Consider the following 230686-nt stretch of genomic DNA (forward strand, 5'->3'; position numbering starts at 1 on the left):
TTGACAATCCCTAACTAAGCTTGCACAATACGACGAAAGGCCAAGTTATAAAGGCTAATAGAGAGAGAATCCACAATAAGCAAGCAGATATATTCATGGTGTAGCGTGAATATATCTGCTTTTTTGTCGGGCGGCCTTTATTCACGCTTTAACAGTATTCCGCCCCTAAACGCTTTTCAGACGACCCCCGAAAGATACGGGAGGTCGTCTGAAAAATTACTCTGCTTCGACGGTTTCAAAACTGTGCGTGATTTTTGCCGCCTTGCCCAGCATAATCGAGGCGGAACAATATTTCTCGGCAGACATCTGCACGGCGCGCTCAATGGCGGACTCGGTCAGATTGTGTCCGATGACTTTAAAATGAATATGGATTTCGGTGAACACGCGCGGGGCATCGTCGGCGCGCTTCGCGGTAACCGTCGCTTGGCAGTCCACTACCTTTTGACGCTGCTTCTCGGCAATCATCACGACATCGATGCTGGAACAGCCCGCCACGCCCAAAAGCAGCATTTCCATCGGACTGGGGCCGCGTTTCGCCTGCCCTTCCGCTGCCGCGCCTTCCATAACGACGCTGTGTCCGTTTTCGGTCGTGCCGACAAAGCACATTCCGTCTATCCATTTTGATGTAACTTGCATGATTGTCTTTCTGTCGCAAAAATGCCTGAGAAACAGGCGCATTTTCATATTGTAAACATTTTTTACGGATAAATATAGGCGCAAGAATAGAGAAGGTCGTCTGAAAACTCGCAAAGCTTGTTTTCAGACGACCTTTTCCATGGTCAAGCCATCAGTTTTTCATCGATTGAACCGGCGCGGGAATCCTGCCGCCTCGGTTGACGAACACTTCGCACGAACCTTCTTTGACCGGCATTACAGGCGCGTAGCCCAGCAGACCGCCGAATTCGACGCTGTCGCCGACGGTTTTGCCCGTTACCGGAATGATGCGCACGGCGGTTGTTTTGCTGTTGATCATGCCGATGGCGGCTTCGTCGGCGATGATGCCGGAAATCGTGTGCGCGGGCGTGTCGCCGGGAACGGCAATCATGTCCAGACCGACCGAGCAGACGGCGGTCATCGCTTCGAGTTTGTCCAGCGTCAGCACGCCTGCTTCGGCGGCGGCAATCATGCCTTCGTCTTCGGAAACGGGAATAAACGCGCCGCTCAAACCGCCGACCGCGCTGGAAGCCATCATGCCGCCTTTTTTCACGGCATCGTTCAGCAATGCCAAGGCAGCCGTCGTACCGTGCGTACCGCAGACACTCAAGCCCATTTCCTCAAGGATGCGTGCCACCGAGTCGCCGACGGCGGGAGTCGGTGCCAGCGACAAATCGAGAATGCCGAACGGGATGCCCAGTATTTTCGAGGCTTCGCGGCCGATGAGTTCACCCACGCGGGTGATTTTGAAGGCGGTTTTCTTCACGACTTCGGCGACTTCGGTCAGGCTGACCGCGTCCGAATTTTCCAGCGCGGCTTTGACCACGCCCGGCCCTGATACGCCGACATTGATAACGGCGTCCGCTTCGCCCGACCCGTGAAACGCGCCCGCCATAAACGGGTTGTCTTCCACTGCGTTGCAGAACACGACGATTTTGGCGCAGCCGAAACCTTCGGGCGTGATTTCCGCCGTGCGTTTGATGGTTTCGCCCGCCAGTCTGACCGCATCCATATTGATGCCCGCGCGCGTGCTGCCGATATTGATGGAACTGCACACGATGTCGGTAGTCTTCATCGCTTCAGGAATGGAGCGGATTAACACCTCGTCTGAAGGCGACATGCCTTTTTGCACCAGCGCGGAAAAGCCGCCGATAAAAGACACGCCGATGGCTTTGGCTGCCTTGTCCAAAGTCTGTGCCACACTGACGTAAGAATCGGCTTTGGTCGCCGCCGCGATTTGGGCAATCGGCGTAACGGAAATACGCTGATTCACAATCGGCACGCCGTATTTGGCGGAAAGGTGTTTCGCCGTAGCGACCAAATCTTTGCCAACGGTGGTGATTTTGTTGTAAATGTTTTGGTTCAACACATCGATGTCGGTGCTGATACAGTCGTGCAAATCAATGCCTATGGTAATGGTGCGGACGTCGAAATGCTGGTCGGCAACCATTTTGACGGTTTCTAAAATTTCGCCGGATTGGATACTCATCACATTCCTCCGACTCAAATGCGGTGCATGGCTTGGAAGATTTCTTCATTTTGCATACGGATATCGAGCGCGAGTTTTTTGCTCTCTTCCGCAAACAAATCCAGCATTTCCTGCCGCGATTTGGGACATTTCGAGGTATCCACCAAGATAATCATGGTGAAGAAATCGTCCATTAGCTGCTGGCTGATATTGAGGATGTTGATTCGGTTTTCCGCGAGAATGCCGGAAACGTCGTACACGATGCCGACACGGTCTTTGCCGATGACGGTGATGACTGAATTGTTCATAAGTCAGGGTCCTTGTAGGGGTCGTCTGAAAAATTGATTTGGGAAATTATAACATTGCTTTAAAATAATATGACTTGGATTGTTGACAATTTTGTATTGCTCGAACCTGATATTCCGTCTGCCGTCATTCCCGCGCAGGCAGGAATGACGAAGTCCGGTAAGTCGCGAGCAAAAATAAAGTAATTTAGCTATAGAACTTAATTTTTAAGTCAAAAACAATGCAATAAAAAACGGTTGGTTTCCATTTCGGGAAACCAACCGTTTTATCTTCATCATTTCTCACAGCGGTAGGCCTTATCCATCGCCATAATTACTTCCCTGACTACCTTTTTCTGTTCAGGAGGCAGGTTTAAAAATATCTGAAACAGCATCTGATCCTGATAGCTTGCCGCACTTTCCCAAATGTGTTTATTGGGTTCTTTCGGTTTATCTAATTTGGCGACTTGGTAGGCTTTTTCGTCTGAAACCAATGCGCGAATATCTACTTCCAGCCATTCTGCCAACGTCTTAATTCGGGAAAGTGAAGGCAATCCCTCACCCCTTAACCAGCGGGCGACAGCGTGTAAGCCTATCGGTTTGCCGTAATGACGCAAATTAAATTCACGCTCAATCACCGAAGCCTTAGGCTCATAGCCTTTTTCAATCAAAATCCGTTGCAAATTTTCTGCAAATTGTTCTCTTTCATTCATATCTGCAACTTTAAAGAGTTCCTTTTTGCCAACGAAAAGCTTGATTGAAAATTACGTAACAATTATCATAATTACGCTTAAAATTACGTTATAAGTTACGCCAATTACGCTATGACCGGACAAATCAAATCAAAACAGCGCGTTGCCGACCACGGTGAAGTGTTCACCCGTGAACAAGAAGTCAATGCCATGTTGGACTTGGTGAAAAATGAAACCTTGCGGATTGAGTCGCGCTTTTTAGAGCCGGCCTGCGGCGATGGGAATTTTCTGATTCAGATTTTGAAGCGGAAGCTGGATGTAGTAGCGAAAAATTACCGGACTTCGCAACGGGAATATGAGTTTTATGCCGTACTTGCCCTTTGTTCCATTTATGGCGTCGAGCTGTTGGAAGACAACGTGAAAACCTGTCGCAAACGGTTGTTTTCTTATATCGTTTTGCAATATGAAACCGAGCTTTCCCGTTTACCGGGTGAAGCTTTTCTAAACACGTTGGAATTTATTTTGCGCCTGAATATTGTGCATGGCGACGCTTTAACGATGCGTTACACCGAAAGTAGCGAACCCTTGCATTTTTCGCAATGGTCGCCCGTACCGTTTCCACGCCGGTTTTCGCTCAAGCGGCACGATTTCCAATATCAATATTTAGTGGATAACGCAGGTTCGCCTTATCAGTCCCTACAAGAATTTAAAGGCCGTTATTTTTTGGACATCGAAAATGCAGAACCCCTCAATTAATTACAACCCCGACGTGCTTTCCTGTTTGGCAAATTTATCTAATGACGAAGTGTTTACTTCGCCTGCTCTTGCCAATCAGATGTTGGATTTACTGCCGCAAGAACTGTTTTGCTCATCAAAAACCACGTTTTTAGACCCTGCCGCCAAATCGGGCGTGTTTTTGCGTGAAATTGCCAAGCGGCTGTTGACAGGGTTGAAAGACGAAATTCCCGATTTGCAAACACGGATCAACCATATTCTGACCGAGCAGATTTTCGGTTTGGGATTAACAGAACTGACCGCCTTACTGTCGCGCCGCACGCTCTATTGCAGCCGTGAAGCCGACGGCAAATATTCCGTTTGCGAAGCGTTTGCCGATCCGCAAGGGCATATTTTTTATATGCCTTTAAAGCACCAATGGGAAAATGGGCGTTGCACAAAATGCGGCGCAAGCCGCCAAGTGTATGACCGCGGCGATGAGTTGGAAAGCCACGCCTATGCCTTTATTCATCAGGATTTAAAACAAATAAGTGAGAAATTGCCAGTGAAATTTGATGTGATTATCGGCAATCCGCCGTATCAGTTGAGCGATGGCGGCGCACAAGCCAGCGCCAAGCCGATTTACGATCAGTTTGTAGAACAGGCGATTAAATTACAGCCAAAATATCTTTCTATGATTATTCCGGCTCGTTGGTATGCCGGTGGAAAGGGGTTAGATAATTTCCGTAACCGAATGCTGAACGATGAACGCTTTTCTGTATTGCATGATTATCCAGATTCAACTGATTGCTTTGCAGGCGTAAGCATTAAAGGTGGCGTTTGTTATTTTCTGTGGGAAGAGCAGCGTAAAGGCGACTGCCTAGTCATTACGCACGAAAAAGACAAAGTGATTTCAGAAATGAAGCGTCCGTTAAAAGAAGATGGGATAGATACGTTTATTAGGTATAACAATGCGATTGGGATTTTAAGCAAAGTAAAATCCAAGCAAGAGGAGAGTTTCAGTAAATTAGTCAGTTCAAGAAAGCCTTTTAATTTGGCTACAAATGTACGAGGCAGAACCACGCCTTTAAAAAATCAAATGCCGCATAACATTGTCAAACTCTATCAAAACGGCGGAACAGGTTATTTAAGCAGGGAAGAAATTCCTATTAATAAACAATGGATAGGCAATCATAAAGTTTATATTGGGCGAGCTTATGGTGCTGGAGAAACTTTCCCCCATCAAATTTTAAATTATCCGATTTATGGTGAACCTAATTCGGCTTGTACTGAAACCTATTTGGTTATAGGTCCGTTTGACAGCAAAGAAATCTGTGAAAACGTCATGAGCTATATTCAAACACGTTTTTTCCGTTTTTTGGTGTTGCTGATTAAAAATACCCAAGATGCGCCTAAAAAAGTCTATGAACTTGTCCCAATGCAAAATTTTTCCAAACCGTGGACGGATAAAGAACTTTACGAAAAATATGGTTTAAGTGAGGCGGAAATTGAATTTATCGAATCCATGATCCGGCCGATGAACAACGAATAACCCGTAGGGTGGGCTTTCTAGCCCACCATTTTCAGACGATATTGCGTATTTGGTAAGCTAAAACCCACCCTACAAGCCAAACACAATAAACGCTAAGGAAATCCTATGCCTTACCTTTCCCCTTTACGCCGCCCTAAAATTTATGCTTATTCCGACATCCGTTATCCCGATTGTCTGAAAGTGGGCTATACCGCCAAATCGGTCAAAGAGCGTGTGGAAGCGCAATTTCCTGTCAAACAGCCTGGTCAAAGCTACCGCATTGAATTGGACGAAGATGCGGTACGTGATGACGGTTCGTTTTTTACCGATCACGATGTACACAAAGTTTTGCTCAAACATGGGGTTAAACGGGTTAAAGGCGAGTGGTTTGAATGTACGGTAGAAGATGTTCAGACGGCATTGTTAGAACTGAAAACGGGTGTTGCGGTAAAGAAAAAGGCAATTTTCAATTTCGGTATGCGCCCCGAGCAGCAAAGTGCGGTAGAAAAAGCAGCGGATTATTTCCAACGTTTTACCGAAGATCCGATGAACAAAGGCAAAATTCCGCATTTTTTGTGGAATGCAAAAATGCGCTTCGGCAAAACCTTTGCAGCCTATCAGCTGGCAAAAAAAATGGGTTGGAAAAAGGTGTTGGTTTTGACTTTCAAGCCCGCAGTGCAAAATGCGTGGCAGGAAGATTTGCAAGACCATTTGGATTTTCAGGATTGGCGTTTTGTAACCGATGGCAGCGATTGGCGTCCGCACGCCGATTTTCCGCAAATCTGTTTCGGTTCATTCCAAGATTATTTGGGTAAAAGCAAATCGGGCGGCATTAAGCTGAAAAACGAGTGGGTACACGCTATTAACTGGGATTGCGTAATTTTTGACGAATACCATTACGGCGCGTGGCGGGATAAGGCAAAAGACTTGTTTGCCGACAGTGAATGGGAAAAATCACAAGCCAAGCAGCAACATGCCGAAGAACAAGAGATGGAGCTGGATTCGCCCGATTATTTTGATGAGGATTTGTTGCCGATTACGACAGACCATTATCTTTATTTGTCGGGTACGCCGTTTCGCGCCATCAATTCGGGCGAATTTATTGAAGAGCAGATTTTCAACTGGACGTATTCCGACGAGCAGAAAGCCAAAGCGGCATGGCAAGGCGATAACAACCCTTATTTATCGCTGCCGAAAATGGTGATGCTCACTTATCAGTTGCCCGATGAGATTCGGGAAGTGGCGTTAAAAGGCGAATTTGCCGAGTTTGATTTGAATGTTTTTTTCTCTGCCGTAGGCGAGGGCGACAAAGCCAAATTCAAATATGAAAGCGAAGTGCAAAAATGGCTGGATTTGATCCGCGGACAACTGCTTTCTACGACGGTGGATAATCTGAAAATGGGCGCAGAGCGGCCGCCGATGCCGTTTAGCGATACGCATTTATTAGGCAGCCTGCTGCATACTTTTTGGTTTTTGCCGAATGTGGCAAGCTGCTATGCGATGAAAAATTTATTGGCGCAACAACAAAATACCTTTTATCACGACTATCAAATCCTTGTCGCCGCAGGCAATGAAGCAGGCATAGGCGCAGAAGCCTTAGTTCCGGTAAAAAAAGCGATGGAAAAACCGTTGCAATCCAAAAGTATTACGCTCAGTTGCGGCAAATTGACGACCGGCGTATCCGTTGCGCCGTGGGCAGGGATTTTTATGTTGCGCAACCTTGCCAGCCCTGAAACCTATTTCCAAGCGGCATTCCGAGTGCAAACACCGTGGGTGTTGCGTGGGCATAATCCCGACAACCCCAACGAGCAATGTATCTTGAAAGAAAATTGCTATGTATTTGACTTTGCACCGGATCGCGCCTTGCGCCAGCTTGCTGATTACAGTTGCCAACTCAACACCGACAGCATCAACCCTGAAAAGAAAGTCGCGGAATTTATCCAATTCCTGCCCGTGTTGGCGTATGACGGCAGCTCTATGCGCGCGATTGACGCTTCGGGCATTTTGGATATGGCAATGAGCGGCACCACCGCCACGCTTTTGGCTCGCCGTTGGGAAAGTGCGCTGTTGGTGAACGTGGACAACGACACGCTGAAAAAACTCAAAAACAACGAACAAGCGATGAAAGCTCTGATGAATATCGAAGGCTTCCGCCAACTGAATTTGGATTTGGAAACCATCATCAACAAATCCGAAGCGGTGAAAGAAGCCAAACGGGAAGCAGGCGACAATCCAAGCAAAGAGCAGAAAAAATCCATCAGCAATGAAGAAAAAGCGGAAAAAATTTTGCGCAAACAAATTCAAGAAAAACTGATGAAATTCGCCACACGCATTCCGATTTTTATGTATCTGACCGATTATCGGGAATATATGCTGGAAGATGTCATCCGCCAACTGGATACAGGTTTGTTCCAAAAAGTGACGGGTTTAAACCAAGCCGATTTTGATTTGCTGGTCAGCCTCAATCTGTTTAACAAAGGCTTGATGAACGATGCCGTGTTCAAGTTCAAACGCTATGAAGACAGCAGCTTGGAATATACAGGCATTGTGAAACACACTCCCGAACAAATCGGTCTTTATGATACAACAGTGGATATTCGGGAATATCGTGGGGAATATTAATACCTGTTCCAGAAGGAATTTTAATGCCCAGGGAAACCGGCCGTCCGATGACCGCGGTATTTTGCTTTTCACCTTAAATCTGCCATTTTCTGTACCCAAACCCTATTCATTCCAAACTGCCCGTGCCTCTATAACTAAATTATTTTTTTCGATACGCAACCTACCTGTTCCATCATTCCCGCTTAGGCGGGAATCCATGTTGGAATTTCAGGAATTGTTTTTCAAATCAGGGGTTCTCAAGTTTTACGATGGATTCCCGCCTGCGCGGGAATGACGGGGGTGGAATCCTGAAATATCGAAGTTATAGTCAATTAAAAACAAAATAGTACAATACTCAACTTTGAAGGTTTAACCATGGCATACTCTGCGGACTTAAGAAACAAAGCTTTAAACTATTACGAACAATGCAAAAACATCAGCCAAACCGCAGCAACGTTTAACTTGTCAAGAAACACACTTTACCTGTGGATTCGCCTTAAAAAACAAACAGGCAGCCTAAAACATCAAGTTACCGGTCTAAATGCCGTCAAATTGGATAGGCAAAAACTGGCTCAATATGTTGAGCAACACCAGGATGCCTATCTGCATGAAATCGCCAAACATTTTGATTGTACGCCAGCCGCCGTTTGCTATGCACTCAAACAGATGGGGATGACGCGCAAAAAAAGACCACCACTTACAAAGAACAAGACCCGGCCAAAGTAACGCATTATTTGACACAGCTGGCCGAATTTTCCGACTACCAACGTGTTTATTTGGATGAAACAGGATTTGACCGCTACCTGTTCCGTCCCTATGCCCGCAGCCTGAGAGGGCGAATAGTGAAAGCGCAGATAAGTGGAAAAAGATACCGACGCTTATCTCTGGTGTCCGCACAAGTCGGCAACCGGCTGATTGCTCCGATGGTTTATCAAAATACGATGACCGGAGTCTTTTTTGAAGCGTGGTTTCAGCAATGCCTACTGCCCGCATTGACTCAAAAATCGGTAATTATTTTAGATAATGCACGATTTCACCGTATGGATGTCTTACGGGAAATGGCGGAAAAATTGGGCCATAAGGTATTACCTCTTGCACCTTATTCACCTGAGCTCAACCCGATTGAGAAGGTGTGGGCGAATATTAAGCGGTATCTGCGAACCGTTTTGTCTGATTACGCCCGATTTGACGATGCGCTAGTGTCCTATTTTGATTTTAATTGACTATAGTATGTTTGCTTTAAGTTACCCGTTCCATCAATCCTGCTGCAACCGTTAATTCGAAAATAAGGTTTCTTAAAATGATGGCAAGACAAAGGTCGTCTGAAAACCATTTAACGAAACCGTTAACTTTGTTTTCAGACGACCTTCAGTTCAAACCGCCGCCTAAATCACTCCGAATAGGTAAACTTTGCGCGTTTGACGTTGCAAAGGATTTCATACGGAATCATACCGGCGGCTTCGGCGACTTCGTTGATATTAACAATGTCGCCCCACAATTCGACTTCGGCGCCCAAACCTTCTTTGGAAGCATCGAGTTCGACGGTGATCATGTCCATTGACACCCTGCCGATAATGCGGCTGCGTTTGCCTTCGACGGCAACGGGCGAGTTGGTCGAGGCTCGGCGCGGATAGCCGTCGGCGTAACCGCAGGCAATCAGGCCGACGCGTGTAGATTTGCTGGTATAAAACGTCGCTCCGTAGCCGATGGGTGAATGAGGTTGCAGGACGCGTTCGCCGAATACGCGGGAAGTCAGGCGCATGACGGGCTTCAGGCGCTCGTCTACGCCGCCGAACGGAGAGATACCGTAAAGTGCCAGTCCGGCGCGTCCCCAGTCACGGCGCGCTTCGGGAATATTCAAGATAGCGGCGGAATTAGCGAGGCTTTCTTCTCCTTCTAAGCCTTCACACGCCAAATCAAAGGCTTCAAGCTGCATTTCGGTCATGCCGTTGTCGGGTTCGTCGGCGCAGGCAAAATGGCTGAATTTAACAATGCTGTCAACGTGTTTGCATTGTTTCAGGGCGGTGTAGGCGGAAGTGTAATTGTGCGGAAAGAAGCCGGCGCGGTGCATACCGGAATCCATTTTGAGCCAGACTTTAACGGGATTCTGCCAATGATGGGCGATTAAGGCTTCGAGTTGCCATTGGCTGCCGACGCCCGGCCACAAATTGTATTTATCGACGGTAGCGTATTCCGACGCTTCAAACACGCCTTCGAGCAATACGATGGGATTGCTAATGCCGCTCTCGCGCAATTCGACGGCTTCGTCCATGGTAGCGACGGCAAATCCGTCGGCAATTTCGGACAATGCGTGGGCGCACCGTACCGCGCCATGTCCGTAAGCGTCCGCTTTAATAACGGCAAGCATTTTGCCGCCGTGAATCTGTTTCAGGGTTTGATAATTGTGGCGCAGATTGTCCAAGCGGATTCGGGCATTTAATGGACGCATGATTTGTTCTTTCCGTTAATGAAGGTCGTCTGAAAATGGATTTTCACGTTTTCAGACGACCTTTCGGTATTTTTAACGACTACATTATAGGCTTAAAGAGAGGGTTTTTAAATATCGTAATGAAATGAAGAAAATCGGAATATATAGCCCGTCTGTTCAAAAATATTCTGCCGATTTGTATTTAAATTTCAAAAATCAGCCTACCCCCTTCCCGAAGCACTTATAAAATGAAAGAAAAATAAACCCTGCCGATTTGCCGAATCAGGCCGTCTTTAACGCAATTTGTGATGAATCAAACTTCCTGGCGGATAATCCCGCGATTGCTTGTCAGTCGGTAGATTTTAAAACATAATACTTACGTGCCTAAGTATTGGAATTTTACTACAAATACATGATTCCTAAGCCGTACGCAGCGCAGCAGTTCCAGCCAATCAACTCAAAGCAAGGAAGGTCTAAAATGAAAGTAACCAGTTTCGGCGAAGTGTTGTGGGACGATTTTCCAAGCGGCAAAGTGTTGGGCGGTGCGCCGCTGAACGTTTTGGTCCGTTTGCAATCCTTCGGAGTCGATACCGCCATTATCAGCCGTCGCGGTGATGATGCCGACGGCGAAGAGCTGCTGCGCCAAATCCAAGCGAAAAACGTCAATACCGACCTGCTGCAAGTGTGCAAAGAATGCGATACCAGCTTGGTCAAAGTCATCTTGGACAAATGCGGCAGCGCGTCATATGAAATCGTATATCCCTGCGCTTGGGACCGCATCGTCATCGAAGATGCCGCCTTGCAACGTGTCGCCGAATCCGATGCCTTCGTATTCGGCAGCCTTGCCACCCGCGATGAGATTTCCCGTGCGGCATTAGACAAACTGATGGAAAAAGCCAAATTCAAAATCTTTGACGTCAACCTGCGCAAACCCCACTACGACACCGACCGCCTGCTCGCCACCATGAAGCGTGCGGATATGCTCAAACTTAATGACGACGAATTGTACGAATTATCTGCGGCTTACGGCTCGCCCTACCACAGCATCGAACAAAACATCGCCTACCTCAACCGCTTGACCGGCGCCAAAACCATCTGCGTCACCTTGGGTGGACACGGTGCAATTTTATACAAAGACGGCGAACTCTACCGCCACTGCGGCTTCCGCATCAAAGTTGCCGATACCGTCGGCTCCGGCGACAGCTTCTTGGCAGGACTGACCTACAAACTGCTCAACAATGCCGAGCCGCAAGAAGCCATTACCTTCGCCTGCGCACTCGGCGCCCTAGTCGCCTCTAGACACGGCGCGACGCCCGACATTTCCTTACAGGAAATCGAAAGCTTCATGAATCCGGCTTGATGTTTGCCATCAAAGGATGTCACAACAAAAGGTCGTCTGAAAACGGAAAATCTGTTTTCAGACGACCTTTTCATATCCCTCAATCCCGATACGCCCAATGATTGACCGGACCGTGTCCCGCGCCGATGTTCAAAGGATTGCGAATCGCCTCGGTAATGTATTTTTTGGCGGTTTGCACGGATTCGAGCGTCTCGAAACCTTTAGCCAACTCGGCGGCGATACAGGCGGAGAACGTACAGCCGGTACCGTGCGTATGCGCTGTTGGGAAACGGCGGTCGGTAAATTCAAACACCTCATCCGGCGTAAACAGCCAGTCGGTACAGTATTCGCTGCGGCTGTCGCCCAAATGCCCGCCTTTAATCACTACATTTTTCACGCCGCAATCTTGCAGGATTTTGGCGGCGCGTTCCGCATCTTGGCGGTTTTCAATGCGCACGCCCGTCAAGGCTTCCGCTTCGGGCAGGTTCGGCGTCAGAATGTCCGTATCGGGCAGAAGCAGGCGTTTCATCGCTTCGACGGCGGAATCCTGCAACAGCGGCGCGCCACCTTTGGCAATCATCACCGGATCGAGGACGCGCTTGCCGAAACGGCATTTTTTCAGATTTTCGGCAACGCATTCAATCACTTCAGCCGTACCCAGCATCCCGATTTTATAGGCGCGGATTTCAAAATCGGCGCGGACGGCTTCGATTTGCGCGGTGATGATGTCGGTCGGAACCAGATGCACCGCCGATACGCCGAGCGTATTTTGCGCGGTCACAGCGGTCAGCACGCTGGTGCCGAACACACCGCGCATCTGAAATGTCTTCAAATCCGCCTGTATCCCCGCCCCGCCACCGGAATCCGAGCCGGCAATGGTCAGCGTTTGGACGAATGTTTCTTCCATTTGGTTTCTCCTATTGCTTGGTTGGACGATTTAGGAAGCGGTTTGAAGGTCGTCTGAAAACCCATCATTCTTGTTTTCAGACGGTGTTTTATTTTTATTTTATTGTTACAACGAAATATTTACAGCTGTATTTTAGTTGGTTTATCCCGGTTTGAAATGGGGGATTTTAGGGATATGTTTTTACAATTTTCACGGACTCAGCCCGAAATCCCCATCCCGACTTTTTACTATTCCAACAAAGAGGTTGTCTGAAACCTGCTTTTCAGACGACCTAACTCTAAATAAATCATTATCCATCAATAATTTCCAATTCAACCAAAGCCCTGTACACGCCATCTTCATCTACACTCGGCGCAATAAATTTCGCCGTAGCTTTCGCCGCCTCCTCACCATTTCCCATGGCCACGCCAAAGCCGACGGATGAGAGCATTTCCAAATCATTAAAGCTATCACCGAAAGCCATAACATCTTCCATGCCTATGCCCAATTTTTCTACTGCATGTGCAATGCCTCTTGCTTTTGAACCTTCGCGGCGCAGCATGTCCAGCGCAGACTCGTGCCAACGCACGGATTTGAAGCCTTCGAATTGGATTTTTCCGATAATTTCCTGCTCTTGGGCTTTATCTGCAAACACCAGCATCTGATAAACCGATTGTTTGCGGAAATATTCTTTATCCACTTCAAAAGCAGGCAGGATGTGCGACAAGGCTTCTTTTACCCTTTCGCCGGCAGCCGATGCGACAATTTCATCATTATTTACAAAAGCATAATCAATATACTGACTGTCAAAAAATGTACACATCCGCTCCACTTCGGCTTCAATCATCGGATAAGCCTGCAACACCTCTCCGTGAAACGTCGTGTATTGCCCGTTAATCGTAACCAGCATATCAATACCGCTGTCGCGTATCAGGGTTTTCACCTTACCCGGAATGGCCACCGGCGGCCTCCCCGTCGCAATTGCCGTCAAAATACCCCGCGTTTTCAATGCCTCCATCGCTTTAGCAACAGATGGGCGCAGCGTATCGGTATATTTTCGGTATAACGTGTCATCAATATCGAAAAAAATAATTTTTGGCGTATTCATTATCAGGCATACAATCGGTTTCAGACGACCTATATTGTAACGTGCAATGACGGGAACAATGCACAATTTCTACATGCAATGATGTAAACAAGCTGTGTATAAATCCTACTTCATATTGATTCCCAAGAGAAAAACAAAATTGATTAAAAAATAAGCAGGTTATCAGAAGTCGTCTGAAACCTGCTTATTCCATTTTCGCCATTATTACATTAAGCAATAATTTTGACACTTTCCCGCTCCCGCCTGAATTTCATTTTCAGCAACGCGGGCAGACTGTCATCAAAGTACCAGCCGCCGTCCGGCATAGCAATCGCCCCACCGGCACAACGCAAAGTGATGCTTTTTCCGGATAAGTCGTCCGTTTCCGTAATCTCCACCTCATGCGCCTTCCCCCAGTCTGCAACGGGCAACAAATGCGCCAATTCGCGGATACGTCCGTTTTGCGCTTCTATCCCATCCTCGGTACGGCAGGCACCGTCGCATTGCCCGAGTGCCTGTACAGGACACGGCACACCTTTTCCATTTGCAACAGGCAGGATATTCAAGGCATCAGGACAAAGTCTGTTTTCCAACGCCCAAGTATTAAGCGCGCGTTTGGCGGCTTTTTTATGGATAAACAACCCATACGGGCGGACAGCTCGGCTGCCGTTATCCAAAGGCACAATCCTTGCCTGCAAAACACCGTGTTCGTCGGGAGAAAAACGAACCGTAGAAAATGCAGTAGGCTTTGAAACGACTCGTTCAGGCGGGCGGATACCATATTCCCTCATTACCTGCGCCTTCAGCCATACCGAATGCAGGCTGCCCAACGCAGGAATAAAACGCACGGAAGCCGCAGCCTTCAAATAAAGCGGAACTTTTTTACCATGCAGCATTTCTGCCGTTTCGCTATACGCCTTCTCCAATGCAACTACCGCCTGCGCCTTGCCGAATGCATCAAACCATACCAACACACCTTCGCTGTCCGGCAACGCATAAAGCTGCGCCGCCAAAGCATCCGTTACCCAATTCGGCAGCATTTTCGGATTCATCAAAGACCGGCAGTAATTATCCCAATCTTCTGTATTCTTTTCGCGCAAGCTGTGTTCCAAATAATCGCTCAAAGCCAAGACATCGGTCATCGCGCGATGACGGTTTTCCACTGTGATTGCGTTCCGTTCGATAATGCTGTCCAAATTGTGTTTGTAAAACTCGGGATAAAGGCGGCGCGACAACTGGACGGTGCACAAAGCAGGCGCAGCAAAATCAATTCCGGCACGGCGAAACTCGTGACGCAAGAAGGTATAGTCGAAACGGCTGTTATGCGCCACCACCACGGCTCCCTGTAAAAGCGGCAATAACTGTGAAGCAATTTCCGCAAACAACGGAGCCGTTGTTACCATTTTATTGCTGATGCCCGTCAGTTGCGCGACAAATTCAGGAATCGGCTTACACGGATTCACCAACCACTCATAACGGCATACGCTTTGCCCGTCGAAACGCAGCAAAGCAACTTCCGTTACCCTGTCTTGATAAAGATTCCCGCCGGTAGTTTCCAAATCCACCACAACAACAGGCCTCCCGAAACGGGCAAATGCCTTCTGCAACAACGGCCAGCGAGAAACGCTCTCCATTTTATTTTCCTGTAAATTCAACCAATAGCCGCGCATTTTACACTTTCCCTGTTTATTTTCCAACAACGCCCTTGACAGAATTCCACCCCCTCCCTATAATCTCAATCTTTGTTACAGCGCACCCGTAGCTCAGTTGGATAGAGTATCTGGCTACGAACCAGAGGGTCGGGCGTTCGAATCGCTCCGGGTGCGCCAAAAAATCTATTTATCCGCGCCCATCGTCTAGCGGTTAGGACATCGCCCTTTCACGGCGGTAACCGGGGTTCGATTCCCCGTGGGCGTGCCAGTTTTGATTAAAGCCTTGCTGTTTTAGCAAGGCTTTAGTTTTTGAACCATCTTAAATAACCGCCATCTTGAATACCTAGGGCAGTCAGCAACTGACTTGTTTCTTTCTACGTTACCATACAAAACTTTTCAGTATTATTTCTTGCCCCTATTCCAATCAAAAGGTCGTCTGAAAACCATTTTCAGACGACCTTTCCTTATTTATTGAAATAAAACATCAAGCCTGTTTATTCCAACGTTCGATGGATTCTTTAATTACTTTTTTTGCTTCTTCCACATCGCCCCAAGATTCAACTTTGGTTGTGCCTGCTTTTTTCAGGTCTTTGTAGTGGTTGAAGTGAAATTCGATTTGCTTGATCAGCTGCTGCGGCAAGTCGGCAAGGGTTTTGTAGGCGTTGCCGTTGTTGCGGTCGTCAGCGGGAACGCAGACGATTTTGTCGTCCACTTCGCCGTCATCGACAAACTTCATCACACCGATGACGCGCGCTTCCAAGAAGATACCTGTCGCCAAGGGCTGTTCGGTAACCAGCAATACGTCCAATTCGTCGCCGTCTTCGTCCAAGGTTTGCGGGATGAAGCCGTAGTTGGTCGGTTTGGCGAAAATCGCGGGTTCGACGCGGTCAAGTTGGAATGCGCCGAGGCGGCGGTTCCATTCGATTTTGTGGCTGCTGCCGGCGGGAATTTCGTTGACGACGTTGATAATGCCGCCGTCCACATCGCCCGGAGTCAGGATTTTATTGAAGTCTGCCATTTTATTTCCTTTATTTGACGGAAGTTTGAACGGCGGAAGTATAGCAAACAAAAGACTCTCTGAAAATGCGGAAAAAGGTCGTCTGAAAACGCAATCGCTGTTTTCAGACGACCTTTAAGCAATCAGGCTGGTTCTATTTCCCCAACCTTTTCCCCAATTCCAAAATCGCCCTTTTGTTCGACGGGGAGAACACTTTTTCCGCCGCTTCTTCAATGCCGAACCATCCGTAAGCGACGTGTTCGTCAGGCTGCAAAACAATCACCGCATCGCGCGGAATTTCGGCGGAAAAGATGTGTTCGCGGTTTTCGAACACACCTTTCGGATAGCGGTGCCGCCAGTGGTGGTAAATTTCGTAAACCGTGCTGTCGTGCCAGTTGCAGAGCTGTCCGTCCGCAAGGCGGATGCCGGTTTCCTCCCAAACTTCGCGCTTGGCGGTTTCCTCTATGGTTTCGTCCGGCTCGATGCTGCCGGTTACCGACTGCCAAAAGCCTTGCGGCGAAGTGCGTTCGATTAGAAGGATATTGCCGTCGGCATCATGCAAAACCACCAACGCGGACACGGGATACTTCAAGGGCTTTGCCATCAATCGTCTCCGGCAGAGTCCATCGCGGGATCGGATTTGGTATCGCTGCGCGCCTGCATTCCCGCCTTAATCATGGCGATGTTGCTCGGGGACTGCTCTTCGTTCAGGATACGGACTTCGCGTTGCGGATAAGGGAACTCGATGTCGTGTTCGTTAAACTGCGGCCAAATATCCAGAAAAATCGCTGATTGCAGCGCGGCAAAGCCGTTTTCAGGATCTTTCACCCAATAAGTCGCGCGCAAATCGATACCGTTGTCGCCGAAATTGGTCACCACCGCCAAAGGCGCGGGATGTTTGGAAACACGCGGCTGTGCGGCGGCTGCACTTTTAATGATGTCCAGCGCCTTAATCAAATCGGAATGATAGGCAACCTGTATATTGAACGCCTGCTGCAATTCGCGGCTGGTATAAGATTCGTTGACCACCATCGAGGTAACGAACGTCTCGTTCGGAATCAGCGCCTCCGTACCGTTGGCATTGCGCAGCACGACAAAACGCGAGGTAATTTTGGTGACATAGCCGGTAAAGTTATTGACCGTCAGACGGTCGTTCATACGGATAGAGCGGTCGCCCAAAATGATAAAGCCGGAAATATAGTTGCTCGCCACTTTTTGCAGACCGAAACCGATACCGACACCCAACGCACCGCCGAACACCGACAATACCGTCAAATCAATCCCCACCAGCGGCAGCGCAATCAAGACCGCCAAAACCATCATCACCGTTTTGATGATTTTGGACAAAATCATGGACAGGTTATTGTCCAGGCTGCTTTTCTCCAAACGCTCGCCGATAAAGCGCGCCAACCACGACGCGCCTATCATCAGAAGCCCGACCCACAAAATCCCGTTCAAAATCATCAACAGGCTCAGTTTGCCCGAACCGACCGAAAAGCTGATGCCGTCGAGCATCGCCAAAATCTTATCATCCAAGCCCGACAGCCAAAGCACGAAGCCTACCCACAAAACCATGGAGACCGATTTTTCCAGCCAGTCGGTCAGTTTGTTTTGCGGTAAAGCGGCATGAACAACCGCCACGCTGACCCGAATCAGAATCATCCAGCGCGCCGCCAAAATCAGCAGATGCAGCCATACCGGGCGAAACTCCGTCAGATTGCAGATAAACAAAGCCGCCGCGCCGAAAATCATCATCAGCACCGGCCACAAAATCCGCCTGCCGATATGCCGCAATAGCGCGAAGTTACCCTGTTCCGCAAAGAAATAACGGTTTTTTAGTCGGTTTGACAGCCAAAACGTCGCCGCCATCAGCATCAATACGCCGACCAGCTCAATCCAGCCCGAAACCTGTCCGAAATTTCGCTCTACCAAGCTAGACGTAAACGCCTGACGCGCAAACAATTCATGCAAAATATTGTCCATCAGCCCTGTTTTTTCATTAAAAATCAAAGCAGCAATTATATAGCAGCCATAAAATTCCGCCACACTCGTTTGCCATTCAAAGGTCGTCTGAAAATATGGCGGATTCAAATGAAGAACGAGGCATCCCGTCTGCCCTACCCGCGCTTACGCCAAACAAATTCAAAGCCGCTTCAAACAGATAGCCCAAACCGCCCTGCCTTACGCTTGCCAAAGCCGGACAAGAAAACTATAATCCGAAACTTATCGAGTCGGAGTGTGGCGCAGTCTGGTAGCGCACTTGCATGGGGTGCAAGGGGTCGAAGGTTCGAATCCTTTCACTCCGACCAAAAATTCAACAGCCCGGTCATTTTTGACCGGGCTGTTTTTTGTCTTTGCCTATTTCAAACTTTATATTCCAAGCGGTTCAACCCATCAAAAGGTCGTCTGAAAACCTGAATCCGAGTTTTCAGACGACCTTTTACCTTTTCTTCAGTTAATCAGCCCTCTGCCTTCGGCTCGGGAACGTCAAACACCTGACGCAGGTAGGCGAGGAAGGTGTTGTTGGTGGTCATGGTTTTGCCCGGGGAGTCGGAGAGTTTGGCGACGGACTGACCGTTGCACTCGACGAGTTTCAGGACGATGTTCAGCGGGGTATGGCCCATGTCGTTGGTGAGGTTGGTACCGATACCGAAGCTGGTTTTGAAACGGTCTTTGAAATATTGGTGCAACGCCCATGAGCGTTCGATGTCCAGACCGTCGGAGAAGGTCAGCATTTTGGTGCGGCTGTCGATTTTGAGTTTTTTATAGTGCACATGCGCTTTGTCGCCCCATACATAGGGGTCGCCGCTGTCGTGGCGTAGACCGTCGAAAAGTTTGGCGAAATAGAGGTCGAAGTCGCGCAGGAAGGCGTCCATGCCGACCACGTCGGTCAGTGCGATACCGAGGTCGCCGCGGTATTCGTGTACCCAGCTTTCGAGAGCGGCTTTTTGGAAATTGCGCAGGCGCACGTCGAGGGCTTGGAAGGCTTGGAGGAACTCGTGCGCCATCGTGCCGATGGGGGTGATGCCGATTTTTTTGGCGAGATAAACGTTACTGGTACCGCGCACGATGTCGGGGGCGGCTTCAAGCAGGGTGCGGATGACGTGTTCCTGCCAGTCGAGGGTGTAGCGGCGGCGGGTGCCGAAGTCGGAGATGAGGAACGGCGGATCATCGGGGTTTTGCGCGGCGGAGATTTCTTTGAGGCGTTGCGCTTTGGCTTGGAGGCGGCGTTCGCCTTCTTCGATGACGGCGGGGGTTTCGAGACGGCGGAAGTAGAGTTCGTTGACGATGGCGAGGATGAAGATTTCAAAGAACATCGCCTGAATCATGGGGCCTTCGATGCGGATGTTCAGACGACCTTCATTGTCGGGGCTGACTTTGACGAAGCGGCGTTGCAGCTGGAAGAGTTCGAGATAGTCGACAAAGTCGCTTTTGATGAAGCGCAGGCTGCGCAGGTAGTCGAGTTCGTCGTGGGTAAAGCGCAGTTGGCAGAGCGCGTCGAGTTCTCTTTCTAAGTCGCTTTGGATGTCGGCAAGCGGGTAAACCATGTCTTTGTTGCGACAGCGGAACTCATAAAGGCTGTGGGTTTGGGGGAATTGGTGCAGTATCACCTGAAGCATGGTGAACTTGTACAGGTCGGTGTCGAGCAGGGAGCGGATAACGGGCGTTTGAGGTGCGGTCATGGCTTTTCTCTCGTTCAGCGTAAATGTAAAGCATTATTAGAACACGGTTAGACGGGCGGGTGTTACTTTTTTTGCCGGGTGAATGTTGAAAAGGTCGTCTGAAAGCTTTCAGACGACCTTTGTTTTGTGATTTAAGCCTTATGCTTTTTTCTTGAGCGCGGCGTTTAGGACGCATCCTAAAATAAAGCCGACGGTTGCGGGCAGCAGCCAGCCCAGTCCGACGTTGTAAAGCGGCAGTGCGCCGTTGATGTCGGCGGCGACTTCTTCGCTGAAACCGAACGCGGCTTTATAGGCATCGAGCAAACCGACTGCCAGCGTCGCCATCATGGTGCAGAAATAGACGATGCGGCTGCCGCCGAACAGTTTGTGTAGGAAGACCAGCAGGATGATGACGATGGTCAGCGGATACAGCAGCATCAGCATCGGAATGGAGAAGGTTAGGATGGAGGACAGGCCTTTGTTCGCCAACGCCATAGACACGACCGTATTGATGACAACGAACATTTTGTAAGGAATGCCGGGACACAGACGGTTGAAATATTCGGAACACGATGTAATCAGTCCGACGGCGGTACTCAAGCAGGCGAGCAGGACGATGGCGCCCAAGAGGATATTGCCAGGTACGCCGAAATAGAAATTCGCGGTTTTCGACAACACTTCCGCGCCGTTTTCCTGAAGTCCCAAGCCTGCCACGCTGGTCGCGCCCATATAGCCGATGAAGAGGTACACCAGTGCCAGACAAGATGCGGCGACAATGCCTGAAACGGTGGTCGTCCGCAACAGCTCAGAGCGGTTGTCCACGCCCATCGCACGCACAGCGTCAATGACGATAATGGAGAACACCAGCGAAGCGAGTGCGTCCATTGTGCCGTAGCCTTCCAAAATGCCTTTTATGAACGGACGAAGGGCAAAATCGCCTTGCGCCGCCGCAGGAACACCCATCGGATTCAGAGCGGCATAGCCGACCAAAACGGCAATCGTCAAAAGCAATACGGGTGTCAGAATTTTACCGATACGGTCCACCAGTTTGCCCGGCGACATCGACAGCCAATGCGCCACGCTGAAAAACGCCACGCTGAACGCCGCCAGCCCGACTGTTTTCTGGCTTTCATTCAAAAACGGCGCAACGGCAATCTCAAACGACACCGTCGCCGTACGCGGCATGGCAAACAAAGGTCCGATGGACAAATACAGCGCGACGGCAAACGCCACGCCGTACCAAGGCGCAACCCTCGAAGCCAGCGCCTGAACATCGCGCGAGCCTGAATAGCCGATGGCAATCACGCCCAACAGCGGCAAGCCCGCGCCGGTCAACAGAAAACCTATCATCGCAGAAAGCCAGTTTTCCCCCGCCTGTTGTCCGAGATAAGCAGGAAAAATCAGATTGCCCGCACCAAAAAACAAAGCGAACAACATCAAACCAACCGCCCACAGCGAGGCTTTACGGTTGAGCGGGGAAACACTGTTCATAAATTCGTACCTGTTTGTTTATATTGGATTAACTTTAAACCAGTACGGCGTTGCCTTGCCTTAGCTCAAAGAGAACGATTCTCTAAGATGCTGAAGCACCAAGTGAATCGGTTCCGTACTATCTGTACTGTCTGCGGCTTCGTCGCCTTGTCCTGATTTAAATTTAATCCACTGAGACCTTTGCAAAAATAGTCTATTAACGAAATTTGACGCATAAAAATGCGCCAAAAAATCTTCAATTGACTAAAACCTTCCTAATATTGAGCAAAAAGTAGGAAAAATCAGCAAGGTTTTGCATTTTGAAAATGAGATTGAGCATAAAATTTTAGTAACCTATGTTATTGCAAAGGTCTCCACTATATAAAGGGCAGTTGATGGAAATGGGTATGGGTTTGCCAAGCGTGAAATCATCATGCCGTTTCGTCTTCAACATCGGCGGAGGGGTCGTCTGAAACGCCCTCTTCCGCTTCCGGGCGTTCTAAATTTTCCTGTTTCAGGCTGATTTCGATTTCGCCGTAGCTGTCCGGCTGGACGATGCGGACCAAACCTTCTTTGGCAAGCTCCAACAGTGCGATGAAATTGACGACCACATACGCCGCGCCCTGCTCCGGTTTGAACAAATCGCTGAATTTGCATATCCCGCTCTCGTTCAGACGACGTAAAACCGCCGTCATCTGCGCGCGTACGGAAATGGTTTCCTGAATCACTTCATGGCTGCGCGTATGTTTCGCCCGCGACAAAATGCCCAGCCACGCCTGCGTCAAATCGGCAACATACACCTCCGGCAGCTTCGCCTCAACCGCGATTTCCAACGGCAGATACGCCCAAGCAAAATCCCGTCCTGCGCGCGGCAACGCATCCAAACCCTGCGCCGCCAGCTTCATCTGTTCATAAGCCAAAAGGCGGCGCACCAGCTCGGCACGCGGATCCGCCTCCTCATCCTCGACCTCTTCGGGACGCGGCAGAAGCAGGCGCGATTTGATTTCAATCAGCATCGCCGCCATCAAAAGATATTCCGCCGCCAAATCAAACTGATACGTTTCCATTTGGGCGATATAGTGCAGATATTGCTCGGTAATCTTCACCATCGGAATATCGAGAACGTCGATATTTTGTTTGCGGATCAGGTAAAGCAGCAAATCCAACGGCCCTTGGAAGCTGCTTAAGACAACCTTCAAAGCATCGGGCGGAATAAACAAATCCTGCGGCAAATCGGTAACGGGCTGACCGAATACCCACGCGACCGTGTGTTCAGACGACGTTGCCGCAGCGGGAGAGATAAGGTGTTCTGAAGGCATGATTAGAGGGGCTTTTTCTTTTTTAGGTTCGATGGATGGTTAATCAATAACGGGGTCATCTGAAAACACAGCGGGGTTCGCCAAAACAAGTGCGGCAAAACAAAAATCAGCCTTTTTTGCGTTGGCTTTTCAAAGAAGCGATGGCGATAGCAAGCGTTTGCGCCAACGCCATGCCCAGCAGTGGCAAAGCGGCGAAAAACGAACCGATCAGCACTGTAACGGCATCGCGGGAAAACACAAAACCATCGCACGCCAGCATCGAAATTATCCAAGCCAATAGCAACATCCACTCGCAGCCGACCAAAAACCAAATCATCCCGACCAAGCAGCGTTTGCGTCATTTAATGATGGCAGCGTGCAAAAGGCTGAATATCGGAACGGACAGGAAAGGATAAAGGAAATTGGGAAACGGCCGCGGATAGCCATCCTGAAAACACAAATAATCGCCCGACTGCATGTCGCATCCCATTGCGCCAAACATCGGATCGACGGCATACATCAACACGCCGAACCACACCGCATAAATCAGGCTACCGATAAAATAGGCTTTAAAAAATCGGGTCATCTCATTTCCGTCCCGCAATATGTTCCACCGCCGCCTGCACACAATACAGCCCAAACGAAGCCGTCACCAGCATACTCGCCCCGTAGCCCGCGCAGGACAGCCCTTGCGGCGCGGCATCGGTCGAACACGCTTCGCCCGATTGCGGCGGCGTAATGTTTTCAGTCGAGAACACACACGGCACGCGCATTTTTTCTTTGGTATCGCGGCTGAAGCCGTAGCGTTTGCGCAAGGTGTAGCGCAGGTTGGCAAGCAGCGGGTCGTGGGTTACGCGGCTCAAATCGGCGGTTTGAATCAACGCCGGATTTTTCTGTCCGCCCGCGCCGCCACTGAGGATAAACGGCTGTTTGTGTTGCACAAAATAAGCCACCATCGCCGCCTTGACGCGAACTTGATCTATCGCGTCGATCACAAAGTCGAAAGGTCGTCTGAAAAGCGTTTCCAGATTGTCTTCCGTCACAAAATCCTCGATTTCCTCCACTTCACATTGCGGATTGATTTGGGCAATGCGTTCGCGCAACGCCGTCACCTTCGCCTTGCCGAAATCATCGGTCAAAGCGTGCAATTGGCGGTTGACATTGGACTCGGCGACGTTGTCCAAATCAATCAAGGTCAAACGACCGATGCCCGTCCGCGCCAAAGCCTCCACTGCCCAAGAGCCTACCCCGCCCACGCCGACCACGCAGACGTGTGCGCGCGAAAACCGCTCCAGTGCTTCATCTCCGTAGAGTCTGGCAATACCGCCGAAACGGCGCGAAGGAAGAAAAACGGTGTCGTTCATACCCAACCTTGTGATATATCAATAAATGAATGAAAATCAACGCAAAACGCTGCGGACGAATGCGACACATATTATACTGGAAAGCAGACGGGCTGTTGCAGCAGCCCGAAAGAGTCTATAATCGTTTCATATCGGACCCTTCCCAACCGCATGAAACAAAGTGCCGCCTGCGGCGCAAAAAGGAGAATGAACTATGTACAAACATCTGGTTGTAGCCGTTGACGGCAGCGAAACTTCCCTCAACGCCCTGAAACACGCCGCCGAGTTAGCAAGCGTCAACAACGCCCGCCTGACTTTGGTACACGTCGCCAACCCCGCCGAATACATGGCGCTCGCCCCCGAATTCCTGCAACACGAAAGCTACGAAGCCGCCGCCGTCGCCCAAGGCAACGAAGTCTTGGACTTCGCTGAAAAAACCGCCCGCGAAAACGGCGTGGAAAACATTGTCAAACACCTGCTGGTAGCTAACAAAGGCGCGCGCGAAATGGCGCAGGATTTGGTCGATTACGCCGATGAAAACGGCGCCGACCTGCTGGTACTCGGCACACACGGCCGCACCGGTCTGATGCACCTCCTGATGGGCAGCTTCGCCGAAACCGTAATGCGCCAAAGCCACCTGCCGCTTCTGATTATCCGCAGCAAAGCGGAAGAAGCGTAAGGGTTTGCCCTATTGAAGAAGGTCGTCTGAAATCTCAAACTAAGATTTTCAGACGACCTTCTTTCATCTTATTTCAAATAGGTTTTACGAATTATTGATTATAATCATGAAATTCGTAATATCATTCACCTATACCAATAAATAACTTCTTCCCCAAACCAAACCCATAACAAAAAGGTCGTCTGAAAACCAAAATCCGGTTTTCAGACGACCTTTGTTTTGATCTGGCTTACTTAGGTGCAGCCAAGATGCCGGTCAGGTTCAATAGGAACAATACCGTAAACCCGGTCAGGTAAATCAAGCCGAGGATGGCGAGGAGGTCCATACCTGCCGTCAGCTTGTGGCGTTTGTCGCCTTTGACGAGGCGGTAGTTCAACCAAGCGAACACGGGGGCAGAAACGAAGGCGGTAATCATGGCGAATTTGAGCAGCTCCGCCATCGCGCTGTTGAACCAGAAAATCACTGCCAAACCCGTACCTGCGACCCAAACGTTCCAGGCAAACAGTTCGACGTTGCCCGTTTTGTCTTTGCCACGCAGCAGGCGCACCGGCTCGGCAATCGCGCGTGCGTAACCGTCCACTACGGTAATCGTCGTGCCGTACATACAGGCGAAGGCAATGAATGCAACCATCGGACGCGACCAGTCGCCGATGGTGACGGCGTACATATTAATCAGTTGACCGACGTATTTTCCGCCTGCCATTTGCACTGCCTCACCGTTGCCGTACTGCACATACGCGCCCAAGGCGAGGAAGACGACTGCCAACACCGCGCTGGTGATGTAGCCGACGTTGAAGTCGAAAATACCGTCGCGGTAACTGGAAGGATTGATGCGTTGTTTTTCAGTAACCCACAATGAGTTGATCGCTGAAATTTCAATCGGCGCGGGCATCCAGCCCATCAGCGCGATTAAGAAGCCCAAGCCTGCCAGTGTCCATGGGGTAGGTTCGATAAAGTCGGGCTTCATCTGCATGCCGCGCGACATGGCGATGGCGGCGGCGGCGACTGTGGCAATCGTCAGGCTGACGATGATGATTTTGGAAACGTTGTCCAAGGCTTTGTAGCGTCCGCTCGCCAAGATAATCAGACAGGAAGCCATAATCAGCGCGGAGATTGCGCCGACATTCAGCGTCAGCGAAGGAATTGCCATTTTGACGATGGCAGCGGTCACGATGGCGACCGCACCCGCGTTAATCGTTGCCGATACGACGCATAAAATCAAGAATACCCACAAGTAAACGCGGCTTTTCTCCGCATAGCCTTCAATCAGGCTTTTGCCCGTATCCAGCGTGTAATGCGCGCTGAAACGGAAAAACGGGTATTTGAAGAGGTTGGTCAAAATAATAATCAATGCAAGCTGCCAGCCGTAAAGCGCGCCCGCCTGCGTCGAGGCAATCAGGTGCGAGCCGCCGACCGCCGCCGAAGCCATCATGATTCCAGGCCCCAGAGCGTTGATTTTGCTTTTCCAAGTCGAAGCGTGTGTGTGTTGTTCAGACATCATTCTCTCCGTCTTTTTTCAGACGACCTTCACAAAAAAAAGGCGTATTTTAACGTAAATCAAGAGATTATCTAACAGACATTTCGGATATTTCATGCCGAAATATGTTAAAAATAAGCTGTACCGAATCGAAAATATCCAATTATCAGCATTTTGTGGCTAGAAACCTTTTTCAGACGACCTTGTATCGCTTTTTATACCCAATCAGGGCAGCACCCGAAAAACAACATACTTAATATCTAATTTGGGGTTAGTGTTGTGCAGAGGCTTTCAGGTACTTACTTTGATGATAAACTTTTATAAAAAAATCAATACCCGAAAATAAAAGAAAAACAATAAAATAAGTTATTTTGTTATGATAAATTTTCAACTTATTTAATTTCGTACAACCAGAATAACCCTTCCCGAAAATTTCTTTGTATAGCTTTGCATATCTGCATATTGTATATTTTTTCGGAACGGATAAAATATGTTCTGCTTTCAAAACAAAGCAAGGATGGCGCCGGATAGTCCACGCCACACATCACTCTTTTCTCACTTTATGGAGTAATACCAGATGAAATTCTTATCTGCCGCTATTGTAGCCGTTCTGACTGCCGGTGTTTCCATGACTGCCGCTGCCGCTCCTGCTGGCTACGTTCCTTACAAATGCGACAACGGTAAAAAACTGAATGTCGTTTACGAATTTGACCGCAGTGGTAATGCAGTAGGCGCATCTGCAAATGCAGCAGGCAAACAAATCAGCCTGCGCGTTGACAAACGCCAATCAGACAGCACTGGTACAACCTTCACCAACAAACGCGGCTTCTCTATGTCTGCCGGTTACATCGACAAAAACACCCACACCACTTCCGAAGTTGTGGGCGTAACCGACTCACGCAACCGCTTCATCGTGAAAAACTGCGAACCTGTTAACATCGACCGCTAATAACGGAACGATTTGAGATTTAAAACAGGTCGTCTGAAATCTAAACAAGGTTTCAGACGACCTTGGATTCGGATTTCAAGTGCAACACTAGTGTATCAGTGGTTTGAACAGATTCAAGAATAAAACACTTGGCGTTTCGTAGCCAAGTGTTTTTCTTGGCCGGTGGTTCAACTCATCTTGAACCCTGCGTATCTCCCGATCGCTGATGTTTCGGAAATCGGTTTGCTTGGGGAAATATTGTCGGATGAGTCCGTTGGTGTTCTCATTCAGCCCTTTCTCCCAAGAATGGTAGGGGCGGCAAAAATAAGTCTCCGCTTTCAATGCTTTGGCTATTTTGGTGTGTTGGTAAAATTCTTTACCGTTGTCCATGGTGATGGTGTGGACTCTGGCTTTATGTGCCCTTAATACCCTAATGGCTGCCAGAGCAGTGTCTTCGGCTTTGAGGCTGTCCAATTTGCAGATGATGGTGTAGCGGGTAACGCGTTCGACCAAGGTCAGTAATGCGCTTTTCTGTCCTTTGCCGACGATGGTGTCGGCTTCCCAATCGCCGATGCGGGCTTTCTGGTCGACGATGGCGGGTCGGTTTTCTATGCCGACGCGGTTGGGCACTTTGCCTCTGGTCCATGTGCTGCCGTAGCGTTTGCGGTAGGGTTTGCTGCATATTCTGAGGTGTTGCCACAAGGTGCCGCCGTTGCTTTTGTCTTGGCGGAGGTAGCGGTAAATGGTGCTGTGGTGGAGTGTTATCCCGTGATGTTTGCGCAGGTAGGCGCATACTTGTTCGGGACTGAGTTTGCGGCGGATAAGGGTGTCGATGTGTTGAATCAGCTGCGAATCAAGCTTATAGGGCTTTCGCTTACGCTGTTTGATAGTCCGGCTCTGCTTCTGTGCTTTTTCGGCACTGTATTGCTGCCCTTGGGTGCGGTGCCGTCTGATTTCGCGGCTGATGGTGCTTTTGTGGCGGTTAAGCTGTTTGGCGATTTCTGTGACGGTGCAGTGGCGGGACAGGTATTGGATATGGTATCGTTCGTCTTGGGTCAGTTGTGTGTAGCTCATGGCAATCTTTCTTGCAGGAAAGGCCGTATGCTACCGCATACTGGCCTTTTTCTGTTAGGGAAAGTTGCACTTCAAATGCGAATCCGCCGACCTATTGTTTTATCTGTCCTTTTAAAATCTTTCAATCCGATTTCAGCTACTTATCCGGTCGTGTAAAATAGATATACCGCTGATGAATTCAGCACAGTCAGCGTATCGTCAAGCTAAGCCTTTTTGAGTTTTAAATTTTAATGAGGAAGCGCATTATTATCCTGCGACGGTAAAACTAAGATCAGCATGGCGCTCTTCATCGCTCAGCAGAGTATCAAAATATAGTGGATTAACTTTAAACCAGTACGGCGTTGCCTCGCCTTGCCGTACTATCTGTACTGTCTGCGGCTTCGTCGCCTTGTCCTGATTTAAATTTAATCCACTATAAAAAATTTCCTGAACGACAACCATACATAGCCGAAACCTTACTCCTTGGCTATACTCTTTCAGACGACCTCTCAATACCCGCATCATGGAACAACCCGATTTCTTCCCCATCCCCAGCCCCTGCATCGGCGTATGCGAAGCCAACGAAAAAGGCTATTGCAAAGGTTGCCTGCGCAGCCGCGAAGAAAGGCATTTTTGGCAGCAAATGACGGACGACCAAAAGCACCAAGTCATGCGCCTGCTGCATATGCGCAAAACCAAAATCCGCAACAAAAAACTTGATTTGCTGAGACAACAGGACGAATGGGAAGAAATACAGCAGGACAATTTGTTTGACGACAACTTTGTTCCGGAAACTTAAAACGAGAAAAAGTTTCTCCCTGTCCTTCGCAATAAAAGGTCGTCTGAAACTAGGCAGCAGATTTTGGTTTGCTTTTAGGTTTTCAGACGACCTTTCCCGCCTTAAAATACATCCCCTCAAATACAACTATACCCCGTCCGCACACCATGCCCGTCAAAATCCAAACCCGCCCCGTCAACCAAAACGTCCTCGATGATTTGCTCACCGCCGGCGCCGACCCTTTAATAGCCCGCCTGTGCGCCTCGCGCGATGTGCAGAGTCCCGCCGAATTGGACGACAAACTCGCCGGCCTTCTGCCTTATCAATCGCTGACGCATTGCGAAGCCGCTGCCCGCCGTCTGGCGGATGCCATCGAACGCAAGGAAAAAATCCTGATTGTCGCCGACTACGATGCCGACGGCGCGACCGCTTGCTCCGTCGGCATGAGCGGCTTGGCGGCGATGGGCGCGGCGGTGGATTTCCTCGTGCCCAACCGTTTCGAACACGGCTATGGCTTAACGCCCGAACTTACCGAAATCGCCGCCGCGCAAGGTGTGGATTTGCTGATTACGGTCGATAACGGCATCGCCAGCATCGCAGGCGTGGCGCGGGCGCAGGAATTGGGTTTGGACGTGATCGTAACCGACCACCACCTGCCCGCCGAAACCATACCCGACTGCATCATCGTCAATCCGAACCAAAAAGGCTGCGGCTTCCCCAGCAAAAGCTTGGCGGGCGTGGGCGTGATTTTTTATGTGTTAATGGCGTTGCGTGCCGAATTGCGCCGCCGCGATTATTTTTCAGACAACCTCAGAGAACCGAATCTGGGCGAACTTTTGGATTTGGTCGCACTCGGCACCGTCGCCGATGTCGTTCCCCTCGACCACAACAACCGTATCCTCGTGTCGCAAGGTTTAAAACGGATGCGCTCCGGCAAGATGCGTCCCGGCATCCGCGCCTTGTTTGAAGTGGCGCGGCGCGACTGGCGCAAAGCGCAGCCTTTCGATATGGGTTTCGCACTGGGTCCGCGCATTAATGCCGCCGGACGGCTCGATGATATGTCGGTCGGCATTGCCTGCCTGTTGGCGCGCGACGACGCAGAAGCGCAGGCATTGGCGGCGCAGTTGAACGACCTCAACATTGAACGCCGCGAAATCGAGCAGTCCATGTTGCAAGACGCGTTGAACGCCTTTCCCGAAAGTCTGCCTTCAGGTCAGACGACCCTGGTCGCCTACCGCGACGATTTTCATCAAGGCGTGGTCGGCATCGTCGCCAGCCGCCTCAAAGACCGCTTCTACCGCCCGACCATCGTATTCGCTCCGGCGGACAACGGCGAAGTGCGCGGATCGGGGCGTTCCATTCCCAACCTGCACCTGCGCGACGCTTTGGATTTGGTGTCCAAACGCCACCCTGATTTGATTTTGAAATTCGGCGGACACGCGATGGCGGCGGGCTTGAGCATACTCGAACACAACATTCCCGCGTTTCAGACGGCCTTTGAAGAAGCCGTGCGCGAAATGGTCTGCGAAGACGACTTATCGCAAACCTTCATCACCGACGGCAGCCTGAAAGCCTGCGACATCACGTTGGAACAGGCACAAAACCTCGCCCGCCATGTTTGGGGACAAGGCTTCGCGCCGCCGAGCTTTACCGACGAATTTCACGTCATCCGCCAGCAACCTTTGGGCGCGGAGGGCAAACATAAAAAAGTCTGGCTGCAAAAAGACGGCTACGAATTTGAAGCCATGTTTTGGCGGTGCAGCGAAGACATCCCCGAATACATCCGCACGGTTTACCGCCCTGTGGCAAACGAGTGGCGCAATCAGATGGAATTGCAGCTTTACATCGATTACTGGGAAGCAGCTTAAGGCTTGCGAAAGATAAAAGGTCGTCTGAAACCGAAGATCAGGTTTCAGACGACCTTTATGCTTTTGAAGCTTAGTTCGGCTTATTTTTTCAAAATATATTTGCGTACGGCGGCATTGTGTTCTTCCAGATTATGGCTGAACTGACTCAAGCCGGTACCGTCCATTTTGGAAACGAAATAAAGGTATTTTTCATTCGACGGATGTGCGGCAGCTTCAAGGGCGGCTTTGCTCGGCAAGGCGATGGGCGTCGGGGTTAAACCGCTGCGGGTGTAGGTGTTATACGGCGTATCGCGCTGGAGGTCGGCTTTGCGGATTTTGCCTTTATACGCGCTGCCCATACCGTAAATCACGGTCGGATCGGTTTGCAGGCGCATGCCGATGTTGAGGCGGTTGACGAATACGGAAGCAACATGGGCGCGGTCGTCTTCGTGGGCGGTTTCTTTTTCAATCAGGCTCGCCATAATCAGCATTTCATACGGATTTTTGTAGGGCAATCCGCTTTGGCGATCTTCCCAAGCGTCGTTCAGACGACGTTGCATGGTTTGATAAGCGGTTTGGTAGATTTGCAAATCGCTGCTGCCTGCGTCGATTTCGTAGCTGTCGGGGAAAAACTGGCCTTCCGGGTTGCTGCTGAGCGCGTCGGGGGCAATCGCCTGCATGAGTTCCGCATCGCTCCAGCCGCGTGTTTTATGTTCGATGTCGGGCGTGTTGTCGATGATTTTACGCATGGTGGCAAAACGCGAACCTTCGACGATTTGAACCGTAACGGCATCGGGTCTGCCGTTGCGGATTTTCTGTAAAATGCCCCAGGCGGAAATGTTGGAAGGGAGGCGGTACGAGCCGGCGTTGAGTTTGTTGTGTGCGCCTATCATGTAGGCGGCTGCGACCAAAACGTGGCGGTTGTAAACGATTCCGTCTTCGGCAAGCGTACGGCTGACGGAAGAGATGCCTTGGTTTTTTGCGATTTTGATACGGTATGCTTTGCCGTTGTCTTTGGGAACGAACAGCAAGGCGGCGAACACGGCGGCAACGGCAACAAAAAATACCGCAAACCATTTCAACATTTTTTTCAGCATGGTAGGATTTTTGATTTGTGAACGTCGGGCGACAGTATAACTGAAATGCGCGCCCTCTTCCTCGCGCACCCGCCCGACGTATGTTTTTTCCGCCTCAGTGGTCGTCTGAAACAAAGGGTCGTCTGAATATGAATCTTCCGTCCAAATACCAAGACATTGACTGGCAACAAGGCTGGTGGCAGCCTGCGCGCCGCGCGTTTTCGCCGAACTTCGAACCGCGGGCAGAATCAGAAGCCGTGTCGCTGGTGGTTTTACACAATATTTCGCTGCCGCCTTTCGAATATGGAACGGGCGCGGTGGAAAAGCTGTTTACCAACCGCATCAATCCCGACGAGCATCCGTTTTTCAGCGTCATCCACACCTTGCGCGTTTCCAGCCATTTTCTGATTACCCGCGACGGAGAGGCGGTGCAGTTCGTTTCCTGCGACGATATGGCGTACCACGCGGGCGTGTCGTCTTTTCGCGGACGTGAAAAATGCAATGCGTTTTCGGTCGGCATCGAATTGGAAGGCTGCGATTTCGAGACGTTTACCGAAGCACAATATCAAACTCTGGAAACTCTGCTGCAAGCCTTGGTCGGACACTACCCCATCACCGCCGTTACCGGTCATCAGGACATCGCCCCTGACCGCAAAACCGACCCCGGCCACTTTTTCGACTGGCAAAGATTGCAGGCGGCAGGTTTTCCTGTTGTCCGTTAATCGCTCAAAAATGCCATATAGCATTTTTCAGACGACCCGGTCCCATTTTGGGCTATCATTCGCGGCATTTGCTGTCAGAAAAGTTTATTTTCGTTATAATCGAGCATCCATACGGGACAATCCGTATCCGACTCCGACGAACTTACTCGCGGCAATACAATTCCGCATACTGCCCAAAGGCAAACCCGCCTAAAGGCAACGAAGACGGAATGCCGCTCTTACAAAAAAGTGATTACCCATGATTTTCATCGTCTTAGGCTTGGCAGTCATCCTTGCCGTCATCGCCTACAATATGTATCAAGAAAACCAATATCGCAAACAGGTGCGCGAACAGTTCGGTCACTCCGACAAAGACGCGCTCCTGAACAGTAAAACCAGCCATGTGCGCGACGGCAAAGAATCCGGCGGCAAAGGCCTGTTCGTCAAAAAAGCGAACAAAGCCCAAGAAGCCGCGCTGCGCAATCTGCAAGAACAAGACGAAATCTTCGCCGCCAAAGCCAAACTCGCCAAACCTTCCGCCATCAAAACCGATGTCGAGTTGGCGATTGAAGACGACTTTACCGACGAGCCGGTACAACATACCGTCATCGGTCTGAACAACGAAATCACCACCCAAACCGCCAGCGACGAGCCGGTCAACCTGCCGTCCGCCGCCAACCAGCCTTTGGTCAGCTTGGACGAATTGTCTCAAGTCGAGCTGCCGTGGTTTGACCCGCGCTTCGACTACCTCGCCTACATCGCCCTTTCCGAAGCGCAAGAGCTGCACGCCCTGCCCCGTCTGTCCAACCGCCACCGCTTCCAAATCATCGGCTGCACCATGGACGACCGCTTCCAAGTTGCCGAACCGATTCCGAGCGTGTATTACCAAGGTTTCGTCGTCGGTCTGCAAGCAGTCAGCCGCAACGGTTTGGCAACTCAAGAAGAATTGCAACAGTTCAACCAACAGGTTGACACCTTCGCCCAACTGATGGGCGGCAAAGTCCTCCACACCGATTTGGCGGCATTTACCGAAGTCGCGCAGGCATTGGATACCTTCTGTGCCCGCGTCGATCAAACCATTGCCATCCACTTGGTTTCACACAGCAACATCAGCGGTGTAGAACTCCGCGCTTCTGTTGAAAACCTCGGCTTTGTTTTGGGCGAAGACGGCGCATTCCACTACACCGGACAAACCGGCAGCCCGATGTTTGCCATCCACAGCCTCACAGGCGACGCGTTTACCAACGCCCTTTTGGACAACCAGTCCTACAAAGGCTTCAGCATGTTGCTCGACATCCCTCATGCGCCCGCCGGCGAAAAAACCTTCGACCTCTTCATGGACTTGGCGGTACGCCTCTCCGGTCAGTTGGGCTTGGATTTGGTCAACGACAAAATGGAAGAAGTTTCTACCCAATGGCTCAAAGACATTCGCAATTACGTCTTGGCGCGTCAGGAAGAAATGCTCAAAGTCGGCATCAAACCCAGCAGCAAACAAGCCTTGCGCCTGTTCTCCTAAAATCGAATCCAATCAAAGCGGATATGTCGTTACGGCATATCCGCTTTTTTTCGGGTAAAATTCAGCTGTTTTCAACCTATCATTTTTCAGACGACCTTTGCCCGTATCAGACAAAGGTCGTCTGAAAACCCTTCTCCATGAATCAAACCGCACAACACATCCGCCACCTCACCAACCTCCTCAACCGCTACGCCTACGAATACTACACTCTCGACGCGCCCAGCGTACCCGATGCCGAATACGACAAATTGTTCCGCGAACTCGAAGCGTTGGAACGAAACTATCCCGAGCTCAAACTGCCCGACAGCCCGACCCAGCGCGTCGGTGGTGAGCCTTTGGCGGGATTTGCTGAAGTGCGCCACGAAGTGCCGATGCTGTCGCTGACCAACGCCTTCTCCCCGCAAGATGAAAACGGCGTGTTCGACCATGCCGAAATGTACGCCTTCGACCAACGCGTGCGCGACGGCTTGGACGGCGGTAATCCCGAATACGTTATCGAACCCAAATTCGACGGCCTCGCCATCAGCCTGCTCTACCGCGACGGCGTATTGGTACAGGCAGCAACACGCGGCGACGGCACGACGGGCGAAGACGTGACCCAAAACGTCAAAACCGTCGCCAACATCCCCTTGCGGCTGCACGGCGAAAATACGCCCGAACTCATCGAAGTGCGCGGCGAAGTGCTGATGCTCAAAGCCGATTTCGCCGCCCTCAATAAAAGACAAGCCGAAAACGGGCAAAAACCCTTTGCCAATCCGCGCAACGCCGCCGCCGGCAGCCTGCGCCAACTCGATTCTCGTATTACCGCGCAGCGCAAACTGCACTTTTTCCCCTACTCCGTCGCCCGCCAGCAAGGCGGTTTCGTCGCGGAAGAACACATCCAAGAACTCGCCTATTTCCAAGAGCTCGGTTTCAGCCTGCCTAACGGCAATTTCGGCTGTTTCAAAAATATCGACGAAGTATTGGCGTTTTACGAACAAATGCAGCAAAAACGCCCTGAGCTGCCCTACGAAATCGACGGCATGGTCGTCAAAGTCAACAGCTTGGCGCAACAACGCGAACTCGGCTTCATCTCCCGCGCGCCGCGCTGGGCGATTGCCCACAAATTCCCCGCCGAAGAAGCCCTAACCATCGTTGAAGCCATCGATGTGCAAATCGGGCGCACCGGAGCCGTTACCCCCGTCGCCCGCCTGCAACCCGTATTCGTCGGCGGCGTAACCGTAACCAACGCCACCCTGCACAATCAGGACGAATTATCGCGCAAAGACGTGCGCGTCGGAGATACCGTCGTCGTGCGCCGCGCCGGAGATGTGATTCCCGAAGTCGTGCGCGTGATTTTCGAACGCCGCCCGATGCAGGAAACCGCCGTTGCCGTTTCAGACGACCTCAAGCATCAGCAAGACGACCTGTTTGCCGAAACACCGTCCGCAAACCAAACCCAATCCGTTCCGCTCCACAAGCCCTACCGCCTGCCGACCCATTGCCCCATCTGCCGCAGCGAAATCGAACGTGAAGAAGGCGAAGCCGTCGCCCGATGCAGCGGCGGCATGCTTTGTCAGGCACAACGCGCGCAAGGTTTAATCCACTTCGCCTCGCGCAAAGCCATGGACATCGACGGACTCGGTCAAAAACAAATCGAGCAGCTTGTCGCCCAAGACCTCGTCCGCCACTTCGCCGACCTCTACCGCCTCGACATCCCGACCTTGCAAAAAATGAAGGAAACGGCAGATAAAGGGTCGTCTGAAAACGAAAACGGCGACGCCGAAACGGTTTCAGACGACCTGTCTGAATCAAACACCCAAAACAGCAAAAAACAACCAACCAAGTGGGCGGAAAACATCCTCGCAGGCATAGAAGCCAGCAAAACGCCCGAACTCGCCCGCTTCCTGTTCGCGCTCGGCATCCGCCACGTCGGCGAACGCACCGCCAAAACGCTGGCGCAGGCATTCGGCTCATTGGAACACGTCCGCCGCGCACCCGAACCCATCCTCGCCTGCCTGCCCGACATCGGCACCGTCGTCGCCTGCTCCATCGCCCACTTCTTCGCCCAAGACGCGCAACAGGCGATGATAGACGAGCTGCTCGCCGCAGGCGTTGCCCCGCAAACCCAAGCCGTTACCATCCCGCCTGCCCGCCACGCCGAGCCGCAACGCTGGATTGCCCGCCTGCCCGGTTTCAAAATCAGCGAAAACAAAGCCCAAGCCTTATGGGAACTCGCCGGCAAAAGCATAGAGGGCCTGCAAACCGACAAAGCCCTCCCCGCCGACTGGCAAACATGGCGCAGCGAACCACAAAACGCCGCCCTGCTCGAAAACCTGAAAACTTTCTTCGCCCGAACGTCGTCTGAAAACCAAGAAGCAACGGTTTCAGACGACCTCAATGAAGCCGTAGCAGGCAAAACCTTCGTGTTAACCGGTACCCTGCCCACCCTCAAACGCGACCAAGCCCAAGCCTTGATCGAAGCCGCAGGCGGTAAAGTTTCCGGCAGCGTGTCCAAAAAAACCGACTACGTCGTCGCCGGAGAAGCCGCCGGCAGCAAGCTGGAAAAAGCCAATGCCTTGGGTGTCGCAGTATTGAGCGAAGAAGAACTTTTGGCGATGCTGGACTGAATACCCGCCAAACATATCGCAGATTAAACTAGGAAATCCTCACATCACAATTCCCCATACACAGAAACAACGGCATGGATATTGCTGATTCGAATTTATAAAATAAGGTCGTCTGAAAATTTTCAGACGACCTTTATGGGTGTAAATAAAAGGAAAAACTATGGACAAAGGGAATAAACCCAATCGCTTATTATGGATATTAGGCGGAATCGCTGTTGCAGCATTTATCTTTGTTTTAGAACGATATATCAACAATTTTAAAACATTCCCCATTGCTAACGACTCCGCCACATGGGGAACATTCGGCGACTATCTGGGCGGCACGCTGAACCCCGTCATCAGCTTCCTAGCCCTTATCGGCCTGCTCTACACCATTCATCAACAAGCGCAGGAAATGCAAGCAACGCGCGAAGAATTGAAACAGGCGGCAGAACAGCAACGCAAACAGGTAGAACAACAAAGCCGCCAATCAGAGATTTTTAATCTTCAACAATTTGAATCGACATTTTTTTCTTTGCTGGAGCAGCATAATAAGATTATTGAAAACCTTATTGAAGCAAAAATATCTGATCTAACAAATATTACCATTGATGAGAAATTTAATATTGATTGTTATGTAAAAGATAATATTCGCCAAAACCCCTTACCAAAACAATATTTTATCATATTATTTCAAATACTTAAATTTATATCGTTAAGTTTATCCAAAGATATAGAAGGAAAAACAGATAATAAGATCACTATAAATGATTTTTCTCACGATAATCAACAATCAAGGGAAAAACTTAGTAATCATTATATTAATCCACAAGAGAAAATATATAGCAACATTCTTCGCTCTTTTATTCCCAATGATATTTTGAAATTGCTTATTTTAAACTGCCTCAGTTTAGATAAAGACTCTAAAGAACATAATCTTAAAACGTTTTATAACTTCCAAGGGCTGCTAAACAGATACCAATTTTTAGAACATCTACATTTAACCATACCTACAATAAACAATTATTACGACAACTATGATTTTATATATTTTTATTTAATATTAACAAAGACTACCAATTGCATTAGAGAATCTTTAGGCAAAAGTAACCTATCTAATGAAATAACATCCTTTAACATATCAAAAGATAATTTTATTAAAGAAATAAACGAGGAAAAAAAACGTCTAGAAAGTGATATTCAGCATGAAAATGGATTTGATTCTCATCGAGCGCAGTTTAATCCTAACAGTTCTTCCTACACAAGCAATAATATTTTATATGAAAAATTAAAGATATTAGAGAAACATATACGTCTTTTACAGAATTAAAAAAACAATTCATTAAATTCTTTGCTTCATTCTTGATAAAGGTCGTCTGAAAATTTTCAGACGACCTTTATTCCATTATCACTACCAACCCATCTGTTCAATGCCATTATGAACTGATACCAACTGCACCACTCTTATCAATATCCCCGTCTTTACCCACAACGGTCAATATCATGCTGACTTATACCCACAGCGTCCGGCTGGACGCGCCGCTCGAACCGATATTCCGCTACTGCACTTCCCGCCACGGATTTGCCCGTCAGTTTCCGTTTGACGTGCAATGGCTGTCGGAAAAGGAATACTGGGCGCGTGGAGATATTTTGGATTTCAAATACAGAGTATGAGACCTTTGCAATAACATAGGTTACTAAAATTTTATGCTCAATCTCATTTTCAAAATTCAAAACCTTTCTGATTTTTCCTACTTTTTGCTCAATATTAGGAAGGTTTTAGTCAATTGAAATTTTTTTGGCGCATTTTTATGCGTCAAATTTCGTTAACAGACTATTTTTGCAAAGGTCTCAGTATGCGGGATTTGGTTGCGGCATCGTGCCGAAATCATTTCGCTTGAGCCGAACCAATCGTTTACCGACTTAATGTTAAAAGGGATTTACCGCGCCTTCCGCCATACGCATGAATTCAAATCTTCCGGAGGACGTACCTGTGTGACGGATACGGTGGAATTTACTTTCGGGCTGGGAAAAACGGTTGACCGGCTAATCGGATTACCAACCTTGCGTCGGACATTTGAAAAACGCCACCGTTTATTGAAAGAATGGGCTGCCCAATGGGCTGATTATGCTGAAGATGCTACAAGTTAAAGGCATGGAAAAAGTCGTCTGAAATTTTTTCAGACGACTTTGAGTTTTGTTTAAAAATAGTCTCGGTATCAATCAGATGGCGTGCGAACAGCCGGATACCATTTTTTTGAGGGTTTGCGAGTCGAGGATTTTGATGTGTTTGTGTTCGACCGAAATCAAGCCTTCGTGATGGAACTTAGACAGCGTGCGACTGACGGTTTCCAGTTTCAATCCCAAATAGCTGCCGATTTCTTCGCGCGACATTCTCAGGATGAAATCGTTGGCGGCAAATCCGCGCGAATAAAGGCGTTGGGACAAATTAAGCAAAAACGCCGCCAGGCGTTCTTCGGCGCGCATATTGCCCAAAAGCAGCATCACGCCTTGGTCGCGCACTATTTCGCGGCTCATCAACCGGAAAAAATGGCTTCTCAGGCTGGGGATATTGTGTCCCAGCTCTTCGATGTGGGTGAAGGGCAGCTCACACACTTCGCTGTCTTCCAAAGCCACTGCGTCGCAGCTGTGGATATGGGAACAAATGCCGTCCATACCGATGAGTTCGCCGGACATAAAAAAACCGGTAACCTGATCGCGGCCGTCCTGGCTGGCAACCGTGGTTTTGAAAAAACCGGCACGGATGGCAAACAGCGACGCGAAAGGCTCACCGGTGCGGAACAGATATTCACCCTTCTTCAAGCGGCGGCTCTGTCGGATGACCGCGTCCAATTGTGCAAACTCATTGGGCAAAAGCCCGACAGGCAGGCAGAGTTCACGCAGCGAACAGGAAGAACACAGGGTTTTCATCTGATGCATAGCATTGTGTGTGGTCATAAAACACCCTTAAAATTAAGGTTTTTATCCGGTCCCGATTGAGTAAGTTATTGACACATATCAAGACAGGTTTATCATACTGTGGCATTCTACCAAACTATCTGAAGATTGACTAACATCATTACTCTAAAACTACGCACACGCCATGAAAGTAATACCAATACAAAATAATCACAATAGAAACAATGACAAGCCTGAGTTTGACCGCGAACTCATCTCCACTCTTCCTTCCAGTGGTCCGCGCTATACTTCCTACCCCACAGCCGACCGTTTTCATGACGGATTTCGCGAAGCAGAATATATCAATGCCTTGAATCAGCGCAGTATGGGGGCTTTGAACAAGCCCCTTTCGCTTTATATCCATATCCCCTTCTGCAATACCATCTGCTACTACTGCGGCTGCAATAAAATCATCACCAAAGACAAAAGCCGTGCCGATGCCTATATCGAATATCTCGAAAAAGAAATGGAGCTGCTTGCCCCGCATCTGGGCGGACGGCATCAGCTCGCACAACTGCACTTCGGCGGCGGTACGCCGACCTTTTTGAGCGACGACCAAATCGAACGCGTATTCCGCATGATCCGCAAACATTTCCAACTTATCCCCGGCGGCGAATACTCCATCGAAATCGACCCGCGCAAAGTCAGCCGCGATACCGTACTCATGCTCGGCAAACTCGGCTTCAACCGCATGAGCGTCGGCATCCAAGATTTCGATCCGAAAGTACAGGCCGCCGTCAACCGCATCCAAAGCTACGAAGAAACCAAAGAAGTCATTGATGCCGCCCGCGAAGCAGGGTTCAAATCCGTCAGCGTCGATTTGATTTACGGTCTGCCGCACCAAACCGCCGAAAGCATCAAAACCACCATCGACACCGTATTGTCGCTCGACCCCGACCGCCTCGCCCTCTACCACTACGCCCACCTGCCGCATATTTTCAAACCGCAACGCCGCATCGACACCGACGCCGTCCCCGGCAGCGAAGAAAAGTTGGACATGCTGCAATACTGCGTCCAAACCCTGACCCGCCGCGGCTATGTCTTCATCGGTATGGACCACTTCGCCAAACCCGATGACGAACTCTCCATCGCCCTTAAAGAAGGCTTCCTCCAGCGCAACTTCCAAGGTTACTCAACCTATGCGGACTGCGATTTGGTCGCCATCGGCGTGTCTTCCATCGGTAAAATCGGCAGCACTTATTCCCAAAACGAACGCGACATCGACGCCTACTACGCCGCACTCGATGCAGGACACCTGCCCATCATGCGCGGCTACCAGCTCAATCAGGACGACCTCTTGCGCCGCAATATCATCCAAGATTTGATGTGCCGCTTCGCCTTGGATTACCAAATCTACGAAAGCGTGTTCGGTATTCCGTTCAACCTCTATTTCAAAGACGAACTTGCCGACTTGGAACAACTCGCCTCCCTCGGACTCGTCCGCTTGAAACCGCACGGGCTGGCCGTTACCCCTAAAGGCCGCTTCCTGATACGAAACATCGCCATGGTCTTTGACTACCATCTGCGCCATAGGGAAACCAAAGCCCAATATTCGCAAACGGTATAAACAGGAATAGTAAAGGTCGTCTGAAAATTTTCAGACGACCTTTGCCCTTTGTTCTACTTTGTTAAGAAACGCTAATGAACGAACAAACCAAACAGGCCGCTCAAACTATAGGTCGTCTGAAACGAAAAGCCAGCGATGAAGAACGACTTCAAGGTTGGCGCGAAACCTGCGCCGAACAAGGGTTAAGCGGCGAATTTATCCTGACTGCGAAGCTCAACGGCGCGGCTTATACCGAGGAAGAAGCACGCATGGTGGCGGAGCTTTTCGGCAAATAAGCTGACAATTTATTATTTTAAAATTACAAATCATATCAAAACTTGACAAAGTTACCGATTTTGATTATAGTCATATCTGAGTTAACATTGCCGATTTGACACAGCTTGCGGGCATAAACAGCTAAAGCGTATTTTCATTTTCTGCTGTTTTTATTCCTTTCTTTATATCCAAGCCCGTTGTGTACAGCATCGGGCTTCTTTTTTTTCCGGAAGTATCAGGAAGTATTTATGATTATTTTGGACAACGTTTCCAAACATTACCAAACGCGCGACAAAACCCGTTTTGCCGCCGTCGAGCCGACCAGCCTCGAAATCCAAGACGGCGAAATCTTCGGTCTGATGGGCTATTCCGGCGCGGGCAAATCCACCCTGTTGCGCCTGATTAACCTGTTGGAACGTCCCGACAGCGGCAAGGTCAATGTGTGCGGACAAGAGCTGACCGCGCTTGATGCCGCCGCATTACGTCAGGCGCGGCAGAATATCGGCATGGTGTTTCAGCAGTTTAATCTTTTGAGCAACCGCACCGTCGCCGACAATGTTGCCTTTCCTTTGGAAATCGCCGGATGGCCGTCTGAAAAAATCAAAGAACGCGTTAAAGAATGCCTTGAAATCGTCGGTCTGACCGAACGCGCCGACCACTACCCCGCCCAGCTTTCCGGCGGTCAGAAACAGCGCGTCGGCATCGCCCGCGCGCTCGCGCCCAAACCCCAAGTCATCCTCGCCGACGAACCCACTTCCGCCCTCGACCCCGCTACCACGCGCAGCGTCTTGGAATGTTTGGAAGACATCAACAAGCGCTTCAACGTCACCATCGTCATCGTAACCCACGAAATGAGCGTCATCCGCCGCTTGTGCGACCGCGCTGCCCTTTTGGATAAAGGAAAAGTGGTGGAAATCGTCGAAGTACGCGGCAACCAAATCCACGCCCAATCCGAAATCGGGCGCGAACTGATTCGGGAGGACTGATATGGCAGACTTAACATTCGAACAAGCCGTTTCCACCATCGTCGGCATGAAAGACGAAATCGTCCGCGCCTTGGGCGAAACCTTCGTCATGGTCGGGCTGTCCACCACGTTTGCCGTCATCTTCGGCACCCTGCTGGGCGTATTGCTTTTCGTGACTTCCAGCCGCCAGCTGCATTACAACAAGCCGGTAAATTTCCTGCTCGACAACTTAGTCAACCTGATGCGCGCCTTCCCCTTCGTCATCCTGATGATTGCCATGATACCCGCCACCCGCGCCATTGTCGGCAGCACCATTGGTCCGATTGCCGCCTCGCTGGTATTGAGCGTGTCCGGCCTGTTTTACTTCGCCCGACTGGTGGAACAAAACCTGCGCGAAGTCCCCAAAGGTGTGATTGAAGCCGCCACCGCCATGGGAGCATCGCCGCTTGCCATCGTCCGTAAAGTCCTCTTGAACGAAGCGCGCGCGGGCATGGTTTCCAGCATCACCGTCCTCGCCATCGGTCTGCTCTCATACAGCGCGGCGGCAGGCATGATAGGCGGCGGCGGCTTGGGCGACCTCGCCATCCGCTACGGCTACTACCGCTACCAAACCGAAGTCATCATCTTCATCGTCGCCATCCTCGTGCTGCTCGTTATCCTGATTCAAAGCATCGGCAACGCGTTGGCGCGGAAATTGGACAAACGTTAAACCATCAAAAGGTCGTCTGAAAAGTTTTCAGACGACCTTTTCAGTCATATCCTTTTGAATTTCCAACCAAACCCATTATAATAACGCCTCCTCACGCCGTCGCGGACGACTCCCGACGGCATTTGTTATGGAAGAATTATGAAGCCGTCTATCTTAGAAAAACTACAACAACTCAGCGACCGACTGGAAGAAGTAACCCACCTTCTCGGACAGCCTGAAGCCACGTCCGATATGGACAACTACCGCAAGCTCACGCGCGAACATGCCGAATTGACGCCTGTCGTCGAAGTGTTCCAAAACTATCAACTGGCGCAAAGCGACTTGGCGGATGCCGAAGAAATGCTGTCCGACCCCGAAATGAAAGACTTTGCCGCCGAAGAAATCGAAGCGGCGAAAGCCAAAATCGACATGCTCGATACCGAACTGCAAAAACTGCTGCTACCCAAAGATGCCGACGACGACAAAAACATCTTCATCGAAGTGCGCGCCGGAACGGGCGGCGACGAAGCCGCGCTGTTTGCAGGCGATTTGCTGCGCATGTACAGCCGCTACGCCGAACGCAACCGCTGGCAGGTCGAAATCGTTTCTGCCAACGAAAGCGAGTTGGGCGGCTATAAAGAAGTCATCGCACGCATCGTCGGTTTGGGTGCGTACAGTCGTCTGAAATTTGAATCGGGCGGCCACCGCGTGCAGCGCGTCCCCGCCACCGAAAGCCAAGGCCGTATCCACACTTCCGCCTGCACCGTCGCCGTCATGCCTGAAGCGGACGAACTGGAAGACATCGAGTTGAACCCCGCCGACCTGCGCATCGACACCTTCCGTGCATCCGGCGCGGGCGGTCAGCACATCAACAAAACCGACTCCGCCGTCCGCATCACCCACCTGCCCACCGGCATGGTGGTCGAGTGCCAAGACGGCCGCAGCCAACACGCAAACAAGGCGCAGGCAATGAAAGTCCTCGCCGCCCGCCTGAACGATGCACAAAAACGTGAAGCCCAAGCCAAAGAAGCCGCCGAACGCAAATCCCTTATCGGCAGCGGCGACCGCAGCGAGCGCATCCGCACCTACAACTACCCCCAAGGCCGCGTGACCGACCACCGCATCAACCTCACCCTGCACAAGCTGGATTTTGTGATGGACGGCGACTTGGAAGAAATTACTAATGCCCTGATTGCCGAACATCAGGCAGAGCTACTGGCGGCAATGGGTGATTAATGGGACGGTTGATGCTTGGTTTCAGAGTGTGAAGGCAGGCTTGATGGCAAGAAAACAAGTTCTGCCAAAACGTAAATCAAGCCTCAGCCGTCACCCGCCGTCATTTTCGTAATCATAAAAATCCTATGCGGAAATGACGGCACGCCTGAAACGCCTGCCCTACACCCTCACACACAAACTCAGCCAAACCGACTTCCACTCAATTCCCCCCGCTTCATTTTTCAGACGACCCATCCCAACCCATGAACACCCCGCTCACCCGCCGCCGTTTTTTCGCCATCGCCGCCCTAACCGCCGCCGGAGCGGCCGCGCCCTTCCTCCTGAACCGCAACCGCCCTGCCCCGTTACCAGCCACCGGCGAACCCGTTATCTGGAAAGGCATTGCGCTGGGTTCCGGTGCCGAACTCCGCCTCTTCGGTGTTGACCGCAAAGAAGCTGAAATCCTGGTCAACAAAGTTCTCGCCGAAGTCGCCCGCCTCGAAAAAATCTTCAGCCTCTACCGCGAAGACAGCCTGATCAACCGACTGAACAAAGAAGGTCGTCTGAACAACCCGCCGCCCGATTTCCTCGCCCTGTTGAGCATCTGCCGCGACATCCACGCCTTAACAGACGGCGCATTCGATCCTACCGTCCAAGTGTTGTGGAACCTTTACGCAGACCATTTCCGCCGCAACCCGCGTGCCGAAACCGCTCCGTCCGAATCGGACATCCTGCGCACCCTCAAACTCGTCGGCTTCAAACACGTCGTCTTCGACCAAAAAGCCATCCTCTTCGAACAAAAAGGCATGGGCTTATCCCTCAACGGCATCGCCCAAGGCTACATCACCGACAAAATCACCGCCCTGCTGCAACAACACGGCATCCGCCAGGCCCTCGTCGATATGGGCGAAATCCGCGGCTTCGACACCGACAACCAACGCACATGGAACGTCGGCATCCGCAATCCCCAAAACGAAGAATCCACCCTCCTGACCCTCCCCATGCAAAACCAAGCCTTCGCCACCTCAGGCGGCTACGGTACCGTAATGGACGAGGCCGGCAAGTTCACCCACCTCTTCGACCCGCGCACCGGCACTGCCACACCGCGCTACCGCAGCGTCAGCGTCATGGCGCCAACCGCTGCCGTTGCCGATGCCTTCTCCACCGCGTTCTCCATCATGGATGAAGCCGCCATCCGCACCGCCGCACGCTCCAAACAGGCAAAAGTCTGGCTGGTCATGCCCGACAACCGCATCGAAACCCTAGCCTGAACGTGGTATTTGGCAAAAAAGCAGTTTCTCCCGAATACAACAAAACTTAAAAGTAAAAAGGTCGTCTGAAAACCTCGAACCAAGATTTTCAGACGACCTTTGCCATTTCAGGACAGGGCGGATTCGCATTTGAAGTGCAACTTTCCCTAACAGAAAAAGGCCAGTATGCGGTAGCATACGGCCTTTCCTGCAAGAAAGATTGCCATGAGCTACACACAACTGACCCAAGACGAACGATACCATATCCAATACCTGTCCCGCCACTGCACCATCGCCGAAATCGCCAAACAGCTCAACCGCCACAAAAGCACCATCAGCCGCGAAATCAAGCGGCACTGCATCCAAGGACAGCAATACAGCGCCGAAAAAGCACAGAAGCAAAGCCGGCTGACCAAACAGCACCGGCGAAAACCCTATAAACTCGATTCGCAGCTGGTTCAACACATCGACACCCTTATCCGCCGCAAACTCAGTCCCGAACAAGTATGCGCCTACCTGCATAAACACCACGGGATCACACTCCATCACAGCACCGTTTACCGCTACCTTCGCCAAGACAAAAGCAACGGCGGCACTTTGTGGCAACATCTCAGAATATGCAGCAAACCCTACCGCAAACGCTACGGCAGCACATGGACCAGAGGCAAAGTGCCCGACCGCGTCGGCATAGAAAACCGACCTGCTATCGTCGACCAGAAAACCCGCATCGGCGATTGGGAGGCCGACACCATCGTCGGCAAAAATCAGAAAAGCGCGTTATTGACCTTGGTCGAACGCACTACCCGCTACACCATCATCTGCAAATTGGATAACTTAAAGGCCGAAGACACTGCCCGGGCGGCCATTAGGGTATTAAAGGCATATAAAGCCAGAGTCCACACCATTACCATGGATAACGGTAAAGAATTTTACCAACACACCAAAATAGCCGAAGCATTGAAGGCGAAAACCTATTTTTGCCGCCCCTACCATTCTTGGGAGAAAGGGCTGAATGAGAACACCAACGGACTCATCCGCCAATATTTCCCCAAACAAACCGATTTCCGAAACATCAGCGATCGGGAGATACGCAGGGTTCAAGATGAGTTGAACCACCGGCCAAGAAAAACACTTGGCTACGAAACGCCAAGTGTTTTATTCTTGAATCTGTTCAAACCACTGATACACTAGTGTTGCACTTGAAATCCGAATCCAAGCAGTTTTTAAATCAAGCCTAGAGAATTGATAAATACAACAACAATCGCCAAAGGTGCGACATAGCGCAACACCATCAGCCAAAGACGGATAATGGTTTGGGGAACGCTGCTGCCTGCTCCGGCATTCGCCAATACGGATTCCCTATTCTGAACCCACGCAGTAAACACGGCAACGCTCAATGCGCCAATCGGCATAATGACTGCCGAAATCAGGTAGTCCCACAAATCGAAAACGGTTTTTCCGAAGATTTTAAACTCACCCCAAACGCCGAAAGACAAGGCGGAGGGAATACCGACAATAAAAATTGCCGTACCAATCAACCAAGTATGGCGGCTGCGTTTACGCTCATCCTGACGAATCGTAGCGGCAATCACGGTTTCCAACATCGAAAAGGCCGAAGTCAGCGTCGCAAACACCACCAACAGCATAAAGACGGCAAACAAAATCTGCCCCAACGGCATTTTCATGAACACGGCAGGCAAAACAACGAAGATCAAACCCGGCCCCTGGCTCGGTTCGAAGCCGAAAGCAAATACCGCCGGAAAAATAACCAGCCCAGCCAGCAGAGAAACCAAAAGGTTCATCCACATAATAATATTGCCTGAACGGAACATATCTTGGTCTTTACCCAAATAAGACGCATAAGTAATCATCGCAGACACGCCGATACTTAACGCAAAAAATGCCTGACCCAAAGCCGTAAGCATGGTTTGCGGCTTCAAATGCGACCAGTCGGGTTTCAGCAGGAAAGATACTCCTTCCATCGCCCCGGGCAGCGTCAGTGAACGGACAGCCAAAACAATAAACAGGATGAACAGGCCCGGCATCAGGTAACGGTTTGCTTTTTCAATCCCGTCGGACACACCGCCTTGAACCACCCAAATGGTAATCAGCATGAACAGCCCTTGATAAAACAACGACCCTACAGGACTGGAAATGGTCGCACCGAATAATGCCTCAAAATCCGCACCCGCATGGATTTCTCCGGTAAAGCTATGGACAACGTAGTTCAACACCCAGCCACCGACGACACTGTAAAAAGACAGCAAGATAAAGCAGGCTGCCACCCCCATACGCCCCACCCACGGCCATTGCGAACCCGGGCGCAGGGTCTTGAAAGAATCGATGGCATTTTTACCGCCCGTCCTGCCGATATAAAACTCGGCAAGCTGTACGGGTAATGCCACCAAAATCGTAAAAAGCAAAAACAGCAGGAAAAACACCGCCCCACCGTTTGTCCCCGCGGTGTACGGAAATTTCCAAATTGCGCCCAAGCCGATTGCCGAACCTGCCGCAGCTAGCACAAAACCAAGTTTGGACGACCAAGAAACCGAATGATTCATGATTATTGTATTAAGAAATGTGAAGAAACCGCATTGTAGCAAAGCGTAACCGCATATAGCACAGCCATAATGGCCTGCTTCAAAATTTCGCACATAAGGTGCGCTTAAAAAGACAATATTGAATAAAAAATCTGAGATTTTGTTTTTTGAATAAACATAAATACAAAAAATAGGTAATTTTGATATTTTATTTCAAACAAACACTACCATGATAAAAAGCACAAAAGAAAAAGCCTGGACATTTGTCCAGGCTTCGATATTTGGTGGGTCCGGTGGGTTTCGAACCCACGACCAAGGGATTATGAGTCCCCTGCTCTAACCCCTGAGCTACAGACCCTCAAGAGAAAGGGTATATTGTATCATAAAATATTACAGAGACAAGGACCGCTTGGCTTTTATCGCCGTATATTTTATCCATAAACACCTTGCCTCAAGTCGTCTGAAAACAAAAATTACACTTTCAGACGACCTTTTCTCATTCATACCATATAACCCAAAAAACAGGCCGCTAAAAGCGACCTGAAAAACTCTTGCAGCTGGGAGTGATAGCAAGAGGTTACGACACTTTAAACCAAGCTTCGTTAGCATAACGGAGCATTTGTTCGGGAATCTCTTCAGCGTTGCTGACAACAGAGATACCGGATTTACGCATTTTATAGACAGCCTGAATAGTGCTTTCAGGTGCATAACCGTGACAGGCGGCAAGATTGACGATAATGTGCAGGCTGTCGTTGTACCACAGTAATTGTTCGGCGGTACGGCTGATTGCTTCTTCCGTTGCCAAACCACCGATAATGACGGTATCGGCTTTTTGTGCATAAAGCCATTCAATCAAACCGGTACTGCGGGCTTCATTATCATCATGGAAGCATGCGCCAAAACCATTCTCCCCGCCTAATTCGATTACATGATCATAATCAGCAGATGCCGGCAAACCATCCAGCAAATTTGCACCACGGCAACCACCTGCACACTGGCTAAAATAGCCACTTTCCCGCGCAAACATAATTCCGTTGCGTTTAACGACTGCGGCGCAAATACTCTCCGGATCAATATTGACGTTCTCGACCAAAATACGCTTATCTGCGATAGCTGCCTGACGGTTTAATTCTTTAACCATGTTTTCCGGTTGATGCAGGAAATGGTTGGCATTGGCTGCCATGCAGGTAAAGCGGAATTGAGGTTGAATATCAATAGCAACAGTCGTCATGATGTGACTCCACAAAAAAACAGATAAATCTGGAAATAGTTTTCTCGATAAATGGTTCTTATCGAAGATAATCGGTATATTTATGATGAACGGTATAATATCAGGATAATCGGCAAATCACCAGGAATATTTAACAATTAGTAACAATTTATTCCGTATATATCTATTCCGTAGAATTCACTCTCAAAAATATCACAATAAATATCAACTCAATAGGCATAAATGTTTGAAATTTATTTTTGTTTTAATCCTCATTATTGTCTCCTCCTCAACTTTTACCTTAAGTTTAATATTGACCCAAAAGCAACAAAAAAAGAAAAATGCGGTTATTTTTCTGACTTAAGTCGAATTTTTCGACATGAATTAACGAAGCATCTTGCTAAAAATAATTAAAAAGTATAGGACAAACGGCAATCACTCCACCTCCACCCAACATCCCAAAGCCACAAATATAAAAAGGTCGTCTGAAACCTTAAACCTCGGTTTCAGACGACCTCAAAACAGCTTTAAAACTACTGTTTGCCAAACTGGCTGTAATCCACCACCATGTACTTGGCGGTAATTTTCTGCGAAGCGTTGCCTTCGTCGCCCATCAGAATCATCTGCGGCTTGCCGTTGACCGTAATCGAATCGACGGCTTCGACGTTGGTAATGTGTTGCAGGTTGGGCAGCGAGATTTTTTGCGGCTCGTCGGTCGGGTTGCCGCTCCAAGTCCACAGTTGCGAGAATTTCTGACCGTTTTCATCCTTCACTTCGTTGGCGATGACGTAGCTTTTCAACACCGGGTCGTAGTTGAGCGAACGGATACCGCCGCCGTCGATGTCGAGAATGGCGACCTCGTCAAACTCAGGTTTGGCGTTGCGCTCGAACACGTCTTTCGGATTGCTGATGAATGCCACCAAAGCCATATTGTTGAACTCAGGATCGCGGAAGCCCAAGACGAGGCGTTTCTTCACAGGGTCGAATGCCATACCTTCGATATTGATTTCTTCAAAGGCAACTTCGGCTTTGGTGCGTTCGCGGATAAGGTCGTGCAGTTTCTTATCAGTTTCCAAAACCTGCGTCAGATTGTCGTAGCTGGTCAGCCCCAATACATTGCCGTCTTGGATTTTAAAGCGCATCAGGTGTTCGCGGTCGGGCGAACGGTTGCCTTTGCGGGTGCGCGAGTGCGAAGTGAGCGCGTAGATAAAGCCTTCATCGTCGCGCGCCAATGCTTCCAAGTCGCTCAGGCGGCGTTTGAAGCCGGTAATCACGCGTGTATCCAAGGCTTCGTCTTCGATAAATCTGCCGGACGGATCGATGCTGACGATGCTGAATGCGTGGTTCGGTTCGTCTTCGGCAATCAGCAGTTTGCCGTCGGGAAGCTGTTGCACGGCAGATGGCTCGTATACGCCGTTGAACATATTAATGCCCAAGGCACGCAACTCTGCCGCATTGTTGGCAGGCTTAGTCAAAAGGGAAGGCAGCGTCTTCACGCCGATAAACGCCGCCAGCGAAGCCAAAAGCCCCCAACGGAATACGGCATAGGACAAGTTGATGTATTTGAACTGTTTATCCGCCAGCAAGCCCAGCCAGTAAAGATGATCGCTCATCTTTTGATAGACTTGTTTACGGTCGCCCATAATCTCCTGCATCATTTCCCAATATTGCTCTTTTTGCACCTTCACACGGTCTTCGTAAATCAGGATATTGGGCTGGCTGCCGCTGAAAAAGCGCGTTTGGGTGCTGCTGAGGCGGGTTTTCAAATCACGCAGTTTGGCGCGGCCGCGGAATAAATCCTTAACCCAAGTACGAGCTGCCTGCATTTTGCCGATACGTTCGGGCGAAGCGGACAGCAGCGCGAACACGATGGACGCGGCGGCGGTAATCATAAAAGTACTCGCCGGAATCAGAAATTCGGGCGACGATGAGAAAATAAACGCGCCCGAAATCATCAGCGCAGACACGATAAAACCATTCAGCGAAATCATAATGTTCGCCTTGGTCGCCGCCAGCGCAAGCAACTCCATCTCTGAGCGGACGGCATTGCGGAACATGGTCTCCACGCCTTTGTTCGTACCCAAAAGATCGGAAGGCGGCAAAGCAGCGGCTTGGTTTTTCTTCTTCGCCTTGTCTTTTTTGTCTTTCTTTTTCTTTTTGGGCTTTTCAGACGACGTCTCAACGCCTTCAAAGATGATGTTATCCGTCACGGCCTCTTCGGCATTGTCGCCTTGTTGATGGTCTGCCGTTTCAGACTCCGAAGCTTCTTCAACTTTTAAAGTTTCTTCAGCTTTCACGGCTTCTTCAATGTTTACAGCTTCTTCAGTTTTTAAGGTTTCTTTAGCTTTATCAAACACTTCTTCTGAGTCTTCCCAAACTTCGGAAACAGGCTGCGGCGCATCGGGGTCGGGGCGTTCGAAAGGTTTCTCCCAGTTAGAAACCGTATTTTGCGGCTCTTGCCCTTTTTTATTTTTATCGTGGAAATCCATGTTTATCCTCCGTTTGAGTAAATCAATTTAAATGGAAAGGAAAAAGCGTTTTTTAGTTCCTCTGATTCGGGGAATTTACACAACGTCATACATTATCGATAAAAACATTACACTTCTTGGGATAATCATGTTTGTAATGATGAAGTCGGCAATCCAAGTTCCCCTTCAACAAAAACTGCCGCCAAACGGGCAGTTTGCGGCAGTTGTAACGCATCGTTTATCAGTAGTCGATACGCTCTTTGATGATTCTCAAGTCGGGGTAAGACAATTTGATGTCGTATTCGCGTCCGCCTTTGTAAGCTTCTACGTCCAGTACAGGTCTGCCGCGATAGTCGTCGGCGTCGATGTCGTGAACGCGATAGCCGCGTTGCTCAAGCATTCTGATGGCTTTGGCACGGTTTTGTTCAAAATTTCTGTCGCTGTAAATTTGGTGTTCGATGTAATCGCTGGCACCGGCAGTAGCAGCAGACAAAGCGACGATAGCGGTCAATAAGATTTTTTTCATGGTTACTTCCTTTCGAAATGTGTCACTGGGGTTTTGATGGGTGTATTTAAACACGGCAAAATTAGCAGTCATTTAGCACTTCGTTAAACGTAGTAAAGGTCGTCTGAAACGGTTCAGACGACCTTTTAACATTTACGCTCTCCATTACAGGCTGTATTTAAGTTTCTGCGGGCGGAAGGGGCGGGTGTTCGTCGGTTTTGTCCGATTTGGATTTGATAAAGCGGCTGCACCAGATGCCTGCTTCGTAAAGCAAGATAAGCGGGACGGCAAGCAGGGTTTGGGAAATCACGTCCGGCGGTGTAATGATGGCGGCAATGACGAATGCGCCGACAATGACGTAGGGGCGTGCGTTTTTGAGTTGTTCGGTGGTTACGATGCCGATTTTGGCAAGCAGAACGACAACGACGGGAACTTCGAAAGTCGTGCCGAATGCGACGAACATACCCAAAATAAAGGACAGATATTTGTCTATGTCGGTCGCCATGTTGACGCCGACGGGGGTGATGCCCGCAAGGAATTTAAAGATGACGGGGAAAACGAGGTAGTAGGCAAACGCCATGCCGACAAAAAACAGGCTGACGCTGGAGAGGACGAGCGGGGTAATCAGGCGTTTTTCGTTTTGGTAGAGGGCGGGCGCGACGAATGCCCAGATTTGGTAGAGCGTGTGCGGCAGGGAAACGAGGAATGCCGCCATCAGCGTTACTTTCACCGGTACGAAAAACGGCGCGATGACATCGGTGGCAATCATGCTGGTGTCTTTGGGAAGATTCACCATCAATGGTTCGGCAACAAAGGTGTAAAGCTGCTGGGCAAACGGCATCATGCCGAGAAAGCAGACGACGATGCCGATGACAATCCACATCAGGCGGCGGCGCAGCTCGATAAGGTGTTCGATAAGAGGTTGGACGGGTTGTTCGTTTTGAGGTTCGGACACCGGTTTACTCACTTTTTACGGACGCGAAGTTTGGGTTTGGCATGAAATTTCGGGCGCAGGTCGCGCTTGCGGTTCATCGCTTGTTTTTTGAGGGAAGTGATATGCAGCACGGGCGCGTCTGCGGAAGTGTCGATATAGCTGACTTCTACGGCATTGGATACCGGAGCGGAGCCGCCGGTCAGGTATTCGCGCCATGCGCGGTCTTGTTCGGATTCCGCAGGCGTGTCGGTTTCGACGGCATTCGTCGGATTGCCTGCTTGCTCCGTAGCGTTTTCAGACGACGTGGAAATAGACGGGTCGTCTGAAACTTCCGCGCTTAATGAAGGAAGCGGGTTGCCGTGTTCATCCAAACCGAAATCGGCAGGCGTGCGTTGCGCCGGCAGGCGTTCCCACGGTTTGAGTCCGTCGGAAATGTCGTGCAGGTTGTCCTGCATATCCGTACCGGTTTCTTTGAGGCTGTCGCGTACTTGTGCGGCGGCGGCTTCAAATTCCTGTTTGGCTTTGCGCAGCTCTTCCAATTCGACTTGGGTATTGAATTCCTGCTTGACGCTGCTGACGAGGCGTTGCAGCTTGCCGATGAGCCGTCCGGCAGTGCGGGCGGCTTCAGGCAGACGCTCGGGGCCAAGTACAATCAGGGCGACGATGCCGACTAAAAGCAGCTCGCCCAAACCGAAATCAAACATAGATTATGCTTTGTCTTCGTCTTTTTTGTGTTCGATGACTTCGTCTTTTTTGGCGTCAGTACCTTCGTTCAGACCTTGTTTGAAGTCATGCACGGCACCGCCGAGGTCTTTGCCGACGTTGCGCAGTTTTTTGGTACCGAAAACCAAAACGACGATGATTAATACGATAATCCAGTGCCACAGAGAGAAGCTACCCATAATAAATCCTTGATATAGTTGAAAATGGATGGTGGGAATGTTGGTTTATGCAGGCGTACCCATGATGTGGATATGCAGGTGGAACACTTCCTGTCCGCCGCCTTTACCTGTGTTGATAAGGGTTTTGAAGCCGTCAGTCAAACCTGCCGCTTCAGCGATTTGAGGGACTTTCAACATCATTTTGCCCAAGAGGGTTTGATGTTCGGGCGCGGCGTGTGCCAGCGAGTCGAAATGGACTTTCGGAATCAGCAGCAGATGAACCGGCGCAGCGGGACGGATGTCTTTGAAGCACAACATCTCGTCGTCTTCGTACACGGTTTGCGCCGGAATGTCTTTGGCGGCGATTTTACAGAAAATACAGTTGTCCATAATGGCTCCGAGGTCGTCTGAAAACGAGCGCAGCGCGTTTCGCTAAAACGAATGAAGCGCGTTTCGTCAAACAGACGGCAGAAAAACGAATAAGGTCGGATTGTAATATAAATTCAAGACTCTTTGCGAGAGGCTTTTTCCGCCAAGCCCGATAAACCTTGACGGCGCGCAAGCTCGTTGACGACATCTTCGGCACGCAAACCGTGGTGCGCCAAGAGAACCATGGTGTGAAACCATAAGTCGGCAACTTCGTAAACGAGGTGTTCGCCGCCGCCGTCTTTCGACGCCATCAGGACTTCGCCCGCTTCTTCGATGACTTTTTTAAGGATTTTGTCTTCGCCTTTGTGCAGAAGCTGGGCAACGTAGGAAGCTTCAGGATCGCCGTCTTTGCGGGAGTCGATGGTGTTTTGGATTTGGGAGAGGATGGTGTCGGTCATGGGATTTTCGGCTTTGAAGGATAAGGGCTATTCGGATAAGGCATAGGTTTGCCAAGTTTCGGGTGAGTGTTTTGACAACAGACAATCATCAACCCGATTTTTGAGCGAAACTCGTTGCGCTCGTTTTAGCGAAACTCGCTTCGCTCGTTTTCAGACGACCTCTAAGGATGCGTATGCCCATAAATGGCTTCTTCGTCTTTCAATACGGCATCAACCGTCTGCCATTCGCCGTCTTTCCAAACTTTGTAGAAACAGCTTTCACGCCCCGTATGGCAGGCGATGCCACCGTTTTGGTCTATCAGCATTACGATGGCGTCGCCGTCGCAGTCTAGGCGTAATTCGTAAACCTTTTGCGTATGCCCCGATTCTTCGCCTTTCATCCATTGTTTTTGGCGCGAACGGCTGTAATAGTGGGCAAAGCCGGTTTCTACCGTTTTTTGCAGCGCCTCGGCGTTCATCCATGCAACCATCAGCACGCGGCGGGTCTGCCGGTCTTGGGCGATGGCGCAGACCAAGCCTTTTTCATCGAATTTGACGGCTTCGAGCAGGCTGTTATCCATATTCGGCATCCTTATTTTACGTTGGCGAAACTCGTGATACTTGCTTTAGCGAAATTCGCTTCACTCGTTTTGGCGAAACTTACTGCACTCGTTTTCAGACGACCTTGAGTCAATCAAGTTCAACTTACAGGCGCACTTCGATTCCGGCTTCGCGCATGGCGAGCTTCGCATCGCGGATACTGACTTCGCCGAAGTGGAAAATACTGGCGGCAAGCACGGCATCTGCTTTGCCTTCTTTGATGCCGTCAATCAGATGCTGAACATTGCCGACGCCGCCGGAAGCGATGACGGGAATATCGACCGCTTCGCTGACTGCGCGGGTCAGCGGCAGGTTGAAGCCTTGTTTCGTGCCGTCTCTGTCCATACTCGTAAGCAGGATTTCGCCCGCACCGCGCCGCTGCATTTCAACCGCCCATTCGACTGCGTCCAAGCCCGTCGGTGTGCGCCCGCCGTGGGTGAAGATTTCCCAGCGGGTGTTTTCGGGATTGACGGCTTTGGCATCGACGGCGACGACGATGGCTTGCGAGCCGAAAAATCCGGCGGCTTCGTTGACTAAATCGGGATTGGTGACGGCGGCGGTGTTGATGCTGGCTTTATCCGCGCCGGCATTGAGCAGGCGGCGGATGTCGGCGACGGTGCGTACACCGCCGCCGACGGTCAGCGGAATGAAAACCTGTGAGGCAACGTCTTCGATGACGTGCAAAATGGTGTCGCGGTTGTCGGAGGAGGCTGTGATGTCGAGGAAGGTCAGCTCGTCTGCACCTTCGTCGTTGTAGCGTTTGGCGACATCGACAGGATTGCCCGCATCGCGCAAACCAAGGAAGTTTACGCCTTTGACGACGCGGCCGTCTTTAACGTCGAGACAGGGGATGATGCGTTTTGCCAGTGCCATTTTGAATGCCTTTCCAAACCTAGGAATGAGGTCGTCTGAAAGTGAGCGAAGCGGGTTTCGCTAAAACCTATACAACGGATTTCACCCAAACGGATAATCCGTTTCAGACGACCTTTTAAATCGTTGATACCGGCAAGGCAGGTGTTACGCCAGCCAGTTGTGAACCCATTTGGGCAGGTGTTGGAGCAGTTGGAAATAGCCGACGCCCGCAATGGCGGCGAATACGCAGGAAGTCATAAAGTTGCCGCTGAAGCGTCCGACGATATAAAACACTGCGCTGGCAAATGCCCACAATGCGCCGTTAAACACCATCCAATAGGTGTCGATCATCGGCAAATCGAACGCGGAAAGCTGGCGTACGAGGATGGCGATGATGGTAAATCCCAAACCTTCGCTGACGGCGCGCACGTTGCGACCGGACGACCAGATAATCCAAAAGCCCAAAATAAATGCTTCAAACATGAAATACCCCTTAAAAAAGTAAATAAAACAATTAAGTGTGAGATGGTGAGTCCCAAGCAATATTCGGCGGTCAGCCGCCTTTTATTGTGAAGAAAAAATGGACGAACCCGTCTTTTGCCCAGTCTATACAGATAGGGCAACAATGAAAGCAAACGGGTTCAACCGATTATTTTGTATCTTCGCCCCGCTATCTTGTTTTAAAACAGCGGGACAAGTGAGTAAGAAAACGTTTGGTCATTTCAGACGACCTTGATGGTTGTTTTAAATAAGGTCGTCTGAAAACGAACGCAGTGAGTTTCGCTAAAATGAGTGTAAAGAATTTCGCCAAAACGAACGCAGTGAGTTTCGCTAAAACGAGCGCAGCGAGTTTCGCTACACCAACTTACGCCAGCGAATCCGCCAACTGCTGCGCTTGGGCAAAATCAATACTGCCCTCGTAAATCGCGCGACCGGTAATCGCACCCGCCACGCCGTGTTTCTCAACGGCACACAAGGCGCGGATGTCATCCAAATTGGTCAACCCGCCCGACGCGATAACCGGAATGGCGACGGTTTGCGCCAATTTGACGGTTGCGTCGATGTTCACGCCGCTCATCATGCCGTCTCGGCCAATGTCGGTGTAGATGATGCTGTTGACGCCATCGTCCTCAAAACGTTTTGCCAAATCAATCACATGATGCTCGGTTACCGTCGCCCAGCCGTCTATCGCCACCATGCCGTCTTTGGCATCCAGTCCGACGATAATCTGCCCGGGAAACGATTTGCACGCCTCGCGCACGAAGTCGGGATTTTTCACCGCCGCCGTACCGATAATGACGTCGTTCAGTCCCAAATCTAAATATTTTTCAATGGTTTCCAAGTCGCGTATCCCGCCGCCCAGTTGCACGGGAATGTCTTTGGCAACAGCAGCGAGGATGTCCTTGATAGCGGGAAAGTTTTGCGGAACGCCGGCAAATGCGCCGTTTAAGTCCACCAAATGCAAACGGCGCGCGCCTTGCTTGAACCAATGCAGCGCAGTTTCGGCGGGCGAATCGGAAAACACCGTCGCCTGCTCCATCAAACCTTGTTTCAGGCGCACGCAGCGGCCTTCTTTTAAATCGATTGCGGGAATCAGCAGCATGGGAGTCCTATCCTTATGCGGGGTGTATTTTACACAAATTATCGAGTTTTAGCATATTTGAATAATTTAAGTTGGCAGTAATGCGTAATCCTAATCAAAATCGCTTGAAAATTCTTTTCAGACGACCTGATTAATTCCTAGAAATCAAAGGGTAAGCCTTTTCAAACTGCCCAGTCCAAGAAATTGCGTAACAGCAACAATCCTGCGTCGTGGCTTTTTTCAGTATGGAACTGGGTGGCGAACACATTGTCTTTGCCGACGATACAGGCAAATTCGTTAGGATATTCGCTGGTAGCAAGGACGGTTTCGGGGTCTTCGGGAGCGAAGTAGTAGCTGTGTACAAAGTAAAAGCGCGTTTCTTGACCGATGTCTTTAAACAGCGGGTGCGGGCGGGCTTGGCGTACTGTGTTCCAGCCCATGTGCGGCACTTTCAGACGACCTCCATTTGCATCGGTCTGATTGGCAGGAAAGCGTTTGACCCTGCCTTTAAACCAGCCCAGCCCGGCAGTGTCGCCTTCTTCGCTGTGTTCGAACAATAATTGCGCGCCGACGCAGATGCCGAAAAACGGTTTGTTTTTCAAGCCGTCTTCCAGCGCTTCGCCCAAACCGCTTTGCCGCAATGCAGCCATACAGTCGGGCATCGCGCCCTGACCGGGGAAAATGATTTTGTCGGCTGCAAGGATGTCTTCAGGACGGGCGGTCAGGTAAATTTCGGCAGCTTTGCCGGACAAGGCTTGCGCGGCCTGTACGGATTTGAGGACGGAATGCAGATTGCCCATGCCGTAATCGACAATAGCGGTTTTCATGTTTTCTCCTTGGTTTGCAGCTTGTGCTTATCGGTATGGTTATGAATATTGTAACAAAACATCGTACCGGAAGGACAAAAGAAAAAGGTCGTCTGAACATTTTTCAGACGACCTTTTGCTTTATAAGGTTCTTACATGAAGAAAATAGCTGCTATGGCGACAGCAATCACACCGTAAATCGCCATCGGAATAACGGTTTTCTTGATAATCGCACCTTCGGCGTTTTTCACGTCCAGTACGGTACATACGGCGATGATGTTGTTGATGCAGACCATGTTACCCATTGCGCCGCCAACGGATTGCAGGGCGAGGATGAGGGTAACGGACAGGCCGGTATCAATAGCGATTTGTTGCTGAATCGGGCCGAATGTCAGGTTGGATACAGTGTTCGAACCGGAGAAGAATGCACCGATAGCACCAAGGTAAGGGGAGAAGTAAACCCAGTGTTCGCCTGCCATCGCAGCAAACTCTTTACCGATGATTTTCACCATGGAGTTGTCGCCGCCAACCATCATCAGTTGAACCATAATCAGCGCGCCCATCAAGGCAAGCAGCGGTTTTTTGGTTTGGTTGAAAGTTGCAGCGTAGAAAGCCCAGGCGTCTTTGAATTTGGTTTTATAAAGCAGGATACAAATCCAAACGGTAAAGACAAACGGAATCCATGCAGGAACGTAGAGGGTTTGGTAAGACGCACTAACGCCTTGTCCGAAAATATTACCGAAGGTAATGGTCAAAGAGTCGCTGACGGTGATTTTGCTCAAATCAAACGGCAGTTGGAAGCTGAACCATTCTTCTTTGCTGGTCAGTAGGCCTTTAATGCCGAGCTGTTTGATACGGGTAACCACCAGCATACCGATAAGCATACCCAGAGGGGCAAGTGCTTTGGCGACTTGGGCGAAAGGTACTTTTTCGGCATTCGGGTCTTTCGGATGGTCTTTGCTCAAACCCCAGCCGTGGTTGGCGGCGAATACGGACACCATCAGGCCGATTGCGCCGGCAACGAGTGATGGGAATTCTTCGTTAACCATCGCCAAGGCAACATAAGGAATGGTACAAGAGAAGACGGCGATGCCGATGAAGCCCAAGTTTTTACGGATTTCAGACCAAGGTACGATGAAGCTCAAGCCGATGACGGGGATGACGAAACCTGCGAAGAAGTGCATCACGCCGGTTTGTCTGCCGATAGCCAAGATGTTTTCGGGACTCAGGTTTAATGGCGCAAAACCGAACCAAGTCGGTGTACCCACCGCGCCGAATGATACGGGTACGGAGTTCATGACCAGCGTAAAAATCGCCACTTTCAACGGATTGAAACCCAAGCTCATCAGAATCGGGGCGGCAATCGCAGCAGGCGTACCGAAGCCGGATGCACCCTCAATCATAAAGGCGAACGCCCAACCGATAATCATCAACTGCGCCACGGGGTTTGGGCTGATGGTCGCCAGCCATTTGCGGATAATGTCGATACAGCCGGTGGTTTCCATCATGCGGTTGAACATAATCGCACCGAAAATCACGGTAATCGGCGTCAGTGTGGAAACCAGACCGGACGCTGCAGTTGCGTTGAGCAGCATAGCGTCGTCGTTGAAATAAAACAGCTTGATGGCGTAAATCAGCGCGGCGGTAATCGGCAGCGCAATGTAGGAAGGCATGCTGTTTTTCTTAACCATCAGCCAAATCAGCAGGATGATGGGAAAAATGCTGAGGAATAGTGCCATGGTGAATCCTTAAAATCGGCGTTGTTTATCAATTTTTCTAATGATGTCGGAAGCGAGAGAGATATCGAACCTTAATCTGAGAGTAATTATCAAATAAATTGGTAATACCAATTTAAAAGAACGCCGCATACTTTACGTAATCCGATGTAATCGGTCAAGTGGTTTATGTACCTTCGGCATCTACCAGACAAGGTTTTCAGGGTTTGCAAATTGGCTTCGGCATATAGCCGATCTAGGGCAGAGTGTTGATTACACGGAAAAAGAAACTATCGTTTAAAACCAAAAGGTCGTCTGAAACCATTTCAGACGACCTTTTGGTTTTTATATCTCTACTTTTATTCCCACTCAATCGTGGCGGGCGGTTTGCCGCTTACGTCGTAAACCACGCGGTTGATGCCTTTGACTTCGTTGATGATGCGGTTGGACACGCGGCCGAGCAGCGAGTACGGCAGCTCTGCCCAGTGTGCGGTCATGAAGTCGCTGGTAATGACTGCGCGCAGTGCGACGACGTAGTCGTAAGTGCGCCCGTCGCCCATTACGCCGACGGATTTCACGGGCAGGAACACGGCGAAGGCTTGGCTGGTCAGGTCGTACCAAGACGTGCCGTTTTCGTCGGTAGTGTTGCGCAATTCTTGGATGAAAATATCGTCCGCTTGACGCAATAAGTCGGCGTATTCTTTTTTCACTTCGCCCAAGATGCGCACACCCAAACCGGGGCCTGGGAACGGATGGCGGTACACCATTTCGCGCGGCAAGCCCAAAGCGACGCCCAACTCGCGCACTTCGTCTTTAAACAAGTCGCGCAACGGCTCAAGTAGCTTGAGTTTCATGTTTTCAGGCAGGCCGCCGACGTTGTGGTGCGACTTGATGGCGTGGGCTTTTTTGGTTTTTGCGCCTGCGGATTCGATTACGTCGGGGTAAATCGTGCCTTGCGCCAGCCATTTGGCGTTGGTGAGTTTTTTCTCTTCGGCATCAAATACTTCGATAAATTCCGCGCCGATGATTTTGCGTTTTTTCTCAGGGTCGGTAACGCCGGCGAGTTTCGCCATGAATTGCTCTTCGGCATCGACATGAATCACCTTCACACCCAAGTTGCGGGCGAACATATCCATCACCATTTTGCCTTCGTTTAAGCGCAAGAGGCCGTGATCGACGAACACGCAAGTCAGTTGGTCGCCGATGGCGCGGTGAATCAGCGCGGCGGCTACGGAGCTATCCACGCCGCCAGACAGACCCAAAATCACTTCGTCGCTGCCGACTTGTTCACGGATTTTTGCAACGGCTTCTTCGATGTAGTTCGGCATCGTCCAGCTGGGTTGCGCGCCGCAGATGTCCAAGACAAAGCGGTTCAACAGCGCGCGGCCTTGTTTGGTATGGGTCACTTCGGGGTGGAATTGGATGCCGTAGAATTGTTTTTCGACGTTTTCCATCATGGCAATCGGGCATGACGGGGTATCGCCGATAACGGCAAAGCCGTTGGGCAGTTTGGATACTTTATCGCCGTGGCTCATCCATACGTCCAGCGTATTCGGCGCGTCGTCGAAAATATCGCGGGTCAGTTCGCTATCAATGGTTTTGACTTGCGCGTAACCGAATTCACGCTGGTTGCCGGGCTGAACTTCGCCGCCCAAGTGGTGCGCCATAAACTGCATTCCGTAGCAGATGCCCAAAACCGGAATGCCCAAATCGAAAATGCTGGTATCGGCTTGATAGTCAGATTCGTAAACGGAATTGGGGCCGCCGGAGAGGATGATGCCTTTCGGATTGAAGGCTTTGATTTCTTCCAAAGGCATGTCGAAAGAATGCAGCTCGCAGTAAACATGAGCTTCGCGCACGCGGCGGGCGATAAGCTGGGTAACTTGCGAACCGAAGTCGAGGATGAGGATTTTGTCTTGGGTCATGGCGGGAACTTTGCAGAGTGATAGGGAACGGTCTGACTGTTTCAAACGGGATTCCGATAATAAAACAGGTCGTCTGAAAACGGCGGATTATACCATTTTCAGACGACCTTTGCAGGGAGAGGGGCTTAGTTATCTTGCTGTTTATGCTGCTTATAAGGCACCATGTCGCTGCGCGAAAGCAGCAGCAGGCAGCCCAGCACCATCATTCCCAAAGCAACCAGCGGCGAATAGCCGAGCCAATATTGATTGTGCAGATATACCGCTGCGCCGATATACACCAGCAGCGGGCCGGACACGATAGACTGCTTGTTGACACCGTCCATCACCAAAACCGCAATCCCCGCCACCACCATACCGGCGGATACGATAGTCGAAGTTGCGGGCAGGATGTCCGTCGTTTTCAAAAACCAAACGGCACCGAAGATAATCAAAAACAGCGGCAGGAAAAGCGAAGAGCGAGACATGGCGTTACTCCGTAAAATTTCAGACGACCCTGATTATTGGGGCGCAGGGGTCGTCTGAAAAGCCTGAAGAAAGCAATCTTGGGTATGTTTTTGCAAACATAGGGCTTGATGTGTAAACGGTTGGCACACGTTTGCGGCAACATCGGCGTCCGGCGTTCAATCCAAGCTGCTATCAGCCTCAGCGTACATTTTTCATCAAACGTTGTTTTTCGCGTTTCCAGTCGGCTTCTTTCAGGCTTTGGCGTTTATCGTGTTGTTTTTTACCCTTCGCCAAGCCGATTTCCATTTTGATTTTGCCGCGTGTGAAGTGCAGGTTCAATGGGACGATGGTATAACCCGCGCGCTCGGTTTTACCGATGAGCTTGTTGATTTCGGATTGCTTGAGCAAAAGCTTGCGCGGACGGACGGGGTCGGGTTTGACGTGTGTCGAGGCAGTCGGCAGCGCGGTAATATGGCAGCCGACCAGATAAAAAGCGTCTTTTTTCCAGTAGATATAGCTTTCTTTCAACTGCACCCTCGCGGCGCGGATGGCTTTGACTTCCCAACCTTCCAATACCAAACCGGCTTCGAGCTGGTCTTCGATAAAGAAGTCGTGAAAGGCTTTTTTATTATTGGCAATACTCATAATTCTATTCTTGTCTTCTGTCTTTTCAGACCGAGTATTTTAACAGGATGCGGAGGTAGTGCGAACTGCTTCTCAAACCACTGTATTTTCCACCCTCTTCCGCTTTTCAATCTTTAAACATATGCCGCTCTATACGGCAAATTAAAATCGGAAACACCAGCCTACCCTAACCTCACATTCGTATAGTATGGCAAGGTGAAATAAAAATCCCCAACCTATCGCCCTTCTCTTCTTCTTAAAGGCAAAAGAATAGGCTGAAATTAAGGCAAAAGAATAGGCTGAAATTTTGCTTCATACTGATTTTCGCAAGAAGCATATCAAATGTACCACACGCTCTCCTCGATGAAGGTCGTCTGAAACTGGCAATAGGATTTCAGACGACCTTTCATGTTGCTGTCTGTCAATTTTCCGCATCGCGGCAGATTTCGATGGCTTCCTGAAGGCTGGAAACACCGAAGATTTTTAGATTCGGAAACTCTTTTTCGTTGCGCGGCATATTGGCTTTGGGGACGATGGCGCGTTTGAAGCCGAGTTTTTCCGCTTCTTTAAGCCGCTCTTGTCCGCGCGCGACGGGACGGACTTCGCCGCTTAAGCCGATTTCGCCGAATGCGACCATTTTTTCGGGCAGCGGACGGTTTCGGAAGCTGGAGAGCATGGCGAGGATGACGGCGAGGTCGGCGGCGGGTTCGCCGATTTTGACGCCGCCGACGGCGTTGAGGAACACGTCTTGGTCGAAACAGGCGATGCCGCCGTGACGGTTGAGGACGGCGAGCAGCATGGCTAGGCGGTTTTGTTCGAGGCCGACGGTGAGGCGTTTGGGGGTAAAGCCGTGTGCGTCATCGACCAATGCCTGAATTTCGACCAGAAGCGGGCGGCTGCCTTCCTGCGTGACCAAAACGCACGAGCCGGGCGTGTCGTCGCGGTAGCTGGCAAGGAAGATGGCGGACGGATTGGACACACCTTTCAAACCGTTTTCGGTCATGGCGAACACGCCCAATTCGTTTGCCGCGCCGAAGCGGTTTTTGATGGCGCGGATCATGCGGTAGTTGGAATGTTGGTCTCCCTCGAAATACAGCACGGTATCGACCATGTGTTCCAGCACGCGCGGGCCGGCAATCGCGCCGTCTTTGGTAACGTGTCCGACCAGTATCATGGCGATGCCCATCTGTTTCGCCATACGCGTCAGTTGGGCGGCGCATTCGCGCACCTGCGACACGGAGCCGGGGGCGGAAGTGATTTGGTCGGAATACATGGTTTGGATGGAGTCAATGACAACGACTTCGGGCTGATGCTGTTTTAACGCCGCTTGAATGGCTTCCATGCGGATTTCGGCAAGCAGGTTTACGCCTTCGGTGGGCAATTCCAAACGCTGCGCGCGCAGAGCGACCTGTTGGGCGGATTCTTCGCCGGAGACGTATAGCACTTTGCGGCTTTGCGCCATTTTGGCGATGGTTTGCAACAGCAGCGTGGATTTGCCGATGCCGGGGTCGCCGCCGAGCAGGATGACCGCACCATCGACCAAACCGCCGCCCAATACGCGGTCGAGTTCGCCCATGCCGGTCGGATTGCGCGGCACTTCGGTGGCGGTCACGGCGGAGAGGAATTGGACGGTCGAGGTATCCGCCGCCCAAGATTGGAAGCGGGCGTTTTTCGGTTCGGGCGCGGCAAGGCTTTCCTGAAGCGTGTTCCACTCGCCGCAATGCGGGCATTTGCCCTGCCATTTCGGGGAGGTGCCACCGCATTCGGTGCATTGGTAGATGGTTTTTGGGGCTTTTGCCATGATGTTTTCCCTATGGGATTTTTGAAGTGTGAAAAGGTCGTCTGAAAACTGATATCGTTTTCAGACGACCTTTTTTCAAGGATTCGGACTGAGCTTATTTGCCTTCGTCTTTACCGTCTTTCTTGTCTTTTTTCGGGGCCGGTTTTTTCGCCGCCAAACCTAAAGACTTCTGCCATTCGGCTGGATTTTTCACTAAATCCAAGGCTTTGCGGAGTTGGTCGTCTTTGGCGGGATTAGGAATACGACGGCTGGAGATGTCTTCGTCTTTATCTTTGTCCTTGCCTTTTTTAGACTTGGCGTTTTCATCGGCTTTGGCAGCTTCGTTTGAATCAGGCGTGCTGATTTCGTTGCTGCTGTTGACGTCTTCGCCGCCGAGCGGGTTGCCGATGTGTCCGGCGAGATCGGCTTCGCGGCTTTCAAAAGCGCGGTCTTTGTCTTTGACTTCGACGTCGGGAACGATGCCTTGTGCTTGAATCGAGCGGTCGTTCGGCGTGTAATACAGCGCGGTGGTCAGCTTAACCGCGCTGCCGTTGGACAGCGGAATCAGCGTTTGTACCGAGCCTTTGCCGAAACTTTGCGTACCGACAACGACGGCGCGTTTATGGTCTTGCAGCGCGCCTGCAACGATTTCGGAGGCGGAGGCAGAGCCTGAGTTGATCAACACGGTCATCGGAATGGTTTTCAACTCGGCAGGCAGATCTGCCAGCGGGTCTTTGCCGCTCACGCGGATATAGTCTTCGGGACGGGCTTTCAATACCGAGCTTTCTTTGCCGTCGCGTCCTTTGGTACTGACGACTTTTGCATCTGCAGGCAGAAAGGCGGCAGACACACCGACTGCGCCGTCAAGCAAGCCGCCCGGGTCATCGCGCAGATCGAGGACGAGGCCTTTGAGCGGCGCGCCTTTATTTTCTTTAATCAATGCCTTGGCGGATTCATTGATGGCTGCCACGGTGCGCTCTTGGAATTGGGACACGCGGATGTAGCCATAGCCCGGTTCGAGCAGGTGATGGCGGACGCTTTTGACTTTAATGATGGCGCGGGTCAGGTTGACGACGATGGGTTTGTCCGCATTTTTGCGCGAAAGGGTCAGGGTGATTTTGGTACCCGGTTTGCCGCGCATTTTTTTCACGGCTTCACTGGTGGTCAGACCGCGTGTGGAAACGTTGTCGATTTTGACGATGAAGTCGCCGCTTTTCACGCCTGCGCGCTCGGCGGGCGTATCCTCAATCGGGGCAACGACTTTGATAAATCCGTCTTCCTGCCCGATTTCCATACCCAAGCCGCCGAATTCGCCGCTGGTAGATTCTTTCATATCGGCAAAGCCTTTTTTATCCAAATACTCGGAATGCGGGTCGAGGTCGGATACCATGCCTTTCATCGCGCCTTCAAAGAGATCGGCATCGGATTTATCTTGGTAATAATTGGCTTTGATCTGTCCGTAAACTTCCGCCATGTTGCGGATGGATTGTACGGGCAGGGTTTCGTTGTCTTTTTTGTCTTTTTCGGCGGCAAAGCTTTGAACGCTCAAGCTGAGGACGACACCGCTGAATGCGCCGAGTGTGTAGAGTGCGACTTTTTTCAAAGTGGATGTTGACATTATGAATAGCTTTCTTTTTGTCTTATTTCATTTCAGACCGTAATGACTGTGAAACGGAGTATGGAAATATTGCTTCAGACGACCTGAATACACGTCCGCAAGACTGTATGCGATTTACGCTTGATAAACAACCGGATTCGCGTAAAAAATATCTGCGCGGGTGTAAAAGCTTTTGAATATAAGGCCGTTGGGTTCAGTTATTAAATTTCAGACGACCAGTAATACGGTAAAAGGTCGTCTGAAAATGTCAAACCGGTTTGCAGGTCAGCTTATCCAGGAGAGCGGGTTCATTGCCTGCCCGTTGTAGCGGACTTCCAAATACAGGCCTTCCATGCCTGAAGGCAGGGTTCCGCTGACGCCTAAACGGCTGCCTGCGGCTACGGCGTAGCCTTTGGCGACTTCGATTTCGCTCAAGCCCGAATAAATACTAATATAGCCGTCGCCGTGATCGATGACGATGACTTTGCCGAAACCTTCCAATTCATCGGCGTAGGTAACCGTACCGGCGGCGATGCTGCTGACGGCTGCCGGAGTCGTTTGGTAGAACACGCCTTTCCAAACTTCACCGTCGCCGCGGTCTTGTCCGAAGAGTCCGGCGAGCGTGCCGCTGACCGGTTTTTTCAGACGACCCTGCATACGGCTGAAGCTGTTGGCATTGCTGATGCTGACGTAGGAAGGCGCGCGGATGTTCATGTCTTCTGCGGTCAGGTTGGACATGGCGGCGCGTTCGTCGGCGGCTTTTTGTGCGGCAGCGGCTCGGTCTTTGCGCGCTTTTTCGGCGGCGGCAAGACGGGCTTCGGCGGCTTTTTTACGCGCTTCGGCTTCTTGGCGGCGTTGCTCGGCTTTACGCTTTTCCAAGTCTTTCAATAAGTTGTTCAGGCGTTGTTCGTTTTCTTTGTGGTTGATTTTTTTCTGCGCATCTTTTGCCATCTGCTCATTTTGGCGGCGGCTTTCCGCTTGTTCGGCGGTGTTGGTTACGCCGTGTCGGCGCAGCGAGGATTGGATGTTTACCTGAAGTTTTTTCAGGTATGCCAGCTCGTTGTTGATTTTCTGCTCTTGCGCTGCCAGCTCTTTTTGCTGCTTCTCAAGGTCTTTGATGACTTGCTCGTTGGCAGTATTGATATAGCGGGTGTAACGCAGGAAGCGGGTTTTCTGACCCGGCTCGGCATTTTTCAGGAACAGGGCAACGGCGTTGGGTTGGCTGTTTTTATAATTGCCTGAAACGAAACGGGAAATTTGCGCGCGCGTGTTGGAAACCTGGGTTTTCAGGTGGTTCAAATCAGCATTGAGCTTTTGGAACTTATCCCATGCGTCGCGCTGCTGGCGGTTGATGGCGGACAGGTTGATACGGCTTTGCTGCAACTGTTTCAACGTGGTGTTGACGTGGATGATGAAACCTTCGTTGCGGCTGCGCAGCGATTTTTTGCTTTCCAAATCATTGGCGGCGGCGGTTACTGCGGCTTTGAAGTCGTCTGAATCGGCGGCAGCGGTTTTCTTATCAGCTTTGTCCGCTTTTTTCTCAACGGCTTTTCTGTCTTGTTTTACCCCTGCTTCATCTTTTTTAGGCAACTCAGCAGCTTCTTTTTTTGCCTTTACATTATTTTTGGCTGCGGGTTTGTCTGCCGCTTTGTCTTTGCCTTTTACAGGCTCGGTTTTTGCGGGAACGGCTTTGCCTGCCTTCTCTTCCGCTTTGGCTTCGCCTTTTTTGGTTTTGTCGGCTTTATCTTGTTTTTTGGTTTCTTTGTCGTTTCTGCGTTCTTTGGCACGCTCGTTTTTCGCCGCTTCGACAGTTTCCTTTTTCGCGGCAGGTTTCGCTTTGTCTTTGGCAGCTTCTTTTTTAGCAGATTCGGCGTCTTTTTTGTCTTTGACGCTTTTTTTGACAGGTGCAGCCTTCTCTTTGGGCGCGTCTTTGGCGGCGAAAGAAGGCGAAGCGAAACCGATGAGCAGGGCGAGTAAAAGAGGTTTGTAACGCATGATTGGTTCTGGATCGTTAAAATAAAGGCAATAGGCGGAATTATATAGTCAGCGGGGTCGTCTGAAAATAACATCTGCCCATATTTGTTCAGACAATACTTTCCTCTGCGCTTGCAATCTGAACAAGCGGTCTTATATAGTAGGAGCTACGGTGTTAGCTTCTTTATTTTCAACCCTCAAAGGTTTCTTATTTACATGAATAAAATCATTCTGCCTGCGCTTTGCGCCCTGCTTCTTGCTTCCTGCGGTAACGATACCGATAAAATCGGACGTGCCAGCACGGTTTTTCATATGCTGGGGAAAAATGACCGTATTGAAGTTGAGGGTTTTGACGATCCTGATGTGCAAGGGGTTGCCTGTTATATTTCTTATGCGAAGAAAGGCGGTTTGAAAGAGACGGTGAATTTGGAGGAGGATGCGAGCGATGCTTCCGTGTCGTGCGTGCAGACGGCGGAGGTCATCCGTTACAACGAGCAAGCTGTCGTCAAGCCGCGGGAAGTGTTTAAACGCAGTGCGAGTTTGGCGTTTAAGAGCCAGCAGATTATCCGTTATTACGATCCTAAACGTAAGGCGTTTGCGTATTTAGTTTATAGCGACAAAATCGTTCAGGGTTCGCCGAAGAACTCTTTGAGCGCGGTGTCTTGCTTTAGCGGTGCTAAAGCGGATGTGCAGCAAATTGCCGGTGCGGAAGGTAAACAGATTTACGGTGCGTGCGTCGTGGATGCGCCTGTACCGACCAAATAAAAGACAAGCGATATGAACCTAACCGACCATTTCTTGATTGCCATGCCCGATATGGATGATCCGTTTTTTGAAAATTCGGTGATTTATGTGTGCGAACACAACGAAGAGGGCGCGTTGGGCATCATCATCAACAAACCGTCGCCGATTACGATGGACATGATTTTTGCGGCGTCCGACCGCAATATTCCTTTACGGATGCAACACGAACACGTCATGATGGGCGGGCCGGTACAGATCGACCGCGGCTATGTCGTGCATACGCCCGTGGGCAACTGGCAAAACAGTATGATTGTTTCAGACGACATTGCCCTGACTTCTTCGCGCGATGTGATTGAAAACTTATCGCGTGAAGGCGCGGTGGACAAAATTTTAATCAGCATAGGCTATTCGAGCTGGAGCAAAGGGCAGCTTGAACGCGAGCTGGCGGACAATGTCTGGCTGACGGTGAAGGCGGACGAACATATTTTGTTCGATATGCCTTATGAACACCGCTACGCCGCTGCATTCGCCAAGCTGGGCATCCAGCCCGATGCGCTTGTCTGTGGAGCCGGTCATGCATAAAGCGCCGACAGGGACGGTTTTGGCGTTTGATTTCGGCGAGGCGCGTATCGGTGTGGCGCAGGGCGATGCGGAGCTTGGCTTGTCGCATCCTTTGGCGACGGTTACCGGCAACAGCAATGACGAGAAATTCAACGCCATCGCCAAGCTGATACGGGAATGGCAGCCCAAGCATCTGGTCGTCGGACTGCCGACCCACGCCGACGGCACGGAACACGAGTTGACCCGCCTCAGCCGCAAATTCGGCCGCCGCCTGCACGGGCGTTTTAACCTGCCCATATATTGGGTGGACGAACGTATGTCTTCGCTATATGCGGAAAGCCTGCTTGCCGAGGCGCTGGTGTTCGGGCGCAAGCAAAAGGCGGTACTCGACCAAGTGGCGGCGCAAGCGATTTTGCAGGGCTTTTTCGATGGCGGTGCGGCGGAGTATTTCAACGGCAGGGAAGAAGGTTCGGAAGAATCATCCGATTGAGAGAGTTTGAAAAAATTTTGAGAAAAAAGGTCGTCTGAAAGCTGTATTGACGGGGTTGAATCCGGCAGCAGGCTTTCAGACGACCTTTTTGCATCAGAACAAGGCTTCAATCCTTAACAGCGCGCCGACGCGGTGTTTTTGGTTTTCCTTGCGGTTGTTGTAGTAGTTGAGCTCGGTTTGGGTAAACAGCCAGTTGCGCCAAATCGGCTGGCGGTAGGTGGTAAACGGGCCGTAGGTATTGAGGGCGGCTTTGCGTTTTTCGATATTGCCGCCGGTGTACACGCCGTAGTTGACGTGGCGGTGCTTGCCGAGGTTGTGTTGGCGGAAGAGGCTGTTGCCCCATGTCCAGTCTTCGGTTTTATCGTGTTCGTATTGCAGGTGCGCCTGATTGGCGATAAAGCTTTTTTCGTTGGGGGTGTAACGCGTTTCCCAGTTGGTACGGACATGGTGTTTGCTCTTGATGCCGTAACGGTAGATTTGTTCCAAGCTGGTGTCGATGTGGTCGGTCAGTTGCCAATTGCTCGAGCTTTTGGCGCGGGCGAACAGGTCGCTGCCGGAGCGGATACCGATATCGAAGTCGGTATTGGTGCGCTGTTTCGCGAATGCTTCAGACCAGCGTACGGCAAGGGAGGCGTTGTTGTCGCGACTTTGGGAGGCGTCGAATATCCTGCCATTGGTATTGGTACGGTTGCGGTAGGCGTTGGCTTCGTGTTTCAACTCGTCGTCCAAAGAGTCATCACCGAAAACCACATGGACTTTTTTCTCCAAAGTCGGCAGTTTCAGACGACCCCGTACGCGTGGCGTCACGGTAAACTTGTCGTCAGGGTTCCATTCGGTATCAAGCATAAGGCGCAGGTTAGCGTCGGCAGGATGGTCGGGATTTGGTTCGCCAAACCAGTCGTCGATGCGGTTGGACCATTTGTCCAAGCGTTTGGAAACTCCTTTGTGGCGGTGGTCCAACCAAGTGTCGCCGTCGGCGGGTGGTTCGTCGTTCGCGGCGGCAACGGTCGGGAAGAGGATAAGCAGGGTGAATAGGGATAACGTAGAGGTTCGGAGAGTCATTGTTTTTCCTAGCTTAAAGCATAAAGCTATTATGGACGGTATCTTAGGGGTAATGCAAGTCGTCTGAAAAAGGCTGTGATAAAATCTTGCGCGCCGTTCTGTTGTGCAGAAAAGCAGTCAGGCGGGCGCATACCAATACATTAAGGAAAACCGAATGAGTATTTTGTCTAAAATTTTTGGGAACAAGCCGTCCGACGAAACGGCACAAGAGCCACGCAAACTTTCCGCGCAGGAAAAAAGCGAGGGTGCGGCACGGGCGATTTATGCGAAAGATAAAGTGTATGTGCCGCTGTCTGCCATGCAGGCGGATGTATCGGAAGGAACGGGCATCCCTTATATAGGTCGTCTGAAAGACGGGCGGACGGTTTTGTATCTGTTTGAAACCTATGAAGCGGCGCGGACTTTTTCAGACGGGCAGGACGGCGCTTTAGACGGCATCGGCTTGGTCGGAGCGTTGGATAAGGCAGACCAGTTCAACAATCTGAACAATGTCCTGCGTGTCGCTCACTCGCTGGGCATTCAACTGATGGAATACAGAGGGCAGGACGGCGAGCATTTTGAATGCGCGCTTTCTTGGTTGATGCGCGTGAACGGCGCGGGCAGCATGGCGGCTTCCAGAGAGAAGATGGATGCTTTGTCCATCGGCACCGATGCCAAGCTGCCGCTGCAATTTCACCCGATAGCCATTGTCGGTTTTTCCAATCCCTATAAGGTTACACCGGCGCGTGCGGAAGAATTGTTTAAGCAGTTTACGAATGTCGAAGATGACGAATTGCTGGACTTTTTTGCCGGCAATACGCCGCAAGAGAATGTGTTGCTGATCGGGTTAGTGGAAAAATATTCGGCGGATTTGGCGAAATCCGTGAAGTATATCGTTTGGAACCAACTGGCGGAGCAGCCGCTTTTTGTTGGGATAAGCCGTAAAGAAGGCGGGCTTTACGCGCGGGACGGTTATTTATATCTTTTTTACACCGACCGTTTCCAACACATGGGTCCTGCCGGCTGCCATCCCGTTTCCGGCAAGGAAGCCGTGTTGGACTTGGTTCGCCGCCACGAACTGAAAGGCATCGCCCTGACCGACGGGTTGCACAATATGGCGCGGTTTGAAAACGACGTAATTTTCCAAGACGGTGAATAGCCGAAACCTTCCTGCCTCGGCTTGAAATAAAAGGTCCTTGGATTCGGATTTAAAGTGCAACACAGGCTTTCAGACGACTTTTTTTGTTTTAGCGTCAATTCTCCCTAAGTCGGGTTTAATTTAAGTTAAACCGCAAATTAAACGACGGAATTTTGTTACACTCGGCATTTTACACTTCACACAAAGGAAACATCATGGCATTAATGGACAGTCTGCTGAACGCGGCAGCACAAGCACTGGGCGGTAAAGACGGTATCGGCGCACAAAACTCTCTGACCGATATGGCGATGGATTTGGTACGTCAGCAAGGCGGCGTGGGCAGTCTGATCAACCAGTTGCAACAAGGCGGATTAGGCGACGTATTGAACAGCTGGGTTTCCAACCAACAAGACAACGCGCCCATATCCGGCAGCGATTTGCAAAACGCGCTGGGCAGCGACACCATCAGCCAAGTGGCGCAAAAGTTCGGCATCGATGCCAACCAGGCGGGCGACCTGCTGGCTCAAGTCCTGCCCAACCTCGTTGATAAAGCCACCCCCAACGGCTCGGCGCAGGAAGCCGACGGTTTTGGTCTGGACGACATTGCCTCCGCCATACTGAAAAACTTCACCAAATAAGTGGTACTTTAAACAAAAAGGTCGTCTGAAAACATTCTTTCAGACGACCTTTTTACATTCTCTTCACATCAATCCTGCATCAGCCAATATTGCAACCCAATTAAGGTTTTGCCGTCTTTGATTTCATTGTGTTCCAAAGCGGCGCAGGCTTCTTCCTTGCTCATCAGGACGGTTTCGGTGATTTCGTCTTCGTCGTTGCTCAGGGTGCTGCCGAGGCGCACGCCTTCTGCTTGGTAGAAGTACATTTTTTCGTCGCAGAAGCCGATGGCGGTGTAGAAGCTGCTGATGAGTTTGACGCGGTCGGCGGTGTACGGGGTTTCTTCCGCCAGCTCGCGCAGGGCGCATTCGGCAGGGTCTTCGCCTGCATCGAGTTTGCCGGCGGGCAGCTCGAGCGTGGCAGCGTCTGCGGCGTAACGCCATTGGCGCACGAGTACGGCTTTGCCCTCTTCGGTAACCGCTAAAACGCAGGCCGCACCGGGATGACGTATGACGATGCGCTGGCTTTCGTTGCCGTTGGGCAGGCGGACTTTGTCGCGGTTGATGGTAACAAATGAGCCTTGATAAATCGGCTCGCTGCTGAGTTTGGTTTCTTTCAAATCCATTTGCGTGTTCTCTTTGTAAAGTTTGATACGGGGTCGTCTGAAAATCGGGAATGGGTTTTAACTTCTTTGGAGCCGAGCTTTCAGACGACCTCTTGAGTCATGAAAAGGCTCGTCTGAAAGGGAGCGAAGCGGGTTTCGCTAAAACGTTTGTGCTGTTTTAAACCCTGCTGCGTTCGATTTCAATGCCGACTTCTTTAACATCGGGCAGGATGCCGGGCTTGATGATTCTGACGCGTACACTCAACGCGCCGAAATTTTCGAGAATCAGCTTGGCGATGTGTTCCGCCAATGATTCGAGCAAGAGGAAGCTTTGTTCGGCAAGGCTTGCCCTGACGGCTTCGCAGACTTCGCCGTAGTGGACGGTATTGCCGATGTGGTCGTCCTGACCGCTTTGTTCGGGGATGCCGATGTCCAAGTCCAAAATCAGGGTTTGGGGGCGTTCGCGTTCCCAGTCGTACACGCCGATCAGGGTGTCCGCCTTCATGCCGCGTAAAAAGATTTTGTCCATTTGCCTGCCTGTTTTTTTGATAAAATGAGCGTCCCATTTTAAGTAAAGCATCTGAAATGTTCAATGTATCTGCCGTTATCGCGGCTTATTTAATCGGTTCGCTGTCGTTTGCCGTCATTGTTTCCAAATATTACGGCATGGACGATCCGCGCACTTACGGCTCGGGCAACCCCGGAGCGACCAATGTTTTGCGCAGCGGCAAGAAAAAGGCAGCGGCGTTGACTTTGCTGGGCGACGCGCTCAAAGGTTTGGTGGCGGTGATTTTGGCACGCTGTCTGCAAGATGCTTTGAATCTGTCGGACATCACCATAGCAGCGGTTGCCGTCGCCGCATTGGTCGGACATATGTGGCCGCTGTTTTTCGGCTTCAAAGGCGGCAAGGGTGTGGCGACTGCGTTGGGCGTACTGCTGGCGCTTTCTCCTGCAACGGCTTTGGTTTGCGCGGCGATTTGGCTGGTGATGGCGTTCGGCTTTAAAGTGTCCTCACTTGCCGCGTTGACTGCCACCGTAGCCGCGCCGCTCGTCGCCTTTTGGCTGATGCCCTACCCTTCTTGGGCTTGGGCGACCGTCGTCATCGCCGTGCTGGTGTTGTACCGTCATAAAAGCAATATCCAAAACCTGCTTCAGGGCAAAGAAGGCAAAATCGGAGATAAGGCAGATAAATCCTGATTTTATTTTTCAGACGACCTGTCCGATTGCGGAATGAACCAAAGGTCGTCTGAAAACCTTCCAATCTACGCTGTGGCATCGCTTAACCTGCCGCACGGTATCAAAAACCGATTTAATCCATTATAATCAAGCTCTTTCGTTTCACAGCCAAACTTCCATGCCGAAACGCCCGTTCAAAACCGTCCTGACCGCCTTTACTTTAGCCGCGCTGTCTGCCTGCTCGCTGGTCAAGTATCAGCCTGTCGCCACCATCAATAAAATTGATATGAACCAAGGCTATCGTTTTGAAACCAGCCAGTTTCAGCGCGAAGAAGACGACACCTTCATCATCCTGATGCTCTCCGGCGGCGGCACGCGCGCGGCGGCGTTGGGCTACGGCGTGTTGGAACAGCTTCAGCAGCAAAAAGTTACCATCGGCGGCAAAAGCAAATCGCTGATGTCCAATGTCGATTTGGTGGTCGGCGTATCCGGCGGCTCCGTCCTCGCCGCCTATTTCGCGCTCAAAGGCGAAGAAACCATCCCCATGTTTTACAAGCGTTTCCTTCACCAAAACTTCCAACGCCAAGTCGTCAAACAAGCCTTCTCCATGACCAACCTGCCCCGCCTCGCCTCACCCGAATACGGACGCGGCGACCTCTTGCAGGAGCAGTTTGAAAACCACCTTTTCGGCAAAACCACCTTCCGCGATTTGGAAATGCACGGCAAAGGCCCGTTCGCCATCATTTCCGCCACCGATATGGGGGCGGGCGAACGCCTGAACTTCACGCAAGAATACTTCGACCCCATGTGTATCGACTTGGGCAGATTGCGCCTGGCCCGCGCCGTTGCCGCTTCCAGCGCAGTGCCCATGATCTTCGCCCCGATTACCCTCAACAACAACGGCGGCAACTGCGGCTACACCCTGTCGCCGCAGCTACAAATGACCGGCCTCGAGTCCCAAAAGCAGCAAAACGCCACCTATCAAGAGTTTAAAGACAGGTTCAACAAATACAGCGACAGCAAAACCCGTCCCTACATCCACCTGATAGACGGCGGCTTAACCGACAACCTCGGCATGCGCAGCCTCTTGGACATGACCGAAATGTATCCCGACAAAGTGTTGGAACAACAAATCCGCAGCCGCAACCTACGACACATCGTCGTCATCAGCGTCAACGCCCAAAACCAAATCAGCAGCAATATGGACAAAACCGCCGCCGTACCCGGATTCCGCGACGTCGTTACCGCCATCGTCAACATCCCCATCGACCAGTACACCCAAGAATCCCAACGCCGCTTCCGCGCCTTTGTCGACAAGCGCAACGAAGCCAGCCGACAAAACGGCGACGGAATCAGCTTTTCCTTCGTCAGCCTCAACCTCAAAGACCTACCGCCGTCCGCATTGCGCGACAAAGTGTTGAACATCCCCACCAGCTTCTACCTCCCGCCCGAAGACGTGGACAACCTGCGAACCGCCGCAGCCGAGCTGATGAAACAGTCCCAAGACTACCAAAAACTGCTGCAAGAATTTGCCGCACACCCCAACCCCGAAACCATCTTCGCCGAGCCGCCGCCACCCGATCCCAAAGACGGCAAAGCAGCCAAAAAACAAAACAAACCCATCCAATAAACACACCACAACCCTTTCAGACGACCCATAAAACCCAAGAGGTCGTCTGAAACACCGAAACGGAACGCCCCAATCATGAACGACAAAACCAGCCCCATCGTTACCGATATCAACCGCCCCATCCTCGTCCCGCCCGGCGGCAATAAAAAAGTCCTCTTGCATTCCTGCTGCGCCCCGTGCAGCGGCGAAGTGATGGAAGCCATGCTCGCCAGCGGCATCGACTATACCATCTACTTCTACAACCCCAACATCCACCCGCTCAAAGAATACATGTTGCGCAAAGAAGAAAACATGCGCTTCGCCGACAAATTCGGCATCCCCTTCATCGACAAAGACGACGACTACGAAAACGACCGCAAAGAATGGTTCGCCAAAGCCAAAGGCATGGAATTCGAACCCGAACGCGGCATCCGCTGCACCATGTGTTTCGACATGCGTTTCGAAAAAGCCGCCCAATACGCCCACGAAAACGGCTTCCCCGTCTTCACCAGCTCGCTGGGCATTTCCCGCTGGAAAAACATGGCGCAAATCAACGACTGCGGCCACCGCGCCGCCGCGCCCTACGACGATGTCGTCTATTGGGATTTCAACTGGCGCAAAGGCGGCGGCAGCGCGCGCATGATCGAAATCAGCAAACGCGAACACTTCTACCAACAAGAATACTGCGGCTGCGCCTACTCCCTGCGCGACTCCAACGCCCACCGCAAATCGCAAGGCCGCATCCCCATCAAACTCGGCGTGCTGTATTACGGCGACGAATCCACACAATACGAACCCTCGCCTGACGAACAGGCAGCCAAAATCGTCGTGGATAAATAATGGACTCAGGTTTGATATAAAGAAGGTCGTCTGAAAGTTTCAGACGACCTTCTTCATTCCCGCTACATTACAAAACGGCTGCCGGATAAGAGCCGATGACTTTGACAAATGATGCGCGTTCGCTCAAGAGCCGCAGTGCGTTTTGGACTTTTTCGTCGTTTTGATGTCCTTCGATGTCGATGAAGAACAGGTATTCCCACAGCGCGGATTTGCTCGGGCGGCTTTCGAACTTGGTCATGGAAATGCCTGATTCGGTAAACGGCTGCAACAACGAAGCGACAGCACCGGCGCGGTTGGGTGCGGAGACTGCCAGCGAGGTTTTGTCGTTGCCGCTGCTGCCTGTATCTTGATGCCCCATGACCAAGAAGCGCGTGGTGTTATTCGGCTCGTCTTCGATACATTCGGCGACATAGTTCAAATGGTAAATATCGGCTGCGGTACGCCCTGCAATGGCGGCAATACTGGGGTCGTCTGATTCTGCCACCAGCCTTGCTGCTTCTCCATTACTGGAAACGGCGATGCGCTCGGCGTTGGGCAGGTTGCGTCCGAGCCAGTCGTTGCATTGCGCCAGCGCTTGGGCGTGGGCGAAGACTTTTGTGATGCCGCCCAATTCGTGCGTACCTTTACGCAAGAGGTTGTGATGGATGCGGACAATGACTTCGCCACAGGCTTTCAATGCGGTTACCGCCAATAAGTCTAAGGTACGGCCGACTGAGCCTTCGGTTGAGTTTTCAACCGGCGCAACCAAATAATCCGCCTGACGTGTTTCAACTTGTCGGAAACACTGGTCTATGGTTTGAAATGCGGCGGTATGGGCGGCATGGCCGAAATGTTTGATGGCTGCCTGCTGGGTAAACGTTCCCTGCGGACCGAGGTAGGCAATCGTCAGCGGACGCTCCAACGCCAAGCATTCGCTCATCACTTCGCGAAACAGTCTTGCGATAGACTCGTCAGGCAGCGGGCCTTTGTTCAAACTCTGAATCCGCCTCAATACTGCCACTTCGCGCTCGGGACGATACACCGCGCCCGTTCCTTTCAATTCGCCGATGGCGTGCGCATGGCCTGCGCGGTCGTTCAACAGGCGCAAAATCTCGGCATCGATTTCATCGATGGCATTGCGGTGCGGCAAAAGCTGTTCGTCAATGGATAAGGACATATCGACAAGCCTCTTGGTGATTCATTCATCAATATAAACAATTATTCTAACATCAAACAGGTCGTCTGAAAGCTGAATACGTTTTCAGACGACCTGTTTTATAGTGGATTAACTTTAAACCAGTACGGCGTTGCCTCGCCTTGTCGTACTATCTGTACTGTCTACGGCTTCGTCGCCTTGTCCTGATTTAAAGTTAATCCACTATAGAATCCCTCGTCCTTTCTCGAACGCAGCCTTTACCGGCATCATTTTGCCGCCCGTTTGGCGCGTATCCGGCGTATATTTTGGGGATTTGGTACAGGGGTCGTCTGAAAATGTAAAGACAGCGTCCCTGCAATGCAAAAAAGCGCAAAAGCATAGGAAAACAAGCTATCAAAAAACTCAAAATGCGTGTTAAGATTAGCCATCACTATCCGCCGCACCCGTTTATTTCGGGTTTGCGCAGCGCATACAATCACGAAAAGGAAATCCCATGAGTCGCGTATTACTCGTAGATGACGACGCTTTGCTGACCGAATTGCTCACCGAATACCTTACCGCCGAAGGATTGAACGTCCACAGCGTTCCGGACGGCGAAGCCGGTGTACACGAAATCCTGACCGGCCAGTACGATGTTGTCGTATTAGACTCCATGATGCCGAAAATGAACGGCTTGGACGTATTGAAAAACGTCCGCTCACAAAGCACCGTTCCCATCATCATGCTGACCGCCAAAGGCGACGACATCGACCGCATCATCGGATTGGAAATGGGTGCGGACGACTATGTTCCGAAACCTTGCACCCCGCGCGAACTGTTGGCACGCATCAACGCCATCCTGCGCCGCGCCCAACAAAGCGGCGAGCCGAACAACGCGCCAAACAGCATTTCCGTCAGCGACGTTGTCCTGTACCCTGCCAAGCGTCAGGCGACCATCAAAGACACTCCGCTCGAACTGACCAGCACCGAGTTCAACCTGCTTGAAGTCCTGATGCGCCATGCCGGACAAGTCGTCAGCAAAGAAACTTTGTCCATCGAAGCGCTTGACCGCAAACTGGCAAAATTCGACCGCAGCATCGACGTCCACATCTCCAGCATCCGCCACAAACTGGGCGATGCCTCGCTGATTCAGACCGTACGGGGCTTGGGCTACCTGTTTGTTAAAAACTAAAGATAAAACAGATCAATGAAACTGTTTCAACGCATCTTCGCCACATTTTGCGCAGTCATCGTCTGCGCAATCTTTGTGGCGAGTTTTTCTTTTTGGCTGGTGCAAAATACCCTTGCCGAAAACCAATTCAACCAACGCCGCACCATCGAAACCACTTTGATGAACAGCATCCTCTCCGCCTTTAGGGCGCGCGGGGACAGCGGTGCGCGCGAAATTTTGGCGGAATGGGAAGACAGCCCCGTCTCCAATTCCGTTTACGTCATTTTGGGCGACGAGAAAAAAGACATCCTCGACCGCAACATCGACAACCACACCATCGAACGCGCCCGCGTGTTTGCCATCAATAATCCCAATTCTGATTTGGCGCACATCGAATACGACCGTTTCGGCGAAGAATACCTCTTCTTTATCAAAGGTTGGGACAGCCATCAGGCGCAACGCCTGCCCAGCCCGCTCTTTATCCCGGGCCTGCCACTCGCCCCGATTTGGCACGAATTCATCATCCTGTCCTTCATCATCGTCGTCGGTCTGCTGATGGCGTACATCCTCGCCAGCAACATTACCAAGCCCATCAAAATTTTGGGCAGCGGTATGGACAGGGTGGCAAACGGCGAACTTGAAACCCGTATTTCCCAGCAAGTGGACGACCGCGACGACGAATTGTCCCACCTTGCCATCCAGTTCGACAAAATGGCGGAAAAACTGGAAAAACTCGTTGCCAAAGAACGCCACCTGCTGCACCACGTCTCCCACGAAATGCGCTCGCCTTTGGCGCGTATGCAGGCGATTGTCGGACTGATTCAGGCGCAGCCGCAAAAGCAGGAACAATATCTGAAAAGGCTGGAAGGCGAATTGACCCGCATGGATACCTTGGTTGGCGAATTGCTGACGCTTTCCCGTTTGGAAACGTCCAACATCCCGCTGGAAAAAGAAAGCCTGAAGCTCGTCCCCTTCCTGAAAAACATCGTGGAAGACAACCAAAGCATCGCCCAGCAGAACAAACAAACCGTTACCCTTTCGGTCGAACCCAGAATCCCCGAAAATGCCACGGTCTGCGCCAACGAAGGCTATTTGTATCGTGCGTTTGACAATGTGATCCGCAACGCCATCAATTACAGCCCCGAAGGCAGCACCATCCGCGTCAATATCGGACAAGACGGCAAGCATTGGATTGTGGAAGTTACCGACAACGGCCCCGGCGTGGACGAAATGCAACTGCCGCACATTTTCACCGCCTTTTACCGCGCCGACTCCAGCGCCAGCAAACCAGGCACAGGCTTAGGCCTTGCCCTGACCCAGCACATCATGGAGCAGCACAACGGCAAAATCATGGCTGAAAACATCAAGCCGAATGGTTTGAAAATGCACTTTATCCTGCCCAAAAAGAAAGTGAACGGCAAAGCAGAAAAGCCGCATCCCAAAACCACTTGACCATGAATGTTGCCAATCGGGGTTTGTAAACAAATTGCCACACCCCAAGCCTATAAAAGGTCGTCTGAAAAGAACAAACCCTTACGTTCCCGTCTTTCAGACGACCTTTTATGCCATTTGTCATATATAATGCAAGTGAATAATTAAATCATTTAAAGTCTGCATGTTCTGCCATAAAGAGCAGCGAAACAGACTATCCATTGATAACAAAACCAACAACGAACGCCCAATCCCGTTCACTCATCACACACCCCTTCCAACCCACACCGCCCGAAAGATCGTCTGAAACGCACCATCCTCACACCGAAAAGGAGGCACCATGTCCGCCCAATCCATGTCCGGCTACTTCTTCATGCCCAACCACATCATCCTCGTGGGCGCGAGCGAACGCCCATACAGCTTGGGCGAACGCATCCTAAGCAACCTCCTGAGCGTACCGTTTCAAGGTCAAATCACACCCGTCAACCTCCGCCACCGCACGGTTGCCGGACTCACCTCCTACACCAATCTCAACAAAATCCCCGGCAGCGCCGACCTCGTCATCGCCGTAACGCCGCCTGACAGCTACGACGCCCTGTTCAAATCCTGCCGTAAAAAACAGTTCGGCCACATTATCCTCATCCAAGACTGGGAAAGCCTGTCTGACGACGAATGGCAGACCGCCGAAGCCGCCATCAAAAAACACCACAGCGACGAACTCAACATCAGCGTGTGCAGCCCCGCCGGTGTGCAGCTTCCATCGCAAAGCCTCAACATCAGTTCCCAACCCGACCATCCGGCAGGTTACACCGCCCTTCTGACCGGACACGCTTCCGTCAGCAGCGAAATCAACCTCATGTTGCAAAAAATGGGACAGGGCATTTCACGCCACATCAGCCTCAACTATCCGCTCAGCCCTACCACTTCTGCCGACTGGCTCAACCGTTTCGGCCACAACCGCCATACTAAAGTTGCCGTTATCGAACACAACCCAGCTGAAAACCAGCGCAACCTGTTCAGCGCCATCCGCCATTTCACCCATCACACCCCACTCATCCTCCACGTTACCCACCGTTCAGACGACACCGAAAAAGCCGTGTTGCACTGTCTTGCACGTCATTGCAACTTCCTCGCCACATTCAGCAGCAGCGAACTCGAAGCCGCCCTGCACGCACGTTTATCCGACCTCCCCCCTCTAAACAGCATCGACATCCTGTCCAACACTCCTGCCGAGTGGCTGGAAACCTGCGCGCCCCAAAACTTAAAACTCCAATTTCCTACCGAACAACCTCACATCCGCCAAGGTTACATCGGCAGCACACCCACGCCCGCGCATTACCACAGCATCGCTAGCCAACAACTTCAAAAAGCAAATACCGAAGCCCTGCTCGCCATCGTCTCCCCGACCGACAGCCCTGACGAAAAAAATCTGACCCGCACCCTGAGCATGCTGGCTCAACAAACTGCCAAACCCCTACTTGTCAGCAGCCGCTTTTCAGACGGCCTCCTGCATTTCGACCGTCCTGAACAAGCCCTGCAAGCCGTATCATTCCGAAACATTGCCGACCAACTCCAAAAAGAGCAGTTACGCATCGCCACGCCTAAAAAAGGTCGTCTGAAAACCCCGCAAGCAAGAAACATTACCAAAGCCCTCGCTTCAAAAGACCTACCCTTGCTTGCCGAAGCCCTGTGCCTGCCTGCCTATCAGCACACCACGCATAACGCGGTGCAATTCCGTTTCCAACGCCATACCGTCTATGGCGACATCCTGACCGTATGCCATCAAGGCAGAACCACCGCCACGCTCCCGCCGTTCTCTACGCTGGACAGCGAACACATCGCCCGTTTCACCCAACTCGACAACGCACACACCCTCAACCAGCTTCTGCACACCTTAAACACACTCAGCCAGCGGCAGCAATACATCGGCGAAATCCTGCTCAACCTCAACGGCGACCAATACAGCAGTGACTTTGTATTGCAGGCTGACGAACGTCCTTCCCCGAAAAACAAACCAACCAATATCGCCACCCTCAAGCTCGAACAAGCTGCCGCCAAAGTACAGACCGCGGCAGAATACCTGCGCAGCAAAAATCCTGCTGCCGCCGAGTTTCTCCGCAATACCGGCGAAGCCGCCGCCGAACTTTTGGGCGCAAAAACCGAAAGCGAAGCACCCATCCAAAACGTACTCGCCCCCTACCCTACCGAGCATCCTGCCACGTTTACCCTGAAAAACGGCGAAACCGTAACCATCCGCCCCTTCACCCCCGAAGACGCGGAAGCCAAGCAGCAATTCGTCCGCAACCTTTCTCCGCAAGCGCGCTACACCCGCTTCATGACCCACACCAACGAATTGCCCATCCCCACCCTCGCGCGCTTCAGCAAACTCGACTACCACAGCGAAGCCGCATGGACGGCACGCAATTCAGACGACCTCATCGTCGCCGTCAGCCGCTTCAGCCGCATCAACCGCAACGAATGCGAATTCGGCATCACGCTTGCTGAAAACGTACGCGGCAAAGGGTTGGCAGTGGAAATGATGAAGCTGATTATCCAATCGGCAACACAACAAGGCTACCGCGTCATGAGCGCCCAAATACTCAAATCCAACACCCCTATGCTTAAACTTGCTGAAAAATCAGGCTTTACCATCGCACCTTCCGAAGAAGACAACACTTTGTGCCAAGCACGCCTAGGCCTGACCACTCCGCAAAACAGCAACAAAAACAAATAAAAACTTGCATGAACAACGCAAAATATCCTAAAATTAGCGGTTTCTTATCTATCCGATTTTCTCAAAAGGACTCAAAATGGTAGTTATCCGTTTGGCTCGCGGTGGTTCTAAACACCGCCCCTTCTTCCACGTAGTCGTTGCCGACTCCCACAACCGTCGCGACGGTCGCTTTATCGAACGCGTTGGCTTCTACAACCCTGTTGCCAATGAAAAACAAGAGCGCGTACGCCTCCAAGCCGACCGCCTGAACCACTGGATCGCTCAAGGCGCACAAGTCAGCGACGCAGTTGCAAAACTGATCAAAGAACAAAAAGCTGCTGCTTAATCACCGGCTAATCTTGCTATGACCGACACTCGACAACGGGTAGCCATGGGCTACATCAAAGGCGTATTCGGCATCAAAGGCTGGCTCAAAATAGCCGCCAATACAGAATACGCCGACAGCCTCCTGGACTACCCTGAGTGGCAGTTAAGCAAAGACGGTAAAACCCTGAATGTGACACTCGAAGCCGGCAAAATCGTCAGCGGAGAGCTTCAGATCAAATTCGAAGGCATAGACGATCGCGATCAAGCTTTTGCCCTGCGCGGCTATACCATCGAAATCCCCCGAGAAGAATTCGCCCCTACCGAGGAAGACGAATACTATTGGGCAGATTTAGTCAGCATGACCGTTGTCAACAAAGACAATATCGTGCTCGGCAAAGTCACAAACCTGATGGAAACCGGTGCCAACGATGTTTTGATGATTAATGGAGAACATGGTCAAATCCTGATCCCGTTCGTATCCAACTACATCGAAACCGTCGATACCGAAAGCAAAACCATTACCGCCGACTGGGGCTTAGACTACTGATGTTGATTCAAGCCATCACCATCTTCCCCGAAATGTTCGACAGCATCACCGAATACGGCGTAACCGGTCGCGCAAAAAAACAAAACCTTTGGCAATTCCAAGCCATCAATCCCCGCAAATTCGCCGACAACAAACTCGGCTATATTGACGACCGCCCCTTTGGCGGTGGTCCGGGAATGATTATGATGGCACCGCCGCTGCAAGCAGCGATAGAAGAAGCCAAACAAACATCTTCAGCTCCTGCAAAAGTCATCTACCTTAGCCCTCAAGGTCAACCGCTGACCCACAAAAAAGCCGTAGAACTTGCAAAATCCCCGCACCTCATACTGCTTTGCGGACGATACGAAGGAATTGACGAACGCCTGTTGCAAAGCAGCGTAGATGAAGAAATCAGCATAGGCGATTTTGTCGTCTCCGGCGGAGAGCTGCCCGCCATGATGCTGATGGATGCCGTACTCAGACTGATACCCGGCGTATTGGGGGACATACAGTCAGCCGAGCAGGATTCGTTTTCAGACGACCTACTAGACTGCCCTCATTACACCAAACCTTTAGAATTCCAAGGCATGACTGTTCCCGACGTATTGCGTTCGGGCAATCATGGCTTGATAGCCGAATGGCGGTTGAAACAATCGCTGCGGCGCACCCTGGAGCGCAGACCAGACCTACTGGAAAAGCGCAGTTTAATCCCAAAGGAATCCCGCCTCTTAAAAGAAATCTTGCAAGAGCAACAGGAAATCCAATCATAATTTAGGAAAAACAATGAACCTGATTCAACAATTAGAGCAAGAAGAAATTGCTCGCCTGAACAAAGATATCCCCGAATTCGCACCGGGCGACACCGTAGTCGTTTCCGTACGCGTAGTAGAGGGTTCACGCAGCCGTCTGCAAGCTTACGAAGGCGTTGTTATCGCCCGTCGTAACCGCGGCTTGAACAGCAACTTCATCGTTCGCAAAATTTCCAGTGGCGAAGGCGTTGAGCGTACTTTCCAACTCTACTCCCCTACCGTAGAAAAAATCGAAGTAAAACGCCGCGGTGACGTTCGTCGCGCCAAACTGTACTACTTGCGTGGTCTGACTGGTAAAGCGGCCCGCATTAAAGAAAAATTGCCTGCCCGCAAAGGTTAAGCAAAAGAATTGCAAAGCAAAATCCCCACTTTTCAGTGGGGATTTTTATTTTGCAATTCTTATAACGGATCTTCGCAGAAATTTGATCTAAAAAATATTGGGTTAAACTTAAATCAGAGCAAGGCAATGAGGTTGCCGACAGCAAAATGTATAAAACTATTTCACTTATTACCCTGATAACTCAATAAAAAATTATTCTTTTCAAACCAGAGTAAAGTAAAGCTGTGCAGGTGTTTAAACTTAACTCTCTATACAACAATATATCCCAATAAAAACCGGTTTCAGACGACCTTTGATGTAATCGAGGTCGTCTGAAACCGGTCAGTTTACAATTCCGCCTTATCTTCCGTCTTATCCTTCTGACCGGGCAGATAAGGCATGATGACTTCAGACAATGATTGGAAATAAGGAATGCTGTACGAGCTTTGCCAATCTTCCGTTTCCGGCAAATCGGTGTGGGCGCAGACCATGACCGCCAAAGTGACCAGCAACACACCTTTGGCTGCGCCGAACACGCCGCCCAATACTCTGTTGACGCTGCCCAAGCCCATCGATGACGCTGCGTTGGTCAGTATGGTGCGCAAAAACTGCTGTAAAAAACGCGCCAAAAAGAAAATCACGACAAACGAAATGGCAACGCCCAAGGCATGCGGTTGAATCGATTTAAACACCACTTCCGAAAACGGCACGGCAAACGTTTTAGCCAACAAGAAGGAAATCACCCACGCAAACAGCGAACCCGCTTCAGCAATGACACCACGTATCATCGACATCACGATACACGCCGCGATCACGCCGAAGGCGAGTATGTCGGCTAACGGAATATCATTCATTGGTGACCTGTCCGGCAATGCCGTGTACGCGCAGTTTGTTCAAGTCGCGTTCGGCGTCGTAGGCGTTTTTGTATGCACCTGATTTGACGCGGTAAACCTTTCCTTTATCCGTCATCACTTCGGTAATGGTCGAGTCGATACCTGCCGCTTTCATTTTGCGTTGCAGGCTCAAGGCGCGTTCTTTTTCAGCATAACCAGCCTGAATGGCGGCTTTTTTACCTGATTTGACTTCGGCGGTTTTGGTTTTTGCCTTTTCAGACAACCTTTCGGCAGCAGCGGTTTTCTCTGCTTTGGCTGCCGGCTCGGCTTTGGCTTTGGCAACTTTCGCTTCTGCTTCTCTTACCGCAGAAGCTTTTTTGTTAGCTGTTTCAATTTTTTCGTATTTGGAAGCATCTACCCGAATTCTTTCTTTAGGTTCGGACGCGGATGCCGTAACGGTTTCTTTGGCTTTTTCCGCTGCCGCTTTGTGTTTCGCTGCCGCTTCTTCTTTGGCTTTTAACGCCTTACGTTCGGCAACGGCTTTTTCAGCTTTTTCCAATTGCGCCAGTTTGTTGCGTTCGGCTGCGGCAGCGCGTTCCGCCTTCTCGGCTTTAGCGGCTTGAAGGGCGCGTTTGCGTGCGGCGGCATTGGCTTCGCGTTCAGCTGCTTCTTGTGCTTGGAGCTGTTGCGCTTTACGCTGCTCTTCGCGATTGCGGCGACGCTCTTCCGCGCGGCGTGCGGCAGCTTCGCGTTTGGCGGCTTCGGCCTTGTGGATTTTCTCGGATTCTTCCAAACCTTTGATGTCGCTGTCTGACAGCGTATCGTTAATCAGCACCAAAGGCGGACCTAAATCTTCAGGTGCGGCAGGTGGTACTTCAGGTTGCGGTTCGGGCTGCGCTTGGGCGTTTCGCTCCAGCGTGCCGATTTCCTGAGGCTTGTCCGCTGCTTCCGCTACTTCGGCATCGGCATTTTTAGCCGCTTCTGCCGCTGCTTCCAAATCTTCTTTGGTAGAGGGTTCCAACACGGTCGCATCCGCCAGGTTGGCAGGTTCTGCGTTGGCATTATTCTGTTGGATGGTTGTAGTTTGGGCGTTTTCTTCTGGCTTGTTTTCCGGTCCGGTTGACAGGGCGACGCCCAATAAAACGGTCGATGCCGCCACCAACCCCGATGCCATAACCAAGCGGCGGCGGTTGCGGCGTTTGAGCTGTTCGTAACCGGTCAGAACTTCATTTTGCTTATTGTCAGACATGGAGATTTCCTTTTACAACGCCGCCATCACGTCGGCAACGGTATGAAATGAGCCGAAAACAACGATTCTATCATTTTCGCCCGCCTTCGCCAAAGCTGCGCGGTACGCCTCGCGAACGGAGGTAAAAGTTTGTATATTTTCGATATTTTGTGCTTCCAGTTTCGCCTGCAAGGCTTCCGCCGTCATACCGCGCGACACGTCCAAAGGCGCGATATACCACTCGTCAAACTGGTCTTTAACGATTTCCAACACGCCGTCTATGTCTTTGTCGGACAACATACTGAATACGGCGGTGCGTTTTTGTGCAAACGCTAAATTAATCAGGCTGCGGCGCAGGGCGCGGGCGGCGTGGGGATTGTGTCCGACATCCAAGACGGTCAGCGGCCGGCCGGGCAGGACTTGGAAGCGGCCAGGGTTTTCAACCAGCAGCAATCCGCGCTTGATGGCGCCGATGTCCACCGGCAATTTTTCGTTCAAACATTCCAACACGGTCAACGCGCAGGCTGCGTTGGAAAGCTGGTATGCGCCGCGCAATGCGGGGAACGGCAGGGAATTACGGTTGCGCGCGGGGTCGTCTGAATGCTGCGGATGGAAGCGGTAGTTCCATTGGATATTTTCCAATGAAGAAAAATCGAAATCGCGCTGCACCATCAGCAGTTTCGCGCCTATGGCTTCAGCGTGTGCGACCAACGATTCGGGCGCGGGGTTTTGCCCGCAGATTGCGGGTTTGCCGCTACGAAACACGCCTGCTTTTTCAAAGCCGACCTGTTCGACCGTATCGCCCAAAAACGCCTGATGGTCCAAATCCACGCTGGTAACCACCGCGCAATCGCAGTCGAACACATTGACCGCATCCAAACGTCCGCCCAAGCCGACTTCCAATATCATCACATCGACTTGTTCGCGTATGAAGATATCGACCGCCGCCAAGGCATTGAATTCAAAATAAGTCAACGATATTTCGCCGCGCGCCGCTTCGATGCGCTCGAAGGAAGCGGTGATGAGGTCGTCTGAAACCGGCTCGGCGTTGACGGCGATGCGTTCGTTGTAACGCAATAAATGCGGGCTGGTCAGCGTACCGACTTTGAAGCCTGCCTGTTTGTAAATCTGCGTCAGGTAGGCGCAGACCGAACCTTTCCCGTTTGTTCCCGCGACAACGACGACGGGGCATTGCGGCTCGAGCTTCATGCGTTTTTTCACTTCGCCCGTGCGTTCCAAGCCCATGTCGATTAAGCCGCCGCTGTGGGCGGTTTCCAAATGCGAGAGCCAGTCTTGTAATGTTTTCATGTGTGTTTCGTTTTTCAAAAGGTCGTCTGAAACCGTCGTTTCGAATAATGGGGCGGCTTCGGCTGATTGTGCGGACTGTTTTTATATTGGGTTTAATTTGACGAGGACAAGGCGGAAAACCGCTTTACCGAATTAAAGCGGATGCCCGGCATCCTGAGCCTGACACCAGCGCGCCCAAACTTTCAGACGACGGTAAGATTCCTTATCCGCCATATCGGGCGTGACGCATTGCCGTATCGTTTTGCCGTCGGCGTTCCACTGCAAAAACAAAGCGTAAGGGGTCAGCATGGTCGCACCGTCCAACACTGCGCCCTGCCCTTCTCCGTCTCCGCAAAATACGGAAGCGCACGCATGGCGGTCGATGGCGATTTTCTTTACCGCACCCGCCGTCCGCAAATTCACCACGCGCCAAGCGTGAACAAAACTGCCCGCCAACGCCGCCAGCCCGAACCACATCATCCAGCCGTAAAACCATATCAGGCACACGGCAACTGCGGACAAATGCAGCAAAACGGACAAGGCTTTTAAAGAACGGGACGGCTTCAAGGTCGTCTGAAAAGCGCGCATCGCCCTACATCATATTGTCGAACACGGGCGTAATGCTCAATTCCGCTTCTTCCATGTCCAAAACCATATCGTGGATTTCGGTATCGAAAAATTCCCAAAACGCCTTCAGGCTCATGTCTTGCGGCCACTTGCTTTTATCGATGTCCCAGCCTGCCAGCTCCGCCTCGAAAATCTGTTGGTAGCGTTCGTCAAAATAGGCAATCACGGCTTCCGGCTCGTCAAACTGCGGCACGAGGAATACGGAGCAGTTGGCACGGATTTGCTCGATGGTCAGGTCAGGCATATTTTCATCGGCGGATTTCAGCCATTCCAAAAAACGGGCGGTCGGCTTAAGCACGACGGCGGTACGGTCAACAAAATACATGGTTTTCCTTTGCTACGGCAAAATCGGAGATAGTCTCTTTACCGTCTATATCTATTCTAAAATAATCCATTTGCCATTTTTGTGTTTTCTGGGCTGTTTTATTTAAATTTGTGCACCAGGGTGGATAAAATCGCATGGACATCTTTCCTTTACAATCCTTTGTAGAGAGAATTTTTTTACTGATAGCCACCTCTTTGGGAATTATAAATAAACCGCAATGACAGCCGTCTATCACGACAATAATCAGTTCATCGCCCAAGTCCTCATCGGTATAAGGGATATTTTTGTTCTCTTGGTCTTTTTTCCAAAAGACTGTAAAGTAGCCTTCTTTTTTGGGTGTTTTCTTTGCCAAACGACATCTTTTATATTTTTGATCATACTTTGTCTTAATCAAAATGCTTTCATAGTCTTCATTCCATTTTTCCTTTATCAGATCAAAGTCACCATAATACCTATGAAGAATGTCTGTCATTTTCATTGTTTTATTGTCTTGTCTTTAGAGATGTCGGTTGCATTCGCCAAAGGTCGTCTGAAAGCCTAAATCTGTCTTTCAGACGACCTTTTGGCAAACTGTTAATGCGTCATTACTTGCTGCAAGAACTGTTTGGCGCGTTCGTGTTTCGGATTGGTAAAAAACTCTTCAGGCGTTTCGTTTTCCAAAATCTGCCCTTTATCCACGAAAATAATGCGGTCGGCCACTTCGCGCGCAAAGCCCATTTCATGCGTGACACACATCATGGTCATGCCGCTTTCCGCCAAGTCCTGCATCACTTTCAACACCTCGCCGACCATTTCCGGGTCGAGCGCGGAAGTCGGTTCGTCAAACAGCATCACGCGCGGCTCCATCGCTAACCCGCGCGCAATCGCCACGCGCTGCTGCTGACCGCCGGAAAGCTGGCTGGGGAAAGCATCTTTTTTATGCGCCAAGCCTACGCGTTCCAACAGCTCCATCGCCTTTTCCTCAGCCTGTTCGCGGCTTTGTTTTTTCACCTTCATCGGCGAAAGGATGATGTTTTCCAATACGGTCAGATGCGGATACAGATTGAAGCCTTGAAACACAAAACCCACTTCTTCGCGCACCTTGTTCAAATCCGTTTGCGGATCGGCAACATTGATACCGTCCACCCAAATCTCGCCGCTCTCAATGCTTTCAAGCTGGTTGACGGTACGGATGAGCGTCGATTTGCCGCTGCCCGAAGGTCCGCAAACCACCACCACTTCACCCTGCTTCACTTCCAGATTGACGCCGTTGATGACATGCAGGTCTTTGAAATGTTTATGTACATTTTTGAATTTAATCATGTTTATTTTACATTCTCTAAAATTGACCAGATTTTGGCTGGTTTATCTTCGATACGTTTAACATAGCCATCTATTTTTTTCGCATTGTGTTCATAGTAAATACCGCTGCACAATACATCCATTGCATCCTTATTCAGATCACCATAACGATTATTGGTATATACCGACAAAATACAGGCTTTCAAAGGATGGAAAGGCACGCCATATTCCCGCGCAGCATCCTGATTTCCAAATAGCCATGCGGTTTTCACCAGAGCTGAAAAATTTCCCAACGTCCCCGCTTTAAACAATTTTTCCTTGATTAACGGATAATTTTTCCGTTTCTGCCTTTCCAGCTTGGCGACTTCATCCATCAATTTTTGCGAACCGTTAGGTGCAAGTTCGTCTTCCAAAGCCTTTCTATCATATTCGGCATCAATATCATGAAGTAAATCCTGTGCCTGACCATTGCCGTTTTTTGCAGCTTTCTTGAGCCAATAGTAAAACTCACTCTTCTTGAGATTCACAGGGTCAGTGGTCATTTCCAACTGCTCTGCCAGCATATATTGTGCATCTGCATCACCAGCCTTTGCCTTACTCAGCAAATCACCTTTCTTCCCACCGATACCGCCTAAGGCAAACACCGTACCTGCAATGAATATGACTACCCCGCCCCAAAGATATTTTTTAAGCATTCCATCCCCTATTTTTCAGACGACCTTACGGACCAGATAATTGCTCAGTTCCACATATTTCTCCGGCGCGATATGTTCGGCGCGGTCTTGCGGACTGATACCGACTGCCTGTAAATCCCCGTCGCCGGCAAGCTCTTTCAGATTATTGCGTATGGTTTTGCGGCGTTGGTGGAAGGCGAGTTTCACCAGTTTGGCGAAATGCTCGAAATCGTCTGCCTTACCGATGCGGTGTTTCACCGGAATCATGCGCACCACTGCCGAATCAACTTTCGGCGCAGGGTCAAACGATTCGGGCGGCACGTCAATCAGCAGCTCCATATCGAAAAAATATTGCAGCATCACGCCCAAGCGGCCGTAGTCGTTGCTTTTCGGCGCGGCGACCATGCGTTCGACCACTTCTTTTTGCAGCATAAAGTGCATATCGACGACATCGTCCGCCACTTCCGCCAGCTTGAACAAAAGCGGCGTGGAAATGTTGTACGGCAGGTTGCCGACGATTTTCTTTTTGCCCGCGATGCTGTTGAAATCAAACTGCAATACATCGCCTTCATGAATCACGAGCTTATCCGCAAACGGCAGCGTTTTCAGACGACGTACGATGTCGCGGTCGATTTCGATAACGTGCAGGCAGTTCAGCTTTTTCGCCAAAGGCTCGGTAATCGCCGCCAAGCCCGGCCCGATTTCAATCACCACATCATCAGCCTGCGGACGCACGGCGTTGACAATATCGGCAATAATGCGCGTGTCCTGCAAAAAATTCTGCCCGAAGCGTTTCCGGGCCTTATGTTCTTTCATCGCGTCTCTTCAAACTGTCGATCATTATAGTAAGCGCGTATTGTAACTGAAAAACATAGCATTTTGTCGGACAAGAAAGAGGTCGTCTGAAAACGTTTTTCAGACGACCTCTTTAGCTATAACGGTAATTTCATCCCCTACCCCGCTCAAAAAATGGGTAGGCGGCTGAATTGTTCAAACAAACATTACCGGCGGCAGCCAAGATTGGGTACCGCTGGCGGAAAATTCCCACAGGATGTCGGGCAAACCGTAATGGTCGGCGCGCGTCGGGTCGAGTTGCGTTTCGATTTCGGCTTCGCGGCCTTCGCTGATTTGTGTGGCGATGTGCGGATTGATCATGACGGTTTTGCCCAGTGCGATAAATTCCGCCCAGCCGGTTTCAAACGCCGCCAAAATTTGATCAGCGGTAAACAGGTTGCCCACGCCGATAAGAGGCAGCTTGCCGTTGATACGGTCGTGGATAAACTGCATACGGGTTTGCGCCGTATCACCGCCGCGTCGGATTTTCTTGTCGAATTCCCATAAGGAAACGTGCAGATATTGCAGCGGCTTTTGCACCAAGGCGTCAATCAGTGCGCCGGTTTCGGTCATGGTCAACCCGTCTTCGCCTGCTTCTTCGGGCGAGAAACGGTAGCCGATAATGAAGTCGTTGCGTTGGTGTTTTTCACGAACTGCGGCAACGGCATCGACGACGGCGAGTGGGAAGCGCATTCTGTTTTCCAAGCTGCCGCCCCATTGGTCGTTACGGCGATTACTTTGGGCGGAGTAAAACTGTTGGATTAAATAGCCGTTCGCGCCGTGGATTTCCACACCGTCAAAGCCTGCGCGAAGTGCCAAATCGGCAGCTTGGGCGAAGGAGGCGATGAGTTCTTCCACTTCTGCGGCACTCGCTTCACGCGCTCCATCCTTTTCGCTGGCGGACGCACTGATTTTGTCGCGGTGGTTGAGTTCTACCATCGCTTGGGAGCCGCCGTGATGGATTTGCAAAATCGCTTTTGCACCTTGTTTTTGAATGATTTGGGCGGTTTCTTTCAGGCTGTCGAGGCAGTTTTCACCCGTAGCTTCGGGCTGTCCACGAAAGGCTTTGCCGCCTTCTTGAACCAAAGTGGCGGCGGAGATAAAGAGACCTATATCACCTGCGCGATTGCCGAGAAACGTGCGTTCTTGGTCACTGATTAAACCATCGGCGTGCGAACCGAAATGGGTCATGGGCGCAACGGCGAGGCGGTTTTTGACGGTTACGCCGTTGTTGAGTGTGAAAGATTGGAAAAGCGGAGCATATTTGGGTTTCATTTTGTTCTTTCGAAAATTAATAACTCCTACAAAATTGGGACAAATATGGAATTATCAAGAACGAGGTCGTCTGAAAAACACGGTTTCGACGAAACGGAATGTTTTCAGACGACCTTTCGACAATACGTCTAACGACGATTACCAGAGGTAGGTTACGCTGGCGCCGCCGCCCGCACCGCCTTTCGCCGCGCCGACTGCCGAGCCTTTAACCAGCCATTTGCCGCTGGCGGATACTTTGGAAATACCTACGGCGTAACCGCTTTTACCGCGCCAGATACCGCTTGCGACGGAAACCGCGCCTTGTCCCGGCTGATATGCCTGTCCGAGGCTGCCGACTGCGATTGCAGCGGCGGAGCCTGAATCGGCGCGCTCTTCAAGTTTGTCCATACGGACTTTGGCTTCGTTGCGCAAAGCGGCGATTTGGGTCTGGTGATTGCTCTCGGCTGCGGCAAGGCTGCTTTGGGTTTGGCGGGCAAGGCTCTTCACTTGGGCAACGTTGACCGCGTCCGTATCCTCCTTACCCGCAGCAACATTGGTAATCTGGCGGCTGTTTTGTTCGCTGCCGACAGATACCGCGCCCAAAGTCGATACCCATGTTCTGCCTGTTTCCGTACTTGCCGCGCCGGTAGCAAAGTCATGTCCGGCAACGCCTGCCGCAGTATCGGCAACGCTGTCCGTACCGAGTGCCACGGAGTTTTGCTGACGCGCTTCTGCTTTGTAGCCCAAAGCAGCGGATTTTTCCTCAAATGCGGCAGCACCTGCGCCCAAAGCCGTTCCGCCCGATTTCCGTACCCGTGCGCGCGTGCCTGCGGCAAGACCGTTGAGTGCGGTGGACGAAGATTCCACGCCCAATGCCACGCTGTTGGTTTCTTCGGCAACCGCGCGCGTACCGACTGCAACCGCCTGATAACCGTTTGCCTCGGCAGCAGATGCCAGCGCGACCGCCTGCGTACCGTTGGCTTTTGCCCTATCCCCGACAGCAGTGGAACTGAGTGCATTGGCTTCGCTGCCGCGTCCAAACGCAATCGCATCAATATCGGCAGCCTTCGCGCTTTCACCGATCGCGATAGAACGCAAACCCGTTGCCTGCGACATCAAACCGACCGCCACCGACTGCCCACCGGAAGCCTTCGATGCGCCGCCGACGGCAATATCATTGGTTCCTTTTGCATTCGCCCTGAAACCGACGGCAACCGTCCGCAATGCCTCCGCCTTAGCCTCACTGCCAAGCGCCGACGCACTCAAACCCGAAGCGTTTGAATCATAGCCGGCAGCAACAGACTTATAACCCGCCGCAGCCGCTTTGTCGCCCAACGCAGTCGCATTCTCCCCAGCCTTCGAGTCTTTACCCAACGCGACCGAACCGTTTTTGTGCATCGTTCCTGTCGCAATACCTTCCGCAACACAAACATTTGCAAAAACAAGGGACAACACCAAACACAGCGGTTTGACGGATAAGTTTAGTTTCATCTTTTCATTCTCCATTTTTGAATTTTTAAAAATATCAACCAATTCTAAATAACTATATTTAACTATTTAGAATTAGTTATATTGTATAGTATTATTACAATATTATTAATTATATGTAATTAATAATTGATTTAAATCAGTGGTCAGTTATGCTGCTTTTGCCATACTGGTTAATCTTATGAAATCACGCCAAGGTGTTTTCAGACGACCTTTTACCAACACTTTCCGTCTAACAACCGGCAAATGAAAGCATCCAAAGGGGTAGAAATATAAATCCTCTGCCATATCCGCTATAATCAACTCTTTTCATCCGACAGGAAGTCAAATGTCCTCCAGCCGTTTCAACCAAACCGGCCCCAAAATCGGTCTGAGCGTGCGCCTTGCGGAAACGCAGGCGGAAATTGAAGCAGCACAACGCTTGCGTTATCAAGTATTCGCCCAAGAGCTGGGTGCAGAAATCGAAAGCGACGACGGTCGCGATGTCGATCCTTACGACGAACATTGCCACCACCTTTTGGCTTTTGACGACGCAACCGGAGACGTCATCGGCTGCTATCGTCTGATTACCGAAGAAACCGCCAAAAAAGTCGGCGGCTGGTATAGCGAACACGAATTTGACTTGTCCCCTTTGAAAGACATCTTGCCGCAAACCGTCGAACTCGGACGCGCCTGCACCCATCCCGACTACCGCAACGGCGGTTTGGTCATGCTTTTGTGGTCGGGTTTGGTCAAATTCATGAAAGACGAAAACCTGCGCTTCATGATAGGCTGCGGCAGCATCGATATGCACGACGGCGGCAGCGATGCGGCGGGTCTGTATCATGCCCTGAAATCCAAATACCTCGCGCCTGAAAAATGGTGCGTCAAGCCGCTCAATCCGCTCAAGTGGGACGAAATTACCCCGTCGGACAAACCTGATGTCCCGCCGTTGATTAAAGGCTACCTCAATGCGGGCGCATGGTTCTGCGGCGAGCCTTGTGTCGATGAAGCGTTCAACTGCGCCGACGTACTCATCATGATGGACATCACCCGCCTGGCAGACCGTTACCTCCAACGTTTCGCCCCTAAACCATAAAGACTAAAAGGTCGTCTGAAAACCTTTTCAGACGACCTCAACTATTGTGAAATCAACGATTTTTAGCAATTCACCCTATACCAATATACACACACCACAACCTCTATGATTGCCAAACTACGTTTTACTTTCCGCCTGCTCTGTATCGGCATCTGCCTGCTTTACGGTATGGCGGAAATGTTCTTCCTGTTTCCCTTTTACAGTAAACGGCGCAAACTGCGTGCCATCCAAATCTGGTCGCTGCGCGTCCTCGCTTCCTGCGGCATGAAGCTGGAGACCTTCGGCACGCTGCCTCAAGAAGGGCAGGCGCAGTTGTTAATCAGCAACCACATCTCTTGGTTGGACATCATGGCTGCTAACGGCGCATTTCCGGGTCGATTTGTGGCGAAAGACGATGTCGCTAAATGGCCGGTGGTCGGCTACCTCGCCACGCAGGCGCAAACCGTGTACGTTTCACGCAATAAAGGTACCAAAGGCAATACCGCTAAAATCGCCACCGTAACCGAGGCTCTCAAAAACGGCGATACCGTAACCATTTTCCCGGAAGGGACGAGTACGGAAGGTTATGAAATCCTCCCGTTCAAGCCCAGCTTTTTCCAAACCGCCTACGATGCAGGTGTTCCCATTATCCCCATGCTCTGCCGATACCCCAATCCCGACGGCTCAAGCCCCAACCTTCAGGCGGCTTATGTGGGCGATACCAGCCTGTGGCAATCCATCTGCATGATCATCAGCCAGCCTTCCAGTAAAGTGGAGCTGCATTTCCTGGAGCCGGTTCCTGCCAAAGAAGACCGCTATGAAACGGCGCAGGAAGTACACGGCATCTTGAGCCGGAAATTGAAAGAATTGGGTTGAAGAGTCAAAACAAATGAAAGGTCATCTGAAAAATGAACTGGTCCCCAAATCTTGGACACTCATAAAAGCCTTTTCAGGCGCTCTGTGTAAGCTGGGTTCTGTATGCGACAGGACTCAGCTTTTTCAATTTCAGACTGCAACGCTCCCGGTTGTAGTAATCCATATAGTCGAGACCTTTGCAAAATTCCCCAAAATCCCCTAAATTCCCACCAAGACATTTAGGGGATTTCTCATGAGCACCTTCTTCCGGCAAACCGCACAAGCCATGATTGCCAAACACATCGACCGCTTCCCACTATTGAAGTTGGATCAGGTGATTGATTGGCAGCCGACCGAACAGTACCTGAATCGTCAAAGAACCCGTTACCTTAGAGACCACCGCGGCCGTCCCGCCTATCCCCTGTTGTCCATGTTCAAAGCCGTCCTGCTCGGACAATGGCACAGCCTCTCCGATCCCGAACTCGAACACAGCCTCATCACCCGTATCGACTTCAACCTGTTTTGCCGTTTTGACGAGTTGAGCATCCCCGATTACAGCACCTTATGCCGCTACCGCAACTGGCTGGCGCAAGACGACACCCTGTCCGAATTGCTGGAACTGATTAACCGCCAACTGACCGCAAAAGGCCTAAAAATAGAGAAAGCATCCGCCGCCGTCATTGACGCCACCATTATTCAAACCGCCGGCAGCAAACAGCGTCAGGCCATAGAAGTTGACGAGGAAGGACAAGTCAGCAGCCAAACCACACCGAGTAAAGATAAAGATGCTCGTTGGACAAAGAAAAACGGTTTATACAGACTCGGTTACAAACAACATACCCGTACCGATGAGGAAGGCTATATCGAGAAACTGCACATCACCCCCGCCAATACCCATGAGTGTAACCACCTGTTGCCTTTGCTGGAAGGAATAGCCAAAGACACAACCGTCTATGCCGACAAAGGCTACGACAGTGCGGAAAACCGGCAACATCTGAAAGAACATCGGTTGCTGGACGGCATTATGCGCAAAGCCCACCGCAACCGTCCGCTGACGGAAGCGCAAACCAAACGTAACCGGTATTTGTCGAAGACCCGTTATGTGGTCGAACAGAGCTTTGGTACGTTGCACCGTAAATTCCGCTACGCCCGGGCAGCCTATTTTGGGCTGATTAAAGTGAGTGCGCAAAGCCATCTGAAGGCGATGTGTTTGAACCTGTTGAAAGCGGCTAACAGGCTAAGTGTGCCTGTTGCCGCCTAAAAGGCGGCCCGGATGCCTGATTATCAGGTATCCGGGGAGGATTAAGGGGGTATTTGGGTAAAATCAGGAGCAATTAGTGGCAGAAACAGCCGAAAACCTGTGTTTGGGTTTCGGCTGTCGGGGAAAGGGCTTTTTTGCAAAGGTCTCAGTCATCTATCTGCTTCATCAATTCGTCCACCGTCAATTCTCCTGCGTTATAGAAACACTCCGTCTTCAACACCGCAAAGAAGCTTTCCATCGGCGCATTGTCCCAGCAGTTCGCCTTTCGCGACATGCTTTGAACCATGGAATGCTCCGCAAGCAATTCCCTATACCCCGCCGTACGGTACAGCACACCCTGGTCGGAATGCAGCATCGTTCCCTTATCAGTCAGACGGGGTGCGGCTTTTTCGAGCATTTCCTTCACCATTTCGCTGTTAGCATTGCGGCTCATGGCGTAGGCGACGATTTCTCGGTTGAACAAGTCCAAGATTGGCGAGAGGTACAGTTTGCCGTCGCTCCCTTTGAGTTCGGTCACGTCGGTCAGCCATTTTTCGTTGGGCTTTTGGGCTTTGAACCGGCGTTTGAGGAGGTGTTCCGATATTTCGCCCATGGCGGGATGGCGGTAGGCTTTTTTCGCCCGTATGAGGGCTTTCAGTCCTAGCTGCTTCATCAGCCGCGCCACTTTTTTGCGGTTCCAATCCAATGCTGCGGCAATGCGCCTTTGCCCGTAGCGTCCTTTATGTCGTCGGTAGGTTTCGACAAGGAGGGCTTTGTCGGCTTCATCGGGGTCGGGTCGGTCTTGGTGATAGTAGTAAAAGCTGCTTTTGGGCAGGTTTGCGATGTGCAGCAGGTATTTGAGCGGGTGTTGCGCCCTCAGTGCTTGGACGGTTTGGCTTTGTCCTTTTCGGTCCGCTTTTGGCTGAGGGCTTTCAACTCCTTTAGGTAGGCGACCTTTGCGCGCATATAGCACAACTCTTCGATAAGCTCTGCCTGTGTTTTTTCGTTGTCGGGTTTGTCGGCGATGAAGGGGTTTTTGCGGTGGTCGGTCATGGTTTTGGATTGTGGATGTTCGAGTGCGCCGATGCCGCCTTCCTGATAGGCGCGTATCCATCGCCGCAGGTGGGTTCGGGAAATGCCGTAGTGGTCTGCGGTACGCTGTTGGCTGCGTATGTGCAGGTAGTGGAGTACGGCTTGGTATTTGAAGTGTAATGTATATTTGCTCATAAAAAAACTGCACCTTGTGAGTTGGAGGGGATGTCCAACTTTTGGGGTGCAGTTCAAAACAGGAAAACCGGTTTTCAGACGACCTTTTTTGCAACCATGTTTTGATTGCCAGCCCATTCAAGAATGATAGTCTTGTAGCGTGGGCTTTGCCCACGAAGATGATGAGTAAAAGAACTGAAGATAATAAGCAAAAAAACTGCTGAAACTTTCCCTATTATTCGCGGGCAAAGCCCACGCTATGGGTTTTAAGCAAGCATAGTGTAATGAACACAAAAGGTCGTCTGAAAACGTACAATCACTATTTCAGACGACCTCTTACCCATAAAAAACCGCAGGTATGGAACCTGCGGTTTTTTATTTTACAATTTGCTGTCTTCGCTGTCGAGGAAGCTTCTGAGGCGGTCGCTGCGGGTCGGATGACGCAGTTTGCGCAGGGCTTTGGCTTCGATTTGACGGATACGTTCGCGGGTTACGTCAAACTGTTTGCCGACTTCTTCGAGCGTGTGGTCGGTATTCATGTCGATACCGAAACGCATACGCAGGACTTTGGCTTCGCGCGGTGTCAGGCTTTCGAGGATTTCTTTGGTGACTTCGTGCAGGCTGGTGTACATCGCGGCGTCTGCAGGGGCGACGTTGTTGGCATCCTCGATGAAGTCGCCCAAGTGCGAATCGTCGTCGTCGCCGATCGGGGTTTCCATCGAAATCGGCTCTTTGGCGATTTTCATGATTTTGCGGATTTTGTCTTCCGGCATTTCCATCAACTCGGCGAGTTTGGCGGAATCGGGCTCTTCGCCGGTTTCTTGCAGATACTGGCGGGAGATGCGGTTCATCTTGTTGATGGTTTCAATCATGTGCACCGGAATACGGATGGTGCGCGCCTGGTCGGCAATCGAGCGGGTAATCGCTTGGCGGATCCACCATGTCGCGTAGGTGGAGAATTTGTAGCCGCGGCGGTATTCGAACTTGTCGACCGCCTTCATCAAGCCGATGTTGCCTTCTTGAATCAAATCAAGGAACTGCAAACCTCGGTTGGTGTATTTTTTGGCGATGGAAATCACCAGGCGCAAGTTTGCCTGAATCATTTCCTGCTTGGCGGCTGCGGTTTCTTTTTCACTCGACACCATGTTTTTATTGATGTCTTTCAGCTCTTCGATGGAAATGCGGGTTTCTTTTTCCATGTTCGCCAACTCGGTTTGTTTTTCGAGGATGGCGTGGCGGAAGCGGTCGAGTGCGTCGCTCCAGACCCTGCCTTTGGCGACTTCTTCTTCTACCCATTTCAGGTTGGTGATTTCGGGCAGGAAGTTTTGGATGAAGTAGTCGCGTTCCATATGGACGCGGTCAAGGCAGATGTCGCGGATTTCGCGTTCAAGCTTGCGGATGTTTTCGACACGGCTGCGAAGGTTGCCGCTGAGGCTTTCGATTTGGCGGGTGGCGAAGCGGACTTCCAAGAGCTTGTTGGCGATGGCGTCGCGGTGTGCCAAATAATCGGGGTGGCGGCTGTCGTGTTTTTCCAGCTTTTTAATCATCTTGCCGTATTCGCTTTCGATGAAGGCGAAATGATCCAGCACTTTTTGCTTCAATTCGGCAAGATGGGCGGCGGACATGGCTTCGGCATCGCTGCCGGAATCGTCGTCATCTTCGTCTTCATCCTCTTCATCTTCGTCGCTGCTGCCGGAATTGTCGTCGTTTGACGCGCTTTCCAAGTGTCCCAAGCCCAATTCGTTGAGCAACACTTCGTTCGGGTCGATGATGGCTTCGACCACTTCGTCCACGCGGATTTCATCCTTGCGGATTTGCTCGATCAGCTCGAGGATTTCAGCGATAGAACCCGGACAGGCGGAAATCGCCTGCACCATGTTCTTCAGGGCGTTTTCGATTTTTTTGGCGATGATGATTTCGTCTTCGCGGGTCAGCAGGTCAACCTGCCCCATTTCGCGCATATACATACGCACGGGATCGGTGGTTCTGCCGAACTCGGAGTCCGCGCTGGACAAGGCGGCTTCGGCTTCGGCAACGGCATCGTCGTCGGTTACGGCGGCGGCGTTGTCGCTCAACAAAATGTCTTCCGCATCAGGCGCCTGCTCGGTCACTTGGATACCCAAGCCGGAAATCATGCTAACGATGTTGTCGATTTGATCCGCATCGGACATATCGTCGGGCAAGGCGTCGTTGATTTCGGAATAAGTGATGTAGCCGCGTTCCTTACCCATAATGATGAGCTGGCGCAGGCGGGCGCGCTGCTCTTCAAGGGTCAGCGGACGGTTGTCGTCCTGTTCTTGATAGTCTTCGTGATTTTGGTCTTTAGACATGGATTACTTTCTTGATCTGATGGTGTGCCGACGGTTTGCATGATGCACCTGAAGGCGGAACAGAGTTACAACCGATTTAAAGTCAATCTTTTGGATTGTAACTCTGAGGTCGTCTGAAAGCTCTTTGGAACGGGTGTTCTGCGGGATCATATTCGCAGCTTGGGACAATGCTTTTCTGACGGCCTGAAGGTTGCTGGATTCGGCTGGGATTGCCGTTCGTTCAATTTTGCTTTGCCGTCAAAAGCGACAGCAAGAGTTTTTTTTCATTTTCATTCAAACCCGATTGCAGGCTTTTCTGCTTGAGAGTTTCGATTTGTTGGTATTTTAACTCGTTAAGGAGTTTCTTCATGCCGATTTGGAAGTTTTCGCGGTCTTCTTCGCCTCCGCCTTCCATTTCTTCAGAATAGAGTGTCGATTGGAAGATTTGGTTCACGGTTTCTTCGTAAGGAGAACCGCGCATATACTCTAAAACCTGCGCGGTAGCGGGTACGGCGGCATGGCTTTTAATGGTTTCGGCAAGATTGGCAAGGCAGGCGAAATCGCCGTCCAATGCCAAATAATCGGGCAGGTCTATATATGCAGCCCAATCCGGATTTATCAAGAGGCTGCGGATTTGCCGTTGCACCAGCGTCAGCATGACCGGCTGTTTGACGGAAATCGGAGGCAGTTTGTAGCTTTTTTGTTTGACGTGCCGCTTCGGCGCTTCCTGCCCGAGCAGTTGGGCGAGATTGTCGGGATCGATGCCGACCAGCTCGCTCAGTCGTTGTTTCAATAAATAAGCCAATGCCGGCGCGGTAATTTGCGCCAAAAGCGGAGAACTGGTTTTCACCAATTCCGCCTTACCTTCCTGCGTATTGAGATTGAGGTCGTCTGAAAGATGTTCCCAGAAATATTCCGACAAGGGCTTACTTTGATTCAACAGCGCATCTTCAAATTGCGCTTTTCCGTAGGCGCGGATGTAGCTGTCGGGGTCGTGTTCTTCGGGTAAGAACAAAAAATGCAGCGATTTGTCGTCTTTCAACTGCGGCAACGCGTTTTCCAGCGCGCGCCAAGCCGCTTTCCGTCCCGCGCTGTCGCCGTCGAAACAGAAATAAATACTGTCCGCCTGCCGCATCAGGATTTTGACGTGTTCCGCCGTCGTCGCCGTACCCAAAGCCGCTACGCCGTAGCCCACGCCAAACTGCGCCAGCGCGACCACATCCATATAACCTTCGACCACCAAAATCCGCCCTGCTTCTTTGACCGCAGCACGTCCTTCATACAAACCGTAAAGGTTTTTCCCCTTATCAAACAAAGGCGTATCAGGAGAGTTCAAATATTTCGGTTTCGAGTCGTCCAACACCCTGCCACCAAAACCAATCACCTGCCCGCGCGGATTGCGGATGGGGAACATAATCCGATGACGGAATCGGTCATAATGCCGCCCCTCATTGTCAATCACCATCCCCGTATCCACCAACGCAGTATTCGGGTACGGTTGGAACACCTGCGCCAAAGGCTGCCAGCCGTCGGGCGCGTAGCCCAAACCATAATGCGCAATGACTTCCGCGCTCAAACCGCGTTTGTCCAAATACGCCTTCGCCGCCGGATTGAATTTCAACTGTTGCGCGTAAAAATCCGCAGCCGCTGCCGTCGTTTCCTCCAGCGTCTGCTGCTTTTTCTTACGTTCGGCACGGACTTCAGGATTATCGTTCTGCCCGCGCACTTTAGGCACGACCATGCCCACGCGGTCGGCAAGAAACTGCACCGCCTCTGGAAACGACAGCCCCTGATGTTCCATCACAAAACCAATCGCCGAACCATGCGCCCCGCAACTGAAACAATGATAAAACTGCTTGGTCGGACTAACCGAAAACGACGGCGTCTTTTCCTTGTGGAACGGACAACAAGCCATATAGTTCGCCCCGCCCTTCTTCAGCGGAACCTGCTCGTCGATAATATCGACAATATCGACTTTGGCCAGAAGCTCGTCAATGAAATCGGATGGAATCATAGTTCGGCGGATGCGTATGGACAGGACAAACGTTTTCAGACGACCTTTTATCTTAAAGGTCGTCTGAAAACAGAATCTCAAATCGGTTTAAAAACAAGGTTCGTATTATAACGTGTATTCGGGATAAAAATAGCACTCTTACAAAACCGACTCCTTAGCTGGCCGCTTATGCAACACAAACCTTCGAGGTCGTCTGAAAATTCGTTTTCAGACGACCTCGAGGGCTCAAAACCTGTATTCTGCTTTGACGGTAAATTCATTGCGTTTGTAGCGGTTCAACCAGGACGAGCTTTTGTTGTCGGTGTGCTTGATGCTTAAGACGGGCGTAATGCCGCGGAGGAAAGGGTGGTCGAATTTGATGTCCAACTGGTAGGTGCGTTCGAAATCACGGCGGCGGGTTTCCAGCCAGGCATGGTAGTCCTGATAGGCTGTTTTGCGCCAGATTGCCTGAAAGGTGGCGTCGATGCCGGATTCGAAACGTTTGTTGACACCCGCGCGCAGGCCGTGCCGGCGGTAGGAATCCACTTTTTCGCGACTGTTTTTGCGCAGGTAGTCGTAGCCGCCGAATACCAGCCAGTCTTTCGGCAGGGCGTAGATGGCGGTGGTGAACAGAAGCGTCTGCGGGCCGTTGAAATGTTTTAATTCGCCGCGGTAGCGGTCGTATTTGTGGTCGAGCTGCACGCCCAGCGAGGCTTGGTCGGAAAAGGTGCGGCTGTATGCCGTGCTGATGCCGGCGCTGCTGTCGCGCAGTTTGCCGCCCGACCATTCGTATTGCACCTGCGGGCCGACACTGAAGGAATGGTCTTTGCTCTGAAAACTGTAAGCGGGGCTGACGTTGATATTGTGTTCGCCGTATTCTTTATTGCCGGGATAGAGCCGGCCCCATGCGTAGCCGCCCAGTTGCAGGCCGTGGTGGCCGTTGAGCGAAATGCGTCTGCTTAAGTTGGCTTCATATACCCACATCCGGTTTTTCAACGCATCGGGCGCGTAGGCGTCAAGCTGTTCGTTGCGGCAGGACAGCATTCCGTCGCCGTCCAGAATCGGCTGCCCGTTGGAATCGAAACCGCAGCTTGTCTGATTGCGGACAACCGTCGCGCCCGACGACTGGTTTAAGTTGGTGTTGTAACCCGCGCCGAACGAAACCGAACCGCTCCACGCATCGCGTTTCTTCAAAGCGTCGGCAAACACTTTGATTTTCTCATTGACGGCGGGCACTTCGGGAATATCAATACCGTCGAACAATGCCGCCGATTCTTTGTTTTGTTTGTCTATAAACAGCAGCCGCGCCAAATCCAGGCGGCCGCGCAGAAATTCGGGATTTTTGCGGTAAAGCTCGCGGTATTTCGCCAGCGCGGCCTTCAAATCGTCGCGGAACACCGCCTGATTGGCCTCGGCAAACAGCACTATATCGGGGTCGTAATCATCTTGACGGCGGTAAATGTCTAACAGCCGCGCCGTTTCTTCCTCGTTTTGCGCATTGACCGCCTTCATCAGCGACAACGCCAAATCTTCGCCGTCCTGCACTTCTCCCGCGCCGAACTCAATCGCCGTATTGTCCGCTTCGTTCCTTTCCTGCTGCGCGCGGCGGAGTTCCGTTCCCTGTTTGAGCTGCATGAAGCGGTCTTCCCTGTCGTCGGCAAACGCATGGGGCAGCAGGCTGATAAAAAAAGGAAGGAGCAAAAGGCGTTTCATAAGATTCTTTCCTGTGTATCGGGCGGCTTTGTTTTTCAGACGACCTTTTCAAAGAAAAACTTATATTTCATCTTTACCGGGCAAGAACATTGTTTATTTGCATGAAAGCCCCTGCCGGGTCGTCTGAAAAATGAGCTTCTCAAGCCCATCGAAACAGCACGCCTTCAAACTCACGGGCCATTCGGAAAATACCGGCTTAAACGCATTGCGAAGCCCGATATTTCCGAACGGCCCTGTACGATGTGCATTGTGTGTCGGATTTGTGTTTTATAGGCGAACGGAATGGGGAACGACAAAAACCGTCCGCCTTATCGCATTATGATTCATTATTTGCCGGTTTTCGTACCGCCAAAGGCAGTGTTATAGGCATGGTTTTGGCCAAAATCAGCCACGCCAGCAATCGCCGCGCCTTGGTTGCCGAAGAAATGACCGTGGGTCGTACCGGCTACTTTGTTTGCCGTAGCTTTACCGAAGAAGGAAGCCTGCGCCGTATTAATCGTGGCATTGTTGATGGCAACATTCAAACCTGCGCGTTTCATTTCACCGTTCAGCGTCCGCTTACCGAAATCGGCTCTCAGCGTACCGTTTAAGAGGGCTGTATTTTGCGTATGATATTGGTTGATACCCTTAACCGTATAAGTGGCAGTACCCGTGGTCGGCAGATTGGTGGTTCGGCCCGTGCCGCTATAGAAGGCGGTGTAATTCGTACCTTTTGTACCGACAGCCGCACCAGGTGCAACATTAGACCAATCACCGAAATAGACATCTAAATTGCCGACTTGAGCGTAAGTCAGACGGCCTAATTGGGAATGGTCAGGCATGGGGATATAATTCCACGCGCCACCAGTCATACGGTACAGGTTTGCTACCGTTACCCCATTTTTATCCTTAGTAACAATCGTAGGATAGAACAATTTAACCATAGGATTGTTGCGAACCGCGTTAATTTGCTCAAATGATACTGGTTCATTGTTCGCATATTTCTTCTTCACTGTATCCTTAAGAGTATTATCGGCAATATTGATAGCAGCCTTACCGACATATTTACCCGAATTTTCTACTGTTGTTTCCAGATGACGTACATTTGCTGCATTATTCGCAACAGTTTTACCACTTGCCGGATTAGCAGCATACGCAACAGAAACAGAAGACAATGCAAAGATAGCAATTGCAAATGAATTCATTTTCATTTTTAAATCCTTTGTCAAATAATTGAAAATTCTCCCAAAAAAGAATCACCAAATAAACTATATGGAAGATTTCTTTCTCAGGCATAACTATCATACCATAAATATTCGTAATGATAATAGTTCCTTTTTATATTAGAACTTGCCTGTAATCCCTATTCTGATGGTTCTACCCGGCGCGGGCATATGGGTAGGATTGATTGGGTCAAGATAATAGCGATTGCCCAAATTCGTTCCAACCAGTTCGGCGGTTAGGTTCTTGCCGATTTTGTAGCGCAGATAGGCATCCCATGTAGCGACAGGCTGCCATCTCATATAGTCGGGGTCTGCCTGTTTTCCATTACCTGCTTGGTCGTGATATGCCTGAAAAATCGCCCTGCGGTTTTGATAAACCCTACTGTGGAAATGGAAACGGACGCCGCTTTCCAGTTTATTGCTAAAGAATCGCCCGCCCAAATCTGCATCGATAGACCAGCGGGGTTGAATCGCCGTAGCAAGATAACCGTCAGTGATGCTGCCATGATTACAGGTTGGATGTTTGATTAATTTTCCTTCTTGAAGATATTTTGTTACAACATCAATATCCCTGTATGCATAAGAATCATCACACATCCAGTTTTTCAATGTCCTCAGCACGCCCAATCCGCCAAAAAATTTTCCAGTATCGAAACGCGTCTGCAATTCCACGCCTGTCCTCAATAATTTGTCGAACTGCTCAAACTCGAGATTGTAGTCGCGGTCGATGACGTTTTTTGTTTTGTTGTGGAAGTAGTTGATGCGGAAATCCGCACTTTTCATTTTCGGAAACAACCCTGTCAAATCATGAATATAGCCGATCTCCCAGTTTTTTGCGTGTTCGGGCTTCCAGCCGTAGCCGTAACGGGCGAATGAGCCTGCCGCTGTCGAGAAGCCGTATGTCCCCTCAAAAATGCTGGGAAAGCGCAGGGTTTCGGTATAGCGCAGATAGGCGCGGGCATAATCGGTAAAATTGACGGTCGCGGAAAAAGCTGGAGCCCACCCGCTACCGCCCTGTTTTCGGGCGCGCTGCAACTCCGCAGGTGTAATCGGAGTCAGATAATTATCCCCATCAAGCATTTTATATGGCAACACCATACGGGGACTGTCAGGGTTATTTGGATCGTATGCGGGGTTAACCGCAGGTGTAACCAAACCAGGTGTAGAGAAAATCGGATTTGTACTCGGATTCAAACGGCCTTTATCGTCCTTAAGCCAATAGTATTCCAGCTTGTCCAGCCTTGGTCTGTTTTCATCATCCTGGGGAGTGGGATTTAATATTGCCACCCCTCTTTCATCTATTACGACACGGTCTCTTGCCGCATTGAATTCGTCATTGTTAACCGCATTCAGATAATCACGATATTCCTGCTCGGTAGCCACACGTGTCAGCTTGTAAGCCATCCCACGATTCATCATCAAAGGCTGCCCCCAACTGTCTATTCCCGTTTTCAAACGCTCACTGTTATCTTGTATTTTGAAGTTGGTATAGCGCGCACCTGCCGTCAGTGTCAGCCAGTTCAGCGGCTGATACCGGAAATTGAAACCGAAATTCCATTCCCTACGCCTACCGTTGCGCGGTTCTCCGAAATTGGTCAACTCATAATTGGCTCGGATCTTGTCTTCTTCCACTTCTTCGGGGTATTTGTCCCTTCCCTCATTACGCAACTCTTCGGCAAACTCATTACGGGATCTCAATTTTTCATTTTGGAAATCACCCATTAAGGTCAGCGTCAGCTTATCGTGCAATTTCATACGGTTGGAAAAATTGAAACCGTTGCGGGTATTGTTGGCATAGTAGGCATTGCCCTCTATGGTATTGAAGCGTCCGTTTGTATTCGGAAGCTGTTCGACGACATCCGGTTTTTTTGTGTAACCTGCTTCTTCAATTATTCTCTTGGTTTCTTCGTCATAGGTATGCCATCGATTCATAGTAGTTTTCCATGAAGACAGATTATCTACCCTGTCTTGATACACGGCATCGCCGGGCGAACCGCCTGCTGTATTGGTTTTGGATTTGGTACGGGTCGTCCACAATGATGCGTTCAAATCTATCCAGCGGCTGCCCTCGGGCTTCCACGCATAATCGATATTGTAGGAACGCTGCTTGACCCATGCCCTCGGCCATTCTGCAATCTTATTCAAGTTTTCCGGCGTGGCATAAATCGGACCGATAACGCGGGAAGGCATGATTTCGCCAAAAATCGCATCAGTATGGCGTAGGCCGAATTTAAGAGTCTGATGGTTCGGCAGACGGAAGGTGGTTTTACCTACCCATGATTTGGTTTCGAGCGAAGTATTGGTTACCTCTCCGCCCGGATGATAAAAAAGTCCGATCTTGGCAATGTCAGGTGAACCTAACATATTTTCACTACCGTAAAATTTTTCGCCTCTTGCAGCGGCATCTGCAATCCGCCTGTTTAATTCATTTACCGTTTCCATTGTCCAAGGACCGATATAGCCGTAGCGCTCCGCCCCTTTTTTACCGGAAAAATAATTGCCTTTACTGCGGTAGGCATAGGCAAGCATGGCATCGAAATTGTCCTGCTTGGTGGCGGCGGCAATGCGGTAGGCTTTATCCTTCCCAAATTTATTGCGTCCGTTGAAACGCTGGTCGATTCGGTCGGTATCGTCCAACATCGCCCGCCAAATACCGCCAAGTGCGACAGCAGGCGCATCCAATGTCCGATAATCGACCGATTTTTCATAGACATTGGCACGTTGTTTAATGGAATTATTGGAAGCCTCCGCCTTCACTTCAAATCCGTATTTCTGCCCTTCGGGGACAATATCGTCGGCATCGATGGTCTTCAAGGCGACGGAGCCGCCTATGCCGCTTTTCATATCACGGCTGAACGAGGGGCCTTTTTCGATGGAAACGCTGCTGATGATGTTGGGGTCGACGTAGTTGCGGTTATTTGCGCCTGCGTAGCCGCGCCAGACGGTAATCGCCTGCTCCGTGCCGTCGATGGTAACGGGAATCCGTCCCTGTCCCTGTACGCCACGTATATTGGGATCCAGCGCGCCGCTGTTGCGCGCGTCGCCACTGTACACGCCGGACATGCCGCTCAAAAGATCGGATACGGTGTTGCCTTTGAAGGTTTCGACTTCGTTTTTGCTCTTGTAAAGATTGACGACTTCACGGGTATAAACCCGGTTTTTACCGATTTCGTCTTTATTGCGTGTGCCTTTGACGGTAACGGTATCGAGAATGACGGTCGGCGTATTATCGGCAGCATAAATGATGGGAGAGAAACCGATGGCGGCGATGCAGGCGGCAAGAGTGTTGACTTTGACTGGCTTCATAACGGATTCCTTGTGTGGCGGAATGTCAGACAGCGTCGTCTGAAAATGTTCGGACGACCTCGGAAAGGTTTTGCCGCAAATAGATTGAATGATATTTAATGATTTTGATTATTATTTATATAGTTTTTGATAATTTTAACCGAATCTCGATAATATGCAAACATTTACTTGCTTCTTCGGTATCCTGTTCAGAAATATTCGAATTGTTTAACATTTTGTTTTCAAATGAAATCAAATTATTTTCCTCAAAATAAAGCTTTATAAATATCGGGCAGTCTAAAGGTCGTCTGAAAATCCGATGCCGTCCAATCAAGGCAAAGCGATTTTCAGACGACCTTTCCAAACGGATTCGCAATAATTCGTCCCTATTCCATCCTTTCTTATCCTCATTCCTCCGTTATTGATACAATACGAAACAGCCTGATAACAATTTCAAATATATCTGATATGGACGAAAACCTTACCTTCCTCACTCTGTTTCTGCTCGGTTTTTTCGGCGGCGGCCACTGCGTCGGAATGTGCGGCGGGTTAAGCAGCGCATTTGCCTTGCAGCTTCCACCCAACCTAAACCGTTTCGGATTGATTGTTCTGTTGAACTTGGGACGTGTAAGCAGCTATGTCCTCATCGGCTTCCTAGTCGGTCTGATCGGGCAGGCAGGGATTTCTTTGGATGACACCCGCGTGTTGCAGCAGGGGCTGTATATCGCGGCAAACATCCTGCTGTTGCTTTTAGGGCTTTATCTGGCGGGGATTTCGACGGCGGCAACGCGTATCGAGCGCATCGGCAAACCGATATGGAAGCGGCTGAATCCGTTTTTAAACAAGCTTTTGCCTATCCGTTCCGTCCCAGCCTGTTTCGGCGTAGGGGTGCTCTGGGGCTGGCTGCCGTGCGGTCTGGTTTACAGCGCGTCGCTTTACGCCTTGGGCAGCGGCAGCGCGGTTCACGGCGCTTTATATATGTTGGCTTTTGCACTCGGCACGCTGCCTAATCTTTTGGCGATGGGTATCTTTGCGGCGCAGTTGAAAACGCTTTTGCAAAAACGCAGCATCCGCCTGTTGGCAGGGTTGACGGTGGCGGCTTGGGCCTTGTGGCGGCTTTGGGTTTCGGTTTCAGGCTGGACGGCATAAAGGTCGTCTGAAAACCTGTACACAGCCATACCACAGAATCATGTGAACAGCCTGTGAACAACTCTCCTTCCCTTTTGATTTTCCAAAATAAAAATATTATGATTAAAAAATAGGCAATACAAAATATTGCCCACAACCCGCATTCGGATTGATGTGTGCATTCTGTGGAAAACTTGGATAATATTTTGAAACCTATTGAATATTTTCAGCTGATTAAAAAGTAATCAATCTATTCGCAATCCTCTAAAGACAAAAAAGACAGGAATAGAAATGCACACCCTTTCAGAACAAGTCCGCTTAAATGAAGCGCGCAAAAAGTTGGCAAAAAGCAGACGTTGGGCGACGGGCTTGCTGCTTCTTGCGTGCGGGCTGTTTGCAGTCTCCGCCGTTTATGTGCGCCAATATCCTTGGTTGGGATTTGTCAAAGCGTTTGCCGAAGCCGCGATGGTGGGTGCGCTGGCGGACTGGTTTGCCGTCACCGCGCTTTTCAGACGACCTCTCGGACTGCCGATTCCCCATACCGCAATTTTGCCGCGCAATCAGGCGCGTATCGGCGATGAACTGGGACGGTTTATCGAACATAATTTTTTGCAGGGCAAACCCATCGCCATGCGCATTTATCAAGCGCAGCCCAGCGATAAATTATTGAAATGGTTGGACGGCGAAGACGTGAAATCGCATTGGCTGCCGTGGCTTTCCAAACAGATTCCGACGCTGCTTGCCATCGCCAAACCGGAACAGACAGCGCGTTTCACAACGATGCTGCTGGAAGAGCGTTACAGCGGCGAACAAATCGGCAACACGCTTGCCGACGGTTTGCGGCTGTTGAAAGCGCAAGGGATGCACGAAAAAGCGTTTGAAAGCCTGCTCCGTCAGATTCGGCGTTGGCTGAAAACACCGGAAACCCGCGAAATGTTGGAGCAGAACCTGCGAGAGTGGGCGGCGAAAATCGAAGGCGGCAATCCCGGAACGTGGGACAGGCTCAAAGCGGCGGTGAAATCGACCTTGGTGGAAAAAGTCGATGATTGGGCGGCAGAAAAAGCGTTGGCATGGATAGACGGCTATTTGGCAACTGCGGACAAGCAGGACAACGCGCTGCGCCGACAATTCTTGGTGCAATACGACGAACTGACCGAACGCCTGACCACATCGCGCCTGTGGCACCGCCGCCTGGACAAATTCAAAAAACAGCTCGCGCAATCGCCCGCCCTGCAACGTCAAATCATGACCTTATGGTGCGGCATTTTAGACTGGGCGCGGGAAGATGTGGAAAAACAAGACTCTTTGTGCCAAGCGCAACTGGAAAAGCTGCTGAATCATATGCGTTCGCAAGCTCAGGCATACCCGCAATTTATGCGGCGGGCGGATATACGGATTTCGCTTTTGGTTCGGGATTTTGTGATGCGTTATAAAGATAAAGCCGCTTTATTTGTCGCGGACAAAGTCAAAGGCTGGGACAGCCGCCTGATGGTGGAAAAACTGGAATTGAGCGTGGGCAAGGATTTGCAATATATCCGCATCAACGGAACGCTCGTCGGCGGACTGGTCGGACTGGTGATTTATACGGTATCGCTATGGCTGGCGGGATATAGTTAACCAAAACAAAAAGTATATAATTCTCTCCCTTAACTCCACACCTTACCCGTTCCCGTTTTATGGCCTACTCTATCGATTTCCGTCAAAAAGCATTAGACCACTACGAACAGCACGGCAACATCAGCCAAACCGCACGCACCTTCCGCATTACCAACCGAACCCTTTACCAATGGATTGCCCTTAAAAAGGAAACAGGTTCGCTGCAACACCGCACCAAAGGCGGCAATTCGGAACGTATCGACAAAGAAGAACTGCGACGCTATGTGGCAGAACATCCCGATGCCTATCAATACGAAATAGCACAGCACTTGGGCTGCACCGCATCCAATGTCGGCTACCTGCTCAAAACACTCAAGATCACGCGTAAAAAAAGACAACCGTCTACAAAGAACAAGACCTCCAAAAAGTAACCGCCTACCAAAAACAGCTGGAACAATATTCAGAAATGCCAAAGGTTTACTTGGACGAAACGGGTTTTGATACTTTCTATTACCGCCCGTATGCCTATGCCTTGAGGGGACAGATTGTCAAAGCGCGGATTTCCGGCAAGCGCTATGAAAGAATGTCATTGGTTGCCGCCCGTGGGGATAGAGAGTTGGTCGCACCGATGATTTACAAAGGCACGATGGACAGCAGCTTGTTTGAAGCGTGGTTTGGGCAGTTTCTGTTGAAGGAACTTAAAGAGCCTTCGGTCATTATTATGGATAACGCCCGTTTTCACAGGATGGCGGTACTGCGTGAAATGGCGCAGAGGGCAGGACATATCATTCTGCCGCTGCCGCCATATTCGCCTGAGTTGAACCCGATAGAAAAGGTGTGGGCGAATATCAAACGGCACCTGAGAAAAGTGATGTCCGGCTGTTTGTCTTTTGAGCAGGCTTTGTTGGGTATTTTTTGTTTTGTTTGACTATAGTATGAAAAAAAGTCGTCTGAAAACAAGATTTCAATGAAATTTGCTTTTCAGACGACTTGTTGCTTCTAGTAGCAAACTTAATCCGCCACATCGATACACAAATATTTCAATTCCAAATATTCGTCCGCACCGTATTTGCTGCCTTCGCGTCCCAGCCCACTGCGTTTTACGCCACCGAACGGTGCCGCTTCATTGCTGATTAAGCCCGTATTGATGCCGACCATGCCGTATTCCAAGGCTTCGCCGACGCGCCACTGGCGGGCGGTGTCGGAGGTAAAGAGGTAAGCCGCCAAACCGTATTCCGTATCGTTGGCGGCCGCGATGACTTCGGCTTCGGTTTCAAAGCGGAACACGGGACACAACGGCCCGAAGGTTTCTTCGCGCGCCACCGCCATTTGCTCCGTTACGCCGCTTAAAACGGTCGGTTGGAAAAACGTTCCGCCCAACGCGCTGCGTTTGCCGCCGGTCAGGCAGACCGCGCCTTTGGAGAGCGCGTCGGCGATGTGCTGCTCGACTTTTTCCACCGCTTTTTCCTCAATCAGCGGCCCTTGGTTGACGCCTTCATCCAAGCCGTTGCCCAATTTGAGCGCGGCTACTTTTTCACTTAATTTGCGGCAAAATTCTTCGTAAATTCCTGATTGAGTGTAAACGCGGTTGGTGCAGACGCAGGTCTGACCGCTGTTGCGAAACTTGCTGGCCAGCGCGCCTTCGACGGCTTTGTCCAAATCGGCATCGTCAAACACGATAAACGGCGCGTTGCCACCCAGCTCCAAACTCAGTTTTTTAATGTCCGCCGCGCTGTCGGCAAAAATTTTCGCGCCGACTTCGGTCGAACCGGTGAAGCTGATTTTGCGCACAGTCGGGTTCGTGGCAAATTCATGGCTGATTTCCGAAGCGCGACCGCTGACGACGGGAAGCAAGTCCTGCGGCACACCAGCTTCGTAAGCCAGCAAGGCCAGCGCATACGCGCTCAGAGGCGTGAGCGACGCAGGTTTGACTATCATCGCGCAGCCCACCGCCAAAGCAGGTGCAGCCTTGCGCGCAATCATCGCAGATGGGAAGTTCCACGGCGTAATCGCGGCGGTAACGCCGATTGGCTGTTTCAACACGACCAGTTTTTGCGACGCTTTCACGCTTGTCAGCACATCGCCGTCAATCCGCCGCGCCTCTTCGGCAAACCAGCGCACAAACGAAGCCGCATAATCCATCTCGCCACGCGCCTCGGTCAGGCTTTTGCCCTGTTCCATCGTCATGATGCGTGCCAGTTCTTCTTTGTTTTCCTTAATTAAGAAATACCAACGCCACAACACATCGGCGCGCTCTAACGCAGTTTTTGCCGTCCATAATTTTTGTGCGGCTTCCGCCTTTTGAATCAGCAGCTTGAGTTCGTCTGAACGAGTCGTGCGGACAAACGCCAAAGTCTCGCCCGTCGCCGGATTATCGACTTTGATACTGTCTGGAATCGGGGAAAAAGAAATATCAGGATGGTTTAACAATGATACAAAAGAGTTCATGCCTGCCCTCGTATGTATAGATGATAGATGGAGGTCATTATTCTCTTGATAGGGGAAAAGCGCAAACTGCTGAAACATTACATCGCCGATTTTTCGACCTTGCCATTTCATATTGAGCGAAATAGCAAAACCCGCAACTATATAAGGGTAAAATATTTAGATGTCCTTTCAAAAGTAAATTTACTTTTCCGTTTGATGCTTTTATTAAAGATTTGTCTAAACCAAAGACAAAGTATGTTATCTCTGCTATTGTGTTAACGTTTAGCACCACTTTTATCAATAATTCATATGGAGTAAACCGATGAATAAAAATACCAAGTTACTGATTTCTGCCGTTATTGCCGCTGCCGCGCTGTCCGCATGTTCCAGCTCTTCCAAAGGAAAACCTGCTGCGCAACCTGCTCCTGCTCCGCAACAAGCAGCGCAACAAAACCAACCTTTCACTCCTCAAACCATGAAAGTGGACGCTATCGACAGCACCAAAGAGGTACACTACCGCTGCGGTCAAAACGGTCAAGACCCATTGAGCGTTATGTACGGCTTCAAAGGCAACGAACCTGTTGCAGCACAAGTGAAATACAAAAACGAACTGACCCCCAACCTGTTCCGCGTCGTCGGCTCCAGCGACGATATTAATGCCTTCTGGGGTGAAAACGTCGCATGGGTGGCAGGTCGTGCCAATTTGGGCAATATCGACAAAGTGGACGGCAATATGCTGACCGTACGCGGGAAAACAACCGTTAACGGCAAAGAAGAAGTCGTGGATCAAATCGTTGCGAAATACTGCTCCGCTGCCAACGCCCCTGCCAAAGCAGGCAAACCGGCTCCTAAAAAATCTGCCGGAAAAGCAAAACGTTAATTTCTAACTCTAACCGTAGAAGTTAATCTGAGGTCGTCTGAAAATTTTCAGACGACCTTTTTGCATTTTGTGTAATTCATTACCAAGAGCAGCATAGAAGTGTCCGTCTTATACAGTCGATTACTTTCAAAGAATCCTTCTCTTTAATCCAATCTTTCCCTTCCTCTATCTGAAACAAGAAAAGTGTGTTCCTTTCCATACAGTCAAAACAATACTGCCATATTTGCATCACAACTATCAAATCAACTGCCCAAAATAAAGAGGTCGTCTGAAAACCTGTTGCCAAGTTTTCAGACGACCTCTTCAAATCGCGATCATGAAAAAATCAGACCACGACTTCTTCTTTCTTCTTCACTTCCTTCGCGATATTGTCGCGGCTCAGACCGAACATCAGCAAGAGCGGGCTGGCTACCAATACCGAAGAGTAAATACCGAACACAATGCCGATGGTCAATGCCATTGAGAAACCGTGCAACGCCGCGCCGCCGAACACCAGCATGGAAACGACCATTGCTTCGGTCGAGCCGTGGGTGATGATGGTACGGCTCATGGTGGCGGTAATCGCATTGTCGATGACTTGCGGAACGGTGTGTCCGCGCATACTCGGCTTGCGGAAGTTCTCGCGAATACGGTCGAAGACGACGACGGATTCGTTCACGGAATAACCCAATACGGCAAGGATACCCGCTAACACGGTCAGTGAGAACTCCCATTGGAAGAAGGCGAAGCAGCCTAAAATAATCACGATGTCGTGCATATTCGCGATGATGGCGGATACGGCGAAACGCCATTCAAAGCGCATCGACAGGTAAACGATGATACCCGCCACGACGAAACCCAGTGCCATCAGACCGTTGGTTACCAATTCTTCGCCCACCTGCGGACCGATGAATTCGACTTGGCGCAGGGTAACGTCAGGCTGCTCTTTTTTCAGCAAGTCCATAACCTGATTGGAAAGCTGCGCTGAAGTTACACCTTCTTTGTTGGGCAGACGAATCATGATGTGTTTGTTCGTACCCAACGCCTGAACTTGAACATCGCCCATTTTCAGGGTATCGAGTTTTTCACGGGTTTTATTGACGTCCACGCCCTGCTGATATTGCACTTCCATCACAGTACCGCCGGTAAATTCGACGGAGAAGTTCAAACCTTTGGTAACGAGGAAGAATACGGCGGCAATAAAGGTTACCAACGAAATAAAGGTCGTCAGTTTGCCGTAGCTCATAAATGGGATGTCGCGTTTGATTTTAAAGAGTTCCATGTCTTACTCCTTGCCAGCCGCAGTTTCGGCTTTAGGCTTCCATACTGCGCCGATGGAAATGTTCTGCAATTTGCGGCGACGTCCGTACCATAAGTTAACCAAGGCGCGGAAGACGACGACGGATGAGTACATCGAAGTCAGGATACCCAGACAGTGTACGACGGCAAAACCGCGGACCGGACCGGAACCGAATACCAAGAGGGCGATACCGGCAATCAGTGAAGTCAGGTTGGAGTCTACAATGGTTGCCCATGCGTGTTGGAAACCGAGGTTGATTGCCTGTTGAGGCGGCACGCCTTCGCGCAATTCTTCGCGGATACGTTCGTTAATCAATACGTTCGAGTCAATCGCCATACCCAATGTTAACGCCAATGCGGCAATACCGGGCAGCGTCAGCGTTGCTTGCATGGCAGACAAAATACCGACCAAAAACAGGATGTTGGTACTCAGGGCGATGGTCGAGAAAAAGCCCATCAAGCGGTAGTAAACCACCATAAACAAGGCAACGGCGGCAAAGCCCCACAAGGTGGAATTGAAACCTTTTTCAATGTTTTCTTTACCCAAAGACGGGCCGATGGTGCGCTCTTCCACGATTTGCATCGGCGCAGCGAGCGAACCGGCACGCAGCAACAAAGAGGTATCATTGGCCTCCGCCTGCGTCATGCTGCCGGAAATTTCCACGCGTCCGCCGGTAATAGCTGAGCGGATAACCGGTGCGGTAACCACTTCGGATTTACCTTGGTCAATCAACACCATCGCCATGCGTTTGCCGACGTTGGCGGCGGTCAATTCACCAAAAATACTGCCGCCTGCGCTATCCAAGCTCAGGCTGACGGCAGGTGCGCCCATTTGATCGAAACTGGGTTGCGCGTCATTGATATTGTCGCCTGTCAATTCAACCTGCTTGTTAATCAATAGGCTTTCGGGGTGATCACCACTACTGGTCAACAGCTCGAAACCGCTCGGAACATTGCCTTCCAAAGCTTCGCGCACTTTGACAGGGTCGTCTTCCACCATGCGCACTTCCAAAGTCGCGGTACGGCCAATGATGTCTTTTGCTTTGGCTGTATCTTGTACACCCGGCAACTGCACGACAATGCGGTCGAGGCCGGATTGCTGGATGACAGGTTCAGCCACGCCCAGCTCGTTGACACGATTATGCAAAGTGGTGATGTTTTGTTTCACCGCATCAGAGCGTACTTTGTTAATCGCTTCTTCGGATAATGTCAGCGTGATGTTATTGCCATCAGCGTTCAAATTTGCCTCAGGGAAAAGCTGACGCAGCTTAGGCATGGCTTTTTGTACGTCGGCAGCGTCCTGCATCGGGACAATCAGACCGTTTTCAATCTGACGGACGGTACCGGTACGGATTTTTTCACGGCGCATTTCGCGACGGATGTCGCCCGAATAACGTTCAAACGTTTTCTGCATCGCAGCTTTCATGTCCACCTGCATAGTGAAATGCACGCCGCCGCGCAAGTCCAAACCCAAGAACATCGGATTTGCTCCGATTTTGGCCATCCATTCGGGGCTGTCCGCGAGCAGGTTGAGCGCAGTAATATAGCCATCGCCCAAAGTGTTTTCGATGACATCGCGGGCTTTAAGCTGGGTTTCGGTATCTTTGAAACGCACTTTCAGCGAGTTGTTTGTAACAAACATCCCGTCGGTCTGAATACCTGCCTGCTTCAGCGCGGCATCCACTTTGGACTGGGTCTGTTCGTTGATAACGATGGCTTGTCGGTTGGTTGATACCTGCACTGCGGGCGTTTCACCGAAAAGGTTGGGCAGCGAATACACTACGGCAACCAAAATCGAGCACGCAATCAGCAGGTATTTCCATAAAGGATAACGGTTCATGGTAAACCTTCGATTTATTATGAAGACAAACAGCCGCGCTCAGCTTTCCGAGGCGGCTCTTGGCGAAAATACGGATTACTCGGCTTTGGCGGCAATCGCGTTACGTTCCACTTCGACTTCGATTTTTGCACCTTGACCGATGTCCACAGTGAAAAACTGTTCGCCGACTTTGGTAACGCGGCCTTTGAAACCTGCTGCCAAAACAACTTTATCGCCGACTTTCAAAGCAGCAAGCATGGCTTGGTGTGCTTTGAATTTCTTTTGTTGAGGACGCATGATCAGGAAGTAGAACACCACCATAATCAGCACTAAAGGGGCAAATTGGGCCACAGTTTGATTCATAATTTGTCCGTTTTCTAAGAGATTAAAATTAAGTAAAACACCGCTTGCGGCAGAAAAAAGCATTGGTACGACCGCAAAATTAAGCTATTCTAAAGGTCGTCTGAAAAATTTCCAAGCCTTTCCCTATTTATTAACCATATTTATCATGTCAGGTCGTCTGAAAATGAATTTTCAACGACATTTAAAACCTGATTCCTTCCTACCAACGACAAGCCCCGCGCCCTTTTCCTCATGAAAAAACTCATTCGACGACTGCGTACGCGCCTACGCCGCCTCTTGGGTAAAAATGCGCGTACGGTCTGGATTTCTCATCCCGTTTTTGCGCAACACCAACCCGGCACAGGTCATCCCGACTCGCCCGAACGCACTGCCGTTATCGAGGCGGAGCTCAAACGTCAGGATATTTGGCGGCATCTTCAAACTGCCGAAGCCGAAGAAATCAGCGATACCCGCCTCGCCTTGGTTCACCCGCGCAAATATCTGCGCTCGCTCGAAGCCTGCCAGCCCCAACCGGACAAAATCTACCGCATCGACGACGATACCGTCATGAGCCATGGTTCGCTCAAAGCCGCCCGTTACGCCGCAGGGGCTGTCGTTCAGGCGGTAGATATGGTGATGAATAAGAAAGCATGGCACGCCTTTTGCGCCATCCGCCCACCCGGACACCATGCACACAGCGATAAAGCCGGCGGTTTCTGCCTATTAAACAATGTCGCAACAGGTGTCATGCATGCCATCGCCGAATATCGACTCCAACGCATCGCCGTCATCGACTTTGACGTCCATTACGGCGACGGCACAGCAGAAATCTTCAAAGACGATCCGCGCGTCCTGTTTATGAACCTTTTTGAAACCGACCTCTTCCCATTTCCCGAAACCAACCATTCCGCCAACGGCACCAATATGTTGCACCTGCCTTTCGCGTCCAATACCGGCAGCCGCGTCTTCCGCACTACCGTACGCGAAAAATGGTTGAACAAACTGACCGCATTCAAACCCGAACTGGTCTTACTGTCCGCAGGTTTCGACGGACACAAACAAGACGAAACAGGTCGTCTGAACCTGCACGAAGCCGATTTCGCCTGGTTGACCCACAAAATCATCCAAGCCGCATCAAGCTGCCCAGGCAAAATCGTCTCCGTACTAGAAGGCGGCTACACGCTCGAACCTTTGGCAAAATCCGCCGCAGCCCATATCGGCGTCCTAGTAGGACTACCCAAGGCAGACTATGTTGCCGCCTATCAAAGACACTTGAAACGCGGGCAAAAAAGGGGAGATTCCCAGTTTTCCGAATGGCAATCTAAATTATTAAACGAAAGATTATCTAAAAATAAGACTCAAGGTTTTCAGACGACCTTTTAGCGGGTAGATTGCCCAGATTGTTGTTACCGTAAAAGGTCGTCTGAAAATCCTACCCACTCAAAAACAAACCGCCTTTTCAGGCGGTTTGTTTTCAGCTTAAACAGACGGTTATTGTTTTTTACCGCCGAATACACCGAAGGCATTGTTACTTTTATCTTCTTTGTCATGATAACTGTATCGCCCAGCCATTTCGGCAGCTTTGTCACCGTAGAATCCGCCGGTTACAGAGCCTTGTGCATCTGAAGTCCATTTACCGTTAAAGCTGCTGCCTGCAATATCTGCGGTAAAGGCTCGTTCATTCATATACGATCTATCTCCACTATTAATCTTACCTGCGATGGTTTTAGTATCGAAGTTAACATCGGCGGTAAATGAACCGGTGGTACGGTAGGTGTTGCCGGCATCCACCCAGTTTTCCTTATCATCCAAGTTACGGGCACGGAAATTCAACACATCGCCTGCGTATTTAGCCGTACCGGACGGCAGAGAGGCACTCATTACCCCTTGAACAAACAAGGAGTAGGCATTATCGGCAAGTTTTGCCGCACCGAAGACAACATTGCTCAAATTGCCTGAAGCAACAAACGACTTGTAGTCCGAACCCAATTCAGTTCGATAGAGCTTGTTGGTAACAGGTGCCAAAGCGATTGCCGTACCGTTGATGACGACTTTGGTCAAATCGGCGATATTCGATAAGACGTATTGCTCACCTGTTTCGCCTTTTTTCAATTCGGCTGCGGCAGCGTCAACTTTAGGCTGAGTTACAGGCGCATCAGGTTTGGCAACCGGCGCATCAGGCTGTCCGCCTGCTTGAGCTGCTGCATCTTGGCGTTTTGCACCAAACACACCGCGCGCCACTACGTCTTCATTACGTTGGTTTTTGCCTGCCGCACTATATGTACCGGCAAGTTGGTCTGCCTTCGCACCAAAGAATCCGCCTTGCATCGTACCTTGCTTGTTGGAGAAGGTGTTGCCGTGCAGATCGCCATTGAAAGACAGATTTTCCGCCATATCGCGCGCATTGGATTTGACGACACCTGCAATCCTATCGCCACCGCTACCACCGCCAACCGTTTGATCGGAATAGCGGTTGATGCCGACATTGATGGTTTTTTGGTCGAAATTGACTCTTGCAGTAACATCGGTTGCTTTGGCGGCAGAATACAGATTGGCCAGCTTGGCTTGCGAACCGGTTTCAAAAATTTCTTGCAGACCTCTTGTATTGATCGGCAGTCCGTTTTGGAAATGCAGGCCGATGCCTTTATAGGTTGCATCCCCTCTTTGGGCTGCAACGGTATCGCTGCCTGATGGCGTGCCTTGGACAAACAACGCCTGTTTCACATCACGCAGATCGCTGACATCGGCAACACCGCCGTAACGAACGTCAGGCAGCAGGTCGCCGCTGTGTACCGCATATTGTGCTGCATCGGCTTTACCGCCGTTCGTACTTCTTTCGCCCAACGTGAACTCACCTGCTTTAACGTCTTTGGTATTAATGGCGACACCATCAAGTACGACGCTGTTTTTATCCGAAGCAGTCGGAGCTTCGGTTTTGGCATATTCCAAATCGCCGGTTTCACGCTTTTTCGCTACCAAGACACCGCCATCCAAAGCCTTGCTCATTACTTTGCCTTCACCGCCAAAACCTTGACCTGAATTGGCCTCATTGGCTTTCTTAGCGTCTTCAGCTTTCTTGGCTTCTTCAGCTTTCTTGGCTTCTTCAGCTTTCTTGGCTTCTTCAGCTTTCTTGGCTTCTTCAGCTTTCTTGGCTTCTTCAGCTTTCTTGGCTTCTTCAGCTTTCTTGGCTTCTTCAGCTTTCTTGGCTTCTTCAGCTTTCTTGGCTTCTTCAGCTTTCTTGGCTTCTTCAGCTTTCTTGGCTTCTTCAGCTTTCTTGGCTTCTTCGGCTTTCTTAGCGTCTTCAGTTTGTTTTGAATCACCTCCTCCGCCCGAGCCGGAATTATTGCCTGGCCGTTGCGGGGTCGGTGCAGGCTGTGCAGACGGCGTGCCACCACCGCTTGAACCGCATGCACTCAATGCGATGCTGCAGGCAATCGCCAACATACTTAATTTAAATGATTCCTTCATGGTCAAACTCCTGAATGTGATAATGGTATTTTGGAATGATGGTGATAAAATATTTGATAATTATTTACATCAAACCAATTAAAATATACCGCAAATGCGGATAACCAAACGGTACTAAACTTGTATCAGTATGAAGGTCGTCTGAAAACGGAATTTATGAATCCGTGCATACAGATGTGTTTCAGACGACCTCTACTTATATCGTCAAACCATTAATGACGATGCGGAACAAAGCCTTCCGGAGCTTCCGCACCTGCAGGCAGGTCAAATGTTTCGCGCAGAACAACTTTGTAGAACGCAAATGCATCTTTTGCACCTTGAATCGCTTCGGCTTCAGCTTCAGGGCTTAAACCCAAAGCATTCAGATGCTCGACAAAAGCACGCCAATGTTTGCCGCGGCCGTTCGGATGGGGAGCGAGGTGGCGCGCGCCGTGTTCGCCGGTGTAATCCAGCTTTTGCGCGTGTTTAAACAAAAATGCCGCGCCCAAATTAGAACCTTCGGCGCAATACAGCCAACCGATGGCTTTATTGCCGGTTTCATGCGGCAGCGGTTTGCCGTATTCGTAAGGTTTGTCGCCCAAATCCGCCAAGTCTTGCGTTACCGCATCGTAACGCGCCATGTATTCCAGCTCGGGAATGGCTTTGTTCAACTCGGGGTCTTTATAGATATGATCGACCGCTTTGTGGAACACGGATTGCAGTTTCAAAAATTTGATGTAGTTCTCTTTATTGGAAAACGGCTCGACAGACATAACCAAGTTGTCCACGCTATCGTGAATAGTTGTAGTCTGCTCTTTCAGCCGTTTGGCAAAAGTCAGCTCTTGTGTTTCGCTCATGTGAATATCCTTCATACAGTTTCAGACGACCTTCGGATCGCCTTTATTTAAACAAAGTGGATTGGATAGGTTTGAAAACGGATATGGGATGGAAGCGGAGGTTTGTGAGATTGAAAACCCACCAAATCTGTTTGAAAACAAACCATCGGGTTTCGTTATTTTATGAAATATTTTTTTAAAATATATATCATTCCAATTCAAATGGCAAGAGAATGATTTGCAGCTACTTGCAACTACAAGATAATAACGGACAATTTTCCACCTTCGGCAAACAAGAGATGCAGGCTTAACGGAAAATGGTTCTATAACCATAAAAAATATTGTTTACAAAGACATGACGACATCTCGGCAGACGCCGCCCTTGCCTCACCTGCGTCAAAACGGCATACTTTCGCCATACTGAGCCGCAGGTCGTCTGAAACCTGCCACACTGTCAAAAAGGAAGAAACAACATGAACCCTATCCGCCCCTTCTTAGACCATACCCCGCAAATTCACGAATCCTGCCTCATCGACGAAACTTCCGTCATCATCGGCGAAGTATCGCTTGCCGAAGACGTATCCGTTTGGCCGTATGCCGTTTTGCGCGGCGACGTGAACAGCATCAGCATCGGCGCGCGCAGCAATGTACAGGACGGCAGTGTCTTGCACGTTTCGCACAAAAACGCGGAAAAGCCCGAAGGCTCACCCCTTATCATCGGCGAAGACGTAACCGTCGGACACAAAGTCATGCTGCACGGCTGCCGCATCGGCGATCGTGTGTTGATCGGGATGGGTACAATTATTCTGGACGATACCGTCATTGAAGACGACGTGATGATAGGCGCAGGCAGCTTGGTGCCGCCGCGCAAACGTTTGGAAAGCGGCTATCTCTATGTCGGTTCGCCCGTCAAACAAGTCCGCCCGCTGACCGAAAAAGAAAAAGAATTTTTGAAATATTCTTCCGCGCATTATGTGCGCTTGTCCGGCCAACACAAACAGTCAAAATAATTTTCAGACGACCTTATATCCCCTAAAAAAGAAAGTTTTATGCACACACTCTACCTAGCCTCCGGCAGCCCGCGCCGCCGCGAAATTCTGGAAAACTTAAGATTCAAAGTTATCCGTATCCCTGCCGACATTAACGAAACGCCGCATTCCGACGAAAAAGCCGCCGATTATGTGCAACGTATGGCGCAGGAAAAAAATGCCGCCGCTGTCGAGCAATGGTTTGCCACACACGACGCGTCGCCCGAATATCCGATCCTGACCGCCGACACTACGGTCGCCTATCAAAACCACATCCTCGGCAAACCGGAAACCGAAGCCCAAGCAGCCGAAATGCTCGCCCGGCTTTCAGGGCAGACGCATCAGGTGCTGACTGCCGTATGCGTATATTGGCAAGGGAAAACGCGCGGCGTTTTACAAACCAGCGACGTGCGTTTCAAAACCTTGTCTGCCGAAGAAATATCCGCCTATATCCGAAGCGGCGAACCGATGGACAAAGCGGGCGCGTATGGCATTCAGGGTTTGGGCGGCGTGTTTGTCGAGCATTTGCAAGGCAGCTTCACCGGCGTGATGGGCCTGCCAGTTTACGAAACGGTCGGCTTGTTGGAACAATTCGGATTGAGCGCTCCCCCATTTGCCTGATTTTAAATACCTTCAAACAAACATTATGAAAACATACGCCTTCCCCTTTTTATCCGCAGTATTCCTTCTTGCAGGCTGCGCTGCTTTTTCAGACGACGGCACACCTTCCATCCGCGAAGGCAACGACAGCATCCTCTCTTTCGGGAAGCTTGGCTCCGCTACGGAAGATGCGCCCGCAGGCGGCTGGGTCATGCTCGGCGATCAATACACCTATGTGTTAGACAAAGGGTCGTCTGAAAAGCTATCTCCCGTCTTTAAGGCCAAACTGAAACATCCCTACAAAATCAAGTTTGCCTCTTCTATGAAGAATATCAAAAAGGTAGGGTTTACCGTTTGGCAGGAGGATCGCAGATTCAGCACACTGCTTTGCCTGTCTTACCCCCATGCTGATAAAGATGAAGAAAAAACGCTGGAAAAATTGGCGTTCACCTTCAGTAAAGGGGAAAAAACGCCATTCAAGTGCATCAACCTCGACGGCAAAATCTATCAGCCCGTCCCGGCTGCCGGTTCGGGTTTACCGCTGCACGTCAACCTCGACATTCACACCCGCTCTTCCAACAAAAACCTGACAATCGACGTACCTCCCCTATCCGCAGGCATACGCCCCGCAATACCGCCCGTCCGCCCGCTCCATTTTTAAGCACTATCCGCCACACAAACCAAAAGGTCGTCTGAAAATTTTTCAGACGACCTTTTCTCAAGCTAACGCTTCTAAATTTAATTAGTACCAACCGCGCAGTTTCATCGCTTTTTCAACGCGGCGGATACTCATCATATAAGACGCGGTACGCAGATCCACATCATATTCTTGCGCCAGATTCCAAATATCGCGGAACGCGCGGCGCAGGACGACGGTTTCTTTTTCCTGAACTTCGTCAAATTCCCAATAATAGCCTTGCAGGTTTTGCACCCATTCGAAATAGGAAACGACCACACCGCCGCAGTTCGCCAGAATATCGGGGACGACCAATACGCCGTTTTGACGCAGGATGGCATCGGCTTCGGGCGTAGTCGGGCCGTTTGCGCCTTCGACCACGATTTTGGCACGGACTTTGCCGGCGTTTTCGGAAGTCAGTTGGTTTTCCAAAGCACATGGGGCAAGTACGTCCACATCCAATGCCAAGAGTTCGGCGTTGCTGATTTCTTTGCCATAACCCGCTTCGTTGGTAATGAAGCCTTTTTCTTGGAACTCTTTGAAGAGGGCTTCCATATCCAAGCCGTTTTCGTTGTAGATGGCGACATCAACGGTGGAAACGGCAACGACTTTCGCGCCGGATTGATGCGCGTAATAGCCTGTGTGATAGCCCACATTACCGAAGCCCTGAATGGCGTAGGTTGCGCCTTTAACGTCTTTGCCGAGTTTTTCCAAAGCTTGGACGGCGGCAAAGTTTACGCCGTAACCTGTCGCTTCGGTACGCGCCAAAGAGCCGCCGAATTCAACCGGTTTGCCGGTGAACACACCCGGCGCGGATTTTTTAACGACGTTTTCGTAGGCATCAACCATCCACGACATGATTTTGCCGTTGGTGTTCACATCGGGGGCGGGAATATCGATTTTCTCGCCGATGAGCGGGGAAATAGCTTCGGAATAAGCGCGTGAAATGCGTTCCAACTCTGCTTCGGAGTAATCGCGCGGATCCAAAGTAATGCCGCCTTTGCCGCCACCATAAGGAATGCCCGCAACGCAGCATTTGATGGTCATCCAAATCGATAGGGCTTTGACTTCGTCCAGATTCACATGGGGATGGAAACGCACGCCGCCTTTGTAGGGGCCGACGGCATTGTTATGTTGCGAACGGTAGCCGGTGAAGGTTTTGACCGTGCCGTCGTCGAGTTTGACGGGGAAGGTAACTTCCAAAACGCGTTGCGGGCTTTTCAGGATTTCATACACCGCAGGGTCGGCATTGAGCCGGTCGCAGGCGGTTTTGACCTGTTTGCGGGCGATTTCGAAAGGATTAAGGGTTTCTTTTGCGGCGGATTGGGACATTTCTCTTCCTTCTCATGTCGGATTGAGGTTTAAAGACTTTGCAGCTGTAACTATAACCAATTTCCAAATGAAATGTAATAGCATGTAGTCGGTATTTTCAAAGTTGATTAATTTATATATGGTTTTATTTTTCAGACGACTGAAGAGCACATTCAAACTGCTTCGTCCATCCCTTTACAGAATGTTTCTATTTTCTGAACGCTCTCCAAAAACCTTTGTTTTTAAAAAAGGTCGTCTGAAAATTGAATCAGCCTGTCTTTCAAAGTCAAAGTTTCTGAAAATCAATGAAATGCCATTTCAAGCTCCAACTATATTGTTAACAATCCATCTGAAAACTACCTGTCGGGAAACAATGTTAAAATACGCGTCCCTATCATTCACGAGCAAAACACATCATGACCGCCGCCATCGAACACGTCCAAGCCGCCGCCTTTGATTTGGACGGCACATTATGCGATTCCGTCCCCGACCTTGCCGCCGCAGCCGAAGCCATGCGCGAATATCTCGACATGGAGCCGCTGCCCGCCAAAACGGTAGAAAGCTACGTCGGTGACGGCATCGGCAAACTCGTCCACCGCGTCATCACCGACGACCGCGACCAAGAAGCCGCGCCCGATTTATGGGAAAAAGGCTTCGTTTTCTACATGAAATACTACCGCGATCACTTGAGCGACTTCACCCGCCCCTACCCCGAAACCGAGGCCGGACTGGCATTGCTCAAATCGCTGGGCATCCCGCTGGTGGTCATTACCAACAAAAACGAAATCCTCGCTGTCGAACTCTTAAAACAGCTCGGACTTGCCGACTACTTCAGCCTGATTCTCGGCGGCGACAGCCTGCCCGAAAAGAAACCCAGCCCGCTGCCGCTGCAACACGCCGCCGAAGTCTTAGGCATTGATCCTGCCAACATGATTATGGTCGGCGACTCCCGCAACGACATCATCGCCGCCAAAGCCGCCGGCTGCCTCAGCGTCGGCGTAACCTTCGGCTACGGCGACATGACCCTGCTCTCGCAAGACAAAGCAACCAAGCCCGACTGGATTATCGGCTCACTGCCCGAAATCTACGAAAACCTGCGACCGAAAAAAGCGGAAGACGACGAATAACCGGTATCCTTGTTTTCAGACGACCTTTATTTCAGCTTCAAAGGTCGTCTGAAAATAGAGCAGTGGAAATAAAAAGACTCGTCATTCCCGAACAAAGAGAATGACGGAATGAAAGTTTCTTATCTCTCCTCCATCCTACAACCTGCAAGTCAGATTCAAAAATCTGACCTACGAATCGACCTTTTCAGACGACCTCTGCATGAAACCCCAAAAATCCCTGCGCGCCCGCGCGATGGACATTCTTTCCCGACAGGAAATCAGCCGTATCGGACTCAAACGCAAGCTCGCTCCGTATGCCGAAAGCGAAGAAGAATTGGAAAACGTGTTAAACGAATTTGCCGAACGCAACTGGCAATCCGACCAACGTTACGCCGAAGCCTACATCCACAGCAAAAGCCGCCAACACGGCTCGCTGCGTCTGAAACAGGCATTGGCGCAGCAAGGCATAGACGAAACCGTCAGCCGCGAATTCATGCCCGACAAAGCGTGCGAACTGCAAACCGCTGTCGCCGTGTTGCGCAAAAAATTCAAACAACCTGCCGCCGATTTAAAAGACAAACAAAAACAAGCGCGCTTCCTCGCCTATCGCGGATTCGACATGGACACCATCCACGCCGCGCTCAAAAGCAGTTGGGACGAAGAAATATTCGACGCTTCTGAAGAATGATAAGCCTATTAACAATAAAGGTCGTCTGAAACCTTTTTTTCGGTTTCAGACGACCTTTCGATTATTTGGTTTATCCCTATTCCGTTACTGTTTTACGGATCAATTTTTCCGCGTTGGCGAGTGTGTTTTCCACTTCGGCAAACTCGATTTTGCTGCCCGACACCAGCGCGCGCGTGTCGTTGAATACGACTTGGACTGCGCCGTCGGCTTCGGTAACGAGGACGCGCAATGGCAGTTGCAGGGCGAAGGCGGGGTCTTTTTGCATCAGCGGCGTGCCTGCTTTGGGCGTGCCGAAAACGATGACTTTCGCGGGCTGCATGTCCAAACCGCTTTGTCGTGCGGCGGCTTGGTGGTCGATGACGGCGAACACGGTCATGCCTTTTTCTTTGACGGCGGTTTCCAAACGGCAGACGGTATCGTCGAAGCTGTATTTGCTGACGGCGGTATGGGTTTGATTCATGGCTGAACTTTGTCGGGAATCGGGTTGTCGGGCGGCATCGCCGCCGTGTGAAGCGCAGGCGGTCAGAGCGGCGAGGATGGCGGCTGCGGCGAAGGTGCGTATCGGTTTCATGTTTTTCCTTGGATAAAAGGTCGTCTGAAACTTTTTCAGACGACCTTGTTTGTTGTTATTTCAAACCTTTTTTCACCAAGTCTTCGTAACCGCCGTGGTTGGTTACGTTGGTGTAGCCTGCTTTTTTCAACTCGGCAAGCGCAACTTCGGCACGGCGGCCGCTGCGGCAGTAGAGGTTGACGGGCGCGTTTTTGTCGGGGCTGACGCTTTTGATGCGTTCGACGATTTGTTCGTGCGGAATGTTGACCGAACCTTGCAGGTGGCCGGATTTGAATTCTTCTTCGGAACGTACGTCAATCCATACGCCTTTTGCTTTGGCAGGTTGCGCGCTGGCGGCTTTGGCAGCAGGCGCGGCATAGGATACAGCGGCAGGAAGGACGAGTGCGGCAGCAGTCAGCGCGGCAGTCAGCAATTTTTTCATGGTTGTTTCTCCAAACGGTTGAACAAAGACATCAATCTAAACGGTTCGGCGGCAAAAAGCAATGCCCGTCAGCAGAAGGGTCGTCTGAAACGGGAGTGGTTTTCAGACGACCCTTTGAGACAAAATCAACGCTGTGCGTCAACCGCTTCCAGAGCGCGCAGGGCATAAGTGTAGGCTGCGCCTGCGTTCAGGGAGATAGCGGTCGCTAGCGCGCCGGCGATTTCGCTTTCAGTCGCGCCCGCTTTGGCGGCTGCGGCGGCGTGTACGCTGATGCAGCTTTCGCAACGGGTAGTGATGGCGACGGCGAGGGCAATCAGCTCGCGGGTTTTCGCATCCAATGCTTCGGCTGCGGCAGCTTGTTCCAGCGCGCCGTAGGCTTGCAGCATTTTCGGGTGGTTTTTACCCAGCTCGCCGAATGATTTTTTAACGTGTGCGGTGTGTTCGGGCCAATTTAGAAACATTTTGATTTCCTTTCCAATGTGTTTGATATGAAGGATGCTGCTCTTTCATGGCAAATTTCAATTTAATCCGCCATCTTTACATCCGATGAATGGCATTATTGCAATAATTTGACTATTATAATCGTCAAATCATCTCATTCACTTGCAAAAAACACTTATGGACACTTTGGACAAACTCATCGAACTGGCGCAAATCACAGGCAGCGTGGACATACAATGCCTGTTCCGCGACAAATGGTACGCCCCGCACGGACGCAGACGCGCGCACGGCATCGCGCACCTTGTCGTCGCCGGAGAAAGTTACATCAAAATCGAAGGCGAACCCGAAGCACGTCTCTTGCAAACCGGCGACCTTATCTTTTTCCCGCGCAGCGCGGAACACATCATCAGCAGCGAAGCGGACTGCAACAACTGCGGCGATACACCGCATATCGACAACAGCGGCGCATTCACGGTCGCTTCGTCCCGTAGCGGCGGCGAAAAAAGCCTCGATTTGTTCTGCGCCCGCTTCGAATACGACGAACACGCCGACATCATGCACGACCTGCCCGAAACCGTCCTCATCAAAATGGATCATCCGTCGCTGCAATGTCTTGTTTCCATGTTGCAATACGAAAGCGCGCACACGCTTTCCGGCTCTCGCGCCATCGTCAACGCCCTTTCCTCCGTCCTCCTCGTCCTCATCGTCCGCGCCCATCTCGAACAAGGCGGAGAAGCGCCTTTGGGCGGCATACTCAACGGCCTGCGCGACAAACGCCTGCGCCAACTCATCCAAACCGTCGTCAGCCGCCCCGAAGACGAATGGAACATCGAAAAAATGACCGAGCTTGCCAACCTCTCCCGCGCCCAACTCATGCGCCTGTTCAAACAGCAAACCGGCATCAGCCCCCACGCCTTCGTCAACCTCATCCGCCTGCGCCAAGCCGCCGTATTGCTGCGGCAAACCGCCGATTCCGTCCTGTCCGTCGCGCTGAACGTCGGTTTCCAATCCGAAACGCACTTCGGCAAAGCGTTTAAAAAACAATACGGGATTTCGCCGGGGCAGTATCGGAAAAATGCGGGAATCGGCGAAACCGATATTGAACCATCCGACGATATTTGAATCGAGAGATATAAAGGTCGTCTGAAAACCTTGATTTTAAGTTTTCAGACGACCTTTCACTTTGGTAGAGAGGACAGCCATAGGTCAGATTCTTGAATCTGACATCTCCATCTGCCACAACACCTAAAGGAAGCAGAAGCATTAAATATTCGTCGAATACAAGTATCCGACTACACATTAGCCAGCAACTGATTTTATTCCGCAACGGAAAGACAAAAAAAGGTCGTCTGAAAACCTTAAATCATCAGGTTTTCAGACGACCTTTCATTTCGGCAGATTGATTAAGTCAACCCATCAAGCCTGTTTCAGCTTCGCATCGGCATCGCGCAACGCGGTGCGCAAACCTTCCTCGATAACGGGATGGTAGAACGGCATATCCAGCATTTGCTCAACGGTCATCTTCATTTGATGCGCCCATGCCAATAGGTGCGCCAAATGTTCGGCGGCAGGACCCAAGATTTCCGCGCCGATGAAGCGGCCGGTGGCTTTTTCGGCATACAGGCGCATATGGCCTTTGTTTACCAGCATCACGCGGCTGCGACCTTGGTTTTTGAACGATACTTCACCGATGACAAATTCGTCGGGTTGGTATTGTTCGGCAACCTGCGCGTATTTCAAACCGACAAAGCCGATTTGCGGACTGGTGAACACCACGCCGATGGTGCTGCGGCGCAAACCGCCGCCGATATTCGGATAGCGGCCCGCATTGTCGCCGGCAATCTTGCCTTGGTCTGCGGCTTCGTGCAGCAGAGGCAGTTGATTGGACGCATCGCCTGCGATGAAGATATGCGGAATGCTGGTTTGCATGGTCAACGGATCGGCAACGGGTACGCCGCGCGCGTCTTTTTCGATATTGATGTTTTCCAAACCGATATTGTCAACGTTCGGACGGCGACCTACGGCTGCCAGCATATATTCGGCAACAAATACACCTTTTTCGCCATCCTGCTCCCAATGGACTTCTACATTGCCGTCTGCATCGAGTTTGACCTCGGTTTTAGCATCCAAATGCAGTTTCAATTCTTCGCCGAACACGGCTTTCGCCTCGTTTGAAACGACGGGGTCGGAAATACCGCCGATGATGCCGCCCAAGCCGAAAATCTCGACTTTCACGCCCAAACGGTGCAATGCCTGCCCCAGTTCCAAACCGATAACGCCCGGTCCGAACACGGCAACGCTCTTAGGCAGCGTATCCCATGAGAAAACATCGTCGTTGATAATCAAACGGTCGCCCAAAGACTGCCACTGCGGCAGGATAACGGGACGCGAACCGGTAGCAATCACGAAACTTTTTGCCGTGATTTGGGTATGGTCGTCAATTTGGACGGTATGTTCGTCGATAAATTTAGCCGAACCCATAATGCGCTTGTCGGCAGGCCATTCTTCCACATCGGCAACGACAAAGCCGACAAAACGGTCGCGCTCGGATTTGACGCGCTGCATGACTTCTTCGCCGTTGACGACGATGCTGTCTTTGTCCAAATGCACGCCGAACGGATCGGTATGCAATGCGTGATGGCGCGCCTCTGCGGCGGCGATCAAGAGTTTGGAAGGCATACAGCCCACGCGCGCGCAGGTCGTGCCGAACACGTTGTTTTCAATCAGGTAAACATTATCCGAATGTAAACGGGCATTGCGAAACGCGCCCATACCGGCAGTACCACCGCCGATTACGACGACATCTGCTTGAATTTTTTTCATAATCTTTGTCCTTTTTTTGTTGAGCGTCCGAAGCGGTATCAGCGTGAAGCGTATCAAGTTTTCAGACGACCTTTTAAGAAGCTATCAATAATATAAAATCAATAGCCATTTTAAAAATCTCGATTTAAAACAATAATCTCAAATTCTACTTGTAAATATAGAGCTATTCAGAACGACCGTGTAGCGTATCGTCTGAATAACTCTATTTTTCTGTTCAGTTGGTTTTATTCAAACCGACTTAAGCACTGCAATTAGTTTTTAGCCAAGTAAGCTTCCAAATCTTCGCTGCCGCCGATGTATTTGCCGCCGATGAAGACTTGAGGAGCAGTCATCTTGCCGGTAATAGCGCGTACGGAAGTAACAGTTGCATCTTTGCCCAATACGATTTCTTCGTAAGACAAGCCTTTGTCTTGCAGAGCTTTTTTAGCTTTAGCACAGAATTGGCAGCCGGGTTTGGTGAAGATGGCAACAGACTCTTGAGCTTTCCAGTCAGGAGCAATGTATTTCAACATAGTGTCAGCGTCAGACACTTTGAAAGGATCGCCTGGTTCTTCAGGTTCGATAAACATTTTTTCAACCACGCCGTCGTTAACCAGCATGGAGTAACGCCAAGAGCGTTTACCGAAGCCCAAGTCTTCTTTGTCAACCAACATGCCCATTCCTTCAGTGAATTCACCGTTGCCATCAGGGATCATGTAGATGTTGTTGGCTTCTTCTTCAGCAGCCCAAGCGTTCATTACGAAAGTGTCGTTTACAGATACGCAGTAGATAGCGTCAACACCGTTTTCTTTGAACGCGCCAAACAATTCGTTGTAGCGTGGCAGGTGAGAAGAAGAGCAAGTTGGAGTAAATGCGCCAGGCAGAGAGAACACGACTACTTTTTTGCCTTTGAACAAATCATCAGTAGAAACATCTTTCCAAGTGTCGCCAACGCGAGTGTGGAATACTACGGAAGGTACTTTTTGACCGGTACGATCTTGCAAAGCCATTTTGGATCTCCTTGAAATTTTAGGTTTAGGGAATGATACGAGTGAATGCATACATTCTAGCGCAGGAAGTTTGATTTGTATAATTTATAGTTCAAATAATATTAATTACCTGAAGCTATGAAAATCAATCTGCGAGCGTTTCAATCAAATAGAGGTCGTCTGAAAGAAAACAAGCCCCTAGCTTAAAATTATTTTTCGGAATCGTGTGCATCGGACAATACGACTTCGCGGATACTGCTTTCTACTTTATCTTTCAACATAAAGCGGTCTTCGTCTTTGCCGGTACGAATCGGGGCGGCAAAATCGATACGGATACGCAGCTTTTTCATGGAAACGATGCGCCAGAGCGAGCGCACCAAATCGACTTGCGCATAAGACGGAATCGTCGTCCTTTTTCCTGCATCATCATAATAGCGCAGCGTAACCGCCTGAACAGGCGCGTCGGCATCGATGGCGGATTGGAAGAGCGCGGCTTTAAACGACAGAATATCCAAACCCAAAGAAGTCCGCGCCTCAGGGAAAAAGCTGACATTCTGCCCTGCTTTCAACGCGGCACAAATGGCTTGGTTAATCGGCTCGACATCGCGACGGGAATTGCGGTTGATAAACACCGTGCCTGCGTTTTGCCCCATTTTACCCAACACCGGCCAGTTTTTAATCTCTTGCTTGGCGATAAAGCTGCTCGGATACACCGCGCTCATGGCGAAAATATCCAGCCAAGACACATGGTTTGCTGCCACCAAAACACCCTTCACATTATCCGCGGGCAGCGTGCCGATTTCCAATTCGATATCCAAGGCTTCCAGCGCGCCTTTGCCCAGAGTAATGACCGCATAATCGCGTTCGGCAGGATTGCCGGCATCGATACGGCGCAAATGCCTTCCGGTTCGGAACAGCCATCCCGCCAAGCGGAACAATCTGCCCAAACGGGTAAAAAACGGTGCTTTTCGTGAGTGCATAACTGTTTTTCTTTTCGTATTAAATGTGTATCAAATCATAGTAATAACGTTTTCAGACGACCCAGATGACAAAGAGGTCGTCTGAAAACAGGTTCATAAATTATTTCTGGCAGTTCGGACAATAAAACGTCCCGCGCTGCCCCAAGACTTCCTTCTGCACCAAACCGCCGCAACGGACGCAGGGTTCGTTGTGCCTGCCGTACACCGTATATTCCTGCTGGAAATAGCCGCTTTTGCCGTCGCTGTTGACAAAGTCGCGCAACGTGCTGCCGCCGGTTTCAATCGCGCGCTGCAATACCGATTTAATCGTTTCCACCAAGACGGCGCATTCTTTTTTCTTAACCTTGTCCGCAGGGCGGTGTGGCGAGATGCCCGATTTAAACAGGCTTTCGTTCGCATAAATATTGCCCACGCCGACCACGACGACATTGTCCATCAGAGCCAGCTTGACCGCGCGTTTTTGCGTTTTAAATTTTTGGTATAGATACTCGGCGGAGAAGTCGTCTGAAAGCGGCTCGGGACCCAGTTTTTCAAGAAGCGGATGATGCTCGGCAATGCCTTCATACCACAAAATCGCGCCGAACTTACGCGGGTCGTGATAGCGCAAGACTATTCCGTCCGCAAACACAATGTCCACATGATCATGTTTATCAGGATGATCAATCCGCGCATCGCCGTCCGTAAAAATCCGCAAGCTGCCCGACATACCCAGATGAATCAACAAAATACCCGTTTCAAAACCGATAATCAGATATTTCGCCCGCCGACGACAGCTCAACACCTCCTGCCCCGCTAAAAGCTCCGCCAACTGCGGATTGATCTGCCAGCGCAGCTTGGTTTGGCGCAACACGACATCCGCCACCTTTTTACCTTGAATATGCGGGCTGATACCGCGCAACGTCGTTTCTACCTCAGGCAATTCCGGCATTTTTCTTTATCCTCAAGCTAATACAGTCAACATCGCCTTTTTCAGACGACCTAAGATTCTACCGATGCCAAAGCGGCCTGACAATTTGCAACCAATCGGCTTTACAGGCAGAAAGCAGCAAATTCAAGGCAGGATGACAAATATAGAAGAGGCTATTTTTATGGAGTCAAACCTACCGTTTTCAAATATAGTGGATTAACTTTAAACCAGTACGGCGTTGCCTCGCCTTGCCGTACTATTTGTACTGTCTGCGGCTTCGTCGCCTTGTCCTGATTTAAATTTAATCCACTATATTCAGCCTCGAAAGGTCGTCTGAAAACCAGTCATGCCGGTTTTACCAACGCCGAATTTCTCAATCCGAAATCCGCGCCGCGCCCAAAGCCACCGTCTGCGTTCCCAATATTTTTTCAAACTCCGGCAACGGCGTTACCCCCGCCATACGCTTGACTAAAACCAAACCGTACACCGCCGCGCACTGCGGCCACCACCTGTCCCCCGCCTTCTCCATAAAACGCCAAAACCGCAGCCCCTTTTGCGAATTCACAGCAGGCAGATACACCATAAACTTTCCGAATTCCACCTCAAAATCTAAATCCGCCAACTGCTGCTTCAAAGCCGGCAAAGTCAGGCAATGCTCCTTTTTAGGCAAGCGCGTTCCATCAAACCACCTGCTGAAAAACCACAAAGATTTCGGATTAAACCCCGTTAAAACCAACCGCCCTTCAGGTTTCAACACCCTGGACGCTTCATGCAGCACTTGCGTCAGCGCAGCAGTTTCATGACTGTGCGGCATCAGCAGCACATCAATAGAATGACTTTCCCAAGCCATAGCGTCCGCCGTCATCAATACATCGCGGGGAACGGCAACCACGTTTTCAGACGATCTCAGCCATTCGCCGCCCTGTTGGACGACGGTTTGAACACCGCAAGGCGCAAACCGCTCCAAGTAATGCGCAAAAAACTGCTTTTCCCGCTCCGCCGTATAGCGGCCGATAATAGTCCGTTCAAACCATTCTTCCATCACCCTGCCCTTTCAAAATGCTGCAACCCGCATTATAACGGCATGATGCGGCAGACCAAACCTCCATAACTTTACTTTGTTATTGAAAAGGTAAAAGGTCGTCTGAAAACCTATTTACTCAGTTTTCAGACGACCTCTTGTCTTTATCCGCTCAACGGAAATGCTTACAACTCAATCCCTTTCAGTTTCGCCACGGTATTGATGTCTTTATCGCCGCGGCCGGACAGGTTGACCAGAATCACTTGGTCTTTGCCCATTTTCGGCGCGTTGGCGACTGCCCATGCAAGGGCGTGGCTGGATTCGAGCGCGGGGATGATGCCTTCGAATCGGCACAACAAATCAAATGCTTCGAGTGCTTCGTCGTCTTTGGCGACGGTGTATTCGACGCGTTTGATGTCGTTCAGGTGGCTGTGTTCCGGGCCGATGCCGGGGTAATCCAAGCCTGCGGAAACGGAGTGCGTACCCAAAACTTGACCGTTTTCGTCCTGCATCAGGTAGCTGCGGAAGCCGTGCAATACGCCGATGGGGGCTTTGCTGGTAATCGGCGCGGCGTGATCGGGGGTGTCCACGCCCAAACCGCCGGCTTCCACGCCGACGAGGCGCACGTTTTCTTCGCCGATATACGGGTGGAACAGGCCGATGGCGTTCGAGCCGCCGCCGACGCAGGCAACGGCGACGTCGGGCTGTCTGCCGATGGCTTCCTGCATCTGCGCTTTGGCTTCGTTGCCGATAACGCATTGGAAATCGCGCACCATTTCGGGATACGGCGCGGGGCCGGCTGCGGTGCCGATGATGTAGAACGTGTCGTCCACGCGGGCGACCCATTCGCGCATGGCTTCGTTCATCGCGTCTTTCAGCGTGCGGCTGCCGCTGTCGACACTGACCACGTTTGCGCCCAATAATTTCATGCGGAACACGTTGGGCATTTGACGCTGGATGTCGTCCGCGCCCATGTACACGTCGCAAGTCATGCCGAAGCGGGCGGCGACGGTGGCGGAAGCCACGCCGTGTTGACCCGCGCCGGTTTCGGCGATGACGCGTTTTTTGCCCATGCGGCGGGCAAGCAATGCCTGACCGATGGTGTTGTTTACCTTGTGCGCGCCTGTGTGGTTCAAGTCTTCGCGTTTCAACCAGATTTGCGCGCCGCCCAAATGCTCGGACAATCGCGCGGCATGGTAAACGGGGCTGGGGCGGCCGACGTAGTGTTTCAAATCGCGGTGGAACTCTTCCCAAAACGACGGGTCGTTTTTCGCTGCTTTATAGGCATCCGCCAGCTCTTGCAAGGCGGGAATCAGGGTCTCGGAGACATAAAGCCCGCCGTGTTCGCCGAAAAAGCCCTTCTCGTCGGGCGCTTGGTAGTTTTTCATCGGATTTCTTCCTTGTTTGTTTTTTCAGACGACCTCTCGGTTTAAGAAGGTCGTCTGAAAGGGAAAATTGTCAGCAATTATAGCGGTTTTTTACGCTTTGTCGCAGGGTTTTGCCGGAATACGGATGCCGGTTTTACGTCATTGAAACCGTATTAGCCAAAAGGTCGTCTGAAAACCCTGTTTCAAGTTTTCAGACGACCTTTTTCAACCTGGCATCAAGGCATTAGGACTCGACGGGGATGATGCCGATTTTTGCCTGCCATTTGCGTGGGGCGGTGGCGTGGATGGACTCGCCTTTGCTGTCCACAGCGACGGTTACGGGCATGTCTTTGACTTCAAACTCGTAAACTGCTTCCATGCCCAATTCGGGGAACGCCAAGACTTTGGAGGATTTGATGGCTTTTGCCACGAGGTATGCCGCGCCGCCGACTGCCATGAGGTACACGGCTTTGTTGTCGGCAATGGCTTCGCAGGTGGCTGCGCCGCGCTCGGACTTGCCGATCATGCCCAAGAGGCCGGTTTGTTCGAGCATTTGGCGGGTGAATTTGTCCATGCGGGTGGCGGTGGTCGGACCTGCGGGACCGACGACTTCGTCGCCGACCGGATCAACGGGGCCGACGTAGTAAATCAGGCGGTTGGTGAAATCGACGGGCAACTCTTCGCCTTTGTCGAGCATATCGACGAGGCGTTTGTGCGCGGCATCGCGGCCGGTGAGGATTTTACCGTTCAGCAGCAATACGTCGCCGGTTTTCCAGCTGGCAACTTCTTCTTTGGTCAGTTTATCGACATCGATGCGTTTGCCGTTGTCGGGGCTGTAAGTCAAATCTGGCCAGTCTTCAACGCGCGGCGGGGTCAGTTCGACCGGACCGGAGCCGTCCAATTCGAATTCGACGTGGCGGGTGGCGGCGCAGTTCGGAATCATGGCAATCGGTTTGGATGCGGCATGGGTCGGGTAATCGAGGATTTTGACGTCCAACACGGTGGTCAGACCGCCCAAACCTTGTGCGCCGATGCCCAGCGCGTTGACTTTTTCAAAGAGTTCGAGGCGCAGGGCTTCGGTGGTGGACAATTCTGCGCCTGACGCAGCTTTTTCCTGCAACTCTTGAATGTCGATGTGGCTCATCAGGGATTCTTTCGCCATCAGTACGGCTTTTTCGGGCGTGCCGCCGATACCGATGCCCAAGATGCCGGGAGGACACCAGCCCGCGCCCATGGTCGGGATGGTTTTCAATACCCAATCGACGATGTTGTCGGACGGATTGAGCATGGCGAGTTTGGATTTGTTTTCCGAGCCGCCGCCTTTTGCCGCGCAGGTTACTTCGACTTTATCACCCGGCACGATGCTCATGTGGATGACGGCGGGGGTGTTGTCTTTGGTGTTTTGGCGTTTGCCGGCAGGGTCGGCGAGGACGGAAGCGCGCAGGGTGTTGCCTTCCCAAGTGTAGGCGCGGCGTACGCCTTCGTTAACCATCTCTTCCACGCTCATGTCCGCATCCCATTGGACGTTCATGCCGACTTTGAGGAAAACGGTTGCGATACCGGTATCTTGACAGATGGGTCGGTTGTTTTCCGCACACATGCGGCTGTTGACCAAAATCTGCGTCATCGCGTCTTTGGCGGCGGGATTTTCTTCCTTCTGCCACGCCTTATAGAGTGCGTCGATGTAGTCTTTCGGATGGTAATAGCTGATGAATTGGAAGGCATCGCAGATACTTTGGATAAAGTCTTCTTGCTTGATGACGGTCATGATTGTGTTCCTTTTCTCATGGTAGGGAGGGTTTGTTCACTTTTTATAGATGTCGTTTTTCAGACGACCTTAATCGGTGTAATAGTGCTGTCAATCGATATGAGGCGACAATATGATTTTTATAATCCATTGATTTTCATAAAACTTAATAACCTATCATTTCACTCGGATGATGATAACGGATATTGTCGGCAATATTTACCGGAAGAAATAAAACTACAATTAATCTGTCCACTCAAATTCCAAAGGATCGTCTGAAAAGACTGGATTCACCGCCGTAATGAACCTTACTAATAACATGAATTTAAAAAGAAAAAATTACTTTTCAGACAACCTGTCTTTCTTTTTTCAACCATACACAAATGTAAAAGCCGTGTCATTCTACCTATGATGATTTTTGATGGAAGTCAAACTTAGCTACTTTTCTGAAATTTTATAACACCATTTGCATTTACTTACACTTAACAAATTTATTCAATAAATACATAGATATATACTTTTATATCAAACACTTAATAATGATATTTACTCGTATTTCAAAACGGTTTTTAGCAGTTATTCCTTTATCGTAAGTTTATTTTATCTTACAAAATAACAAGATGACACAAAGGTCGTCTGAAAACCGCTGTTTTTTGTTCACAATCCGCTCCTACCCTGCCTTTAAGACTCCGCCATCATCAAAAAATCTAAATTCTGATACACTAACAAAAGACAGTCAGACATTGATTTATAAGATGTTTCCTGAAAAATATACGCAACTCTAAAAAATTTGTAATAAAAATACACACATCCGATTTCCCCTATCTCATTCCACAGGACACTACCATGAGTGAAAACTTGTTAACCCTGACCATAGACGGCCACGAGGTCAAAGCCTCCGCCGACTCGTCAATCATTCAGGCCTATGCCCGTTCCGGCAGCGCGATTACCGCCAACGTCGGTTGTATGGGGCAAGGCGTGTGCGGTTCGTGTCGCTGCATGATCCGCAAGGAAGGCGAGCGTGAGGTAACGACTGCATTGGCGTGTGAAACCAAAGTCGAAGAAGGGATGCAGGTCAGCTTCTTGGACTACTTCATTCCCGAGCATATCCACTATTACGACGTGAGCGAGGTCGGCGACGGCTGGAACTGGCTGGACGACACCGCCAAAATCTTCCCCGAAGCGCAACACTGCCGTCATTGCGGCGGCTGCAACCGCGCCTGCCCCAAAGGTTTAGAAGTGGAAAACGGCGTGGCGCAAGTGGTATCGGGCGATTTCGGCGCGGCTGCGCTGACCTTCGACCAATGCGTGATGTGCAACCTCTGCACCCTTTCCTGCCCCGAACACATCCGTCCGAACCACTTGGGTCTGTTCGCCCGCCGCATGAAAGCGGCGCGCACGCTGCGTCCGGTGGATTTGATGCGCCGCCTGCGCGAAATCGACAGCGGCAAAATGAAAGTCGAATTTGAAGAGGAGGCAATGTGATGGCGAACGAAATCCAAGGCATAGACTATGAAACCGCCCTTGCCAACCTGCGCGCTTCCTCATTGGAACTGCGCGGCGACTTGCCGGAAAAAAACGAATTGTTGAGCCAGTTTCACCCCGACTATCAGGCCAATGCGCGCGTCAAACTGCCCATCGGCCCGAACACGGGCGATTACTGCCATCCTGATTTGGCGAAACTGCTGATCAGCCATCCCCTGATTGACGACTATGATTTGTCGGGCGCGGAACACTTGAACACCGACGTGCTGGTTATCGGCGGCGGCGGTGCGGGCGCGGCAGCGGCGTTATCTGCGACCGAGGCAGGCGCGCGCGTGATTATGGCAAACAAGCTGCGTATCGGCGACAGCAATACCGTGATGGCCGAAGGCGGCATTCAGGCGGCGGTCGGCGCGGAAGACAGCTTGCAGCAACACTTTGACGACACCATCAAAGGCGGTCACAACGCAGGCAAGAAAGAATTGGTGGCGCAAATGGTTACCGACGCGCCGTCCGCCATCCGCTGGCTGATCGGCTTGGGCATGACTTTCGACCTTGCTAAAGGCGCGGACAGCAACGGCATGTTGAGCCGCAAACGTGCAGGCGGTACGACCGTGCCGCGCATCCTGAGCTACCGCGACTTCACAGGTCTCGAAATGATGCGCGTACTGCGCGAGGCGGTCGAACTCGACGAAAACATCACCCAGCTCAACCGCCACCCCGCCATCGAACTATTGTCGGACGAACACGGTCGCTGCGTCGGCGCGATTTTGTACGATTTGGAAAAACGCTCTTTGGTATTGGTTCACGCCAAAGCCGTGGTCTTGGCAACCGGCGGCAGCGGACGCCTGCATTTGCAGGGTTTCGCCACTTCCAACCACTACGGCGCAACCGCCGACGGTCTGGTGATGGCATACCGCATCGGCGCGAAACTGCGCGACATCGATTCATTCCAATACCATCCGACCGGCGTTGCCCATCCGCCGCACTTGGCAGGCGCGCTGATTTCCGAAGCCGTGCGTTCCGCAGGGACCAAACTGGTCAACGGTTTGGGCGAGCGTTTCGTTGACGAATTGCAGCCGCGCGACGTTGTTGCCGCCGCCATTTTGCGCGAGTGCCGCGAAGGCCGCGGCGTAGTACGCGACGGACAGGTCGGCGTGTTCCTCGACACCCCGCGCCTGATTGAAAACGATCCTGATGTGTTGAACCGTTTGGTTACGCTCGGCCACGTCGCCCATAAATGCGGCATCGACCCCGCCGTCGAGCCTGTAATGATTCATCCGACCCTGCACTACCAAAACGGCGGCGTCGAAATCAACGGCGACGGCGCGACCTGTGTCGAAGGCCTCTATTGCGCCGGTGAAGTAACCGGCGGCATCCACGGCCGCAACCGCCTGATGGGCAATGCACTTTTAGACATTATCAGCTTCGGCCGCCGTGCCGGTAAAGCCGCGGCAAATTGCGGCCTACCGTTGAAAAAAGTACGCGGCGGTGTCGGTCACGTCCACGACCTGCAACGCGAAATGACCCGCGCCGGTCTGACCAGCGACATCAAAGCCCCCATTTTATATCCCGACTACGGCAAATTCGATTTGCGCGAACACGCCGGTTTACAGGAGCAACAATCATGAATCAAGCCAATCAAAACTTACTGCATCCTTCCCGCCAAGTCGGCGCAGATTTAGCCGCGTGGCGCAAAGTTGGCGGCGGCGAAGGTCTGCTGGCTGCGCTTGCCGATCCTCAAAGCATTGTTTCCAAACTGCAAGATGCCAACCTTTGCGGTATGGGCGGTGCAGGTTTCCCAACTTGGCGCAAATGGGAGGCCGCCGTTGCCGCCCAAAGCAAAAATGGCGACAAATACGTCGTCTGCAATGCCAACGAAGACGAACCGGGTACATTTAAAGACCGCGTACTGCTGGCAAATACGCCGCACCAAGTCATCGAAGGCGTCCTGATTGCCGCCGTTGCCTGCCGTGCCAACAAAGCGATTTTGTACGTCAACCCTCATCAAACCGAATCCATCGCTTCCATCACACCGGCCATCGAGCAATGGAAAAACAGCGATTTGTTTATCCGCATCGAAAACTACTTGGGTAAACCTTTAGACTTGCAACTGGTTGAAACTTCAGGCCGTTATATCGGCGGCGAAGAAACTGCCGTGATTTCATGGCTGGAAGGAGGTTTCCCCTTCCCGCGCCGCAAGCCGCCTTTCCCAGCCGAAAGCGGTGTCAACGGTGAGCCGACCCTTATCAACAATACCGAAACCTTCGCCAATATTCCGCAAATCCTTGCTAAAGGTGCGGAATGGTACAAATCTTTGGGTTTGGGCGATGCGGCCGGTACGAAACTCTACTCGCTCTCCGGCGATGTATTGAACCCGGGCCTGTACGAACTGCCGATGGGCACGACCCTGCAATCGCTGATTTACGATCACGGCGGCGGTATGCTCGAAGGCCGTACGTTTAAAGCCGTCTTCACCGGCGGCCCGTCCAATACGCTTTTGACCGTAAAAGATTTGGATGTGCCTTTGGACTTCGTTTCCGTACGCGAACGCAAATCCAGCCTCGGCACGGGCGCGATGATTGTGATTTCCGAAGGAACCAGCGTCGTGCGCAAAGTGGCTGAGTATGTGGAATTTTTTGCGTCCAACTCATGCGGACAATGCCCGCCATGCAAAGGCGGCACGTTCCAACTTTCACGCCTGCTCAACCGCGTGGATACCGGCATCGGCACTTCAGACGACCTCCGCGCCCTGCAAAGCCTGTGCCAACTGCTGCCCCGAAGCGGCCGCTGCGGCCTGATCGACGGCGCGGTTACCGTGTTGCAAAGCTCGCTGCGCACCTTCCCCGAAGAGTACGGACTGCCGGCGGAGCAGGATTAATCCGATACGGGGTTTCAGACGACCTTTTCTATTATGGGAGGTCGTCTGAAAAATACCTGTAGGTTGGGTTATGACCCAACATGATGATTAGGGTTTAAGTATTTGTTGGGTTTCACAATCGAACCTGCTAAATCTGAGGTTTTGCCCTCTCCCTAGCCCTCTCCCACAGGGAGAGGGAATGATGGTGCTGAAGCCGACCATTATCGGATTTTCTGCAATCTGTCCCCTCTCCCTCGGAGAGGGAATGATGGTGCTGAAATCGACCATTATCGGACTTCCTGCAATCTGTCCCCTCTCCCCGTGGGAGAGGGCTAGGGAGAGGGTAAAACGTAAAACTCAAGAAAACGTCGTCTGAAAAAGATGGCAACAAAAAAATACACATTACCCAAACCACCAAAAGAAAAACATAAAAAACAACTGCTGTCAAAATACGTTTCAGACGACCTGTTCCGACCAAAATCAGGCACACGTCGTCTGAAATCCGATTTCCCCGATACTTCAAACTAGGAGACTCAACATGGGCTTCAAGCCAATTCCTGCTGCGGTTGCGCTCGCGCTGACGCTGATTATCTGGTTCGTCATACCCGTGCCGCAGGGCGTATCGCCCGACGCATGGCATCTTTTGGCGCTGTTCGTCGGCATCATCGCCGGCATCATCGGCAAAGCCATGCCCATCGGCGCAATGGCGATTTTGGGCATTACCTTGGTTGCGCTGACCGGCGTGACCAACGAAAAAACCGCCGACGCAACCAAAGACGCTCTGAGCAGCCTTAACAACTCGTTAATCTGGATGATCGGTATCGCCATCATCATCTCGCGCGGTTTGTTGAAAACCGGCTTGGGGATGCGGATCGGCTACCTCTTGATTTCCCTTTTCGGCAAACGCACGCTGGGCGTAGGTTACAGCTTGGCACTAGCCGACTTGGTCATCGGCCCGGTTACACCGAGCAACACCGCGCGCGGCGGTGCCATCGTGCATCCGATTATGCGTTCCATCGCCCTGAGCTTCGATTCCGACCCCGAAAAGGCACGGAAGGCAAAATCGGTAAGTACCTCGCGCTGGTCAACTACCACGCCAACATCATTACCTGCTGCATCTTCATTACTGCGACCGCGCCCAACCCGCTGGTCGTCGAATTGGTCGCCAAAGCCACCAATTCGGAAATACATCTCTCTTGGGGCACATGGTTCGCCGCCATGGTCGTCCCCGGCCTGATCGCCATGTTCCTGATGCCGCTGGTGCTGTATTTCCTGTATCCGCCCGAAATCAAACAAACGCCTAACGCGACCGCCCTTGCCAAAGAAAAACTGAAAGAAATGGGTGCGATGAAGCGCGACGAAAAAATCATGCTCGGCATTTTCGTGATTCTGCTGCTTCTGTGGGCAGGCGTTCCCGAAATGCTGTTCGGCGTGAAAGTCGATGCCACCGCCACCACCTTCCTCGGCCTCTCCCTGTGTCTGCTCACCGGCGTACTGACTTGGGACGACGCGCTGAAAGAAAAAGGCGCGTGGGACACCATCGTCTGGTTTGCCGCCTTGGTCATGATGGCGAACTTCCTCAACAAATTGGGACTGATTGCATGGCTGTCCGAATCCATGCAGGGCGGCATCTCCCATCTCGGCTTGGGCTGGGAAGCCGGCTGCGCCCTCTTGGTACTCGCCTACCTCTACGCCCACTACGTTTTCGCCAGCGGCACGGCACACGTTACCGCCATGTTCGGCGCGTTCTACGGCGCAGGCCTCGCCTTGGGCGCACCGCCGATGCTGTTCGCCCTGATTATGGCATCCGCTACCGGCATCATGATGTCGCTGACCCACTACGCTTCAGGTTCGTCCCCCGTCATCTACGGCTCGAACTATGTCAGCATGACCGAATGGTGGAAAGCCGGCTTCATCATGAGCGTGGTCGAAATCCTGATTTTCGGCACCATCGGCATTATCTGGTGGAAAGTGTTGGGCTACTGGTAAACCGTGCCTGAGATTAACAAAAGGTCGTCTGAAAATAGGTTTTCAGATGACCTTTTGTTATACAATCCCATCATCCTTACCAACCCACCCGCCTAAACCGTGAAAATCCTCATCCTCGGCAGCGGACAGGTCGGCTCGACCGTCGCGCAAAACCTCGCCTCCGTTTCCAGCAACGACGTTACCGTTATCGACATCGACGAAAAAGCCCTGCAACACATCGGCAGCCGCCTCGACGTCCAAACCATACTCGGCAACGGCGCATCCCCGTTCATCCTCGAACAAGCGGGCGCGGCAGATTCCGACCTCCTGCTTGCCCTGACCCGCAGCGACGAAACCAACATCGTCGCCTGTAAAATCGCCGCCGACCTTTTCAACATCCCCAGCCGCATCGCCCGCGTGCGTTCCAGCGAATATCTGGAATACCCCTACCCTGAAAACGACGATACGGAAAACGGCAGCCTTACCGTCTTCGACATCACCGAGACCATCAGTCCCGAACAACTCGTTACCGAACAGCTCGTCGGGCTGCTTAGCTACACCAGCGCATTGCAGGTATTGAGGTTTGCCGGCGACAAAGTCCGCATGGTCATCGTACAGGCGCGTAAAGGCGGGCTGCTTGTCAACCGTGAAATTGCTGACATCAACCAACACCTCCCCGAAGGCGCGGACTGCCAAATCTGCGCCATATACCGCAACAACCGCCTCATCGTCCCCACGCCGCAAACCGTCATCATCGAAGGCGACGAGGTACTTTTTGCCGCCGACATCAGCAGCGTCAACATCATTATGCGCGAACTGCGCCCCAAAGAAGCGCGCACCCGCCGCATCATGATTGCCGGCGGCGGCAACATCGGCTACCGCCTTGCCAAGCAGCTCGAATCCAAATACGACATCAAAATCGTCGAACATAACCCCCGCCGCGCCGAGTGGCTCGCCGAAAACCTCGACAACACCCTCGTCCTGCAAGGCAGCGCCACCGACGAAACCCTGCTGGACGAAGAATATATCGACGAAATCGACGTCTTCTGCGCCCTGACCAACGACGACGAAAACAACATCATGTCCAGCCTGTTGGCGAAAAACCTTGGTGCCAAACGCGTTGTAACCATCGTCAACCGCTCCAGCTACGTCGATTTGCTCGAAGGCAACAAAATCGACATCGTCGTCTCGCCGCACCTCATCACCATCGGCTCCATCCTCGCCCATATCCGCCGAGGCGACATCGTTGCCGTCCACCCCCTCAGACGCGGCACTGCCGAAGCCATTGAAGTTGTCGTCCATGGCGACAAAAACACTTCCGCCATCGTCGGCAGGCGCATCAGCGGCATCAAATGGCCGGGCGACTGCTACATCGCCGCCATCGTCCGTGCCGAAACGGGCGAAGTCATCATGGGGCACCACACCGACACCATTGTCCAAGACGGCGACCACATCATCTTCTTCGTCTCCCGCCGCCGCGTCCTGCCCGAACTCGAAAAACTCATCCAAGTCAAAATGGGCTTTTTCGGCTAACCGTCAGAGGTCGTCTGAAAACCTGTTGCAGCAAAGTCAGAACTTTTTCAACTTTGTTGAAGCCGCACTTTCAGACGACCTGACACAAATTATCCCGCCTTATTCATTTCAACCTCCGATACAAAAGGGAAAATCCATGTTCCGCCCCCTCCTTGCCGCCCTCATACTCGCAACCGCCCTGCCCGCCGCAGCCGAAACCGACACCCTTCATTACAACATGGTCGAATTTGCCGAATCTGCCAATCTCGAAATAACCCGCGACACCATGACCGCCCACTTCAGCATCAATGCCGAAGGCAAAGACCGCGCTACGGTGAATAAAGCGTTTCAGAAAAAATTCAACGACTTCAATAAAGCCGTACAAAACAACAAACTCCAAGCCGAACTCCTCAGCCGCAGCGCCAGCCCGCGCCATGAATACAACAACAACGGCAAACGCATCCAAACTGGCTGGGAAGAAGTTGCCTCGTTCAAAGTCGAAAGCAAAGACTTTGACGCCATCAACCGCCTGACTGACGAGACGCTGCAATCTGCCACCCTCAACCACATCAGCTTCAGCATCTCCAAAGAAAAACGCGAAGCCGCCGTCGATCAAGTCAGCAAAGCCGCCATCCTGCGCTTCAAAGACCGCGCGCAAGACTTAGCGAAAACGCTCGGTTTTTTCAACTACAAAATCGTCAAACTCAATTTAGGCCACATCGGCAACCGCTCCATCGACAACGGTTTGGGTTTCGCCCGCACCAAAATGATGAGTGCCGAATCCGCTATTGTTAGAAGTGCGGCAAGCGACGAAAACAACGCTATCCAAGCTCCCTCTCCCGGCTCAGAAGAAATCAGCATCACGGTCATCGGCTTGGTGCAGATGTAAAATACTCTCCAAACAAAAAGAAAAGGTCGTCTGAAACCCAAACCGGTTTTCAGACGACCTTTTATATTTTCTGATTATCCTTACGGTTTCATCAGAATTTATGAACCATGCCCAAAGAAACGGCTTTTTGCTCAACAGACCCTGTTTGGGTCGGAGTCAGGCGGGTTTTGCTGCCCAGTTTCATATAACCGGCATGAGCAAGCATAGAAGTACGTTTGCTGAATTTGTAGTTGGCACCAACTACTACTTGATCGAATTTATCAACCAATTTCTCGCCGCTGTTCACACCTTTTGCCGCCCAGCCGTGGGCGTAAGTGAGGCGCGGGGTCAGGTTGCCGAAGGTATAACCCACGGTAACGGCTGCATCGGCGACTTTGACGGCTTCATTTTTACCGGCATCGGCAGTGATGTCAGCGCGTTTGTACGTATTGAAATCATCGGTAAAGTAACCCAGATATTTATTTGCGCTTTCATGACCTTTAGCGTATTGAGCACCTACGCCGACAAACAGGTTGTTTTTGTCGTAGTAACTCTCGATTTTAGCGATTTGCGCGGCTTTGGTTTTACCGTTCTTGTCGGTGTACGCGCCTTTGTAATGGCCGTAGGCAAGATTGGTGGTGAAACCGCTGTTTTCATAAGTCAAACCGGCGGTATATTGCGCCTTGCTGGGTTGTTCATGTTTATATTTGTCGTCCGGATTGCGGTTGTCGCGCGGCGCGTAGGACGCATTAAACTTGAACCCGCCAAACGAAGGGCTGTCGTAACGTACGGATGTGGTGCGCACACCGGTGCGGGTGTTGATGCCCAAACCCATCGCGTTGGTTTTGTACAACCACGGGTCGATGGTATCCATCTCGTTGAGCATATTGTTCATATTGCCGACGCGGACCTTACCGAACTTGCCTTCCAAGCCGATGAAGGAATCGCGGTTGCCGAAACGCTGGCTGTTGGATTCGCCCAAAATGGAAGTGCGCTGTTCAACTTGCCAGATGGCTTTGAGGTCGTCTGAAAGTTTTTCGCTGCCTTTGAAGCCGATGCGTGAAGTATTGTCGTTGATACGGGTCGCGGTCGCGCTTTTTTCCGTACCTTCGTTACCTTTGATTTTCACCTGTCCGGAGGTGATGGTGCTTTTAACTTGTCCATAAAGAACAACTTCGGCTGATGCTGCAAAAGGCAAGGCCGCGACAGTCAGGGCAATAATGGCTTTTTTCATACGAACTCCTCTTTAATCAAAGAATCAAATTTAGGCCTATCGTTTTACAAAAATAAGAGACTCAAAACCAAAAACAGCAGACCCGTGGAATGGAACAGTGTGCGCAATCATAATGAACTTTCGATATTTAAACAATGCTTTTCATCTTGATAGGAATTATTATTCATTAGAGTTTAGACTTTTTACAACAATCCGACATTTTTTATAGTCAATTCAAATAGAAAGGCATAGCTCATCATTTCAGAACAGGCTAGAATTTTGAAATTTTAAAATTGTCTTCCCCCTTACATCCTTCTTAAAATACTAAGAATCGTTTTTCCATTTCGCGGGGGATAAGACGATGTCCATTTTTATAGTGGATTAACTTTAAACCAGTACGGCGTTGCCTCGCCTTGCCGTACTACTTGTACTGTCTGCGGCTTCGTCGCCTTGTCCTGATTTAAATTCAATCCACTATATTTGAATGAACATTATCCATAGTCGTCTGAAAATAGAAAAAGCACCTCAACCGAGGTGCTTTTTCTATTTTCAGACGACCTTTCGCCGAGTATCAGCCCTTTTTATTGTTCAACGCAGCTTTGACAAACGCAGTGAACAAAGGATGGCCTTTGCGCGGATTGGAAGTGAACTCTGGGTGGAACTGGCAGGCGAAGAACCAAGGATGGTTCGGCAATTCGATGGTTTCGACCAAGCGTTCTCGTCCGGCAGATACGCCGCCGATAACCAAACCTGCTTGTTCCAGCGTAGGAACGTAGTTGTTGTTGACTTCGTAGCGGTGGCGGTGGCGCTCGCGAATGTGTTCGCTGCCATAGATTTTGGCGGCGAGGCTGCCTGCTTTCAATTCAACCTCTTGCGCACCCAAACGCATGGTGCCGCCCAAATCGGCGGATTCGTCTCGGGTTTCGACGCTGCCGTCGGCGGTTTGCCATTCGTCAATCAGGGCGACGACGGGGGCGGCGCATTTGAGGTCGAACTCGGTGGAATTCGCGCCTTTCAAGCCTGCCACGTCGCGGGCGTATTCGATCAGCGCAATCTGCATACCGAGGCAGATGCCCAAGTATGGAACGTTGTTTTCACGGGCGTAGCGCACGGCGGCGATTTTGCCTTCCACGCCGCGCGAACCGAAGCCGCCGGGAACGAGGATGGCGTCCATGTCTTTGAGCATGGAAACGTCGCCGTTGTTTTTCTCGATGTTTTCGCTGTCAACGAAGGTGATTTGCACGTCGGTTTCGGTGTGGATACCCGCGTGTTTCAAGGCTTCGATCAGCGATTTGTAGGATTCGGTCAAATCGACGTATTTGCCGACCATGGCGATTTTAACGGTGTGTTTCGGATTTTTGATGGCATGGACGATTTTTTTCCACGCGGTCAAATCCGCCTGTTGCACGTTAAGCTGCAACTGCTCGGTAATGATGTTGTCGATGCCTTGGTTGTGCAGCATTTCAGGGCATTCGTAGATGCTGTCCACGTCGTAGCTGCCGACAATCGCACGTTCTTCCACGTTGCAGAACAGGGCGATTTTACGGCGTTCGTCCGCGGGCATGGTTCTGTCCATGCGGCAAATCAGGATGTCGGGCTGCAAACCAATGCTCAACATTTCTTTAACGGTATGCTGGGTCGGCTTGGTTTTGATTTCGCCGGCGGCGGCGATGTAGGGAACGTAGCTCAAGTGGGCAAACAGGGTGTTGTTGCGTCCCAACTGGCTGCGCATCTGACGGATGGCTTCCAAAAACGGCAGAGACTCAATGTCGCCGACCGTACCGCCGATTTCGACGATGGCCACATCGTAACCCGCCGCGCCTTCGTGAATACGGCGTTTGATTTCATCGGTGATGTGCGGGATGACTTGAACCGTGCCGCCGAGGTAGTCGCCGCGGCGTTCTTTGGCGATGACGTTTTCGTACACCTGCCCCGTACTGAAGCTGTTGCGGCGGGTCATGGTGGCGTTGATGAAACGTTCGTAGTGTCCCAAGTCGAGGTCGGTTTCCGCGCCGTCGTCGGTGACGAACACTTCGCCGTGCTGGAACGGACTCATGGTGCCGGGATCGACGTTGATATAAGGGTCGAGCTTGAGCATGGTTACGTTCAAACCGCGCGATTCGAGGATGGTGGCAATAGAAGCGGCGGCGATACCTTTTCCGAGTGAAGATACGACGCCGCCGGTTACGAAAATAAATTTAGTCATGATGCAGTACCCATGTTGGAATACGGGATTTTACCTTTAAGCGGGTTTTCTGGCAAACGCGGGACGGGATGCGGATGTGGTTTTCAGACGACCTCCGCTTCTACCCTTTTGCGTCTAGGCAGGGCAATAATTTGTTAAAATAAAGTCTGTTTGCGATTACTGATGACGATAAGGTCGTCTGAAAATATCGGTTTCCTCATCGCCATCCCATGCCGCCGGATGATTCGGCCGGTTTGTTAAGATTAATTGATATGTATAAGTTCCTTCCTATTGTCCACGTTTTGTCCAGACTGGGGCTGCTGTTTTCAATGTTGCTCGCAGTACCGACGCTGATGTCGTATTTTTTTCTGGACAACGCGTTTCCGGCGTTTGCCTACACGGCTTTGGCAACGACGCTGACCTCTTGCGCGGTTTGGTTGATGACCTTCCATTTCCGCCGCGAGCTGCGTCCGCGCGACGGGTTTACGTTGGTTTTGATGTTGTGGCTGGCGTTTGCGCTGGTGGCGGCGATGCCGATTTATATCCACATCCCGGGCATCAGTTTTACCGATGCGTTTTTTGAGGCGATGTCGGGGCTGACGACTACGGGCGCGACGGTTATGACGAGTTTGGACACGCTGGCTCCGTCGATAAATTTTTGGCGGCATATGCTCAACTGGCTGGGCGGCATGGGTATCATCGTGCTGGCGGTAGCGATTCTGCCGATGTTGGGCGTGGGCGGAACGCAGCTCTTCAAGGCTGAAATTCCGGGGATGGACAAAGAAAGCAAGATGGCACCGCGCATTTCGCAGGTGGCAAAAAAGCTGTGGTTCTTCTATACGATGACGACGACGGCGGCTTTTTTGACGCTGCATTTTGCAGGGATGAGCTGGTTTGACGCGCTTTGCCACGCGATGTCGGCGGTATCGCTGGGCGGTTTTTCGACACACGATGCCAGCATCGCTTATTTTGATTCGCTGACCGTCGAATGGGCGATTATGTTTTTCACGCTCTGGGGCGGTATCAACTTCGCCACGCATTTCACTGCACTGACACGACGTTCGCTCAAATCTTATTGGCGGGACGAGGAATGCCGCGTACTGCTGGCGCTGTTGGCAGGCAGTATTTTGATGTCGGCGGTGTATCTGTGGCAGAAGGATTTTTATGCCACCTTTGGGGATTCGCTGCGTTTTGTGAGCTTCAACTTTGTCTCCATCGGACTGGCAAGCGGTTTCTCCAACACGGATTTCGCGCAATGGCCGCTGATCGTGTCGCTGTGGATGTTTTTCCTGTCCAACCTATTGGCAAGCTCCGGCTCTATGGGCGGCGGCATTAAAAACGTGCGGGCGTTGGTCTTGTTCAAATTCAGCCTGCGCGAGATGATGATTCTGCTGCACCCGAAAGCGGTGCGCACGGTCAAGGTCAACGGACGCATGATTCCCGACCGCATGGCGCTGACGGTGATGGCGTTTATTTCGATTTATTTCATGACGACGATTGTGTTCAGCTTTTTGCTGATGGCAAGCGGGATGGAATTTATCTCCGCCTTCACCGCCGTCATCGCGTGTATCACCAATGCGGGCCCGGGCTTGGGCGAGGTCGGACCGGCGGGCAGCTATGCGGTATTGAGCGATGTGCAGAAATGGCTGTGTTCGGCCGTCATGCTGCTGGGACGCTTGGAAATTTTTACCGTGTTGATTCTGCTGACACCGGCTTATTGGAAAAAATAAAGACAGGTCGTCTGAAAACGGATATCAGATTTTCAGACGACCTTTTTGCTTCACTGACACATCTTCATTACCGCACAACACCTTTTCTTACCGTTACGCCTTCTATACATCCTTCTCATGACAAGGATGCTACAATCGGCATATTTTTACCTCTATCGGACAGGTGTTTTATGCAGTATTTCTGCCTACTCATCCCCATCCTCATTGGCTATCTGCTTGACGAAATGACCGTCGGCGTCATTTTCGGCTCCATTTTATGGCTGTTTGCGCGGGAACTCGGCAAGCCGCGTCAGGAAGAACATGATGCAAAACTGCAAAATCTGGAAAAAGAAATCGAGTTGCTGAAACTGCGTTTGACGGCGTTGGAACATGAAACTGTGCATCATGAAGCGGAAGTCGGGCAGGCGCGGAAACTGCATGCTGTTTTGTCCGAACATGCCGACGATATTCAGACGACCCCTGCGCCGCTTCATAAGAAGGTTGAACCTTTGGCAACGGCGGACAATGCGTCCGTCGAGCCGCACATCGAACCGGTTGCCGCTCCCTCTTTTTCTACACCTGCTCCCCCTGTTTCCGCCGAACCTTCCGTACAGCCCGAACCTGCTTTGTCCGCAGACAGCGTTGAAACGCCTATCGAAGTTTCCGCTATTCAAGAGAACAAGCTCGAACAAGACGCGCCTGTCCTGCAAACGTCGTCTGAAAACGAAGCTCCGATGTCGTCTGAACCTATATCTGAAACCGCAGACGCAAAATCCAGTGAAACCGTTATCCATAAGGAAGAAGGTTTCGATTTCAAATTCTCCGAAAATCCCATTGTCGCTTGGTTCTTGCGCGGCAATCCGCTGCTGAAAACCGGTATCGTGGTGCTGTTCCTTGGCTTGGCGTTCCTCTTGCGCTATGCCTCCGAGCGGATTTATGTGCCGGTGGAAATGCGTTATCTGACCGTGGCAGGCGCGGGTCTGGCGGCGGTCGTCGGCGGCTGGAAGCTGCAAAGCCGTAAGCGCGAATACGGCTTGGTATTGCAGGGCTTCGGCGTGGCGGTGATGTATCTGACCTCTTTGGCGGCGTTGAAACTGCATCCGCTGCTGCCCGCGCCGATCGTGTTTGTGCTGATGGTGGCGATGGTCGTATTAATGGCGTTGCTGGCAATCAGGCAAAACGCGCAGATTATGGCGCAGGTCGCCTTGGTCGGCGGTCTGGCGGCGCCCATCCTGGTATCGGACGGTAGCGGCAATTATTTGGTGCTATTTTCCTACCTTTCCCTGCTCAATGCCGGTGTAGCGGCGATTGCTTGGTTTAAGGCATGGCGGCCGCTGAATCTGACGGGTTTCGCCGGAACTTTCTCCATCGCCGCGTTGTGGGGCATGCAAAGCTATACGCCGCAGCATTTCGCCACTACCGAGCCTTTCCTGATTTACCACTGGCTGCTTTACACCTTCATCGCCTATCTGTTCGCCCGCCGCAAGCTGACAGAAAACCGCGAAGACACGCTCGCGCCCGTTGCCGACAATGCGACGCTGGAAGAAATTTGGAACAGCCTCTACTCCCACGGCCTGCGCGTCCACGTCCTCGACCATACTTTATTGTTCGGCACAATGGCGGCGGCGTTCGGGCTGCAATACCGCATGGTGGAACACTGGCCGTCTGCGGACGCATTCTCCGCGCTGGGCTTCGCCGCCGTTTACGGGCTTGCCGCGCTGATGCTGAAACGGCAACAGGGTTTGTATATCTTGCGTCAGGCATTTGTTGCCCTGTCGCTGCTTTTCCTCACGCTCGCCGTTCCGCTTTACTTTGAACGCGGCAACACCGTCATCCTGTGGACGGTAGAATCCGCGCTCGTGTATTTCTTCGGACTGCGCCAACAGCGTCCCCATATGCGTTTGGGGGCGCTCGTCGTTTATCTGCTGGCGGCACTGATCCAGCTGAGCGGTTATCAGCCGGGAGAAAACACCATCCTGCAAGGTCAATGGTTCACCACCCTGCTGACCCTGTTCGGCGGCGCGGCAATTTACCTGCAATGGCACCTCTACCGCCGTAAAGGCTCGGCACAATGGGAACAGACGCTTCAAGACGCAGCCCTCTGCGCCGCCCTGTTCTACACATCCATCCTGCCTTTGCTGTTTTTCGCAGAACGCGGCAGCATCATCGTTTTCTCTGTTTTGGTCGCAGCTTGGGCGTTCTGCCGAGGCAAAGGCAAGTCGGAGGTGTTCAGCACATTCGCCTTGGGCAATGCAATCTTTACTCTGATCTTCCAAGCCTCGATTAATGATGAACCCTACGGCTTTTTGACACACTGGCACCTTTTCGCTGCCGCGCCTCTGCTGTTTGCCGCCGCCTACATGCTGCAATATTTGCGTGTCCAAACCGAAGCATCTGAAAACCAAGACAAACAAGACCAACCCCTCCCATTCTCGCGGATTGCAGGCTGGGCTATCCTCGTTATCGCCCTGATGCTGGGCGGCTTCGCCACCTACACCCAATGGACGGGCGAAGAAACCCTGTTTATCGAGCTTTGGGCATTGCCGATATTCACCACCTTGCTGTTGCTTGCCAACCGTTTGAACTGGAAAGAACTTTTTCAGACGACCTTGGCATTCATGCCCCTGTTTGCCCTGCACTTCATCGGCTATCACCTCGAACACCTATGGATGGCCGCCGCAGCCCTCCCGCTTGCTGCCGCCACCGTGTTGAATTTCGTCATCCTGAATAACCACCGAATCAATGCGCCTATCGACTTGCACAAACTCAACATCATCATGCTCGGCATCCTTTGGTCGCTTTGGGCAGGAATGTATGTCGGCGATCATCTCTACGGCGTTTGGTCGCAGCTCTCGTGGCTTGCCGTACCGCTGATCATGTGGATCGTCCTCCATACGCAGCGGCAGCGCGGCTTTTTCAGACGACATCAAGCCGCCTATCAGCATTTCGCCCTGCCGATAGCCGCCCTTGCCGCCGCAAGTTGGATGATATGGACGAACTTCTCCACTCCGTTCCAACCCGCGCCGTTGCCGTATATCCCGCTGCTTAACCCGCTGGAGCTCGCCTGCGCCGGAACGCTGTGGTTTGCCCTGAAGTCCCTGCCCGAAGCCCTGCCTTTGGAATACCGCCGCGTGAACGCGCCCGGTGTCGCCGCCCTCGCATTCATGGTTATCAGCGCGGGCGTGATGCGCCTGTGGCACTTCTACGACGGCATCACTTGGCGACTCGACATTATGCTCCAATCCTTCGGCCTGCAAGCCAGCCTCTCCGTCGTCTGGGCAGTGACCGCCATCATCCTCATGGTGTACGGCAACCGCCGCAAACTGCGCCCCTTCTGGATAACCGGCGCGGCGCTGATGGCCGTCGTCGTCGTCAAACTCTTCCTCATCGAGCTTTCCAACAGCGGCGGCATCGCCCGCATCGCCTCCTTCATCATCGTCGGCGTGCTGCTGCTTCTGGTCGGCTGGTTCGCGCCCGTTCCGCCCAAAGCGGTGGAAAACGAAGAGGACAAAGCATAGCCCAGTCCCAAAGCAAAGGTCGTCTGAAAGACAGATTTAGGCTTTCAGACAACCTTTCGAATAATTTGCTTGAACCACTATTCAGCAGTTTTTTGAATCTTGACCCATACTACCTCAAACGCCCGCCTTGCTCTACCATTGCCGTTATTCCCATTCCCGCCGACGAAAGGAAAATACGCAAAAATCCATAAGTTAGAAATGCAGCAGCCTTGAAATATTCCCGAAATGCCAAGGTCTGGATTCCCGCCTGCGCGGGAATGACGGCGGCAGATTAAACATAGAACTCGATCGGCAAGACAGTATCGACGCACCACCGTCCCGTAGCATGGGCTTTGCCCACAAAATCCGTTTGAAAACCTTGAACCAAAGAATAGCTATAAAACCCGAACGGACAATGACTATTTCAAAGCAAAGGTCGTCTGAAAACCGATAGCTGGTTCCGCCAAAACGTTTTCAGACGACCTTTCGGGTAACAACCGTCTCTTGGCTAATTCCCCATAGATTTCTTGCCGGACAAATCGGCAATTTTATTCAACAAATCAAGCACCTTATCCGATCCGAAATCATTGTCCGACTGCTTATCTGCCGATGAATTGTCAGGCAGGTATTGGCTATTGAGCAGGCGATTGCGGATTTGGGTAAAGGTTTCCTGCACATATTCGTTTGCTTTTTCCGGATTGTTGAAACTGACGGCTGCGTGCTGAGAGGCTTCAAGCAAACCACTATACAGCTCGATTTGGTGTTTCATATTGGAAAAATGGCGGACTTCTGTTAACAGGTTTTTCTGATGCCGCAGACAGGTTGTGCCAATCAGCATTAGGGTAATAATGGGGAATGTATAAAACAGGATATTCAGTTTTTTCTCCACGAAAAGTTCAGGAAGACATACAACAAAACTACCAAAACTTATCAGCAAAATTATGCTTATACTGAATAGTACAATACCTAACCATTTGAAAAGCCACGCTGAACGATCATTATTTTTAATTTGTTTATCTGTATTTTTCAAAGCCTCTGACAAAGATTGTTGTGCCTCTCTAATCCGTCCTTTTAATTTTTCTTTCCTCTTATCTAAGTTATCTTTTGCTTGTTTTAGTTGTTCCTTAAGGTCTTTAATTTCTTCCTCATCTTTTACCGTCTTCGATTCGGCTTGATTTAATTTTGCTTCTAAACTTTGGATGGTTATTTCTGAAGATTGGGGCTTTCTTCCCCAGTTATCATTAGAGAAATGAATAGGAGCGATGAATTGTATAAAACCCTGGGGAGGTTCAAGAAAATGAGTCATTGCTTCATCTAGACTAGCTTCATATACATTTGCTCCCTGTAAATCTGCTCCAGTTAAATCTGTCCCAATTAAATTTGCTCTAGTTAAATTCGCCCCTCTTAACTCAGCACCAGTTAGATTTGCACCAGTCAAATCCGCACCAGTCAAATCCGTTCTTGTTAAATCCGCCCCTCTTAAATTTGCTCCACTTAAATGAGCATTAATCATTTTTGCCTTACTAAGAATTGCCCTCTTAAGATTTGCGCCATTGAGATTTCCTTTTATTAGATTTGCAGCCTCTAAATTTGCCTCACTCAAATCCGCATGACTGAAATTTATTTCTCTGAGAATTGCGAACCGTAAATTCACAGTCCAAGGTGATGCACTTGGAAGATAGGCATGGTATCTGAAAGATATACCTGAAAAATCTTGCCCAGATAAATCAGCCCGTTTACCACTCTGTCCATTACTATCAACCCATAATTGATGCTCCTTTAAAATGGACAAAAAGGTTTCTTCATCTATTTGCATATCGTTATTTTCCACGACATATTCCCTTTCCTTAAATCTATGTTGCCCTAAAGCCTATGAACAAAAATTGTAGGTTTAATAAAATTAATCATCCAAAATAATTTCACATAATACTGAACTGCAATAGTAAGTAATGTATGAATGCCAAACCTAGCCTGCATTCTACCGCCGTCATTCCCGCGCAGGCGGGAATCCAGACCTTGGTATTTCAGAAATATTTCAAGGCTGCTGCGACTTCAAACTTTTGGATTCCCGCCTGCGCGGGAATGACGGCGGAGGTTTCGGCAAAATTGCTCCTCCCGTTTTCAGACGGCCTTTTGCCTCGTCGGTGTGCGTTGTAGCGTGGGCTTTGCCCACGATAATGGTGGGTAAAAGAGGCCGTCTGAAATTTTGAGTTTGATTCGTGGGCAAAGCCCACGCTACGGGTTTCAGACGACCTCTGCTATCCCCCTTTTACATCTCTTCCAATTTCGCAAACTTGGTATCCAGCTCTTTCACACCCTGTTTGCCGAAGTTGATGGTCAGGCGGGCGGATTCGCCTTTGTCCACGGCATCGATGATGACGCCGGTGCCGAATTTGGCGTGGCGGACGTTTTGTCCGATGCGGAAGCCTGCGTAGGTTTGGGGCTGTTTGTAGTCGTCGATGATTTTGTCTTTGGGCGCGGCGGTTTGGCGCGGGTTGCCGTAGCTGTCGTAGGCGGTCTTTTTGACGGACAGGTAATGCAATACTTCGGGTGGGATTTCTTCGACGAAGCGGGAGACGATGCCGAATTGGGTTTGCCCGTGCAGCATTCTTTGCTGCGCCATGGTGATGTAGAGGCGTTTGCGGGCACGGGTGATGGCGACGTACATGAGTCGGCGTTCTTCTTCGAGGCCGCCGCGTTCGGCAAGGCTCATTTCGCTGGGGAAGCGGCCTTCTTCCATGCCGGTGAGGAAGACGGCGTTAAATTCCAAGCCTTTGGCGGCGTGGACGGTCATGAGTTGGACGGCTTTTTCGCCCGCGCCTGCTTGGTTTTCGCCGGATTCGAGAGCGGCGTTGCTGAGGAAGGCGAGGATGGGGAAGGCGGGGTCGTCTGAAATGTTTTCAGGCAGGGTTTCAAAGTTGCTGTCTTCGGGTTTGAACTCGATGGCGGCGTTGACGAGTTCGTCGAGGTTGTCGAGGCGGTCTTGGTTGTCGCCTTTTTGGGTTCGGTAGTGTTCGGTCAGGCCGCTGTCTTTGAGGATGCCGACGATGATTTCGGGCAGGGGCAGTTGTCCGACTTGGTTGCGCAGGGCTTCAATCAGGCGGACGAAGGCGGCGACTTTGGCGGCTTTTGCGCCGGCGTTGCAGGCTGCCTGCCAGAGGGTGATGCCTTGTTCGTTTGAGGCTGCCTGAAGGTTTTCGATGGTGCGTGCGCCGATGCCGCGCGGCGGGAAGTTGATGACGCGCAAGAGGGCGTTGTCGTCGTCGGGATTGACGGCGAGGCGCAGGTAGGCGAGTGCGTGTTTGATTTCTTGGCGTTCGTAAAAGCGCAAGCCGCCGTAGATTTTGTAGGGGATGCCGCTGCGGAACAGGCTTTGTTCGATAACACGGGATTGGGCGTTGCTGCGATAGAGGACGGCGATTTCGTCTAAATCCCAGCCTTCGCGTTCGAGGGCTTTGGTTTCGTCAACTATGAATTGGGCTTCTTCGAGGTCGGTAAAGGCGGAGTAGTAGCGGATTCTGTCGCCTGCTTCGGCGTCGGTGCGCAGGTTTTTGCCGAGGCGTTCGTCGTTGTTTTCGATAACGGCGTTGGCGGCGGCAAGGATGTTGCCGACGGAACGGTAGTTTTGTTCGAGTTTGACGGGCGCGTCGATGTGGAACTCTTCCATCAGCGCGGTCATGTTGCCGACGTGTGCGCCACGGAACCGGTAGATGCTTTGGTCGTCGTCGCCGACGGCAAATACCGCCGCGTTGCCGCCCGCCATGAGTTTGAGCCATGCGTATTGCAGTTTGTTGGTGTCTTGGAACTCGTCAACGAGAATGTGGTTGAAGCGGTTTTGGTAATGTTGGCGCAGGATTTCGTTACTTTGCAGCATTTCGTAGCTGCGGAGCATGAGTTCGGCGAAATCGACCACGCCTTCGCGTTGGCAGATTTTGTCATATTCGGCGTAGCATTCAATCATGCGGCTTGTGTGCGGGTCTGGCGCGCTCAACACGGAAGCGCGCAAACCGGATTCTTTTTGCGCATTGATAAAGCCTTGCAGCGAACGCGGCGCGATGATTTCTTCGGCGATGTTGAGGCTTTTGAGCAGGCGTTTGATAAGGGAAAGCTGGTCGCCGCTGTCGAGGATTTGAAAGGAAGACGGCAGACCGGCATCGCGGTGGTGCAGGCGCAAAAAGCGGTGGCAGAGACCGTGGAACGTGCCGAGCCACATGGCGCGGACGTTGATGGGAATCATCGCGCCGAGTCGGGTTTGCATTTCTTTGGCGGCTTTGTTGGTAAACGTTACCGCCATAATGCTGTGTACGCTTGCCTGACCGGTTTGCAACAGCCATGCGATGCGCGTGGTCAGCACGCGCGTTTTGCCACTGCCCGCGCCCGCCAAAACGAGAGCGGATTGCGGTGGCCAGGTTACGGCGGAGAGTTGTTCGGGGTTCAAGCCTTGCAGCAGATTGGGGGCGGATTGGTCGGGAAACATGGGAAGAGGTCGTCTGAAAAATGGGAATACGGTATTTTAATGGAAACGGCAAAGGTCGTCTGAAAAGATGTTTCAGACGACCTTTTGCTTGCATTCCACGATGCAAACGCTATATCCTCCGCCTAAAATCCATTCTTCCGAAACCATGACACGCCTCCTTCATACCCTTGCCGACGGTACGCAAATCACCGTCGAACTCAAACGCAGTGCCAAGAAAAATCTGATTCTGCGCCCCGTCAATATGCAGACGGTCAGCATCAACGTCCCACCCTTTTTTCAAGACCACGCGTTGGCAAGCTGGTTGGCGGCAAACGAAACGATTTTGCGGAACACACTTGCCAAAACGCCCGTGCATCCCGTTCCCCACCCAAACTTACCCGAGTGGATTTGGTATCGGGGAATAAAGACCAAGCTGGATACCCACAGCCAAAGCCATATCCGTATCACGTCGTCTGAAATCCTGCTTCCCCGAAAAGAAACCGCCGCACAAATCGACCACCTGCGCCGCCTGTTGAACGAACGCGCCCGCGAATACCTGCTGCCCCGCCTTGAAAAACACGCAGCCGAAACAGGGCTGACGCCCGCTGCCACAGACCTGAGCAACGCCAAAACCTTTTGGGGCGTATGCCGCCCGCACACCGGCATCCGCCTCAACTGGCGGCTGATCGGCGCGCCCGAATACGTCGCCGACTATGTCTGCATCCACGAACTCTGCCACCTCCGCCACCCCAACCACAGTCCGCGCTTTTGGCATTTGGTGAACACGCTGACGCCGCATACCGATAATGCTAAAAGTTGGCTGAAGGCGCACGGGCGGGAATTGTTTGTGCTGGGGTGAAGAGTAACCGTAGCGTGGGCTTCGTCCGCGAGAATCCCCCTCTCCCGTCCGGCTGGAGAGAATTGGAGAAAGGGTGGCTCTTGTCCCTTGTTCTGTATATTTGCAAGCCACCCATATCCTAGCCTTCCCTCGCCGGATAGGGGAAAGGGATAAGGTTGCTGTAACTGAAAAAGGTCGTCTGAAAAACCTATTTCAAGCTTTTCAGACGACCTTTCATCTATATTTCAAACACTATCTAAATCAGCTTCTGCTGCTTCAACTCATTCTTCAGATACGCATAATAAACCGGCGCGACGATGATGCCGCCGACGCCGAAAATCCGTTCGAACACGACCATCGCCACCAAGAGTTCCCATGCGCTTGATTCGATTTCCGAACCGATGATTTTCGCATTCAGGAAATATTCGAGCTTGTGGATGACGACCAGAAACACCAGCGAAGCGACCGCCACATATAAAGACGCACCGAGGCTCAAGATGATAATGATGGTGTTGGAAATCAGGTTGCCCGCGACGGGAATCAGCCCGACGATGAAGGCGATGACCAACACGGTTAGCTTAAACGGCAACTCGACGCTGAAAAGCGGCAGGATCAGATAGAGGTACAGACCCGTCAGCGCGGTATCGATCAGTGAGATTTTGACCTGCGCCAGAAACACGCGCTCGAAGCTGGTTTCAAAATTGACAATCCGCCGCACCAGTTCTGCCTTGAAGGGCGGCATTTTGCCGCGGTGTTTGCGCATGTTGAGGCGGTGGAAACTGAGCATCGCGCCGATGATGATGCCGATCAGGATGTACACGAACGAGGTGAAACTGTTTTTGCTGATGCGCGTCAGCGCGGCGCTGTATTCTTCAATCAATTTGACCGCAGAGGCTTTGATTTCGGCGGTATTGTTGGGCAGCATGTTCAAAATCGATGGCGGCAGGCTGCTGCTGTTTTTCGTGTCTTCCAAAATCGCCGCCAGCTTGGTCAGCATCACGGGGATATGCCCGCCGTGAATCAGGTGGTAAATCCCCAGCGACATCAAGAGGATAACCGTCAATACGATGCCTATGGTCAGCGTGGTCGAAATCAGGTTGATATTGTGCGCGTTGAGCGATTTGTGCAGAAACGTATTGCGCGTGAGCGTACGGCGGCGCAGCCAAAGAATCAGGCCGTTGGTCTTGGTGATGAAGACGTAGGTCAGGATAACGGCGAGCAAAAGGGGCAAAAAGTGGAAATACAGCACCACAAACAGGGCAAGCCCCATCAAGATGTAGGATGCATTGCGGAAGCGGGAATGTTCGAAAATCATTGAATGTAATGCCATGAAATATATAAATTTAAACAATCAAGCTATGAGGTGCGATTAATAAAGCAGGACAAGGGGGTTAACCCGCCTTTTGAAACTTTATTTCAATTTCGCTTGACCTGACTTCGGTTTACAAACTAACCGTTACAATAAAAACTCAATCGCACCAATCAGTTATGCGGTTGTTTTTACGCAAATTGCCATTTGGCATTTGACGGAATTATTGTATCAGACAAATTTCCCGAAAGGATATTACACATGAAAACATTGTCTAAATTGACCTCTCTCGTTCTTGTTTCTGCCGGTTTGATCGCTGCTCCTGTGGCTATGGCCCAACCTGCTTCCGGTAAAGCAGCTACTAAAGCAGGACATGTTCACAAAAAAACCAACAAAGCTAAAAAACAAGCCAACGAATTGAAACAAGACAAAGCCGCTGAAGCTGCAACAACTGAAGCCACTTCCACCGATGCTGAAGTTAAAGCCATGGGCGAACAAGGCCAGGCTGCAACCCAGACCGCGCCTGCAGCAGATCTGGAACAAGCTCCTGCCAACCAAACCCCTGCTGCAAAATAAGCAGGATTATAGTGGACTGAATTAAAAGAGGGATTTTATTTCCCACGCACCGTTTTGACGGCTGTCGTCCTTTTTGAATTTAGGCCATTAAATGTCTATCGCAGGCAAAAGGTCGTCTGAAAAGTTTTCAGACGACCTTTTGCCGTTCACGATTCACACATATTCGCTTTTATCGTTTTCTTTCCAAGCCTGATGAGAGCAGAGCCAGAGCAACACAATCCCGCACACTGTTGAAGCCAGCATCATGCCCGCCATCACCAACGCGGAACCATTGTGCAGCCGAGTCGCCAACAGCCCCACGCTTGCGCCGATGATGGATTGGAACACGCCCAACACCGCATTCGCACTGCCGCTTTCCTGCTTGAAATAAGTCATGAAGCAAGCCTGCGTGTTCGCGCCGACCAAGCCTTGCGTGCCTACCGAAAACATTACGCAAGGCACCAAAGCCCACATCGGCGGCAGTCCCAGCAATAGGACCAGCAGCACCATCGTCAGGTTCGCCACAAACTGCACGATAATGCCCCATTTCAAAATACTTTGCGGGTGCGCCCCCGTTTTAAGCCGCCATGCCGTGATGCGGTTGAACGAAGCCATCGTGAGGATATTCAGCGCAAACACCCAAGCGTATTCGCGTGGCGTAACATGGTACAGCTTTTGATAAACAAAAGACGATTCCGTCAGAAACGCAAACATCGACGCGAAGCTGAATGCCTGAAAAAACAGATAGCCCATCGCCGCCCGCGTTTTCAGCACTCTGGCGAACCGTCCAGCTACCAGTCCGAAAATATCCATCCCGATTTTGCCCGTATGCTTCGGACGCGGCAGGAAGGCAAACACCAAGATAAACAAAACAAACGAATACGCCGCCAAAAAGCCGAAAATAAAACGCCAGCCACCTAATTCCTGCAACAGCGAACCTACCATGGGCGCAATCAGCGGCACGAGCATCAGGATAATGCCGATTAAGGCAAACATTTGCGCCGCCTGCCTGCCCGAATAATAATCGCGCACCATCGCCCCGACGATGACCACCGTCATCCCCGCACCGAACGCCTGTACCGCGCGCAGGTTCAACAGCCCGTCCACCGACTGCACCATCGTCAGCGCGGCAACGGCCGTAAAATAAATGCTCAAACCGACCAAAGCCACCGGTTTACGCCCCTTGATGTCCGAAACCGCTCCGCCGACAACCTGCCCGAACGCCACGCCGAACATAAACAAAACCAAACTCTGCTCAATGCGGTGTATATCCGCGTTCAGCGACTGCGCCATTTCAGGAATGGCGGGCAGGTAGGCATCGACCGAAAACGGCATCAGGGCAACCAACATCGCCATCAAAACCGCCATTTGCTTTTCACCCAGCGGGGAGGAGGTGGATTGGGACATAAGGGACTTTCAGAATGTTCAAACGAAACAAACCGCCCTGACATATCCTAGGCGGTTGAAACAAAAAGAAGTATATCATGTTTTCATACCAGGCCGCAGCATCCTCCCCTATTCACAAAGAGGTCGTCTGAAAAACGTCCCAACAGATTTCAGACGACATTTCCCGTTTTCCGTTACAATAAACACCCTCCGAATCACAGCACACAACCGTCCATGTACGACAACATCCGCTTCCACCTAGACGAAGAATATCCCGAAGGGCTGCCGTCCGAAAACGCCGCCACGCATATCGGCATGTACTGGATATGGGCGGCGCAGACAGGGCTGGCGAATCCCGTTTGGCAAACCGCCCCCGAAAGCGCAGAAGATTTCGCCAATATGCTCAAAGGCAGAACCAGCGGCAGACGCTTTCTGCTCAAACACATGGACGGCGCGCTTACGCCCGACGACTTCACCGAACAAGGACGGCAATTCACTTCCTACTACTACGACAATGAAGAAGACGGCTACGGCGCATTTTTAGAAGACTACGTCCGTACCCTCGATACCCCGTCGCTCGGCGGCTTCTATCACGTCCCCAACACCCCCGAAATCTACAAACGCCTCAAACCCGTCTTCCAAGCAGCGTTTGAGCAATGGAAAAACAATTTGGCATCCCCTGTCGGAGAGCAACCGTGAAACTCATCATCCTCGACCGCGATGGCGTCATCAACCAAGACCGCGACGACTTCGTCAAATCCGTAGACGAATGGATACCCATCGAAGGCAGTATGGACGCCATCGCCTTCCTGACACAAGCAGGCTACAACATCGCCGTTGCCACCAACCAATCCGGCATCGGCCGCAAATACTTCACCGTCCAAGACCTGACTGAAATGCACGCCAAGATGCACCGCCTCGTCCGTCAGGCAGGCGGAGAAATCGACGGCATCTGGTTCTGCCCGCACACCGCCGCAGACAACTGCGACTGCCGTAAACCCAAGCCCGGCATGATTTACGACATCCTCGAACGCTTCAAAGCCAACCCCACCGAAACCTGGCTGATCGGCGACAGCCTGCGCGACCTGCAAGCCATGCACGAAGCGGGCGGAAAAACCGCGCTCGTCCTGACCGGCAAAGGCAAAAAAACCCTGTCGCAACAGGAAAAAGAGTTGCCCGAAAACACCCAAATCTTCGACAACCTGCTCGCCTTCTCCCAATACATCATGCACGAAACCGCGCAAGACTGTGCAGACAGACAGGCAAAACCGTAACAGCCATATCCGGCAATCTGCCTCCTCCCGCCGAACAGAGGCAAGAACAAGATTGCCGTTGCAATTACTGAAAGAGGTCGTCTGAAACCTTGTCCGCGGCCAAATTTTCAGACAGCCTTCGCAAAAAAGAAACCTAAACAGCCGTCATTCCCGTGCAGGTGGGAATCCGGAGTTTGGGATTACAGTAACCTTTGAATATTTCTGAATACTGACAGTCTGGATTCCCACCTGCGCGGGAATGACGGAATGAATGTTCCTGATTTGAAGGTTACTACATATTTTGTCCTCCCTATTTTTCAGACGACCTATCCGACAGGTAAAAACATGCTCCTTATCCGCAACCTGACCTACTGGTTCATCCTCAGCACCAGCCTGATTTTACTTTTCCCCTTCATGCTCCTCGCACTGCCCGTCCAAGGCGGCGCGCACAAAATGGCGCAAATCTGGGTACGCATCCTCAACTGGTCGCTCAAACACATCATCGGACTCAAATACCGCCTCATCGGTGCCGAAAACATCCCTGACCGCCCCTCCATCATCTGCGCCAAACACCAAAGCGGCTGGGAAACCCTCGCCCTGCAAGAAATCTTCCCGCCGCAGGTTTACGTCGCCAAACGCGAGCTGTTCAAAATCCCCTTCTTCGGCTGGGGACTGAAACTCGTCAAAACCATAGGCATAGACCGCAGCAACAGCCGCGAAGCCAATAGACAACTGATGGAACAAGGCATGGCGCGCAAAAACGAAGGCTACTGGATCACCATTTTCCCCGAAGGCACACGCCTGCCGCCCGGCGAAAAAGGCCGCTACAAACTCGGCGGCGCGCGCATGGCGAAAATGTTTGAAATGGACATCGTCCCCGTTTCCCTCAACAGCGGCGAATTTTGGCCGAAAAACGCCTTCCTCAAACACCCTGGCACCATCACCGTCGTTATCAACCCCGTTATCCCCCACAACAGCGGCACAGAAGCCGAATTGATGGCGGAATGCGAAAAACGGATTGAAACGCAACAACCCCTGATTGAAGGAAAAGGACCGTTTGCCGCAAAAAATAGGAAAGCAACAGCATCGCCATCATGATAAAAGGTCGTCTGAAATTCAGTTTTCAGACGACCTTCTTTCAAAGAAAAAACCTGCACGGTTGTCCGTGCAGGTTTTTGTTTGCGTTCAGGTTGGGGCAACCTTACATCATGCCGCCCATACCACCCATGCCGCCCATGTCAGGCATAGCTGGTTTTTCTTCAGGGATTTCGGCAATCATGCAGTCGGTCGTCAACATCAGGCCGGCGATAGACGCGGCGTGTTGCAGCGCGGAGCGGGTTACTTTGGCGGGGTCGAGTACGCCCATTTCGATCATGTCGCCGTATTCGCCGGAACCTGCGTTGTAACCGTAGTTGCCTTTGCCTTCCAGCACTTTGTTCACGACCACGCTAGGCTCGCCGCCTGCGTTGGCAACGATTTGGCGCAGCGGAGACTCAACGGCGCGCAATACAATTTGTACGCCTGCGTCTTGGTCGGCATTGCCGGTGTGCAGGTTTTCCAAAGCGGCACGGGCGCGCAACAGGGCTACGCCGCCACCTGCAACCACGCCTTCTTCAACGGCTGCGCGGGTAGCGTGCAGCGCGTCTTCCACGCGGTCTTTTTTCTCTTTCATTTCGACTTCGGTAGCAGCACCAACTTTAATCACTGCCACGCCGCCTGCCAGTTTGGCAACGCGCTCTTGCAGTTTTTCTTTGTCGTAATCGCTGGTCGCGGTTTCGATTTGTTGGCGGATTTCGGCAACACGCGCTTCGATTTGGGCAGCGTCGCCAAAGCCGTCGATGATGGTGGTGTTTTCTTTACCGATTTCGATGCGCTTGGCTTGTCCCAAGTCTTCCAAAGTGGCTTTTTCCAAAGACAGGCCGACTTCTTCGGCAATCACGGTACCGCCGGTCAGGATGGCGATGTCTTGCAACATGGCTTTGCGGCGGTCGCCGAAGCCGGGGGCTTTCACGGCAACGGTTTTCAGGATGCCGCGGATGTTGTTCACGACCAAAGTCGCCAAGGCTTCGCCTTCTACGTCTTCAGCGATAATCAAGAGCGGACGGCTGGCTTTTGCCACTTGTTCCAAAACAGGCAGCAGGTCGCGGATGTTGCTGATTTTTTTGTCGAACAGCAAAACAAACGGGTTGTCCAGCGCAGCGATTTGTTTTTCCGCGTCGTTGATGAAGTAAGGGGACAGGTAGCCGCGGTCGAATTGCATACCTTCGACGACATCCAATTCGTTTTCCAAAGATTTGCCGTCTTCAACGGTAATCACGCCTTCTTTGCCGACTTTTTCCATCGCTTCGGCAATAATCGCGCCGACTTGTTCGTCGGAGTTGGCGGAAATTGAGCCGACTTGGGCGATTTCTTTGGAAGTGTCGCAAGGTTTGGCGATGTTTTTCAGCTCTTCAACCAAAGCGGCGACAGCTTTGTCGATACCGCGCTTCAGGTCGGTCGGGTTCATGCCGGCGGTCACGTATTTCATGCCTTCGGCAACGATAGCTTGTGCCAGTACGGTGGCGGTAGTGGTACCGTCGCCCGCTACGTCGTTGGTTTTGGACGCTACTTCTTTCACCATTTGCGCGCCCATGTTTTCGAATTTGTCTTTCAGTTCGATTTCTTTGGCGACGGTAACGCCGTCTTTAGTGATGTGCGGGCCGCCGAATGCGCGGTCAACGACTACGTTGCGGCCTTTAGGACCTAAAGTTACGCGGACGGCGTTTGCCAGAGTGTTCACACCGCTGACCATTTTTTGGCGGACTTCGTTACCGAACTGTACGTCTTTTGCTGCCATGTTTTAATTCTCCAAAATTGTTTAATGTTGTTTGAGGTCGTCTGAAAACCTTGTACGCCTTTTCAGACGACCTGTTGTTCTGAATACACGGAATGTTTATTCGACAATACCGAAAATATCTTCTTCGCGCATCACCAACAGCTCTTCGCCGTCGGCTTTTACGGTTTGGCCGCTGTATTTGCCGAAAATAATTTTGTCGCCGACTTTGACATCCAGCGGACGGCGTTCGCCGTCTTTACCGATTTTGCCCGCACCCACGGCGATCACTTCGCCCATGTCGGGTTTTTCAGCGGCTGCGCCGGGCAAGACGATGCCTGATGCGGTTTTTTCTTCAGCTTCCAAGCGTTTGACGACGACGCGGTCGTGTAAAGGACGGATGGTCATGTTTTATGCTCCGATAAATAGTTTGAAAACAATCATCTGCCTTTATCCGGCAGATGCGGTTTGAAAAAGAAGGCGGCAAGTTTGTCAACAAACTTACCTTAACACAGCGGCAAATTAGGGTTTGTCCCGATAAATTCAAGGGAAGAAGTAAAAATTTTCTATGCGGGGTCGTCTGAAAACAGACATGACAAGTTGCGCACCATCCCCGCCCTACTTTCAATGCTGATCAAGCAAGCAGGCATTTTCAGACGACCTTTTACAGACGGTGGGCTTCACATGCTTCAATCAACAAAAAACCAAACATTATTGGCGCAAAACTATGCACACCTTTACAAAATAATATCCCACCCTTAAAATAAATAAAAATTATTATTAATAAATAATTTATCGATTAACTGAAACTTATCCGACAGAAGGAAATTTCCATGGCTTCACCCCTGTTCCGCTTCAGCCTGCTTTCAATGGCACTCGCCGCTGGTTTTGCCCACGCGGAAAACGAAGCAAAAGAAAGCGTTACCCTTGATACCGTTACCGTAAAAGGTGACCGCCAAGGCAGCAAAATCAAAACTAATATCGTTACCCTTCAACAAAAAGACGAAAGCACGGCAACCGATTTGCGCGGATTGTTGAAAGACGAACCTGCCATCGATTTCGGCGGCGGCAACGGCACGTCCCAACACCTGACTTTGCGCGGCATGGGTCAAAACTCGGTGGATATTAAGGTGGACAATGCCTATTCCGACAGCCAAATACTGTATCACCAAGGCCGTTTCATCATCGACCCTGCGCTGGTCAAAATCGTCTCCGTACAGAAAGGCGCAGGTTCGGCATCTGCCGGTATCGGCGCGACCAACGGTGCGATTATTACCAAAACCGTCGATGCCCAAGACTTGCTCAAAGGTTTGGACAAAAACTGGGGGGTGCGCCTCAGCAGCGGCTATGCCAGCAATGACGGCGTAAACTACGGTGTCAGCGTATTCGGAAAAGAGGGCAACTTCGACGGTTTGTTCTCTTACAACCGCAACGATGAAAAAGATTACGAAGCAGGTAAAGGCTACAAAAGTCCCAACGGCGGCAAAACCGTACCTTACAGCGCACTGGACAAACGCAGCTACCTGGCCAAAATCGGAACAACCTTCGGCGACGGCGACCACCGCATCGTGTTGAGCCACATGAAAGACCAGCACCGGGGCATCCGTACTGTGCGTGAAGAGTTTACAATCTTCGAGTCCGACCCTGCAAAAGACAGGCAGAAACCCTCATACCGTAAAACTACCCAATCCAACACCAACTTGGAGTACACGGGTAAAAACTTGGGCTTTGTCGAAAAACTGAACGCCAACGCCTATGTGTTGGAAAACGAACGCTATTCCGCCGATGACAGCGGCAGCGGTTACGCAGGCAATGTGGTCGGCCCTAACCATACCCGAATCGCCACTCGTGGTGCGAACTTCAACTTCGACAGCCGCCTTGCCGAACAAACCCTGTTGAAATACGGTATCAACTACCGCCATCAGGAAATCGAGCCGCAAGCGTTTTTGAACAACGAATTTAAGATCTCCGGTAAGAAACCAGACCCAAAAGATCCTAAAAAAGAAATAGATAAGACCGATGAAGAAAAAGCGAAAGACAAGAAAGTTATGGATCTTGTCCATTCCTACAAACTGTCCAACCCGACCAAAACCGATACCGGCGCGTATATCGAAGCCATTCACGAAATTAACGGCTTTACCCTGACCGGCGGACTGCGTTACGACCGCTTCAAGGTGAAAACCCATGACGGCAAAACCGTTTCAAGCAGCAGCCTTAACCCGAGTTTCGGCGTGATTTGGCAGCCGCACGAACACTGGAGCTTCAGCGCAAGCCACAACTACGCCAGCCGCAGCCCGCGCCTGTATGACGCGCTGCAAACCCACGGCAAGCGCGGCATCATCTCGATTGCCGACGGCACCAAAGCCGAACGCGCGCGCAATACCGAAATCGGTTTCAACTACAACGACGGCACGTTTGCCGCAAACGGCAGCTACTTCTGGCAGACCATCAAAGACGCGCTTGCCAATCCGCAAAACCGCCACGACTCTGTCGCCATCCGTGAAGCCGTCAATGCCGGCTACATCAAAAACCACGGTTACGAATTGGGCGCGTCCTACCGCACCGGCGGCTTGACTGCCAAAGTCGGCGTAAGCCACAGCAAACCGCGTTTTTACGATACACACAAAGATAAATTGTTAAGCGCGAACCCCGAGTTTGGCGCACAAACCGGCCGCACTTGGACGGCTTCCCTTGCCTACCGCTTCCAAAATCCGAATCTGGAAATCGGCTGGCGCGGACGCTATGTTCAAAAAGCCGTGGGTTCGATATTGGTGGCAGGTCAAAAAGGTCGCGACGGCAAACTGGAAAACGTTGTACGCCAAGGTTTCGGTGTGAACGATGTCTTCGCCAACTGGAAACCATTGGGCAAAGACACGCTCAATATCAATCTTTCAGTTAACAACGTGTTCAACAAGTTCTACTATCCGCACAGTCAACGCTGGACCAATACCCTACCAGGTACCGGACGTGATGTACGCTTGGGCGTTAACTACCGCTTCTAAAAAGAGCGGGTAAAATACGGGCAGGTCGTCTGAATCAGCTTCGGTTTTCAGACGACCTGCCCGTCAATCGGATTTCTCAATCTGGCATTTTCCAAATTTTTTTGACAACGGCAGGATTGGAACAGGTGTTTGGTGCGAGCATCCGCTTTGCGGATTTTCAGACGACCCGTCCATATTACCTGCCCGAACCCGACAACGGAGAAATTATCCCATGTTACGTTTAACTGCTTTAGCCGTATGCTGCGCCCTTGCTTTGGGCGCGTGTTCGCCGAAAGATTCCGCTTCAAACCAAAACGCCCAAACCGCTTCCGCAGCCCAAACCGAAGGCGCAGATTTGACCGTCAAAACGACGCGCGGCGACGCGAAAGTGCCGCAAAATCCTGAACGTATCGCCGTTTATGACTTGGGTATGCTCGATACTTTAAGCAAATTGGGCGTGAAAACCGGTTTGTCCGTCGATAAAAACCGGCTGCCTTATTTGGACGAATATTTCAAAACGACAAAACCTGCCGGTACGCTGTTCGAGCCGGATTACGAAGCACTCAACGCCTACAAGCCGCAGCTCATCATCATCGGCAGCCGCGCAGCCAAAGCGTTTGACAAGTTGAACGCCATTGCGCCGACCATCGAGATGACCGCCGATACCGCCAACCTCAAAGAAAGTGCCAAAGAGCGTATCGACGCTTTGGCGCAAATCTTCGGCAAACAGGCGGAAGCCGACAAGCTGAAAGCCGAAATCGACGCATCTTTCGAAGCCGCGAAAACCGCCGCGCAAGGTAAAGGCAAAGGTTTGGTGATTTTGGTCAACGGCGGAAAAATGTCCGCCTTCGGACCGTCTTCACGACTGGGCGGCTGGCTGCACAAAGACATCGGCGTTCCGGCCGTTGACGAAGCCATCAAAGAAGGCAGCCACGGTCAGCCCGTCAGCTTCGAATACCTGAAAGAAAAAAATCCCGACTGGCTGTTTGTCCTCGACCGAAGCGCAGCCATCGGCGAAGAAGGGCAGGCGGCGAAAGACGTGTTGAACAATCCGCTGGTTGCCGAAACGACTGCATGGAAAAAAGGACAGGTGGTTTACCTCGTTCCCGAAACCTACTTGGCGGCGGGCGGCGCACAAGAATTGCTGAACGCATCCAAACAAGTTACCGACGCGTTTAATGCGGCGAAGTAAGTTGATTTGATTTAAAAAAGGTCGTCTGAAACCTGAACTGGCCCCCAAATCTTGGACACTCATAAAAGCCTTTTCAGGCGCTCTGTGCAAGCTGGGTTCTGTATGCGACAGGACTCAGCTTTTTCAATTTCAAACTGCAACGCTCGCGGTTGTAGTAATCCATATAGTCATCTATCTGTTTCATCAATTCGTCCACCGTCAATTCTCCTGCGTTATAGAAACACTCCGTCTTCAACACCGCAAAGAAGCTTTCCATCGGTGCATTGTCCCAACAGTTCGCCTTTCGCGACATGCTTTGAACCATGGAATGTTGGGCAAGCAATTCCCTATACCCCGCCGTACGGTACAGCACACCTTGGTCCGAATGAAGCATCGTTCCTTTATCAGTCAGACGGGGGGCGGCTTTTTCGAGCATTTCCTTCACCATTTCGCTGTTGGCATTGCGGCTCATGGCGTAGGCGACGATCTCGCGGTTGAACAAGTCCAATATCGGCGAGAGGTACAGTTTGCCGTCCTTTCCTTTGAGTTCGGTCACGTCGGTCAGCCATTTTTCGTTGGGCTTTCGGGCTTTGAACCGGCGTTTGAGGAGGTGTTCCGATATTTCGCCCATGGCGGGATGGCGGTAGGCTTTTTTCACCCGTATTTTGGCTTTCAGCCCCATCTGTTTCATCAGCCGAGCTGCTTTTTTGCGGTTCCAATCCAATGCTGCGGCAATGCGCCTTTGCCCGTAGCGTCCTTTATGCCGCCGGTAGGTTTCGACAAGGAGGGCTTTGTCGGCTGCGTCGGGGTCGGGTCGGTCTTGGTGGTGGTAGTAAAAGCTGCTTTTGGGCAGGTGTGCGATGTGCAGCAGGTATTTGGGCGGGTGTTGCGCCCTCAGTGTTTGGACGGTTTGGCTTTGTCCTTTTCGGTCCGCTTTTGGCTGAGGGCTTTTAACTCCTTTAGGTAGGCAACCTTTGCGCGCATATAGCACAACTCTTCGAGAAGCTCTGCCTGTGTTTTTTCGTGGTCGGGTTTGTCGGCGATGAAGGGGTTTTTGCGGTGGTCGGTCATGGTTTTGGATTGTGGATGTTCGAGTGCGCCGATACCGCCTTCCTGATAGGCGCGTATCCGTCGCCGCAGGTGGGTTCGGGAGATGCCGTAATGATCTGCGGTACGCTGTTGGCTGCGTATGTGCAGGTAGTGGAGTACGGCTTGGTATTTGAAGTGTAATGTATATTTGCTCATAAAAAAACTGCACCTTGTGAGTTGGAGGGGATGTGTCCAACTTTTGGGGTGCAGTTCAACCACAAATCAGGGTTTCAGACGACCTTTTTATTATCCGCAAAGCTTACAGATAGAATTTTTCAACTACTTTCAAATTGTCGTCCAATTTGTACACCAGCGGCTGACCGGTCGGGATTTCCAAGCCCATGATGTCTTCGTCGGAAATGCCTTCGATGTGTTTTGCCAATGCGCGCAGGGAGTTGCCGTGTGCGGCGACCAAGACGCGCTTGCCGCTCAGAATAGCGGGGGCGATTTGGTCTTCCCAGAACGGCAATACGCGCTCCAAAGTAACTTTCAGATTTTCGCCGTCGGGTACGACATCGGCGGGCAGGTTGGCATAGCGGCGGTCGTTGTGTGCGGAGAACGGGTCTTTCGGGTCGAGCAGCGGCGGCAGGGTATCGTAGCTGCGGCGCCAGATGTGGACTTGCTCGTCGCCGTATTTTTCGGCGGTTTGTTTCTTGTCCAAACCTTGCAGCTGGCCGTAGTGGCGTTCGTTCAGCCTCCAGCTTTTGATTTGCGGCACGAACAGTTGGTCGGATTCTTCCAAAACGATGTTGCAGGTTTTAATCGCGCGGGTCAGGACGGAAGTGAAGGCGATGTCGAACTCGTAGCCTTTTTCCTTTAGTTTTTTACCGGCGGCGGCAGCTTCGGCAAGCCCCTGCTCGCTCAGTTTCACGTCGCGCCAGCCTGTAAACAGGTTTTTCGCGTTCCATTCGCTTTGTCCGTGGCGGATAAATACCAATTCCATGTCGTATGCTCCAATTTGAGTGCGGTAGAAGGGCTTATTTATAACATATTTCGGCTGTTTCTGCCGAACCACCTCCCCTACCCTTGCCTTCAGTCAAACAGCTGCTTTTCAAAATATGAAACCTGCCTGTTAAGACGACCTGCTTTATAATGTTGCCAAAATACGCTTTTACGAAAGACTTTCATGACCCGACGTTTGATTATCGGCATCAGCGGAGCCAGCGGTTTCCAATACGGCATCAAGGCCTTGGCACTTTTGCGCACACACGATGTCGAAACGCATCTGGTGGTATCCAAAAGCGCGGAAATGACGCGCGCGCTGGAAACACCATATGAGAAAGACGAACTCTACCGCCTTGCCGATGTCGTCCATCCGATAAACCATATAGGCTCCGCCATCGCCAGCGGTTCGTTCAAAACCGACGGGATGCTGATCGCCCCTTGCTCGATGCGCACGCTGGCAGCGGTCGCAAACGGCTTCGGCGACAACCTGCTGACACGCGCGGCGGACGTAGTCCTGAAAGAGCGCCGCCGCCTTGTGCTGATGGTGCGCGAAGCCCCGCTCAACCTTGCCCATCTGGACAATATGCGCCGCGTTACCGAAATGGGCGGCATCGTCTTCCCGCCTACCCCCGCCCTCTACCAGCAGCCGCAAACCATAGATGACATCATCACCCACAGCACCGCCCACGCGCTTTCACTTTTAGGCTTCGACACCGGCACCGTACCCGAATGGACGGGTGGAACATCTTCCTAAACATAAAAGGTCGTCTGAAACCCGTTTTCAGGCTGGCAGAAAGCCTCCCTCCATATCAAGCTGATATAATCCCCGCCAATCATATTTACACGGAGTCATCATGCAGTTCTCGGCATTCGGCGAAAAATTCACGCAACACAGCGGCATCCTGCAACTTATGGACGACCTCGGCGACGCGCTCAAAAGCGACAAGCCCGTCAACATGCTTGGCGGCGGCAATCCGGCGCGGATCGCCGAAGTCAATGCCGTGTTCGCCGACGTATTTTCCAAGCTGGCGGCGGAACACGCCGTCGAGAACATCGGCAATTACTCCAATCCCCAAGGCGATGCCGCGCTGATTGACGCGCTGACCGCCTTCCTCAACCGCGAATACGGCTGGAACCTGATCGCCGACAATATCGCGTTGACTAACGGTTCGCAGAACGCGTTTTTCTATCTTTTCAACCTCTTCGGCGGCAAATTTAAGGTTTCAGACGACCTTTCCGTAGAGAAAGCCATCCTGCTGCCGCTCGCGCCCGAATACATCGGCTATGCCGACGTGCATGTTGAAGGGCAGCACTTTGTTTCCGTCAAACCAAAAATCGAAGCTGTCGAACACGAAGGCGAAGCAGGCTTCTTCAAATATCACGTGGACTTTGACGCGCTGGAAAGCCTGCCGGAACTCAAAGCGGGCAAAATCGGCGCGATTTGTTGTTCGCGCCCGACCAACCCGACCGGCAACGTGCTGACCGACGGAGAAATGGCGCGACTGGACGCTTTGGCGCAAGAACACGGCATTCCGCTGATTATCGACAACGCCTACGGAATGCCGTTCCCCAACATCATTTACAGCGACGTGACGCTGAATTGGCACGCAAACATCATCCTCTGCTTCAGCCTTTCCAAAGTCGGCCTGCCGGGCGTGCGTACCGGCATCATCGTCGCCGCGCCCGAAGTCGTCAAAGCCGTCAGCAGCCTGAACGCGATTGTGAACCTGTCGCCCACCCGCTTCGGCGCAGCCATCGCAACACCGCTGTTGCAGGACGGTCGTCTGAAACAGCTTTCAGACGACGTCATCCGGCCGTTTTACCGCAATCAGGCGCAAACCGCCGTCTCGCTGCTCAAGCGCGAGCTGGGCGCGTATCCGCTGAAAATCCACAAGCCCGAAGGCGCGATTTTCCTGTGGCTCTGGTTTGAAAACCTGCCCGTTTCATCGCAAACCCTGTACGAAATGCTCAAAGCCGAAGGCACGCTGATTATTCCGGGCGAACATTTCTTCGTCGGCATCGACACGCAGGATTACCTGCACGCCCGCGAGTGCATCCGCATGAGCATTGCGCAGGACGTTCAAACGCTGGAAAAAGGCATCGCCGCCATCGGCAGGGTGGTGCGCGGTTTGTACGACGCAGCGTAAACGGTAAAGTTGACAGCCATTCAGTCAAAAGGTCGTTTGAAAACGGTTTCAGACGACCTTTTATCATTTATAGTGAATTAACTTTAAACCAGTACGGCGTTGCCTCGCCTTGCCGTACTATCTGTACTGTCTGCGGCTTCGTCGCCTTGTCCTGATTTAAATTTAATCCACTATATTTTTTGAAATGAAATTAATTTTCTTTTAGAATTAACTGTTACGACCGACTTTTGAAAGAAAATACAAATGATTAAGCCCGCTTCCAGACTCAGCATCCTCAGCCTCTCCCTCCTTGCCGTTTCGGCGGCATTTGCCTCAGACGAACCCCAAGTCCGAGAAACCGCCGAACTTGAAACCATCACCGTAACCGCCAGCGCGGACGCATCCAAGGGCGGTTTGATTCCTGCATTTAAGGGCGGACAGGTGGCGCGCGGCAGCCGCGTGGGTATTTTGGGCAATAAAAAAAACCTAGAATCGCCGTTCTCCAATACTGCTTACACCAATAGGCTGATTCAGGACAAACATGCGCGCAGCGTCGGCGACGTACTGCAAAACGACCCGACCGTCCGCGTTGCGCGCGGTTACGGCAATTTTCAGGAAGCGTATTTCATACGCGGCTTTGCCGCCGAATCGGACGATACCATGTACAACGGCCTTTACGGCATCCTGCCGCGCCAATACATCGCCACTGAGCTTTTCGAACGCGTGGAAGTCCAGCGCGGCGCATCCGCCTTCTTAAACGGCATGGCACCGGGCGGCAACAATATCGGCGGCACGGTATCCGTATTGCCCAAACGCGCGTCCAATGAAGGATTGAACCGTCTGACTGCCAATTACGGCGCGGGAAAACGCGGTGGTTTGGCGGCGGACGTGGCGCGCCGTTTCGGACAAAATCAGGAATTCGGCGTGCGCGTCAATGCGGCGCACCACAACGGCCACACCGCCGTTGACGACGAAAAGTCCAAACTCAGCCTGGTCAATGTCGGCCTAGACTGGCGCAATGAAAATGCCCGCCTGTCCGCCGATTTGGGTTGGCAGGACAACAAGCTCAAATCCACGCGTACCAATGTTACCCTGTCAGGCCTGACCGCCGTGCCGGCCGCGCCTGATGCCTCGTCCAACTGGGCGCAGCCGTGGACGTATTCCAACGAGCGCGACTGGTTCGGCACAATGCGCGGCGAATACGATTTCAACGACAACCTGACTGCCTACGTCGCCTATGGCTTCCGCCGCAGCAAGGAAAACAATTCTCTAGCAAACCTGACTGTCCGCAATGTCAACGGCGACGGATCGATTTACCGCTTCGACAACGCGCGTAAGGATAAAATCGACACGGGCGAAATCGGTTTGCGCGGCAAATTCAATACGGGCGCGGTAGAACACGAATGGGTTGCCGCCGCCAACCGCTTCCAGTCCTCGCGCAAAAACGCTTACATCATGGATTGGGGCAACCAATATACGACCAACCTCTACAACCCGTCCCGCTATCCGCAACCCGCAGCCGCCGACCCGCTGTATTCGGGCAACGACATGGGCAATCCTGCCGTTACCGGCAAAACACGTCTGACCAGCTTCGCCTTGGGCGACACCTTCAGCCTTTGGGACAAACGCCTGCAATTCATGCTCGGGGCGCGCTGGCAGCAGGTGCATAACAAGGCTTACGCCTATAATACGGGCGCGCAAACCGAAAATTACAAAAAATCGCGCCTTAGTCCCGCCGTCGGCGCGGTGTACCGCATCACGCCGAATTGGTCGGTGTACGGCAACTACATCGAAAGCCTGGGACAAGGCGCGACCGCAGGCTCGACTGCCTCCATCAACGGCCGGGCCTACGCCGTCAGCAATGCCGGCGAATCGCTCAAACCCTATGTTTCCAAACAAAAAGAAATCGGCACCAAATATGAAGCAGGCGGTTTCGGCGCAGGCCTGACGCTCTTCCACACCGACAAACCGCGTTCGCTCTACGTTGTCGAAAACAACACCGCCCGTCTCACTTCCGAAGGCAAAGACCGTCACCAAGGTGCGGAAATCACCGTTTACGGCGAAGTTGCCCCGGGCGTGAAACTCTTGGGCGGCGTAACCCTGCTCGATGCCAAACAGAAATCCACCGGCTCGTCCTCGACCGACGGCAAACGTACCATCGGCGCGGCTAAAACCCAAGCCAACATCGGCTTGGAATGGGAAGTGCCGAAAGTGCAGGGTTTGGCATTTGACGGACGCATGGTTTACACCGGTTCTTCTTACGCCGATGCGGCCAATACGCTTAAAGTCGGCGGCTGGACGCGCTTCGACCTCGGCGCGCGCTACCGCACCCAAATCGGCAGGCACGAAGCTACCTTCCGCGCCCGCCTCGATAATGTTGCCAACAAGAAATACTGGGCATCCGTCGGCGGATACCCTAACAACGGCTACCTGAACGCCGGCGCACCGCGCAGCTTCACCCTGTCGGCTTCGGTCGATTTTTAAGGGACGGGCGGCAAACGGTCTCCAACGGTCCAAAGGTCGTCTGAAACGTTTTCAGACGACCTTGGAGCCTGGGGCGTCCGACTTTGTCCTACGCTTTCGGACAACCGCCGTAAAACTCCGCCTTTACGGCATCGGCACCGACAACGGGCAATGGGTTTTGCCGCGCCGCCGCTTTCTCCGAATAACGTCAAACCCACCAAAAGGTCGTCTGAAACGTGTTCCAAATCCAAAACGCCACCTTCGCCATACCCGGCCGCTCGCTGCTGCACGACATCAGCGTCAACTTTTCCCCTAACCGCGTGTACGGCCTCATCGGCCATAACGGCTCGGGCAAGTCCACGCTGTTGAAACTGCTCACCCGCCAGCATGAACCAGCAGGCGGCAGGATATTGCTGAACGACAAAGAAATACGCGCCTATTCCGCCCGCGCATACGCCAAAGAAGTCGCCTATCTTCCGCAGCACCTGCCCGCCGCCACCGCGCTGACCGCGCGCGAGCTGGTTATGATGGGGCGTTATGCCTGGAGCGGGCTTTTAGGGCGCACGAACGATGCGGACAGACAGGCGGTGGAACAGGCGTTGCGGCTGACGCATACGGAAAAATTTGCCGATCAAATCGTCGATACGCTTTCGGGTGGCGAACGTTCGCGCGTCTGGCTGGCAATGTGCCTGGCGCAGCAAAGCCGCTTTTTGCTGCTGGACGAACCGCTTGCCGCTTTGGACATCGCCCACCAAATCGACGTGATGGCACTGGTGCGCAAGCTGTCTCGCGATTTGGGTTTGGGCGTCATCATCGTCATCCACGACATTAATCTGGCGGCGCAGTATTGCGATGAACTGGTCGCGCTCAAACAGGGACGGCTATTAAAAACGGGCAAACCCGCCGACATCATGACCGCAGAAGTGTTGAAAGACATTTACAGCGTCGATATGAACATCATCGCCCATCCTGAAAACGGCCGCCCCGTGGCATTGCCTTGACGCAGGCAAGCCGTCCCGCCGCATAAGCTCCGACCATAAAATCCGCCGCCCGAATCCAAACCGGATGACATTGCAGACCATTGTGGAATACCTGTATCCGATATGTTTCAGACGACCCTTTATTCAAAAACCGAAAGACCTTCCAAGCTGATGTCCCACCGCTTTTCAGACGACATTCCCCGCCTTGCAGCACGGCTGTTTTTTACCGCCGCCCTCCTGTTTTCCCTGCCTTCACCCGCCGCACCGCGCGTGGCGACTTCGGACTGGACGGTCGCCGAAACACTGACGGCGATGGGGCATCCGCCCGTCAGCGTCGCCGACCGCCGCGTGTACGATACCTGGGTGAACCATCCGCCGCTGCCCGCTGCCGTCAAGGAAGCGGGGCTGCGCTTCCAGCCGAATTTGGAGCGGCTGTATCAGATAAAGCCTGATTTTTTCGTGCAATCTTCCTGGTATGCCGCCGCCAAGTCCCAGTTTGAAAAAATCGCCCCGGTACGCGAAGTGGATTTCGGCACGGCAAAAGGCATCGAATATGCCCACACGGTCGAAGCCACGCGCAGGCTGGGTAAAATCATCGGCGACCCTTCCGCTGCCGAAAAGCTGATTGCCGGTACGGAAAACCTGTTTGCCCGCGCCAAACCCGCGCTTTCGGCATATCGCGGCCGCCCGTTTGCGGTGGTGCAGTTTGCCGACGGGCGGCATTTGCGGATTTACGGCAAGACTTCGCTGTTTCAGGCCGTGTTCGACAAATTGGAGCTGAACAATGCCTGGACGGGAAAAAGCAACGAATGGGGTTTCGAAAACATCACGCTTTTAGATTTAGCAAAGCTGCCGCCGGACACGCTGCTGATCATCGTCAAACCGCATCCTCAAAATACACGTGCAACGCTCGAAAAAAGCGCGCTTTGGCAACGCCTGCCGTTCAGCCGCCCTGCAAACCGCCGCATCTTCGAGCCGTCGTGGAGCTACGGCGCGCTGCCGTCCATGCAGCGTTTCACTTTGCAACTGATGCGTTCGATGTCGTCTGAAAACCCGTCCGCACAAAAGGAAGTCGCATGGTAAAGATTTTCAGACGACCCCTGCCTATCCTTGCCGCCACGTTGGCAATATCGTGCGCGCTGACGGCGTTTTGGATATTGAAGCTGGAATGGACGCTGCCGTGGCTGCGGCTGTTTGACCGTCCCGACAGCCTGCCTTTGGACGCGCTGATGGTGCAGAACAACACCCTGCCCCGCATGGCGATGGCGCTGCTCGCGGGCGGCAGTACGGCGATGGCGACCATGCTGATGCAGCAGTTGATGCGCAATCCGCTCGCATCCGACAGTACGCTGGCAGTTAGCAGCGGCGCGCAGGCGGCTTTGGTGGCGGCGACCGTGTTCGCCCCTTCCTTCCTTGCCTACGGCACGTCCGCCGTGGCGTTTGCCGGCGCAGCGGCGGCTTTGGGCGCGGTATTGCGGCTGTCGGCACGGCGCGCCCTGCAACCGCTCAGCGTCGTGCTGGCGGGTTTGGTGGTCAGCCTGTATCTGGGTTCCCTCACCGGTATCGTGATGCTGTTTTTCAGCGAAGAGACGCGCGGCGTGATGCAGTGGGGCAGCGGCTCCCTAGTGCAGGACAGTTGGCGCGATACGTTGGGGCTTTTGTGGCGGATTGCCGTTGCCGCCATACTTACCGCCTTTTTAATCAAACCGTTAAACATCATGAGCCTGGGCGACACGCAGGCGGAATCGGCAGGCATACCGGTGAAGAAAATCCGCCTGCTGTCTTTGGCGGTTGCTGCATTTTTGAGTGCGGGCGTGGTCGGCTTTGTCGGCATGATGGGCTTTGTCGGATTGGCGGCGGCGACGCTGGTGCGGCAAATGGGCGTACGCACGCTGTCCATACGCCTGATTTGTTCCTTCATCGTCGGCGCACTGCTTTTGATGCTGACGGACAACGGCCTGATGCTGCTGAAACACTACCGCGGCACCGATCTGCCCGCCGGCGCTGTAACTGCCCTCGTCGGCGCGCCGCTTTTGTTGTGGCTGACGGCGAAAGCACCTCCGCGTCCTTCGTTTCAGACGACCTCCGATATTTCAACCGCCGCGCCGCACGTCCCGCGCCTCTTGCGTTTTCTGCCGCTTATCGCCGTCGCCGTATCGGTATTGGCGTTTACGGTCGGACGCTATGACGAAACCCTGCGCCTGACCATAGACCCGGAATATTTCGTATTCCGCTACCCGCGCGTGCTGCTCGCCGCCGCCACCGGCACCATGCTCGCGTTGACCGGTGTCATACTGCAAAGGCTGACGCAAAACCCGATGGCGGGACCCGAACTCTTGGGCATCAGCTCCGGAACGGCATTCGGCGCGATGGCGGTAGTGATGCTGTTCGGCATTACCTCGGGCAGCGGCTGGTTTTGGTTGACAGGCATCGTTTCCGCTCTCGTATCCTTGGGGTTGTTGATGCTGTTCAACCGCAAAAACGGATTTACCCCCGAAAAAATCCTGCTTACCGGCATGGCGCTGGCCGCACTCGCCGATGCCGCCATCCGCATTTGGACGGCAAGCGGCGATTTCCGCGTACAACTGCTTTTATTGTGGATGTCAGGTTCGACCTATCAGGCAACGCCCGAATCCGCCCTTACCGTCGGCCTCCTCGCCGTCGCCTCGCTCCTCCTCATCCTCCCGCTGCAACGCTGGCTCGGACTGCTCAGCCTGAACGCGACAATCGCCCGCTCCGTCGGCATCAACGTCCCCCTCGCACGGCTGGTGCTGATCGTCTCAAGCGCAGCGTTAACCGCCTTATCCACCCTGCTTATCGGCCCCTTGAGCTTCGTCGGACTGCTTGCGCCGCATCTGGCCCGTATGCTCGGCGCACGCCTGCCCAAACAGCAACTTGCCGCCGCCGCACTCATCGGTGCATCGGTTATGATGACGGCCGACTGGCTGGGCAGGCAGGTAATGTTCCCTTACGAAGTCCCTGCCGGAATGATGGCCACGCTCATAGGCGGCGCATATTTTATGATGATGATGCGCAAGCTTTAATGCGAACGGAGATATAAAAAGGTCGTCTGAAAACAGTTTCAGACGACCTTTTTGTTTAATTTATTCGATAACAAAAATCTAACAAAAATAAAATCTCAATTAATAATAACAATATTAAATTGAAGTCATAGTTCCAATAGGCAAAACCTTTCTGTATAGTCCTATTCATAGTTTAAACAAAAGGAAAAATAAATGTCGATACAAGAAATTTATGAATGCCAAGAAACCGGCTACGAATATGCTTTTCGGCAAATCGTTTTATAAACCACTGACCATTTCACAAAGGAAATTATTATGACTGTCTCTAAATGTCCCGTAACCCACCTGACCATGAACAACGGCGCCCCCGTTGCCGACAATCAAAACAGCCTGACCGCTGGTCCGCGCGGCCCGTTGCTGGCGCAGGATTTGTGGCTGAATGAAAAACTAGCCGACTTCGTGCGCGAAGTGATTCCCGAACGCCGTATGCATGCCAAAGGTTCGGGCGCGTTCGGTACGTTCACCGTAACGCACGACATCACGAAATACACCCGCGCCAAAATCTTCAGCGAAGTTGGCAAGAAAACCGAGATGTTCGCCCGTTTCACCACCGTGGCAGGCGAGCGCGGCGCAGCCGATGCGGAACGCGACATCCGCGGCTTTGCGTTGAAGTTCTATACCGAAGAAGGCAACTGGGATATGGTCGGCAACAACACGCCCGTATTCTTCCTGCGCGACCCGCGCAAATTCCCCGACCTGAACAAAGCCGTCAAACGCGATCCGCGCACCAATATGCGCTCCGCTACGAACAACTGGGACTTCTGGACGCTGCTGCCCGAAGCCCTGCACCAAGTCACCATCGTCATGAGCGACCGCGGCATTCCCGCCAGTTACCGCCATATGCACGGCTTCGGTTCGCATACTTACAGCTTCTGGAACGAAGCGGGCGAACGTTTTTGGGTGAAATTCCATTTCCGCAGCCAGCAAGGCATTAAAAACCTGACCAACGAAGAAGCCGCAAAAATCATCGCCGACGACCGCGAAAGCCACCAGCGCGACCTGTATGAAGCCATCGAGCGCGGCGAGTTTCCGAAATGGACGATGTACATCCAAGTCATGCCTGAAGCCGATGCGGAAAAAGTGCCGTATCATCCCTTCGACCTGACCAAAATTTGGCCGAAAAAAGACTATCCGCTGATTGAAGTGGGCGAATTCGAGTTGAACCGCAATCCCGAAAACTTCTTCGCCGATGTGGAACAATCCGCCTTCGCCCCGAGCAATCTTGTGCCCGGCATCGGCGCCAGCCCCGACAAAATGCTGCAAGCCCGTTTGTTCAATTACGCCGACGCGCAACGCTACCGCTTGGGGGTAAACTTCCGCCAAATCCCCGTCAATCGCCCGCGTTGCCCCGTCCACAGCAACCAGCGCGACGGACAAGGCCGTGCCGACGGCAACTACGGCAGCCTGCCGCACTACGAACCCAACAGCTTCGGCCAATGGCAGCAACAGCCCGACTTCGCCGAACCGCCTCTGAAAATCAACGGCGATGCGGCGCACTGGGACTACCGCCAAGACGATGACGACTATTTCAGCCAACCGCGCGCTTTGTTTAACCTGATGAACGACGCGCAGAAACAGGCTTTGTTCGACAACACCGCCGCAGCCATGGGCGACGCCCCCGACTTCATCAAATACCGCCACATCCGCAACTGCCACCGTTGCGACCCCGCCTACGGCGAAGGCGTGGCGAAAGCTTTGGGGCTGACCGTTGAAGACGCACAAGCCGCTCGCGCGACCGACCCGGCATTGGGTCAGCCGGGTTTGCTGTAAATGGGAGGAGCTATGTGGATAGAGATTGAAGAATTGTTATCCCACGCAATCCGATACCGCAAACCGCTGACTTAGGCGTGATACGCAAATAGAGAAGTATTGTTAAGCATCCCTTTTGGGGAACGATATATGGTGTAGAAATCAACAGTGTTGTTTACACTTTTGGCTTTTGCTTGAAGACCCGTTTGAGCAGCTATCCGGCATTGTCAAGAATGTCGATAGACACGGGAAACCCGCTCTGTTCTTGATAATGCCGGATAGCTGCCTAAGAATCATTCAAGCAAAAACAAAAGCTGTCCGCCGTAGAAAAAGTGTAAACAACGCGACGATTTCCTACATATAAGGTCGTCTGAAAACCCTGAACTGCCCCCAAATCTTGGACACTCATAAAAGCCTTTTCAGGCGCTCTGTGTAAGCCGGGTTCTGTATGCGACAGGACTCAGCTTTTTCAATTTCAGACTGCAACGCTCCCGGTTGTAGTAATCCATATAGTCATCTATCTGTTTCATCAATTCGTCCACCGTCAATTCTCCTGCGTTATAGAAACACTCCGTCTTCAACACCGCAAAGAAGCTCTCCATCGGCGCATTGTCCCAACAGTTCGCCTTTCGCGACATGCTTTGAACCATGGAATGCTCCGCAAGCAATTCCCTATACCCCGCCGTACGGTACAGCACACCTTGGTCCGAATGAAGCATCGTTCCTTTATCAGTCAGACGGGGGGCGGCTTTTTCGAGCATTTCCTTCACCATTTCGCTGTTGGCATTGCGGCTCATGGCGTAGGCGACGATCTCGCGGTTGAACAAGTCCAATATCGGCGAGAGGTACAGTTTGCCGTCCTTTCCTTTGAGTTCGGTCACGTCGGTCAGCCATTTTTCGTTGGGCTTTCGGGCTTTGAACCGGCGTTTGAGGAGGTGTTCCGATATTTCGCCCATGGCGGGATGGCGGTAGGCTTTTTTCACCCGTATTTTGGCTTTCAGCCCCATCTGTTTCATCAGCCGAGCTGCTTTTTTGCGGTTCCAATCCAATGCTGCGGCAATGCGCCTTTGCCCGTAGCGTCCTTTATGCCGCCGGTAGGTTTCGACAAGGAGGGCTTTGTCGGCTGCGTCGGGATTGGGCCGGTCTTGGTGGTGGTAGTAAAAGCTGCTTTTGGGCAGGTTTGCGATGTGCAGCAGGTATTTGAGCGGGTGTTGCGCCCTCAGTGCTTGGACGGTTTGGCTTTGTCCTTTGCGGTCCGCTTTTGGCTGAGGGCTTTTAACTCCTTTAGGTAGGCGACCTCTGCGCGCATATAGCACAACTCTTCGATAAGCTCTGCCTGTGTGTTTTCTTGATCGGGTTTATCTGCGATGAAGGGGTTTTTGCGGTGTTCGGTCATGGTTTTGGATTGTGGATGTTCGAGTGCGCCGATGCCGCCTTCCTGATAGGCGCGTATCCATCGCCGCAGGTGGGTTCGGGAGATGCCGTAGTGGTCTGCGGTACGCTGTTGGCTGCGTATGTGCAGGTAGTGGAGTACGGCTTGGTATTTGAAGTGTAATGTATATTTGCTCATAAAAAAACTGCACCTTGTGAGTTGGAGGGGATGTGTCCAACTTTTGGGGTGCAGTTCAAATTTTCAGACAACCTTTTTGAAAACAAACGGTCTTTTATTTTACCAAGCGGTACGAAAAACAACAGTTTTTCTGAAAAAATCCATTTCTACAAACCAATCACCAAATATAATTAGTAACATTTTCAATAGTTTAAATTTCCAGCTTAAATATTTTTTATGAATGCATCATTTTTATATCTGCCATGCTAGAATTACTCTCAATTATTCATTTCAGATATTAACTCATCCTACCAAAACAAAAGGGAATATTTGTTTCAGTTACAGTGAACTAATAAACAATCTCGTAATCTTACTTAATTTAGGTTAAATTACCCAAATAACCCAAAATACAGTACAGATAGCGTGAATGAATGAATAATAAGAGGTTCGACCGTCTAGATATGCGACAAACAATCAAAACGGCCATAGTCCGAACCATAAAAGGCTTTCCTTAATTTCCAAGGCAATACACCATCAGAAAAACGGATAGATACGGGCCACCCGGTTAAAGCTAAAAACCTTTCAATCGGTTTTCAGTCGAAAACTTCTGCCGCAAGCAGTATTTTTCTTACACTGGGAAACTCCTCTATTTGATAAAAGGAACACCATATCGTTACACTGCTACGGGTATGAATCCGTAATGTTCAAACATGGGAAATACAAATTATGTCAAAACAAACTCTGTCTGCACTCACTAATCATGGGCAAACCAATATCCACACATCTCGTACAACCTCAAATATAACCCAACAAAGTCAAACAACTTCTTCTACACTGAATGCTTTGATTTTCGAGCACTCAATGGGTGGAATGAATATCGCTACTGCTCTACCGAAGCAAACTTACGGCAAAACTAATATTGCTGGCACTCAAAATATACAGCCCGCCAAGGTTCCTATAAATAAATCCAAACTGACGCCTTTCGAAGCCAAGTTGCTTGCTCAAGCCAAAGCCACTGCCGAGAAGAAAGCTGCTCAGGAAAGAGCTGAAGCTGCTCATAAAGCCGCCATAGCCGCTGCTCAAGCCAAAGCCGCTGCCGAGAAGAAAGCTGCTCAGGAAAGAGCTGAAGCTGCTCATAAAGCTGCGATGGCCGCTGCAGAGAAAAAAGCTGCTGCCGAAAAAAAGGCTGCTCAAGAAAGAGCTGAAGCTGCTCATAAAATCGCTATGGCTGCCGCAGAGAAAAAAGCTGCTGCAGAGAAAAAGGCTGCTCAAGAAAGAGCTGAAGCTGCTCATAAAATCGCTATGGCTGCCGCAGAGAAAAAGGCTGCCGCAGAGAAAAAGGCCGCACAAGAAAGAGCTGAAGCCGAGCGCAAAGCAGCCCGAGAAAAAGCTGAAGCCGAACGTGTAGCTTTGGAACAAAAACGAGAAATCGATCGTAAGGCAGCCATCATCACTGCTCGCGAAAAAGCAGAAGCAGCCCGCAAAGCTGCTGACGCTGCTGCAAAAGCTGAATTAGCAGAGAAAAACCGTGCCGAACAAATCAAACATTCGGCAAACAAACCAGGTAATCATTCTTCAACCGAAGAAGAAATGAGCAAACCTGTAAAAAATACAGTCTCTAAAACAGACAACCCATCATCCGATAAATCCCATGTCGGCAAAAGTACGCTGCCAACGCAAAACAATGCAGGTAAAGTAACCGACCTTTCCGATGACGACAATAATGCAGCGCAGCACCAAAACAACAAAAGCGTTTCTCCTACGCAACCTGTTGCTGAAAAAGGAACGACTGCGACTGCCCACATCCATAATTCTGCAGAAGGCAAACAATCAGAATCCGGCGACTATAAAGTATATGAGTCCAAACAATATGGTCGTTACATTAATGTAAATGATTTCGGCGCAGATCCGACAGGTAAAAAAGACAGCCTGGCGGCTATCAAAGCCGCACTCGAAGCTGCTCATAAAGAAAAAGCCATGCTGTTTATGGACGGCACTTATTACATTTCTGACCAAATCGTTATCGACAATAATACCTCCGGTGTTAAAGGCATCTTCGGTGCTGGCATGGGCAAAACCCAAATCAACTTTGACAAAGCTCAAGTTGGTATATTCAATTCCAACACTAACCACGATGATGTTCGAGCTTTTGCAGGTATCTTGGTAGATGGTCAAAATGGCAAAACGATTGCCGACCTATCCGTTCGATACACCAACGCTGATTTCTACCGCAAAGGTTTAAGCTATTTCGGTAAAGTAAACGGCATTTTAGTCAACGATGCAGACAACACCCTGATCAGCAAAGTGGAAGTATCCGGTGCAAACCGTGCAGGTATAACCTTTACCTCTACCGCTGCACTCATGCGCGAAGCAGGCTACAAACTATCTTATAAAGACCGTGTTGCCAACGGCTCCATCGACGACAAATACGATTCACTGCCTTTAGGTGAAAATAACCGTATCGTTGACTCCAACCTGCACCACAACCGCGTTGCCGGCGCACTGGTTTCCTATCAAAAGAATTTCCTCGGAGAAGGCAACCTCTTGTCCTGGAACGGACACCAAGATGATGGAGGCACCGGCTACGGCATCGCCGCCGCTGCAGGTAGCTACAATTACGGCATCACCTACCGCAAAAATACGACCGACCACAACTACCGGAAAGGTCTGGACGTGCATGACGGCACAGACGTCTTAATTGAGAACAACACACTAAATGGCGACCGCCTGTACGGTATTGCGGTCTATAACCGCCAATTCTCGCTGGATAACGTCAAAATATCCGGTAATGTCATTACACAGGACACTTCGTTCCGTCTTGCAGTCGATGACACTCCGGGATACGACTACCATATGTATTCAGGTATCCAAGTACAGACCAATACGCAACGCCGGGACTTACACAGTAAAGATAAAGGCTATTTTGACATCAGCAACAACACAATCAATAACTTGGAGGTCTATAAAGACAATATCCAAACCTACGGTATCGAATTCCGTAACCATGAACAAAAAATGGATTACACACTAAACATTACCGGTAACAAAATCAGCGGCGAATCGACCAAATACCTGATGGCGGTTATCAATGATACCTACGCCCCGCAAACTCATGAAAAAGGTATCGGTACCAGCACCATCAACATCAGTGATAATGTTGCCGATATTGGCAAAATAAAGAGCGGAGCTGTTCCTTTCTATATTGAAGAACATCACTCCGACGTACCGATGCACGGTTCGGTTACGCTAAACAACAACGCCGTTACCGTTCGTGAAGAATCCGGCGGTTATGCTGAATTTGCCTTTATGCGTACAAATGCCAAGGAATATAACGTTACCAATAATACCCTGTCACTACACGGACACCTGGATAACGGTATCGTTGAAGTCCGCAGCACCGGGGATGGTAAGGTTAATGCTAATTTAAATATGGCAAATAATACCTTGGTAACCGACATCAAAGGCCAAATCTACAAAACCTGGCTGCGTTATGAATCGGATATTGATGTTTATGCCAACTCCAACACCCATAACGGCGATACGCTTGATAATGTCAATACCAAAGGCAGCAACGTCAGCATGTCTGATGTATTGGTCAGCGTCAGCAAAAACATCAACACCATCCAAGATGCCGTCTATTCCTACCAGCATAAAACCTTACCGGTAACAGAAGACCACGTGCACACCAACGGCATCCTATAAACCCGCCGTAATCAAAAGGTCGTCTGAAATTTCAGACGACCTTTTATCTATTCTCCAAACTACACCGCTACGGCAGCCTTGATGTGCGGATGCGGGTCGTAGCCTTCCAACTCGAAATCTTCAAATTTGAATGCAAACAAGTCTTTGACTTCAGGATTGATTTTCATCACCGGCAGTGCGCGGAAGTCGCGGCTCAATTGCAGTTTTGCCTGTTCAAAATGGTTGCTGTACAGATGCGCATCGCCGAAGGTGTGGATAAATTCGCCCGCTTCCAGCCCGCAAACTTGGGCAATCATCATGGTCAACAGTGCGTAGCTGGCGATGTTGAACGGCACGCCAAGGAAAATGTCCGCGCTGCGTTGGTAAAGCTGGCAGGACAATTTGCCGTTGGCGACGTAAAACTGAAACAGCGCATGGCAAGGCGGCAATGCCATGTCATCCACCAGCGCGGGATTCCATGCCGACACAATCAGGCGGCGGGAATCGGGTTTTTTCTTGATTTGCTCCACGACGTTGGCAATTTGGTCGATATGGCGGCCGTCGGGCGCAGGCCAACTGCGCCATTGGTAGCCGTACACAGGCCCCAAGTCGCCGTTTTCGTCCGCCCATTCGTCCCAGATGGAAACATTATTGTCTTTCAAATATTTGATGTTGGTATCGCCTTTGAGGAACCAAAGCAGCTCGTGAATAATCGAGCGCAAGTGCAGCTTTTTGGTGGTCAGCAGCGGAAAGCCTTGACTCAAATCGAAGCGCATTTGATAGCCGAACACCGAGCGCGTGCCTGTACCGGTACGGTCGGATTTATCGGTGCCGTTTTCGAGAACGTGGCGCATTAAGTCGTGATAGGCTTTCATCGTGATCCTTTAAGAGTGCGTGTTGTTGGAAATGCTTTGGGGCGTATTGTATAGCATCCGGATGCGCGAATACATGGCTTTTAATGAAAATCTAAGGTCGTCTGAAAACGGCAAATCCGGTTTCAGACGACCTTTGCGTTATCCGCTATTGAACGCTCCACAAACACGCTCTTCCACCCAAAACAAGATTCATTTTTTCAACATGTTATTTTCTTTCTTAGCTTCTTTTTCAAGCAAAAAATCAGCGTTATTGTTGACAATATTGGTCATATTTACATGAAAATTTGCGCCAGATTAAATTTTTACACCGTCCTAATCTGAATTTCTAGTTTAACTACTTGAAACATAAATTCAATTTTTATTGAAATAATGGAATTTTAAAAATTATTTTTATATTTTACTGGCAACATATACCAAATAATAAAATTCTCAAAAAAATAATGTCAACAATTTTCATCAAAACCGCTTGGCAGGCAAAAAAATTAGGTTTATATTGCTTTCCACAAATTCATTATCTCTTTCAAATCTTATTCTCAAGGAGCACCAAATGACTGACCTGAATGCCTTGTTTGCCAATCTAAAACAACGCAACCCCAATCAAGAGCCGTTTCACCAAGCGGTTGAAGAAGTATTCATGAGCTTGGGGCCGTTTTTGGCAAAAAATCCGAAATATACCCAGCAAAACCTGCTTGAGCGCATCGTCGAACCTGAGCGCGTGATTATGTTCCGCGTCACTTGGGTGGACGACAAAGGACAAGTCCAAGTCAACCGCGGCTACCGCATTCAGATGAACTCTGCCATCGGCCCTTACAAAGGCGGCTTGCGCTTCCACCCGACCGTCGATTTGGGCGTATTGAAATTTCTCGCCTTTGAGCAAGTGTTTAAAAACGCCCTGACCACCCTGCCTATGGGCGGCGGCAAAGGCGGTTCCGACTTCGACCCCAAAGGCAAATCCGACGCCGAAGTGATGCGTTTCTGCCAAGCCTTTATGAACGAACTCTACCGCCACATCGGTCCGAACACCGACGTACCTGCGGGCGACATCGGCGTGGGCGGCCGCGAAATCGGCTTCCTCTTCGGACAATACAAAAAAATCCGCAACGAATTTGCCTCCGTCCTGACCGGCAAAGGCCTCGAATGGGGCGGCAGCCTTATCCGTCCCGAAGCGACCGGCTACGGCACCGTGTACTTCGCCCAATCCATGCTGCAAACGCGCGGCGATTCGATTGAAGGCAAACGCGTGCTGATTTCCGGCTCCGGCAACGTCGCACAATACGCCGCCGAAAAAGCCATCCAACTGGGCGCGAAAGTGCTGACCGTTTCCGACTCCAACGGTTTCGTCCTCTTCCCCGACAGCGGCATGACCGAAGACCAACTCGCCGCGCTTATCGAGCTGAAAGAAGTCCGCCGCGAACGTGTTTCCACCTATGCCAAAGAACAAGGTTTGAAATACTTTGAAAACCAAAAACCGTGGGGCGTTGCCGCCGAAGTCGCCCTGCCCTGCGCGACCCAAAACGAATTGGACGAAGAAGCTGCCAAAACCCTGTTGGCAAACGGCTGCTACGTCGTTGCCGAAGGTGCGAACATGCCTTCTACTTTGGGCGCGGTCGATCAGTTCGTCAAAGCGGGCATCCTGTATGCGCCAGGCAAAGCCTCCAACGCCGGCGGCGTGGCAACTTCAGGCTTGGAAATGAGCCAAAACGCCGTCCGTCTGGCCTGGAGCCGCGAAGAAGTCGACCAACGCTTGTTCGACATCATGCAAAGCATTCACGAATCCTGCCTGAAATACGGCACTGAAAACGGCAAAACCAACTACGTCAACGGCGCGAACATCGCCGGTTTCGTCAAAGTCGCCGATGCGATGCTGGCGCAAGGCATTGTGTAAGTCTCATTGTCCTGACTTTAGGATGTGGAAAGGTCGTCTGAAAACCTTGAATCGGGGTTTTCAGACGACCTTTTTTATAGCCTGAGGGCAAATTTATTGTTACAGTCTGTCCATTACCATTTATTAGGAGCCATTATGCTGAGCCGTTACGTTTTTCTATCTGCCTGCCTCCTCTCTTGCGCCACCTTCGCACAAACCTTGTCCCAAACCCTGCCCAACGGTCTGAAAATCATCGTCAAAGAAGATCGCCGCGCACCTGTCGCCGTTTCCCAGATTTGGTACAAAGTCGGCAGCGTGGATGAGAAACCGGGCAAAAGCGGATTAAGCCACGCCTTAGAACACATGATGTTCAAAGGTACGCCTTCCGTACCATCAGGCGAATACAGCAGCCGCATCGCCCGTTTGGGCGGCGATGACAATGCCTATACCAACCGCAGCGAAACGGTATATTACGCCAATATCGCCTCTGCCAACTTGCCCGAAGTCCTCAAACTTGAAGCCGACCGGATGCACAACCTCAATTTCAGCGATAAAGAGTTCGCTAACGAAATGAACGTTATCCGAGAAGAACGCCGCCAGCGTACAGAAGACGATGCCGGCGGGAAGATGTGGGAGCAAATCTACCTGAACAGCTTCACCCTACCCTCCATGAAAGCCTCCGTTATCGGCTATATGGAAGACCTGCACACCTTGCGTGCCGACGATTTGCGTGCTTGGTACAAACAATTTTACGCACCCAATAATGCCGTTTTGGTCATCGTCGGCGATGTCGATGCCAAACAGACCCTGCGCACGGCGGCAGGATTGTTCGGCAAAATACCGCGTAAATCTTTGCCTGAACGGAACAACCTGAAAGCCGAACCGGTCAAACGCGCCCCTTCCTTTGCCCAAGCTTCCTCTCCCGTAACCCGTCAACCGTTGGTTGCCATCAGCTGGCGCGTTCCCGCCCTCTCCCACCTTGACGACAAGCTGCCTTACGCCTTGGATGTCCTGACCGACGTTTTGGCGGGCAACACCTCCAGCCGTTTGGACAAAAACCTCGTGCGCGGCAAACAAAGTGCATTAAGCGCGAATGCCCATTACGACCTGCTCAGCCGCGAAATGCCGCTTTTCGGCGTATTTGGAATGCCTGCTGAAAACGTATCCGCCGAAACCCTGCTTACGCAGATGAAGTCCGAAATCAAAGACATCGCCGACAACGGCATCAGCAAAGAAGAACTCGACCGCATCAAAGCACAGGCATTGGCGGGGGAAATCTACGCGCGCGACTCTATGGTTTCACAAGCTTCGCTGATAGGTCGTTTGGAAGCGCGCGGGTTCAAATATTCCGATGAAGCCGCAATCCGCCGACGCATACAGGCCGTAACCGCCGAAGAAGTACAAAAAGCCGCACAAATGCTGACGGACGACCGTTCAAGTACTGTCATCATCATGCCGGAAACCGCCCCTCCTGCACCGGCAGACTATAAGGCATTGAAAAAGCCTGAAAAACAATGACAAACCGTTTTCAGACGACCTCTTGCTGTGCGATAATGCCAAACGATAATATCTTAACGTAACCGATAAGATAAAATTTACCGTGTTCCATTATCTCTCTGACAAAATATCCTTCTTACACTGAGGTCGTCTGAAAATGAAATCCCCCTTTTCCTCCGTTTTCCGTACCGCGCTGACTATCTCTTCCGTTCTGATCCTCAGCGCATGTCCAAGCAACACTTCCCCCGTCAACCCGCCGCGGCACAACACCCAAATCACCCCTCCCCCCAAACCACAGGCAGTAGTTGCCTTAGCACTCGGCGGCGGCGCATCCAAAGGGTTTGCCCATATCGGCATCATCAAAGTCCTCAAACAAAACGGCATCCCCGTCAAAATTGTTACCGGTACGTCGGCAGGCGCCATCGTCGGCAGCCTGTATGCCTCCGGCGCAAGTCCCGACCGTTTGGAATTGGAAGCCGAAATTCTCGGCTCAACCGATTTGGTCGATCTGACCCTATCCACCAGCGGCTTTATCAAAGGACAAAAACTGCAAGACTATATTAACCGTAAAGTCGGTAATCGCCCGATTCAAGACTTCCCGATTAAATTCGCCGCCGTTGCCACCGACTTCGAATCTTCCAAAGCCGTCGCCTTCAACCGTGGCAATGCCGGACAGGCAGTCCGCGCATCTGCCGCCATCCCCAACGTGTTCCAGCCTGTCCTAATCGGCGGCCGCCGATACGTTGACGGTGGACTAACCCAGCCCGTACCCGTCAGCGCGGCAAAAAAACAGGGGGCAAACTTCATCATTGCTGTCGATATTTCCGACCGGCCGTCTAAAAACCTCAAACAAGGCTTTTTCTCCTACCTAGACCAATCCATCAACGTCATGTCGCAATCCGCCCTGCAACATGAATTGAGCCAAGCAAATGTCGTTATCCATCCCCAAGTCTTGGACTTAGGCGCGGTCGGCGGCTTCAGCCAAAAACAACGTGCGATTGCCGAGGGAGAACGTGCCGCGAAAGCCGCCATTCCTGAAATACGGCGCAAACTGGCTGCATACCGCTACTAAGCCTTTAGTGCTTTATGCAAATAAAAAGGTCGTCTGAAAACCATATGGGCTTTTCAGACGACCTTTCGATATTGTGCCTTGATGTTTACAAGGTGCCGTAAGAGTGCAGGCCGCTTAGGAACATGTTGACGCCGATGAAGGCGAAGGCGGTAACAAACAATCCGATGACTGCCCACCATGCGAGGATTTTTCCGCGCCAGCCTGCGACGAGGCGCAGGTGCAGCCAGACGGCGTAGTTGAGCCAGACGATGAATGCCCAAGTTTCTTTCGGGTCCCAGCTCCAGTAGCGTCCCCATGCGTCGGCGGCCCAAAGTGCGCCGAGGATGGTGGCGATGGTGAAGAACAGAAAGCCGACGGCGATGGCTTTATACATGACTTCTTCGATAACTTGCGAAGGCGGCAGCGATGATTTTTTGCCGGCGTTTTCGTTTCTCAATGCCCAGAGTTCGGCGATGCCGAGCATGGCGGCGATACAGAATGCGCCGTAGCCGATAAAGTTGGCGGGGACGTGGATTTTCATCCACCATGATTGCAGGGCGGGAATCAGGGGTTGGATGGTGTGTGCTTCGCGGGAAAAGCTGTACCAAAGGACGAAGCCGACAACGATCGCCATAAAGCTGAAGACGAAGCCGCCGAGTTTTTGTACGGCGAAACGGGCTTCGTAGTAGAGGTACATCAGCGCGGTGATGACGAGGAAGAGGATGAAAACTTCGTAAAGGTTGGAAACAGGGATGTGTCCTGCGTCAGGGCGCAGGAGGTAGCTTTCGTGCCAGCGCACTAAAAGTCCGGTAAAGCCTGCGACGGCGGATACCCAAGCGAATACGGAACCCATGCCGAGCAGGGTGTTGGTGGCGACGTTTTTGCGTTGTGCCAGTACGGCGCCGGTGATGTAGGCGAAGAGTGCGAAGAAAACGAAGGCGCATTGCCACATAATCGCGGACTGGCTGCTGAGGAAGTATTTGAGCAGGAAGCCGTCGGCGTGTGTGATGTCGCCATCGTAGAGCATGACGGCGCCGTATGCGAGGACGGCACACAAGGGGGCAAACCAGCGTATGGGTTTGAAAAACCAGCCTAAAAAGACGGTTATGCCCGCGCTTGCCCACAAAATCACCATTTCGTAGATGTCCATGGCGTGCTGAATGCGAGTTTGGGCGAAGAATGCGCCGGCTGCGGTCAAGAGGGCGAATATGCAGTCGACCGTATTTAGGGACTTGAGGAACGATTTGTGCGTCAGAAGCTCGTGTTCGGGTAGGGGGGTATGGTTATGCGTCATGGTTCAAATCTTTCGCCAGTCGTTGCAGGCTTTGTGTATGTTGCGGAAACTCTTTTTGCAGGTCGCGCTCGTTGCGGCTGGAAGACATGGCAAAGCGGATGCGGTCATCTGAAAACAGAACCCACGCGCGTTTCTCGCGGATGTAGAACATAAATATCGTGCCGAGAACCAGCAAAACAGAGCCTAAATAGACTAAAAATGCACCGGGCGAGCGGGTCATTTGCAAGCCGGAGGAGCGGACTTCTTCAAAGCCGTCCAGTTGCAGGAGCATGGGTGCGGGGTATTCGGTCAGGCCGGTATAGGCGTCCATGCTGTGCAGCAGGAAGCGGTTGCGCGCTTCGTCTTGAGGCCACTCGGTCAGTTTGTATTTTTGGATGGTTTCTTCCAATACGGCGTTCATGACGCCGAATAGCATTTCGTAAAAATATCCCTGCATTTTTTCCTGCTGCTCTTTGGGGATGTTTTTGGTGATAAATTCGTCAAGCGCCAAATAGCCGCCTTTCGCAAAAATGCCCAAGGTGTTTTCGGCGGCAAGGGTGAATTGCTCACGGATGTTTTCGGGCGCGTTCAAGGTTGCGTTGCGGATGACGGTTTTGCGTGCGGCTTCGTCTTTCAAGAGTTCGCGCATCGCCATGAAGGTATCGGGTTTGAAAGTCTTATCGGCAGGAATGCGCAGCCAACGGTATTGCTGTTCCAGACCTGTGCGCGTGCCGGTGATGAAGAAATAATCCTGTTCTTGTTTAACAGGCAGCATGTAGTTTTTATATTCCACAGCCTGCCCCGCTTTGTCGCGGATTCGGTAAACAACGGACGGGCCGATGTTGGTGTATTTTTTATTCTCTTGGGACACGGCGCGCACGTCGTTAATCGCTGATTGCAGGGTTTGCTCTTTTTCAGATGACTTGCTCATGTCTTCTACGTTCATGGACGTGAATTGGTCAAACTCCAGTTTGTAGGAAGTATTGCCGATGTCGAGCGGGAAGTCGCGCATAGACGTTGCCCTGAGCGTAACCGGCTCGCGGCTTGGGTTGCCCAAATTCCATGCTTTAAATTTCAAATCGGAACCGCCGTCGGCAAAGCTCGCTTGATAGATGGTGATGCCGTGCAGCGTCAGCGGATGGTTGACGCGGATGGTGTGTTCGGATTTTTTGCCGCTTTCCTTGTCGGTAATTTCCAAATCGCTGGCAAAATCACGCGGCATACCGGTATTGTAAAAATCGATGTGGAACTTCTTCAGCTTCACGTCAAACGGCAAATCCTGAACCAGCATCCCGTTGTCGGCATTGAGGAATACTACGTCCGCACTTTGCCCTTCGGTAATGTTTACATTACCGCGGAACGACAGGTTTGATGTGCTCAAAACGCTTTCAGGCTTGAAGTCTTTGGCATAGACGGAGTGGTTGTCCGGTACGATGCGTCCGGTCAGCATACCGATTTTCAGCAGCAGATTGCTGTCTATCAAGCCGCCTAAACAAATCACAATCAGCGCGGCATGGGCAAAAATATAGCCCCACTTGTTCATCGCGCCTTTTTTGGCGGCAACCAAAACCGATCCGTCTTCGCGCGTTACGGTTTTGCAGCTGAAGCCTTGTACTTCAAGATAACGCTGGGCGATTTCAGACGACATCTTGCCTTCCAAAACGGTCGAATGGCGCATCGCCGCCAATGATTTCTCTTTGGCGTTTTCACGGAACGATTTGATTTCGCGAAGAAAAGGCGGAACATTGCGAATCAGGCACAAGCTGGTCGATATCACCAAAAACATCATGATGACCACAAACCAAGCCGATGCATAAACATCGTACAGGCCTAAAAAGTTGAAAATCTGCGCCCAAAACGGGCCGAATTTCACGACATAATTGACCTGCGGCTGGTTTTGCTGCAACACCGTCCCGATGACCGAAGCGACGCCCAAAAGGCTGAGCAGGGCAACGGCAAAACGCATAGAGCTTAAAAAAGCGAACCAAGGTTTGTGAATAAGAGGGACGGATGAAGAGGATTTGCTCATAGCGGTTTGATTCTATAAGGAATACAAAGACTGTCAGAATTCGGAAGAACCCAAACATTGGAAACGGCGCGGACAGGTGGATATGATGGAGTAAAAAGCCCAGAGCCGCCATTTGAAAAAACTTATTGCCTCAAAAGCGGCAGCTACCATCGCACAAGGTCGTCTGAAAACAACCCAGCCCAGAAGAGCAGGAGTTTTCAGACGACCTCATATTCACGTTCGCCGCAAAAGCGGGCAAACAATACAAATCCGGCAGAAATCAATGCAGACCTTGGATAAAGTTGGCAACTGAATTCAACTCTTCTTCGGTCATGCGTTTGGCGATGTCTTCCATAATCGCATTTTTGCGTTGTCCGGATTTATACGCCTTCATTTGATCGACCACATAAGACATATGTTGGCCGCCTAAGCGCGGATAAGCGACGATTTCAGTGCCGCCGCCCGGAATACCTGCGCCGCTGGGACCGTGGCAGGACATACAGGCAGGAACTTTTTTATCCACCAAACCGCCTCGGTAAATTTTGCCGCCCAAAACAGGATCATTTTGTTTCGGGTTTGCCTCGCCGGATTTGGCCTGTTGCTTGGCATAGAATGCAGATACATTGAGGATGTCTTGTTCGGACAGGTTCATCACCATAGGTTTCATCACAGCGGCGGAACCGTTTGTACGTTTGCCTTCTTTAATGTCCAAGGTTTGACGGTAGATATAGGCACTGTGTTGCGCGGCGAGCTTTGGATACATGGCGATGCCGCTGTTGCCGTCCGCCGCATGACATGCCGCACAAATGGTAGTAGCCACTTCTTTGCCTTTTGCAATATCCGCTTTCGGGGCAGCGACAGCCGCGCCGGCAGCCAAAACCAAGGCCGCTAAAGTCAATCGTTTCATGGAGTGCTCCTGATTACAGCATTGCATACCGCGACAATGCCTTTTTTATACTCAAAACGCCGGATAAATTTTACCCGATAAAAACCGATAATTCTATAAACGTGCTATTCTATACTAGATTTACATTAAATTACTACCATGTTTCGCAACATGGACACGGCAAATTCTGCCACTCCGTCTCAGGGAACAAGGAAATACGGATGAACCTCTTTCAGAACGCCAAATTCTTCACTACCGTCAACCATCTCAAAGACCTGCCCGACACACCTGCAGAAATCGCATTTGTCGGACGAAGCAACGCAGGCAAATCCAGCGCGATCAATACCCTGACCAACCATGTCCGGCTCGCCTACGTTTCCAAAACGCCGGGACGGACCCAACACATCAATTTCTTCGAATTGAGCAACGGCAGCTTCATGGTCGATTTGCCGGGTTACGGCTATGCACAAGTTCCCGAAGCCATCCGCACGCATTGGGTCAAACTCTTGGGCGACTACCTTCAACAACGGCGCCAGCTCATCGGCTTGGTGTTGATTATGGATGCGCGCCACCCATTGAAAGAGCTGGATTTGCGGATGCTGGACTTTTTCCACATCACCGGCCGCCCTGTGCATATTTTGTTGTCGAAAGCCGACAAGCTGTCGAAAAACGAGCAAATCAAAACTTTAGGCTCAGTCAAAAAATCGCTCAAACCCTATATGACCCGTCAACGCATCAGCGTACAACTATTTTCCAGCCTTAAAAAGCAAGGCATCGAAGAAGTCAACCAAGTCGTCGGAGCATGGTTTGCTACGCATCAAGAAGAAATGGACAACTTGAATATCGGAAATCCGGAAAATTCGGAGTCATTGTAATCGGTCGTAGTATAGTCTGCATTGACGGGACGCAAATCCGTACTGTTCCTGTTGTATTTAACACGAAAGGTCGTCTGAAAACGCTTGGTAGTGATTCAGACGACCTTTATCACTTCCCCAGCCTACCACCTGCCCGATGCTTACCTTGTTGAGGAAGATAGCAAAGCAAAGAGTGGCAACCCATTATAAAAAGGTCGTCTGAAAAGCCTTTAGCCTTTCAGACGACCTTTTATCTGCTGATAATCCTATTGCGCCTTAGTTTCAGTTACAAAGCCGATTTTACTGATACCGGCTTCACGCGCAGCTTCGAGCGCCTTATTGACGTATTCGTACTCGACTGCTTTATCAGCCGCAATTGCTACGATCGTATCCGCATTTTCCTGCTTCTCGGTTTTCAAACGTGAAATCACCGTATCAATATCGACTTTAGTCGCAGAATCACCACCGACATAGTAGCTGCCGTTGGCATCTATCGTCAGTCGCAGCGGATCTTTAGGCTGCTTCTCCTTCTGCTTTGCCGCTTTTTCCGAAGCGGTCGGCAATTCCAAAGGAATCGAGTGGGTCAATACAGGCATGGTGATCATGAAAACAATCAATAACACCAGCATCACATCGACCAAGGGCGTAACGTTAATGTCCGACATCGGCGCGTCATCGCCGGAATTCATTGAACCGAATGCCATAATTTAGTCCTTTTGATTCAGCAGACGGACGTGCAAATCGTGTGCAAAAGCGTCCATATCTTGAGAGAGGGTTTTCTTACCGCGATTGAGGAAGTTGTACGCCAAAACAGCAGGAATGGCGACAAACAAACCGGCAGCAGTGGATACCAGCGCCTCACCAATCGGACCGGCAACGGCGGCAATACTCATTTGCCCGCTTTGACCGATATTGATTAAAGCATGGTAAATTCCCCAAACCGTACCGAACAAGCCGATAAACGGAGCGGTTGCACCAATGGATGCCAAAGCAGTCATACCGTAGTCAAACTGGCGCATAGCTTGCTCCATGCTGTTTCGGATTTGAATGACGAGGTATTCATTCAAAGGCAGCTCGGTAGTAAGTGTTTTCGCATTGCTTTGACGATAGCTTTGGTAAGCGCGCAAAGATTCGTCCGCGACACGGCTCATTGGTGAATCAATGCTCTTCACTTTCTGTACCGCCTCTGGCAGCGTAAAAGCATTCAGCATTTGCGTTTTCACTTCAGCATTGGCACTTTTGGCTTTTTTCAGTTTGATAGTGCGCAGGATAATCAGACACCAAGTAACAATGCTCATCAACAGCATCAGTACGAATACACTGATCAGGACGAAATCGCCTGATTCAAACACTAATTTCAAATCCATAATTTTTCCAGATTAAAAATAAAATTAAAAATTTCTTTTTGTCAAAATACAGGTAATTCGCGTTCATTTACTGAAGTTGGAAATTAATTTTACCTCGGTATTCTGTCAAACGGTTTGTGGGGTATCGGCTGCCGGCGGCAGTAGCTGCCTTCCTTGCTGCATTATCTAAACGTTGGAATCCGCTACTTTTAGTTACGGTAACTTTTACAACCTTACCACCGGGTTGAACAAGAATAGATAAATGCACTATCCCTTCCTCTCCGTTTTCTAGAGAGAGAGGCGGATAAGCCGGAGTAGGGAGGAAACCTTTATCTACAATGGCAGGAGGACCGCCGCTTCCACCTCCACCCCCGGCGCCTCCGCCGCTACCGGTACCTGATCCATGTTCACCTTTGGCACCGCCGCTTCCTGATCCACTGCCTTCACCGCGTCCGCTGCCGGTACCTTTCGTACCGCCACCACTTCCTTTACCCTCACCGTGAAGAGCCTTACCTTCTCCACTGCCTTTTCCGTTTTCCGCAGTATTCGGACCGGTTTTAGTACCGGTGTATTCCGAGGCTTGAGGCGCAGGTTTGGATTCTGTTTTAGGTTCAGGCTTAGGCTCTGGGCGTGGCTCTGGTTTAGGCTCAGGTTTGGGTTCCGGCTTAGGTTCGGGCTTCGGTTTTTCAACCGGCTTCGGCTTCTCTTTAGGCTGCTGGATATCAGCATCCTCTTTTTTCGTCACCACCGGCTTGATGATAGGCTTTGGAGGCTCAACCGGCTTAGGTTTTGGCCTTGGCTTTGGTTGTTCAGGCTCAGGCGTCTTTTCCGGAGCTGCCGGTGCACCTTCGCCTTCAGGACTACCGTCCCCGCCACCATCACCACCCAAATCTGCCAAATCGACAAACTCAATATTCATCATTTCCGGCACAGGCGGCTTGTGTGCTTGCCATAACAACGCGACCAAACCCGCGTGGATTAAAACCACCGAGATGACGACTGCTGGAGTTAAAATTCGTTCTTTATTCATAATCGACGCATGATAATAGCAACAATTTTTGTTTGCAACCTATTTTTACATTTGTTTCTAAAATGAATATCCACCTGGGAATATTTCTTCGACTTAATATCATACGACATAATATTTTGATATTGCTATTCATTATCACAACAAAACAAAAGAAAAAGAGGACGCAATGCCTCATATTAGTTGCATTAGAATGCGGTTAACAGCAAAAGTTCAAAATTTATAATATAACGTACAGATAAAATAACAACAATGGAGTAACACCCCGTCAAACAAATGGCACAAACATTATTGCCATAGGGTTTATTCAGATTTATTTCCAGCCCCATCAACAAGAAACTGACAAGAACGGAAAAACAAACCTATTGCACTTACCTATTTATAGGTCGGCGGATTCGCATTTGAAGTGCAACTTTCCCTAACAGAAAAAGGCCAGTATGCGGTAGCATACGGCCTTTCCTGCAAGAAAGATTGCCATGAGCTACACACAACTGACCCAAGACGAACGATACCATATCCAATACCTGTCCCGCCACTGCACCGTCACAGAAATCGCCAAACAGCTTAACCGCCACAAAAGCACCATCAGCCGCGAAATCAGACGGCACCGCACCCAAGGGCAGCAATACAGTGCCGAAAAAGCACAGAAGCAGAGCCGGACTATCAAACAGCGTAAGCGAAAGCCCTATAAGCTTGATTCGCAGCTGATTCAACACATCGACACCCTTATCCGCCGCAAACTCAGTCCCGAACAAGTATGCGCCTACCTGCGCAAACATCACGGGATAACACTCCACCACAGCACCATTTACCGCTACCTCCGCCAAGACAAAAGCAACGGCGGCACCTTGTGGCAACACCTCAGAATATGCAGCAAACCCTACCGCAAACGCTACGGCAGCACATGGACCAGAGGCAAAGTGCCCAACCGCGTCGGCATAGAAAACCGACCCGCCATCGTCGACCAGAAAGCCCGCATCGGCGATTGGGAAGCCGACACCATCGTCGGCAAAGGACAGAAAAGCGCATTACTGACCTTGGTCGAACGCGTTACCCGCTACACCATCATCTGCAAATTGGACAGCCTCAAAGCCGAAGACACTGCTCTGGCAGCCATTAGGGTATTAAGGGCACATAAAGCCAGAGTCCACACCATCACCATGGACAACGGTAAAGAATTTTACCAACACACCAAAATAGCCAAAGCATTGAAAGCGGAGACTTATTTTTGCCGCCCCTACCATTCTTGGGAGAAAGGGCTGAATGAGAACACCAACGGACTCATCCGACAATATTTCCCCAAACAAACCGATTTCCGGAACATCAGTGATCGGGAGATACGCAGGGTTCAAGATGAGTTGAACCACCGGCCAAGAAAAACACTTGGCTACGAAACGCCAAGTGTTTTATTCTTGAATCTGTTCCAACCACTAGTACCATAGTGTTGCACTTGAAATCCGAATCCAAGGTCGTCTGAAAATAAAACTTACCTATACAAGCATATTACGATTACAAAAATACGCCTGATAATTTCCACTACCACCTAACCTACAGACCCTATCAAAACTTTCGCATACTCTATTTGACAGGTTAAATCATGCTGTTTTGCCGTTCACTTTTTCTGCAATGATTTCAATTTTCGGTTCATACAACAAATCATAAGTCGGCTTATTAAGCAAATCTTGCAAAGTGAATCCGTCCAAATGTGCAAAGAAAGCCTTAATCGCTCCGCCCAAAATACCGGCAAGACGGCAGGATGGCGTAATCAGGCATTCGTTGTTTTCCCCCATACATTCGACAATCTGCATAGGCTCAAGATGGCGCACGACTGCGCCAACGTTGATTTTGTCGGGAGTATCGGCAAGACGCAGTCCGCCCCCTTTCCCTCTTGTACTGGTTAGAAATCCGCCTTTGACAAGCGCGGTAACGACTTTCATCAGATGACTTTTGGAAATGTTATAGGCTTCGGCAATGGTTCCGATATTGACTAACGAATCGTCGTTTACGGCCGCATAAATCAATACCCGCAGACCATAATCCGTATGTTGCGTCAGATACATGGTTTTCTCTGTTTGAATATATTATTTTTTTAGGACGGCGGCAGTGTATCCTGCGGAGAACTGTCGCCGTTATGTGTTTGACTTTATATATGATTAAGTTTCATAATATCCGAAACATTTAAATTAATCCAGTGCAGTTTGATAATTTATTATCATTATAATCAAATATTATGAAGCCGTTAAAACGCCATCCAGCACTTATCGAACTTTCCCGCGAACACCATCACGCCCTTTCTCTCTGTGTCCGCCTTCTGCGTACGCCTGCTAAAAGCCACCAGACTGAGTTGGAATCCCATTTCCTTGAATTAGAACCGCATTTTGCTGAAGAGGAAACCATGTTTGCTCCATATTGGCAAAATATCCCTGTTGCGATGCGTGAGCGTTTCGAGGCTGAACACGCTAAATTGCGCGGCATGATGGCAAATCCTGAATATCTTAATGAAGCATGGAACAAAGACTTTGCCGTTACCCTGCGCGACCATGCGCGCTTTGAAGAACGCGAACTGTTTCCCGCAGTCGAACCGTTCCTGCCTCCGCCTGAAGGAATCTGACAAGAAGGTCGTCTGAAAATCCTAAAAGACCTTTTCAGACGACCCTTTCCTATCCATTCAAATCTAAAATTAAACCATTCCAAAAAACAAACCAAGGAACTACCATGACCGCCTTTTTCAAACACCCTGTTTGGGCAATGGCATTCCGCCCGTTCTACTCACTGGCGGCACTATACGGCGCACTCTCCATCCTGCTTTGGGGCTTCGGCTATACGGGTACGCCCGAGTTGTCCAATTTTTATTGGCACGCCCATGAGATGATCTGGGGCTATGCCGGACTCGTCGTCATTGCCTTTCTGTTGACTGCCGTTGCCACTTGGACGGGGCAGCCGCCCACGCGCGGCGGCGTTTTGGCAGGATTGACCGCTTTTTGGTTGGCGGCAAGGATTGCCGTTTTCATTCCGGGTTGGGGCGAAACCGCGAGCGGCATACTCGGCACTTTGTTTTTCTGGTACGGCGCGGTTTGCATGGCATTGCCTGTTATCCGGTCTAAAAACAAACGAAACTACGTCGCCGTATTCGCCATCTTCGTTTTAGGCGGAACGCACGCCGCATTCCACTTCCAACTGCATGCCGGAAACGCAGCCGCACTTCTCAGCGGGCTGCAATCCGGTTTGATTATGGTTGCAGGCTTTATCGGTCTGATCGGCATGCGGATCATTTCCTTCTTTACCTCCAAACGCTTGAACGTTCCGCAAATCCCCAGTCCGACATGGGTGGCGCACGCATCCCTTTGGTTGCCTATGTTGACTGCCATGCTGATGGCGCATCAAGCTCTGCCTTGGCTCTCATCTGCTTTTGCCTTCGCAGCGGGCGTGATTTTTACAGTGCAGGTTTACCGCTGGTGGTATAAAGCTGTTTTGAAAGAGCCAATGCTGTGGATTTTATTCGCAGGCTATTTGTTCACAGGCTTGGGACTGATTGCCGTCGGGGCTTCTTACTTTCACGCCTCGTTCCTTAATCTCGGCGTGCACCTTATCGGCGTTGGTGGTATCGGCGTCCTGACCTTGGGTATGATGGCGCGCACCGCGCTCGGGCATACCGGCAACTCTATCTACCCGCCGCCTAAGTCCGTCCCCATTGCCTTTTGGTTGATGATTGCTTCCACGGTTATCCGTATGGTGGCGATTTTCGTCAGTGGTACCGGCTATGTCCACAGCATCCGTACTTCCGCAGTCTTGTTTGCCCTGTCCTTGCTGCTTTACGCATGGAAATACATCCCTTGGCTCATCCGTCCGCGTGCGGATGGCAAACCGGGTTAATCGAATCAAGCATATCAAACGAAAGGTCGTCTGAAACCTGTTTCCAAGTTTTCAGACGTCCTTTCGTTTGATCAATCAGGCTCCCGTGTCGAATACATCTCGACAAACTGTATTCGATAGCAGCATAAAAATAAGCTTGGCCTGACGACCAATGTTGCGTCGCAATATTTATCAGGAAATTTAGCGTGGACTTTATCCGCGCAAAAGCCCCAGTTTACTGCTCGCTCAAAATTCAATTAATAACTAAAAGAGCCACGCAAAAGAAAAAGGAAAGGTCGTCTGAAAACCTGTTTCCAAGTTTTCAGACGACCTTTCTATCGGATGCGACGTTTAACTAACCAATCAGAAAAACAGCTCGCGCCAGCTGATACGTTGCAAACCACAGATACGACCCTCAACTGCCAGAGACTCACCCTTATTTAACAGTAGGCTGCGAGTCGCTTTATTGGAGAAGCATTTGTTGTTTGGTGCACTCGACGTAACAGAAAGCTCTTTATCCGTACCCGTACCTCCTGAATCCCCATCTGCAGTCACGGGGGAATCATCCAATTTGCTCGGATTGAGGAAGGTAAAGCTGATAACCCCATCCCGAGTCAAACCATTGGCGTATTGCATACCGAAGCCGTCCAATTTTCGGATAACATTATCAGGTGTAAAGCGTGCGTTGCGTGCGTTCAATGCACCTCCATTATCAGCATTCACACCAATGAACGAAGTTTTTGCCACAGTTTTTACACTTGTACTGGTTGGCAAACAAACATCGGCACCAGCAGATTTTTCTTCTGTAACAGAATCATAACGACGCACAGTCACAACAGCAGTACGCAAGATCATAGTCGGTTTGACGTTTACCCGTTCACCATCACGCAAATCGATTTTCCAACCTTTTTGGGTTTTGGCAACCTGCTTGTTAGTTAGATAAATATAACCTTCTTTTCCCTTTTCTTCAGGACGAAACTCTTGTTGTTGCAAATCACTTTCGGAAGCAGCGGTTACGGTCTGATTCGGTGTCAAATCTTCATAAATACCGTAAATAGACTGCTTGTCTTTATTGGTCAGATCATTTTGATAAATCTCACTGCCCGTACCGAAAATCACGACATATTCGTTTGCTCTGCGGCGGGAAACGGCGGGCGCGGAGGTAATCGGTTTGCTGGGCGAACCCGTAAAGATTTTAACAGCCTTCCAGTTGTCTGGTTTTTCGCCGCGCAGGTCGAAACGATACATATTGCCGCCACGGTCGCCCGCATAGGCAACATCAATTACACCGTCAAAATCGGTGTCCACAAGGGTCGGCGTGGACAGACCGCCTACACCGCCTTCGACTTCGATTTTTTTCAACAATTCGCCCGGTGCTTTACCTGTACCGCTACCGCGTTTATCGCCCGTACCTACTTCCTTGCCTAACATTTCATATATGTATAATGCAGTTTCGTTTTTCGCATCGGTTTTATCTTCAACACGATAACCGCTGGCAAGAAAACCCGCATAGCGAATGTTTTCTTTTGTATCTACACGCCCGTTATCAGCAGGTCTGTTAACTGAGACGCGTCCGATTTGCGGCGTACCGATGGTATAGCCCAATGTGTTTTTCTCACCTTTAATGGTTTCAAACAATGGAACTGTTTTATTCCATTCGGTATCGGCGACATCCAAACCTGTTTTGGTAGCTTTATCTACATTACCGCCGATATTCAGGGCATACGCACCACGACCACCTTGCCCCATCGCACCGAACATAAATACGCGCTGAGTATCATTTTCCGGAGTCTGACGCAAGGTAAATCCGCCGTTAATCATATATTCATGATTGGTAATAGACGATGTATAGCTGTCTTTGGCAATATTTTTCAAAACCTTTGCCAAAGTAACTGTTTTCACATTATTGCCGTCTGAGACATCCCGCTCCATTGTCGAAGGAATGTAACTGACTTTCAGCTCATACGGATGATTTGCATCTGACGAGGTTTGGAACAAATGCACCATGCCGTCATTCGCAGCCGCAACCATATATTTCTGACGCTCGATAGTATCGCTGCCAACTTTATATTTGGTCTTATTACCGACAGCAGCAACCGAACCGTCCAAAATATCGCCTAAATCGCGCTGATCACCTTCCCGAATACGGTAAACCTGACTGTACGGTGTGTTTTTCGACTTATCTTGTATTAACTTATCATCACCAACACGACCCGTCCAATTCAGCAAATCGCTCCACTCACCCGAATTTTTACCATTAGCTGCATCTGCAATATCAAAATAGGCATTGTTTAAAGTATTATTGGGAATATTATTAATGAAATAAGTACCGGAATCCGTATTAATCAGGGTTTTACGGTTTGCAAACGACGGGTACTGTTTCAACTCTTCACTGCGGCGACCATCCTTCCCTAATCTTTGGAAAATAATCTGGCTGCTCCAAGAGTTCGTTTTCAAACCGATAACTGCCGACATCCCAGGCAGGCTGCTGCTGGTCGTTGCAGGCGCAGTCGCACCTACATCGTCATAACCTACATTTTTCGTGTCAGATTTAATCTGTTCTACAATGTCGTTAAATGCCTTCAACAAATTTTCAGGTTTATCTGCTTCGTAATAATACTCGGGGCGACTGGCAGCCAGCTGTAAATACCTCTTTCCTGAATCCGTAATACCTTGCCCGAAACCTACGGTAAAAGTCTGCACCAATTGTTTGCTGTAATCGACTGGATCTTTAGGATCGCCGTTCCAGCTTTTACCTGCAGCATCCGTTCCTTCGGTTTTAAAATCCTTCTCTGTAAGTTTTTTACTGAAGAAAGCTAAGCCATCATCTCTATCCCAAGAGGTATCGTACGCACCTCCTGATTGATATTGACAAACACCATGAGCCCTAGACCCAAAATAATTAAAAGCATTTAAATACAATGGATTACTTAAATCCATATTCTTGCCATAATATCTCGAATAACGAGAATAACCATATCCAAAATCAGGTCTAGCCCAAGTCCTTCCCTGATTATCCCGCTGACAGCTCAAGTTTGCATCACCATCTGACATCAAAACCACATATGATTTCTGACAACGGTATTTCACATTTGGCATAACAATTTGACTAACCAACTCGAAATAACGTGAAGTAGTCGGCGTACCGCCATCAGGATTAATTTTTCTCACCCTATTTGCAATCTCAGTTGCAGGAATAGAAAATCCTTCCCTATCCGTAGTATCTGCTCGTCCTGAGTTATTCAACGTTTGCAACGCCCAATTAAACTCTCCACCATGCTTACTTAACACTTGGCTCAAAGCATCTTTTGCAACTGTCATTCGTGATGCATGAGATATATTGCCATTCTCTACTGAAATACGTTTGCCGTTGATAGAGCTCCACGCCATACTACCTGAATCATCAATAAACAGCATAATATTATGCTTAACTTCAGGCTGTTTATCGATTTTGGTTTCATTTTGCAGATACAGCGGGACTTTGGCGAACTCGCTTGTCGCGGCATTTGCCGCCCCGTTCATCAGGGCGAGCGCGGAGGCGATGCTGTAAATCATCGGACGGATGGAGCCGGGGCAACGTGAAGATTTGTTTTTCATAATGCGTTCTTTTTTCATAAAATCGTCGGTTGACGGATGATGACGTTGTTTTTATTTTCTCGGAATGTGATTCTAACATTTACAATGTCATTTATGTGCAGTTCCGAATATTTTTTTGCCTGATACAGGGGACAAATGGTGAAAATGAAACAGACCGCATGATTATTAAGGTAGAAACTATCTTAGGATACAACTTGAACGATGCGGCTTTTTGACGTAGAATGCATTGCTTCTACGGCATAGGCAGCTATGCCTGAAAAAGCACGTTACGCAGCAAAATCAAGGCTGCGGGGCGTGTTTTTTTTTAGCCGATATTTTCTCAGGCGGTCTTTTTTGTAAACAATTTTCAGACGACCCCTGCCCGTTTCTGCAAACCGACCATCATCAGGCAAACAGGATTCCATCATGACCACTCCGGCTCTTCTCGTTCTCGCTGACGGCAGCGTATTTCACGGCACATCAATCGGTTACGAAGGTTCGACTTCCGGCGAAGTCGTGTTCAACACTTCCATGACCGGCTATCAGGAAATCCTGACCGACCCGTCCTACTGCAAACAAATCGTTACCCTCACCTATCCACACATCGGCAACACCGGCACCAACGCCGAAGATGAAGAAAGCCGCTGCGTTTACGCCGCCGGTTTGATTATCCGCGACCTGCCGCTGCTGCACAGCAACTTCCGCGCATCCGAAAGCCTGCACGACTATTTGGTACGCAACAAAACCGTCGCCATCGCCGATATCGATACCCGCCGCCTGACTACCCTGTTGCGTGAAAAAGGCTCGCAAGGCGGTGCGATCATGACCGGTGCGGATGCCACCGTTGAAAAAGCACAAGAACTGATTGCCGCATTCGGCAGCATGGTCGGCAAAGATTTGGCAAAAGAAGTTTCCTGCACAGAAGCCTACGAATGGACCGAAGGCGAATGGGCGCTGGGCAAAGGTTTCGTTACTCCTACCGAACAGCCTTACCATGTCGTCGCCTACGATTTCGGTGTCAAAACCAACATCCTGCGCATGCTCGCCTCACGCGGCTGCCGCTTGACCGTCGTTCCGGCGCAAACCAGCGCGGAAGAAGTATTGGCACTCAATCCTGACGGCGTATTCCTGTCCAACGGCCCCGGCGACCCCGAACCTTGCGACTACGCCATCAAAGCCGTACAAAAACTGATGGAAAGCGGCAAACCGATTTTCGGCATTTGTTTGGGACACCAGCTGATCAGCCTCGCCATCGGTGCGAAAACCCTGAAAATGCGCTTCAGCCATCACGGTGCCAACCACCCTGTACAAGATTTGGACAGCGGCAAAGTCGTTATCACCAGCCAAAACCACGGTTTCGCCGTCGATGCCGACACTTTGCCCGCCAACGCACGCATTACCCACAAATCCTTGTTTGACAATACCTTGCAAGGCATCGAACTGACAGACAAACCTGTATTCTGCTTCCAAGGCCACCCCGAAGCCAGCCCGGGCCCGCAAGACGTCGGCTATCTATTCGACAAATTCATTGACAATATCAAAGCAGCAAAACAATAAAGCTGATTTTTTCAGACGGCCACACTCAACTCGACAACAGGCCGTCTGAAAACCAAACTTCAAAAATATAAATTCAGCCCCCTCTCAACATCTGTACAGCCTGAAAACCCAATCGTCTAATCAGAAAGGAAAACCAATGACTGAAAAACAAATGCACATTCTTTCCGTCACCGCCACCCTGGCCGGCGTCGGTATGTACGTTTCTTATATCCCGCAAATCCAAAACAACCTTGCCGGCAACCCCGGCTCGCCGTTGCAACCCCTCGTCGCCGCCATCAACTGCACATTATGGTTTGCCTACGGCTTTTTGAAAGAAAAACGCGACTACCCCATCATACTGGCAAACGCCCCAGGCATTATTTTGGGTTTGATTACATTTATCACTAGTTTTTAAGGAAGTTTTCAGACGGCCTGTGCAAATCAACATCTGTACAGCCTGAAAACCCAATCGTCTAATCAGAAAGGAAAACCAATGACTGAAAAACAAATGCACATTCTTTCCGTCACCGCCACCCTGGCCGGCGTCGGTATGTACGTTTCTTATATCCCGCAAATCCAAAACAACCTTGCCGGCAACCCCGGCTCGCCGTTGCAACCCCTCGTCGCCGCCATCAACTGCACATTATGGTTTGCCTACGGCTTTTTGAAAGAAAAACGCGACTACCCCATCATACTGGCAAACGCCCCAGGCATTATTTTGGGTTTGATTACATTTATCACTAGTTTTTAAGGAAGTTTTCAGACGGCCTGTGCAAAATAAAAACGCAAAAGGTCGTCTGAAAAAAGATTGTCTTGCCGCAACATTTAATTCAATCAGCAACCCCATCCCCTCTCCCGTGGGAGAGGGCTAGGGAGAGGGCAGCAAGCCGCAAGGCTTGCACAAACAGCAACCCGACAACAAAAATGAACCCGCCCGAAAAACTATTGACCGCCGACAACCCCGCCCTGCATCAACGCGCCAAAGCCATGCGTCAAGAAATGAGTGAGGCGGAAGCGAAATTGTGGCAGCACCTGCGGGCAGGCCGTCTGAACGGCTATAAATTCCGCCGCCAGCAGCCGATGGGAAACTATATTGTTGATTTTATGTGCATAACGCCCAAGCTGATTATTGAAGCAGACGGCGGGCAACATACAGAACAAGCCGCATACGACCACGCGCGGACGGCATATCTCAACAGCCTGGGCTTTACCGTGCTGCGTTTTTGGAACCACGAAATTTTGCAGCAAACAAACGATGTACTGGCGGAAATCCTGCGCGTGTTGCAAGAATTGGAAAAGCAGCCTGCACGGTAGCAGATAGCTGATTTTGATTGGATTTTTGAAAATTATAGGGTGCAAGCCGACTGAATTGAGCATTTATAAAGGTCGTCTGAAAAGTAAAAAGCAGCCTACACAACCTGTTTTCCTTGCAGAACCCTTAACCCCAACAACTGCCCCATCCTCTCTCCCCGCGTGAGATAGTTAGAGAGAGGGCGACAAGCCGCAAGGCTTGCGTTTGGGCGGTTAGGGTGTTGGGAAAGATTGTTGAGATTTGAGAGAATACCCTCTCCCCAACCCTCCCCCACGGGGGAGGGGGAAGGCTACAGCAGATTCAGGCGTTGTAGGTCTTCTGAAAAAGAATACCCGAAACCTCAACGGCAGGAATTTTTCAGGTAGCCTTTATCGCAAGGCAGATGGAACAAACGCCGCAAGCGTTTTTTCAGACGACCTTTGAACCCATCGGCAGGGCGTGTACCGCAAGGCACGCACGCGGTGGGTTGGGATTGCAGCTCCCTTAATCCCAACAGCCACCCCGTCCTCTCTCCCGTGGGAGAGAGTTAGAGAGAGGGCAACAAGCCGTAAGGCTTGTATTTGGGGCGGTTAGGGTGTTTGGGAAAGATTGTCACGATTTGGAAGAATGCCCTCTCCCCAGCCCTCCCCCACGGGGGGAGGGGGAAGGTTGCAGCAGATTCAGGCGTTGCAGGTCGTCTGAAAAAGAATGCCCGAAACATCAACGGCAGGAATTTTTCAGGTAGCCTTTATCGCAAGGCAGGTGGAACAAACGCCGCAAGCGTTTTTTCAGACGGTCTTTGAACCCATCGGTAGCGTGTGTGCCGCAAGGCACACACGCGGTGGGTTGGGGTTGCAGGGAAAATGGAGAACGCGTGCGTGCGTACCGCACACACCCTACATTCGAGCTACGGCTTGTTCAAAGATAGGTTGGGTTGGTAAACCCAACGTTTTTAGATAATTAAGCGGTTTGTGTTGGATTTTTACCCCAATCTACGCTTAACTTGTTATTTCAATTTAATTTTGGAGATGAAAATGAATACAAAAGATATATTAACTTTAGTTTTGGGTGGATTAGGCTTTATTTTGGGTTGCTGGAATGCTTGGGTAAATTTCAAAAAAGAACGGCGAGAAAAAGAAAAGGCTGAACAGGACAACCGTAATAAAGAATATGAACATGATATTTCAATATTGAAAAACACACTTCATGGTTATGAAAATTTTGTTAGAACTTTTGTTGCGATGCTACAAGAGGGGAAGAAAAAAAAATACCCATCCAAATGAATTATATAAAGAATCAAGAACTATTCATTTGGCAACTATTGATTATCAAGATTGGAAATTTGATGATATGAAAAATAGTTTAAAAAATAGAAACAATAAAGAAATAGAAAATATTTTAGATGAGATTGAAAAGATTCGTAAATCCTTACTCGAGGAAAGATCTGAATTTAAAAAACAATCTCAAATTCAAGATGAATATATTAAAACATTTCAAAACATACAATCAAAAATCAATTCGCTAACAAATCAATATATTGCTAAATATTAATTTTTTGAAAGACCCACCCATGCCCAAACGTACCGACCTAAAATCCATCCTTATCATCGGCGCCGGCCCTATCGTTATCGGTCAGGCCTGCGAATTTGACTATTCGGGCGCACAGGCCTGTAAGGCTTTGCGCGAAGAAGGCTATAAAGTCATTCTGGTGAATTCCAACCCCGCAACGATTATGACCGACCCTGAAATGGCTGATGTTACCTACATCGAGCCGATTATGTGGCAGACGGTGGAGAAGATTATCGCCAAGGAGCGGCCCGATGCGATTCTGCCCACGATGGGCGGTCAGACCGCGCTGAACTGTGCGCTGGATTTGGCGCGCAACGGCGTGTTGGCAAAATACAATGTCGAGCTGATCGGCGCGACGGAAGACGCGATCGACAAGGCGGAAGACCGCGGCCGCTTTAAAGAAGCGATGGAAAAAATCGGCCTTTCCTGCCCGAAATCCTTTGTCTGCCACACGATGAACGAAGCCTTGGCAGCGCAAGAACAGGTCGGCTTTCCGACGCTGATTCGTCCGTCTTTCACGATGGGCGGTTCGGGCGGCGGCATTGCCTACAATAAAGACGAGTTTTTGGCGATTTGCGAACGCGGTTTCGATGCGTCGCCCACGCATGAACTGTTGATTGAGCAGTCCGTTCTCGGCTGGAAAGAGTACGAGATGGAGGTGGTGCGCGATAAGGCGGACAACTGCATCATTATCTGCTCGATTGAAAACTTCGACCCGATGGGCGTGCATACGGGCGACTCGATTACGGTTGCGCCAGCGCAAACGCTGACGGACAAGGAATACCAAATCATGCGCAACGCAAGCTTGGCGGTATTGCGCGAAATCGGCGTGGACACGGGCGGCTCGAACGTGCAGTTTGCGGTGAACCCTGAAAACGGCGAGATGATTGTGATTGAGATGAACCCGCGCGTGAGCCGTTCGTCCGCGCTGGCTTCCAAAGCGACGGGCTTCCCGATTGCGAAGGTGGCGGCGAAGCTGGCGGTCGGCTTTACGCTGGACGAACTGCGCAACGACATCACCGGCGGCCGTACGCCCGCGTCGTTCGAGCCTTCCATCGACTATGTGGTCACCAAAATCCCGCGTTTTGCGTTTGAAAAATTCCCTGCCGCAGACGACCGCCTGACCACGCAGATGAAATCGGTGGGCGAAGTGATGGCGATGGGCCGCACCATTCAGGAAAGCTTCCAAAAAGCCCTGCGCGGCTTGGAAACAGGCTTGTGCGGCTTCAATCCGCGCAGCGAAGACAAAGCGGAAATCCGCCGCGAACTGGCGAACCCCGGCCCCGAGCGTATGCTGTTTGTGGCAGACGCGTTCCGCGCGGGCTTCACGCTGGAAGAAATCCACGAAATCTGTGCCATCGACCCTTGGTTCTTGGCACAAATCGAAGACTTGGTGAAAGAAGAGCAGCAGGTAAGTGCAGGCTGCCTGCAAGATTTGGATTTTGCCGCCTTACGTCGTCTGAAACGCAAAGGCTTCTCCGACAAACGCATCGCGCAGCTTTTGGGCGTAAAAGAAAAAGAAGTGCGCGAACACCGCTACGCGCTGAAGCTGCATCCCGTCTATAAACGCGTCGATACCTGCGCTGCCGAGTTCGCCACCGAAACCGCCTACCTCTACTCTACTTACGAAGAAGAATGCGAAGCGCGTCCTTCCGACCGTAAAAAAGTGATGATTCTCGGCGGCGGCCCGAACCGCATCGGTCAGGGCATCGAGTTTGACTACTGCTGCGTTCACGCCGCGCTCGCCCTGCGCGAATCGGGCTTTGAAACGATTATGGTCAACTGCAACCCCGAAACCGTGTCCACCGACTTCGACACCAGCGACCGCCTGTATTTCGAGCCGCTGACGCTGGAAGACGTGTTGGAAATCGTCCGCACCGAAAACCCGTGGGGCGTGATTGTGCATTACGGCGGCCAAACCCCGCTCAAACTCGCCAACGCATTGGTTGAAAACGGCGTGAACATCATCGGTACATCCGCCGACAGCATCGACGCTGCCGAAGACCGCGAACGCTTCCAAAAAGTGTTGAACGACTTAGGCCTGCGCCAACCGCCCAACCGCATCGCCCACAACGAAGAAGAAGCGCTCGTCAAAGCCGAAGAAATCGGCTATCCGCTGGTCGTGCGCCCGTCTTACGTCCTCGGCGGCCGCGCCATGCAGGTCGTCCACTCCGCCGAAGAGCTGCAAAAATACATGCGCGAAGCCGTGCAGGTATCCGAAGACAGCCCCGTGTTGCTCGATTTCTTCCTGAACAACGCGATTGAAGTCGATGTGGACTGCGTTTCAGACGGCAAAGACGTCGTTATCGGCGGCATCATGCAACACGTCGAACAGGCGGGCATCCACTCCGGCGACTCCGGCTGCTCGCTACCGCCCTACTCGCTCAGCGAAGAAATCCAAGACGAAATCCGCCGCCAAACCAAAGCCATGGCCTACGCGCTGGGCGTGGTCGGCCTGATGAACGTACAGTTTGCCGTGCAGGACGGCGTGGTGTTCGTGTTGGAAGTGAACCCGCGCGCCAGCCGTACCGTGCCCTTCGTCTCCAAAGCCACCGGCGTGCCGCTCGCCAAAGTCGGCGCGCGCTGCATGGCAGGCATTTCCCTGCAAGAGCAAGGCGTGGAAAAAGAAGTCGTCCCCGATTTCTATGCCGTTAAAGAAGCCGTGTTCCCCTTCATCAAATTCCCCGGCGTGGACACCATCCTCGGCCCCGAAATGCGCTCTACCGGCGAAGTGATGGGCGTGGGCGCAAGCTTCGGCGAAGCCTACTACAAAGCCCAACTCGGCGCAGGCGAACGCCTGAATCCGACCGGCAAAATCTTCCTCGCCGTGCGCGACGAAGACAAACCGCTCATCGTCAAAACCGCGCAAAACTTCCAAGCCCTCGGCTACGGCGTCTGCGCCACACGCGGCACCGCGGAATACCTGAAAGAACACGGCATCATCGTGCAAGCGGTGAACAAAGTGCAGGAAGGCCGCCCGCACATCGTGGACGCGATTAAAAACGGCGAAATCGCGCTGGTGGTCAACACCGTCAGCAGCTCGGCGCAGTCCATCGCCGACAGCCACAGCATCCGCCGCACCTCCCTCACCCAACGCGTGCCGCAATACACCACCATCGCCGGCGGCGAAGCCATGAGCGAAGGCGCAAAAAGCCGCGACCACCTGGGCGTGTACAGCGTGCAGGAGTTGCATGGACGGTTGAAAAACAGGGGCTGAATCTGAATCAGGTTTAGCTTGAACAAAAGGTCGTCTGAAAATAAGGCTTATCTTTCAGACGACCTTTTGCCATCCGCCTCCCAAACTGCTAAACTATTTACATTATTTTTTACTTGAGACATACGCACACATGAAAGACCCAGAGCAGAGCAGCATGACCGCCCGCCGTTTTTCGTGCGTATCGATATGAATCAGGCAGCTTGAGCGTTTCAGGCTGCCTTTTCGCGTTTGACACAAAGGAATACAAAAATCATGGATTTCAGTTGGTTGGCAGAGCCGCATACTTGGATAGGCTTTGCCACGCTTCTGGTACTCGAAGTCGTCTTAGGGATAGACAACCTCGTTTTCGTCGCCATTTTGGCGAACAAAGTCAAACCCGCCCAACGCGACCGCGCACGCATTACCGGTTTGGGGCTTGCGGTCGTTATCCGCATCATCATGCTCGGCTTCATGGCACACATCATGACCCTGACGCGCCCGCTGTTCAATATCAGCGGGTTGGACGTTTCCGGCAAAGACATGATTATGCTCGCGGGAGGTATCTTCCTGCTCTACAAAGCCACCACCGAGCTGCACGAACGCCTCGAAGGGCATAACCAGTTTGCCGTTGCCGACAGTCAGAAGAAACACGCGCGATTTTGGAGCGTGGTTGCCCAAATCCTGATTCTTGACGCGGTATTTTCCATCGATTCCGTCATCACTGCCGTCGCCATGGTCGATCACATCGTCGTCGCCATGGGCGCCGTTGCTGTTGCCATGACCGTCATGATTTCCGCCAGCAAACCCCTGACCGAGTTTGTGGACAGACATCCTACCGTCGTCATGCTCTGTTTGGGTTTCCTGTTGATGATCGGTTTCAGCCTTATTGCCGAAGCCTTCCATTTCCACATCCCGAAAGGCTACCTCTACGCCGCTATCGGCTTCTCCATCCTGATTGAAGTGTTTAACCAAGTTTCGCAACGCAACAGCCGCAAAAACGACTATATCAGCAGCTCGTGGCGCAAGCGCACCGCCGAGAACGTCTTGGGCATGATGGGCATACGCGAAAGCGTGCTTGCCAAAGCGGGCGACGAAGCAGAGGACGACGGGCATTTCGAAGAAAACGAAAAATCCATGATACGCAGCGTTCTCACGCTTGCCGAACGTCCCATCCTCGGCGTGATGATTCCCCGCCGCGACATTGAGCGTTTGGACATCTCCCAAAGCCGCGAAGAGCAACACGCCCAACTGCAAAACACCCCGTACAGCCGCCTGCTCGTCGTCGGTAAAGCCGGCGTGGACGAACCGTTGGGCTACATCAACAAAAAAGACCTGCTCGCCCAACTGCTCGAAACCGGCGAACTCAATATCCAAGCCGTCCTGCGCCAGCCGCTCGTCCTGCCGGACAGTACGACCGCATTGGGTGCGATTGAACTGTTCCGCCAAAGCAGCGCAGATTATGCTTTGGTGGTTGATGAATTCGGCGCAGTTTTGGGCATGGTCACCATGAAAGACCTGCTGGAAACCATCGCCGGTGAATTCCCCGAAGAGTTTGAACGCCAAGAAGAACCCGCCGTTCAAGAAAATGCCGATGAAAGCCTGACCGTGGACGGTTCGCTCGAATACGTCGAACTCGCGCCGCAACTCAACCTCCCGCCGCAGGAAGAAGATGCCGACTTCCACACTGTCGCCGGACTGATTATGGAAGAGCTGCAAAGCATTCCCGATGTCGGCGACTTTGCCGACTTCCACGGCTGGCGTTTCCAAGTCGTTGAAAAAGACGGTCAACGCATCGAGCGGGTACAGATCACCAAGCTGCCTGACGAAGGATAATCAAATTATCATTGTGAAATAAAAAGGTCGTCTGAAAACCTTAATTCAAGGTTTTCAGACGACCTTCTTTCATGCTTTCTAAATCAAACGCCTTTAAAACGCTTCGCCGACTTTCACGCCGCCGGCTGTGTCTTTAGGCGTAGCAAGTTGCGCGGTCATGGCTTGTGCGGCTTGGAAATCTGGGGTTTGCATCACGGCTTGGGCGGCTTCTTTGCCCAGTGTGTTCGCCATGTATTGCCAGCGGTTTGCCAAATCGGGATTGGCGGGGATTTGGAAGCCGTCGCGCAGTTCGTCGACGAGGTCGGGGCGGTTGCAGACGAGGACGATATCGCAGCCTGCCGTGAAAGAGGCGTTTGCGCGTTCTTTGATGCCGCCCGCTGCGCCTGCGCCTTCCATTGTGAGGTCGTCTGAAAAGATAACGCCTTTAAATCCAATATCTTGGCGCAGGATTTGTTTGAGCCATTTTTCAGAGAAACCAGCAGGTTTGCCATCAATTTGCGGATAAACGACGTGGGCAGGCATGACTGCCGCCATGCCTACGCTGCTTAAGGCGCGGAACGGAATCATGTCGGCGGCTTCGAGTTCGACAAGGCTGCGCGTGTCTTCGGGTTGCACCAAATGGCTGTCGCCTTCGACGAATCCGTGTCCGGGGAAATGTTTGCCGCAGGACTTCATGCCGCCCCGCTTCAGACCTTTTTGCAGGGCAAGGGCGAGTTGGGTTACGGTATCGGCGTTGCGGTGGAAGCTGCGGTTGCCGATGACGGGGCATGTTCCCCAATCGAGGTCGAGGACGGGCGTGAAGGAGAGGTCTATGCCGCAGGCGGTCAGTTCCGTTGCCAATACCCAGCCGACCTGCTCGGCTTTTTCTTTGGCGGCGGCTTCGCCTTCGGCATCCCAAATCTGCCCTAAGGTGTTCATGGCGGGCAGTCGGGTGAAGCCTTCGATGAAGCGTTGCACCCTGCCGCCTTCGTGATCGACGGCGATGATGAGTTCGGGCGTGCGCAATGCTTTGATTTCTTGAACCAGGGCTTTGAGCTGCTCAACGTTCTGAAAGTTGCGGCGGAACAGGATGACGCCGCCGATGGACGGGTCGAGCAGGCGTTGTTTTTCTTCTTCGGTCAGACAATAGGCGGCGACGTCTGCCATGACGGGACCGCGCGGGATGGAATGGGGAGCGTTCATTTTTGGGTTCCTTAAAATGTTTCAGACGACCTTAAAGTACCAAAGGTCGTCTGAAAACGGGAAAACACATCAGGCAACTTTGCCTTTTTTGTCTTTCAGTATGAAGATGAGTGCGGTCATGACGACGCCGGTTGCGAAAAAGCCCAGCCAAGCCGATTGCGTCATGCCCAACACGAGGTAGCCTGCCGCTGCCGCGCCTGCAACGGTCAAGGCGTAAGGCAGTTGCGATGTAACGTGGTCGATATGGTTGCAATGCGCACCGGTGGAAGACAGAATGGTGGTGTCGGAAATGGGCGAACAGTGGTCGCCGCACACCGCGCCTGCCATCACGGCGGACATACACGGGATAACCAACGATGCATCGACTTTGACTGCCATCGCGGCGGCAATCGGCAGCATAATGCCAAACGTTCCCCAGCTTGTACCTGTGGCAAACGCCATCACGCTGGCAAGCAGGAAGAGGATGACGGGCAGGAAGCCGGGATGGATATTGTCTGCAACCAGCGTGGAGAGGTAGTCGCCGGTGTGCATTTCGCTGACGACGGTGCTGATGAGCCAGGCAAGAATCAGGATGGTAATCGCGCCGAACATCGAAGATATGCCCTGACGGACGGCTTTGGGATAGTCGGCGGCCTTGATGGTGCCGAGTGTGCAGAGGACGACGGCGAGTACGCCGCAAGTACCGCCGAACACCAGCGAAGTGTTTACATCGGTATTTTCAAACGCACCCAAAATGCTGAAGGTTTCGCTTGCCTGCGCGCCTGTGTAAATCATGGCGGAAACGGTGGATGCGATCAACACCAAAACAGGGATAATCAGCGCGTAAACCCTGCCTTTGGGGCCGTCAGAGCCGGTGGATTCGTCATGAGTTTCCTGCAATGCCGCTTTTTCAAGGCGCGCCATCGAGCCGATGTCGAAAGAAAACCAAGCGACGACAAACACCATGATCAGGGCGAACAGGGCATAATAATTCATCAGGCTCATGGCGACGAACACACCCATCGGCGTGTATCCGGTGATGTGGTAGGTAACGAGCAGACCTGCCAGCGTGGCGATAATCGATGCGCCCCAGCTTGAAACCGGCATCAGTACGCACATCGGCGCGGCGGTAGAATCAAGGATATACGCGAGTTTGGCGCGGGAAACTTTGAATTTGTCGGTAACGGGGCGGGCAATCGCACCGACGGCGAGGCTGTGGAAATAGTCGTCGATAAAGGTAACGAATACGAGGCAGGCAGTCAGCATTTTTGCGCCGCGCCGCCCTTTGATGTGTTGCTTCGCCCAATCGGCAAACGCCTGATTGCTGCCCGAAAAAGTTAAAAGAGAAGTGAAAATACCGAGCAACAATAAGAAAATCAGGATTTTAGGTTTTCCCAGCGACCAATCGCCGTCTGCCCAAGCCAGTCCGACCACCATGTCTTTCAGGTGTGTCAGTCCGTCAATCGGGCTGCCGCCGACCAAAAAGGCAACGCCGACCAAAATACCGATGCCCAAAGACAACAGCACGCGGCGGGTAATGACGGCAAGCGCCAATGCCAAAAACGGCGGCACGACGGATAAAAACGAATGTGAATAATCAATCAGGTGCATAATATTTTTATTAATAGGAAGTCAATCGGAGCGGAACGTTTTCAGACGACCTTTGAATGCGATTGTTGACAAAGCCAAAAGAGCAAAACCATCAAAAAACAAACAAATCAATCAGTTGCTAAAATTACAAAATACCCGCCACCTTAGGATGGCGGGTATTCTATCATTGAATGGCGCTTGCGTTGCACCTTATTGCAGGGTCAGGGCGAGGAAAAGCGTATTGCCGTCGCGCTGAACCAGCAGCGGTACATTTTTGCCCGCGCCTGCCAACGCGCTGCGGAAGCTCGATTCGTCGTTGACGCTGATTTGACTGACGGCGAGGATTTCGTCGCCGCGTTTGAGTCCGGCACGTTCCGCCGCGCCGCTGACGCGGGAAACAATCAGACGGCTTTTGCCTGCACCTTCATCGACGCGCAGGGTCAGTCCCGTATTATCGACGGTAAAGCCGTCCGCCGGATTTGCCGACTGCGGCTGCTCGGTAGCGCGAGAAGACGTTTCGTTCTGCTCCGCCATGCTGCCGAGTTTGACTTTCACATTGATTTTCTCGCCTTTGCGCCATACTTCCAGCGAAACTTCCTTACCCGGCAGCATCGAGCCGACCATGACCGGCAAATCGCTGGACACGCGCACTTCTTCGCCGTTGACGCTGCGGACGATGTCGCCCACTTGCAATCCTGCCTGCATGGCAGGGCTGTTCGGCATCACTTTGGCAATCAACGCGCCGCTGGCTTTGTCCAAACCGAACGATTTCGCCAGATCGTAAGACACTTCCTGAATAATCACGCCCAACTGACCGCGCTGAACCTTACCGCTGGTTTTCAACTGCTCGGCAACGTTCATCGCCACATCAATCGGAATCGCGAAAGAAATGCCCATAAATCCGCCGCTGCGGCTGTAAATTTGGGAGTTGATGCCGACCACCTGACCTTTCAGGTTAAACAGCGGACCGCCGGAGTTACCCGGATTGATGGCAACGTCGGTTTGGATGAAAGGCGTGTAGCTTTCGTTCGGCAGACTGCGGCCTTTGGCGGACACGATGCCCGAAGTAACGCTGTTGTCAAAGCCGAACGGCGCGCCGATGGCGGCAACCCACTCGCCCGGTTTCAAATCTTTCGGATTGCCGATTTTGACGACGGGCAATTCTTCCGAAGCTTCAATTTTCAACAGCGCGACATCGGATTGCGTATCCGAACCGATCAGTTTGGCAGTATATTCGCGCTTATCGTTGAGCAGGACTTTGATATTGCCCATGCCGGCGACGACGTGGGCATTGGTCAGGATATAGCCGTCTTTACTGATGATAAAGCCGGAGCCGAAATTCAAATCATCGTCGGCAGATTGGTCTTCCGGCATATCGGGCATATTCGGAACAAGGCGTTTGAAAAACTCGTAAAACGGGTCGTTGTCCGGAAACTGGCTCAAGTCCATGCCCTGCTCTTCAGACTGCCCGCTGCCTGCGGCACGTCCGGCGGGGGACGCTTGGATATTGACCACCGCCTGACCTTCGTTTTGCACCAATTGTGCGAAATCGGGCAGCAGCATACCGACGCTGCCGTCATTTTTGGAGGGTTCGATTCTCTGTACGAATTCTTCGCTTTTACTCTCGCCGCCGAAGAAGCTGCTGATTTTGTCGCAGCCGCCCAAAGCCAGCGCAGAAGCCGTTACCAAAGCAAAGTATCTGTATTTTTTCATTTTTTCGCGCACCGCGTTTCCTTTTCCGAATAACGGATTATGTTCTTGCATCTTAAAAAACCGGGGTCGTCTGAAACTTTTATCGTTTTCCAACCCGATAAGGTCGAATTTTACCTTTTGCCCGTATTTTTTCAAGCATTTCATTTTAAATAAAAAAATGCCGTCAGAAATTTTAACCTAATGGGAAGGTTGTTTTGTTGATTGTTTACAATTTATCAACGTTTACATCAACTTCGCACCATACTCGCATAAATCATTAATCATACATTTCCCACATTGCGGCTTCTGCGCCTTACAGGTGTAGCGTCCGTGCAAAATCAGCCAATGATGCGCATCCATCAAAAACTCTTTCGGCACAAAGCGCATCAGCTTGTCTTCCACCTCGCGCACATCCTTGCCCGGCGCGATTTTGGTACGGTTGGACACTCTGAAGATATGCGTATCGACCGCCATGACGGGATGGCCGAACGCCGTGTTTAACACCACGTTTGCCGTCTTGCGCCCTACGCCCGGCAACGATTCCAAAGCCTCGCGGTCTTCCGGCACTTCACCGTTGTATTTTTCCAGCAGGATGCGGCAGGTCTGCATGATGTGTTTGGACTTGGTTTTATAAAGCCCGATGGTTTTCGTGTACTCCATCACGCCGTCCAAACCCAAATCCAACATCGCCTGCGGCGTATTGGCAACCGGAAACAGCTTTGCCGTCGCCTTATTCACGCCCACGTCGGTCGCCTGCGCCGACAGCAAAACGGCAATCAAAAGCTCGAAGGGTGAATTGAAATGAAGCTCGGTGGTCGGATGGGGATTGGCAGCGCGGAAACGCTCGAAAATTTCTTGGCGGATCTGTTTGTTCATGGGGATATGGGTAGGATTTGTGTGTGTGTCTTTATCGTTTGCCCGATTATAACGCAAAAGGTCGTCTGAAAACGCCAACCGCTTTTTCAGACGGCCACTTAATATTCCCGGATCCCTATTCTTACGTTATATTCCATCCCTTTTAAAAATGAAGGTCGTCTGAAAATATGTTGGGCAAACTGGATACTTGGCTGATGGAACACCCGAAACGGGATGATTTGCACGGCTGGCGGCGTTTTGCGGTCGAATTTTGGTTTTTCGGACTGAAAGAAGCGCGCGCCTGTTTGTTTGCAGGTTTGTTTTTCATCGCCATGTTTCTGATTCCGAAAACAGGCTGGCTGGGGATTTCACGCTATGACCTGCTGCTGATTTTTGCAGTCTCCGTACAGGTTGCGATGCTGTATTTCAAGCTGGAAACGTGGGACGAAGTGAAATCGATTACGCTTTTTCACTTGGTGGGCTTTGCTTTGGAGTGGTTCAAAACATCGGGCGACATCCAGTCTTGGAGCTATCCGGACGAGGCATACACCAAAATCGGCGGCGTGCCGCTGTTTGCAGGCTTTATGTATGCGGCGGTCGGCAGCTACATCATTCAGGCTTGGCGGCTCTTTAATATCAGAATCAAAAGCCATCCGCCGTATTGGTTGAGCACATTGTGCGCGCTGGCAATTTACGTCAATTTTTTCACTCATCACTATCTCGGCGACTACCGCTGGTATCTCGCCGCATTCGCGCTCGGGCTTTATGCGCGGACAACGGTTTTATACACGCCCTATGACACTACCCGAAAAATGCCGCTCCTGCTGTCTTTCGTCCTAATCGGTTTTTTCATTTGGCTGGCGGAAAACTTAGGGACTTTGTTCGGCGTTTGGCGTTATCCCAACCAAATCGGCGCATGGGCATCGGTACACATCAGCAAATGGAGTTCGTGGGCTTTGCTGGTGATGATGACGTTTACCATCGTGGCGAATTTAAAACACGTCAAACACACCATCAGCGTTTCTAAAGATTAATGTTCGATACTGCAAAAAGGTCGTCTGAAAATGCCTCTTCCGCTTTTTCAGACGACCCCTTCCCTATTCCGCTTACGCTTCCTGCGCGTCCACATCCACCGACCATCGGATTTTGCCGTCGCGGTTTTGCTGCAACACCTGCACCCACAAACTCACGGCGCGGTGTAAATCCTGTCGGGATGTTGATTCGAGGAAGATTTGTGCGCGTTCGCGTTCGGCGAGGCGCACCATCAGCATTGGGGCCGCGCCGAACTGGGAAACGCTTTCGGGCAACAGCGGGGCGAGGGTTTCTTTGGCGGCGTTGAGAAACTCCATCGCATCGGCAACGCGCGGCGCGTCGGCTCGGACGGCAGTCTGAAAACCGAAGGGCGGCATGGCGAACATTTGCCGCTCGTTCAATTCGTTTTCGGCAAACACGGCGTAGTCCTGCGCTTTGACGGCGGCAAAGACGGGATGTTCGGGCAGTTGTGTCTGTATCAACACCTTGCCGGGTTTATCGGCGCGCCCCGCCCTGCCGGACACCTGCATCAGCTCGGCAAACAGCCTTTCCGGCGCGCGAAAGTCCGCGCTGTACAGGCTGCCGTCGGCGTTCAATACGATAACGAGGTTAAGCCGCGCGAAATCATGACCTTTGGCGAGCATCTGCGTGCCGACCAGAATGTCGATTTCGTTGTCGGCGATACGGCGGTACAAATCCGCCCAGTCGTTTTTGTGCGCCGTGCTGTCCCTGTCGACGCGGACGACGGCTGCCTTGGGCAGGAAGGCGCGCAGGGTTTCTTCGACGCGCTGCGTGCCGTGTCCGACGGCGGTCAGGTCTTGGTTGCCGCAGTCGGGGCATTTGAACGGGATGGGTTCGCGGTGATCGCAGTGGTGGCAGCGCAGTTGGCGGGCGCGTTGGTGCAACACCATTTTGGCGGAGCAGTTCGGGCAGCCGAAGGTATGGCCGCAGTCGCCGCAAAATAACGCGGGTGCGAAACCGCGACGGTTGAGGTACACCAGCGACATGCCGCCTGCTTCAAAATTCTGTTTCAAAAGCTGCAAGGCTTGCGGCGAGAAGCCGTTGTCGAGTTTCAGACGACCTACGTTGAGGATGTCCACTTGCGGCAGTTGCGCGGCGGTATGGGCGCGTTCGGTCAGTTGCAGCAGGCGGTACGCGCCGCTTTGCGCCTTGTGCCAGCTCTCCAAGCTGGGCGTGGCGCTGCCCAACACGACAGGGCAGCCGCTCTGCTTCGCTCGCCACACCGCCAAATCGCGGGCGTGGTAGCGCAATTCGTTGTCCTGTTTGAACGAGCCGTCGTGTTCCTCATCGACCACAATCAGCCCGACATCAGGCAAAGGCGTGAACACCGCCAGCCGCGTGCCAATCACCAGCTTCGCCTGCCCCAACATCGCGCGCAGATAATCCTGCGTGCGCCTGCCTGCCGCCATCTGGCTGTGCAACACGGCGGTCGGTACGTCGGCAAACCGGTTTTCCACCCGCTTCAAAAGCTGCGGCGTGAGGTTGATTTCTGGCAACAGAAACAACACCTGCCGCCCCTGCGCCAACACTTTCGCCATCGCATCGAAATACACTTCGGTCTTGCCGCTGCCGGTGATGCCGTACAGCAGAAACGGTTGAAAACTGCCGAAGGTCGTCTGAATTTCATCGGAAGCCTTCTGTTGGTTGGCGTTGAGCTGAAATTCAGACGACCTTAAAACGGGTTTCGCCGCTTCCGCAGTTTCAATCCAACCCTGCTCCGCCCAATCCTCAATCAATTTCGCCGCCTGCGCGTTCACCTGCTTCAACGCCGCCATCGTCATTCCGCCCGACAGCAGCGCGCTCCACAAAGCCGCTTTTTTGTTGAACCGCGCCGGCGGCGGAATTTGCGCCCTGCCCGCTTCGT

General features: G+C 51.3%; 198 protein-coding genes, 4 tRNA genes and 7 pseudogenes (1 of these 209 only partly in view). 94 read left to right on the plus strand and 115 right to left on the minus strand.

Going from position 1 to position 230686, the window contains the following annotated elements:
- Positions 1-216 precede the first annotated feature (216 nt).
- The 4 genes from J7445_RS06785 to J7445_RS06800 form a co-directional block, all read right to left on the minus strand.
- Positions 217-636 carry an OsmC family protein gene (locus J7445_RS06785; RefSeq protein ID WP_003741038.1) on the minus strand — a complete coding sequence of 140 codons (420 nt, stop codon included), beginning with the start codon at positions 634-636 and terminating at the stop codon, positions 217-219.
- A 151-nt stretch (positions 637-787) separates the two neighbouring features.
- The gene (locus tag J7445_RS06790) at positions 788-2143 is read right to left on the minus strand and encodes a PFL family protein (protein WP_009174020.1); all 1356 of its coding nucleotides are present in this window, start codon (positions 2141-2143) and stop codon (positions 788-790) included.
- 14 nt (positions 2144-2157) lie between these two features.
- Positions 2158-2430 carry an ACT domain-containing protein gene (locus J7445_RS06795; protein WP_009174021.1) on the minus strand — a complete coding sequence of 91 codons (273 nt, stop codon included), beginning with the start codon at positions 2428-2430 and terminating at the stop codon, positions 2158-2160.
- Positions 2431-2702: 272 nt separating this feature from the next.
- Complete coding sequence (locus J7445_RS06800) at positions 2703-3119, minus strand: hypothetical protein (RefSeq protein ID WP_209282818.1); 417 nt, start codon at positions 3117-3119, stop codon at positions 2703-2705.
- Between the two features lie 111 nt (positions 3120-3230).
- Here J7445_RS06800 and J7445_RS06805 point away from each other — a divergent pair, with 111 nt between their 5' ends.
- From J7445_RS06805 to J7445_RS06820, 4 genes are all read left to right on the plus strand, one after another.
- The gene (locus J7445_RS06805) at positions 3231-3854 is read left to right on the plus strand and encodes a DNA methyltransferase (protein ID WP_070680578.1); all 624 of its coding nucleotides are present in this window, start codon (positions 3231-3233) and stop codon (positions 3852-3854) included.
- Positions 3835-5364, plus strand: a complete 1530-nt coding sequence (locus J7445_RS06810) for an Eco57I restriction-modification methylase domain-containing protein (protein ID WP_019270484.1) — start codon at positions 3835-3837, stop codon at positions 5362-5364. Before J7445_RS06805 ends, J7445_RS06810 begins: the two co-directional genes overlap by 20 nt.
- 105 nt (positions 5365-5469) lie before the next feature.
- Complete coding sequence (locus J7445_RS06815; protein WP_209282819.1) at positions 5470-7965, plus strand: GIY-YIG nuclease family protein; 2496 nt, start codon at positions 5470-5472, stop codon at positions 7963-7965.
- Positions 7966-8319: 354 nt separating this feature from the next.
- A protein-coding gene (locus J7445_RS06820; RefSeq protein WP_209282820.1) for an IS630 family transposase occupies positions 8320-9167 on the plus strand; the annotation gives its coding sequence in 2 pieces (ribosomal slippage) (positions 8320-8635 and positions 8635-9167; 849 coding nt in all).
- A 167-nt stretch (positions 9168-9334) separates the two neighbouring features.
- Here J7445_RS06820 and alr read toward each other — a convergent pair.
- Complete coding sequence (gene alr, locus J7445_RS06825; RefSeq protein ID WP_019270486.1) at positions 9335-10393, minus strand: alanine racemase; 1059 nt, start codon at positions 10391-10393, stop codon at positions 9335-9337.
- A gap of 457 nt (positions 10394-10850) precedes the next feature.
- Between alr and J7445_RS06830 the strand changes: the two genes are divergently transcribed.
- Positions 10851-11732 (plus strand): carbohydrate kinase family protein, encoded by an 882-nt coding sequence (locus J7445_RS06830; protein WP_209282821.1) that lies wholly within the window; start codon positions 10851-10853, stop codon positions 11730-11732.
- Between the two features lie 79 nt (positions 11733-11811).
- Here the strand turns inward: J7445_RS06830 and thiD are convergent, their stop codons facing one another.
- The 3 genes from thiD to J7445_RS06845 form a co-directional block, all read right to left on the minus strand.
- On the minus strand, positions 11812-12618 hold the full coding sequence (gene thiD / locus J7445_RS06835; RefSeq protein WP_019270488.1) for a bifunctional hydroxymethylpyrimidine kinase/phosphomethylpyrimidine kinase: 807 nt from the start codon (positions 12616-12618) through the stop codon (positions 11812-11814).
- A 289-nt stretch (positions 12619-12907) separates the two neighbouring features.
- Positions 12908-13705, minus strand: coding sequence for a Cof-type HAD-IIB family hydrolase (locus tag J7445_RS06840; protein ID WP_209282822.1), 798 nt, complete (start codon positions 13703-13705; stop codon positions 12908-12910).
- Between the two features lie 209 nt (positions 13706-13914).
- Positions 13915-15318, minus strand: coding sequence for a 3'-5' exonuclease family protein (locus J7445_RS06845; protein WP_342356182.1), 1404 nt, complete (start codon positions 15316-15318; stop codon positions 13915-13917).
- A gap of 118 nt (positions 15319-15436) precedes the next feature.
- Between J7445_RS06845 and J7445_RS06850 the strand changes: the two genes are divergently transcribed.
- Together J7445_RS06850 and J7445_RS06855 are read left to right on the plus strand one after the other, a co-directional pair.
- A tRNA-Arg gene (locus J7445_RS06850) sits at positions 15437-15513 on the plus strand.
- A 16-nt stretch (positions 15514-15529) separates the two neighbouring features.
- Positions 15530-15604: transfer RNA gene (locus J7445_RS06855), tRNA-Glu, on the plus strand.
- Between the two features lie 216 nt (positions 15605-15820).
- Here the strand turns inward: J7445_RS06855 and J7445_RS06860 are convergent.
- The 3 genes from J7445_RS06860 to J7445_RS06870 form a co-directional block, all read right to left on the minus strand.
- Positions 15821-16354 (minus strand): inorganic diphosphatase, encoded by a 534-nt coding sequence (locus J7445_RS06860; RefSeq protein ID WP_101810428.1) that lies wholly within the window; start codon positions 16352-16354, stop codon positions 15821-15823.
- Between the two features lie 133 nt (positions 16355-16487).
- Positions 16488-16937 (minus strand): dihydroneopterin triphosphate diphosphatase, encoded by a 450-nt coding sequence (gene nudB, locus J7445_RS06865; RefSeq protein ID WP_209282824.1) that lies wholly within the window; start codon positions 16935-16937, stop codon positions 16488-16490.
- Positions 16937-18316, minus strand: coding sequence for a mechanosensitive ion channel family protein (locus J7445_RS06870; RefSeq protein WP_209282825.1), 1380 nt, complete (start codon positions 18314-18316; stop codon positions 16937-16939). Before J7445_RS06870 ends, nudB begins: the two co-directional genes overlap by 1 nt.
- A gap of 249 nt (positions 18317-18565) precedes the next feature.
- On the opposite strand from J7445_RS06870, the gene J7445_RS06875 reads away from it, so the two are divergent.
- Positions 18566-18642, plus strand: a tRNA-Pro gene (locus J7445_RS06875).
- A 150-nt stretch (positions 18643-18792) separates the two neighbouring features.
- Here J7445_RS06875 and pncB read toward each other — a convergent pair.
- From pncB to J7445_RS06900, 5 genes and pseudogenes are all read right to left on the minus strand, one after another.
- On the minus strand, positions 18793-20016 hold the full coding sequence (pncB, locus tag J7445_RS06880) for a nicotinate phosphoribosyltransferase (RefSeq protein WP_070655202.1): 1224 nt from the start codon (positions 20014-20016) through the stop codon (positions 18793-18795).
- A 138-nt stretch (positions 20017-20154) separates the two neighbouring features.
- Entirely contained in the window at positions 20155-21486 is a 1332-nt protein-coding gene (brnQ, locus tag J7445_RS06885) for a branched-chain amino acid transport system II carrier protein (RefSeq protein WP_209282826.1), read from the minus strand.
- Positions 21487-21896: 410 nt separating this feature from the next.
- Positions 21897-22784: a segregation and condensation protein A gene (locus J7445_RS06890; protein WP_019270494.1), complete on the minus strand. Its 888-nt coding sequence runs from the start codon at positions 22782-22784 to the stop codon at positions 21897-21899.
- Between the two features lie 106 nt (positions 22785-22890).
- Positions 22891-23349, minus strand: a pseudogene (locus J7445_RS06895) (hypothetical protein).
- Between the two features lies 1 nt (position 23350).
- Complete coding sequence (locus tag J7445_RS06900) at positions 23351-24127, minus strand: tRNA threonylcarbamoyladenosine dehydratase (protein ID WP_209282827.1); 777 nt, start codon at positions 24125-24127, stop codon at positions 23351-23353.
- A gap of 193 nt (positions 24128-24320) precedes the next feature.
- On the opposite strand from J7445_RS06900, the gene J7445_RS06905 reads away from it, so the two are divergent.
- On the plus strand, positions 24321-24785 hold the full coding sequence (locus J7445_RS06905; RefSeq protein ID WP_003755397.1) for a universal stress protein: 465 nt from the start codon (positions 24321-24323) through the stop codon (positions 24783-24785).
- Between the two features lie 229 nt (positions 24786-25014).
- Here J7445_RS06905 and J7445_RS06910 read toward each other — a convergent pair whose 3' ends face one another.
- Positions 25015-26283 (minus strand): Nramp family divalent metal transporter, encoded by a 1269-nt coding sequence (locus tag J7445_RS06910; protein ID WP_209282828.1) that lies wholly within the window; start codon positions 26281-26283, stop codon positions 25015-25017.
- A 556-nt stretch (positions 26284-26839) separates the two neighbouring features.
- Here J7445_RS06910 and J7445_RS06915 point away from each other — a divergent pair.
- Positions 26840-27211 (plus strand): ACP-like domain-containing protein, encoded by a 372-nt coding sequence (locus J7445_RS06915; protein WP_003740987.1) that lies wholly within the window; start codon positions 26840-26842, stop codon positions 27209-27211.
- Positions 27212-27298: 87 nt separating this feature from the next.
- Here J7445_RS06915 and J7445_RS06920 read toward each other — a convergent pair whose 3' ends face one another.
- Positions 27299-28264 (minus strand): IS30 family transposase, encoded by a 966-nt coding sequence (locus tag J7445_RS06920; protein WP_209282829.1) that lies wholly within the window; start codon positions 28262-28264, stop codon positions 27299-27301.
- A gap of 309 nt (positions 28265-28573) precedes the next feature.
- Positions 28574-28681 (minus strand): annotated as a pseudogene (locus J7445_RS12545) (IS5/IS1182 family transposase); the annotation flags it as partial.
- A gap of 85 nt (positions 28682-28766) precedes the next feature.
- Here J7445_RS12545 and J7445_RS06925 point away from each other — a divergent pair.
- Positions 28767-29042, plus strand: a complete 276-nt coding sequence (locus J7445_RS06925) for a DUF1289 domain-containing protein (RefSeq protein ID WP_101810438.1) — start codon at positions 28767-28769, stop codon at positions 29040-29042.
- A gap of 146 nt (positions 29043-29188) precedes the next feature.
- Positions 29189-30889, plus strand: a complete 1701-nt coding sequence (recJ, locus tag J7445_RS06930; protein ID WP_209283362.1) for a single-stranded-DNA-specific exonuclease RecJ — start codon at positions 29189-29191, stop codon at positions 30887-30889.
- 80 nt (positions 30890-30969) lie between these two features.
- On the opposite strand, the gene mltG is transcribed toward recJ, so the two are convergent.
- Positions 30970-31965: an endolytic transglycosylase MltG gene (mltG, locus tag J7445_RS06935; protein WP_209282830.1), complete on the minus strand. Its 996-nt coding sequence runs from the start codon at positions 31963-31965 to the stop codon at positions 30970-30972.
- 128 nt (positions 31966-32093) lie between these two features.
- Between mltG and ampD the strand changes: the two genes are divergently transcribed.
- From ampD to J7445_RS06965, 6 genes are all read left to right on the plus strand, one after another.
- Complete coding sequence (gene ampD, locus J7445_RS06940) at positions 32094-32666, plus strand: 1,6-anhydro-N-acetylmuramyl-L-alanine amidase AmpD (protein ID WP_209283363.1); 573 nt, start codon at positions 32094-32096, stop codon at positions 32664-32666.
- Between the two features lie 238 nt (positions 32667-32904).
- The gene (locus tag J7445_RS06945; protein ID WP_209282831.1) at positions 32905-34161 is read left to right on the plus strand and encodes a cell division protein ZipA C-terminal FtsZ-binding domain-containing protein; all 1257 of its coding nucleotides are present in this window, start codon (positions 32905-32907) and stop codon (positions 34159-34161) included.
- A gap of 137 nt (positions 34162-34298) precedes the next feature.
- Positions 34299-36770, plus strand: a complete 2472-nt coding sequence (ligA, locus tag J7445_RS06950; protein WP_209282832.1) for an NAD-dependent DNA ligase LigA — start codon at positions 34299-34301, stop codon at positions 36768-36770.
- A gap of 160 nt (positions 36771-36930) precedes the next feature.
- Positions 36931-38079 carry a putative phage abortive infection protein gene (locus J7445_RS06955; RefSeq protein ID WP_209282833.1) on the plus strand — a complete coding sequence of 383 codons (1149 nt, stop codon included), beginning with the start codon at positions 36931-36933 and terminating at the stop codon, positions 38077-38079.
- Positions 38080-38252: 173 nt separating this feature from the next.
- Entirely contained in the window at positions 38253-38423 is a 171-nt protein-coding gene (locus J7445_RS06960) for a hypothetical protein (protein WP_244969460.1), read from the plus strand.
- A 195-nt stretch (positions 38424-38618) separates the two neighbouring features.
- On the plus strand, positions 38619-38900 hold the full coding sequence (locus J7445_RS06965; protein WP_244969461.1) for an SRPBCC family protein: 282 nt from the start codon (positions 38619-38621) through the stop codon (positions 38898-38900).
- Positions 38901-38972: 72 nt separating this feature from the next.
- Here J7445_RS06965 and fnr read toward each other — a convergent pair whose 3' ends face one another.
- On the minus strand, positions 38973-39707 hold the full coding sequence (gene fnr / locus J7445_RS06970) for a fumarate/nitrate reduction transcriptional regulator Fnr (RefSeq protein ID WP_209282834.1): 735 nt from the start codon (positions 39705-39707) through the stop codon (positions 38973-38975).
- Between the two features lie 145 nt (positions 39708-39852).
- Here fnr and hemN point away from each other — a divergent pair, with 145 nt between their 5' ends.
- The 7 genes from hemN to J7445_RS07005 all read left to right on the plus strand — a co-directional run bounded on the left by hemN (position 39853) and on the right by J7445_RS07005 (position 46838).
- Positions 39853-41274, plus strand: coding sequence for an oxygen-independent coproporphyrinogen III oxidase (gene hemN / locus J7445_RS06975; protein ID WP_209282835.1), 1422 nt, complete (start codon positions 39853-39855; stop codon positions 41272-41274).
- 74 nt (positions 41275-41348) lie between these two features.
- The gene (locus J7445_RS06980) at positions 41349-41549 is read left to right on the plus strand and encodes a hypothetical protein (RefSeq protein ID WP_019270508.1); all 201 of its coding nucleotides are present in this window, start codon (positions 41349-41351) and stop codon (positions 41547-41549) included.
- A 228-nt stretch (positions 41550-41777) separates the two neighbouring features.
- Positions 41778-42515 (plus strand): methionine ABC transporter ATP-binding protein, encoded by a 738-nt coding sequence (locus J7445_RS06985; protein WP_049254510.1) that lies wholly within the window; start codon positions 41778-41780, stop codon positions 42513-42515.
- A gap of 1 nt (position 42516) precedes the next feature.
- Entirely contained in the window at positions 42517-43203 is a 687-nt protein-coding gene (locus J7445_RS06990; protein WP_209282836.1) for a methionine ABC transporter permease, read from the plus strand.
- A gap of 138 nt (positions 43204-43341) precedes the next feature.
- On the plus strand, positions 43342-44418 hold the full coding sequence (prfA, locus tag J7445_RS06995) for a peptide chain release factor 1 (protein ID WP_209282837.1): 1077 nt from the start codon (positions 43342-43344) through the stop codon (positions 44416-44418).
- 242 nt (positions 44419-44660) lie between these two features.
- Positions 44661-45668 (plus strand): FAD:protein FMN transferase, encoded by a 1008-nt coding sequence (locus J7445_RS07000; protein WP_209282838.1) that lies wholly within the window; start codon positions 44661-44663, stop codon positions 45666-45668.
- Positions 45669-45872: 204 nt separating this feature from the next.
- Positions 45873-46838 (plus strand): IS30 family transposase, encoded by a 966-nt coding sequence (locus tag J7445_RS07005; RefSeq protein WP_209282839.1) that lies wholly within the window; start codon positions 45873-45875, stop codon positions 46836-46838.
- A gap of 32 nt (positions 46839-46870) precedes the next feature.
- Here the strand turns inward: J7445_RS07005 and J7445_RS07010 are convergent, their stop codons facing one another.
- The 22 genes from J7445_RS07010 to J7445_RS07115 form a co-directional block, all read right to left on the minus strand.
- On the minus strand, positions 46871-48208 hold the full coding sequence (locus tag J7445_RS07010) for a sodium-dependent transporter (protein WP_209282840.1): 1338 nt from the start codon (positions 48206-48208) through the stop codon (positions 46871-46873).
- Between the two features lie 261 nt (positions 48209-48469).
- A tRNA-Ile gene (locus J7445_RS07015) sits at positions 48470-48545 on the minus strand.
- A gap of 219 nt (positions 48546-48764) precedes the next feature.
- Positions 48765-49418 carry a cysteine hydrolase family protein gene (locus J7445_RS07020; RefSeq protein ID WP_070656754.1) on the minus strand — a complete coding sequence of 218 codons (654 nt, stop codon included), beginning with the start codon at positions 49416-49418 and terminating at the stop codon, positions 48765-48767.
- A 512-nt stretch (positions 49419-49930) separates the two neighbouring features.
- Positions 49931-51886 carry a Pycsar system effector family protein gene (locus J7445_RS07025; RefSeq protein ID WP_209282841.1) on the minus strand — a complete coding sequence of 652 codons (1956 nt, stop codon included), beginning with the start codon at positions 51884-51886 and terminating at the stop codon, positions 49931-49933.
- Between the two features lie 220 nt (positions 51887-52106).
- Complete coding sequence (locus J7445_RS07030) at positions 52107-52391, minus strand: PepSY domain-containing protein (RefSeq protein ID WP_070656752.1); 285 nt, start codon at positions 52389-52391, stop codon at positions 52107-52109.
- Positions 52392-52548: 157 nt separating this feature from the next.
- The gene (gene tatC, locus J7445_RS07035) at positions 52549-53325 is read right to left on the minus strand and encodes a twin-arginine translocase subunit TatC (RefSeq protein WP_070656751.1); all 777 of its coding nucleotides are present in this window, start codon (positions 53323-53325) and stop codon (positions 52549-52551) included.
- Positions 53326-53333: 8 nt separating this feature from the next.
- Positions 53334-54008 (minus strand): Sec-independent protein translocase protein TatB, encoded by a 675-nt coding sequence (gene tatB, locus J7445_RS07040; protein WP_209282842.1) that lies wholly within the window; start codon positions 54006-54008, stop codon positions 53334-53336.
- A 3-nt stretch (positions 54009-54011) separates the two neighbouring features.
- Positions 54012-54206, minus strand: a complete 195-nt coding sequence (gene tatA, locus J7445_RS07045; RefSeq protein ID WP_003740881.1) for a Sec-independent protein translocase subunit TatA — start codon at positions 54204-54206, stop codon at positions 54012-54014.
- 45 nt (positions 54207-54251) lie between these two features.
- A complete protein-coding gene (locus J7445_RS07050) occupies positions 54252-54575 on the minus strand; it encodes a histidine triad nucleotide-binding protein (RefSeq protein WP_003740880.1) in 324 nt (107 codons plus the stop codon).
- 113 nt (positions 54576-54688) lie between these two features.
- Positions 54689-55012, minus strand: coding sequence for a phosphoribosyl-ATP diphosphatase (locus J7445_RS07055; protein WP_209282843.1), 324 nt, complete (start codon positions 55010-55012; stop codon positions 54689-54691).
- Between the two features lie 161 nt (positions 55013-55173).
- A complete protein-coding gene (hisI, locus tag J7445_RS07060) occupies positions 55174-55572 on the minus strand; it encodes a phosphoribosyl-AMP cyclohydrolase (RefSeq protein ID WP_154885398.1) in 399 nt (132 codons plus the stop codon).
- Positions 55573-55696: 124 nt separating this feature from the next.
- On the minus strand, positions 55697-56464 hold the full coding sequence (gene hisF / locus J7445_RS07065) for an imidazole glycerol phosphate synthase subunit HisF (RefSeq protein WP_003776869.1): 768 nt from the start codon (positions 56462-56464) through the stop codon (positions 55697-55699).
- Positions 56465-56608: 144 nt separating this feature from the next.
- Entirely contained in the window at positions 56609-56926 is a 318-nt protein-coding gene (locus tag J7445_RS07070; protein ID WP_209282844.1) for a multidrug transporter MatE, read from the minus strand.
- Between the two features lie 382 nt (positions 56927-57308).
- On the minus strand, positions 57309-58046 hold the full coding sequence (hisA, locus tag J7445_RS07075; protein ID WP_209282845.1) for a 1-(5-phosphoribosyl)-5-[(5-phosphoribosylamino)methylideneamino]imidazole-4-carboxamide isomerase: 738 nt from the start codon (positions 58044-58046) through the stop codon (positions 57309-57311).
- A 161-nt stretch (positions 58047-58207) separates the two neighbouring features.
- Positions 58208-58852, minus strand: coding sequence for an imidazole glycerol phosphate synthase subunit HisH (gene hisH, locus J7445_RS07080; protein ID WP_209282846.1), 645 nt, complete (start codon positions 58850-58852; stop codon positions 58208-58210).
- Positions 58853-58983: 131 nt separating this feature from the next.
- Positions 58984-60570 carry an L-lactate permease gene (locus J7445_RS07085; RefSeq protein WP_070656744.1) on the minus strand — a complete coding sequence of 529 codons (1587 nt, stop codon included), beginning with the start codon at positions 60568-60570 and terminating at the stop codon, positions 58984-58986.
- 335 nt (positions 60571-60905) lie between these two features.
- Positions 60906-62471, minus strand: a complete 1566-nt coding sequence (guaA, locus tag J7445_RS07090) for a glutamine-hydrolyzing GMP synthase (protein ID WP_070539675.1) — start codon at positions 62469-62471, stop codon at positions 60906-60908.
- Positions 62472-62596: 125 nt separating this feature from the next.
- A complete protein-coding gene (locus tag J7445_RS07095) occupies positions 62597-62935 on the minus strand; it encodes a LiaF transmembrane domain-containing protein (protein ID WP_003740867.1) in 339 nt (112 codons plus the stop codon).
- Positions 62936-63113: 178 nt separating this feature from the next.
- A complete protein-coding gene (gene smpB, locus J7445_RS07100; protein WP_016687651.1) occupies positions 63114-63560 on the minus strand; it encodes an SsrA-binding protein SmpB in 447 nt (148 codons plus the stop codon).
- A 400-nt stretch (positions 63561-63960) separates the two neighbouring features.
- Positions 63961-65340 carry a DNA repair protein RadA gene (radA, locus tag J7445_RS07105; RefSeq protein ID WP_209282847.1) on the minus strand — a complete coding sequence of 460 codons (1380 nt, stop codon included), beginning with the start codon at positions 65338-65340 and terminating at the stop codon, positions 63961-63963.
- A gap of 94 nt (positions 65341-65434) precedes the next feature.
- The gene (locus J7445_RS07110) at positions 65435-66937 is read right to left on the minus strand and encodes a S41 family peptidase (RefSeq protein ID WP_209282848.1); all 1503 of its coding nucleotides are present in this window, start codon (positions 66935-66937) and stop codon (positions 65435-65437) included.
- Positions 66938-67201: 264 nt separating this feature from the next.
- Complete coding sequence (locus J7445_RS07115; protein WP_209282849.1) at positions 67202-68911, minus strand: murein hydrolase activator EnvC family protein; 1710 nt, start codon at positions 68909-68911, stop codon at positions 67202-67204.
- Between the two features lie 195 nt (positions 68912-69106).
- On the opposite strand from J7445_RS07115, the gene J7445_RS07120 reads away from it, so the two are divergent.
- From J7445_RS07120 to ruvX, 3 genes are read left to right on the plus strand one after another with little or no spacing between them, the layout of a single operon-like run.
- Positions 69107-69655 carry a CreA family protein gene (locus tag J7445_RS07120; protein WP_049228546.1) on the plus strand — a complete coding sequence of 183 codons (549 nt, stop codon included), beginning with the start codon at positions 69107-69109 and terminating at the stop codon, positions 69653-69655.
- A 12-nt stretch (positions 69656-69667) separates the two neighbouring features.
- Positions 69668-70216 (plus strand): YqgE/AlgH family protein, encoded by a 549-nt coding sequence (locus tag J7445_RS07125; RefSeq protein ID WP_003757292.1) that lies wholly within the window; start codon positions 69668-69670, stop codon positions 70214-70216.
- Positions 70209-70685, plus strand: coding sequence for a Holliday junction resolvase RuvX (ruvX, locus tag J7445_RS07130; protein WP_049228547.1), 477 nt, complete (start codon positions 70209-70211; stop codon positions 70683-70685). The genes J7445_RS07125 and ruvX overlap by 8 nt, the downstream gene beginning before the upstream one ends.
- A gap of 93 nt (positions 70686-70778) precedes the next feature.
- Here the strand turns inward: ruvX and J7445_RS07135 are convergent, their stop codons facing one another.
- On the minus strand, positions 70779-71747 hold the full coding sequence (locus J7445_RS07135; RefSeq protein WP_003740853.1) for a hypothetical protein: 969 nt from the start codon (positions 71745-71747) through the stop codon (positions 70779-70781).
- A gap of 154 nt (positions 71748-71901) precedes the next feature.
- Between J7445_RS07135 and J7445_RS07140 the strand changes: the two genes are divergently transcribed.
- Together J7445_RS07140 and J7445_RS07145 are read left to right on the plus strand one after the other, a co-directional pair.
- Complete coding sequence (locus J7445_RS07140) at positions 71902-72885, plus strand: hypothetical protein (protein ID WP_049228548.1); 984 nt, start codon at positions 71902-71904, stop codon at positions 72883-72885.
- 194 nt (positions 72886-73079) lie between these two features.
- Positions 73080-73502 carry a YidB family protein gene (locus tag J7445_RS07145; RefSeq protein WP_003740850.1) on the plus strand — a complete coding sequence of 141 codons (423 nt, stop codon included), beginning with the start codon at positions 73080-73082 and terminating at the stop codon, positions 73500-73502.
- A gap of 68 nt (positions 73503-73570) precedes the next feature.
- Here the strand turns inward: J7445_RS07145 and J7445_RS07150 are convergent, their stop codons facing one another.
- Complete coding sequence (locus J7445_RS07150) at positions 73571-74104, minus strand: NUDIX hydrolase (RefSeq protein WP_209282850.1); 534 nt, start codon at positions 74102-74104, stop codon at positions 73571-73573.
- A gap of 157 nt (positions 74105-74261) precedes the next feature.
- Positions 74262-74612, minus strand: coding sequence for a dihydroneopterin aldolase (gene folB / locus J7445_RS07155; RefSeq protein WP_209282851.1), 351 nt, complete (start codon positions 74610-74612; stop codon positions 74262-74264).
- Between the two features lie 56 nt (positions 74613-74668).
- Here folB and plsY point away from each other — a divergent pair, with 56 nt between their 5' ends.
- The 3 genes from plsY to J7445_RS07170 all read left to right on the plus strand — a co-directional run bounded on the left by plsY (position 74669) and on the right by J7445_RS07170 (position 77708).
- Positions 74669-75280, plus strand: a complete 612-nt coding sequence (plsY, locus tag J7445_RS07160; RefSeq protein WP_209282852.1) for a glycerol-3-phosphate 1-O-acyltransferase PlsY — start codon at positions 74669-74671, stop codon at positions 75278-75280.
- Between the two features lie 157 nt (positions 75281-75437).
- Positions 75438-76889, plus strand: coding sequence for a patatin-like phospholipase family protein (locus J7445_RS07165; RefSeq protein WP_209282853.1), 1452 nt, complete (start codon positions 75438-75440; stop codon positions 76887-76889).
- 75 nt (positions 76890-76964) lie between these two features.
- Positions 76965-77708 (plus strand): epoxyqueuosine reductase QueH, encoded by a 744-nt coding sequence (locus tag J7445_RS07170; protein ID WP_209282854.1) that lies wholly within the window; start codon positions 76965-76967, stop codon positions 77706-77708.
- A gap of 67 nt (positions 77709-77775) precedes the next feature.
- On the opposite strand, the gene pheA is transcribed toward J7445_RS07170, so the two are convergent.
- Positions 77776-78864 (minus strand): prephenate dehydratase, encoded by a 1089-nt coding sequence (gene pheA / locus J7445_RS07175; RefSeq protein ID WP_209282855.1) that lies wholly within the window; start codon positions 78862-78864, stop codon positions 77776-77778.
- Positions 78865-79336: 472 nt separating this feature from the next.
- On the opposite strand from pheA, the gene misR reads away from it, so the two are divergent.
- From misR to rplS, 7 genes are all read left to right on the plus strand, one after another.
- Positions 79337-80014, plus strand: a complete 678-nt coding sequence (gene misR / locus J7445_RS07180; RefSeq protein WP_003740839.1) for a two-component system response regulator MisR — start codon at positions 79337-79339, stop codon at positions 80012-80014.
- Positions 80015-80029: 15 nt separating this feature from the next.
- The gene (locus tag J7445_RS07185) at positions 80030-81445 is read left to right on the plus strand and encodes a sensor histidine kinase (RefSeq protein WP_209282856.1); all 1416 of its coding nucleotides are present in this window, start codon (positions 80030-80032) and stop codon (positions 81443-81445) included.
- A 319-nt stretch (positions 81446-81764) separates the two neighbouring features.
- Positions 81765-84158: a bifunctional acetate--CoA ligase family protein/GNAT family N-acetyltransferase gene (locus tag J7445_RS07190; protein WP_209282857.1), complete on the plus strand. Its 2394-nt coding sequence runs from the start codon at positions 81765-81767 to the stop codon at positions 84156-84158.
- Between the two features lie 76 nt (positions 84159-84234).
- A complete protein-coding gene (gene rpsP / locus J7445_RS07195; protein WP_003740833.1) occupies positions 84235-84483 on the plus strand; it encodes a 30S ribosomal protein S16 in 249 nt (82 codons plus the stop codon).
- An 18-nt stretch (positions 84484-84501) separates the two neighbouring features.
- Positions 84502-85011, plus strand: coding sequence for a ribosome maturation factor RimM (rimM, locus tag J7445_RS07200; RefSeq protein WP_209282858.1), 510 nt, complete (start codon positions 84502-84504; stop codon positions 85009-85011).
- Entirely contained in the window at positions 85011-85760 is a 750-nt protein-coding gene (gene trmD / locus J7445_RS07205; protein WP_003740829.1) for a tRNA (guanosine(37)-N1)-methyltransferase TrmD, read from the plus strand. The genes rimM and trmD overlap by 1 nt, the downstream gene beginning before the upstream one ends.
- 13 nt (positions 85761-85773) lie before the next feature.
- A complete protein-coding gene (rplS, locus tag J7445_RS07210) occupies positions 85774-86139 on the plus strand; it encodes a 50S ribosomal protein L19 (protein WP_003740828.1) in 366 nt (121 codons plus the stop codon).
- A gap of 326 nt (positions 86140-86465) precedes the next feature.
- Here rplS and J7445_RS07215 read toward each other — a convergent pair whose 3' ends face one another.
- The 11 genes from J7445_RS07215 to J7445_RS07265 all read right to left on the minus strand — a co-directional run bounded on the left by J7445_RS07215 (position 86466) and on the right by J7445_RS07265 (position 95952).
- Positions 86466-86972: a CvpA family protein gene (locus J7445_RS07215; RefSeq protein WP_209282859.1), complete on the minus strand. Its 507-nt coding sequence runs from the start codon at positions 86970-86972 to the stop codon at positions 86466-86468.
- Entirely contained in the window at positions 86965-88200 is a 1236-nt protein-coding gene (locus J7445_RS07220; RefSeq protein WP_209282860.1) for an SPOR domain-containing protein, read from the minus strand. The genes J7445_RS07215 and J7445_RS07220 overlap by 8 nt, the downstream gene beginning before the upstream one ends.
- 12 nt (positions 88201-88212) lie before the next feature.
- Complete coding sequence (gene folC, locus J7445_RS07225) at positions 88213-89487, minus strand: bifunctional tetrahydrofolate synthase/dihydrofolate synthase (protein WP_209282861.1); 1275 nt, start codon at positions 89485-89487, stop codon at positions 88213-88215.
- 132 nt (positions 89488-89619) lie between these two features.
- Positions 89620-90054, minus strand: coding sequence for a protein YgfX (locus J7445_RS07230; protein WP_209282862.1), 435 nt, complete (start codon positions 90052-90054; stop codon positions 89620-89622).
- A 4-nt stretch (positions 90055-90058) separates the two neighbouring features.
- Positions 90059-90418 (minus strand): hypothetical protein, encoded by a 360-nt coding sequence (locus J7445_RS07235; protein WP_003761526.1) that lies wholly within the window; start codon positions 90416-90418, stop codon positions 90059-90061.
- Positions 90405-90896 carry a MepB family protein gene (locus J7445_RS07240; RefSeq protein WP_003761530.1) on the minus strand — a complete coding sequence of 164 codons (492 nt, stop codon included), beginning with the start codon at positions 90894-90896 and terminating at the stop codon, positions 90405-90407. Before J7445_RS07240 ends, J7445_RS07235 begins: the two co-directional genes overlap by 14 nt.
- 95 nt (positions 90897-90991) lie before the next feature.
- On the minus strand, positions 90992-91720 hold the full coding sequence (locus J7445_RS07245; protein WP_003740819.1) for an amino acid ABC transporter ATP-binding protein: 729 nt from the start codon (positions 91718-91720) through the stop codon (positions 90992-90994).
- 2 nt (positions 91721-91722) lie between these two features.
- Complete coding sequence (locus tag J7445_RS07250; RefSeq protein ID WP_070498712.1) at positions 91723-92394, minus strand: sel1 repeat family protein; 672 nt, start codon at positions 92392-92394, stop codon at positions 91723-91725.
- Positions 92395-92409: 15 nt separating this feature from the next.
- Positions 92410-93189, minus strand: coding sequence for a 16S rRNA (adenine(1518)-N(6)/adenine(1519)-N(6))-dimethyltransferase RsmA (rsmA, locus tag J7445_RS07255; RefSeq protein ID WP_209282863.1), 780 nt, complete (start codon positions 93187-93189; stop codon positions 92410-92412).
- A gap of 174 nt (positions 93190-93363) precedes the next feature.
- Positions 93364-94482: an NADH-dependent flavin oxidoreductase gene (locus tag J7445_RS07260; protein ID WP_003758160.1), complete on the minus strand. Its 1119-nt coding sequence runs from the start codon at positions 94480-94482 to the stop codon at positions 93364-93366.
- Positions 94483-94620: 138 nt separating this feature from the next.
- Positions 94621-95952, minus strand: coding sequence for a YadA-like family protein (locus J7445_RS07265; protein ID WP_209282864.1), 1332 nt, complete (start codon positions 95950-95952; stop codon positions 94621-94623).
- A gap of 325 nt (positions 95953-96277) precedes the next feature.
- On the opposite strand from J7445_RS07265, the gene J7445_RS07270 reads away from it, so the two are divergent.
- A complete protein-coding gene (locus J7445_RS07270; protein WP_209282865.1) occupies positions 96278-97027 on the plus strand; it encodes a GNAT family N-acetyltransferase in 750 nt (249 codons plus the stop codon).
- 105 nt (positions 97028-97132) lie between these two features.
- The gene (locus J7445_RS07275; RefSeq protein WP_209282866.1) at positions 97133-97882 is read left to right on the plus strand and encodes a lysophospholipid acyltransferase family protein; all 750 of its coding nucleotides are present in this window, start codon (positions 97133-97135) and stop codon (positions 97880-97882) included.
- Positions 97883-97955: 73 nt separating this feature from the next.
- Here the strand turns inward: J7445_RS07275 and J7445_RS12550 are convergent, their stop codons facing one another.
- The gene (locus J7445_RS12550; protein WP_107976763.1) at positions 97956-98045 is read right to left on the minus strand and encodes an IS3 family transposase; all 90 of its coding nucleotides are present in this window, start codon (positions 98043-98045) and stop codon (positions 97956-97958) included.
- 69 nt (positions 98046-98114) lie between these two features.
- Between J7445_RS12550 and J7445_RS07285 the strand changes: the two genes are divergently transcribed.
- Complete coding sequence (locus tag J7445_RS07285; protein ID WP_209282867.1) at positions 98115-99122, plus strand: IS5 family transposase; 1008 nt, start codon at positions 98115-98117, stop codon at positions 99120-99122.
- Positions 99123-99267: 145 nt separating this feature from the next.
- Here the strand turns inward: J7445_RS07285 and J7445_RS07290 are convergent, their stop codons facing one another.
- From J7445_RS07290 to J7445_RS07320, 7 genes are all read right to left on the minus strand, one after another.
- A complete protein-coding gene (locus J7445_RS07290; protein WP_209282868.1) occupies positions 99268-100074 on the minus strand; it encodes an IS3 family transposase in 807 nt (268 codons plus the stop codon).
- The gene (locus J7445_RS07295) at positions 99978-100328 is read right to left on the minus strand and encodes a helix-turn-helix domain-containing protein (RefSeq protein ID WP_244969462.1); all 351 of its coding nucleotides are present in this window, start codon (positions 100326-100328) and stop codon (positions 99978-99980) included. The genes J7445_RS07290 and J7445_RS07295 overlap by 97 nt, the downstream gene beginning before the upstream one ends.
- A gap of 359 nt (positions 100329-100687) precedes the next feature.
- Positions 100688-102637 carry an RNA polymerase sigma factor RpoD gene (gene rpoD, locus J7445_RS07300; RefSeq protein ID WP_209282869.1) on the minus strand — a complete coding sequence of 650 codons (1950 nt, stop codon included), beginning with the start codon at positions 102635-102637 and terminating at the stop codon, positions 100688-100690.
- 220 nt (positions 102638-102857) lie between these two features.
- Entirely contained in the window at positions 102858-104630 is a 1773-nt protein-coding gene (gene dnaG, locus J7445_RS07305; protein WP_049229715.1) for a DNA primase, read from the minus strand.
- Positions 104631-104855: 225 nt separating this feature from the next.
- Entirely contained in the window at positions 104856-106322 is a 1467-nt protein-coding gene (locus J7445_RS07310; protein WP_070538695.1) for a surface lipoprotein assembly modifier, read from the minus strand.
- Positions 106323-106648: 326 nt separating this feature from the next.
- Positions 106649-107512 carry a Slam-dependent surface lipoprotein gene (locus J7445_RS07315; protein ID WP_070538696.1) on the minus strand — a complete coding sequence of 288 codons (864 nt, stop codon included), beginning with the start codon at positions 107510-107512 and terminating at the stop codon, positions 106649-106651.
- A 132-nt stretch (positions 107513-107644) separates the two neighbouring features.
- Positions 107645-110830 carry a TonB-dependent receptor domain-containing protein gene (locus tag J7445_RS07320; protein ID WP_070538697.1) on the minus strand — a complete coding sequence of 1062 codons (3186 nt, stop codon included), beginning with the start codon at positions 110828-110830 and terminating at the stop codon, positions 107645-107647.
- A gap of 447 nt (positions 110831-111277) precedes the next feature.
- Here J7445_RS07320 and J7445_RS07325 point away from each other — a divergent pair, with 447 nt between their 5' ends.
- The 3 genes and pseudogenes from J7445_RS07325 to J7445_RS12265 all read left to right on the plus strand — a co-directional run bounded on the left by J7445_RS07325 (position 111278) and on the right by J7445_RS12265 (position 114461).
- A complete protein-coding gene (locus tag J7445_RS07325) occupies positions 111278-111958 on the plus strand; it encodes a sulfite exporter TauE/SafE family protein (RefSeq protein WP_070538698.1) in 681 nt (226 codons plus the stop codon).
- A 270-nt stretch (positions 111959-112228) separates the two neighbouring features.
- Positions 112229-113554 carry a DUF445 domain-containing protein gene (locus J7445_RS07330; protein ID WP_107976827.1) on the plus strand — a complete coding sequence of 442 codons (1326 nt, stop codon included), beginning with the start codon at positions 112229-112231 and terminating at the stop codon, positions 113552-113554.
- Positions 113555-113613: 59 nt separating this feature from the next.
- Positions 113614-114461, plus strand: a pseudogene (locus J7445_RS12265) (IS630 family transposase).
- 83 nt (positions 114462-114544) lie between these two features.
- Here the strand turns inward: J7445_RS12265 and J7445_RS07345 are convergent.
- Entirely contained in the window at positions 114545-115981 is a 1437-nt protein-coding gene (locus tag J7445_RS07345) for an NAD-dependent succinate-semialdehyde dehydrogenase (RefSeq protein WP_070613014.1), read from the minus strand.
- Positions 115982-116282: 301 nt separating this feature from the next.
- On the opposite strand from J7445_RS07345, the gene J7445_RS07350 reads away from it, so the two are divergent.
- Positions 116283-116840, plus strand: a complete 558-nt coding sequence (locus J7445_RS07350; RefSeq protein ID WP_107977073.1) for a hypothetical protein — start codon at positions 116283-116285, stop codon at positions 116838-116840.
- A 325-nt stretch (positions 116841-117165) separates the two neighbouring features.
- On the opposite strand, the gene secF is transcribed toward J7445_RS07350, so the two are convergent.
- The 3 genes from secF to yajC form a co-directional block, all read right to left on the minus strand.
- Positions 117166-118101 (minus strand): protein translocase subunit SecF, encoded by a 936-nt coding sequence (gene secF, locus J7445_RS07355; RefSeq protein WP_070492312.1) that lies wholly within the window; start codon positions 118099-118101, stop codon positions 117166-117168.
- A gap of 3 nt (positions 118102-118104) precedes the next feature.
- Complete coding sequence (gene secD, locus J7445_RS07360; RefSeq protein ID WP_070538895.1) at positions 118105-119958, minus strand: protein translocase subunit SecD; 1854 nt, start codon at positions 119956-119958, stop codon at positions 118105-118107.
- A gap of 75 nt (positions 119959-120033) precedes the next feature.
- Positions 120034-120300 (minus strand): preprotein translocase subunit YajC, encoded by a 267-nt coding sequence (gene yajC, locus J7445_RS07365; protein ID WP_019270848.1) that lies wholly within the window; start codon positions 120298-120300, stop codon positions 120034-120036.
- Positions 120301-120531: 231 nt separating this feature from the next.
- Here yajC and J7445_RS07370 point away from each other — a divergent pair, with 231 nt between their 5' ends.
- Positions 120532-121662 carry a histone deacetylase family protein gene (locus tag J7445_RS07370; RefSeq protein ID WP_209282870.1) on the plus strand — a complete coding sequence of 377 codons (1131 nt, stop codon included), beginning with the start codon at positions 120532-120534 and terminating at the stop codon, positions 121660-121662.
- Between the two features lie 108 nt (positions 121663-121770).
- On the opposite strand, the gene J7445_RS07375 is transcribed toward J7445_RS07370, so the two are convergent.
- Both J7445_RS07375 and J7445_RS07380 read right to left on the minus strand, forming a co-directional pair.
- Positions 121771-123747: a transferrin-binding protein-like solute binding protein gene (locus J7445_RS07375; protein ID WP_209282871.1), complete on the minus strand. Its 1977-nt coding sequence runs from the start codon at positions 123745-123747 to the stop codon at positions 121771-121773.
- A gap of 212 nt (positions 123748-123959) precedes the next feature.
- A complete protein-coding gene (locus J7445_RS07380) occupies positions 123960-124583 on the minus strand; it encodes a biliverdin-producing heme oxygenase (RefSeq protein ID WP_209282872.1) in 624 nt (207 codons plus the stop codon).
- Between the two features lie 452 nt (positions 124584-125035).
- On the opposite strand from J7445_RS07380, the gene J7445_RS07385 reads away from it, so the two are divergent.
- From J7445_RS07385 to J7445_RS07395, 3 genes are read left to right on the plus strand one after another with little or no spacing between them, the layout of a single operon-like run.
- Positions 125036-125572, plus strand: a complete 537-nt coding sequence (locus J7445_RS07385) for a gamma carbonic anhydrase family protein (protein WP_019270852.1) — start codon at positions 125036-125038, stop codon at positions 125570-125572.
- A gap of 39 nt (positions 125573-125611) precedes the next feature.
- Complete coding sequence (locus tag J7445_RS07390) at positions 125612-126211, plus strand: Maf family protein (protein ID WP_209282873.1); 600 nt, start codon at positions 125612-125614, stop codon at positions 126209-126211.
- Positions 126212-126236: 25 nt separating this feature from the next.
- Positions 126237-126851, plus strand: a complete 615-nt coding sequence (locus J7445_RS07395) for a hypothetical protein (protein ID WP_209282874.1) — start codon at positions 126237-126239, stop codon at positions 126849-126851.
- Positions 126852-126932: 81 nt separating this feature from the next.
- On the opposite strand, the gene J7445_RS07400 is transcribed toward J7445_RS07395, so the two are convergent.
- Positions 126933-128198: a Glu/Leu/Phe/Val family dehydrogenase gene (locus tag J7445_RS07400; protein ID WP_209282875.1), complete on the minus strand. Its 1266-nt coding sequence runs from the start codon at positions 128196-128198 to the stop codon at positions 126933-126935.
- A 395-nt stretch (positions 128199-128593) separates the two neighbouring features.
- On the opposite strand from J7445_RS07400, the gene J7445_RS07405 reads away from it, so the two are divergent.
- Both J7445_RS07405 and recX read left to right on the plus strand, forming a co-directional pair.
- Entirely contained in the window at positions 128594-129304 is a 711-nt protein-coding gene (locus J7445_RS07405) for a phosphoglycolate phosphatase (RefSeq protein WP_209282876.1), read from the plus strand.
- 199 nt (positions 129305-129503) lie between these two features.
- Positions 129504-129971 (plus strand): recombination regulator RecX, encoded by a 468-nt coding sequence (recX, locus tag J7445_RS07410; protein ID WP_209282877.1) that lies wholly within the window; start codon positions 129504-129506, stop codon positions 129969-129971.
- A gap of 76 nt (positions 129972-130047) precedes the next feature.
- Here the strand turns inward: recX and J7445_RS07415 are convergent, their stop codons facing one another.
- The 3 genes from J7445_RS07415 to J7445_RS07425 all read right to left on the minus strand — a co-directional run bounded on the left by J7445_RS07415 (position 130048) and on the right by J7445_RS07425 (position 131424).
- A complete protein-coding gene (locus J7445_RS07415; protein ID WP_209282878.1) occupies positions 130048-130542 on the minus strand; it encodes a DUF302 domain-containing protein in 495 nt (164 codons plus the stop codon).
- 55 nt (positions 130543-130597) lie between these two features.
- Positions 130598-130963 (minus strand): rhodanese-like domain-containing protein, encoded by a 366-nt coding sequence (locus J7445_RS07420; RefSeq protein ID WP_101810320.1) that lies wholly within the window; start codon positions 130961-130963, stop codon positions 130598-130600.
- Between the two features lie 125 nt (positions 130964-131088).
- The gene (locus tag J7445_RS07425) at positions 131089-131424 is read right to left on the minus strand and encodes a carboxymuconolactone decarboxylase family protein (protein ID WP_045075755.1); all 336 of its coding nucleotides are present in this window, start codon (positions 131422-131424) and stop codon (positions 131089-131091) included.
- A gap of 157 nt (positions 131425-131581) precedes the next feature.
- On the opposite strand from J7445_RS07425, the gene J7445_RS07430 reads away from it, so the two are divergent.
- A complete protein-coding gene (locus tag J7445_RS07430; RefSeq protein WP_209282879.1) occupies positions 131582-132526 on the plus strand; it encodes a helix-turn-helix transcriptional regulator in 945 nt (314 codons plus the stop codon).
- 294 nt (positions 132527-132820) lie between these two features.
- Here J7445_RS07430 and J7445_RS07435 read toward each other — a convergent pair whose 3' ends face one another.
- From J7445_RS07435 to J7445_RS07470, 8 genes and pseudogenes are all read right to left on the minus strand, one after another.
- The gene (locus J7445_RS07435; RefSeq protein WP_209282880.1) at positions 132821-134227 is read right to left on the minus strand and encodes a dihydrolipoyl dehydrogenase; all 1407 of its coding nucleotides are present in this window, start codon (positions 134225-134227) and stop codon (positions 132821-132823) included.
- Positions 134228-134478: 251 nt separating this feature from the next.
- Positions 134479-135216, minus strand: a complete 738-nt coding sequence (locus J7445_RS07440) for a redoxin family protein (protein ID WP_209282881.1) — start codon at positions 135214-135216, stop codon at positions 134479-134481.
- A 188-nt stretch (positions 135217-135404) separates the two neighbouring features.
- A complete protein-coding gene (locus J7445_RS07445) occupies positions 135405-136175 on the minus strand; it encodes a 1-acylglycerol-3-phosphate O-acyltransferase (protein WP_209282882.1) in 771 nt (256 codons plus the stop codon).
- Between the two features lie 100 nt (positions 136176-136275).
- Positions 136276-137103: a bifunctional DNA-formamidopyrimidine glycosylase/DNA-(apurinic or apyrimidinic site) lyase gene (gene mutM, locus J7445_RS07450; protein ID WP_070857284.1), complete on the minus strand. Its 828-nt coding sequence runs from the start codon at positions 137101-137103 to the stop codon at positions 136276-136278.
- Positions 137104-137285: 182 nt separating this feature from the next.
- A pseudogene (locus J7445_RS07455) lies at positions 137286-137405 on the minus strand (IS5/IS1182 family transposase); the annotation flags it as partial.
- A 50-nt stretch (positions 137406-137455) separates the two neighbouring features.
- On the minus strand, positions 137456-138124 hold the full coding sequence (locus tag J7445_RS07460) for a class I SAM-dependent methyltransferase (RefSeq protein WP_070857283.1): 669 nt from the start codon (positions 138122-138124) through the stop codon (positions 137456-137458).
- Between the two features lie 164 nt (positions 138125-138288).
- Positions 138289-139491, minus strand: a complete 1203-nt coding sequence (gene trpB / locus J7445_RS07465) for a tryptophan synthase subunit beta (RefSeq protein WP_009311215.1) — start codon at positions 139489-139491, stop codon at positions 138289-138291.
- Positions 139492-139714: 223 nt separating this feature from the next.
- Positions 139715-141238 carry a fumarate hydratase gene (locus J7445_RS07470; RefSeq protein ID WP_003740750.1) on the minus strand — a complete coding sequence of 508 codons (1524 nt, stop codon included), beginning with the start codon at positions 141236-141238 and terminating at the stop codon, positions 139715-139717.
- Between the two features lie 825 nt (positions 141239-142063).
- Here J7445_RS07470 and J7445_RS07475 point away from each other — a divergent pair.
- The 7 genes and pseudogenes from J7445_RS07475 to J7445_RS07505 all read left to right on the plus strand — a co-directional run bounded on the left by J7445_RS07475 (position 142064) and on the right by J7445_RS07505 (position 149928).
- Positions 142064-142702: a 2Fe-2S iron-sulfur cluster-binding protein gene (locus tag J7445_RS07475; RefSeq protein WP_209282883.1), complete on the plus strand. Its 639-nt coding sequence runs from the start codon at positions 142064-142066 to the stop codon at positions 142700-142702.
- Entirely contained in the window at positions 142702-144330 is a 1629-nt protein-coding gene (locus J7445_RS07480) for an FAD-binding protein (protein WP_209282884.1), read from the plus strand. The genes J7445_RS07475 and J7445_RS07480 overlap by 1 nt, the downstream gene beginning before the upstream one ends.
- On the plus strand, positions 144327-145580 hold the full coding sequence (locus J7445_RS07485) for a complex I 51 kDa subunit family protein (protein ID WP_209282885.1): 1254 nt from the start codon (positions 144327-144329) through the stop codon (positions 145578-145580). The genes J7445_RS07480 and J7445_RS07485 overlap by 4 nt, the downstream gene beginning before the upstream one ends.
- 360 nt (positions 145581-145940) lie before the next feature.
- Complete coding sequence (locus J7445_RS07490) at positions 145941-146087, plus strand: hypothetical protein (protein WP_209282886.1); 147 nt, start codon at positions 145941-145943, stop codon at positions 146085-146087.
- A gap of 10 nt (positions 146088-146097) precedes the next feature.
- Positions 146098-147548, plus strand: a pseudogene (locus J7445_RS07495) (DASS family sodium-coupled anion symporter).
- A gap of 99 nt (positions 147549-147647) precedes the next feature.
- Entirely contained in the window at positions 147648-149060 is a 1413-nt protein-coding gene (gene trkA, locus J7445_RS07500; RefSeq protein WP_003762926.1) for a Trk system potassium transporter TrkA, read from the plus strand.
- Between the two features lie 136 nt (positions 149061-149196).
- Positions 149197-149928, plus strand: a complete 732-nt coding sequence (locus J7445_RS07505; protein ID WP_209282887.1) for an SIMPL domain-containing protein — start codon at positions 149197-149199, stop codon at positions 149926-149928.
- A 91-nt stretch (positions 149929-150019) separates the two neighbouring features.
- Here J7445_RS07505 and J7445_RS07510 read toward each other — a convergent pair whose 3' ends face one another.
- From J7445_RS07510 to J7445_RS07515, 3 genes and pseudogenes are all read right to left on the minus strand, one after another.
- Positions 150020-151141: a porin gene (locus tag J7445_RS07510; protein ID WP_209282888.1), complete on the minus strand. Its 1122-nt coding sequence runs from the start codon at positions 151139-151141 to the stop codon at positions 150020-150022.
- A 353-nt stretch (positions 151142-151494) separates the two neighbouring features.
- Positions 151495-151602, minus strand: a pseudogene (locus tag J7445_RS12555) (IS5/IS1182 family transposase); the annotation flags it as partial.
- 89 nt (positions 151603-151691) lie between these two features.
- Positions 151692-153326, minus strand: coding sequence for a CTP synthase (locus J7445_RS07515; protein ID WP_070654645.1), 1635 nt, complete (start codon positions 153324-153326; stop codon positions 151692-151694).
- A gap of 251 nt (positions 153327-153577) precedes the next feature.
- Between J7445_RS07515 and J7445_RS07520 the strand changes: the two genes are divergently transcribed.
- Both J7445_RS07520 and J7445_RS07525 read left to right on the plus strand, forming a co-directional pair.
- Entirely contained in the window at positions 153578-155035 is a 1458-nt protein-coding gene (locus tag J7445_RS07520) for a TrkH family potassium uptake protein (RefSeq protein WP_209282889.1), read from the plus strand.
- 170 nt (positions 155036-155205) lie between these two features.
- Entirely contained in the window at positions 155206-158532 is a 3327-nt protein-coding gene (locus J7445_RS07525; protein ID WP_209282890.1) for a DUF2339 domain-containing protein, read from the plus strand.
- 487 nt (positions 158533-159019) lie between these two features.
- Here the strand turns inward: J7445_RS07525 and J7445_RS07530 are convergent, their stop codons facing one another.
- Positions 159020-160342, minus strand: a complete 1323-nt coding sequence (locus J7445_RS07530) for a pentapeptide repeat-containing protein (protein WP_209282891.1) — start codon at positions 160340-160342, stop codon at positions 159020-159022.
- Between the two features lie 438 nt (positions 160343-160780).
- On the minus strand, positions 160781-162988 hold the full coding sequence (gene uvrD / locus J7445_RS07535) for a DNA helicase II (RefSeq protein ID WP_209282892.1): 2208 nt from the start codon (positions 162986-162988) through the stop codon (positions 160781-160783).
- A gap of 145 nt (positions 162989-163133) precedes the next feature.
- Between uvrD and J7445_RS07540 the strand changes: the two genes are divergently transcribed.
- On the plus strand, positions 163134-163826 hold the full coding sequence (locus tag J7445_RS07540) for a YgjP family zinc-dependent metalloprotease (RefSeq protein WP_070538865.1): 693 nt from the start codon (positions 163134-163136) through the stop codon (positions 163824-163826).
- A gap of 235 nt (positions 163827-164061) precedes the next feature.
- On the opposite strand, the gene J7445_RS07545 is transcribed toward J7445_RS07540, so the two are convergent.
- Entirely contained in the window at positions 164062-165120 is a 1059-nt protein-coding gene (locus J7445_RS07545; RefSeq protein ID WP_209282893.1) for an AI-2E family transporter, read from the minus strand.
- Between the two features lie 255 nt (positions 165121-165375).
- Between J7445_RS07545 and J7445_RS07550 the strand changes: the two genes are divergently transcribed.
- Positions 165376-165690: a hypothetical protein gene (locus J7445_RS07550; RefSeq protein ID WP_019270878.1), complete on the plus strand. Its 315-nt coding sequence runs from the start codon at positions 165376-165378 to the stop codon at positions 165688-165690.
- Positions 165691-165843: 153 nt separating this feature from the next.
- Here J7445_RS07550 and J7445_RS07555 read toward each other — a convergent pair whose 3' ends face one another.
- A complete protein-coding gene (locus J7445_RS07555) occupies positions 165844-167076 on the minus strand; it encodes a multidrug effflux MFS transporter (protein WP_209282894.1) in 1233 nt (410 codons plus the stop codon).
- A 213-nt stretch (positions 167077-167289) separates the two neighbouring features.
- Between J7445_RS07555 and J7445_RS07560 the strand changes: the two genes are divergently transcribed.
- The 3 genes from J7445_RS07560 (at position 167290) to J7445_RS07570 (ending at position 169406) form a co-directional block, all read left to right on the plus strand.
- Positions 167290-167754, plus strand: a complete 465-nt coding sequence (locus tag J7445_RS07560; protein WP_209282895.1) for a DUF7832 domain-containing protein — start codon at positions 167290-167292, stop codon at positions 167752-167754.
- Complete coding sequence (gene gmhB / locus J7445_RS07565; protein ID WP_209283364.1) at positions 167751-168329, plus strand: D-glycero-beta-D-manno-heptose 1,7-bisphosphate 7-phosphatase; 579 nt, start codon at positions 167751-167753, stop codon at positions 168327-168329. Before J7445_RS07560 ends, gmhB begins: the two co-directional genes overlap by 4 nt.
- A gap of 324 nt (positions 168330-168653) precedes the next feature.
- A complete protein-coding gene (locus J7445_RS07570) occupies positions 168654-169406 on the plus strand; it encodes a lysophospholipid acyltransferase family protein (protein WP_209282896.1) in 753 nt (250 codons plus the stop codon).
- Positions 169407-169509: 103 nt separating this feature from the next.
- Here J7445_RS07570 and groL read toward each other — a convergent pair whose 3' ends face one another.
- Positions 169510-171144: a chaperonin GroEL gene (gene groL, locus J7445_RS07575; RefSeq protein ID WP_003744506.1), complete on the minus strand. Its 1635-nt coding sequence runs from the start codon at positions 171142-171144 to the stop codon at positions 169510-169512.
- Positions 171145-171240: 96 nt separating this feature from the next.
- Entirely contained in the window at positions 171241-171528 is a 288-nt protein-coding gene (gene groES / locus J7445_RS07580; RefSeq protein ID WP_016687158.1) for a co-chaperone GroES, read from the minus strand.
- A gap of 425 nt (positions 171529-171953) precedes the next feature.
- On the opposite strand from groES, the gene fetA reads away from it, so the two are divergent.
- Both fetA and J7445_RS07590 read left to right on the plus strand, forming a co-directional pair.
- Positions 171954-174122 (plus strand): TonB-dependent siderophore receptor FetA/FrpB, encoded by a 2169-nt coding sequence (gene fetA, locus J7445_RS07585; RefSeq protein ID WP_209282897.1) that lies wholly within the window; start codon positions 171954-171956, stop codon positions 174120-174122.
- A gap of 211 nt (positions 174123-174333) precedes the next feature.
- On the plus strand, positions 174334-175293 hold the full coding sequence (locus tag J7445_RS07590) for a siderophore ABC transporter substrate-binding protein (RefSeq protein ID WP_019270885.1): 960 nt from the start codon (positions 174334-174336) through the stop codon (positions 175291-175293).
- A 73-nt stretch (positions 175294-175366) separates the two neighbouring features.
- Here J7445_RS07590 and J7445_RS07595 read toward each other — a convergent pair whose 3' ends face one another.
- The 3 genes from J7445_RS07595 to J7445_RS07605 form a co-directional block, all read right to left on the minus strand.
- Positions 175367-176263 carry an IS3 family transposase gene (locus J7445_RS07595; RefSeq protein WP_209282898.1) on the minus strand — a complete coding sequence of 299 codons (897 nt, stop codon included), beginning with the start codon at positions 176261-176263 and terminating at the stop codon, positions 175367-175369.
- The gene (locus J7445_RS07600) at positions 176167-176517 is read right to left on the minus strand and encodes a helix-turn-helix domain-containing protein (RefSeq protein WP_244969463.1); all 351 of its coding nucleotides are present in this window, start codon (positions 176515-176517) and stop codon (positions 176167-176169) included. Before J7445_RS07600 ends, J7445_RS07595 begins: the two co-directional genes overlap by 97 nt.
- Before the next feature lie 103 nt (positions 176518-176620).
- A complete protein-coding gene (locus J7445_RS07605; RefSeq protein ID WP_101810344.1) occupies positions 176621-177304 on the minus strand; it encodes a 2,3-diphosphoglycerate-dependent phosphoglycerate mutase in 684 nt (227 codons plus the stop codon).
- Positions 177305-177487: 183 nt separating this feature from the next.
- Here J7445_RS07605 and J7445_RS07610 point away from each other — a divergent pair, with 183 nt between their 5' ends.
- Positions 177488-178060: a UbiX family flavin prenyltransferase gene (locus tag J7445_RS07610; protein ID WP_016687161.1), complete on the plus strand. Its 573-nt coding sequence runs from the start codon at positions 177488-177490 to the stop codon at positions 178058-178060.
- A 100-nt stretch (positions 178061-178160) separates the two neighbouring features.
- Entirely contained in the window at positions 178161-179453 is a 1293-nt protein-coding gene (locus J7445_RS07615; protein WP_209282900.1) for a valine--pyruvate transaminase, read from the plus strand.
- Between the two features lie 70 nt (positions 179454-179523).
- Here J7445_RS07615 and J7445_RS07620 read toward each other — a convergent pair.
- A pseudogene (locus J7445_RS07620) lies at positions 179524-179631 on the minus strand (IS5/IS1182 family transposase); the annotation flags it as partial.
- A 65-nt stretch (positions 179632-179696) separates the two neighbouring features.
- Between J7445_RS07620 and J7445_RS07625 the strand changes: the two are divergent.
- The 5 genes from J7445_RS07625 (at position 179697) to katA (ending at position 187728) form a co-directional block, all read left to right on the plus strand.
- Positions 179697-181916, plus strand: coding sequence for a TonB-dependent receptor (locus J7445_RS07625; RefSeq protein WP_209282901.1), 2220 nt, complete (start codon positions 179697-179699; stop codon positions 181914-181916).
- 215 nt (positions 181917-182131) lie between these two features.
- Positions 182132-182896 (plus strand): ABC transporter ATP-binding protein, encoded by a 765-nt coding sequence (locus tag J7445_RS07630; protein ID WP_045074339.1) that lies wholly within the window; start codon positions 182132-182134, stop codon positions 182894-182896.
- Between the two features lie 150 nt (positions 182897-183046).
- Complete coding sequence (locus J7445_RS07635) at positions 183047-183958, plus strand: iron-siderophore ABC transporter substrate-binding protein (RefSeq protein ID WP_244969464.1); 912 nt, start codon at positions 183047-183049, stop codon at positions 183956-183958.
- Complete coding sequence (gene fhuB, locus J7445_RS07640) at positions 183952-185919, plus strand: Fe(3+)-hydroxamate ABC transporter permease FhuB (RefSeq protein WP_209282903.1); 1968 nt, start codon at positions 183952-183954, stop codon at positions 185917-185919. The genes J7445_RS07635 and fhuB overlap by 7 nt, the downstream gene beginning before the upstream one ends.
- Before the next feature lie 294 nt (positions 185920-186213).
- Positions 186214-187728 (plus strand): catalase KatA, encoded by a 1515-nt coding sequence (gene katA / locus J7445_RS07645; protein ID WP_209282904.1) that lies wholly within the window; start codon positions 186214-186216, stop codon positions 187726-187728.
- Positions 187729-188126: 398 nt separating this feature from the next.
- Here katA and J7445_RS07650 read toward each other — a convergent pair whose 3' ends face one another.
- A complete protein-coding gene (locus J7445_RS07650; RefSeq protein ID WP_209282905.1) occupies positions 188127-189023 on the minus strand; it encodes an IS3 family transposase in 897 nt (298 codons plus the stop codon).
- A complete protein-coding gene (locus tag J7445_RS07655; protein WP_244969465.1) occupies positions 188927-189277 on the minus strand; it encodes a helix-turn-helix domain-containing protein in 351 nt (116 codons plus the stop codon). The genes J7445_RS07650 and J7445_RS07655 overlap by 97 nt, the downstream gene beginning before the upstream one ends.
- Positions 189278-190558: 1281 nt before the next feature.
- On the opposite strand from J7445_RS07655, the gene J7445_RS07660 reads away from it, so the two are divergent.
- Positions 190559-192958, plus strand: coding sequence for a right-handed parallel beta-helix repeat-containing protein (locus tag J7445_RS07660; protein ID WP_425326083.1), 2400 nt, complete (start codon positions 190559-190561; stop codon positions 192956-192958).
- Between the two features lie 59 nt (positions 192959-193017).
- Here the strand turns inward: J7445_RS07660 and J7445_RS07665 are convergent, their stop codons facing one another.
- The gene (locus tag J7445_RS07665; RefSeq protein ID WP_146736821.1) at positions 193018-193812 is read right to left on the minus strand and encodes a thymidylate synthase; all 795 of its coding nucleotides are present in this window, start codon (positions 193810-193812) and stop codon (positions 193018-193020) included.
- A 547-nt stretch (positions 193813-194359) separates the two neighbouring features.
- Between J7445_RS07665 and gdhA the strand changes: the two genes are divergently transcribed.
- From gdhA to J7445_RS07680, 3 genes are all read left to right on the plus strand, one after another.
- Positions 194360-195697 carry an NADP-specific glutamate dehydrogenase gene (gene gdhA / locus J7445_RS07670; protein ID WP_209282906.1) on the plus strand — a complete coding sequence of 446 codons (1338 nt, stop codon included), beginning with the start codon at positions 194360-194362 and terminating at the stop codon, positions 195695-195697.
- A gap of 135 nt (positions 195698-195832) precedes the next feature.
- Entirely contained in the window at positions 195833-197194 is a 1362-nt protein-coding gene (locus J7445_RS07675; protein ID WP_209282907.1) for a M16 family metallopeptidase, read from the plus strand.
- Between the two features lie 136 nt (positions 197195-197330).
- Complete coding sequence (locus J7445_RS07680; RefSeq protein ID WP_070656145.1) at positions 197331-198245, plus strand: patatin-like phospholipase family protein; 915 nt, start codon at positions 197331-197333, stop codon at positions 198243-198245.
- Between the two features lie 85 nt (positions 198246-198330).
- Here J7445_RS07680 and ccsB read toward each other — a convergent pair whose 3' ends face one another.
- The 3 genes from ccsB to J7445_RS07695 form a co-directional block, all read right to left on the minus strand.
- Positions 198331-199518, minus strand: coding sequence for a c-type cytochrome biogenesis protein CcsB (ccsB, locus tag J7445_RS07685; protein WP_070656146.1), 1188 nt, complete (start codon positions 199516-199518; stop codon positions 198331-198333).
- The gene (locus J7445_RS07690; protein WP_209283367.1) at positions 199508-201463 is read right to left on the minus strand and encodes a cytochrome c biogenesis protein ResB; all 1956 of its coding nucleotides are present in this window, start codon (positions 201461-201463) and stop codon (positions 199508-199510) included. The genes ccsB and J7445_RS07690 overlap by 11 nt, the downstream gene beginning before the upstream one ends.
- Before the next feature lie 322 nt (positions 201464-201785).
- Positions 201786-202412, minus strand: a complete 627-nt coding sequence (locus J7445_RS07695; RefSeq protein WP_209282908.1) for a c-type cytochrome — start codon at positions 202410-202412, stop codon at positions 201786-201788.
- A gap of 200 nt (positions 202413-202612) precedes the next feature.
- Here J7445_RS07695 and yihA point away from each other — a divergent pair, with 200 nt between their 5' ends.
- Positions 202613-203266 carry a ribosome biogenesis GTP-binding protein YihA/YsxC gene (yihA, locus tag J7445_RS07700; protein WP_003759508.1) on the plus strand — a complete coding sequence of 218 codons (654 nt, stop codon included), beginning with the start codon at positions 202613-202615 and terminating at the stop codon, positions 203264-203266.
- A gap of 245 nt (positions 203267-203511) precedes the next feature.
- On the opposite strand, the gene J7445_RS07705 is transcribed toward yihA, so the two are convergent.
- The 3 genes from J7445_RS07705 to J7445_RS07715 form a co-directional block, all read right to left on the minus strand.
- Positions 203512-203949, minus strand: coding sequence for an ExbD/TolR family protein (locus J7445_RS07705; RefSeq protein ID WP_039406683.1), 438 nt, complete (start codon positions 203947-203949; stop codon positions 203512-203514).
- Positions 203950-203952: 3 nt separating this feature from the next.
- Positions 203953-204612, minus strand: coding sequence for a MotA/TolQ/ExbB proton channel family protein (locus tag J7445_RS07710; protein ID WP_019270441.1), 660 nt, complete (start codon positions 204610-204612; stop codon positions 203953-203955).
- Between the two features lie 67 nt (positions 204613-204679).
- The gene (locus tag J7445_RS07715; RefSeq protein WP_070656154.1) at positions 204680-205621 is read right to left on the minus strand and encodes a TonB family protein; all 942 of its coding nucleotides are present in this window, start codon (positions 205619-205621) and stop codon (positions 204680-204682) included.
- Between the two features lie 473 nt (positions 205622-206094).
- Between J7445_RS07715 and J7445_RS07720 the strand changes: the two genes are divergently transcribed.
- Complete coding sequence (locus J7445_RS07720; RefSeq protein WP_209282909.1) at positions 206095-207060, plus strand: IS30 family transposase; 966 nt, start codon at positions 206095-206097, stop codon at positions 207058-207060.
- A 153-nt stretch (positions 207061-207213) separates the two neighbouring features.
- Here J7445_RS07720 and J7445_RS07725 read toward each other — a convergent pair whose 3' ends face one another.
- A complete protein-coding gene (locus J7445_RS07725) occupies positions 207214-207678 on the minus strand; it encodes an RrF2 family transcriptional regulator (protein WP_003744407.1) in 465 nt (154 codons plus the stop codon).
- A gap of 170 nt (positions 207679-207848) precedes the next feature.
- Here J7445_RS07725 and J7445_RS07730 point away from each other — a divergent pair, with 170 nt between their 5' ends.
- Both J7445_RS07730 and J7445_RS07735 read left to right on the plus strand, forming a co-directional pair.
- On the plus strand, positions 207849-208229 hold the full coding sequence (locus J7445_RS07730; RefSeq protein ID WP_209282910.1) for a hemerythrin domain-containing protein: 381 nt from the start codon (positions 207849-207851) through the stop codon (positions 208227-208229).
- 104 nt (positions 208230-208333) lie between these two features.
- Positions 208334-209491 (plus strand): NnrS family protein, encoded by a 1158-nt coding sequence (locus J7445_RS07735; protein ID WP_209282911.1) that lies wholly within the window; start codon positions 208334-208336, stop codon positions 209489-209491.
- A gap of 342 nt (positions 209492-209833) precedes the next feature.
- Here J7445_RS07735 and pilC read toward each other — a convergent pair whose 3' ends face one another.
- Positions 209834-213085, minus strand: coding sequence for a PilC family type IV pilus tip adhesin (pilC, locus tag J7445_RS07740; protein WP_209282912.1), 3252 nt, complete (start codon positions 213083-213085; stop codon positions 209834-209836).
- A gap of 387 nt (positions 213086-213472) precedes the next feature.
- Between pilC and carA the strand changes: the two genes are divergently transcribed.
- The 4 genes from carA (at position 213473) to J7445_RS07760 (ending at position 215896) form a co-directional block, all read left to right on the plus strand.
- Complete coding sequence (carA, locus tag J7445_RS07745) at positions 213473-214603, plus strand: glutamine-hydrolyzing carbamoyl-phosphate synthase small subunit (protein WP_209282913.1); 1131 nt, start codon at positions 213473-213475, stop codon at positions 214601-214603.
- Positions 214604-214739: 136 nt separating this feature from the next.
- Entirely contained in the window at positions 214740-214997 is a 258-nt protein-coding gene (locus tag J7445_RS07750) for a SemiSWEET family transporter (RefSeq protein WP_049225703.1), read from the plus strand.
- A gap of 78 nt (positions 214998-215075) precedes the next feature.
- Positions 215076-215333, plus strand: coding sequence for a SemiSWEET family transporter (locus J7445_RS07755; RefSeq protein WP_049225703.1), 258 nt, complete (start codon positions 215076-215078; stop codon positions 215331-215333).
- A gap of 173 nt (positions 215334-215506) precedes the next feature.
- A complete protein-coding gene (locus J7445_RS07760; protein WP_209282914.1) occupies positions 215507-215896 on the plus strand; it encodes an endonuclease domain-containing protein in 390 nt (129 codons plus the stop codon).
- Positions 215897-216234: 338 nt separating this feature from the next.
- Here J7445_RS07760 and J7445_RS07765 read toward each other — a convergent pair whose 3' ends face one another.
- Positions 216235-216387: a hypothetical protein gene (locus tag J7445_RS07765; RefSeq protein ID WP_209282915.1), complete on the minus strand. Its 153-nt coding sequence runs from the start codon at positions 216385-216387 to the stop codon at positions 216235-216237.
- A 206-nt stretch (positions 216388-216593) separates the two neighbouring features.
- Positions 216594-216764, minus strand: a complete 171-nt coding sequence (locus J7445_RS07770) for a hypothetical protein (RefSeq protein ID WP_209282916.1) — start codon at positions 216762-216764, stop codon at positions 216594-216596.
- A 143-nt stretch (positions 216765-216907) separates the two neighbouring features.
- On the opposite strand from J7445_RS07770, the gene J7445_RS07775 reads away from it, so the two are divergent.
- From J7445_RS07775 to J7445_RS07790, 4 genes are all read left to right on the plus strand, one after another.
- Positions 216908-217156: an AtpZ/AtpI family protein gene (locus J7445_RS07775; RefSeq protein ID WP_209282917.1), complete on the plus strand. Its 249-nt coding sequence runs from the start codon at positions 216908-216910 to the stop codon at positions 217154-217156.
- Between the two features lie 28 nt (positions 217157-217184).
- Positions 217185-217424 carry a hypothetical protein gene (locus tag J7445_RS07780; protein ID WP_209282918.1) on the plus strand — a complete coding sequence of 80 codons (240 nt, stop codon included), beginning with the start codon at positions 217185-217187 and terminating at the stop codon, positions 217422-217424.
- Positions 217425-217443: 19 nt separating this feature from the next.
- Positions 217444-220659 carry a carbamoyl-phosphate synthase large subunit gene (gene carB, locus J7445_RS07785; RefSeq protein ID WP_107145519.1) on the plus strand — a complete coding sequence of 1072 codons (3216 nt, stop codon included), beginning with the start codon at positions 217444-217446 and terminating at the stop codon, positions 220657-220659.
- 252 nt (positions 220660-220911) lie between these two features.
- Positions 220912-222471: a TerC family protein gene (locus J7445_RS07790; RefSeq protein WP_209282919.1), complete on the plus strand. Its 1560-nt coding sequence runs from the start codon at positions 220912-220914 to the stop codon at positions 222469-222471.
- Between the two features lie 93 nt (positions 222472-222564).
- Here J7445_RS07790 and nagZ read toward each other — a convergent pair whose 3' ends face one another.
- From nagZ to nth, 4 genes are all read right to left on the minus strand, one after another.
- On the minus strand, positions 222565-223653 hold the full coding sequence (gene nagZ / locus J7445_RS07795; protein WP_209282920.1) for a beta-N-acetylhexosaminidase: 1089 nt from the start codon (positions 223651-223653) through the stop codon (positions 222565-222567).
- Positions 223654-223722: 69 nt separating this feature from the next.
- Entirely contained in the window at positions 223723-225243 is a 1521-nt protein-coding gene (locus J7445_RS07800) for a Na+/H+ antiporter NhaC family protein (protein ID WP_209282921.1), read from the minus strand.
- Between the two features lie 189 nt (positions 225244-225432).
- Entirely contained in the window at positions 225433-226935 is a 1503-nt protein-coding gene (locus J7445_RS07805; protein ID WP_425326065.1) for a DegQ family serine endoprotease, read from the minus strand.
- A 222-nt stretch (positions 226936-227157) separates the two neighbouring features.
- Complete coding sequence (gene nth, locus J7445_RS07810; protein WP_019269879.1) at positions 227158-227790, minus strand: endonuclease III; 633 nt, start codon at positions 227788-227790, stop codon at positions 227158-227160.
- Positions 227791-227957: 167 nt separating this feature from the next.
- Here nth and J7445_RS07815 point away from each other — a divergent pair, with 167 nt between their 5' ends.
- On the plus strand, positions 227958-228803 hold the full coding sequence (locus J7445_RS07815; RefSeq protein WP_049226234.1) for a DUF817 domain-containing protein: 846 nt from the start codon (positions 227958-227960) through the stop codon (positions 228801-228803).
- A 72-nt stretch (positions 228804-228875) separates the two neighbouring features.
- On the opposite strand, the gene J7445_RS07820 is transcribed toward J7445_RS07815, so the two are convergent.
- On the minus strand, positions 228876-230686 hold the 3' portion of the coding sequence (locus J7445_RS07820) for a primosomal protein N' (RefSeq protein WP_209282923.1). The gene runs 358 nt beyond the window's last position; the window shows 1811 of its 2169 coding nt (coding positions 359-2169); its start codon lies beyond the right edge, outside the window — the gene reads right to left on this strand; its stop codon occupies positions 228876-228878.

The organism is Neisseria sicca (assembly GCF_017753665.1).
GTDB classification, from domain to species: Bacteria; Pseudomonadota; Gammaproteobacteria; order Burkholderiales; family Neisseriaceae; genus Neisseria; species Neisseria flava.

Bases quoted from the DNA above. Each gene is read 5' to 3' on its own strand.
- brnQ (WP_209282826.1), bottom strand. From the start codon at position 21,486: ATGAACAGTGTTTCCCCGCTCAACCGTAAAGCCTCGCTGTGGGCGGTT.
- J7445_RS07265 (WP_209282864.1), bottom strand. From the start codon at position 95,952: ATGAAACTAAACTTATCCGTCAAACCGCTGTGTTTGGTGTTGTCCCTT.
- J7445_RS07760 (WP_209282914.1), top strand. From the start codon at position 215,507: ATGAACCCGCCCGAAAAACTATTGACCGCCGACAACCCCGCCCTGCAT.
- J7445_RS06830 (WP_209282821.1), top strand. From the start codon at position 10,851: ATGAAAGTAACCAGTTTCGGCGAAGTGTTGTGGGACGATTTTCCAAGC.
- J7445_RS07150 (WP_209282850.1), bottom strand. From the start codon at position 74,104: ATGGATTTGAAAGAAACCAAACTCAGCAGCGAGCCGATTTATCAAGGC.
- J7445_RS07545 (WP_209282893.1), bottom strand. From the start codon at position 165,120: ATGATTTTCGAACATTCCCGCTTCCGCAATGCATCCTACATCTTGATG.
- J7445_RS07635 (WP_244969464.1), top strand. From the start codon at position 183,047: ATGTCCCACCGCTTTTCAGACGACATTCCCCGCCTTGCAGCACGGCTG.
- ampD (WP_209283363.1), top strand. From the start codon at position 32,094: ATGAATCTTCCGTCCAAATACCAAGACATTGACTGGCAACAAGGCTGG.
- secD (WP_070538895.1), bottom strand. From the start codon at position 119,958: ATGAACCGTTATCCTTTATGGAAATACCTGCTGATTGCGTGCTCGATT.
- J7445_RS07010 (WP_209282840.1), bottom strand. From the start codon at position 48,208: ATGAATCATTCGGTTTCTTGGTCGTCCAAACTTGGTTTTGTGCTAGCT.
- recX (WP_209282877.1), top strand. From the start codon at position 129,504: ATGAAACCCCAAAAATCCCTGCGCGCCCGCGCGATGGACATTCTTTCC.
- J7445_RS07235 (WP_003761526.1), bottom strand. From the start codon at position 90,418: ATGTATTTTGTTGACCGTACCGCCGTCGTGCTTAAGCCGACCGCCCGT.
- J7445_RS07215 (WP_209282859.1), bottom strand. From the start codon at position 86,972: ATGAATGATATTCCGTTAGCCGACATACTCGCCTTCGGCGTGATCGCG.
- J7445_RS06900 (WP_209282827.1), bottom strand. From the start codon at position 24,127: ATGAACGACACCGTTTTTCTTCCTTCGCGCCGTTTCGGCGGTATTGCC.
- J7445_RS07330 (WP_107976827.1), top strand. From the start codon at position 112,229: ATGCACACCCTTTCAGAACAAGTCCGCTTAAATGAAGCGCGCAAAAAG.
- J7445_RS07170 (WP_209282854.1), top strand. From the start codon at position 76,965: ATGAACGACAAAACCAGCCCCATCGTTACCGATATCAACCGCCCCATC.
- J7445_RS06785 (WP_003741038.1), bottom strand. From the start codon at position 636: ATGCAAGTTACATCAAAATGGATAGACGGAATGTGCTTTGTCGGCACG.
- J7445_RS07420 (WP_101810320.1), bottom strand. From the start codon at position 130,963: ATGAAAAAATTGCTGACTGCCGCGCTGACTGCTGCCGCACTCGTCCTT.
- rpoD (WP_209282869.1), bottom strand. From the start codon at position 102,637: ATGTCTAAAGACCAAAATCACGAAGACTATCAAGAACAGGACGACAAC.
- J7445_RS07520 (WP_209282889.1), top strand. From the start codon at position 153,578: ATGTATAAGTTCCTTCCTATTGTCCACGTTTTGTCCAGACTGGGGCTG.
- radA (WP_209282847.1), bottom strand. From the start codon at position 65,340: ATGGCAAAAGCCCCAAAAACCATCTACCAATGCACCGAATGCGGTGGC.
- J7445_RS07655 (WP_244969465.1), bottom strand. From the start codon at position 189,277: ATGAGCAAATATACATTACACTTCAAATACCAAGCCGTACTCCACTAC.
- J7445_RS07440 (WP_209282881.1), bottom strand. From the start codon at position 135,216: ATGGCTTTGCAAGATCGTACCGGTCAAAAAGTACCTTCCGTAGTATTC.
- J7445_RS07005 (WP_209282839.1), top strand. From the start codon at position 45,873: ATGAGCTACACACAACTGACCCAAGACGAACGATACCATATCCAATAC.
- J7445_RS06840 (WP_209282822.1), bottom strand. From the start codon at position 13,705: ATGAATACGCCAAAAATTATTTTTTTCGATATTGATGACACGTTATAC.
- J7445_RS06845 (WP_342356182.1), bottom strand. From the start codon at position 15,318: ATGGAGAGCGTTTCTCGCTGGCCGTTGTTGCAGAAGGCATTTGCCCGT.
- J7445_RS07490 (WP_209282886.1), top strand. From the start codon at position 145,941: ATGGCAACAAAAAAATACACATTACCCAAACCACCAAAAGAAAAACAT.
- J7445_RS07085 (WP_070656744.1), bottom strand. From the start codon at position 60,570: ATGGCACTATTCCTCAGCATTTTTCCCATCATCCTGCTGATTTGGCTG.
- ligA (WP_209282832.1), top strand. From the start codon at position 34,299: ATGAATCAAACCGCACAACACATCCGCCACCTCACCAACCTCCTCAAC.
- tatB (WP_209282842.1), bottom strand. From the start codon at position 54,008: ATGTTTGATTTCGGTTTGGGCGAGCTGCTTTTAGTCGGCATCGTCGCC.
- J7445_RS07125 (WP_003757292.1), top strand. From the start codon at position 69,668: ATGAACCTAACCGACCATTTCTTGATTGCCATGCCCGATATGGATGAT.
- nth (WP_019269879.1), bottom strand. From the start codon at position 227,790: ATGAACAAACAGATCCGCCAAGAAATTTTCGAGCGTTTCCGCGCTGCC.
- J7445_RS07135 (WP_003740853.1), bottom strand. From the start codon at position 71,747: ATGACTCTCCGAACCTCTACGTTATCCCTATTCACCCTGCTTATCCTC.
- J7445_RS07430 (WP_209282879.1), top strand. From the start codon at position 131,582: ATGGACACTTTGGACAAACTCATCGAACTGGCGCAAATCACAGGCAGC.
- J7445_RS07615 (WP_209282900.1), top strand. From the start codon at position 178,161: ATGCAGTTCTCGGCATTCGGCGAAAAATTCACGCAACACAGCGGCATC.
- hisF (WP_003776869.1), bottom strand. From the start codon at position 56,464: ATGGCACTGGCAAAACGCATCATCCCCTGTCTCGACGTTAAAGACGGC.
- J7445_RS06790 (WP_009174020.1), bottom strand. From the start codon at position 2,143: ATGAGTATCCAATCCGGCGAAATTTTAGAAACCGTCAAAATGGTTGCC.
- J7445_RS07735 (WP_209282911.1), top strand. From the start codon at position 208,334: ATGACCGCCTTTTTCAAACACCCTGTTTGGGCAATGGCATTCCGCCCG.
- J7445_RS07370 (WP_209282870.1), top strand. From the start codon at position 120,532: ATGAAAAAACTCATTCGACGACTGCGTACGCGCCTACGCCGCCTCTTG.
- ruvX (WP_049228547.1), top strand. From the start codon at position 70,209: ATGCATAAAGCGCCGACAGGGACGGTTTTGGCGTTTGATTTCGGCGAG.
- J7445_RS07725 (WP_003744407.1), bottom strand. From the start codon at position 207,678: ATGTATCTGACGCAACATACGGATTATGGTCTGCGGGTATTGATTTAT.
- uvrD (WP_209282892.1), bottom strand. From the start codon at position 162,988: ATGTTTCCCGACCAATCCGCCCCCAATCTGCTGCAAGGCTTGAACCCC.
- rimM (WP_209282858.1), top strand. From the start codon at position 84,502: ATGACCGACACTCGACAACGGGTAGCCATGGGCTACATCAAAGGCGTA.
- J7445_RS07050 (WP_003740880.1), bottom strand. From the start codon at position 54,575: ATGGACAACTGTATTTTCTGTAAAATCGCCGCCAAAGACATTCCGGCG.
- J7445_RS07325 (WP_070538698.1), top strand. From the start codon at position 111,278: ATGGACGAAAACCTTACCTTCCTCACTCTGTTTCTGCTCGGTTTTTTC.
- plsY (WP_209282852.1), top strand. From the start codon at position 74,669: ATGTTCAATGTATCTGCCGTTATCGCGGCTTATTTAATCGGTTCGCTG.
- J7445_RS07380 (WP_209282872.1), bottom strand. From the start codon at position 124,583: ATGAGCGAAACACAAGAGCTGACTTTTGCCAAACGGCTGAAAGAGCAG.
- mutM (WP_070857284.1), bottom strand. From the start codon at position 137,103: ATGCCGGAATTGCCTGAGGTAGAAACGACGTTGCGCGGTATCAGCCCG.
- J7445_RS07320 (WP_070538697.1), bottom strand. From the start codon at position 110,830: ATGAAGCCAGTCAAAGTCAACACTCTTGCCGCCTGCATCGCCGCCATC.
- J7445_RS06870 (WP_209282825.1), bottom strand. From the start codon at position 18,316: ATGGACAATATTTTGCATGAATTGTTTGCGCGTCAGGCGTTTACGTCT.
- nagZ (WP_209282920.1), bottom strand. From the start codon at position 223,653: ATGAACGCTCCCCATTCCATCCCGCGCGGTCCCGTCATGGCAGACGTC.
- J7445_RS06890 (WP_019270494.1), bottom strand. From the start codon at position 22,784: ATGCCTTCAGAACACCTTATCTCTCCCGCTGCGGCAACGTCGTCTGAA.
- alr (WP_019270486.1), bottom strand. From the start codon at position 10,393: ATGCGTCCATTAAATGCCCGAATCCGCTTGGACAATCTGCGCCACAAT.
- J7445_RS06810 (WP_019270484.1), top strand. From the start codon at position 3,835: ATGCAGAACCCCTCAATTAATTACAACCCCGACGTGCTTTCCTGTTTG.
- guaA (WP_070539675.1), bottom strand. From the start codon at position 62,471: ATGACCCAAGACAAAATCCTCATCCTCGACTTCGGTTCGCAAGTTACC.
- J7445_RS07560 (WP_209282895.1), top strand. From the start codon at position 167,290: ATGTACGACAACATCCGCTTCCACCTAGACGAAGAATATCCCGAAGGG.
- J7445_RS07070 (WP_209282844.1), bottom strand. From the start codon at position 56,926: ATGTTTGAAGCATTTATTTTGGGCTTTTGGATTATCTGGTCGTCCGGT.
- J7445_RS07140 (WP_049228548.1), top strand. From the start codon at position 71,902: ATGAGTATTTTGTCTAAAATTTTTGGGAACAAGCCGTCCGACGAAACG.
- J7445_RS07510 (WP_209282888.1), bottom strand. From the start codon at position 151,141: ATGAAAAAAGCCATTATTGCCCTGACTGTCGCGGCCTTGCCTTTTGCA.
- J7445_RS07435 (WP_209282880.1), bottom strand. From the start codon at position 134,227: ATGAAAAAAATTCAAGCAGATGTCGTCGTAATCGGCGGTGGTACTGCC.
- J7445_RS07715 (WP_070656154.1), bottom strand. From the start codon at position 205,621: ATGAATAAAGAACGAATTTTAACTCCAGCAGTCGTCATCTCGGTGGTT.
- J7445_RS07475 (WP_209282883.1), top strand. From the start codon at position 142,064: ATGAGTGAAAACTTGTTAACCCTGACCATAGACGGCCACGAGGTCAAA.
- J7445_RS06795 (WP_009174021.1), bottom strand. From the start codon at position 2,430: ATGAACAATTCAGTCATCACCGTCATCGGCAAAGACCGTGTCGGCATC.
- J7445_RS06960 (WP_244969460.1), top strand. From the start codon at position 38,253: ATGCTGACTTATACCCACAGCGTCCGGCTGGACGCGCCGCTCGAACCG.
- fetA (WP_209282897.1), top strand. From the start codon at position 171,954: ATGGCTTCACCCCTGTTCCGCTTCAGCCTGCTTTCAATGGCACTCGCC.
- J7445_RS07570 (WP_209282896.1), top strand. From the start codon at position 168,654: ATGCTCCTTATCCGCAACCTGACCTACTGGTTCATCCTCAGCACCAGC.
- carA (WP_209282913.1), top strand. From the start codon at position 213,473: ATGACCACTCCGGCTCTTCTCGTTCTCGCTGACGGCAGCGTATTTCAC.
- rpsP (WP_003740833.1), top strand. From the start codon at position 84,235: ATGGTAGTTATCCGTTTGGCTCGCGGTGGTTCTAAACACCGCCCCTTC.
- J7445_RS07445 (WP_209282882.1), bottom strand. From the start codon at position 136,175: ATGCACTCACGAAAAGCACCGTTTTTTACCCGTTTGGGCAGATTGTTC.
- yajC (WP_019270848.1), bottom strand. From the start codon at position 120,300: ATGAATCAAACTGTGGCCCAATTTGCCCCTTTAGTGCTGATTATGGTG.
- J7445_RS07000 (WP_209282838.1), top strand. From the start codon at position 44,661: ATGAACACCCCGCTCACCCGCCGCCGTTTTTTCGCCATCGCCGCCCTA.
- groL (WP_003744506.1), bottom strand. From the start codon at position 171,144: ATGGCAGCAAAAGACGTACAGTTCGGTAACGAAGTCCGCCAAAAAATG.
- katA (WP_209282904.1), top strand. From the start codon at position 186,214: ATGACTGTCTCTAAATGTCCCGTAACCCACCTGACCATGAACAACGGC.
- J7445_RS07395 (WP_209282874.1), top strand. From the start codon at position 126,237: ATGAAAACATACGCCTTCCCCTTTTTATCCGCAGTATTCCTTCTTGCA.
- groES (WP_016687158.1), bottom strand. From the start codon at position 171,528: ATGACCATCCGTCCTTTACACGACCGCGTCGTCGTCAAACGCTTGGAA.
- J7445_RS07115 (WP_209282849.1), bottom strand. From the start codon at position 68,911: ATGCGTTACAAACCTCTTTTACTCGCCCTGCTCATCGGTTTCGCTTCG.
- rsmA (WP_209282863.1), bottom strand. From the start codon at position 93,189: ATGAAAGAACATAAGGCCCGGAAACGCTTCGGGCAGAATTTTTTGCAG.
- J7445_RS07425 (WP_045075755.1), bottom strand. From the start codon at position 131,424: ATGTTTCTAAATTGGCCCGAACACACCGCACACGTTAAAAAATCATTC.
- recJ (WP_209283362.1), top strand. From the start codon at position 29,189: ATGCCCGTCAAAATCCAAACCCGCCCCGTCAACCAAAACGTCCTCGAT.
- pilC (WP_209282912.1), bottom strand. From the start codon at position 213,085: ATGAAAAAAGAACGCATTATGAAAAACAAATCTTCACGTTGCCCCGGC.
- J7445_RS07800 (WP_209282921.1), bottom strand. From the start codon at position 225,243: ATGCACCTGATTGATTATTCACATTCGTTTTTATCCGTCGTGCCGCCG.
- J7445_RS07220 (WP_209282860.1), bottom strand. From the start codon at position 88,200: ATGTCTGACAATAAGCAAAATGAAGTTCTGACCGGTTACGAACAGCTC.
- J7445_RS07315 (WP_070538696.1), bottom strand. From the start codon at position 107,512: ATGAAAATGAATTCATTTGCAATTGCTATCTTTGCATTGTCTTCTGTT.
- J7445_RS06910 (WP_209282828.1), bottom strand. From the start codon at position 26,283: ATGTCTGAACAACACACACACGCTTCGACTTGGAAAAGCAAAATCAAC.
- J7445_RS07260 (WP_003758160.1), bottom strand. From the start codon at position 94,482: ATGAAACCCAAATATGCTCCGCTTTTCCAATCTTTCACACTCAACAAC.
- folB (WP_209282851.1), bottom strand. From the start codon at position 74,612: ATGGACAAAATCTTTTTACGCGGCATGAAGGCGGACACCCTGATCGGC.
- J7445_RS07185 (WP_209282856.1), top strand. From the start codon at position 80,030: ATGAAACTGTTTCAACGCATCTTCGCCACATTTTGCGCAGTCATCGTC.
- J7445_RS07385 (WP_019270852.1), top strand. From the start codon at position 125,036: ATGAACCCTATCCGCCCCTTCTTAGACCATACCCCGCAAATTCACGAA.
- mltG (WP_209282830.1), bottom strand. From the start codon at position 31,965: ATGCTGAAAAAAATGTTGAAATGGTTTGCGGTATTTTTTGTTGCCGTT.
- J7445_RS07665 (WP_146736821.1), bottom strand. From the start codon at position 193,812: ATGAAAGCCTATCACGACTTAATGCGCCACGTTCTCGAAAACGGCACC.
- hisA (WP_209282845.1), bottom strand. From the start codon at position 58,046: ATGCTGCTGATTCCCGCAATCGATTTAAAAGAAGGCCGCTGCGTGCGC.
- tatA (WP_003740881.1), bottom strand. From the start codon at position 54,206: ATGGGTAGCTTCTCTCTGTGGCACTGGATTATCGTATTAATCATCGTC.
- J7445_RS06815 (WP_209282819.1), top strand. From the start codon at position 5,470: ATGCCTTACCTTTCCCCTTTACGCCGCCCTAAAATTTATGCTTATTCC.
- pheA (WP_209282855.1), bottom strand. From the start codon at position 78,864: ATGTCCTTATCCATTGACGAACAGCTTTTGCCGCACCGCAATGCCATC.
- J7445_RS06985 (WP_049254510.1), top strand. From the start codon at position 41,778: ATGATTATTTTGGACAACGTTTCCAAACATTACCAAACGCGCGACAAA.
- nudB (WP_209282824.1), bottom strand. From the start codon at position 16,937: ATGGCAAAGCCCTTGAAGTATCCCGTGTCCGCGTTGGTGGTTTTGCAT.
- J7445_RS07675 (WP_209282907.1), top strand. From the start codon at position 195,833: ATGCTGAGCCGTTACGTTTTTCTATCTGCCTGCCTCCTCTCTTGCGCC.
- trpB (WP_009311215.1), bottom strand. From the start codon at position 139,491: ATGAAAAACTACCAAGCGCCCGACGAGAAGGGCTTTTTCGGCGAACAC.
- folC (WP_209282861.1), bottom strand. From the start codon at position 89,487: ATGAAAACATTACAAGACTGGCTCTCGCATTTGGAAACCGCCCACAGC.
- J7445_RS07590 (WP_019270885.1), top strand. From the start codon at position 174,334: ATGTTACGTTTAACTGCTTTAGCCGTATGCTGCGCCCTTGCTTTGGGC.
- J7445_RS07345 (WP_070613014.1), bottom strand. From the start codon at position 115,981: ATGAACTCTTTTGTATCATTGTTAAACCATCCTGATATTTCTTTTTCC.
- J7445_RS07275 (WP_209282866.1), top strand. From the start codon at position 97,133: ATGATTGCCAAACTACGTTTTACTTTCCGCCTGCTCTGTATCGGCATC.
- J7445_RS07165 (WP_209282853.1), top strand. From the start codon at position 75,438: ATGCCGAAACGCCCGTTCAAAACCGTCCTGACCGCCTTTACTTTAGCC.
- J7445_RS07525 (WP_209282890.1), top strand. From the start codon at position 155,206: ATGCAGTATTTCTGCCTACTCATCCCCATCCTCATTGGCTATCTGCTT.
- J7445_RS07705 (WP_039406683.1), bottom strand. From the start codon at position 203,949: ATGGCATTCGGTTCAATGAATTCCGGCGATGACGCGCCGATGTCGGAC.
- J7445_RS07480 (WP_209282884.1), top strand. From the start codon at position 142,702: ATGGCGAACGAAATCCAAGGCATAGACTATGAAACCGCCCTTGCCAAC.
- J7445_RS07350 (WP_107977073.1), top strand. From the start codon at position 116,283: ATGAATAAAAATACCAAGTTACTGATTTCTGCCGTTATTGCCGCTGCC.
- J7445_RS07400 (WP_209282875.1), bottom strand. From the start codon at position 128,198: ATGTCCCAATCCGCCGCAAAAGAAACCCTTAATCCTTTCGAAATCGCC.
- dnaG (WP_049229715.1), bottom strand. From the start codon at position 104,630: ATGATTCCATCCGATTTCATTGACGAGCTTCTGGCCAAAGTCGATATT.
- smpB (WP_016687651.1), bottom strand. From the start codon at position 63,560: ATGAGTATTGCCAATAATAAAAAAGCCTTTCACGACTTCTTTATCGAA.
- J7445_RS06980 (WP_019270508.1), top strand. From the start codon at position 41,349: ATGAACGAACAAACCAAACAGGCCGCTCAAACTATAGGTCGTCTGAAA.
- J7445_RS07375 (WP_209282871.1), bottom strand. From the start codon at position 123,747: ATGAAGGAATCATTTAAATTAAGTATGTTGGCGATTGCCTGCAGCATC.
- J7445_RS07695 (WP_209282908.1), bottom strand. From the start codon at position 202,412: ATGAAACGATTGACTTTAGCGGCCTTGGTTTTGGCTGCCGGCGCGGCT.
- J7445_RS07470 (WP_003740750.1), bottom strand. From the start codon at position 141,238: ATGACCGTCATCAAGCAAGAAGACTTTATCCAAAGTATCTGCGATGCC.
- hisI (WP_154885398.1), bottom strand. From the start codon at position 55,572: ATGGATAACAGCCTGCTCGAAGCCGTCAAATTCGATGAAAAAGGCTTG.
- J7445_RS07390 (WP_209282873.1), top strand. From the start codon at position 125,612: ATGCACACACTCTACCTAGCCTCCGGCAGCCCGCGCCGCCGCGAAATT.
- trmD (WP_003740829.1), top strand. From the start codon at position 85,011: ATGTTGATTCAAGCCATCACCATCTTCCCCGAAATGTTCGACAGCATC.
- J7445_RS07625 (WP_209282901.1), top strand. From the start codon at position 179,697: ATGATTAAGCCCGCTTCCAGACTCAGCATCCTCAGCCTCTCCCTCCTT.
- ccsB (WP_070656146.1), bottom strand. From the start codon at position 199,518: ATGACGCATAACCATACCCCCCTACCCGAACACGAGCTTCTGACGCAC.
- J7445_RS07245 (WP_003740819.1), bottom strand. From the start codon at position 91,720: ATGATTAAATTCAAAAATGTACATAAACATTTCAAAGACCTGCATGTC.
- prfA (WP_209282837.1), top strand. From the start codon at position 43,342: ATGAAGCCGTCTATCTTAGAAAAACTACAACAACTCAGCGACCGACTG.
- J7445_RS07120 (WP_049228546.1), top strand. From the start codon at position 69,107: ATGAATAAAATCATTCTGCCTGCGCTTTGCGCCCTGCTTCTTGCTTCC.
- J7445_RS07505 (WP_209282887.1), top strand. From the start codon at position 149,197: ATGTTCCGCCCCCTCCTTGCCGCCCTCATACTCGCAACCGCCCTGCCC.
- misR (WP_003740839.1), top strand. From the start codon at position 79,337: ATGAGTCGCGTATTACTCGTAGATGACGACGCTTTGCTGACCGAATTG.
- J7445_RS06860 (WP_101810428.1), bottom strand. From the start codon at position 16,354: ATGGCAGACTTCAATAAAATCCTGACTCCGGGCGATGTGGACGGCGGC.
- J7445_RS06920 (WP_209282829.1), bottom strand. From the start codon at position 28,264: ATGAGCTACACACAACTGACCCAAGACGAACGATACCATATCCAATAC.
- secF (WP_070492312.1), bottom strand. From the start codon at position 118,101: ATGGAACTCTTTAAAATCAAACGCGACATCCCATTTATGAGCTACGGC.
- fnr (WP_209282834.1), bottom strand. From the start codon at position 39,707: ATGACCACACACAATGCTATGCATCAGATGAAAACCCTGTGTTCTTCC.
- J7445_RS07415 (WP_209282878.1), bottom strand. From the start codon at position 130,542: ATGAAACCGATACGCACCTTCGCCGCAGCCGCCATCCTCGCCGCTCTG.
- J7445_RS07110 (WP_209282848.1), bottom strand. From the start codon at position 66,937: ATGTCAACATCCACTTTGAAAAAAGTCGCACTCTACACACTCGGCGCA.
- J7445_RS07405 (WP_209282876.1), top strand. From the start codon at position 128,594: ATGACCGCCGCCATCGAACACGTCCAAGCCGCCGCCTTTGATTTGGAC.
- J7445_RS07730 (WP_209282910.1), top strand. From the start codon at position 207,849: ATGAAGCCGTTAAAACGCCATCCAGCACTTATCGAACTTTCCCGCGAA.
- J7445_RS07660 (WP_425326083.1), top strand. From the start codon at position 190,559: ATGGCTGCCGCAGAGAAAAAGGCTGCCGCAGAGAAAAAGGCCGCACAA.
- J7445_RS07460 (WP_070857283.1), bottom strand. From the start codon at position 138,124: ATGGAAGAATGGTTTGAACGGACTATTATCGGCCGCTATACGGCGGAG.
- J7445_RS06955 (WP_209282833.1), top strand. From the start codon at position 36,931: ATGGACAAAGGGAATAAACCCAATCGCTTATTATGGATATTAGGCGGA.
- J7445_RS07750 (WP_049225703.1), top strand. From the start codon at position 214,740: ATGACTGAAAAACAAATGCACATTCTTTCCGTCACCGCCACCCTGGCC.
- J7445_RS07095 (WP_003740867.1), bottom strand. From the start codon at position 62,935: ATGTCTCGCTCTTCGCTTTTCCTGCCGCTGTTTTTGATTATCTTCGGT.
- J7445_RS06905 (WP_003755397.1), top strand. From the start codon at position 24,321: ATGTACAAACATCTGGTTGTAGCCGTTGACGGCAGCGAAACTTCCCTC.
- J7445_RS07790 (WP_209282919.1), top strand. From the start codon at position 220,912: ATGGATTTCAGTTGGTTGGCAGAGCCGCATACTTGGATAGGCTTTGCC.
- J7445_RS07270 (WP_209282865.1), top strand. From the start codon at position 96,278: ATGTCCTCCAGCCGTTTCAACCAAACCGGCCCCAAAATCGGTCTGAGC.
- J7445_RS07605 (WP_101810344.1), bottom strand. From the start codon at position 177,304: ATGGAATTGGTATTTATCCGCCACGGACAAAGCGAATGGAACGCGAAA.
- J7445_RS07600 (WP_244969463.1), bottom strand. From the start codon at position 176,517: ATGAGCAAATATACATTACACTTCAAATACCAAGCCGTACTCCACTAC.
- J7445_RS07550 (WP_019270878.1), top strand. From the start codon at position 165,376: ATGAAAACATTGTCTAAATTGACCTCTCTCGTTCTTGTTTCTGCCGGT.
- J7445_RS07680 (WP_070656145.1), top strand. From the start codon at position 197,331: ATGAAATCCCCCTTTTCCTCCGTTTTCCGTACCGCGCTGACTATCTCT.
- J7445_RS06925 (WP_101810438.1), top strand. From the start codon at position 28,767: ATGGAACAACCCGATTTCTTCCCCATCCCCAGCCCCTGCATCGGCGTA.
- J7445_RS07775 (WP_209282917.1), top strand. From the start codon at position 216,908: ATGAATACAAAAGATATATTAACTTTAGTTTTGGGTGGATTAGGCTTT.
- J7445_RS07285 (WP_209282867.1), top strand. From the start codon at position 98,115: ATGAGCACCTTCTTCCGGCAAACCGCACAAGCCATGATTGCCAAACAC.
- J7445_RS07815 (WP_049226234.1), top strand. From the start codon at position 227,958: ATGTTGGGCAAACTGGATACTTGGCTGATGGAACACCCGAAACGGGAT.
- J7445_RS06805 (WP_070680578.1), top strand. From the start codon at position 3,231: ATGACCGGACAAATCAAATCAAAACAGCGCGTTGCCGACCACGGTGAA.
- hemN (WP_209282835.1), top strand. From the start codon at position 39,853: ATGAAAGTAATACCAATACAAAATAATCACAATAGAAACAATGACAAG.
- J7445_RS07055 (WP_209282843.1), bottom strand. From the start codon at position 55,012: ATGACCGACACCATCCTCTCCCAAATCCAAAACACCATCGACTCCCGC.
- J7445_RS07515 (WP_070654645.1), bottom strand. From the start codon at position 153,326: ATGACTAAATTTATTTTCGTAACCGGCGGCGTCGTATCTTCACTCGGA.
- J7445_RS07190 (WP_209282857.1), top strand. From the start codon at position 81,765: ATGTCCGCCCAATCCATGTCCGGCTACTTCTTCATGCCCAACCACATC.
- J7445_RS07020 (WP_070656754.1), bottom strand. From the start codon at position 49,418: ATGACGACTGTTGCTATTGATATTCAACCTCAATTCCGCTTTACCTGC.
- J7445_RS07540 (WP_070538865.1), top strand. From the start codon at position 163,134: ATGACACGCCTCCTTCATACCCTTGCCGACGGTACGCAAATCACCGTC.
- J7445_RS06990 (WP_209282836.1), top strand. From the start codon at position 42,517: ATGGCAGACTTAACATTCGAACAAGCCGTTTCCACCATCGTCGGCATG.
- J7445_RS07805 (WP_425326065.1), bottom strand. From the start codon at position 226,935: ATGAAAAAATACAGATACTTTGCTTTGGTAACGGCTTCTGCGCTGGCT.
- J7445_RS07720 (WP_209282909.1), top strand. From the start codon at position 206,095: ATGAGCTACACACAACTGACCCAAGACGAACGATACCATATCCAATAC.
- fhuB (WP_209282903.1), top strand. From the start codon at position 183,952: ATGGTAAAGATTTTCAGACGACCCCTGCCTATCCTTGCCGCCACGTTG.
- J7445_RS07240 (WP_003761530.1), bottom strand. From the start codon at position 90,896: ATGAAAATGACAGACATTCTTCATAGGTATTATGGTGACTTTGATCTG.
- pncB (WP_070655202.1), bottom strand. From the start codon at position 20,016: ATGACCGCACCTCAAACGCCCGTTATCCGCTCCCTGCTCGACACCGAC.
- J7445_RS07755 (WP_049225703.1), top strand. From the start codon at position 215,076: ATGACTGAAAAACAAATGCACATTCTTTCCGTCACCGCCACCCTGGCC.
- gdhA (WP_209282906.1), top strand. From the start codon at position 194,360: ATGACTGACCTGAATGCCTTGTTTGCCAATCTAAAACAACGCAACCCC.
- J7445_RS07025 (WP_209282841.1), bottom strand. From the start codon at position 51,886: ATGGATTTCCACGATAAAAATAAAAAAGGGCAAGAGCCGCAAAATACG.
- thiD (WP_019270488.1), bottom strand. From the start codon at position 12,618: ATGGAAGAAACATTCGTCCAAACGCTGACCATTGCCGGCTCGGATTCC.
- J7445_RS07295 (WP_244969462.1), bottom strand. From the start codon at position 100,328: ATGAGCAAATATACATTACACTTCAAATACCAAGCCGTACTCCACTAC.
- J7445_RS12550 (WP_107976763.1), bottom strand. From the start codon at position 98,045: ATGGATTACTACAACCGGGAGCGTTGCAGTCTGAAATTGAAAAAGCTG.
- J7445_RS07485 (WP_209282885.1), top strand. From the start codon at position 144,327: ATGAATCAAGCCAATCAAAACTTACTGCATCCTTCCCGCCAAGTCGGC.
- yihA (WP_003759508.1), top strand. From the start codon at position 202,613: ATGAACCTCTTTCAGAACGCCAAATTCTTCACTACCGTCAACCATCTC.
- J7445_RS07310 (WP_070538695.1), bottom strand. From the start codon at position 106,322: ATGAAACGCCTTTTGCTCCTTCCTTTTTTTATCAGCCTGCTGCCCCAT.
- carB (WP_107145519.1), top strand. From the start codon at position 217,444: ATGCCCAAACGTACCGACCTAAAATCCATCCTTATCATCGGCGCCGGC.
- J7445_RS07250 (WP_070498712.1), bottom strand. From the start codon at position 92,394: ATGCTTAAAAAATATCTTTGGGGCGGGGTAGTCATATTCATTGCAGGT.
- J7445_RS06945 (WP_209282831.1), top strand. From the start codon at position 32,905: ATGATTTTCATCGTCTTAGGCTTGGCAGTCATCCTTGCCGTCATCGCC.
- J7445_RS07555 (WP_209282894.1), bottom strand. From the start codon at position 167,076: ATGTCCCAATCCACCTCCTCCCCGCTGGGTGAAAAGCAAATGGCGGTT.
- J7445_RS07710 (WP_019270441.1), bottom strand. From the start codon at position 204,612: ATGGATTTGAAATTAGTGTTTGAATCAGGCGATTTCGTCCTGATCAGT.
- J7445_RS07230 (WP_209282862.1), bottom strand. From the start codon at position 90,054: ATGCGCGCTTTTCAGACGACCTTGAAGCCGTCCCGTTCTTTAAAAGCC.
- J7445_RS06800 (WP_209282818.1), bottom strand. From the start codon at position 3,119: ATGAATGAAAGAGAACAATTTGCAGAAAATTTGCAACGGATTTTGATT.
- rplS (WP_003740828.1), top strand. From the start codon at position 85,774: ATGAACCTGATTCAACAATTAGAGCAAGAAGAAATTGCTCGCCTGAAC.
- J7445_RS07030 (WP_070656752.1), bottom strand. From the start codon at position 52,391: ATGAAAAAAATCTTATTGACCGCTATCGTCGCTTTGTCTGCTGCTACT.
- J7445_RS07690 (WP_209283367.1), bottom strand. From the start codon at position 201,463: ATGCGTTTTGCCGTTGCCCTGCTCAGCCTTTTGGGCGTCGCTTCGGTC.
- J7445_RS06915 (WP_003740987.1), top strand. From the start codon at position 26,840: ATGAAATTCTTATCTGCCGCTATTGTAGCCGTTCTGACTGCCGGTGTT.
- J7445_RS07610 (WP_016687161.1), top strand. From the start codon at position 177,488: ATGACCCGACGTTTGATTATCGGCATCAGCGGAGCCAGCGGTTTCCAA.
- hisH (WP_209282846.1), bottom strand. From the start codon at position 58,852: ATGAAAACCGCTATTGTCGATTACGGCATGGGCAATCTGCATTCCGTC.
- J7445_RS07145 (WP_003740850.1), top strand. From the start codon at position 73,080: ATGGCATTAATGGACAGTCTGCTGAACGCGGCAGCACAAGCACTGGGC.